Here is a 211,204-nt window from a genome sequence, read left to right on the forward strand (position 1 = left end):
GCGCGCCGACAACGACGGCGAGGGGGGGATCCTGACGCTGATGTCGCTGGCGATCCGCAACCTGGATGCGCGCTGGGTGCCGGCGGCGGTGCTGATCGGGCTGGTGGGCGGCAGCTTCTTTTATGGCGACGGGGTGATCACCCCGGCCATTTCGGTGCTCTCGGCCATCGAGGGGCTGCAGATTATCGCCCCCGAGCTGGACCGCTTTATCGTGCCGCTCTCGCTGCTGGTGCTGACCGCGCTGTTTGCGATCCAAAAACACGGCACCGGCAGCGTCGGCAAGCTGTTCGCGCCGGCGATGGTGATCTGGTTCCTGACGCTGGCGCTGCTGGGCATCGGCGGCATTTTGCATCACCCCGGCGTGCTGCGGGCGTTGAACCCTTACTGGGCGGTGAATTTTTTCCTCGAGTACAAGGCAGTATCGTTCTTTGCGCTGGGCATGGTGGTGCTGTCGGTGACCGGCGCCGAAGCGCTGTACGCCGATATGGGCCACTTCGGTAAAAAACCAATCCGCCTGGCGTGGTTTACGCTGGTGGCGCCGTCGCTGGTGCTGAACTACTTCGGCCAGGGGGCGCTGCTGCTGGCCAACCCGGCGGCGATCAACAACCCGTTCTTCCTGCTGGCGCCGACCTGGGCGCTGATCCCGCTGCTGGTGATCGCCACGCTGGCGACGGTCATCGCCTCGCAGGCGGTGATCTCCGGCGTGTTCTCGCTGACGCGCCAGGCGGTGCGGCTGGGCTACCTGCCGCCGATGCGCATCATTTATACCTCCGATCAGGAGTCCGGGCAGATTTACATTCCGGTGGTGAACTGGCTGCTGTTCGCGGCGGTGCTGATCGTGATCATTAGCTTCAAACACTCCAGCAACCTGGCCTCGGCTTACGGCATCGTGGTGACCGGCACCATGCTGCTGTCGTCGATTTTGCTGAGCATCGTAGCGGTGAAAAACTGGGGCTGGCCGCGCTATCTGGGCGGGCTGATGCTGGTTATCATGCTGTGCATTGACGTGCCGCTGTTCGGCGCCAACCTGATCAAACTGGCGACCGGCGGCTGGCTGCCGGTGGCGCTCGGGCTGACCATTCTGCTGATCATGCTGACCTGGAAGACCGAGCGTTCGCGCCTGATCCGCCGGCTGCGCGACAACCAGGAGGGGCTGACCGCGCTGATCGAGTCGCTGGAGAAGGCGCCGCCGAAGCGGGTGCCGGGCACCGCCGTGTTTATGGAGCGCACGCCGCACGCGGTGCCGCTGGTGCTGTTGCACAACCTGAAGCACAACAAGGTGCTGCATGAGCGCGTGGTGCTGCTGACCATCGTCACCACCGACATGCCGTACGTGCACAACGTGCAGCGGGTGGCGATCGAACAGCTGTCGGCGAGCTTTTGGCGGGTGGTGGCGAGCTACGGCTGGCGCGAAACGCCCAACGTGACGGACATCCTTTACCGCTGCGGCCTGGAAGGGATGAGCTTCACCATGAACGAGACCTCGTTCTTCATGTCGCGCGATACGCTGGTGCTGGGCAAGCGGCCCTGGTATTTGCGCATTCGCGGCAAGGTGTTCCAGCTGTTGCAGCGCAACGCGCTACGGGCGCCGGACCTGTTCGAAATCCCGCCAAACCGGGTGATCGAGCTGGGGGCGCAGGTGGAGTTCTGAATAAAAAAAACGCTGCGGTAAACGCAGCGTTTTTCTTTTGCCTGGCAGTTACGCCAGGCGCTGTTCGATGATGCCGCCGCCGAGGCAGATTTCGCCCTGGTAGAACACCGCCGACTGGCCGGGGGTGACGGCGGAGACCGGCTCGTCGAAACGCACGTTGATGCGTTCATCGTCGAGCGGGGTCACGGTGCAAGGGATATCCTGCTGGCGATAGCGGGTCTTCACCGTACAGCGGAACGGGCCGCTCAGCGGCAGGCGATCCACCCAGTGCAGCTGCTGCGCGATAAGGCCGACGGACATCAGGCGCGGGTGATCGTGCCCCTGCGCGACGACCAGCACGTTGTTGGCCACGTCTTTATCGACCACGTACCACGGATCTTCGCTGCTGTCTTTCATGCCGCCGATGCCCAGCCCTTTGCGCTGGCCCAGGGTGTGATACATCAGGCCCTGGTGTTCGCCGACGGTCTGGCCGTCAACGCTGACGATCGGGCCCGGCTGGGCCGGCAGGTAGCGGCCGAGGAAGTCGCGGAACTTGCGCTCGCCGATAAAGCAGATGCCGGTAGAATCTTTCTTCTTGGCGGTGACCAGCTCCAGCTGCTCGGCGATGCGGCGCACCTCCGGCTTCTCCAGCTCCCCGACCGGGAACAGGCTTTGCGCCACCTGCTCGTGGCTCAGGGTGTAGAGGAAGTAGCTCTGATCTTTGTTGCCGTCGACGCCGCGCAGCAGGCGGCTCTTGCCGTCCACGTCCTGGCGGCGCACGTAGTGGCCGGTGGCGATAAAATCGGCCCCCAGATCTTCGGCGGCGAACTCCAGGAAGGCTTTGAATTTGATCTCTTTATTGCACAGGATGTCCGGGTTCGGCGTGCGGCCGGCCTTGTACTCTTCCAGGAACAGCTCAAACACGTTGTCCCAGTATTCCGCCGCAAAGTTCACCGTGTGCAGTTCGATGCCCAGCTTGTCGCAGACCGCTTGCGCGTCGGCCAGATCGGTCGCGGCTGAGCAGTACTCTTCGTCGTCGTCTTCTTCCCAGTTCTTCATGAACAGCCCAGCGACCTGATAGCCCTGTTGCTGTAACAGATAGGCGGTAACGGAAGAGTCGACGCCGCCGGACATACCGACGATTACTTTTTTCTGGCTGTTGTCTGACATGGGGATCTCACGAACTTGAACACGAACCGTGCTGATAAAAACAAGCGCAGGATTTTACCACGTTGGCCGCGCCGGCGCACTGTTCATCTTGTGCTGCCCGGCGCCCTTAAAACGGCCAGGCGAAGCTGCCGACCAGCGACAGCGGGTAGCGCTCCGGCTGCTGGTAGCTGCGAATGCTCTCCGCCACCAGCGCGGAACGCAGGTTGGGCGCCTGCAGAATCTCGTCGGCGCTCAGCCACAGACAGCGATCGATGTCGCTGTCGTGCGGCCCGGTCGGCAGCGGCTGTTCCAGCTCGATAACGAAGCAAAAACGCAGGAACGGCGTGCGATCCGGCGCGATCCACTGGTGCAGGCGCAGGAACGCCTGCGGCGTGGCGCGGATGCCGGTCTCTTCCCACAGCTCGCGTTCGGCGGCCTGCACCAGCGTCTCGTCGGCCTCCAGGTGGCCGGCCGGCTGATTCCACAGCGCTTTGCCGTTGATGGTCTCTTCGACCACCAAAAATTTGCCGGCGGCGTGCACTACGCAGGCCACGGTGACGTGCGGTTTGAACATGCGCTCTCCTTTCCTTACAGCGGTTTGTCGATACGTCGGTAGATGTCGTCCAGCTCGGCGATGCGGGTGCGGTAGCTTTGCAGCAGGCAGGCGGTATCGCCGCCGCACCGCTGGCGTTTTGTCAGCCAGGCCTGCTGGCTGTCCTGCATCGCGCCGCGCGCGCCCATGGCGAACAGGCCGCGCAGGAATTGGTACTTGGTAGCCATTTGCACGTCCAGATCGTTTAGCGTGCGGTTGGCGCAGATGGCTTGCTCATCGCGGTTTGCCGCCTTGGCGCAGTCGAAGCTGGCGGCCTGGGTGGCGAACGGGGCCGCCAGAGCGGCGAGCAGCAGCGCGATCGGCGTGTATTTCATGGCGCCTCCATCAGTTATCGGTCTACAGGGAATCGATGCTTTTCCATTCACCAGGCTGCAGTGAACCCAGCGAAAGATTACCCATACTGTAGCGAATCAGGCGCAGGGTAGGGAACCCGATATGCGCCGTCATGCGACGCACCTGGCGGTTTCGCCCTTCATACAGGGTGATTTTCAGCCAGCTGGTGGGGATGGATTTACGTTCGCGGATCGGTGGGTTGCGCGGCCACAGCCACTGCGGCTCGGCCACCAGCTCCACCCCGGCGGGCAGCGTGGGGCCGTCTTTCAGCGTGACGCCGCTGCGCAATGGCGCCAGATCGCTCTCCTGCGGCGCGCCCTCGACCTGCACATAATAGATTTTGCTGGTGCGCTTCCCCGGCTGGGTGAGCTGCGCCTGCAGCTGGCCGTCGTTGGTCAGCACCAGCAGCCCTTCGCTGTCGCGATCCAGGCGCCCGGCGGCGTAAACGTCGGGGAAGGGGATGTACGCTTTCAGCGTGGCGCGGCCGGCTTCGTCGGTGAACTGCGGCAACACGTCGAAGGGCTTGTTGAATAACACAATTCGGCGCGGCCCTTTCGGCGCGGCGGGTTTGGCGGCATTCGGCTTGCTGAATCGTTTAACGTTGTGATTTCTAACAGAGAATTTTTTCATAACAGTTGAGATTACGGATGATAAGCGCATTATAACCGAATCCGTTTCGGATTGGCGCGGACCGAATATTCAAGTAGTATCTACACGCATCTTACAAAGCATTAACAAAATTGCGCTTGAAGGAGAGGTTGATGGAAAGCAAAGTAGTTGTTCCGGCAGAAGGTAAAAAAATCACGGTTGACGCCCAGGGTAAACTGGTTGTTCCTCATAACCCGATCATCCCGTTCATCGAAGGCGACGGCATCGGCGTTGACGTGACTCCTGCCATGATCCACGTGGTTGATGCGGCCGTTAAAAAGGCTTACCACGGCGAACGTAAAATCTCCTGGATGGAAATCTACACCGGCGAAAAATCTACCCACGTTTACGGTAAAGACGTGTGGTTGCCGGACGAAACTCTGGACCTGATCCGCGACTACCGCGTCGCCATCAAAGGCCCCCTGACCACCCCGGTCGGCGGCGGCATCCGTTCTCTGAACGTGGCCCTGCGCCAGCAGCTGGACCTGTACGTGTGCCTGCGCCCGGTGCGTTACTACCAAGGCACCCCAAGCCCGGTGAAACAGCCTGAGCTGACCGACATGGTGATCTTCCGCGAAAACGCCGAAGACATCTACGCCGGCATCGAGTGGAAAGCCGGCTCCGCCGAAGCGGACAAAGTGATCAAATTCCTGCGCGACGAAATGGGCGTGAAGAAAATCCGCTTCCCAGAGCAGTGCGGTATCGGCGTGAAGCCATGCTCCGAAGAAGGGACCAAGCGTCTGGTGCGTGCGGCGATCGAATACGCCATCACCAACGACCGTGACTCCGTGACCCTGGTTCACAAAGGCAACATCATGAAGTTCACCGAAGGTGCCTTCAAGGATTGGGGCTATGAGCTGGCGCGCGAAGAGTTCGGCGGCGAGCTGATCGACGGCGGCCCATGGCTGAAGATCAAGAACCCGAACACCGGCAAAGAGATCGTGGTTAAAGACGTGATCGCCGACGCCTTCCTGCAGCAGATCCTGCTGCGCCCGGCGGAATACGACGTGATCGCCTGTATGAACCTGAACGGCGACTACATCTCCGACGCCCTGGCGGCCCAGGTTGGCGGCATCGGCATCGCGCCGGGCGCCAACATCGGCTCCGACTGCGCGCTGTTCGAAGCGACTCACGGCACCGCGCCGAAGTACGCCGGCCAGGACAAAGTGAACCCAGGCTCCATCATCCTGTCCGCAGAGATGATGTTGCGTCACATGGGCTGGTTCGAAGCGGCTGACCTGATTGTTAAGGGCATGGAAGGCGCCATCGCTGCCAAGACCGTGACCTATGACTTCGAACGCCTGATGGAAGGCGCTAAGCTGCTGAAATGTTCAGAGTTTGGCGACGCTATCGTTAAACACATGTAAGTGTGTTTGGCGTTTGAATGAGAGCGGGAGCCTTAGGGCTCCCGTTTTTTTATTGTTCAAATATGAGTGAGGTATCGGACAGGCTCAGCGAGCGGCGTTAGCCGATTCACGTACGACCAGCACCGGGCAATTGGCGTGGCGGACGACGGCGGTGGCATTGGAGCCGAGGAGGTAAGTGATCGCAGAAGGGCGGTTGGAACCCATCACGATAATCTCCGCGTTAAGCGCATCAGCGAGTTCCAGGATCTGATCTTTAGGATCGCCGACGGCAACGTGCGTGGTCACTCTATCTTCAGGCACGCTGAATTGTTTTGCCGCTTTTGCCAGCCCCTCGGTCGCTAGCGCAATGGTTTCGTCTTTGGTTTCTATCGCCGCCGTGGCGGCAAAGCCGAAAGCGGCGTAGGTGGCGCGCGACGGGATCACCGCCAGGAAATGGACGTGGGAGTCTTCGAGCCTGGCGAGCGCGTTGACATGCGGGATGACCTGCTGTGTTAATTCCGGCTCGGTAATATCCACGGGAACCAAGATAGTTTTATACATACTCCCTCCTTATCGTTATCAAAAAACTCCACTTTTTGGATTATAGCTGCTTGATGCAGGGAAAGGAGAGATCCGTATGGCAAACCTGAGAACGTTGCCGCTAAATGTCAGGTGTTTATCGACGTTATCGTTAAATGCAGGCAAGTACGCCGGTTTTTTGAGTAGAAAGGGAACCATTGGCCCCCTTGATTTTAGCTGGCTAAGGTTATCGGAACCTTAATGCGGGATCTCTGAAACCTCTTTGACTTCCGTCTTGTTGATTTGCTGTTTAACGCCATTGGCGTCGGTATAACCGATCAACCCGGCAGCGGTTTCTTTCGGCTTGCCGTCACTGATGAGCGTTCGACCGTCGTGGGTATGGATGGCGTAGCTGGTGCGTGTGCAGCCTGACAGTGCGGCGATGGCAACCAGTGCGATCGCGGGAAGAACAAGCGTTTTTTTCATTTGTAGCTCCTTTTAGTTATCCAACTCACTCATGTTTGCAATCTGATCTCGATTGATCTGTTCCGTTTTGCCCGTTTCTGCATTTCGATAGGAGACTAACCCGGTATCTTTATCGACCTGAGGCTTGCCGTCGGTGACAATGGTCTTGCCATCCGTTGTTTTGATCGCCTGATTGGAAGCGCAGCCCGCTATGAACATCACCGTAGTCGCAGTAAGAAGCGCGGCAAAGAGTCGTTTACTTTTCATACTTACCATCCTGGTTACTTAAATGAATTTAATAGCAGGAAAGTAAGTATAGGCAGAATCTCCAGATTGTTAGCGTTGAAACGCTTTTAATGCGATAAAAAATTAAGAATTTCTTAATTTATTGATGGGGTGATTGATCGTTCGGATAACAACGTTATCGATAGGTCAGGATACGCAGACGTACTGCCCGGTGAGGGCGCTATGGCTTCATGTCATCATCGGCTCACGATACTCCGCATGCCGATGCTTGATGCTAACAATGTCTCTGGTGGTTGGGCGTTAATTCTGTATAAGTATGCACTGGGAATACCACGTTGATTTCGGCTGACTATTATCCATAAGGACAGGGATATGAAAATCACGCATTCAGGCTACAAAACCGGCGCCGCCACATTATTGGCGGCGATGCTCGCACTGGCATTAACCGGGTGTGCGAAGCACACAGCCCCCAGCCAAAACGATACGGCGAATAAAGAGGTCGATGATCTTTTCGCCAACCTTGGCGACCCAAAGACGCCGGCGCCGGGAAAAGAGAAATTACATTACATGACTCAGGTGCAAGCTGAGATTCAACGCCATTTAAAAGACGCCGCCACTTACTCAGGCCAACGCTGTACATTGCGTATCACGCTGGCGCCGGACGGCATGCCAGTCGGTGTTCGAACTGAAGGTGGCGATCCGGATCTTTGCCGTGCCGCCATGAAGGCGGTTGCCGATGCGCGTCTGCCTAAGCCGCCAACGCCAGAGGTCCATAATGCGTTCCAAATTATCACGTTGGAATTTCGCCCGTAGTGACAGTAGAAGTTAAAGGGCGGCAACTGGGTTAAACAGAAGTCAGAGGCCGCACTTTCATGCAGCCTCTGACTTTGCGGCTTTACCATGTTCCATATCGCGTTTTCCTGCGCTGAACCTGGATTTTTCGGCATTCTTTCACGGTATATGTTGCCAATACCTACCGATACATCATCGCGCTCACGCGCTCGGCCCGATCTTTAAAACCGTTGCTGCGCATCGTTACCACGTAATAGCGGTAGTGGTGTTTCTGTGCGTATTCGCGCACCAGGTCTTCGGCGAACAGGCCGCTGAAGGTGACGGTGGTGACGAACGTCAGCCCTTTCACTTCGTAGGTGCTGATCTCTTGCGGGGTGCCGATATACGGCGGCGGGAACACGGTTTTGTGGAACTGGCAGCCCGTCAGCAGCAGGGTAAACAGCAGGGCGGCGGAGATTTGCGGTATTCTCATTGGGAAATGCTTTCCTTCCTTGGCGTGGGTTCTAGTAACTCTATAATAGGATTACAAAATTCGGCGGGGATGTAAAAATTATCCCGCTTCGGTTGCCGTTTCGTTGAAGCGGTGTCGCCGCTACCCATAAACATGAGGGGGTAAACATGCCTGTTCGTCTTGCCACTGAAACCGATGCCGCAGCTCTGATCGCCCTCGACAGCGCTGCCGAAGACGAGCCACAACGCGCGGCGCAGATCCGCGCCTGGTGCGGGCAGGGCATCTGTTATCTTGCCGAGGAACACGGCATGGCGATGGGCTACGGCGTGCTGCACTATCACTTCTTCGGCTGCGGCTTTATCGAGATGCTGATGGTTGGCGATCGCTATCGCCGCCGGGGCGTCGGGCTGGTGCTGATTGCCGCGTTGAAGTCTCACTGTCGGCACCCGAAGCTGTTCACCTCCACCAATCGCTCCAACCTGCCGATGCAGCGGCTGCTGCTGAACGCCGGGTTTGTCGCCAGCGGCCAGATTGACAATCTCGATGACGGCGATCCGGAGCAGGTCTTTTTTATCCAGGCGCGCTAATACAGCCGGACATCGACCGCCTGCTGTTGCAGCCAGGTGCTGACGTAGCCATAAGCGGCATAGAAGGCCAGCAGCGCGAAGAGCAGCACGGAAAGCGATGCCAAAAACTTGACGTCGCCGTGCTTCGACAGCTGATAAGCGCAATAGAGAAAGGCCATCAGGCACAGCAGAGTGAAGGCGATAGCCAGCGTGGCGTAAAAAATAAGCATAACGAAACCCGTTCTTCCTTGTAAGCACGGCAAGGATACCACAGACAAAAAAGGGGCCCAATTGGGCCCCGGCGTGATTCGCTGCGGGAGGGTTACTCCGCCGCGTCGGGATGGTTTTTGCCTTCCTCGATAAACGCTTCGTCGATCTCTTCGATGTTCTCCTCACTGTCGCGGCCGGACAGGATGTTCCAGCAGGCGATGAACAGCGCGGCGATCAAGGGGCCGATGACGAAGCCGTTGATGCCGTAGATCTCCATGCCGCCCAGGGTGGAGATCAGGATCAGGTAGTCCGGCATTTTGGTGTCTTTGCCCACCAGCAGCGGGCGCAGGATGTTGTCCACCAGGCCGATCACCACCACGAAGAACACCACCAGGAAAATGGCTTTCCACAGCATGCCGGTGGCGAAGAAGTAGATCACCGCCGGCACCCAGATGATGGCGGAGCCCACGGCCGGGATGATCGACAGGAACGCCATCAGCGCGCCCCACAGCAGGCTGCCGTCGATGCCGGTAAAGTAAAACGCCAGCCCGCCGAGCGCGCCTTGCACCACGGCGACCACCACCGTGCCCTTGACGGTGGCGCGGGAGACGGCGGCGAACTTCACGAACAGGTGGTGCTTCACGTGCTGAGAGAGCGGCAGCGCTTCGAGCGCCAGGTTCACCAGGTAGGGGCCGTCTTTCAGCAGGAAGAACAGCAGATAGAGCATCACGCCGAAGCCGACGACGAAGTTGAAGGTGCCCTTGCCGATCAGGAAGACGCTGCCCGCCAGGTATTGCCCGCCCTTGAGCGCCACCTCGGAAAGCTGCTTTTGGATCTCGGCGGCGCTGTTGAGGTTATGCTCCGCCAGGAAGCGCTGCGCCCAGCCGGGCAGGTGGCGCATAAAGTCCGCCAGCATGGTCGGCAATTGGCTGTTGTTGGTCTGCAGCTTGGTGTAGATCACGTTGAATTCCATCGCCAGCGACGAGGCGATGATCGCCAACGGCGTGAACACGATCAGGCAGATCAGCGCCACCGTCAGCAGCGACACCACGCCGTTGCGTTCGCCGACGTACTGCTTCAGCTTCTTTTTCACCGGATGGAAAATCACCGCCAGAATAATTGCCCACAGCACCGAGGAGTAGTAAGGCCCCAGCACGTCAAGAAAGGCGGCGGTGACGATAAACAGGATCAGAATAAAGAATCCTTTGGAAATGCCTTTAGACATCATAGTCGTCCCTCAAAAGATGAATTTTCAGCATAGATGAACTGAATGAAAACAACACTATCATCACCTTTGCTTAACCGGTAGGGGATTTTTAGTGGCGTATTCCATAGGGTTATTAAGGGCAAGGCGGGCGCCGCACGGTGAACAGGCGGCGGCGTGAGAAAGGAAAGAGGGCTAAATAATTAACAAAATTTATCGATTGTGTTTCATTTTGTGAGCCGCGCTTGCCGCCTGCGCCAGTCTTTCCTAGTGTTGATGAGGGCGGCCGTTCGCCCTATATCACGAAGGAGTATGCAAATGACTGAACACAAACGACTCGGCGTCATCGAGAAAACGCTACTGATCGCCTTTGCCGGCCTGCTGGTGTATTTCGCGGCCACCGGCGCCTTGTCATTATCGGGCCTTGATCATCACTGGCCATATCCTTCGCGATAGGTAGGCACCTGCACCAGGGAAAATTCAGCACCGCTTATAACAAACAGAACGACCTTTCTGCTTATCACCCCGCATTATGCCGTCGGCTGAGAAAAGCCAGCGCCAACAGCGCCCCCAATAGGGCCGCCGCCAGCACCAGCCACGCCGGGGCCGCCCAACCGGCCGCGGCCACGATGGCGCTCAGCGCGACCGGGCCGATCACCTGGCCGAGATAGTTCCCCTGCATCACCAGCCCCAGGCTCAGCGGCAGCAGCGTCGGTTCCGGCGTCGCCGCCGGCGTGGCGGCCAGAATGGTGGCGGGCAGTATGCCGGCGGTGGCGCAGAACAGGAAACATAAGGGGATCAGCAGGCCGTTGGGCGTCACCGGCAGGAAAATGCCGATGCCGAAGATGCCAATGACCAGGCTGGTGGCCGCGAGCAGCGTTCTGGCGCGGAGGCCGCGCGACAGCAAGAGCCCGGCGGCGAGGTTACCGATGATGTTCGCCGCCACCGCCGCCGCGCTGATGCCGCCGGCGGCCGCCAGCGACAGGCCGATGCGTTGCATCAGGAAGATCGGCAGGAAGGTCATCACCGAGAAAAACTGCAGGTTGTAAGTGGTGAACATCAGCGCCAGCAACAGCGGCCGGCGCGCCCGCAGCATCGCACCCAGCGCTTGCCGCAGCTGTAACGGCGGAACGTGCGCCCCGGCGGCACGGCGGGAGGTGGTCAACGGCAGCAGCAGGGCAGCCAGCAGCGTCAGCGCCGCACCGGCCTGCCAACTCTGTTGCCAGTCGGCGAGATGGGGGCCGAAAAACAGTGAAATGGCGATGCCCGCCGGCATGAAGGTGCTCCAGATGCCGAACACCAGGCTGCGCTGCGCTGGGGCGACGAGGCGGTTCAGCACCGCCGGCGAGGCGACCACCACGATCACGAAGCCGAGGCCTTCGACAAAGCGGCTGACGATCAACCCGCCGAAGTCGTGCAGCGTGGCGCCGGTAAAGCTGGCGGCGCTGATGATCAGCAGCCCAAGCGCCAGCAGGCGCCGGTCACCCCAGCGGCGCACCAACAGCCCGGCGGCGATGCCGCCGAACACGCCGACGAAGGGAAAGGCCGAAATCACCCAGCTCAGCGCCTCGAGCGAACGGCCGAACTCGGCCTGCAGCGCCGGCAGCGCGATGGTGGCCTTGCCCACGTGCAGCGCCGCGGCGATGCCGGCGAACAGCACGTTGACGACGGCTAACCAGGGCGTGGCGGCGGGAAGAACGCGGTCGATGGCGTCCGGTTTTATCGCGGTCATAACACTCTCCAGTGGCGGTAACGCCATCACTATGTGCTCTTGCAACGGCTGAGGTCGTTCAAATGCTGCGCTATCACGCGGAGAAATTATTCATTTCGAGCTTTATGGATTGCGCGCCTTCGTTGTTTGGTTTGCCAGCGTGCCGCCCGGCGTGGACGCTCGCCTCCCTTCAGCGGTTTACTGTTCCGACACGCAGCAGGCGTGTGATATTCATTTTATAAGGAGCAGTGTATGTCAGAGATGATGAACGAGAGTGGGGCGCCGGCCATTGAATGGAGCTATGGCGGCCGGGGTGATGATATCAGCAGCAGCCTGAGCCTCGACACGGTCGAGGAGCAGCCGCAGGGTTTCTTGATGACGGTCGATCGGCCGGTGCAGATCTTTAAAGACGCGCTGTCGCCGATGATGGCCTTTGTCACGCTGCTGCGCCCGCTGTACGCCAGGACGGGCGAGGGCTTCCAGTACGTGCCGGTTTCCAACCCCTGGACCGACGTGCAGCGCCTGCCGGCCAGCGCAGGCTATCTGGGCGTGCAGGTCAACGCCGGGCTGTTCTTCCACGGCGCCAAGCCGACGCACTATAAAGATCGCGACGGCCAGATGAAGCCGATCGACGGCGGCACGCTTTTGCAGAACATCACCGTGCTGCATCAGGTGGCGCAGCCGCTCGGCCCGGGTGAAGGCGCCGTCTGAGTCGGCAGCGTTATCACGGGGCCGGACGCGGCCCCTTATCGCGCCTTGAAACCGTGCGCCGGTTGGGTAAAACTGGCTGCCTATTCAAGGAGAAGAGTATGTACAGCGACAACGAGAAAAAATTTTATATCATCCTCAACCGCAATCACGAACCGGCCACGCTGTTTAACGCTTCCTGCCATCTGACGGCGGGCATCACCGATCTGATCGAGCAGCGCGAGTTTCACCACTATCCGAGCAGCCTCGACGGCGTCAGCGCCAATATGAGCCACTATCCGATCGTGATCCTGCAGGCCAAGAACAGCAGCCAGCTCAGCAACCTGATTCTGAAGTGCAAGGAAGAGGGCGTGTTGTCCAACTTCTTCACCACCACCATGCTGTCGCACTCCGCAGAACAGCAGATCGCCGACACCGCCAGTACCCCTTACGAACAGCTGGATTTCGTGGCGGTGGCGCTCTACGGCGACGCCGAACAGCTTAAGCCGCTGACCAAGAAATTTTCCGTCTACCGCTGAAAACGCGGGATCTCAGACGCTGGCGCCGTCGTAACTGTGGATCTGCAATGCATCGAGCGCAACGTCAGGCACGCAGCGCAGGTTGACGGCGCACATCGCGGCGCCGTCCGGCGCAGTGCCGTAGGCGAAGGGTTGGGCACCGCAGACTCGGCAGAACTGATGGCGGATCTTGTGGTGATTGAAGGTGTAGGTGCTGAGCTGGTCCTGGCCGCTGTTGAGCGTGAAGGCGCTGATAGGGAAGAAAGACAGCAGCAGCCCTTTGCGGCGGCAGATGGAACAGTTGCAGCTGAGGGCTTCGGTGGGCAGTTCGGCGTCCACGGAGAAGGTGACGGCGCCGCAGTGGCAGCTTCCCTGAAATGACATGGCGATGATCCTGTAGCAGGAGGGGTGTTTGCCCAGTATAGTGCAATTTATCGCCACTCGGCCGCGCAGGGCCCGGTTTCCTTAGTAAATGCGCGGTTTTCTGGTAGGTTAGAGCTTAACGTCATCAAAAGGAGATCGCGATGTTAGAACATTACTATCCGGCCAATATGGGCGCCGAACCGGTCACGGACGAACAGCACAAACGGCTGGTGGCGGTGCAGGCGGCGCTGGAATTGATCAAGGCCACGCTGTCGGATACCAACGACGGCAACGGCGTAGACTTCCAGCTGAAGGCGGCGGAAAAGCACATCGGCCCGATGGCCGACGCCATTCAGGAAGCCCTGAAGTAACGGTTCGCCGTCACCTCAACCGCCCATACCGGGCGGTTTTTTTTGCGCTGATTACTGCGATTTTTTTAGTGGCGCATTGCCTTTTTCCCGGCTGGTGCCGTGAGCGACGCGATCCTACTCTAGCGATCCGAGTCCTCATCAGGGTTATGCTCATGTTCCGCTTCAGCCTCTTTTCTTTCTTATTACAGCGCCGCCGGCGCGTCATCCCGTTGGCCGTCGGCGCGCTGCTTCTCAGCGGCGTCATGCAGGCACAGGCCGCGCAGCGTATCGAATTCTCGCCGGATGCCGCCGGCGCTTATCCAGAGGGTATCGCCTGGAACCCGCGCGCCGGTGCGTTCCTGGTCTCCTCCCTGCGCGGTGGGCAGCTTGGCCTGGTCTACCCGGATGGCCGCTATCGGCGGTTTTCCACCGGTAAGGGGCTTATCACTACCTCCGGCATGCTGGTGGACGCCGAGCGTAATCGGGTGCTGGTGTGCAACGAAGACGTGGGGGTCTCCCTCAGCTCTGCGCCCGGTACGCGCAATCGTGTGGCGCAGGTGCTGGAGTTCAATCTCGATACCGGCGCGCTGCAGCAGACGTACGATCTCTCATCGTTAAGCCGTGGGCCGACGCTGGCCAACGATCTGGCGCTCGACGCGCAGGGCAATATCTACGTGACCGACAGCTTCCAGCCGCAGATTTACAAGGTCGACCGGGCAACGCGCCAGGTGTCGATTCTGGTGCGCTCAGCGCGTTTGATGCCGGCCAACGCTCCCGCCGCTGCGCAGGGCACGCAGCCTTATCTCAACGGCATCGTGTATCACCCGGATGGCTATCTGATTGCGGCGGACTACACCCGCGGGCTGCTGTGGAAGGTAACGCTGGATAGCGCGCCTGCGATAAGTGAAATCAGGCTACCGCAGCGGCTGAAAGGGCCGGACGGGCTGCGGCTCAAAAACGCCCATGAATTGGTGATCGTACAGTCTTTTCCGGGCGCAAAGGGGAGCATGTCCGGCGATGTAACGCTGCTCTCCTCGAACGACGGCTGGGCCAGCGCGTATATCACGGCGGTCGCCACGCCGCCGGAATTGGATGGGCCGACTGGAGCCGCGCTGCGCGATGGCGAGGTGTGGGTCGTCAACTCCCGTTACCCCCGTTTGTTTGCCGACGTCGCTCAGGCAGAGAGAACCAGGACGTTCAGCATCGTCAGGGTGGCGTTAGAGCGGAGGCCCGCCGATCGGCGACGGTTGCCAACCCGGCCGGAATAGGATTAAATGCCGCACTGACTGTATAAATAAACAGGTGCGCTGCGATGAGTCTGATGTTGAAGGGTGAAAAGATCGACCGTAACCGCTTTACCGGCGAGAAGATTGAAAACGGCAGCTTTATGCTGTGCGATTTTTCGGGCGCCGATCTGACCGGCACCGAGTTTATCGGCTGCCAGTTTTACGATCGCGACAGCCGACAGGGCGGCAATTTCAGCCGCGCGATACTGAAAGACGCCAGCTTCAGAAGCTGCGATTTGTCGATGGCCGACTTCCGCCACGCCAGCGCCCTGGGGCTGGAGATCCGCGAGTGCCGCGCGCAGGGCGCCGATTTTCGCGGAGCCAGCTTTATGAACATGATCACCAGCCGCACCTGGTTTTGCAGCGCCTATATCACCAAAAGCAATCTGAGCTACGCCAACTTCGCCAAGGTGGTGCTGGAGAAATGCGAGCTGTGGGAAAACCGCTGGCACGGCGCACAGGTGCTCGGCGCCAGCTTCAGCGGCTCCGATCTGTCCGGCGGCGAGTTCTCTGGATTCGACTGGCGCGCCGCCGACGTCACCCAGTGTGATTTGAGCAACGCGGAACTGGGCGAATTGGATTTGCGCACCACCGATCTGCAGGGTGTCAAAATGGACAGCCACCAGGCCGCGCTGCTGCTGGAGCGGTTAGGGATTGCGGTTATCGGCTAATAAATTGCCCCAGGCCCGTTTTCCACGGTGCCTAGGGGAAATATGTTTACGCGGTTTATGAATATAAATTTAAATATTGCTTGCTTAAATAACTCGGCCGTGTGTAAATAGGGTCATCGGTTTGTAGTACAGACCTTATGAAAGCAGTTTTAGTAAAGCAGTTCTCAGTATTAGCGATATCCCTCAGATACCTCTTCTTCCGCGAATTTTCTTCTCTAGTGCCCCATAAGTTTCCAATAAAAACAGACCTCTATCGCCGTATGGCGTCGCAAAAATATAAAGGAAATATCTCTATGTCTACTAAAATGACAGGTTTGGTAAAATGGTTCGATGCAGGTAAAGGCTTTGGCTTTATCACCCCGGCAGACGGCAGCAAAGACGTGTTCGTACATTTCTCTGCTATCCAGAGCAACGATTTCAAAACGCTGGACGAAGGCCAACAGGTTGAGTTCACTATCGAAAATGGCATGAAGGGCCCTTCTGCCGGCAACGTGGTCGCGTTATAATTTTCGGCCGAGGTACGATTTCTTACGACAGCGATGAGGGTTTAAGCCGGAGCAGTTAAGAAATAATGTCCTCAGCCTGAATAAACTCCGGGTTCGCCCGGAGTCTTTACCAATACGTCATTAGCTCAGCAGGAAGAGCGGCAGCGAAATTATCCGTTGGCGGACTGGGGTTCGATTCCTCGATGACGTTCCAATAATTAACTATTATTGGCAACAGAAAAACAGATTGCCGCAGAATTAATAACGCCGCGTTTCAGTCTATTTTTCTGTTGTGAAAAAGTCGCGCTTAGGCTGCGTAATGTTGGAGTGTTGGATGGACGCTTACGCCATAACATGACAGCCGGGAAAGTCACCGGCACGCGATTCATAGCCCCGGCCTTGGCCGGGGTTTTTTATGCCCGCGATCTTAACGCTGCGAGTCCAGCCGTTCGTTGTTTTTCACCACGTCCTGCGCCTTGAGGTAGCTCTCGATCAGCAACTGATAGGCCGGGAAGATCTTGGTGTAGACCTCGGCCCACTGCTGAGCGTCGGCGCGATTCCAGCTGCCCTGCAGCTCCGAGGCCACGCCGGCGGTGTCGATCGGCACCACGCCGGCTTGTACCACGCGCGCCAGGGTGATTTCCTGCGCCATTTTCGAGTAGGTGCCGGAGGCGTCGATCACCGCGAACACTTTATAGCCTTCGGCCACCGCGCTGATGGAGGGGAAGGCCATGCAGACGCTGGTGATGGTGCCGGCGATGATCAGGGTCTTGCGGCCGGTGGCTTTGACCGCCGCCACGAAGTCCGGGTTGTCCCAGGCGTTGATTTCCCCTTTGCGGGCGACGTATTGCGCGTGCGGCGCATTCTGATGGATTTCCGGGATCAGCGGGCCGTTCGGGCCCTGCGGCACTGAAGCGGTGGTGATCACCGGCAGTTTGCTGAGGGTGGCGATGCTGGCCAGGGCGGCGGCGCGGGCGCGCAGTTCAGTCATCGGCATATCGGCGACGGTCTGGAACAGGCCGCTCTGGTGGTCGATCAGGAGCATGACCGCGTCATTGGCATCAATAACAGGACGCTGGCCGTTGAAGTTGGCAGGAGTGCTCATGGTTTTTTCCTTTTCTCGTCGTGAGGTCAGTGGGTATCTTCTTTGATTGATAAGGCTGAAACTCAGCACTTGCCCACAGTGTAGGGAGGGGAGAAAAATTCGGTAGACCGCAAAGGCGGGATGCATCGTTCCACAGATGGAACGACGGCGCCACAGGCGAGCGAACCCGCGCTGGGCTAAACTAAAGATGCATAAGAAACATGCGGCAAGGAGCGCCATCCTGTTTACGGAGTTGACGAGGAGGGCCGCCATCATGGCTTACCGGCATATCGTTGTCGCCACGGATCTCAGCGAAGACGCCGAGTTCCTGCTGGGCAAAGGCGCCAGACTGGCCGCCGCGCTCAAGGCCAAACTTTCCCTGATCTATATCGACATCCACCGCGCCGGTTATTACGTCGATCTGGGCGTGGGCGATTACAACTACACCGATCGCACCTTTTCGGAGCGGGTGAAGAATATGCTCAATGCGATCAAAGGGCAGTCGTCCTATCCGGTCGAAGAGGTGATCGTCAGTCGCGGCGCGTTGACGGAAGAGCTGAACCGGGTGGCGAAAGAGAAAGGGTTCGACCTGGTGATCTTCGGCCACCATCACGACGTCTGGAGCCGGCTGGTCTCTGCGGCGCGCCAGGCGATCAACGAACTGAACGTCGATCTGCTGGTTGTCCCCATCGAGAAAAAATAGTCGCGGCCGCCTGCGGGCGGCTGTCGTTTTTCATTCACATCGTTTATCTCTGTGCGGCCATAACCGCACACCTGCAATAGTCTCGCCCGCTGACAATCCGCCAGGCAAATAGTGACTCACCGTAATTTTATTTTATCCATCAATATGTTGGCCAAAATCCGATAAAGGTTAATCTAGCGCATTGAAATCACTGACATACCTCCTTTTGGTTAATAAACCGCACGTTTTGACTGGCTCTCAGGGGAGGGGCGCCTTATCCTCGGGGTAATGAGATTTGTATGACTTATATAAATACGTTCACATGGAGGAGGTCTCATGCGTTTTGACAATAAAGTCGTGGTTATCACCGGTGCGGGCAACGGCATGGGGGAAGCGGCGGCGCGGCGTTTCTCCGCCGAGGGTGCCATCGTGGTGCTGGCTGACTGGGCCAAAGAGGCGGTAGATAAGGTTGCCGCTTCGCTGCCGAAGGGCCGGGCGATGGCGGTACATATCGACGTGTCCGATCACGTCGCGGTTGAAAAAATGATGAACGAGGTGGCGGAAAAACTGGGCCGCATCGACGTCCTGCTGAACAACGCCGGCGTACACGTGGCGGGCAGCGTGCTGGAAACCAGCGTCGACGACTGGCGCCGCATCGCCGGGGTCGATATCGACGGCGTGGTGTTCTGCTCCAAATTCGCCTTGCCGCACCTGCTGAAGACCAAAGGTTGTATCGTCAATACCGCGTCGGTATCCGGCCTGGGCGGCGACTGGGGCGCGGCCTACTACTGCGCGGCGAAAGGCGCGGTGGTCAACCTGACGCGCGCCATGGCACTGGACCACGGCGGTGACGGCGTGCGTATCAACTCGGTCTGCCCGAGCCTGGTGAAAACCAACATGACCAACGGCTGGCCGCAGGAGATCCGCGACAAGTTCAATGAGCGCATCGCGCTGGGGCGTGCGGCGGAGCCGGAAGAAGTGGCGGCGGTGATGGCGTTCCTGGCCAGCGACGACGCCAGCTTTATCAATGGCGCCAACATCCCGGTCGATGGCGGGGCGACCGCCTCGGACGGCCAGCCGAAGATCGTTTAAGCGTTAACGCACAGGCCCGGTCAGGATGACCGGGCCTGCTGTTTTAGACGCCGATGCGGTCGCGCAGCGTGTAGTAGGCTGCGCCGATGGCGGTGAACGGGATCTGCAGATTGCGCCCGCCGAAGAACGGCAGGTGCGGCAGCTTGGCGAAGGCGTCGAAGCGTTCGGCGTCGCCGCGCATCAGCTCGGCGATCAGCTTGCCCGCCAGATGGGTGCAGGTCACGCCGTGGCCGCTGTAGCCCTGCATGTAGTACACGTTATTCTCCAACCGGCCGAACTGCGGCATGCGCGACAGCGTCAGCAGGAAGTTGCCGGTCCAGCGATAGTCGATACGCACCCCTTTCAGCTGCGGGAAGGTCTTCAGCAATTTTGGCCGTATCAGGTTGTCGATGTCGTCCGGATCGCGCGCGCCGTACACCACGCCGCCACCGTACAACAGGCGATGATCGGCGGTGATGCGGTAGTAATCCAGCAGGTAGTTACAGTCTTCCACGCAGTAGTTCTGCGGGATCAGCGCCTGCGCGATCTCCGGCGCCAGCGGCTCGGTGGTCACCACCTGAGTGCCGCACGGCATGCTGCGCTTGGCCAGCCGCGGCTCCAGCTTGTCGCCCAGATAGGCGTTGCCGGCGACGATGACGAAACGCGCCTTCACCTGGCCGTTGGCGGTGCTGATGAGCGCCGGTTCGCCGTGGCGGATGTTCGTCACCGCCGATTGTTCGAAGATGCGCCCGCCCTGCAGGCGAATCGCCTCGGCCTCGCCCAGCGCCAGGTTGAGCGGATGGATGTGGCCGCCGCTGTGATCGAGCAGCGCGCCGACGTAGCGATCGCTGGCAACTTCCTGGCGTACCCGATCCGCATCGAGCAGCTCGAGCTGGGTATTGCCGTAGCGTTCCCAGTTGCGCTTTTGCTCGATCAGCGCATGGAACTGCTTGTTGTTCAGCGCGGCGAAGATGCCGCCGGGGCGGTAGTCGCAGTCGATGGCGTAGCGGCTGATGCGGCTGCGGATGATCTCCGCGCCTTCAAACATCATGCTGCCGAGCAGGCGGGCGCTTTCCGCGCCGTAGCGCTCTTCAATCACATCAATGTCGCGGCTGTAAGAGTTGACCAACTGGCCGCCGTTGCGGCCGCTGGCGCCGAAACCGATGCGCGCCGCTTCCAGCACCACCACGTTATAGCCGGCTTCCACCAGAAACAGCGCGGAGGAGAGGCCGGTATAGCCGCCGCCGATCACGCAGACGTCGCATTCGATAGATTCATTCAGTTGCGGATAGGGCTGATGTGCGTTGGCCGTGGCCGCATAGTAGCTTTTTACGTGTTCAGTCATGAGATAAGCCCTTATTCCAGCGAGATCCAGGTGGTTTTCAATTCGGTGAACTTGTCCAGCGCGTGCAGCGATTTGTCGCGACCGTTGCCGCTCTGCTTGTAGCCGCCGAACGGCACGGTCATGTCGCCGTCGTTGTAGTTGTTGACGAACACCGTGCCGGCCTTCAGCTGGCGCGCCATGCGGTGCGCACGGGCCAGATCGCGGGTCCAGACCGCGGCGCCGAGGCCGTAGTCGCTGTCGTTGGCCAGCTGCAGCGCCTGTTGCTCGTCGTCGAAGGTGGTCACCGCCAGCACCGGGCCGAAGATTTCATCGCGCGCCACGCTCATGGCGTTGTTCACCTGGGTGAGGATGGTCGGCCCCAGGTAGCCTGCGTGGTCGCCCTGCGGATGGTCGCGCCCGTCAAGGAACAGCGCGGCGCCCTGGCTCAGCCCCCGATCGATATAGCCGGCCACTTTTTCGCAGTGGCCGCTGTCGATCAGCGTGCCCATCACCGTGGCGGGATCGAGCGGATCGCCGGGAACGAAGGCCGCCGCGTGTTTGCGCAGCGCCTGCAGGAATTCTTGCTCAATGCTCGCTTCGACCAGCAGGCGAGTGCCGGCGATGCACACCTGCCCCTGATTATAGAAGATGCCGGCGGCGGCGCTGCGGGCGGCCTGATCCAGATCCGGGCAGTCGGCGAAGACGATATTGGCGCTCTTGCCGCCGGCCTCCAGCCAGACGCGTTTCATGTTCGATTCGCCGGCGTAAATCATCAGCTGCTTCGCCACCAGCGTGGAGCCGGTGAAGGTGAGGGCGTCGACGTCGCGGTGCAGCGCCAGCGCCTTGCCGGCGTCGTGGCCATAGCCGGGCACCACGTTCAGCACGCCGTCCGGCAGCCCGGCCTGCTGCGCCAGTTTGCCGAGCAGGATGGCGCTCAGCGGCGATTTTTCGGAGGGTTTGAGCACCACGCTGTTGCCGGCGGCCAGCGCCGGACCGAGTTTCCAGCAGGCCAGCAGCAGCGGGAAGTTCCAGGGCACGATGGCGCCGACCACGCCGATCGGCTCGCGTTCAATCAGCGCCAGCGCATCGCGGCCGGTGGGGGCGATTTCGCCGTACACCTTATCGATCGCTTCGGCGTACCAGCGGATGCAGCGAATGGCGCCCGGCACGTCGTCGCGCAGGCTGTGGCGAATCGGTTTGCCGGTGTCCAGCGTTTCCAGCAGCGCCAGCTCTTCGTGATGCTGCTCCATCAGCTCGGCGAAGCGCAGCAGCGTGGCCTTGCGCTGCGCCGGGGCGGCTTGCGCCCAGTCGCCATGCTCAAAGGCGGCGTGCGCCGCGCTGACCGCCCGATCGATGTCGGCGGCTTCGCCCCGCGCGACCTGCGCCAGCTCACGGTGCCCGGCGGGATCTTCCACGGCGAAACTTTTCCCCGCGGCGGCCGGCTGGTAGCGGCCGTCGATAAACAGCTGGTGCTCAATCTTCAGGGCCTGCGCCCGTTGTTGCCAATACTGCAAATGGTGAAAGTTCATGCCTGGCTCCGTTGATCAGAATGTCGTCGGCGTATGGGCGCTGATAATCCGGCAAATGCGCGCCGACGTGTTGCTGAAACTGTGGGGGATGCCGGTATTGATGGCGTAGCTTTGCCCAGCCAACAGGTGATAGCTCTGGCCGTTGACCTGCAGCACCACTTCACCCTCCAGCAGCGTGCCGATCTCTTCCCCCTGGTGCTTGATGCGCTCGCCGGTGGTGGTGCCCGGTTCGTAGGTCTCGATCATCATCGCCAGCGTGCGGTTCGGGTCGCCGTTATGAATAAGCTTCATCGAAACGCCCTGGCTGCCGATTTCGATCAGATCGTCACTGCCGATCACGATCTGCGGCTCCGTCGGTTTTTCCGGCTCGGCGAAAAACGCCGACAGCGACAGACCGTATACCGTCAGCAGCTTTTGCAGCGTGCTGATGGCCGGGCTGACCTTGTCCTGCTCGATAGTGCTGATGGCGCTGTGGGTTAACCCAGACAGTTCGGCGACCCGGCGCTGCGACAACCCTAATTGTTGACGGATCTGCGACAGACGTTTTCCCGGTGCCAAGCTGACGTCGCTCATGGGCGTTTTTCCTTTTGATAGTTCCGACAGGCGGTGATGAAACCATCAAACAACAGGCGCGACAGGGCGTACTCGTCGCTGTTCCACTCCGGGTGCCACTGCACGCCGAGCGCGAAAGGCTGATCGCGCACGCTGATCGCCTCCACCAGCCCGTCGGCGGCGTGCGCCTCGATGCGAACGCTCGCGCCCAGGGTTTTGGCGCCCTGGCCGTGCAGCGAGTTCACCCAGAATCTGTTGCAATCCGGTATCAGTTGCGAAAGCAGCCCCCCTTCCTGAACGATGACTTCGTGGGCGGGGGCGTATTGCTGTTCCAGCGGCAGGTCGTGATCTTCACGGTGTTCCTGCAGCTCGGGCAGTTCGTACAGGCGGCGATGCAGGGTACCTTGGGTGGCGACCACCATCTCCTGCATGCCGCGGCAAATGGCGAAAAGGGGAATGCGCCTGTCGAACGCCTGGCGGATCAGCGCCAGGCTCAACGCGTCTCGGCCAGGATCGGCGTCAGGCTCATCGCCGTTTTCACCATAAAGGTGCGGCTGCACATTACTGGGGCTGCCCGGCAGCAAAATGCCGTCGAGGCGCGGCAGCAGTTCCGCCAGCATGTCCGGCTCCGCCAGCGCGTGCGGCAGGGCGATCGGCAAGCCGCCGGCGGTGATAACGGCATTCAGGTACTTTTCTTGCAAGGTCTGTGTGAGGTGCCCGTTTAACCTATACCTGCACATGACGACGCCGATGACTGGTCTGTTAAATATATTGTCCATGCTATCCCCTTGGTACGTTCGAAATTATGAACGATAAGCTTCTCCACCGCCGATTTCGTTCAATATTCTATAAATCTAGCAGTCGATTGGGCAATATTCAAACCAAAAGCAACACTTGCAAAACAAATTTGTTTCATCTACGTTTCATTTGTGGGCATTATATTGAACAATACGGTCAATAAACATCGACGACAGCAAAACACAAACGGCGGGTGAACCATGCAGACCAACATCGTAGAAGTGGAAAACTTTGTTCAGCACAGTGAAGAGAGACGAAGTAGCGCGTTCCAGCGCGAAGTGAAGAAGTACCTGGAACGTTATCCGTTAACCCAACATGTCGACGTACTGTTGACCGATCTGAACGGCAGCTTCCGCGGCAAACGCATCCCGGTCGGCGGCCTGAGCAAGCTGGAGAAGGGCTGTTACTTCCCGGCGTCGGTATTTGCGATGGATATTCTCGGCAACGTCGTCGAAGAGGCCGGGCTGGGGCAGGAGCTGGGCGAGCCGGATCACGTGTGCGTGCCGGTGCCGGGCACGCTGACGCCGTCGGCGGCGGATCCGCAATATATTGCGCAGGTGCTGCTCACCATGCTGGATGAAGATGGCACTCCCTTTGACGTTGAACCGCGCAATGTGCTGAACCGAGTGTGGCAGCGTTTGCGTCAGCGCGGGCTTTCCCCCGTGGTAGCGGTAGAGTTGGAGTTCTATCTCATCGATCGTCAACGCGACGCAGAGGGCTATCTGCAGCCGCCGTGCGCGCCGGGCACGCAAGAGCGCAACACCCAAAGCCAGGTGTATTCCGTCGATAACCTGAACCATTTCGCCGACGTGCTGAGCGAGATCGACGAACTGGCGCGTTTGCAGGGCATTCCGGCGGACGGCGCGGTGGCGGAGGCGTCGCCGGGGCAGTTTGAAGTCAACCTGCACCATACCGACGACGTGCTGCAGGCCTGCGATCACGCGCTGGCGCTGAAGCGGCTGGTGCGCATGGTGGCCGAGAACCACAACATGCAGGCCACCTTTATGGCCAAGCCGTATGAGGAGCACGCCGGCAGCGGCATGCACGTGCACATCAGCATGCTGAATGCGCAGGGCAACAACGTGTTCGCCGACGACGACGGCGAAGACTCGGCGCTGCTGAAACAGGCGCTGGCGGGCATGATCGCCCTGATGCCGTCTTCGATGGCGCTGCTGGCGCCGAACGTCAACGCCTACCGCCGCTTCCAGCCCGGCATGTACGTGCCGACCCAGGCCTCCTGGGGGCATAACAACCGCACCGTGGCGCTGCGCATTCCCTGCGGCGATCGCGACAACCACCGTGTGGAGTACCGCGTGGCGGGCGCCGACGCCAACCCTTATCTGGTGATGGCGACCATTCTGGCCGGCATCGTCTACGGCCTGGAAAGCGCGCTGCCGCTGCCTGAGCCGGTGACCGGCAACGGGCTGGAGCAGGATGGGCTGCCGTTCCCGATTCGCCAGAGCGACGCGCTGTACGAGTTCGAACATCAGCCGGTGCTCAATGCACTGCTGGGCGAACGTTTCAGCCATGTCTACCTGGCCTGCAAAACCGATGAGCTGGTGCAGTTCGAGCGCCTGATCACCGAAACCGAAATCGAGTGGATGCTGAAAAACGCCTGATCCCGCTCACCCTGCGACGACCGCGCGCGTCTGGCGCATTTCATCGGCTCTCCTGTGGCCGGTGAGGCTGCGCGCTGCGGTACAGAATTTCTTCTATCACGGCGTACAGGACGCCGACGAGGAAATAACCATGACTCAGTCATCCCCCTGCGCAGACGTTTGCCTGTGCCGTAGTGCCTACGGGCCGGTCGCCGGCCGCCCGACAGTGATCCCAACCCGTTTTTCCCGCCGCCTGAGCAGCAGTTTCCCCGCGGCCTCTCTGAATGACGTTGCACGGTTGACAGCAGAGGACCAAGAGGGGAAATGCCATGACGATTAAAGCCATCGACGGCGGCCCGGCGGGCAAACCGCAGCTGCGCAAATCCCTCAAGCTGTGGCAGGTGGTGATGATGGGCCTGGCCTATCTGACGCCGATGACGGTGTTCGATACCTTCGGCATCGTCTCCGGCCTCACCGACGGCCATGTGCCGACCTCCTATCTGCTGGCGCTGGCCGGCGTGCTGTTCACCGCCATCAGCTACGGCAAACTGGTGCGCCAGTTTCCTACCGCCGGCTCCGCCTACACCTATGCGCAGAAGGCGATCAACCCGCACGTCGGTTTTCTGGTGGGGTGGTCATCGTTGCTCGATTATCTGTTCCTGCCGATGATCAACACGCTGCTGGCGAAGATTTACCTGACCGCGCTGTTCCCGGAAGTGCCGCCCTGGGTGTGGGTGGTGGGCTTCGTTATCCTGATTACCGCCATCAACCTGAAAAGCGTCAATCTGGTGGCCAACTTCAATACCCTGTTCGTACTGGCGCAGGTGGCGATCATTCTGGTGTTTATCTACCTGGTGGTGCGCGGCCTGCACAACGGCGAGGGGATGGGCACGGTGTGGAGCCTGCGGCCGTTCCTCAGCGAGAATGCGCATCTGCTGCCGATCATTACCGGCGCCACTATCCTGTGCTTCTCGTTCCTCGGCTTCGATGCGGTCACCACGCTGTGTGAAGAGACGCCCGACGCCGCCAAGGTGATCCCGCGCGCCATCTTCCTGACCGCGCTGTACGGCGGGGTGATCTTTATCAGCGTGTCGTTCTTCATTCAGCTGTTTTTCCCGTCCATTCAACGCTTCCACCAGCCCGACGCCGCGCTGCCGGAGATCGCGCTGTACGTCGGCGGCAAGCTGTTCCAGTCGATCTTCCTGTGCGTGACCTTCATCAACACGCTGGCCTCCGGCCTGGCGTCGCACGCCAGCGTGTCGCGCCTGCTGTACGTGATGGGGCGCGATAACGTGTTCCCGGAGAAGTTCTTCGGCTACATCCACCCTAAATGGCGCACGCCGGCGCTCAATGTGCTGATGGTCGGGTTGGTGGCGCTGTCTGCGCTGTCGTTCGATCTGGTGACCGCCACGGCGCTGATCAACTTTGGCGCGCTGGTGGCCTTTACCTTCGTCAACCTGTCGGTCATCAGCCACTTCTTTATTCGCGAAGGGCGCAACAAAAGCTGGAAGGATCGCTTCAACTTCCTGTTCCTGCCGCTGGTGGGGGCGCTGACGGTGGGGGTGCTGTGGCTGAACCTGGAGAAGAGCTCGCTGACCATGGGGCTTATCTGGGCGACGCTGGGCTTCGGCTATTTGGCCTGGTTGACCCGGCGTTTTCGCCAGCCGCCGCCGCAGCTCGAGCGGCAGCCGCAGCAATAAAATCACAGGCGGGAATTTCCCGCCTTTCTTTTTGGCGCGTGCGGCAGTAGAGTGAAAAACCTGATAAAAAATAACCCATTGGATCCGCCTTATGCCCGCTTTGCCCTCGCGTACCCGCGCCACGCTGTTCGGTTTATTGGCCATTGTGCTGTGGAGCAGCGTCGTCGGCCTGATCCGCAGCGTCAGCGAAGGGCTGGGGCCGATCGGCGGCGCGGCGATGATCTACAGCGTCAGCGCGGTGTTTTTGCTGGTGGCGCTCGGCGTGCCGAAATGGCGCAGCTTTCCGCGGCCTTATCTCATCGTCGGCAGCTTGCTGTTCGTCAGCTACGAGATCTGCCTGTCGCTGTCGCTCGGCTACGCCAATACCCGCCTGCAGGCGATAGAAGTGGGCATGATCAACTACCTGTGGCCCTGTTTCACCGTGCTGATGGCGTTGGCGCTCAACGGGCAAAAGGCCAAATGGTGGCTGCTGCCGGGGCTGCTGTTGTCGCTGTTCGGCATCGGCTGGATCATGAGCGGCGAGGGTGGCTGGTCACCGGCGCAAATGCTGGCCAACGTGCGCAGCAATCCGCTCAGCTACGGGCTGGCGTTCAGCGGTGCGGTGATCTGGGCGCTGTACTGCAACCTGACCAAGAAGATCGCCCAGGGCAGCAACGGCGTGGTGCTGTTCATCGTGCTGACCGCGCTGGCGCTGTGGCTTAAATATGCCTTCAGCGCGGAAAGCGGCATGCAGTTCAGCCTCGGCGTGATCGTGACGCTGCTGTGCGCCGGGGTGGCGATGGGGGCGGGGTATGCCGCCTGGAACGTCGGCATTCTGCACGGCAACATGACGCTGCTGGCCACCGTCTCTTATTTTACCCCGGTGCTGTCGGCGGTGTTCGCCGCGCTGGTGTTGCACACCTCGCTAACCGCCAATTTCTGGCAGGGCGTGGCGATGGTGACGCTCGGCTCGCTGATCTGTTGGCGGGCAACCCGTGGAAATTAACGGAAATTATCCGCCGTCGGCGCAATGTTGAACTAGAATTTAACTAGCCATGTTGCCTGAAGGAACGACGACGATGAGAAGCGACATTCAATTTATTCAACAACCCGAAATCGACGCGCATCACTATGAACGCGGCGATACCGTGCGCCTGACCACGGCGAATCTGCGGCATGAATATCAGCTCGACGTTTATATTTTGCGCCGCGACGACAAGCTGATTTACGGTTCCGTCGTTGCGGCGGCGCCCAAGACCGACATTCCGGTCGCCAGCTGGGAGGTGAAAAACGGCGAGGAGGTGGCGTTCCGCCAGGAAAACATCGCCAAGGCGGTGCCGGCGGTGAACTGATTTCGCTTTGCGTATTTTCTGTTGATTTTGATGAAGGCCGGCGTTCATGCGTCGGCTTTTTCTTTTCCACGTCGCGATAATGGGCAGGTGACGCCCTGATGACAGTTGGTTCAAAAACTGCGCTAAAAATCGATGTGCATGACTAAAATCACAGCGAATGTGAATTTTCATGAAACATAATTTGACAAATGTGAACGCAATCGATTACCTATTCGCGAAATGCGTAACTGGATCACAGATTCTTACAGTCAGTGGTTTCTATAATGCGCGCGTCATCCGAGTTTCTGTGTGAAGACAACGCCAGGTGTCGGCAGACTCATTGTCATCTTTTCTAAACGGGCAGGAAATGGCCCTTTAAGCATGTGGTAATAAAATGAAAAAAATAGCTCTCGCAGCAGGTGTACTGCTCGCAGCGTCTTACAGTGCATCATCAATGGCTGATAGCAAAGACAGTCAATATGTCTCCGACTGGTGGCACCAGAGCGTCAACGTGGTGGGCAGCTACCACACCCGCTTCGGGCCGCAGCTGAATAACGACGTGTATCTCGAATACGAAGCCTTCGCCAAGAAAGACTGGTTCGATTTCTACGGTTACGTTGACGTGCCGAAGTTCTTCGGCGTGGGCAACACCCCGGACCGCGGCATCTGGGACAAAGGCTCCCCAATGTTTATGGAGATTGAACCGCGCTTCTCCATCGACAAGCTGACCGGCACCGATCTGAGCTTCGGGCCGTTCAAAGAGTGGTATTTCGCCAACAACTACATCTATGATCTGGGCCACAACGCCGACGGCCGTCAAAACACCTGGTACATGGGTCTGGGCACCGATATCGACACCGGCCTGCCGATGAGCCTGTCGATGAACATCTATGCCAAATACCAGTGGGAAAACTACCAGGCTGCCAACGAGAACAGCTGGGACGGTTACCGCTTCAAGGTGAAATACTTCGTGCCGCTGACCCAGGTGTGGGGCGGCAACTTGAGCTACATCGGCTTCACCAACTTCGACTTCGGTTCCGATCTGGGCAAGGACAGCCATTGGGTTGACGGCACCGGCAAACAGGTACGCACCGGCAACTCGATCGCCTCCAGCCATATTTTGGCGCTGAACTACGATCACTGGCACTATTCTTTCGTGGCGCGTTATTTCCATAACGGCGGCCAGTGGCAGGATGGCGCGGATATCGGCACCCCGCAGGGCCCGATCAAGTCTACCGGTTGGGGTTATTACCTCGTGGTCGGCTATAACTTCTGATTTTCCGTGTTATCAGAAACAGAAAACCCCGCCTGGCGGGGTTTTTTTTCGTCATCACTGGGCTTGTTCGACCGGGAGATGCTTCACCGGCATAAACAGCCTGCCTTTGATCACGTGACATTCATTATTTATCCAACTAATGATTTGTTCACGGCTGACGCCTTCCGACTGCGCGTAACGATGAAGATCGCCGTTAAAGTGTCGAGTGATGTATTCCATGAGGGTCATTTGCACGTCTTTTGCTCCTGAACGCCCACCCGTTGCCAGCCTGGCCACCGCGGGAGGTTGAGGTTTCTCAGACAGCGAATGTAAATTATCGGCAACTAAATCTCAACATAAAGCACCAGATTGGGGCGACGGCGGCGGGAAAAAGAATCCCGCACGGAGAGGCGGGAAGTGTTCGCTATTATCATTATGGATGATAAGAATAAGATTTGAGGTGCGACGAAAAAGAGCACGCTAACTCTTTTTTGTTACCTTCCCACGCTAGCGTAAGGCTTATTTTTCTTCAAGAAAAATCTGAGGTAAGTATCGGCATTTTCGAGGCGTTTTGCGTTAAAACAAGATTTTGGCGCGTCTGCCGTCTCGCGCGTCATCATCTCGGAGTTTTCCTTATACTTCGTCCGGGAAAGGCCCGCTATAGTCAAGAGAGTCACCCACGCAGGAATACACAACATGAACAAACGTCGTACGACCCTCACGGTGTTGGCGCTGATCGCGTCGCTGGGGTTGTCATCCGCTCCGGCTCTGGCCGATAAGGGCGGCAATGGTAACGGCAACGGTAATGGCCATGGCAACAGCGGCAATAACGGTAACCATGGCAATAACGGCAATCACGGTAACAAAGGCAATAAAGACCATTATGATAACGGCGTTTATCGTAACGACGACAATCTGATCACCGTCAACCTCTCGCGCGATCGCGCCCGTGCGCTGGCGCACAACTATGGCCTGACCGGCTACCGTTCGTTGCCGCCGGGCATCGCCAAGAATCTGGCGCGCGGTAAACCGCTGCCGCCGGGCATCGCCAAAAAAGTGGTGCCGCGCTCTATGCTGCGTGAGCTGCCGCAGTACCCGGGGTATGAGTGGCGTATCGCCGGCGACGATCTGGTGCTGGTCGCACTCAGCACCGCGATTGTGGCTTCCGTTATCAATGGCGTGTTCGACTAACGCCTGTCGAGCGTTATCGGGCCTCGCTGCGGCGGGGCCTTTTTATTTGCCAGCGCGGGGCGGACGTGGTGAACTTTAGCCCTGACGTTTTCACTGCATCATAAGGGAGGTGCCATGTTCAGGGCGTTATTGATCGCCTGTTGTTTGACCAGTTTTCCGGCGTTGGCGGACGGCGCCGCCGCTCTCGGGGAGCTGGTGAACCAACGGCTGTCGTTGATGAAGGACGTTGCCGGTTACAAGGCCCAGCAGCATTTGCCGATCGAAGACCTGGCGCAGGAGGCGAAGGTGTTGGCCAGCGCGCAGGCGGAGGCGGGGCGTTTGGGGCTTGAGCCCGCGTCGGTGCGGCCTTTTATCGCCGCGCAGATGGACGCCGCCAAGGCGATTCAGTATCGCTATCGCGCCGACTGGCTGGCGAGCCCGGAAACCGGTTGGCAGCCGCGCCCGTTGGCGCAGGTGCGCCCGCAGATTGCGCGGTTGAGCAGCCAGATATTGCAACGGCTGGCGGAGCGGCTGCGCGCCGGCCCGCTTGGCGAGGCGGATCGGGCGGCGTTTATGGCGTCCGTGGATCAGGTGAACCTCAGCGCCGCCGACAAACGGCGGCTGGCGGATGCGCTGCTGGCGGTCAAAACCGGCAGCGCAGGCTGAGCGTCAGTCGCGGCCGACGGTGCTGCGGCGGAAGGTCAGCATCCGGCTGCGGTTGGCGATGAGATCCACGTTGTAACCGCGGAAATAGAGGCAAAAGCGTTTTAACCACGGGCCGTCCTGGCACTCTACCAGCATGCGGCCCTGGCCGAGCGGGCTGAGCGTACCGCTCTGCGCCGCCGGGCCGACGCCGATATGCACCCGATCGCCACGAATTTCAAAGGCGGTGCGATAGTGCGGGTGATACCACAGCCCCTGCACATGCTTCAGGCAGTCGCCGTTGGCCGTGACCGGCAGAAAACGGCGCGCCACATGCCCGACTTCGCCCTCGACCGCTTCGCCGGTCCACTTCAATTTGATTGGCATATGGGCGGACAGCGACACCGCGTACCCGTCCTCGCCCTGATACAGCGGTTCACCGCTGCCCAGATAGGCCAGGTTGCCGTCTTTAACCTCCAGCCAGTGCGGCTCGGCCAGCGTGGCGTAGAGGCCGTCGGGGATCGCCGTGCTGCGCTGCGGCAAAGGTTCGCCCAGCAGCGCCGCCATCACCTGCAAAGCCATACCGAAACTGTCGCAGTCTTCGCGGTTGGCGACCAACGCGACGCCGACCTGGCGATCGGGCGCCAGCAGGAAATAGGTTTTGTAACCGGCGTGGGAACCGCCGTGGCCGAGCAAGCGGCGGCGGCCCAGCGGGGTTTGCGCCAGCCCCAGGCCATAGGCGCTGAGCTGGCCCTGATTGAGGCGGCGCGGGGCGCCGAGTTGCGCCAGCACGCCCTGGCCGGGGCCCTCGTCGGCCAGCAGCGTTTGCAGCCAGCGGGTGAGGGCGTGGAGGCTGCCGGTCAGGCTACCGGAGGCGGAAAGGTGCAGGCCGGCGCTGGCGTGTTGCCAGCCCTGCGGCGCCCGCCAGTAACCCGGCACCAACCCCGGCACCACGTCGAACCAGCTTTCCGGTGCTTGCATCTGCACCTGCAGCGGCCGGGCGATGTGCTGTTGCACCAGTTGGTCGAAATCATACCCTTTGCTGCGCAGCGCGGCCTCCAGCAGCCGATAGCCGGTATTGCTGTAGGCGATCTCGCTGCCGGCTTCGTAGTTCAACTTCTCCAGCCCTTCGACAAACTGCATGACCGGCTGCGCCTCGCTGACGGCGTGCAGCGAGATGCCGAGCAAGCCGAGCGTTTCGCGCACGTCGGGCAGGCCGCCGGTCATGTCCAGCGCCTGGCCGACGGTGACGTCCGCCAGCGCAGGCTGCAGGGTGGGCAGCAGTTCACCCAGGCGCTGATCGAGCCGAATGGCGCGGCCGGTGGCGTTCAGCGCCAGCGCGGCGAAGATATGTTTGGTCACGGAGGCGTAGCGCACCACGCTGTCGACGGTGAAGGGGGTATTCTGCGCCAGATCGGCCAGGCCGGCGCAGGCGGTGGCGCGGAGTTGTTCGGCGTCAAACAGGGTGATGGCGCCGCCGGGTTCGCCACGCCGTTGCCAGCCGGCCAGCAATTGTTCGGCGAGGGCGCCGGCAGCGCGCCAGTTTAACGGTGTTACAGACATAGGGCCTCCAGAGTGATGGTTCGAAACGGGCCAGCTCGGCCACACGCCGCCCGGCGCTGACGATGAGCGCGGGCTTTTCGGCTGATTGTGGCGCAGTGCGTTTTTCGTCGGCCGCTGTTTTGTGCGCTGTTTAGACCAGTCAGTGGGGAATCACGCGAAACTTTGATATAGCGCGCAGATTGCGGCTGACGTTGCGGCTAAAGGCAGGGGGAGAAACAGGCGCTCGGCGGCGCCTGCAGAGGGATCAGTTGAGTTTGGCGGCGCCGTCCAGCAGGCCTTCAATCATCTGCTTGAGCAGGCGCTGCAGCGAGGCGGCGCGCTGCGGTTCGAACGCGTAAGGGTACTGTTCGGACATGTAGTTCACCTGCGCCAGTTCGAGCTGGATCGCATGCTGTTGCTGCTGCGGCTGCCCGTAGGCGCGGGTGATGTAACCGCCCTTGAAGCGGCCGTTCAGCACGTGGGTGTACTGCTGTTGCTGCTCGCAGCAGGCGACCAGCCGATCGCTCAGCGCCTGGGCGCAGCTTTCGCCGCCGTTGGTGCCGAGGTTGAGATCCGGCAGCTGGCCGTCGAATAGCCGCGGGATCACCGAGGCGATGGAGTGTGCGTCGAACAGCAACGCATAGCCGTGCCGCGCTTTGAGGCGTGCCAGTTCGTCCTGCAGCTGCTGATGATAAGGTTGCCAAATCTGCTGCAGATAGCCGGCGCGTTCTGCGTCCGTCGGCGCTTTGCCCGGCAGGAAGCTTGGGCGGCCGTCGAACAGCACGTCGGGATACAGGCCGGTGGTGGCGGTGGTGTACAGCGGCTTGTCGTCCGCTGGGCGGTTCAGATCGATGACGAAGCGCGAATAGTTGCCGACCAGCACGCTGGCGCCCATCGCCCGGGCAAAGTCGTACAGCTGCGGAATGTGCCAGTCGGTATCGGGTAGCGGGCGGGCGTCGTCGGTCAGCCCGGCCTCGACCGCCGGCGTCAGTTGCGTGCCGGCGTGTGGGATGCTGATCAGCAGCGGCAGGCTGCCGCTCTGGAAGCTAAAAGGATCGCGAATGGTCATTGACGTACTTCTCCTCGGAAAATCACCGTACAGGGCAGCTGGCCGCCCAACCAATAAGCCAGTTCCGCCGGCCGCGACAGCGGCCAGTGAACGAAGTCCGCCACCTTGCCGGTTTCCAGCGTGCCGTGGCTGTGTTGCAGCCCCAGCGCTTTGGCGGCGTGGGTGGTAACGCCCGCCAGCGCTTCTTCCGGCGTCAGGCGGAACAGCGTGCAGGCCATGTTGATCATCAGGCGCAGCGACAGCGCCGGCGAGGTGCCGGGGTTGGCGTCGCTGGCGATCGCCATCGCCACGTGGTGCTTGCGGAACAGCTCTACCGGCGGGCACTGGGTTTCGCGCAGCAGGTAATAGGCGCCGGGCAGCAGCACCGCCACGGTGCCGGCATCGCCCATGGCGCGGGCATCTTGTTCGGTGGCGTATTCGAGATGGTCGGCGGAGAGCGCGTGATGGCGCGCCGCCAGCGTGCTGCCGCCGAGGGCGGAGAGCTGCTCGGCGTGCAGCTTGACCGGCAGCCCGGCGGCCTCGGCGGCGGCGAAGACCCGTTCCACCTGCGCCGGTGAGAACGCCAGATGTTCGCAGAAGGCGTCAACCGCATCCGCCAGCCCGGCGGCGGCCGCCTGCGGAATGATGGTATCGCAGACCAGATTGATGTAGTCGTCGGTGCGGTTGGTGTATTCCGGCGGCAGCGCATGGGCCGCCAGACAGGTGGTTTTCACCTCGACCGGCAGCAGCTCGCCCAACTTGCGCGCCACCCGCAGCATCTTCAGTTCGCTCTCCGGGCTGAGGCCGTAACCGGATTTGATCTCCACGCAGGTGACGCCTTCCGCCAGCAGCGGCCGCAGGCGGAACAGCGCCTGCTCCAGCAGCAGCGCCTCGTCGGCCTCGCGGGTGGCTTTCACGGTGGAAATGATGCCGCCGCCCTGCGCGGCGATGTCGGCGTAGCTCACGCCGTTCAGCCGCTGTTCGAACTCGCCGCTGCGGTTGCCGCCGAACACCAGGTGCGTGTGACAGTCAACAAAGCCGGGGGTAATGATGCCGCCGTCGAATTTCACCGTTTCGTCAGCGATCAGGCCGGGCGGCAGCGCCGCATGTTCGCCAATCCAGACGATCTTGCCGTCGCGTACGGCGATCGCGCCGTCGGTCAGGGTGTGATAGTTGCCGTCGCGCATGGTGACGATATCGGCGCCGTGCCACAGGCTGTCACAGTGAATCTCAGACGTCATTGCTTTCCTCCGCCGGAGCCGCAGCTCCCACATGGTTGTATATACAATTAAAAACAACCTAACGCATTCACCGGGATGTCACAAGAGGCGGGAGAGATTTTGTTATCAGGATGTGATCGACAGCGGAGATGCGGGCGCAGGGCGCGCCCGCCGGGAATCAGACTTCGCTGGTGAAGCGGCCGAACAGTTGATAACGGCTGCCGGGGTACAGCAGCCGGGCCGAGGTCACCACGGTTTTGCCGGACCAGGTGCGGCGATGAATCAGCAGGCCGGGTTCGTGGTCTTCCAGCTGCAGCAGCTCGCGCTCGCGCCGGGTAGGGATCACCGCTTCGACGATGTGTTCGCCGGCGGTCAGCGGCGCGGCCTGCGTCAGATAGGTGTAAGGCGTGACGCGGTCGAAATCCTGCTTCAGGTAATCCGGCGCCACCAGCGGGTTGACGCAGCGGTCTTCCACCTGCACCGGCACATCGTTTTCGTAATGCACGATCTGCGAGTAGAACAGCCGTTGGCCGGGCTGAATGCCCAATGCCGTCGCTTCTTCTTCGCTGGCCGCTCGGGCCTTCAGCTCGAGGATCTTGCTGCTGTGGCGATGGCCGCGCGCGGCGATCTCATCGGCGATGTTGTGCACTTCCAGCAGCGCGGTATGCGCTTTGGCTTCGGCGACGAAGGTGCCGACGCCCTGCATGCGAATCAAAAAACCTTCGCTGGTCAGCTCGCGCAGCGCGCGGTTGATGGTCATGCGGCTGACGCCCAGTTCCGCCACCAGTTCACTTTCGGAGGGCACGCGCTGGTGCGGTTGCCAATGCCCCGCACGGATTTGATTCACGATCGCCTGTTTGACCCGTTGGTAGATCGGGGCGGGGGCATCGCTCATTGCAGCCGCCAGTTGTAACACGGTCTGTTGTTCAGCCACGACGTTAACCTCGTCAAATAAAAAAATAATAACACCAGTTTACTGTTGATGTCGGCGTATGTATATGTATATACAACTAGTGGCCGTCGCGCCAGAAACTTGCCGGCGACAGCCAAAAATTCCTGAATGCGCGCCATCGCCGCGCCTCATTCGCCGTTACACCAACAGTGGAATACTGCCATGCCTGCTTATTTTGCCCCACGCGCTTTGCTCCCTGAGGGCTGGGCGCATAACGTCCGGCTGGACGTCGATGCGCAAGGTTATCTGACTCAAGTTACCGCCGACGCTGAACCGCAAGGCTGCATCCGGCTGCACGGCGATGCGGTGCCGGGCATGCCGAACCTGCACTCCCACGCTTTCCAGCGCGCGATGGCCGGGCTGGCGGAAGTGGCGGGCAACCCGCAGGACAGCTTCTGGACCTGGCGCGATCTGATGTACCGCCTGGTGCAGCGCCTGACGCCGGAGCAGGTGGAGGTGGTCGCCCGTCAACTGTATATCGAAATGCTCAAGGGCGGATACACCCAGGTGGCCGAATTCCACTACCTGCATCACGACGCCGACGGTAAGCCTTACGCCGATCGCGGTGAAATGACCGGCCGCCTCAGCGAGGCCGCGCATCAGGCCGGCATCGGCATGACGATGCTGCCGGTGCTGTACAGCTATGCCGGTTTCGGCGCGCAGCCGGCGCAGCCGGGGCAGAAACGTTTTATCCAGGATACCGAAAGCTATCTGCACCAGCAGCAGGTGATTGCCCGCCAGCTGGCGGATCGTCCGTTGCAGAATCAGGGGCTGTGCTTCCATTCGCTGCGTGCGGTGGAGCTGGGCCAGATGCAGCAGATTTTGGCCGCGTCGGATCGCACTTTGCCGGTGCATATTCATATCGCCGAGCAGCAAAAAGAGGTGAACGACTGCCTGGCGTGGAGCGGGCAGCGCCCGGTGGCCTGGCTGTATGACCATCTGCCGGTCGATCAGCGCTGGTGTCTGGTGCATGCCACCCATCTGGATCGCGATGAGCTGGAAGCGCTGGCGCGCAGCCGCGCGGTGGCCGGCCTGTGCCTGACCACCGAAGCCAACCTCGGCGACGGCATTTTCCCCGGCGACGCTTACCTGCAGCAGCAGGGGCGCTGGGGCATCGGTTCCGACAGCCACGTTTCGCTCAACGTGGTGGAAGAGCTGCGCTGGTTCGAATACGGCCAGCGGCTGCGCGATCAGCGCCGCAACCGTCTGACGACGCCGGAACAGTCGGCGGTGGGCGATGTGCTGTACCTGCAGGCGCTGCAGGGCGGCGCGCAGGCGTGCGGTGCGCCGATCGGCCGGTTGCAGAGCGGCTATCGCGCCGACTGGCTGGTGCTGGACGGCGACGACCCGTATCTGGCGGCGGCGCCGGACGCCTCGATCCTCAACCGCTGGCTGTTCGCCGGCGGCAAAGAGCAAATTCGCGACGTGTTCGTCGGCGGCCGGCAGGTGATCGAGCAGGGGCGGCACGCGCTGCAGCAGCAGAGCAGCGCCGAGTTCCTGCAGGTGTTGAAAACCTTTCAGCAGGAGGCGTAATGAGCCTGACCCGTTTTAGCTTCGCCGCGCTGCCGGTCAGCCCGTGGCGCAACGGCGGTGGGGAAACCCGTGAAATCGTCAGCTGGCCACCGGGCGCGCAGGATTTTGACTGGCGCGCCAGCATCGCTACCATCGCGCAGGACGGGCCGTTTTCCGCCTTTACGGGCATCGACCGCTCGATCACTTTGCTGGAAGGCGACGGCGTGCGGCTGTTCAGCGCCGGGCATATCGACCATCAATTGGCTCGCGTCGGGGAACCGTTCGCGTTCTCCGGCGACGTGGCGCTGGAAGCGACGCTGCTGGGCGGCGCCAGTCAGGATTTCAACATCATGACGCGCCGTAGCCGACAGGCGGCCGAGGTGCGGCGCAGCACGGCACCCGTCACCCTGCCATCCCACCAGGCGGGCGTGCTGTATGTGCTGAGCGGGGTCTGGTCGCTGCCGGGGGGCGGCGAACTGCGGGCGCGCGAGGGCGTCTGGTGGGCGGCGCAGGCGGCGGGCGGTGAAGTGGCGCCGCTGACGGCCGACGGCGCTCTCCTGTGGGCGAACATCACAGCCTGCTAACGCAGAGTAGAGTCCTGCGCCAGGTTATGGGATTATTCACTTTTTCCCATTAATCATCATAAAGAAGGGCGCATGGCTTCGCTGAAAGACGTCGCAAAACTTGCCGGAGTCTCGTTGATGACGGTGTCCCGCGCCATCAATGAACCCGGCAAGCTGCGGCCGGAAACCTACCGCCGCGTCAAACAGGCTATCGACCAGTTGGACTACGTGCCGGATCTGTCGGCGCGGCGTATTCGCGGTGACGGAAATCGCGTACAGACGCTCGGCGTGCTGGCGCTGGACACCGCCACGACGCCGTTCTCGGTGGAAATGATCCTGTCGATTGAGAAAACCGCGCGCGAGCGAGGCTGGAACAGCTTCGTCGTCAACCTGTTTGCCGACGACAACGCCGAACAGACCGTCGATCTGCTGCTGGCGCATCGTCCGGATGGGGTGATCTTCACCACGATGGGGCTGCGCGAGGTGACATTGCCGGCCAAACTGTTGGACAAAAAGCTGGTGCTGGCCAACTGCGTCAGCCCGGCGCATTCGATCGCCAGCTACATTCCTGATGATGAGCAAGGGCAGTATGACGCCACGCGCGCGCTGATCGCCAAAGGCTATCGCGCGCCACTGTGCATTCATTTACCGGCGGATACGCTGGCGGCGGGCCTGCGCCGCCGCGGTCTGGAACGCGCCTGGCGCGAAGCGGGGCGCGATGTTGAACAGCTGCGGCAGTATCATCTCGATCTGAGCGGCGGCGACCAAAGCTATCGCGACTGCGTCGCGCTGCTGGAGCGGCATTTCTCTGCAGGCAGGCGCGATTGCGATGTCGTGGTGTGCGGGAACGATCGGATAGCCTTTCTGGTGTATCAGGTATTGCTGGCACAAGGATGGCGGATACCGCAACAGGTAGCGGTGCTGGGTTACGACAATATGGTCGGCACCGGCGAGCTGTTCCTGCCGGCATTGACGACGGTGCAGCTGCCGCATTATGAGCTGGGTCGCCTTGCGGCGCTGCATGTGATTGAGCAGCGGGAGCAGCGTGAGACGGTGAAAGTGCCTTGCCCGCTGTTGGAGCGTGGTTCGCTGTAAGCGCACCGGGTGCGTCGCTGCGCGCCCAGTGCTCATTCCCATTATCCCCAGAGGCTTGCCAACTGCCATCCCATGATGGGCTCAAACTGTGCCCGGCCGCCTTCGGCGAACAGGCGGAGGCGGCGATCGCCCGCCGTCGGATAAATTCGGCTGGTCAGGCAGGCCTGCCCCTGATTGACGAAGATCTCCAGCGATGAGCGGTCAATGAAGATCCGTAGCGACAGGCTGTCACCTTCTGGCAGCGGCACGCTGCGGCAAGTGCACAGGGCGGGGTTTTCATGAAAACGTTCCAGCACCAGCCGGTGCGCCTGATTGTCGACGAACAGCCGCGCCGCACTCCCGATGGCCAGCCCGTAGCGCTCGGCGTCGTTGTCGGCCGGTCTCAACGTCAGGGTGAGTTCCTGCACGTCGTCCGCCAGCGGCAGATGCTGATTGGTCAGCGTCTGTGCCAAAAAGTTGTGCGATTCTCGGCGCAGCGCCGTTAGTTCACGCGCCGGGTTCATGCGGACGCTGCCGTCGGCGGCCAGCGTTAGCTCACGCGGCAGGGTGAGGGCGCCGGCCCAACGGTGCGCTTTGCTGGGCATTGGGGATTCCCACATATCCATCCAGGCAAACAGCAGCCGACGGCCGTCGGCGGCGGTGAAGGTCTGCGGCGCATAGAAATCGTGGCCGGCATCCAGCTCGCAGAAGGGTTGGGTCACCCTAAAGTCGCTGTCCGGCCGCCAGTGGCCGAGCAGATAGCCGCTCTGGAAGCGATTGCGGTAGCGGTAGCCCTGTGCCACCAGCCCCTGCGGCGAGAACAACAACAGGTGTTGTTCCCCCAGCGGGAAGAAATCCGGGCATTCCCACATATACCCTTGATGCGCCGCCTGCGCGCCGGCCAGCACCCGATCGAAGCGCCAGGCGCGCAGATCTGCAGAACGGTACAGGCGCACCTGGCCCAGGCCGTTTTCTTTGGCACCGACCACCAGCCACCATTCGCCGTTCTCGCGCCAGACTTTCGGATCGCGGAAATGCTGAATGCCGTCCGGCGCGGCCAGCACCGGCCCGTGCTTGACGAAGCGTATGCCGTCTTCGCTGGTGGCCAGACATTGCACTTCCCGCACCTGGCTGTCGTCGCCGGGCTCGCCCAGCCACACGTGGCCGGTGTAAATCAGCGTCAGCACGCCGTTGTCATCCACGGCGCAGCCGGAAAAGCAACCGTCTTTGTCATAGGGCGCATCGGGCGCCAGGGCGATGGGCTGGTGCTGCCAGCGGATCAGATCGCGGCTGGTCGCGTGCCCCCAGTGCATGGGGCCCCAGTGCTCGCTATAGGGGTGATGCTGGAAGAAGGCATGATAGACGCCGTCAATACAGATCAGCCCGTTGGGATCGTTGATCCAGCCGGCGGGCGGCGCGAGATGGAACTGCGGGTAGTATTCGTCTCGGCGTTCTGCGCGCAGGGCTTCGACCGCATGGTCGGCTTGAGCTAAGGCAGTGTTCATTGGACAGACTCACTTGATTTAATGGCGGATTGAAAGGGGGCTGCGCTGGCGGAACGTTCGCCGCGCAGCAGGAAACAGGAGACAAGCGTCGTGGCGGCGACCGCGCACCCCATCAGCAGATAGGTGTCGGCAAAGCCGATGCGGTCATAACCGTAGCCCGCCAGCGGCGACAGGAAGCTGGCCATCACCTGGGTGATGAACTGAAAGCCCACCAGGTAAAGCGTTGAGGAGAGGCGACTGTCGAAGCGGCTGGCGATGTATTTGAAGATAGCGATCAGCAGGATCGGCAACTCTACGGCGTGCAGCAGTTTCATGGCGGAGATCATTAATGCGCCGCTGACCAAGCCTGAGCCGAACATGCGCAGCGCCATCACGCCACCGGCCAGCAGCAGCCCCTGTTTGGCGCCGATGCGGTTCACCAGCAGCGGCGCCAGGAACATGCCGCCGGCTTCGAGGAAGACCTGCAGCGAGTTGAGGAAGCCGTACATCTCGTTTCCCTGTTCGCGAGAAGCGAACTGCGAGGCGAAGTAGACCGAAAATTGCTGATCGAAAACGTTGTACACGCTGATACCGAGCACAAACACCACCAGCGCCCAGAAGCCCGGCATACGCAGCAGCGCCAGCGCATCCTGCAGCCGCAGATTTTCCGGTTTGCCGAACGCCAGGCCGGCCATGGCGTTCGGCTTCAGCTCGCGCACCTGGCTGAGCAGCAACAGGAATACCACGGCGGCGGCGGAGGCCAGCCAGAAATTGATGTTCGGATCGATATTGAAGATAAAACCGGCCAAAAAGGTGGCGCTGGCCCAGCCGAGCGATCCCCACATGCGGGCGCGGCCGAATTCGAAACCGCTGATGCGGCTGACTCGCTCGGTATAAGATTCCAGCGCGCCGATGCCGGCGAAGAAGGTGGCGCCGATAAATACCCCGCCGACCAGCGCGCCGAGCGGCAGGCTGCTGGCCAGCAGCGGGGCGTAAACGTAGATAAAGAACGGGCCGGTCAGCAGCAGCATTACGCCGAGAAACTGCAGCAGGTGCTTGCGCAGCCCAAGTTTGTCCTGAATAAACCCGTACAGTGGCTGTGCGCACAGCGCCACCAACGAGATAGCGGAGAAGATCAGGCCGGTCTCGGCGCCTTTCAGGCCGATCTTCTGATTCAGCCACAGTGAGATCAGCGAAAAGCTGGAAGACCAGGTGAAGAAAAAGAAGAACAGCAGGCCGCTGAGCAGCACGTAATATTTTTTAGTTTCGCGGTTCATGGGTAGGGCCCCGGTGAGTGAAGTTAGCTCTATTGTTAACGTTAACTCGCAAGGGGATGAAGCCAGCAGATATCACGCGTGCGATGTTAATCACAAAAGTTAACGTTAACATTTTGGCGTTGTGATCGAGGTCACGAGTTGGCAAGGGGGCGATGTGCCCCCGGAGGATTAACGTTCGTTCAGCGAGCGCAGATGGTCGTCGCGGCGCAGCGTCATCAGCGCAAACAGGCTGACCACCGAGGTGGCGACCACGTAGTAGGCGGGAATGTCGATATTACCGGTCTGTTTGATGAGGCCGGTGATAATCAGCCCGGCCGAGCCGGAAAACACCGCATTGGACAGCGAGTAAGCCAGCCCCAAGCCGGTATAGCGCACCCGGGTCGGGAACATCTCTGCCAGCATCGCCGGGCCGGGGCCGGCCAGCAGGCCGACTACGGCGCCGGCGATCATGACCGCCAGCCCTTTGGCCCACAGTGAACTCTGCGCATCCTGCAACAGGTGCAGCAGCGGGAAGGTGAACAGGATCACCGCCGCCACCGCCGTCAGCATCACCGTTTTACGCCCCAGTTTGTCGCTGATGATGCCCGCCGGCAGAATGGTCAGGGCGAAGCCGACGTTGGCCAGCACCGTCGCCACCAGCGCCTGCTGGAAGGTGGCGTGCAATGAAGTTTGCAAATAGGAAGGCATCACCACCAGGAAGGTATAGCCGGCGGCCGACCAGCCCATCATGCGGCCGATGCCGATCAGAATGGTTTTCACCACGCCGCCCAGCTTCGCTTCCGGCGGCGCTGCGGCGTGTTCCGCATGTTGCTGCGCCTGGGTGAACGTGGGCGTTTCCTCGAGTTTGAGCCGCAGCCACAGCGCCACGGCGCCCATCGGCAGCGCCAGCAGGAAGGGAATACGCCAGCCCCAGTCATGCAGCTGCTGCGCGCTGAGCAGCGCGGCCAGCAGCGCCACCAGCCCAGCGCCGGCCAGCAGGCCGAGCGCGACGGTCAGCGACTGCCAGGCGCCGAACAGCCCACGCTTGCCCTTCGGGGCGAACTCGGTCATCAGCGACACGGCGCCGCCGAATTCGCCGCCGGCGAACAGCCCCTGAAACATGCGCAGCAGCGTCAGCAGCAGCGGGGCGGCGACGCCGATCGAGGCATAGGTCGGCATGACGCCGATCAGCGCGGTGGCCAGCGTCATCAGCAGCAGAACCGCAATCAGCGTCGGGCGACGGCCGATGCGATCGCCGATGCGGCCGAAGATCACCGCGCCGATCGGCCGACAGAAGAACGCCAGCGCGAAGGCGGCGTAGGTGAGGATCAGGCTGGTGATTTCGTTTTCACCCTGCAGCGTGAAAAAATTGGCGGCGATAACGGTGGCCAGGAACCCGTACACCCCGAACTCATACCATTCGATAAAGTTGCCGACCGAGCCGGCCAGCAACGCCTGACGCGAGCGGCGCGCGTCGAGAGTCTGTTGATTCATCCCCGTTCCCATACTTTTGAATTATTGTTCGTCAGTTCTAAATTTATACGACAAAACAATCAATTGATTTCAGCGGGAACTGTGAGGCGTTCAGCGCATGCCGTCGATACGCCACCATTCGGGGCAAACATCGGCGAATGCATGTGAGGTCGGGCACAGCTCCGGCAGATCGGCCCGATCGAAGCTGCCGGTGGCCAGTGCCACCGTCGGCTCGTCGTCGATCGCCCCCAGCGTGCTGCCGCAGCGTGGGCAAAAGGCGCGGCTGGAATAGGGTGAAGAACGGTATAGGGCCGGCATGCCACCCGGGCCGTTCCACTCGATGGCCTGACGCGGAAATTCGACCCAACAGAGCGTCGGCGCGCCGGAGTGGCGGCGGCAAAAATCGCAGGAACAGCTGTGCGGATTGCCAGGCAGGCCGCGTGCCTGAAAGCGAATATGCCCGCACAGGCAGCCGCCGCTATAGCTGGGGTTTTCCATGAGTTCTCCGTCATAAACGCGGGAATGGCGATGAAAATCACTATAGCGGCATCGCGAAAAATTAACAGGTCTCCGCTGACGCATTACCAGAGCAACGGTGCAGGTTCGCGGCCGTTTTCGGCGTAGTACAGCGACGGCAGGAACTGCGCCAGATAGCTGAACTCGTTGTAGCAGTGGCGCATCAGGTTAAAGCCGATGTCGTCCGGCAGCTCGTCGTGGGCGTTGGCGCAGGCTTTGCCCAGCAGGAAGCGGCTGCGCAGCACGCAGCCATAGGGCGTGTCGCGCACCAGGTGCAGCATCTCGCCGTCGCAGGGATCGCCGTTGTCATCCAGCGCCACCTGGTCACCGAAGCCGATGCGCGCGCAAACGGCGGCGGAGAGCGCCTGCGCGTCGCGCGCCTGGCGCAGAGGCTGCGGCGCGAAGAAATCCTCGGCGGCGTGAAACTTGAGGCGTGCCGCGACCGGCGGCAGCTCCGCCAACCACTCGACCGCTTCGATGCTGGCGCCGACGTAGTTTTCCCCCTTTTTCCAGTGGCGATCCCAGCCGCGGTGTTCGACGTGATCGTGCGGGTGCCACCAGTTGATATGCTGAGTCGTTTCGAAGAAGGTGAACCACCAGTCCAGCATGCGCCCTTTGCAGCCGTGCAGGTCGGTGCGAACCGCCACGGTCAGCAGGCCGTCGGCGCTGCGGCTTAGCCCCATCTCCAGCCGCAGCGGTTCGGGCCTGAGCAACTCGTTGATATCGTTAACGCCCCACGGCGCCAGTAGGGAGGGATGTGTCATAATGGGTTCCTTTTTTATTTTGGAAACGAATTTCGTTTCCAAAATAAGGCTATGCCGCTATGCTGAGTCTGTCAACGCTTATGAGGAATAAATATGGCAAACCCGAATGAAGAACCGCTGCGTGCTCGCGGCCGGCCGGCCACGCCGGAAACGGCGCTGCGCGCGGCGCTGGTTCAGGCGACGTTGGCACTGCTGATCGACGGTGGCTATGCCGCGGCGACGGTGGATGCGGTGGCGAAACGCGCCGGGGTGGCTAAAAAAACCCTGTATCGCTTTGCCGCCAACCGCGACGAACTGGTGGCGCAGGCGGTAAGCGGTTGGACCGAGGCGTTTCAGCCGGCCTTCGCCCAGGATGCCGGGCAGCGGGCGGCGGTTGCGCCGTTGTTGGAAAAAGGGCTGCAGGCCATCGCGCAGCAGGTGCTGAGTGCGGAAGCGGTGGGCATGTTCCGGCTGCTGCAAAGCGAATTTCCGGGGCGCGAGGGGCTGCTGGACAGCTACCAGCGCAACGGTATTCAGCGCGGCCGGGCGACGGTGGCGGACTGGCTGCAGCGCCAGCAGCAGTGCGGGTGGCTGCGTGAGCGCGACTGGGCGCAAACCAGCGACCTGCTGTTGGCGATGACCATCGCCGAACCGCTGCGGCAGATGACGTTGGGGCTGTTGTCGCCGGGCAGCGCGATCGACGAGCGCATCGCGGCGGCGGTGGCGCTGGTGATGCCGGGTTTGCTGGAAGAGGAGTGAAAACAAAAAAGGGCCGACGAATCGGCCCTTGAGCGGGGGAATGCCGTTACCGTTTAGGCCCGGCGTTCACCAGTTTTTCGCCCGCCGGGGTGACGGTATATTTGGCGAAGTTATCGATAAAGCGCTGCGCCAGATCCTGCGCCTTCTCCTGCCACAGCGATTCGTCGGCATAGGTTTTGCGCGGATCGAGAATCGACGGATCGACGCCCGGCAGCGCGGTCGGCACTGCCAGCCCGAAGATCGGCAGCGTGAATGTCTCGGCCTGCTCAATGTCGCCATTTAGAATGGCGTCGATGATGCCGCGCGTGTCTTTGATCGAGATACGTTTGCCGCTGCCGTTCCAGCCGGTGTTGACCAGGTAAGCCTGGGCGCCGGCGGCCTCCATGCGTTTCACCAGCACTTCGGCATACTGCGTCGGGTGCAGCGTCAGGAACGCGGCGCCGAAGCAGGCGGAGAAGGTCGGCGTCGGCGCGGTGATGCCGCGCTCGGTGCCGGCCAGCTTGGCGGTGAAGCCGGACAGGAAGTGGTACTGGGTCTGCTCAGGCGTCAGGCGCGATACCGGCGGCAGTACGCCGAAGGCGTCGGCGGTCAGGAAGATGATCTTGCGCGCATGGCCGGCTTTGGACACCGGTTTGACGATGTTCTCGATGTGATAAATCGGATAGGAGACGCGGGTGTTCTCGGTTTTGCTGGCGTCGTCGAAGTCGATGCTGCCGTCGGCCAGCACGGTGACGTTTTCCAGCAGCGCATCGCGGCGGATCGCCTGATAGATTTCCGGCTCCGCCTGCGGCGACAGCTTGATGGTCTTGGCGTAGCAGCCGCCTTCGAAGTTGAACACGCCGTCGTCGTCCCAGCCGTGCTCGTCATCGCCGATCAGCTGGCGCTTCGGATCGGTGGAGAGGGTGGTTTTGCCGGTGCCGGACAGGCCGAAGAACACCGCCACGTCGCCTTGTTCGCCGACGTTGGCCGAGCAGTGCATCGAGGCGATGCCCTTCAGCGGCAGCAGGTAGTTCATGATCGAGAACAGGCCTTTCTTCATCTCGCCGCCGTACCAGGTGCCGCCGATCAGCTGCATGCGCTCCGTCAGGTTGAAGGCGACGAAGTTCTCCGAATGCAGCCCTTGCTGCTGCCAGTCCGGGTTGGTGCATTTGGCGCCGTTCATCACCACGAAGTCCGGCTCGAAGTCTGCCAGTTCGGCGTCGTTCGGGCGGATAAACATGTTTTTCACGAAGTGCGCCTGCCAGGCCACCTCGGTGATGAAGCGCACTTTCAGGCGCGTGTCGGCGTTGGCGCCGCAGAACGCGTCCACCACGAACAAACGCTTGCCGGAGAGCTGGTTGCCCACCAGCGTTTTCAGATGCTGCCAGACTTCCGGGGAGAGCGGCTGGTTGTCGTTCTTGCCGGTGCCGTTGTCCGACCACCAGACGGTATCGCGCGTGGTGTCGTCGCGCACGATGTATTTGTCCTTCGGCGAACGGCCGGTGAATTCACCGGTTGCGACGTTGACCGCGCCCAGCTGGGTGAGGGTGCCGCGTTCCAGCGGCGGCAGGTCGGCGCGGGTCTCTTCGGCGAACAGTAATTCATAGCTGGGGTTATAGACGACGTCGGCGGCCTGATGAATGCCGTAGCGAGCGAGGGTTTGTGGGGTAACAGCGCGTGAAGACATATTCTACTTCCTTATGAGTCATATTATGCCTCTTTCCCGTGCGGTGCCGCGCGCAGGATTAAGGTTCGGATCAAGCTGACCGGATTCAGCTAATGCGTTTCCGGTTCTTTATTAATAAAGCAGGGGGCTTTTTCGCCCTCCTATAGCATAGCAGCGAATTTAAACTCGATTACTTTAATTACAAAATGCTGACGATAATTAATTAAAACTAACCTTGGTGGAGGGTCACAATATTGAATTCCGCCGGCGTAATTTAGTTTTGCATTTTTATTTTTTATCATATCGTCAGAACTGTCTACTGTTTTATTTCTTATTAGAAAAAGCGAAATCCACAATAGGATTTTTCGTAATCATTTGTTTTTGCTTGGCTATGGCAAGACCGTTGCGCCAGGTGAATCTAACCGTACTGTACGCTTGTCAGCAGGGTGAATAATGAAACAGATAAATGCAGAACTGGCCTGTGATAAAAATACGGCATCGTCCGAATCCTCAGGATTAATTAATCAACTTCGTCAAATAGATATCGGTGCGGTACCGATCGCGCTGTTTATCACGATTTGCGCGATCGTGGCGATTTCCGCCTATGCCAACTTCCTGCCGAAGAATATGATCGGCGGCCTGGCGGTGATAATGACGCTGGGCTTTGCGCTGGCGCAGTTGGGAAAAAGCATTCCCGTGCTGCGCGATATCGGCGGGCCGGCCATTCTGTGTTTGATGGTGCCGTCGGTGCTGGTCTATTTCAATGTCTTCCAGCCTAACGTCATGGGCACCGTCCATCTGCTGATGAAAGACGCCAACCTGCTGTATTTCGTCATCGCCAGTCTGGTGGTCGGCAGCATTCTCGGCATGAATCGGGTGATCCTGATCCAGGGGATGATTCGCATGTTCGTGCCCTTGGTGGTCGGTACGGTGACGGCGGTGATCACCGGGCTGCTGGTGGGCAAGCTGTTCGGTTTTACCTTCTATCACACCTTCTTCTTCATCATCGTGCCGATCATCGGCGGCGGCATCGGCGAGGGGATTTTACCGCTGTCGCTGGCCTATTCGGCGATCCTGGGAGCGACGCCGGACGTCTACGTCGCGCAGCTGGCGCCGGCGGCGGTGCTGGGCAATATCTTCGCCATCGTGACCGCCGGGATCCTGGCTCGCATCGGCATGCAGCGCAAGGCACTGAGCGGCGACGGCATGCTGATCCGCTCGGCGCAGGAGAACGCGATGTTCGCCATCAAGGAGCAAAGCGGCAACGTCGATTTCCAACTGATGGGCGGCGGTCTGCTGGTGATCTGCGCCTTCTTTATCGTCGGTGGCCTGTTCGAACACATCGTGCATATTCCCGGCCCGGTGCTGATGATCCTGTTCGCGGTGTTGTGCAAGTACTGCCGGGTGATCCCGGCCTCGATGGAAACCGGCGCGCACAGTTTCTATAAGTTCGTCTCCACGGCGCTGGTGTGGCCGCTGATGATCGGTTTGGGCATGCTGTACGTGCCGCTGGAAAGCGTGGTGGCGGTGTTCTCGGTCGGTTATGTGGTGGTCTGCGGCTCGGTGGTGCTGTCGATGGGGCTGGTCAGTTTCCTGATTGCGCCTTACCTGAAGATGTTCCCGGTGGAAGCGGCGATCGTCACCTGTTGCCACAGCGGCCTGGGCGGCACCGGTGACGTGGCGATCCTGTCGGCGTCGAACCGTATGGGGCTAATGCCGTTCGCCCAAATCGCCACGCGCATCGGCGGCGCTTCCACGGTCATCGGCGCGACGCTGCTGCTCGGTTGGTTAGTCTGAGTCCAGAATTTCTTATGGATAGCCGGGGTTGGATTGCCCCGGTTTTTTTATGCGTTTCTTCCGCTTATCGTGATAATGCTGATGATTACCTTGAAAATCATTCGTATGGCGCAAATGCATAGTCGTACTTTATCTAAGAAAATTCTGTACTCGGCGAAAATGTGTCTATTCTTTTCTCTTAAGGGATTATCGTTCTCATTCAGAGTGCCGAGGGAAGGCGCCACCGCATTACCGATATCCCCGTATTGATTCAACACCGGACCGCTGCCGTTCAGGCAATCCGCCAGTTGGGGCATCCCCCCGATTGAATTGACGAATATGGAGATAAGGTTATGTCATCAAGCAATGCTTCCGTTAAGGCCGAAGGCGTATTAGCCCTGCTGGGCGCTTATAAACCCGATGAAGACGACAGCATTACCGTGCTTCATCCGTCGAAAACGTTCGAAAACGCCGGCCTGGAGCTGGTGCGCGGCGATCGCAGTTGGCACGACAAGGGCGTGACCGACACGCCGGTCTCCCTGACCTTCAGCTTCTGGGAAAAGGCGCCGGGCAACATGTCGAGCATGGGCATCAGCGGCTTCAGCAGCTTTAACGCCGAACAGCGCGAGCAGGCCAAACTGTCGTTGCAGTCATGGTCCGACGTGGCCAACGTCACCTTTACCGAAACCAGCAACACCGCCGCCGCCAACATCAAATTCGGCCTGTTCGACTACAGCTCGCGCGGCTCCTATGCCTTTGCGTATAACCCGGATACCTCGCCTTCGGTTGCCGGGCAAACCTGGTATAACGCCAAGAACCACACCTTCGTCAACAACCAGATCCATGAGAACGAGTACGGTCGCCAGACCTTCACCCATGAAATCGGCCATGCGCTGGGGCTGCAGCATCCGGGCGACTATAACGCCGCGCCGGGCGTCAGCATCACCTACGGCAAGGACGCAACCTATTTCGAGGACAGCCGCGCCCACAGCGTGATGAGCTATTTCAGCGAAAGCAACACCGGGCAGGACTTTAAAGGCGCGTACTCTTCCGGGCCGCTGCTCAACGACATTACGGCGATCCAGCATTTCTACGGCGCCAACATGAACACCCGCACCGGCGATACGATCTACGGCTTCAATTCCAATACCGATCGCGACTTCCTCACCGCCACCGGCGCGCAGGACAAGATTATTTTCACCGCCTGGGATGCCGGCGGTAACGACACCTTCGACTTCTCCGGCTTTGGCCAGAATCAGCGCATCAACCTGAATGAAAAAGCGTTCTCGGACGTTGGCGGCCTGAAAGGCAACGTGTCCATCGCCGCAGGCGTAACGATTGAAAATGCCATCGGCGGATCGGGCAACGATGTGCTGGTGGGCAACGCCGCCGACAACGTGCTCAAGGGCGGCGCGGGCGATGATGTGCTGTATGGCGGCAAAGGGGCGGATCAGCTGTGGGGCGGCGCCGGCAAGGACACCTTCGTCTATTTCGCGGCGGATGAATCGACGGCGGCGGCACCGGATTGGATCCGCGACTTCGTGCGCGGTGAAGACAAGATCGATCTGACGCTGTTCAACACCGGCAGCGCGGACGGCATTCGCTTCGTCGATCAGTTCAGCGGCAAGGCGGGTGAAGCGAAGTTGAGCTATGACGCGCAAAGTCACGTCAGCGACGTGGCGATCAACCTGGGCGGCGCTTTTGGCGCCAGCGATTTTCTGGTGAAAGTGGTGGGGCAGCCGCTGGATGCCGGCGATTTCGTGTTGGCGTAATGTTGGCAACAAAAATAGGGCGTTTTGGGCAAAAACCCGACAATTCCTATTAATTCCGTCATATTAGCGTGACATAGTAGCGCGCAGAAGGCCGGGCTTGCATACCTCGGGCTTCTGTCGGATCGCCAACCTTTTCGGTTGGCGATTCATTTTCCGCCTTTCAACATGTTGATGGCGGCGCCGAGCAGGATGCGCCGTTCGATATCGTTGCTGTCCGCCAGCTGCCGCGCCAGATGTTTTTCCAGCGTTTCCACCGACAGCGCTTCGCCACGATGGCGCAGCTGCATCACGCCGTCGCCGATCAGGCGTGCGACCTCATCCCATACGGGTTTAATCTCCTGTTCCGAGAACGTCATGGCCTACCTCGGCTGGTTGATTTTTGCCCAATGTAGCAGCTGAACTGCGGCTTCGCTACCGGCCACCCAAAACAGGAAGCATAAAAAACAAGCCATCAGTATTTCTTCTGGTTTTTACGCTCAATACTGGCGGTGTCGAAAAGCAGGAGAAAACATCATGAACTGGGTCGAAACCTTGGCGGAGTACTACCGCCTCAGCCGCACGGGTGAAACGCAACATTGGCTGTGCCGCCGCTGGTTGCCACAAGGGGAAGCGCGTCTGGCCTATTTGCGGGAGTTGCTGGAGCCGACCGCGCCAGGGCGGCGGTGAGCACGACGCCGGCGCCGGTTCGCGAGATTAACCGAAGGCGATTGCCGCCCAACGCAACAGCAGCAACGCCAGGCAGATCAGCAGCAGCACCACGACCATTTTACTGAGTTTGTTGCCCATGCGTTTTGTTGCCACGTTGCCCCCTTAACTGAAGTACCACCCGCCGACGAGGGTGATGAGGAAAAGCGTCACCAGGGCGACGCCGTTGAGTAAATCGCTGAAGGTATCGTCAGCATCGATGTCGTCTTGCCGCATGTTGCCGCCTGGCGGTTGCCATTGGGTGAATAATGTCCACAGTATGCGCCCGGCAGCGCGACAGGCACAGCGAAGAACGGTAAAAACTCGTAAAGGCGGCGGTGGCGGAACGCGCAGTCGCGCTTGCGACGGATGCAGACGGCCGGCAATACGTTGTACTATCCTGTCTGCATTGATGCATTTTTCCAAAAGGTATAATCATGGCGACGGCAATTCCACAGAAATACGAGCACCTTGAGCGCTGGGCGTTCGGCGATACCGAGCAGCAGGCCGATGAAGTGGTGCAATTGATCCTCAATGGCACCAAAACGGCCACCTGTTCCAACCTGGACGGCGAAGGGATCCCGCAGGCCGGCGATCTGTTCCTGGTGGTGGACGGTAAAGGTGAACCGGTCTGCGTGGTTGAACTGACCGCGGTGGAAATGAAAACTTACGATCAGGTCGATGAAGCGCACGCCTTTGCCGAAGGCGAGGGCGATCGTTCGCTGGCGCATTGGCGCAAAGAGCTGCAGCGCTTCTTCGAAGAGTACGATCTGTTCTCGCCGGACATGACGCTGGTGCTGATGAATTTCAAAGTCGTCGACAAGTTCTAAACGGATGCGCGCCGTTCCCTACGAATGCCAGTGGGCAAGCCCGGAGCTGGCCGCCGATCTGATCGCCGGCCGCATGACGCTGGCGCAAGACGAGAATTGGGCGCGCAGCGGCGCCCGCGATCGGGCGGAGTACGTCGAGTGGGCCAACCACGTGTGCGGCATGGCCTGCCTGAAAATGGTGCTGAGCCACCGCGACAGCGAAGCGCCACCGCTGCTGGAGCTGGCGCGGCGCAGCCTGCCTTACGGTGCCTATGTGCGCGAGGGGGAGCGGATAAAAGGGCTGATTTACGCGCCGTTCGTCGAGTACGTGCGCGAGCAGTTCGCGCTGCAAGCGGAGGTGAAGGTGGGGCTGGAGGCGGCCGAGTTATCGGCGCTGCTTAGCCAATACCGCTACTTTATCGCCTCGGTGCACCCCTCCATTCGCCGGCCCGAGAGCGTGCCGCCACAGCGAGGCGGGCATCTGGTGCTGATCACCGCCGCCGATACGCAAAGCGTGACTTTCCACAACCCTTCGGGCGACAGCCCGGCGACGCGCGAGCGGGTACAGCTGCCGCTCAACCGCTTCACCCCTTTCTTTGCCGGCCGCGGCATCGCCATCGCATAAAAAAACGCGCTGTTTCCGATGAAAGCAGCGCGTCGTCAGCAGGCCCGGCGTATTTTCATGCCAGCCGCATCACCCAGGCGTCCGCCTGCCGATCGTAGTGCTGCTTGTACAGCAGCGACTGTTTGCCGTTGAGGATCGCCGGAATGCTGGTGTGTTCATCCCAGCCGTCGAGCTGCATACACAGGTCCGGATCGGACTTGCAGGGAATGCTCAGGGTGCCGGCGCGGTCGGCGCCGGCGTGAAGATGCGCGTCATCGACCTCGAAGCTGCCAATTTTTACGACGGTTTTGCTCATGGGAACTCCTTGCTCAATGATGTGGTAGGAGGTTAGACCAGTAAGGCCATCGGTATGAGCATAGCCAAATGAGCAAAAAATGCCACATAAAAAATACATTCTGGCAACATTCATCCTGGGCGGCTAGCGGCCAGGCTAATAGGTCACGACATAGCTGACGTTATCCTGATAGGTACCGACCGGCACTTCGGTCTGCGCCGGATTGATGGCGGCGGTAAAGGGAATGCTTTGCGCCAGGCCGGTGCCGGTGCCGCTTTGCGCGTTGGTGCTGCTCCACACGGTGCTGGTGTTGGGCAGGTAGATCTGATACTGCAGGAAGTTGCTGGTGCCGCTGAGCATTTGCCGCCAACCGGTGATGGGGTTGTTGCCGTTGGTAAAGTAGGAGCTGTATGACTGGGATTTGGTGCAGGTCAGGGTGATGCTCTGGTTGATCGGGTTGAATTGCCCCACCAGCGCCATGCTGCCGAAGTTGACGTTATTGGCGGTATTGATCAGGCAGCTTTTGGTGATGACCGCGGTGATGGTCACGGTGCTGGGTTGGTTGGTGCCGTCCCACCAGATACACAGCCCTATCAGGCCCAGGCCGCAAATATGGTAGTTCCACACCAGATTGATGGTGTCGGTATAGGTGCCGGCGCTGACGTTCGCACCCGCCACGGTTTTGATGTACACCGGAAAGTTGACGTTGGAAGAGATCAGGATCAGCGACAGCAGGTTCAGCGAGCTGTAGTCGATGGTCTGGCCGACGCTGTAGGGGTATTGGTAGTTGGCATCCGGATAGATGAGATAGGAAATTTTATCGCCGGAGCCGTTGCCGTTCAGCAGGGCCATATTGTTGGTGGTGGAGGCGATCTTGACCGTGACGGTGTTTTGCGTCAACAGATTGAGCCCCAGCCCGGTACAGTTGAGCCCGGCGGTACCCTGGGCGCTGATCTGGCCGTTGTAGACGGCGAAGGAGTTGCTGCTGGGCAGGGTCACCGTGCCGTTGGTGGTGGCGCAGTCCGCCAGCGCGCGTTGCCCGCACAGCAGCAGCAGCGCCGCCAAAAGAATTTTCACTTGCCGATACATCGTTCTTCTTCTCCGTGTGTTATTGGCAGACGAGGGGACCGACGCGCTGTAGCCCCTGCGGATTGGCCAGGCTGAAGCTGACCTGGCACGGCGTGCCGCCGTCGGCCGGGATCACGCTCAGCCGGTTGTGCTGCTGCACCGGGTCGATATAGGTCATGCCATCCCACCCGACGTAGCTTTGTTGATTGCTGCCGATCACCGCCACCTGGCTGCCGTTGGCCAGCGGTTTGCCTTGCGTATCGACCAGCTCCACGTCGGCGGCGGAAAGGCGCTGGACGGGGAATTCGACCAGGTAGCCACTGTGATCGCGAATGGCGACGGTTTTTTCTACCGACGGCAAATTGACGTCCGCCGGCAGATTGAGCGGATCAATCTGGAATTTGGCGTGGTAATACGAAGTAACGGTGGGCACCAACAGGTAGCCTTTGTCGTTGGTGACGCCGATGCGCTGGTTCTCGTAGCTGACCGGAATACCGGCGTAGCCGTTGGTCGAAACCAGGGCAAAGGCGTCGTTGATGGTGTTGGTGGCGTATACGCCGCCGTTCATCGCCACCAGCGAACCGCTGACTTCGCCCCAGCGGGTGTAATCGTTACGGTTGCCGTACAGCCCGGCGCGGGTTTCCAACAGCGAGGTGCGCCAGGTCAGGTCTGCCTGGCGGTAATCGCTGTCGCTGCCTTGACCGCCGGCGTAGGCCAGGTTCCAGCCGAAACCGCCGTCGGTCGGCGCGGCGCGGCTGTACGCGACGCGTTCGCTCCAGCGGTTGCCGGCGTCGCGGGCGGTACTGACGTTAGCGGTGCCCCAGGCATCGAACGGAATGCTGATCTGCAGCTGCGAGCTGTAGCCGTCGCCGCCGATCTCGCGGTTCGCCGAGGCGTACAGGCTGATATTGCGCCACAGCGTCAGGCTGTACGACAGGTTGACCAGGCGGGTGCGTTGGCCGATGGCGTCGCGCACGTCGAAATAACCGGCGCCCAGGCTGCCGAAGCGGCTCAGGCCGATGCTGCCGGTCAGTTGATCGGTGCGGCGGCTCAGGCGGTAGCTGCTCTTGTAGGTGGAGAGGTCGCCGAAGTCCGCGCTGCGCAGTACCCGTTGGGCATTGAGGCTGAAATATTGGTTGCTGTAGGTATAGCTCAGGCTGGTCTGATCGCCGTGGCGGCCGGTGTACTGATAAACCGGCCCGGCATCCGGTTGCTGTACCGGTTGGCCGGTGATCGGATCGTAATAAAGGGGCGTGACCGGCGGGGCGTTGAAGGCATCGCTGCCCGCCTGGCTGTAACTGTAGGAGGCGTTGAGGACCCCTAACTGCCCCAGGCGCACGCCCGCGCCGGCGCCGGTGACCGCCAGCTCAGCCGCGCCTTCCGCCCGCCCTTCGAGCGTCAACCAATCAGTGACGCCGTAACGCCCACTGCCGCTGGCCACCCATTGGCCGTAGTCTGCGGAGCGATAGCCGTAATTTTGACGCAGCGCCCCTGCCGACAGGCTGAAATCGCTTAGCCCGGCCTGCAGCAGCGAGCTGGCGACATAGAACGGCACCGTGGTGCTGATCTGGCGGCCGAGCGCGTCGGTGGTGACCACCGTCGCCTGGCCGGCGCCGTTGATGTAAGGCACTGTATTCAGGGTGAACGGGCCGGGGTTCACGCTGACGGAGGTATTCTTGTAGCTGTTGATGTACAGGTCGACGCTGCTCGGCACGGCGGCCTGGCCGGAGAACTGCGGCAGCGGATAGGTAATCAGATCCGGCCGCGTGGCGAAGTTGCGCGCCACCTGCAGGCCGCCGATGCGCACCGAACTGGTCCAGGGCAGCGAGCCGGTCGTGAGATCGCCGGCGGTATAGCTGAGCATGGTGTCGTCGTCGCTGTAGCGCCAGCTGCTGTCGTAGCGGATATAGCGATTGTTCTGCTGTGCGGCGGTCTCGCCGTTGAAGCTGCTGCGGAAAATGCCGGTGTTGGCGATAACGCCGAAGCCGTCGAACAGCCGCTGTTCGCTCCAGGCGGAAAAATAGCCCGGATTGCCGCGCCCGCCGCTCTGGCTGACGTAGGCGTCGTAATTCAGCAAGAAACCCAGGCTGCTTTGCGCCGGCAGCCGCTGTTCTGGGTTGGCGTCGCCGAGGGTTTGCTTGGGCAGCCAGTCGTTGGGCACCGAGATCAACAGCTGCTGCGTTTCGCCGCTGTAGGTGACGTCGACCTTATCCAATTGATCGACGGCGATCTCTTTCGCTTGCTTGTTCGCCACCGGCAGGCCGGCGTCGCTCAGTTGCTGCGGCGTCAAATAGTAGTGGCCGCCGCGGTAGGTGACCGGCACCACTTTGCCGGTCTGGCGGCCGTTCACCACCGGCTCCAGATACAGCGTGGTGTCCGGCATGCTGATGGCGCTGGGCGGCGGTGGAAGGTCGTCGGCGGCGGCGTGCGGCGGCCACAGCTCCACCGCCATACAAAGTACGGCCAGGGCCAGCGGCTTGAGCTGCATGCCGCGCGTGGCCGGCGACGAGATCCGCTTCACCTGCACCTCAGGCTCAGTAAGACGGAATGGTTACGGGTTGCTTATTGTCATTGACCATCGCCTGCAGCTTGCCGGCGGCGAAACTGCCCGAAGGCGGCAGGGCAAAGCGCATTTGCGAACCCGGCAGCACATAGCCCAGCAGCCCGTTGTTGAGCGGCTTGCCCTGGATGCTGACCTGCGACAGGCGGGCGTGCACGATGCCGTCGTTGCGCACGTCGAGCCAGCGCTGGCTGTTTTGCTGCAGCAGCCGGTAGCTGAGCTTAGGCTGGTTGGCGGTGGCATAGTCGCGCGGGTGTTCGAAGTCTTGCTTGGTCCAGACGCCTTTGCCGCTGACGAACAGCGGCACCGAATAACGCATCTGGAATTTCAGCCCCATCTGCGCACCCTTGTCGGGCGCCGCGCCGTCTTTATCCTTGATGGGCACTTCGTCAACCAGTATCCGGTAAGCCCGTTCTTGCCCGGCGGCGACCGGGGTCTGCTTGATCAGGCGAATCAGCTGGCGTTTGCCGGGGAGAATGGTGGCGACCGGCGGGCTGGCGACCACTTCGCTCTGGTTGCGGTAGTCGTCCTTACCGCCGGTTTGTTGCCAGCCGAGCACGCGGATCTGCATATAGACCGGTTTGCTGTCGCGGTTTTCCAGCCACAGGGCCGTCGCCTGCTGGTTGTCTTCAATCGCCGGATCGATAGGCCAAATCAGAATGGAGGCGGCGGCGAAGGCCTGCGGTTGACCGGCTAACAGCAATCCTGCCAGCAGGGGCAGGCGGAGCAGAGTACTACGCATAATGTGATCCTTTTTAAAAGCTCAATAACTCACCGTCACTAAGACCGTATCGTTGTAGGTGCCGCTGGTGGGCAAGGTGCTGCTCGCCATTAAACTGGCGTAGATTTTTATTTCTTGCGTACTGCCGGTGGAGGAGACGGTTTGGACGGCGCCGCCGTTGCCGCCGTCGCCCCACAAAACGGCGTAGTTGGCATCCTGGTAGAGCTGGTAAACCAGCGTTTCCGAGGTCACCGAGTTCAACAGTTTTCGCCCGCCGGCGATGGAGCCGGTGACGTTATTGCCGACGTTCAGCCCCAGGGTGACGCTGAGCCCGGGATTGCAGCGGATCAAAATGGAGCCGGCGCCGGCGCTAGAGACGATTTTTATCGGGCTGCTCAAGGACGCCACCTGGCCGAAGCTCATGCTGCCGAACGAGGTAACGTTGGTGACGCCGCTGCCGAGTACGCAGCCTTTGATGATCGAAGCATTGACCGTGAAGCCCTGGCTGACGGTGTCGGCACGGGTCGTCGGGGCGCCGATCAGCGCCGCCAGCAGCAGGGTGCGCAGCGTTCCGTTAATCACCAATTTATCGTCACCTGCACCGTATCCGTATAGTTGCCCGTCGCCGGCGTCGTTTGTACCGGGATCATGCCGTACACCGGCAGCCAGACGCTTTGGCCAGTGGCGGTCTGGGTGACGCCGGTGACGTTATCCCAGACGGTGGCGTAGCTGGCGCTGGTATACAGGTTGTAGTTCACGCGGGCGCCCGCCGCGCTTTGCAGATAGCGTGCGGCGGTATTGCCGCTCTGTCCGCCGCTGAGCAGCACCGTGTAACTGGTGCCGTTGTTGCAGTTGATCTGCAGTGCGCCGGCGTTCGCCTGGCCGGTCACCTTTATCGCCGTATTGAGGAAATAGACCGTGCCGAAGTTAAAGGTGCCGAATGTGGTGTTGCCGCCGCTGGTGGTGCCGGCGACGCAGGACTTGACCAAGGTGGCGCTGACGCCCACCGTCGCGGTGCTGACGTCGGCGCGGCAAACGCCCGCCAACGACAGCAGCATGCAGGTGACGGCCAGGCGCGTCATGTTTACCAGGTGACGGTCATGGTGACGGTATCGCTGTACGCACCGGCCGCCGGGGTGGTGCCTGCCGCAGGTACCAGGCCGTAGACGATCAGCGGCACCGCCGAACCGGTGCCGGTGCCGGTCAGCACGCCGGTGGTGCTGTTCCACGGCACGGCGTGGGCGCTGTCCTGGTAGAGGTTATAGCTGATATAGGCCGGTACGCTGCTGGCCATGCGCCGCTGGCTGCCGGTCGCGTTGAGGCCGTTGTCCAGTGCCACGGTGTAGTTGGTGCCGGTGGTGCAGTTCAGCCCCAGCGTGCCGGTGCCGCCGCTGCCGGTGGCGCTGGCGGTGATGACGTTAGCCAGTGAGGAGTAGGTGCCGAAGCTGATGGAGCCGAAGCTGTTGGTGGTGCCGGAGCTGGTGCCGCCGGTGACCACGCAGCCGGCGCCGATGGTCAGGGTGACGCCCAGCGTGCCCTGAATGGTGCCCGCCGCGTAGGAGGTGCCAGAGGCGCACAGCAGAAGCGCTGCCGAGGTTAATGCCGCCAGAGTCTTTTTCATCGTGGTTCCTTGCCGTAGTAGAGAAGCCTGCCAAAAAGCCCGAAAAATGAGTCAAATGCATTAATCTATTTACAGATTAATTAATAGAATAAGAACGTGAGAATGTCGCGCTAAAAGATTAAAAACTTTATTTATTTTTAATCGCTGTCGCAGGTTCGCTGCGGCGGCCGTGTCACCGGGCATGAACACTAAGGGGGGAATGATAAGGTGGGTGGGAATATTATTACTTAATGAATAACGGAGCGCACTGACGGCGCTCCGTTGACGATGAAACTCACCAGGTGACGGTCATGGTGACGGTATCGCTGTAGACGCCGGCCGCCGGAGTCGTTCCCGCGGCAGGCACCAGGCCGTAAACGATCAGCGGCACCGCCGATCCGGTACCGGTGCCGGTCAGCGTGCCGGTGGTGCTGTTCCACGGCAGGGCGTGGGCGCTGTCCTGATAAAGGTTGTAGCTGATGTAGGCCGGCACGCTGCTGGCCATGCGCCGTTGGCTGCCGGAGGCGTTGAGGCCGTTGTCCAGCGCTACGGTATAGTTGGTGCCGGTGGTGCAGTTCAGCCCCAGCGTGCCGGTGCCGCCGCTGCCGGTGGCACTGGCGGTGATGACGTTGGCCAGCGAGGAGTAAGTCCCGAAGCTGATCGAACCAAAGTCGTTGGTGGTGCCGGAACTGTTGCCGCCGGTGACCACACAGCCGGCGCCGATGGTGATCGTCACGCCCAGCGTGCCCTGAATGGTGCCCGCTGCGTTGGCTGTGCCACTGATGCACAGCAGAGGTGCTACCGAGGTCAAAACCATCAGAGTTTTATTCATCATGATTCCTTGCCGTGTCAGAGAAAGCCCGCAAAAACGCCACCCAGAGCTGAGTTGAACGCATTAATTTACTTACATTTAAATTAATAGGATAAGAACGCGAAATTGTCTTGATCAAAGGCTAAAAACTTTTTTCTTTTCCGGCGGGGAAATACGGGCGGGGAGGCGGAATAGTGCAAATTGGAAATGATTAGAATAATAATGAATGGCGATAGGAATATTATTAGCATTATTTTGGCGCCGGGGAAGGCGGTTCCCCGGCACCGGACGATTACAGGTGAAAATCCAGCGCGCCGTCGCGCACCAGCTCGCGCGGCAGGTTGTTCTTGATGCGGCTGCCGATGCGCTTGGCGATGCCCAGCGGCTGGCCCTGGTAGGTGACGATGCATTCATCGCCGGCCGGCGGCTGCTCCGGGTAGAGATCGCGGCCGTGATACCACTCTTGCGCCAGCGCGGCGTCCAGCTCGAAATGCGTTTTGCCGCCGGTGCCGGCCAGCGCGATCGCCGCCTCGTGCTGCCAGCGGAAACCTTTCGGGAAACGTTCCGCCAGCTTGAGGCCGATACGTGAGAAGCGCACTTTACCGAACAGCGGTTCCAGCTCGGCCGGGAACAGCCAGAGCTCCTTGTCGCGCTCCCACAGCCGGCTGTCATCGCCCCAGGTTAAGCCGGATGCGGCGGCGGCTTGGGCGACCAGCGCCGCCTCTTTGCCGGACAGCGGGCTGAACGGGAATTTACCCACCTTGTAGGTCGGCTTCGCCAACGGCGCCACGGCGCGCTGTTTGCGCAGGCGGGCGACGAAAAAGCCTTCGCTGTCGTAAATCTGCGGGAAGACGTGCAGGAAGCCTTCGGCAGTCAGCGCCTTGTCGGCGCCGGGGAACAGCGCACCCAGCGGCTCGACGCTGACCGCGTCGCCGTAGGTGTCCAGCAGCCAGCGCACCACCTGCTGGTTTTCCTGCGCATTGAGCGTGCAGGTGGAGTAAACCATCACGCCGCCCGGCGCCAGCGCATGAAACGCGCTGTCGATCAGTTCGCGTTGGGTGGCGGCGATTTCGGCCACGCTCTGTGGCGACCAGTTGCTCATGGCGTCCGGATCCTTGCGCACCACGCCTTCGCCGGAGCAGGGGGCATCGAGCAGAATGGCGTCGAAGCTCTCCGGCAGCGCGGCGCCGAACACCCTGCCGTCGAAGTGGGTCAGCGCGGCGTTCTTCACGCCGCAGCGGCTGATATTGGCGTGCAGCACTTTTACCCGGCTGGCGGAGTATTCGTTGGCGACGATGCCGCCCTGATTGCCCATTAACGCGGCGATTTGGGTGGTTTTGGAGCCTGGTGCCGCCGCCACGTCCAGCACCCGATTCGGCACTGCGCCGCCCGCGAACAGCGCGCTGACCGGCAGCATTGAACTGGCCTCCTGAATGTAGAACAGGCCGCTCAGGTGTTCGGCAGCGCTGCCCAGACGCAGTTCTTCATCGTCGCGCTCGATCCAGAACCCTTCCGCGCACCAGGGGATGGGCTCCAGTCGCCAGTCGTAATCCTGCACCAGCGCCAGGAAGTCGGCGACGCTGATTTTCAGCGTGTTGACGCGCAGGCTGCGGCGCAGCGGGCGCTGGCAGGCGGCGATAAAATCGTCCATTGCCAGCTCGGCGGGCATGATGGCGCGGGTGGCGTCAAGGAAAGCGGGGGGCAGAAAAACGGCGGTGGATTTGGCCACGGGGCGAACTCTCAGGGTGCAATAAAGACAAGGGCGAGAGTTTATCACAAAGCGGAAAAAAACAGGGCCCGACAATGCCGGGCCCTGAGGAAAATGCGAAATTTAATCGCGCGGAATGGCGGTGCCCCAGGTTTTCCAGTCCTTCGGCTCTTCCGGATTCAGCAGGAAGTGTTTGTTCGGCGTCGCTTTCGGCGCCAGCGGAATGGTCGGCGGCGTGGCGAAGGCGATACCGCCGCGGATGAACTGCTGGAAGGTGCCGCTCTTGATCACGCCGCCGGTCAGGCCGAACTGCAGGTTGTACCCCGAAGCCAGCCAGAACACGCTGTTGTTGCGCACCAGATGCTGATACTTCTTGCTGATGCGCAGCGCGACATGCACCCGGTCTGACATGGCGCCAAGGTAGAAGCCGGTGATGGTGCCGACCTCCACGCCGCGGAACAGCACCGGCGTGCCGATTTGCAGCGAGCCGGTTTCGGCGGCGTCGAGCACCACGCTCAGGCCGTCGAGATAGCGCGAGTCGGTGATGCTGGCCTGCTGCAGTTCGAAGGTGCGCAGCTCGCGGCCTCGCCCCGGCTCCACGTTGATATAAGGCTGGAGCAGGGTATCGAGGTTGCTGACGCCGGCGGCGGAGATCTCCGGCGAGACGATCGAGAAGCGGCTGCCCAGACGCGCGAAGGTCTGCACGTATTCCGGATACAGCACCGCTTTGGCCAACACTTCGTTGCGCTCCGGCGCCAGCTGCAGCGACTCCACCTGGCCGACGTCGATGCCGAGGTAGCGCAGCGGCATGCCCGCCGACAGCTTGCTGGCGTCGTAGGTTTTCAACGTGATTTGGCTGCCCACCGCGCGAGCGGCGGTTTCGCTGGCGTACAGCACGCGGTTGGCGCCCTTGTTGAGCGTCACGCCCTGCAGGTTGTCGAAGCTGATGGCGCCTTTCAGCGCACGGTTAAGCGGCGAAGCCTGCACCGTCAGCCCGCTGCCGTTGAGCTGCACCTTGGCGCCGCCTTCGGCCCAGAAGATGCTTTCACGGGTCAGCAGCTTGCGGTATTCCGGGCTGATGTAGACGTCCACCTCAAACTCGTTGGCCTTTGGCCGCACGTTGACGATTTCGCCCACCTGGAATTTGCGATACAGCACCACCGAGCCGGCCTGCACGTCCGGCAGGCTGGTGGCGCTGAGGGTCAGGGTGGTGGCCGGGGCGTTGCCGACGATGCCTTCCTCGGCTTTCTCACTGTTGGCGTACAGCGGGTATTGGCCGCCCGGTTCCCCCTTGCTGCCGGGAATAATGCGCACGCCGCCGTCTACCCACTCCTGGGCGCTGGCGCCGAGCACTTCCATGCCGTCGATGCCCAGCTTGACGTCGAGGCGGCTGTTGACCACGAATTTGCTGTCTTTGTGCAGCAGGCCGCGATATTGGGCGTCGATGGCGGCGGTGAACACCACGCCGCTGGCGGTCAGGGTGCGGCTCAGGATCTGGCCGACTTTCACGCCGTGCACCACCAACGGCTGCCCCACGTCGATGCCGTAGCTTTGCGGCGCATTCAGCGTGACGGTCAGCACGCCGGGCTGTTGCAACAGCGTCTCGCTGCTGTCCAGCACGTTGAAGCGCTGCTGCGGCTCGCCTTCACCCGGCACCAACTCCAGCGTGGTGCCGGTCAGCAGTTGGCTGAGCTTGGCGTCGTTGAGGCTGATGCGCGGGCTGCGCATCACGATGCGGGTGCCGCTGCGCATCAGATCGACCACCGAAGGATCGATGGTCAGTTCACCGACCACTTTGCTGTCCTGCTGCAACGTCAGCTTGGTCAGGGTGCCGACCTGCAGCCCTTGGTACATCAGCGGCGTGCGGTTTTCACTCAGGTTGTTGCCGCTCGGCAGATCCAGCAGGATATTGACGCCGCGCTGGCTGTGGGCCAGATCGGGATACAGGGCATAGCTCTGGTCACCCTTGGCCTGCTGGCCATCGGCCGGCGAATCGAAGGCGATGGCGCCGTTGACCAGCGCCGCCAGGCTCTCCATCTGTACCGTCGCGCCGGACAGGCTGAAATCGCCCTTGAAGCCGGAGACGTTCCAGAAGCGGCTGTTGTTTTTCACCAGATGGGCGAAGCGGCGGTCGATAAGTACGTCGATGGTCACGCCCTTATTGCCTTCGCTGATGGTGTAGTCGTACACCTTGCCGACCGGGATTTTACGGTAGTAGACCAGCGAGCCGCTGTTGAGCGAGCCCAGATCGTCGGCGTGCAGATGGATCATCAGCTCGCCGGTGTTCAGGCGGTATTTCGGCTGGGTATCGAGCGCGGCGAAGTGGGTTTGCGCCTTGCCGCTGCCGGGCATCATGCCGATATAGTTGCCGCCGACCAGCGCATCGAGCCCGGAGACCCCGGCCAGCGAAGCCTTGGGGGTCACCAGCCAAAACTGGGTGCCTTCGCGCAGCGAGTCTTCCAGATCGCTTTTGATGCTGGCTTCCACCACGATGCTGCGCAGATCTTTGCTCAGGCTGATCTTCTGCACCGTGCCGACGTCAACGCCCTGGTAGCGCACCGGCGTGCGGCCGGCGACGATGCCCGCCGCCGATTGGAAGTCGATGGTGACGGTGGTGCCGCGTTCCTGGAAATTGTTATAGACCAGCCACCCGGCGATCAGCAGGGCGATGAACGGCAGTAACCAGAACGGTGAAATGCGGCGTTTGTTCTTGACCCGCGCTTCAGTCGGTGTAGTCGGCGTTTCCTGTTGCATGTGCATCCCAAATCAATCGGCTATCCAGCCACTCAACGGCAAGAATAGTCAAAATGACCGCCGAGCCAAAGTAAAACGCGGCCGGTCCCATAGTAAAAGATAACAGCTGGTCGCGGTTTACCAGCGACATCATCAAGGCGATAACGAACAGATCCAGCATTGACCAGCGGCCGATCCAGGTGACCAGGCGCAGCAGACGAATGCGCGTCTTCAGGCTGTGCGAGGTTTTGAAGTGAATGCTGAACAGCAGCGTGATCAGCACGATCACCTTGGTAAAGGGCACCAGCACGCTGGCGATGAACACGATGGCGGCGATCGGCACGTTGCCGGAGGTGGCCAGCGAGACCACGCCGGAGAAGATGGTGTCTTCGAGCCGTGCGCCGTTGGCGTAAATGATGGAAATCGGCAGCAGGTTGGCCGGTATCAGCAGGATCATCGCCGCGATCAGCGCCGCCCAGGTTTTCTGCAGGCTGTAGGGCTGGCGGTGGCACATCGGCACGTGGCAGCGCGGGCAGCGGCCGCGCGCGTCGGGGTAGCCGGTATAGTGGCAGGACAGGCAAATATGCAGCGCCGCCGGTGGGCCTTCCGGCTGCTCCTGCGGGTAGTAACGCTCCCACAGCTGCTCCAGGTTGGCGTGGATCAGCGTCAGGATGCTGAGCAGGGTGAGCGACAGGTAGGCGATCAGCGCGCTGCCCGCCTGGATGTCGGCATAATCCTGCACCTTGATCGCCGCCACCGTCATGCCGATCAGATAGATGTCCAGCATCACCCACTCTTTCAGCCGCTCCAACATCAGCAGCACCGGGCGCAGGTTCATGCCGAGCGCGTGGCCGAAGCGCAGATACAGCAGCGACAGCGCCAGCGTCAGCGGGGCGCCGAGGGTACAGAACGCCACCATGCTGGCGGTAAGCGGATCGCCCTGACGGCTCATCTGCCAGATGCCCTCCAGCAAACTGGCGTCGATGCGCGTGCCGAGCAGGCGGATGCTGATCAGCGGTTCGGTGAAGGCGAACGGCATCAGCAGCAGCATGGCGATCGCCATGGCGGTCAGGCGCGTCATCGACCAGTCGCGGCCGCTCACCACCTTGGCGTTGCAGCGCGGGCAATAGGCGGCCTGATTGCCGCTGAGCGGCGGCAGCACGAACAGCAGGTCGCACTCGCAGCAGCGCTGGTGGCGCGCTTTGGAAAGGGGGGCGGTGATCGCGTGTATTTTCATCTTTGACAAGTAGCTGCCCTTGAGCCCGCCGGAACTGTCAGCGTAGCTGAAAAATAAACCGGCCGCGTCACCGGCGATCGGGCGCCGGACGGTAAAACGAGGTAAACCGGGATTCTGAGCGGCAAACATACCCCGAGCGGCAGGGTTTTGTGAAGCAACAGATGATTAACCTTGTGGCTATACGCATTTAATGCTTATTTTATAGGGCCTAAGCTTTGGGCTTCTGGCCATCTTCACTGTTTCAATGGTTATCACATGACAAAAGAACAATTCTACGCGGAATTAAAACGTGACCTGAGCGCGTTGCTCGGCGGGGAGACCAACTTTATCGCGGCGCTGTCCAACGCCAGCGCGTTGATCAACGAGCGTCTGGATGACGTGAACTGGGTCGGTTTCTATCTGATGGATGGCGACCAGCTGGTGCTGGGGCCGTTCCAGGGCAAGATCGCCTGCGTGCGCATCCCGGTGGGCAAGGGCGTGTGCGGTACGGCGGTGGCGGAAAATCGCGTGCAGCGCGTCGGCGACGTGCATGCGTTCCCGGGCCATATCGCCTGCGATGCGGCCAGCAATGCGGAAATCGTGCTGCCGCTGGCGGTTGGCGGCCGAGCGATCGGCGTTTTGGATATCGACAGCACGGTTTATCAACGCTTCGACGAACAGGATGAAGCGGGCCTGAAAGCAGTGGTGGCGGGGCTTTGTGAGCAACTGGAACAGTGTGACAGTGCGAAATATGTGACTGTAGCGGCAAGTTGATCGACGGTTAACGTGGCAATTACCGATGGCGTCATTATAATGACGCCTGTTCATGCCTGTGGCTTGTTGGCAATACCGTTGTAATCAGGAAATTTCATGGAAAATCAACCTAAGTTGAACTCTAGTAAAGAAGTCATTGCTTTTCTTGCCGAGCGTTTTCCGCTCTGCTTTAGCGCCGAAGGCGAAGCTCGTCCGCTGAAAATCGGTATTTTTCAGGATTTGGTAGAGCGCGTGCAGGGGGAAGAGAATCTCAGCAAAACGCAATTGCGTTCTGCCCTGCGCCTGTACACCTCAAGCTGGCGTTACCTGTACGGCGTCAAAGTTGGCGCGCAGCGCGTCGACCTGGACGGCAATCCGTGCGGTGAACTGGAGCAGCAGCATGTCGATCATGCTCGCCAGCAGCTTGAAGAAGCCAAAGCGCGCGTTCAGGCACAGCGTGCCGAACAAAACGCCAAAAAACGTGAAGCCGCCGGTGAATCTGCCGATGCCGCGCCACGCCGTCCGCGCCCAGCCGGTAAAAAGCCTGCTGCACGTCGCGAAGGCGGAGCCGCGCCGGAAAACCGCAAGCCGCGCCCACAAACTCGCCCACAGCCAGCTCGTCAACCTCGTGCAGCAAAAGAGGAAAACCAGCCGCGTTATGCGCCAGTCACGGATATCTCTAAACTGCAAATTGGCCAGGAAATCAAAGTCAGAGCAGGCAAGAGCGCGATGGATGCTACCGTACTTGAAATCGCTAAAGATGGCGTACGTGTGCAGCTCTCTTCCGGTCTGGCGATGATTGTGCGCGCAGAACACTTGCAGTTCTGATACGGAGGCCAACCAAGGCATGAACAAATTCGTCAGATTAACAGCGATTGCAGGGCTGCTGTGGGCGGGTGTCAGTTACGGCGCGGAAACAGCCAACATCCGCATCGGCCAACTGCCCCAACTGCAACAGGAACCCCAGCACGCTACGGTGAGTGAGCGCGTGACCTCGCGCTTCACTCGCTCTCATTACCGCCAGTTCGCCCTCGACGCGGAGTTTTCAGGCAAGATCTTCGATCGCTACCTGAACATGCTGGACTACAACCATAACGTGTTGCTGGCCTCCGACGTGGCGCAGTTCGCCGGCAAACGCAATCAGGTTGGCGAAGAGCTAAAAACCGGCAAGCTGGATACCTTCTACGCGCTGTTCAATCTGGCGCAGAAACGCCGTTTCGAGCGTTACACCTATGCGTTGTCGCTGCTGGACAAGCCGATGAACTTCACCGGCAACGGCACTATCGATCTCGACCGCAGCAAAGCGCCGTGGCCGAAAGACAAGGCCGAGCTGGATAGCCTGTGGGATGCGAAAGTCACCTATGACGAGCTGAACCTCAAGCTGACCGGCAAGACCGACAAAGAAATCCGCGACACGCTGACCAAGCGTTATCAGTTCGCCATCAAGCGCCTGACGCAAAGCAACAGCGAAGACGTCTTCCAGCTGGCGATGAATGCCTTTGCGCATGAAATCGACCCGCACACCAACTATCTGTCTCCGCGCAACACCGAGCAGTTCAACACCGAGATGAGCCTGTCGCTGGAAGGCATCGGTGCGGTGCTGCAGATGGATGACGACTACACCCTGATCAACTCGATGGTGCCGGGCGGCCCGGCGGCGAAGAGCAAGGCGATCACCGTGGGCGATCGCATCGTCGGCGTCGGCCAGGCCGGCAAACCGATGGTGGACGTGATCGGCTGGCGCCTGGACGACGTGGTGTCATTGATCAAAGGGCCGAAAGGCAGCAAGGTGCGCCTGGAGATCCTGCCGGCCGGCAAGGGCACCAAAACCCGCGTGGTCACCCTGACCCGCGAGCGCATCCGCCTGGAAGACCGCGCGGTGAAAATGACCATCAAGACCGTCGGCAAAGAGAAGGTGGCGGTGTTCGACATCCCAGGCTTCTACGTCGGTCTGACCGATGACGTGAAAGTGCAGCTGCAGAAGATGGCCAAGCAGAACGTCAAGAGCGTGATCATCGATCTGCGCACCAACGGCGGCGGCGCGCTGACCGAAGCGGTGTCGCTGTCCGGCCTGTTCATTCCGAGCGGCCCGGTGGTGCAGGTGCGCGACAACAACGGTAAAGTGCGTGAAGACGCCGACACCGATGGCGTGACCTACTACAAAGGCCCGCTGGTGGTGCTGGTCGATCGCTTCAGCGCCTCCGCCTCCGAGATCTTCGCGGCGGCGATGCAGGATTACGGCCGCGCGCTGATCGTCGGCGAACCGACCTTCGGTAAAGGTACCGTGCAGCAGTACCGTTCGCTGAACCGCATCTACGATCAGATGCTGCGCCCTGAGTGGCCGGCGCTGGGGTCGGTGCAGTACACCATTCAGAAGTTCTACCGCGTCAACGGCGGCAGCACCCAGCGCAAAGGGGTGACCCCGGACATTCTGATGCCGACCGGCGTCGATCCGGCGGAAACCGGCGAAGCGTTTGAAGACAACGCCATGCCGTGGGACAGCATCAATGCGGCGACCTACAGCAAGACCGGCGATATGGCGCCGTTCGAGCCGGAGCTGCTGAAAGATCATCAGCAGCGCATCGCGCAGAATCCGGAGTTCCAGTACATCGCGCAGGATATCGCGCATTACAAGGCGCTGAAGGATAAACGCAACATCGTGTCCCTCAATCTGGCCGTGCGCGAGAAAGAGAACCACGATGACGATGCGACCCGTCTGAAACGCATCAACGAACGTCTGGAACGTGCGGGCAAGAAGCCGCTGAAATCGCTCGACGATCTGCCGAAGGATTACCAGGAACCGGATCCATACCTGGATGAAACCGTGCATATCGCGCTGGACCTGGCTCATCTGGAAAAAGATCAGCCCGCTCAGCAGCCAACGCCGGCCAAATAAGGCCGCGTCAGGCAGGATGAAAAACGCACCCTCGGGTGCGTTTTTTTATGGCCGCGTTACGTGCTGCTCAGACGGCTTTCTTGCGGTGGCGCAGCCCGAGTCGGATGCAGGAAACCACCACCAGCAGGCAGCCGATCAGCGACAGCAACAGCGGGACTTCGTGCCAGAACAGCCAGCCCCAGGCAATATTGAAAACGATGCCGATATAGCGCACCACCGAGACCACGATCAGGTTATCGGAGGAAAAGGCCTGGGTTAAGACAACCTGTCCCAACAGCGATACCAGGGCGATGGCGAGCAGGATGGCAAACTGGTAGACGTTGGGCCAGACGAAGGCGTTCCACATCAGCGGCAGCGAGATCAGCGTCGCGATAAACAGGAAATAGAACACGATCTCGTAGTTGTGGTGGCGCTTGCTGAGCTTGTTGACCGACAGATAGGCGATAGCGGCGAACACCGCGCTCATCACGCCGACTAGCGACGCCAGGGTATACGTTGAGAAATGCCACGGCCGCACCAGCAGCACGGCGCCGATGATGACCAGCGCTAGCCAAAATGCGGTGTTGGCGCTGATCCGTTCACGCAGCACCAGCAAGGAAAGCAGAATGGAGAAAAACGGCGACAGGTAGGCCAGCATGCTGGCGTCGGCCAGCGTGAGGTGGGCGATGCTGTAAAAATAACAGATGAGATACAGCCCACCCATAGTGCCTCGCAGTACCAGCAGCGGCCGGTCCTCGCGGCTGAAGGCGACGCCGTGGCGATACATCAGCAGCAGAACCAGCAGGCAGCCGATGCTACTGCGAAAGAACACGATTTCCCCGGTGGGGATGTCGTCGGCGATGGTTTTGACCAGCGCATTCATGACGCTGAAAATCAGCGAGGCGAAAATGGCCAGCAGCGCACCCTGATTCATGCTTGCCCCCGCCACTGACGGTAGGTGATGGCCGCCTGTTCGTCGCAGGTATCGTCCAGCAGCGAATGATGGCAATGCTCGGCGCCGATCCGGGTGACGAAGCTCTGCAGCGCCTGCTGAAAGCGCGCCAACAGGCGCCGGGCGGTGGGCATCTCGACGCCAAGCCGCTCCGCCAGCAAGACCAGCGTGCGGAGTTTTCGCACGTCTTCCAGCGGCACGCGCGGCAGGCACCACAGCCCTTGAGCATCCTGAAAGACGCGGGCGACCCTGACGGCGGAAAAATCATAATAGCGACCCTGCGCGTCCGGTTCGGAATAGGGATCGACCAGCAGCGCGGTATAGCGCGTAAACAGCGCATAGCGTTGTTCCGCCGGCGCGAGCTGCGGGAAATGGTCAATCCAGCGGCGGCTCACCATGCGGGAGGGAACCGGGTAGCTGTCGTCGTTCAAAAAGCGCAGCAGGTTGATCTCCTCGATGCCGAGATGGTTGAGCAGCCTTTTGTAATCCTCCGACAGTTCGAGCATATCGGCGATCACCTCGGGGCAGATGGGGCCCTCGGGGTGGGTTTTATACAGGTATTGCACCGGCGCCTGCGGCTGGAATATCGCCTGCAGCGTGGTGTCGGCCAGCGCCAGCGGCGGATGAACATAGTTGGTGATGCTGAAGCGCTCGGCGGCCAGCAGGCTGTCGCAGCGCCGGGCGTCGATAGCGTGACGCGCCAGCACCGAGCCGATCCAGTCGAGTTCGGCGGAGTCTGGCGCCGGGCTTTGGGCCGCGAGATAGACCCGCTGTTTAAAGGCTTTGGTAAAGGCGCGATAGGGCTGCGCCGCATCCTGATATTTGGTGTCGGCGTAATAACTGGACAGACTGATGATCCCGACGTGGGATTGGCCAGCCGCCTGCAGCAGGCTTTGCACCATCAGGCCGGAGCCGATGGACGGGGAAAGCAGGATCAACGAACGCAGGTGGGGTAAGGTGGCCCACGGCACCTGCCGCAGCACCTCGTAATAGCGATCGGCGGGCACCGCGAGGATCAGCCGCTGCCAGTCGCCGCCGATGAGCGACAGATCGTCGCAATAGCTGTCTACTGCCACCTGCGCATCGTGCTGGGTCTGCCGCGCCTTGCCGACGCCTTCCAGATGCAGACTGGGCGTGTGCGCCAGATGCGCCTTCAGGCGTTGTCCTTTCTCGCTGGGGCGATTGTACAGGCCGAGGCGCGTGTCGGCCGCGGCCTGGATATCCGCAGCCAATTGGATCGCCGCCGGACCGGCGCCGAGGATCAGGGTAGGAAATGCGTTATTCATGGCGATGAGACTCCAAAATCAAGAGATCGTACAGCGGGGTGGCAACCGGTTTACCGCTGACGCGCCAGGGTGAACGGGCAGCCAGATGGTGATAAGGGCAGTTGAAGATCGACTTAAGGCCGTTACCGTAGCGCAGCAGCAGTTTGCCGCGCTGGGGCAGTAAAGGCCGTAGCTGCGTCAGCAAGGTCTGCTTGTCCGCCACCAGAGAGGCGATGATGATGTGATCGATGTCGCGGTCGGTCAGGCCGTTCAATTTATCGATGCAGGGGATTTGCCGTGACAGCCCCAGATGGCGCGTGAGGCGGCGGGCAAAACGCTGGGCCGCCGGGTCGCAATCGTAGCAAATGACGGTGGCGGAGAGCCTGGCGACCAGCGCCAGCGCGGTGGTGGGCAAGGCGCCGCTGCCCACCAGCAACACTCGTTCACCGGGTTTGATGTCGGCGGCGGCGATCTCCAGCTGCAGGGCGCTATCGAAACTGTTCAGGTAGGCGTTGGTCTGCGCCGGCTCCCGGCAGAGCGTGGCGACGCGATGCTTCTCGTAATCGCACAAGGCGGCATTGGCCACCGCTCGCAGCTGGGTGATTTGCGCCGTTATCGAGCGATCGTTTTCCAGCTTGCGGCGATAGGCCTGCAGCTGCGGCAGATCGTTAAAGGCCTGCAGGCGGCTGAAGCGCCGTTCCAGCAGGGAAAAATGGCGCCGATCTTGCCGGGCGGAACGGTGAAGCTGATGGATTTCCTGTTGCAAGCCGGCGAGTTGCGCCAGCATGTCCGCCTTGGTCAGAGTGTACATGGGGTTTCTCCGTGTGCGTGTAACAGCTGTGTCGGCAGCAGAAAGGGGTAGCCTTGGGGGCTGATGCCGCTTTCGATACCGACGCCAAATACGCGGGACATCATCGGATGCCCCATCATCTGATGGGTGTCGCCGTGGCAAATGACGCGTCCGTGCTCGAGCAAGGTGAGAGAATGGCAGTAGCGCAGCGCCAGCCCCAGATCGTGGATCACCAGCAGCGTGATGCAGCGATGACGCCGGCTGTAGTCGGCGATCTGATTGAGTACGCGCAGCTGATGGTGGATGTCCAGCGCGCTGGTGGGCTCGTCGAGTAAAATGAGCTGCGGCTGAGAGATGAAGGCCTGCGCCAACATTACCAACTGCCGCTGCCCGCCGCTGAGGCGGTTGAAAGGGCGATCGGCAAGCGCGGAAATGCCGCATTCCGCCAGCGCCTGTTCGACCGCGTCGGCCTGTGCGGCGCTGACGCGCCACCCCAACTGCCGTACCTTGCCCAGCAGCACCATGTCAAACGCGGTCAACGCCGACTCGCTGCGATTGAGCTGCGGCACATAGGCGATGCGGCTGGTTTTCGGATCGAGCGGGCGCTCGCGGTAGGCGATAGCGCCGCTGTGCGGCAGCATGCGATTGATCGCTTTGAGCAGCGTCGATTTGCCGGCGCCGTTGGGCCCGATGATGCCGCCGAGCTTTGCCTCCGGCCAGGCCAATGAAACGTCGGCTAACAGCTGACGTCGATGCAGCGTGACGCCGACGCCGGTGAGGGTCAGTTGAGTCATGGGCGTTTAACCTGTCGGGTGACGAAGTAGAACAGCACCGGCACGCCGATTAAGGCGATAACGATGCCGATGGGCACTACGCCGTTCGGCAGCACCAGTTTGGCGACGATCGACGCGCACAGCAGCAGCAGGCTGCCGCAAAGGGCGGAAATGCAGATCAGATAGCGTTGATCCTCGCCCACCAGAAAACGGGCGAAATGCGGAGCGATCAGCCCGACGAACCCGATGGTGCCGACAAACGAGACTGAGGCGGCCGTCAGTAAGGTCGCCAGCAGAAAGGCCAGCTTGCGCAGCGCGCTGACGTTGATGCCCAGCCCCTGGGCCTGTTCTTCGCCGGCGGACAGTGCGGTCAGGCGCCAGGCCAGCCGCAGGCTGACGACCAGCGCGCAGAACAGGACGCCGCCGGTGATCGCCACGCCGTGCATATTGGCTTTGAGCAGGCTGCCGAACAGCCAGAAGACGATTTGCTGCATGGCTTCGGGCGAGGCCAGAAACAGCAGCAGGGATTGCAGCGACTGAAAGAAGAACAGCACCACGATGCCGCTCAGCACCAAAATTTGCGGCGTCATGCCGCGGCGCTGTCCCAGCAGATAGATAGGCACGCAGGCCAACAGCGCCATCAGCGAAGCCAGCAGCGGCGTGCCCAGCGCCAGCGCGCCACCCAGGCTGAATCCGGTGATGATCGACAGCGCCGCGCCAAATCCCGCCGCGGCCGAGATCCCCAGCGTATACGGGCTGGCGAGGGGGTTGGCCAGCACGGTCTGCATCAACAGACCGGCCAGCGCCAGGCTGGCGCCGACGACCAACGCGGTGAGCGTCATCGGCAAGCGAATCGACCAGAAAACCACCTGATGCAGCTCGTTGCCTGGCGCGGAGCCGGGCCAGAGCATGGGCAGGATATCCGAGAAGCTAAGGTGCGCGGCGCCGACGGTCAGATCGACGACGGCGGCCGCCAGCAGCGCGCCGAGCAGCGCCAGCGTCAATAGCCCGCGGCGCAGCCTGCGCCGTTGTAAAAACGCACGTCCTGTGTGGGCCACGGCTACTCTCCTTGCCAGCGTTGCAGGAAGACGCCGTCAGCCTCTATCGGTAAGTATTGGCGGTAGAACTGCGCCAGGTTGCGTGGGGGATCAACGTCGGCAAACGCGGCCGGATAGAGAGCTTTCGCCAGATACTGAACAAAAATAAAATCGTAAATCGTGCGCGCGCCGCCATGGTAGAGCGCATAGAGGCGCTGGTCTTTTATCGCCGGCAGCTGCGGCCAACCGGCACGCTGGGCGTACTGAGCGAGGCGTGCCTGAAGGGGGGCCGCCTGTGCGCCGTAGCCCATCGGTACGGCGTTTGGCATGTTTTCCCAGTCGCCGCCGGCGAGGAAAATGACGTCCGGCTTTTGGGTCAGTACATAGTCGGCGCGCAAAGGCGCGGGGCTACCGACGACGCCGGCGGCGATATTGCGGGCGCCGGCCAGCTGTAACAGCGGCCCCCAGACGGAGGCGCCATAGCTGCTGCTGTATTCGCCGGGCCCCTTGTCGCCGAGTTCGATATAAGCGGTCGGTGGCGGCAGCTGCGCCTCGCGAATACGCCGCTGAGTCTCTTCAAGGCTCTGCCGATACTCGCTGGCCAGCCGTTCTGCCCGCTCGGGGTGGCCCATCGCCTGACCCATGGCCCGAATGCTGGCAAGTTTGACTTCCGCACCCTGGTTGAAGTCGACGACGATGTAAGGAATGTTGAGCTGTTGCAGCACCGGCAGGTAGTTGGCGAAGCCGTCGAGCTGCCATTTCGCCAGGATCAGCAGGTCTGGCCGCGTGGTCAGCAGGCGTTCGAAGTCAAAGCTCTGATTGTAGAGCGAACCGACATCGACCAGCTGAGCGAGCCGCGGCAGAGCCGCCTGATAACGCGGCCATTGGCTGGTGCGCAAGGCCCAGTCGCTTTTAGAGAAGGCGGCCACCTGTTGAAAACTGTCCGGGCCGTTCACCGCCAGAAAATCTTCGTAGTAAAAGCCGATATAGGCGCGTTGTGCGGGGGCGGCCAGGGTGACCTGGCGTCCTTCTGCGTCGGTGAGGTGGATTTCAGCTTGCGCGACGTGGCAAAAGAGCAGCCACGCAGTCAGCATGCAGACGAGGCGAGGTAACATGATTGACATCCCTTTACGATTAATTGTGATGTTATAATGTAACAATTAATCGCGGGATTCAAACTTTCCTGTCAGGCGAGGCGAGCGCTGCGTGAGCGAAGGCGGTGAGAGCCTGGCGGCCATAAAAAGTGTGCGGGCAATTTTTCTCGACGTCATTTTGCACGGGCCAAGAATTTTTTCTGAGAAATCCCTCCGCCTTGCGCAACAATCGTTTACAATTTGCCAAATCCCGGTCGCGCGTCGTTTTTGTAAAGTTTCGTATTTTTAGTAGGTTAATGACGTGCGACTCTTGAAACTGTGACGAATGCCCATACGATCTAGGGTATCTTAGACAGCGTTTTGTTAACATTTATGAGGAAGTAAACATTTTATGATGCGTATAGCTCTGTTCCTGCTCACCAACCTGGCGGTGATGTTGGTTTTCGGGCTGGTGCTCAGCCTGACAGGAATCCAATCCAGTAGCGTTCAGGGCCTGATGATCATGGCCGGTCTGTTCGGCTTCGGCGGCGCTTTCGTGTCGTTGCTGATGTCCAAGTGGATGGCGCTGCGCTCCGTCGGCGGGGAAGTGATTGAACAACCGCGTAACGAAACCGAAAACTGGCTGCTGGAAACGGTACGCCGTCAGTCGCAGCAGGCGGGCATCGCCATGCCGCAGGTCGCTATCTACCACGCGCCGGACATCAACGCCTTTGCCACCGGCGCGCGCCGTGACGCCTCGCTGGTCGCCGTCAGCACCGGCCTGCTGCAGAGCATGAGCCGCGACGAGGCGGAAGCGGTCATCGCGCACGAAATCAGCCACGTCGCCAACGGCGATATGGTGACCATGACCCTGATTCAGGGCATCGTGAACACCTTCGTCATCTTCATTTCGCGCCTGATCGCGCAGGTCGCCGCCGGCTTCCTGGGCAACCGTGATGGCGAAGGGGAAGGCAACGGCAACCCGATGATTTACTTCGCGGTGTCGATGGTGTTGGAACTGGTGTTCGGCATCCTGGCAAGCATCATCACCATGTGGTTCTCGCGTCACCGCGAGTTCTACGCCGACGCCGGCTCCGCCAAGCTGGTGGGCCGCGAGAAGATGATCGCCGCCTTGCAGCGCCTGAAAACCAGCTACGAACCGCAGGAAGCGGGCAGCATGATGGCGTTCTGCATCAACGGTAAATCCAAGTCGTTCAGCGAGCTGTTCATGTCGCACCCGCCGCTCGACAAGCGTATCGAAGCGCTGCGTTCCGGCCAGTACCTGAAGTAATCGGCTGAATGAAAGGAAAAACCCCGGCTCGCCGGGGTTTTTTTATGTCCGTTATTTCACCTCGCGGCTTGGCTGCGCCGTTGGCGCCGTCGATTGGGTGATGCGCAGGCTGCTGACCGCCGCCGCCAGAGTGGCGAACACGCCGGCCAGGATCAGCGATGCGTGGGTACCAGAGGTGGGGAACAGGTTGAACATCAGCGCCACCAGCGCGGCCCCCGAGGTTTGCCCCAGCAGGCGAGCGGTGCCCAGCATGCCGCTGGCGCCACCGCTGCGGTTACGCGGCGCGGCGGAGATGATGGTGTGATTGTTGGGCGACTGGAACAGGCCGAAGCCGGCGCCGCACAGCACCATGCGCCAGATGATGTCCCCATTCGACGGATCCGCGGGCAGCAGCGCCAGCGAGAACAGCCCAAGTGCGAACACCGCCAGCCCAATGCAGCCCAGTAGGCCGGCGTGCACGCGCTCCACCAGCCGGCCGGCGATCGGCGCCATGACTACGATCGCCAGCGGCCACGGCGTCAGCAGCAGCCCGGTCGCCACTTCGTCGCGGCCCAATGCGCTTTGCAGGAAGAACGGCAACGACACCATCGCCAGCATTTGCGCAGCAAACGAGCAGATTGAGGTGCCCATCGACAGGGCGAAGATCGGGATGCGCAGCAGGTCGACCGGCAGCAGCGGAAATTCCTGGCGCAGCTGGCGGCGCACGAACACCGCGCCAATCGCCAGCAGCGCGGCGATCTCGCTGAAGATTAGCGTCAGGCTTTGGCCCTGGGCGAAGCCGCTGATGGCGGTGATCAGCAGGCCGAACGTCAACGCGTTCAGCACGGCGCTGGTGGGATCGAAACGGCGGTTATCGCTTTTTTGGCCGTTGGCCGGCAGGAACTTCATGCCCAGCAGCAGTGCGACGAGGCCGATCGGCAGGTTGATGGCGAACAGCCACTGCCAGGATGCGACCGACAGGATCGCCGCCGCCACCGTTGGCCCGGCCGCCGAGGAGCAGGCGACGATCAGCGAGTTGATGCCCATGCCGCGGCCGAGAAAACGCTGCGGATAGATGATGCGGATCAGCGCGGTGTTGACGCTCATGATGGCGGCGGCACCAAAGCCTTGCAGCACGCGGGCGATGGTCAGCGTAAGCAGCGAGTCGGACAGGGCGCAGAACAGCGAGGTAATGCTGAACACCAGCAACCCGGCCTGATAGATGCGGCGATAGCCGATCAGATCGCCGAGCGACGCCAGCGACAGCAGAGACACGGTGATCGCCAGCTGATAGGCGTTAACCACCCAAATGGAGCTGGCCGGGCTGGCGTTGAGATCGCGCGCGATGGTGGGCAGCGCCACGTTGGCTATCGCGCCGTCGAGCACGGATACGGTAATGCCGAGGGCGATGGCGAAGATCGCCCCATAGCGTTGCGGGACGGGGAGGCCGTCGGAACAAGGACGCATGTTGGTCTCAGCGGTATTTATTCAGGGGAGTATTATCATGCTAATCATATTCGCCCGTGATTGCATGCCCCTTGTCCGCTTTATTGTAAACGGCGGTGAGCGAGCCGGGGTTATCCATTAGGCTTCAATCGCTTAGCGTTCAGCCGCGTTGCGCGCCGCGATCTGTTCCGATTATACTGAAACCCTTGTTTAAATTTCCTGAAACAAAACCGTTAAGTAGGGTATTCACCATGGCTAACGCAGATTCAGACAAGCAACCGGATGCCGTCTCATCCGTGATGAAAGTGTTCGGCATTTTGCAGGCGCTCGGCGATGAGCGCGAGATTGGCATTACCGAACTGTCCCAGCGGGTGATGATGTCCAAAAGCACCGTCTACCGTTTTCTGCAAACCATGAAAGCGCTGGGCTACGTCTCGCAGGAGGGCGAGACGGAAAAGTATGCGCTGACGCTCAAGCTGTTCGAGCTGGGCGCCAAATCGCTGCAGAACGTCGATCTGATCCGCAGCGCCGACGTACAGATGCGCGAGCTGTCGAACCGCACCCGCGAAACCATCCACCTCGGTGCCCTGGACGAGGACGGCATCGTCTATATCCACAAGATTGACGCAATGTACAACCTGCGCATGTATTCGCGCATCGGCCGCCGTAACCCGCTGCACAGCACCGCCATCGGTAAAGTGCTGCTGGCCTGGCGCGATCGGGATGAGGTGGCGCAGATCCTGTCGCAGATTGAATTTACCCGCAGCACCGAGCATACGCTGACTAGCGCCGCCGAACTGTTGCCGGTGCTGGAGCGGGTGCGCGAGCAGGGATACGGCGAAGATGCCGAGGAGCAGGAGGCGGGGATCCGCTGCATCGCGGTGCCGGTCTTCGATCGGTTCGGGGTGGCGATCGCCGGGCTGAGCCTCTCTTTCCCGACGCTGCGTTTTTCCGAAGCGGCGCGGGAGGAGTATGTGGCGCTGCTGCACGTCGCCGCCCGGCGCATCAGTGAACAGCAGGGCTATCACGACTACCCGTTCTAACCCCTCGCTTCGATGAACAAGGCGCGGCCATGGCAGCGCCTTGTTGCTATTTTGCGCCCGGCGTCAGCCGCTGCGCAATCCGCTCCAGCACTAACATCAGCAGCAGCGTGGCCGCCACCAGGATCATGGTCAGCGTCGCGCCGTTGGCGATGCTGCCGCGATCGGTCAGGCTGAAGATAGTGACCGGCAGCGTCGCCCAGCTCGGTGGGTAGATCATCATGGTCGCGCCCAGCTCACCCATCGACAGCGACAGGCTGAGGGCGAAGGCGGAGATCATATAGGGAGCGATCATCGGCAGGGTGACGTGACGCAGGCGAAACAACGGCGAAGCGCCCAGGCTGGCGGCGACGTTTTCGTAGTCGCTCGAAAGCCGGGTCAGCCCGGCCATCACGTTGCCGAAGGTGAAGGCGGAAATCAGCACGAAGTGGGCGATGGGCACGATCAGGAAGGTACCGTTCATCTGCAGCGGCCCCTGGCTGAATGCCACCAGCATGCCTAAACCGATCGACACCGAAGGCACCGCGCTGGGTATGAAGAACAGCGTACTCAGCAGGCGCTGGCCGCGCCCCTGATGGTGGCGCAGCGCCAACGCCGCCCAGGTGCCGCACAGCAGCGCGAACAGGCTGGCGCTGAAACCGATAGCCAGGCTGGCGACCAGCGCGTCCCAGGAGGCGCCGCTGAAGGCCTGGCGGAAATGGCTTAGAGTGAAGCCGCTCGGCAGCACGCCGTTCCACTGTTCGCTCAGGCTGGACATCAGGATCACCGCCAGCGGCAGGCAGAAGAACAGGGCGAACAGCGTGACCGCCAGCGTGCAGGTCAAAGTGCGGCCGGTGCGAGACCAAATCAACATCGTCAGTTCCTCAGCCCGGCGCGCGCCGCGGCGTAGCGGTAAAGGGAGAACAGCCCGAGCGACAGCGCGATATTCACGACGGCGATCGTGCAGGCGACGGCGTAATCCGACTCCAGAATCGCTTTGGAGTAGACCATCATCGGCAGCGTGGTGACGCCCTTGGCACCGATAAACAGCACGATGCCGAATTCATTGGTGGTCAACAGCAAACACAGGCTGCCGCCGGCCAGCAAGGCCGGCAGCGCGGCGGGCAAAATCACCTGGCGCACCACGCGCCCCGGCCGGGCACCGAGGATGCTGGCGGCCTCGAGCTGGCTGCGATCGATCTGCGACAGCGCCGCCATCAGCGGGCGCATCACCAGTGGCGTAAACACGGTGATTTCCGCCAGGATCACGCCCCAAATGGAATAAAGAAAGTCCACCGGCGGCAGGGTAAAACCGAAGGCCGCCATCAGCGTGCCGTTCAGCAGGCCGGCGGATCCGTAGATAAAGGTGAAGGCCAGCGTGATCAGGAAGGTCGGCATGGCGATAAAGGTATCGATCACCCTGGCGATCAGCCGGCTGCCGGGGAACGGCGTAAACACCAGCAGCAGCGACAGCAGGGTGCCGAGCACCAGGCAGCCCAGCGTCGCCAGCAGCGCAATCTGCAGCGTGTTGAGCAGGGCGCCGACAAAGCGTCGGGATTCGAACACCTGTTGCAGCGCGGCGGCGCTGAACAGCCCCTGATCGTCGGTAAACGCCTGTTTGACGATCAGCGCCAGAGGATAGAAAAACAGCGTCGCCAGCACCAGCAGCGGCAGCAAGATCCACAGACGGCGCGGCAAGCGCAGCCGCAGAGCCGGGCGAATAAGCGTAGAGTCGGTCATGTCAGTCCTCGATCAGTACCGCGTCGTCGGGGGCGAAATAGAGCGGCACGCGCTCGCCGATCTGGGGCATCCGGCTGCGATGGGTGGTGACCACGCGCAGCGGATGGCCTTGCGCGTCGAACTGCAGGTGCGTCAATTCCCCCTGCCAGTGAATATCGCGCAGCGTACCGATGAGGCAGTTGCTGCGCTGGGCGTCGGCATCGAGCGCGATATGCTGCGGCCGAATACACAGCAGTTTGTCGAAACCGCGTTGCGCACCATAGGTAAAGCAGCCGATCACTTTGCCGGCGCAGCTGACGGTGGTCATGCCTTGCCCGGTGGTCGTCTCCAGCGCGGTGGCCGGCAGCAGGTTGGCGCGGCCGAGGAACTCGGCGGCGAAGCGGTTCGTTGGATGATGGTACAGCGCGCGAGTCTCGCCGTGGGCGATCAGGTGGCCGTCGCGCATGATGCCAATCTTGTCCGCCAGCGTCAGCGCTTCGCCCTGATCGTGGGTGACGTACAGGATGGTCAGATCCGGCAGTTCGCGGTGCAGGCGGGCGATCTCCTCCACCATGCTGTGGCGAATTTGCGCGTCCAGCGCCGACAGCGGCTCATCCAACAACAGTACTTTGGGGCGCACCGCGATGGCGCGGGCGATCGCCACCCGCTGCTGTTGGCCACCGGAGAGCTGGCTGGGATAGCGCTTGGCGTAGGTGGACATGCCGACGATGGCCAACGCCTCTTCGACGCGCTCGGCGGTGAGGCCGCGTGGCTTGCATTGGGCGCGCAGGCCGAACGCCACATTGTCTTCGACGCGCATATGCGGAAACAGCGCGTAGTTCTGTACCACCATGCCTAGGCCGCGCTCATAAGGTGGCACGTCGGTGACATCGACGTCACCGATGGCAATACGCCCGGCGGAGGGCTGCACGAAGCCGGCGATCGCCCGCAGCACGGTGGTTTTGCCCGAACCGGAGGGGCCGATCAGCGCCAGCACTTCGCCGGGGGCGATGGTGAGCGTCAGGGGTTTCAGCACCTCGGTGCCGCGGTACGACACGCTGACGCGGTCGAGCTGAATGCCCGACGGCCCGGCGATGTCCTGGCTGCTATCCCGCGCCTCGGCGCGGGAAGAGAGGGTAGAAGGCATCGTCAGCGTCATTCGGTCACCTTGTGCCAGCGGGAGATATCGGCGGACAGGCTGCTCACCACCTGATTCCAGTCCGGCGCCCAGATGTCCACGCCTTTCAGCGCCGCCTGCGACTGCCTGAAGTTATCGTCGGTCGGGGTGACGTCCTTACGCACCGGCACACCGTAGGAAATGGCGCTGACGCTGCTCTGGGCTTCTTTGCTCAGCAGGAAGTCGATCAGCTTTTTGCCGTTGGCGCTTTGCGGCGCGCCTTGCACCAGGCCGACATAGTAAGGCAGCACCAGCGTGCTGCGCTTGCCGTCCGGCCCGGCCGGCCAGAACACCTTCACGTTCGGGTTGCTGCGCATCTGCGCCAGGTTCATCTGCAGATCGCCGTTGGCCACCAGCAGCTCGCCTTTATTGACCAGCGCGGTCAGCTTGCCGGTGGAAGCGGAAGGGCCGACGTTGTTGCTTTGCAGTTTGCCGAGGTAGTCGAAACCGGCGTCTTTGCTGCCGAAGCTGTGAAACGCCTGCAGCATCACCGCGGTGCCGTCACCCGCCTGGCCCGGCGTGGAGTACTGCAGCTTGTTGCGGAACTGCGCGTCCAGCAGCTGCTGATAGCTGGCGGGCGCCTGCGGCAACAGTTTGGCGTTATAGATGAAGCTCAGGTAGTTGTTCACCAGCGGCACGAACTGCGGCTGGGCGCCGGCGATCTGCGCCGCATCCTGCGGGGTGAAATCCTGCAGCAGTTTTTCCGCGGCGGCGCGCTGGATGAACGGCGGCAGCGTCACCAGCACGTCGGCCTGCGGGTTGCTTCGCTCTTTCGACAGCCGCTCGACGATGGCGCCGGAACCGCCTTCGACGTACTGCACCTTGATGCCGGTTGCCTGAGTGAAGGCGTCGAACTGGGTTTGATACCAGCTGTGATCGCCGTCGTGCAACCCATCGGCGGAGTAGACGGTCACCACTGCGTCGGCGGCCCAGGCCGGCGCGGCGCCGAGTGCGATGGCGGTCATCACGACCAGACGAGAAAGTTTCATAGCTTCAGCCTCACTGTTGCGGGTTAATGCGAAACTGGTATACACCAGATATGCGGCCAAGCTAATCGGCGAATATGACAAACAAATGAAAGCGGCAAAATATATTTACCGGGAACGGGGATCGGGCTTGGGAGCGAAAAGGGGGCGGCAGGCGCAGCCCCGTCATGCAGAGGGTTAAAGCGTATCGACTTCGATGCGCAGGCTGTCGTGGCGCCAGTATTCGATATCGAAATCGAGAATGCGGCCGTGCTGATCGTAATTTAATCGGCGCAGCAGCAAGGCGGGCAGGCCGACCATGGCGCCGAGCGCGTTGGCGGCGCGGTAAGGCAGGGCCGTTGGATAGAACGACAGATGCATGTTGCTGTAAATCAACGCGTAATGCTGTTGATAGACCTCGGTCAGGCTACCGTTGAGATCGTGGCTGAGCAGTTCCGGCACCCGCTGCGGCAGGCAGTGGTTTTCGCAATAGCAGATGGCGCGGCCGTCGGCGTAGCGCACGCGGCGCAGCAGATACACCTGATCGAACGGTTCGAGCGCCAGCGGCTGCATCACGTCGAGCGGCACCGTGGTTTTTTCGCCGGACAGCAGCGCGGTGCGCGGCGTGCGCCCCTGCTCCTGGCAGAGGCGGTGGAAGTTGGTGTTCTGCGTCGGATCCAGCCACAGCCGCTCCGGCGTGACGAACCAACCGCGGCGATCGGCGCGGTAGATGGCGCCGGTGGCCTCCAGCTGCGCCAGGCTCTCGCGAATGGTAACGCGGGTGGTGGAGAAGATGGCGCACAGCTCGCGCTCCGAAGGCAGCTTGTCGCCCGCCTGCAGCGCGCCGCGGGTGATACGCGCCAGAAGCTGATCCTTGATCTGCAGGTAGTGGGGCATATCGCCCTGATGTTCTTTCATTTCATCTCGCTATGGCATCGGCCCGACATTCCGGCACGCGCTTATTATACATAGCCAGATGAATTTTTTGTTTCACCGCGCTTTGTCGTTTGACCGGGGAAGGAATTTGCGGCCACAATGCCTGCAATCTGGTATAGACCAAATAGGTGAATAACATGTCCGATCGTAACTACCTGCTGTTGACCCCCGGCCCGTTGACCACGTCGAAAACGGTAAAAGAGGCGATGCTGTTCGACAGCTGCACCTGGGATGAAGATTACAACCTGGGCGTGGTGCAAAGCATCCGCCAGCAGTTGGTGGCGCTGGCGACGCCGTCCGCCGGTTACACCTCGGTGTTGCTGCAGGGCAGCGGCAGTTTTGCGGTGGAAGGCGTGCTGGGCACGGTCATCGGCCCGCAGGACAAGCTGCTGATCGTCAACAACGGCGCCTACGGGGCGCGAATGATCGAAATGGCGCGGCTGATGGACATCGACCACCACGCTTTCGACTGCGGCGAGGTCAATGAGCCGGACGTGGCGGCGATGGAGGCGGTACTGAAAAGCGATGCGCGCATCAGCCATATCGCCATGGTGCACTGCGAAACCACCACCGGCATGCTCAACCCGCTGCAGAAAGTCGCCGGCCTGGCGGCGCGCAACGGCAAGACCTTTATCGTCGACGCCATGAGCAGCTTCGGCGGCATTCCGCTGGATGTGGACGCGCTGGGCATCGATTTTCTGATCAGCTCCGCCAACAAATGCATTCAGGGCGTGCCGGGCTTCGCTTTCGTCATCGCCCGCCGCAGCGAGCTGGAGAAATGCGCCGGCCGTTCACGCTCGCTGTCGTTGGATCTGTATGCCCAGTGGCGCTGTATGGAAGACCAGGCCGGCAAATGGCGCTTTACGTCGCCGACCCACACCGTGTTGGCCTTTGCACAGGCGCTGAAAGAACTGGAACAAGAGGGCGGCATTGCCGCGCGCCACCGCCGCTATCAGACCAATCAGCGGCGGCTGGTGGCGGGTATGCGCGAGCTGGGCTTTGAGACTCTGCTGGACGATGCGTTGCATTCGCCGATCATCACCGCGTTCTATTCGCCAAAGGCCGACACTTACCGCTTTGCCGAATTTTATCAGCGCCTGAAGCAGCAAGGGTTTGTGATCTATCCCGGCAAAGTGTCGCAGAGCGACTGCTTCCGCATCGGCAACATCGGGGAAATTTACCCGCAAGATATCGAACGTTTGCTGGCGGCCGTCGGGCAGGCGATGTACTGGAATCAATAAGGATTGACCATGAAACAGATCAACGCAGTGATCCTCGACTGGGCCGGCACCACGGTGGACTTCGGCTCCTTTGCGCCAACGCAGATTTTTGTCGAGGCATTCAAACAAACCTTCGATATCGACATCAGCCTGGCGGAGGCGCGCATTCCAATGGGGCTGGGTAAATGGCAGCACATTGAGGCGCTGGGCAAGCTGCCGGCGGTCGATGCGCGCTGGCGGCAGAAGCTGGGCCGTTCGATGAGCCATCAGGACATCGACGCGCTGTATCAGGCGTTTATGCCGCTGCAAATCGCCAAAGTGATCGACTTCGCCGATCCCATCGAAGGTGTGCCGCAGGTGATTGCCGGGCTGCGCGAACAGGGCATTAAAATCGGCTCCTGCTCCGGTTATCCGCGTGCGGTGATGGAGGTGCTGGTGCCTGCCGCCGCGCAGCGCGGCTACGCGCCAGATTACTGGGTCGCCACTGACGATCTCGCCGCCGGTGGCCGGCCGGGGCCGTGGATGGCGTTGCAGAACGTTATCGCGCTGGGCATCGATGCGGTGGCGCACTGTGTGAAGGTGGACGACGCGGTGCCGGGCATTGCTGAAGGGCTGAACGCCGGGATGTGGAGCGTCGGATTGGCGCTGTCCGGCAATGAGTTTGGCGCGACCTGGCAGGAGTACCGCCAAATGGCGGAAGGTGAGATAGAGCTGCGCCGTACGGCCGCCGCCGATAAGCTGTCCGCGGCGGGCGCGCACTATGTGATAGACACGCTGGCGCACTTGCCGGGCGTGATCGCCGACATCAACCGGCGGCTGGCGAACGGCGAGCGGCCGTAACGACCGAGCGCGGGGCATAAAAAAACCGGGGATAATCCCCGGTTTTTTTCGTTTTGAGACGGCGTTAACGGTGAGCCAATTCGACTTCGTCTTCGCTGTCCATCACGGCTTTGTCGGTTTGCTTCATCAGCTGGCTGGTGATGGTGCCCGCCGCCATGGAGCCGTTGACGTTCAGCGCGGTACGGCCCATGTCGATCAGCGGTTCGACCGAGATCAGCAGCGCGACCAGCGTCACCGGCAGGCCCATCGCCGGTAGCACGATCAGCGCGGCGAAGGTAGCGCCGCCGCCCACGCCCGCTACGCCGGCGGAGCTGATGGTGACGATGCCGACCAGGGTGGCGATCCACACCGGATCCAGCGGGTTGATGCCGACGGTCGGCGCAACCATTACCGCCAGCATTGCCGGGTAGAGGCCCGCACAGCCGTTCTGGCCGATGGTGGCACCGAACGACGCCGAGAAGCTGGCGATGGATTCCGGCACGCCCAGGCGGCGGGTCTGCGCTTCCACGTTCAATGGAATGCTGGCGGCGCTCGAGCGGCTGGTGAAGGCGAAAGTGATCACCGGCCACACCTTGCGGAAGAACTTCATCGGGTTAACGCCGGTGAAGGCCAGCAGCACAGCGTGCACCACGAACATGATGGCCAGGCCGATATACGAGGCCACCACAAAGCTGCCGAGCTTGACGATGTCGTGAATGTTGGAACCGGCGACCACTTTGGTCATCAGCGCCAGCACGCCGTACGGCGTCAGCTTCATGACCAGACGCACCAGCTTCATCACCCAGGCCTGCAGGGTGTCGATAGCCACCAGTACGCGCTCGCCTTTCGGCTTGTCGTCTTTCAGCAGCTGCAGCGATGCCACGCCGAGGAAGGTGGCGAAAATCACCACGCTAATGATCGACGTCGGGCTGGCCCCGGTCAGATCGGCGAACGGGTTTTTCGGGATGAACGACAGCACCATCTGCGGCACGGTCAGGTCGGCCAGTTTACCCACGTAGTTGGTCTGGATCGCCGTCAGGCGCGCGCTTTCCTGCGCGCCCTGCACCAGGCCTTCGGCGGTCAGGCCGAACAGGTTGGTGACCAGCACGCCCACCAGCGCCGAGATCAGCGTGGTGAACAGCAGCGTGCCGATAGTCAGGACGCTGATTTTGCCCAGAGAAGAGGCGTTGTGCAGCTTGGCCACCGCGCTCAGGATCGAGGCGAACACCAGCGGCATGACGATCATTTGCAGCAGCTGCACATAGCCGTTGCCGACGATGTTGAACCAGCTGATGGATTCTTTCAGCACCGGGTTGTCGGAGCCGTACACCAGCTGCAGGCCCAGGCCGAACACCACGCCGACCACCAGGCCGACCAGCACTTTTTTCGCCAGGCTCCATTGCTTGTGGCGGGTTTGCGCCAACAGCAACAGGAGCGCGACAAACACCAGCACGTTAATCACGAGCGGAAGATTCATCCCCAATGTCTCCAATAATCTTTCTTATAAAAACGACTACGCATCACGTATGTCGCGATGTAAATATCGTAACAGTTTGCCGAGTGGCCTACTTATATCCAAATGGAATTTGATATAGCTTTTTGTGTGTTTTTGTTCGTTTTATATACATGAAGGTGATGGGTTGAGCGGATTTTTGTGATCAGAGTCTGATATTTCTGATTTGCTCGACATAGGATTGCACCGGCAGGGTGAAATCACCTTGCCAACAGATGGCAAACGCCACCAGGCACAGACACAGCACGCGCTCGAGCTGATTGCCTTTTTGCGAGTTGAGCAGCGGCAGGCGAAAACGCCAGCGGCATGGCCACAGCAGCGGAACGCCGGCGGGAGTGAGCATATCGGCCAGCAGATGGCTGAAGTAACCGATGATCATGGCGTGCAGCGCGTCGGCCGGGATCGGCCAGCTGCGCGGCACGTCCAGCTGGAACAGCGCCATGCCGCCGGCGATCGCCAGCAGGCTGTGGGTGAAGCCGCGGTGGCCGAAGGCGCGGGCGATGGGCAGGGCAATCCAGCGCAGACGCTGGCCCAGTACCGACTTGGGGTGATCGATGTCCGGCAGCAGCGAGGTCAGCAGCGCGGCGGGTATGATGTGCCACCAGTCGCCGGTAGCCAGCTCTGGCGTCACTTCCGCCTTCTTGGCGAAGATCGCGCAAGCGACAGAGAATATAAGGTGTCCTTCCGCGGTCATGCTGTTGCGATTCCGGCTGGTAAACTGTTAATTTATCCAGTATATGGGAAAATTCCCAGTAGTGGAAGCAGTTACCCTGTAACCAATTGTTTATTTTTCCCGGTTTTACAACGGCTTGTTACGGCAATGCGTAACAAATCATCGCTTTTGACGGGCGTGAACAAAAAGCGGGCAATGGGCGGTGCGGAACGGAGAGAAATAAGGGCGGTTTTCAGTACGCAGCGGCGGGAGGAAGCGGCGGCCGCGAAGAGCGCTGCGTGGCAGTGACAACGTTTCGCGGACCGTCGCTTTCCCTGCCGCCCAGCATAATAACAACAGCATGCCGATTCAATAATAATGAAACGCTGTTTCGTTTGTTTTGCGGCACGGATCCCTTTTATGGCGCTGAGCGGAAAGCCAGGGCGCCGGTGGCCGGCGCCGCAGGTCAGGCAAAGTGGGCGGGGGTGAGCTGTTCCAGGGTCTCCAGCTGGTGGTCTGCCAGCGCCCAGCGCGGATCGTGGCGGTATTCGGCGGCCGGGATCACGATGGAGCGCATGCGCGCGGCCTTGGTGGCGATCATGCCGTTAAAGGAGTCTTCCAGCGTGATGCAGCGCAGCGGATCGCTGCCCAGCCGTTCGGCGGCGATCAGGTAGACCTCCGGGTGCGGTTTGCTGTACGGCAGGTATTCGGCGGAAACCAGCTGATCGAAGTAGCCCTCAAGATCGAACATCTTCAGCACCTGCTGTTGCATGTGCAGCGGCGAGGCGGAGGCGAGACCGATGTTCAGCCCCTGCTCGCGGCACAGTTCCAGCGCCTGCCGGACCCCCGGCAGCAGCGGGCGCGTCTCGTGCACCAGCTCGATGGCGCGTTCGATAATCCTTGCCGACACCTCATCGAGCGAAACCCCTTGCCACGGCATCGCCTGGTACCACATTTTCACCACCAGATCGATGCGCAGCCCCAGGGTGTCCGGCAGTTTGTGGCGATCGGACAGATCCAGACCCAGCGCGCCGAAGATATCCAGCTCGGCCTGCAGCCACAGCGGTTCCGAATCGATCAACAAGCCGTCCATATCAAAAATTGCGGTTTCAATGCGTTGCGAATAAGCCATTAACGGTTAACTCCTGCCGGCGCGGGTGAATGTGCCCGACACTCTATCATCGCCGACGGCGAGACTAAAATCTTTGCCTGCGCGTTTGGCTTTTGCCAAAGCGAAGGATATTCCACATCTCGCGCAACTTTAGCCACCAGCGTTGGTGTTGGCGCTCGGTAACCTGTTGCAACATGCGCGCATAGTCCAGCACCAACCCCGGCGTCCAGGTCATGCTTTCGCCACGGCTGCGCAGTACCGCCAGCATCCACAGATTGGGATCCAGCACCAATAACAGAAAACGGCGCCACAGATGTTTATCGCCCAGCACGCCCTCCAGCGCACTGTCGAGCGCGCCGATGACCGTGGTGGAGCAGTTACGCCGGGTCAGGTTGTAAGTCGCATCCTGTCGGTAGCGTAACCAGAATGCGCGCAGCGCCGCCGGGTTATAGCGATAGAACTGAATTTTCTTGTCCGGGGGGCACCAGGCGGCGATCTCGCCCGACAGGTCGGGCAGGAAACGTCCGTCGACGTTGTTCTGTTCGCCGGCATGCAACAACTGGCGGAAATCCTGAACGGAATGGCTGATGTCGTTGAGCGGGTAGTGACTGATATACACATCCGGCGCGAGCGCCAGGGCGGCATGACCGGTGGAGATATTGCCGCCGTTGTCGACCGCCGCGATGTATCGGTCGACGATGTAACGTCGGCGCGGATCTTTAGCCGCACCAATCGGTGTCCAGACATACACCGTGAGCGGCGCAGTCTCATCCGCCGGGGGCGGTGGCTGCCGGGTTGGGTGCTGATTCAGAGAAAAGCTTGTCAGTCTCCGGGCGATGCGCAATAAAGCCCAGCCGGAAAGCACCATCATCACGCCGAGGCAAAAGGGCACCGTCATCCGATGCGGCGCCGGCCAGCCGACAAAAATCATCAACGAAAGCAGGATTTCGCCGCCGCCCGCCAGCGCCACGGCTTTCCATCGGCTGTGTTGAATCACCGTGGAGGAGGCGATGCGCACGGCGCCGTCAAGCAGCAGCGCGCTGCCAAACACCACGGTGGCGACGATGTTATCGTCTGCGGGCACGTCCAACATTAAAAAGGCCATAAACACGAAGCCCAGCCCCTTAAGCAGCACCGGCCGGCTGGCCGAAGAGCCGATCACCAGCGCGGCGGATATCGCCACCAGCCCCTCCAGCGCCAGGATGACCGCCAGCGCATCCAGCGCCAGCACGGACCGGCCATCCTGCAGGATGTCGAACAGCATCAGCGCCCCTGCGGCTACCCACAGCCAGCCGAACAGCACCAGCAGGCGGCGCTGGCCGTGCAGCGCCTGCGCGCCCAGCAATAAGATAATCAGTCGAATCATGACGGCCTCTGATTAAACGGGTAACGTTATCTCTTCAATGATAGTGCGCGAACGTCGTTAAGCAGTTGATTTCGGCGAATTCGGCTAAGCTTGTAGCACAGCGGGAATGAAGAAAACGGTGGGCGAGTTTCGCCAACTGCAGGTAGACTTAGCCGATTCGGTTACGTCGCTAACAAGGGGAACACATGACGTATCAACAGGCCGGGCGTATCGCCATTTTGAAACGCATTCTCGGATGGGTGGTTTTTATCCCGGCGTTGCTGTCGACGCTGATTTCCGTGCTGGGCTTCATCTATCAGCACAGTGAAAAAACCAAGGGCATCAACGCGGTGATGCTGGATTTTGTCCACGTGATGGTGGACATGGTGCGTTTCAATACGCCGTTCCTGAACCTTTTCTGGTACAACTCGCCGGTGCCTGACGTGGATAAAAGCCTGTTCAGCGGCGCCAATCTGATGTTCATCATTATCTACATACTGATCTTCGTCGGGTTGGCGCTGCAGGCTTCCGGCGCACGCATGTCGCGCCAGGTCAAGTTCATCCGCGAAGGGTTGGAAGACCAGATGATCCTGGAGCAGGCCAAGGGCAGCGAAGGGCACACGCGCCAGCAGCTGGAGGCGCGCATCACGCTGCCGCACCACACCATCTTCCTGCAGTACTTCCCGCTGTATATCCTGCCGATCGTGATTGCGGTGATCGCCTGGTTCGTGATCCGCCTGTTGGGGCAGCTGGCCGGCGCGGCCTGAACCATGAACGGGGCGCCGAGCGGCGCCCCGGAACGTTATGACGCCTCGGGCTGCAGCAGCGCCTCCACCGCGCGTTGCGCAGCCACCAGATGCTGGCCGCCGAACAGGTTGCTGCGGTTGAGCAGGTAGTACAGCTGATACAGCGGCTGACGCTCGATAAATCCGGCTCCCAGCGGCCATACGCTCTGATAGCCGTCGTAGATCTGCGGCGGCAGCTCGGGGTACAGCGGCAGCATCGCCAAATCGCACTCCCGGTCGCCCCAGTAGCTGGCCGGATCGAATAGGATCGGCCCGTGGGCGGTCATCGCGCAGTTGCCTGGCCACAGGTTGCCGTGCAGCAGCGAAGGCTGCGGCTGGTGGTGCTGCAAGCGCAGATACACCCGATCGACGATGTCGTCGATGTCACCGAAGGTCATGCCTTTCTCGGCCGCCAGCTGCAGCTGCCAGCCGATGCGCTGTTCGGCGAAGAATTCCGACCAGCGGCGCTGCCAGGCGTTGGGTTGCGGGGTGGTGGTCAGATCGCTGTCGAAGTCGAGGCCGAACTGCGGTTGCTCGCTCCACTGGTGCAGGTGCGCCAGCTGCTGGCCCAGACAGTAGGCGCCGTGGGCGTCGAGGGGTTTCAGCTGCTGATACTCCAGCAGCAGGAAGCTGTAGTCGCGATCGCTGCCGACGCCGTACACTTCCGGCACCCGCACGCTTTTGCTGCGCGCCAGCAACGCCAGCTGATCGGCCTCGGCGGTGAATATCGGCAGTTGTTCACGGGCGTCGCATTTCACGAACACCTCGTTGTCACCGTAACTCACGCGCCACGCCGGGTGAATGTCGCCCCCGGGCAGTTCAATCCTTTCGCGTATCTCTGCGCTGCCAAGATGTTCACTTAACAGACGGCTAACGGCTTGCCACATGGTATTTCCCCCTCTGTGCTGCCTGATAATTCATTAGGTTAGCGTCTTTCCCGTGGTGAAAACACGACGCGGCGCACAGCCGGCGTCAAAGGCGGCGATTTTTTCAGCGCCTCGCCAGCTCAAAGTATATACCCTATTGATTAATTTAAGCGCAATACCGGTTGCAACTTGATGACAACGACGCGATGAGCGGGGGAAGGTGATGCGGCGAGCAGAGGGCATCGCCGCATCGGTGAGTTAACCGCCGGTGAGGGCGCTTTGGTTACGCTGTAACGGACGCAGCTTGCTGTACAACAAGGCGATAACGAACAGCACGGCCTGTACGATGACGATGCAGGGGCCGGTGGCGCCGTCGATGTGGAAGCTGATCAGGGTGCCGAGCACGCAGGAGAACACCGATACTATCGTCGCCACCATCAGCATGCGGTCGAAGCGGCGGCACAGCATAAAGGCGATGATGCCGGGGGCGATCAGCATGGCGATCACCAGGATCACCCCCACGGCCTGCAGCGAGGCGACGATGGTCATCGCCAGCAGGCACAGCAGCCCGTAGTGCAGCAGCTTGACCGGCAGGCCAATCACCCGCGCATGATGCGGATCGAAGCAGTACAGCAGGAAGTCTTTACGCTTGAGCAGCACCACCGCCAGGGTGATGCCGGCGATCAGCAGGGTTTGCTTCAGCTCGCCGTCGGTAATGCCCAGCATGTTGCCGAACAGAATGTGGCTCAGGTGCTGGTCGGTATCGATGCGCGAGAACAGCACCAGGCCGAAGGCGAACATGCCGGAAAAGACGATGCCCATCACCGTGTCTTCTTTCACCCGGCTGTTCTCTTTCAGGTAGCCGGTGGCTACCGCGCAAAAGATGCCGGAGAGGAACGCGCCGATCGCCAGCGGGATGCCGACCACGAACGCCACCACGATGCCGGGCAGCACCGCGTGCGAGATGGCGTCGCCCATCAGCGACCAGCCTTTGAGCACCAGATAGCAGGAGAGCACGGCGCACACTACGCCGGTGACGATGGCGGCGACGATCGCCCGCTGCATGAACGGGTAGGCGAAGGGTTCGCTGAGCAGTTGATACAGGGTGTCCATCAGCGGCCTCCGGTTTGCGAATGCGCCACGCGGCGCCGGGACGCCAGCAGGCCGTGTTTCGGCGCGAAGAAGAACGCCGTCAGAAACACCAGCGTTTGCAGGGTGACGATCACGCCCCCGGTGGCACCGTCGAGGAAGAAACTCAGGTAGGCGCCGACGCCGCTGGTCAGCGAACCGATGATGATGGCGATGATCACCAGCCGGCTGAAGCGATCGGTCAGCAGGTAGGCGGTGGCGCCCGGCGTGATCACCATGGCGATCACCAAAATGGCGCCGACGGTTTGCAGCGCGGCGACGGTGCAGGCGCTAAGCAGGGTGAAGAACAGGATCTTCAGCTTTAGCGGCGACAGGCCGATCGACACCGCGTGGCTTTCGTCGAAGAACACCGCCAGCAGGTCTTTCCACACCAGGCACAGGATCAGCAGCGAAACGCCGATGATGATTTCCACCTGCAGCACGTCTTCGTCGGCGATGCCGAGGATATTGCCGAAGATGATCGACTGTACGTTGACCGAGGTGGGGTTGAGCGACACGATCAGCAGGCCGACGGCGAAGAAGGTGGAGAAGATAAAGCCGATGATGGCGTCTTCGCGCAGCCGGGTGATATGGCGCACCAGCGTCATCGCCAGCGCCGCCAGCATGCCGGTGAAGAAAGCGCCGGCGGCGTAGGGCAGGCCGAGGGCGTAGGCGCCGGCTACGCCGGGCACCACTGAGTGCGACAGCGCGTCGCCCATCAGCGACCACCCTTTCAACATCAGGTAGGCGGAGAGGAACGCGCAGGCGGCGCCGACGATGGCGCTGACCCAGATGGCTTTCACCATGTAGTTATAACTGAAAGGTTGCAGCAGAAGGTCCAGCATCAGGATTGTTTCTCCCTGGCCTGGCTGTTGGCCGGCGGATCGCTCTTGGTGTGGCCGTAGAACACCGCGGGGCGTTCATCGTCGGTCAACACCGTAACGGTGCGCGGATCGTTGTCGTCGTGCAGATCCGGGCCGGAGAGGTTGATATGGCGCAGCACGCCGCCGAACGCCTGTTCCAGGTTGCTCTGGGTGAAGGTGGTCTCGGTCGGGCCGGCGGCCAGCACAGTGCGGTTGATGAGGATCACCCGATCGCAAAACTCCGGCACGCTGCCGAGGTTATGGGTGGAAACCAGGATCAGGTGCCCCTCGTCGCGCAGCGCGCGCAGCAGCTCGATAATGGCGTTCTCGGTTTTTACATCCACGCCGGTGAACGGCTCGTCCAGCAGCAGTACCGTGCCCTGTTGCGCCAGCGCGCGCGCCAGAAACACGCGTTTTTTCTGGCCGCCGGACAGCTCGCCGATCTGCCGGCTGCGCAGCTCGCTCAGGCCGACGCGTTCCAGCGCCTTGTCGACCCGCAGCCGGTCTTCGCGCGACGGGATGCGCAGGAAGTTCATCTTGCCGTAACGGCCCATCATCACCACGTCTTCCACCAGCACCGGGAAGTTCCAGTCGACGTCTTCGGTCTGCGGCACGTAGGCGATCAGGTTCTTTTTCAGCGCGTCCGCCACCGGTTTGTCGCTCAGCGAGACCTGGCCGGCAGTGGGCCTGACCAGGCCCATGATGCTTTTGAACAGCGTCGATTTGCCGCTGCCGTTGACGCCGACCAGCGCGCAGATCGAGCCGCCGCTCAGGGTAAAGCTGGCGTTGTGAATGGCGGTGTGCCCGTTGTTGTAGGTTACGGTGACGTCGTCCACGTTCAATTCAGGGCGGACAAACGGTTCATGGGTCATTGATCGAATCCTTTGGCGATGGTTTGCACGGTGGTGTTGAGCAGGTCGATATAGGTCGGCACCGGGCCATCGCGGGTGGACAGCGAATCCACGTACAGCACGCCGCCGTATTTGGCGCCGGTCTCTTTCGCCACCTGCTTGGCCGGCTTGTCGGAAATGGTGCTCTCGCTGAACACCACAGGAATATGGTGGGCGCGCACCGCGTCGATCACCCGGCGCACCTGCTGCGGCGAGCCTTGCTCATCGGCGTTGATCGGCCAAAGATAAACTTCTTTCAGCTGGTAGTCCTGCGCCAGATAGCTGAAGGCGCCTTCGCTGGTCACCAGCCAACGCTGTGCGGCAGGAATGCGCGCCAGGCGTTCGCGCAGCGGGGCGTCCAGCGCGCCGATCTTCTCTGCGTAGGCCTTGGCGTTGCGGTTGTAGGTTTCTGCATGGGCCGGATCGTGCTCTACCAGCGCCTTACGGATGTTCTCGATGTACACCAGCGCGTTGCTCGGCGACATCCAGGCATGCGGGTTCGGGTTGCCGTTATACGGCCCTTCGCGGATCGGCAGTGGGGTGATGCCTTCGGTCACGACCGCCGCCGGCACCTGCTTGATGTTCTCGAAGAAGCGCTGGAACCAGCGTTCCAGGTTCATGCCGTTCCACAGGATCAGATCGGCGTGCTGCGCCTTGACGATATCGCGCGGGGTAGGTTGATAGTCGTGGATCTCGGCACCCGGTTTGGTGATGGATTCTACCACGGCGGCGTCACCCGCCACGTTCTGGGCGATGTCCTGAATGATGGTAAAGGTGGTCACCACGCGCAGCTTCTTTTCCGCCAGCGCGTGTGGGCTGGCCATAGCGGCGCCGAGCAGCAGGCAGGCGAGCGTGAAAGGGCGTAACAGTGCGGCAGCGCGGGGAAGGCGACTACGGCGAAAAGCGCAACTTATCAATGGCATGATGACGTCTCCTGGTTCAAATGAAAATGATTATCAATATCAATTGAAGCGAAGTCAAGCGTCACTTGCCCACCGCCGGCGGGGTATTTCTCCAACTGAAAAAATAATACCGTCCGGGGAGTTATAGCATTTTATGTATCAGTATGTAACCGCTGAAGGTAGTCCTTACAGCTGCATATAGTCACCTCCGGCTGTTTTCCCAAGGCCAACTGCCCGAACCCCTGCGCCAGCCGCTGTACATCCTCTTGATCCAGCACGGTTATAAACGCAAAACTGTTGCTGCCGAGTTCGTGGTGAACGCCATTCTCGTCTGTCACCGACGTGACAAAACCCTCCCGCGTCAATTGCCCGGTCAGCTTCGCCAGGTCGGTCAATCCTTCTTCCTGATAGCGAAAAGTCACCACAAAGCAGCTTGTTGCAGATTGACTCATAAATCACCTCTTGGTATATGGATAGCTTGAGATTAGTCCAAAAAATTACTGCAGGTGTCCTTACAAGTTGTATATGCTACGCAACTCATTGAAAGGAGTGAGGGATTCTGTGAAAACAAAAATAGGTTGCCTTACGGCAATTTTACTTTTGTCGGGGTGCGCCAAAGACCCGCAAACGGCAAGCAATATTTCAGGCAGTGGCACAACACGCGGCGGTTGGTTAAAACCCCCTCCGCAGGCACCGGTAAATCGCACAGGCACGCCGGTTGTTTATAACGATTACATTCGTCAGGCCGCCAGCAACTATGGCGTCGACGAAACGCTGATTAAAGCGATTATTCAGGTGGAGTCCGGGTTTAACCCGAACGTGGTCAGCACCTCGAACGCAGTGGGATTGATGCAGCTTAAGGCTTCTACCGCCGGCCGCGACGCCTATCGCATGAAAGGACGAAGCGGGCAACCCAGCTCGCGAGAGCTGAAGGATCCGGCGGTCAATATTGATCTGGGAACGGCCTATATCAATATTCTTCAAAGCCAGCAGCTAGCCGGGATCAACAACCCACAGACTTTGCGTTATGCCACCATCGTTTCGTACGTGAACGGGGCGGGCGCCATGTTGCGCACCTTCTCCTCGGACAAGCGCGTGGCGGTCAATCGCATCAATCAGATGAGCCCGGATGAGTTTTATCAGCACATCCAGAAAAAGCACCCGGCACCGCAGGCGCCGCGCTATTTGTGGAAGGTGACCACCGCCTACCAGGCGATGTCGCCGTAGCCTGCCATCCTTCTTCAAATCGGCCGCTGAACGCGGCCGATTTTGTTTCCGGCGCCGTTCCAGTGCGCGACCTACTTCTCATTTTTCGTTATTTCCTCTCCGCTTATCGGAAAAACCGCACAAAAAGTTAAATTTACGTTAGCAGATAAATCTTTACGTTCATTCAATAAGTTACCGGTAACATTTTTGCTTTTGCGCGCATTGTGACCTTCAATAAATATACAAATAAGTAACAAATTATTTTAAAAACCCGTATCGATCGCAAGGTTGCGGTTAAATAGTTGTGACTATCTTTGGATGGAATGTGACATGTCGAACCATAAAACCAACAATTCGCGGCGCGATTTCTTGTTGAAATCGATGACCTTAATTCCTGCGGCGGTGATTGGTGGCAGCGGCGTTGGCGCGCTGACGGCACCGACACCGGCGGTCGCGGCCTCGAACACCACAACGCAGAACGATTACCAACCGACCTTTTTCACCCCGGAAGAGTGGGCCTTCATCAAGGCCGCCGTCGCGCGCCTGATCCCGGCCGATGAACGCGGCCCTGGCGCACTGGAAGCCGGCGTGCCGGAGTTTATTGATCGCCAGATGAATACCCCGTACGCCACCGGCTCCATCTGGTACATGCAGGGGCCGTTCAACCCCGATGTGCCGAAGGAGATGGGCTATCAGCTGCCGCTGGTGCCCAAACAAATCTACAACCTCGGCATCAGTGACGCCGACGCCTACAGCAAGAAAACCGCCGGCAAGCCTTTCGCCGAACTGGATGGCGCGCAGCAAGACGCCATGCTGCAAAAGTTCGAGTCCGGCGAGGCGGAGTTCCAGCAGCTGCCGTCGAAACTGTTCTTCTCCTATCTGCTGCAAAACACCCGCGAAGGTTTCTTCAGCGATCCTATCCATGGCGGCAACAAAGACATGGTGGGCTGGAAGCTGATTAATTTTCCGGGCGCGCGCGCCGATTTTATGGACTGGGTTGAGCGAGGGGAGCGTTATCCCTTCCCGCCGGTCTCGATTCGTGGGGAGAGGGGCTAATCATGGCAACGGTAATGAAAAAAGTAGATGCGGTGATCGTCGGCTTCGGCTGGGTGGGCGCGATCATGGCCAAAGAGCTGACCGAGGCCGGCCTCAACGTGGTGGCGCTGGAGCGCGGCCCGATGCGCGACACCTATCCGGACGGGTCTTATCCGCAGGTGATCGATGAGCTGACCTATAACATCCGCCGCAAGCTGTTCCAGGATCTGTCGAAAAGCACCGTCACCATTCGTCACAACAGCAGCCAGACCGCGGTGCCTTACCGCCAACTGGCGGCGTTCCTGCCGGGCACCGGCGTCGGCGGCGCCGGCCTGCACTGGTCGGGCGTGCATTTCCGCGTCGATCCGATCGAACTGCGCATGCGCAGCCACTATGAAGAGCGCTACGGCAAAAACTTCATTCCGAAGGACATGACCATCCAGGACTTCGGCGTGACCTACGACGAGCTGGAACCGTTCTTCGACAAAGCGGAGAAAGTGTTCGGCACCTCCGGCACCGCCTGGACCATCAAAGGGCAGAAAGTGGCGCAGAAGGGCGGCAACCGCTTTGCGGCAGATCGCTCCAGCGACTTCCCGCTGCCGGCGCAGAAAAATACCTACTCCGCCCAGCTGTTCGAGAAAGCGGCGCTGGAGGTGGGTTACCACCCTTACAACCTGCCGTCCGCCAACACCTCGGACTCTTACACCAACCCGTACGGCGCGCAGATGGGCCCGTGCAACTTCTGTGGTTTCTGCAGCGGCTACGCCTGCTACATGTATTCCAAAGCTTCGCCGAACGTCAACATTCTGCCGGCGCTGCGCATGGAAAAACGCTTCGAGCTGCGCACCAACGCCAACGTGCTGAAGGTCAACCTGACCGACGACAAGTCCCGCGCCACCGGCGTGAACTACGTCGATGCGCAGGGCCGCGAGATTGAACAGCCGGCCGATCTGGTGATCCTGGGCGCGTTCCAGTTCCACAACGTGCACCTGATGCTGCTGTCCGGCATCGGCAAGCCTTACGATCCGGTGACCGGCGAAGGCGTGGTCGGGCGCAACTTCGCCTACCAGAACATGACCACCATCAAGGCGTTCTTCGATAAAGACGTGTTTACCAACCCGTTCATCGGCGCCGGCGGCAACGGCGTGGGCGTGGACGACTTTAACGCCGATAACTTCGACCACGCCAAAGAAGGCTTCGTCGGCGGTTCGCCGTTCTGGGTCAACCAGGCGGGCACCAAGCCGATCTCCGGCCTGCCGACCCCGCCGGGCACCCCGGCCTGGGGCAGCAAGTGGAAAGCGGCGGTGGCGGATGCCTACACCCACCACGTTTCGATGGACGCCCACGGCGCGCACCAGTCGTACCGCAATAACTATCTGGATCTCGATCCCAACTACAAGAACGTCTTTGGCCAGCCGCTGCTGCGCATGACGTTCGACTGGCAGGAAAACGATATCAAGATGGCGCAGTTCATGTACGACAAGATGGCGCCGATCGCCAAGGCGATGAACCCGAAACTGATCGCCGGCAGCCCGAAAAACGCCAACAGTCACTTCGATACCACCAGCTACCAGACCACCCACATGAACGGCGGCGCGGTAATGGGGGAAGATCCGAAGACCAGCGCGGTCAACCGCTATCTGCAGAGCTGGGACGTACACAACGTGTTCTCGATCGGTGCCTCGGCCTTCCCGCAGGGGCTGGGCTACAACCCGACCGGCACCGTGGCGGCGCTGGCTTACTGGTCTGCCCGCGCTATTCGCGAGCAGTATCTGAAAAACCCAGGCCCATTGGTGCAGGCATAAGGACGGCGAACGATGAAAGCATTTGTACCGGCACTGGTTCTCAGTGCAGTGAGTTTTTCCGTTTGGGCGCAGGACGCCACCGTCAGCAGCGAGCTTATCAAGCGCGGTGAATACCTGGCGCGCGCCGGCGACTGCGTGGCCTGCCACACCGACGGCAAGAGCGGCAAAACCTTCGCCGGCGGTCTGGCGATGGAGACGCCGATCGGCACCATCTACTCCACCAACATCACGCCGGACAAGAAAACCGGCATCGGCGATTACAGCTTCGAGGATTTCGACAACGCGGTGCGTAAGGGCGTAGCCAAAAACGGCAGCACCCTGTACCCAGCGATGCCGTACCCGTCGTTCGCGCTGGTGAAAGAGGAAGACATGCGCGCCATGTATGCCTATTTCATGCACGGCGTGCAGCCGGTGGAGCAGGCCAACAAGGATTCCGACATCCCGTGGCCGCTGTCGATGCGCTGGCCGCTGAGCATCTGGCGCGGCATGTTTGCGCCGTCGCCGGCGGACTTCGTGGCTGACGCCAAAGCCGATCCGGTGATTGAACGCGGTCGTTATCTGGTGGAAGGCCTGGGCCACTGCGGCGCTTGCCATACCCCGCGCAGCATCACCATGCAGGAAAAAGCGTTGAGCAACAGCGAAAGCGACGACTATCTGTCCGGCAGCAACGCGCCGATCGACGGATGGGTGGCTTCCAGCCTGCGCAGCGACCGTAAGGATGGCCTGGGCAGCTGGAGCGAAGCCGAGCTGACCGAGTTCCTGAAAACCGGCCGTAACGACAAGGCGATCGTGTTTGGCGGCATGAGCGACGTGGTGGAGCACAGCCTGCAATACCTGAGCGACGACGATCTGACCGCCATCGCACGCTACCTGAAATCGCTGCCGCCGAAAGACGGCAAACAGCAGGCGGCGCCGGTCGAAGACAGCGTGGCCAAGGATCTGTGGCGCGGCGACGACAGCAAGCCCGGCGCGGCGCTGTATGTCGATAACTGCGCGGCCTGCCACCGCACCGACGGCGTGGGCTACAAGCGCGCCTTCCCGTCGCTGAAGGGCAACCCGGTGGTGCAGACCGAGGACGCGACCTCGCTGATCCACATCGTGCTGACCGGCAACACTACGCCGGCGGTGCAGGGGGCGGTGTCCAACATCACCATGCCGCCGTTCGGCTGGCGTCTGAACGATCAGCAGGTGGCGGACGTGGTGAACTTCATCCGTACCAGCTGGGGCAACAGCGCCAAACCGGTGAGCGCCTCCGACGTGGCCGACGTGCGTAAAGACCGCTCGATGATCCGCGACGAGAAGGAGATGGGCAGCGCCGAGGTGCCGGACCATCCGGACGCGAAGAAGTAAACCGCTTAAGGGCTCCGCAAGGGGCCCTTAGTTTTTTCTGTGTATGCCGATTTTTTCAGCATTTCCTGTTCGCAAATTGCCCGTTCGGCCGATAAAACATAGACCCGCAGGGGATTTTTCATTATCCTTTGCCGTCCTTTCATCAGGCGTAAGTATGAAATATCGCTTTAATTCACTGATTACTATTAAAAAGTTCGCGGAGAAGGATATCCCGTTAGGCGCAATCGTTGGCGCCGCAGATTAAGGTAGACTGTCTCATGAGTACGATTTCTCCCGATTCAGGCACGCTGACGGCCGCTCAGCCAGCCAAATGGAACAAAACCGACACCGTCTGGATGTTTGGTCTTTATGCCACCGCGGTGGGTGCCGGCACGCTGTTCTTGCCGATCAACGCCGGTTTGAACGGCCCGCTGGTGCTGCTGTTGATGGCGCTGTTCGCTTTCCCGCTGACCTATTTGCCGCACCGCGCGCTCAGCCGCTTCGTGCTGTCCGGCTCCAGCCGCGACGGCAATATTCACGATGTGGTGGTGGAACACTTCGGCGTGCTGGCCGGCAAAATCATCATGATGCTGTATCTGATGGCGTTCTTCCCGATCGTGCTGGTGTACAGCATTTCGATCACCAACGCGCTGGACAGCTTCCTGATCCATCAGTTCCACGTGGCGCCGCTGCCGCGCATCTGGCTGAGTCTGGCGGTAGTGGTGGTGCTCAATCTGGTGCTGCTGCGCGGCAAAGACAGCATCGTGGCGGCGATGGGCATGCTGGTGTTCCCGCTGTTGGTGTTCCTGATGGGCATTTCGCTGTACCTGATGCCGAGCTGGAATACCGCCAACTTCGTTAATGGCCTGGCCGCCACCCGCTTCGACACGCCGGGGCTGTGGCATTCGCTGTGGCTGGCGGTGCCGGTGATGGTGTTCTCCTTCAGCCATGCGCCGATCATCTCTTCCTTCGCCTCGACGCAGAAGAGCCTGTATGGCGATAAGGCGGAACGCCGCTGCGCGCGCATCATGCGCTACAGCTATGTGCTGATCTGCGTCACCGTGCTGTTTTTCGTGTTCAGCTGCGTGCTGAGCCTGTCCCATGAAGACATGCAGCAGGCGAAAGACCAGAACATCACGGTGCTGACCACGCTGGCCAACAAGTTCTCCAACCCGCTGATCGCCTATCTCGGCCCGGTAATGGCGATGTTGGCAATGGCCAAATCCTATCTCGGCACCTCGCTGGGGGTGACGGAAGGGGCGACCAGCCTGATCGACGGCGTCACGCGCGCGGTCGGCAAACCGCTCAGTTCGCGTATGACGCACCGCATCTCGGCGGTGTCGCTGTTCCTGCTCACCTGGGCGGCGACGGTGTGGAACCCCAGCGCGCTGCACATCATTGAAACCATCAGCGGCCCGCTGATTGCCGCCATCCTGTTCATCCTGCCGATGTACGCGGTACGCGCGGTGCCGGCAATGCGCCAATACCGCGCGGCGAGCAACGTATTCGTACTGGTGATGGGCTTGATTGCGCTGTCGGCGCTGATCTACGGCCTGGTGTGATCCTCAGGGCGCGCCGCTTCCGGCGCGCCTCTTCATCCCGCATTACACATCCCTTTGCAATTAATCGCCGGGCAACGCGGCGTGACCTTTGATAATGCTAGCCATTCTCATTACTATTCCCTGGTTGAATTGTTTACCAAGGAGCTTTTCGTGCACCGTCGAATTACTCTGTCGGCGCTGGTTTGCGCCGCCGTGCTTTCCGCCCCGGCGATGGCCACTACCTATCCGCTGACCCTGACCGACACTTCCGGCCAGACGCTCACCCTCCAGCAAGAGCCAAAACGCATCGTGGTGCAGGACGGGCGCGATATTCTCACGCTGGCGCTGCTCGATCGCGCCAACCCGTTCGATCGGCTGGTGGCCTGGAACAACCTGCTGAAGAAAAGCGATGCGGCGACCTGGGACATCTTGCAAAGCAAATGGCCGGCGGCGAAAAACATCATCGATATGGGGTTCAGCGACAAGGGCGAAGTCAATCTGGAAAGCGTGATCGCCAAACGCCCCGATCTGATGATCGCCCAGCTGCGTTCCAAACCTTCGCTGAGCCAAACCGGCGTGCTGGATAAGCTGAAGGCGTTGAACGTGCCGGTGTTGTTTATCGACACCATGCTCAAGCCGGTGGAAAACACGCCGAAAAGCGTGACGCTGCTGGGGGAAACCCTCAACCGCGAAAGCGAAGCCAAGCAATATACCGATTATTATCAGCAGCACTATCAGGCCATTCTGGCCAAGACGCAGGCGGTGGAACCCAAGCCGCTGGTGTTCTTTGAAGCCAAGGCCGGCCTGAACGGGCTGGAGTCCTGCTGCTATACCCACGCCCACGTCGGCTGGGGCGCGCTGGTGGAAGCGGTCGGCGCGCGCAATATCGGCTCTGCGCTGCTGCCGGGCGCCACCGGCGACGTGGCGCTGGAAAAAGTGATCGCCATGAAGCCGGACGCCTACATCGTTTCCGGTTCGCAGTGGGCCAGCAAGACCAACGCCGCGGTGCCGTTTGGCTATGGCGTGACGCAGCAGCAGGTGGATGAGGCTTTCAACCGGATGAAGCAGCGCCCGGGGTTCGCTCAGGTGTCGGCGGTGAAGGAAGGGCGGTTCTACGGCATCTACCATAACTTCTACAACCACCCGTACAACATCGTCGGGCTGGAGTATCTGGCGAAGTTTATCTATCCGGCGCAGTTCCCGGATCTGGATCCGGCCAAGACCTACAGCGAGATCCTCAGCCGCTTTACCGAAGTGCCGGAAGGCAAGGGCATTTTGGGCGCGCAGGCGCCGGCGGGGAAATAACGGCAACGGGCGCGACGATCATCGCGCCCGTTTTTTATCGTCAGGCGGCCGGCGTATAGGTGGAGATAATCTCCAGTACGCCGTTGATGATGAACTGCACGCCCATGCACACCAGCAGGAAGCCCATCAGGCGAGAGATCGCCTCGATGCCGCTTTTCCCCACCAAGCGCATGATGGCGCCGGAACTGAGCAGGCAGCCCCACAGGATCACCGCGACCGTCAGGAAGATGGCAACCGGCGCCACGGCCAGTACCCAGGGTTCAAAACCCAGCGTGTTCGCTTTGACGCTCGACGCCGAGCTGATGATCATCGCGATGGTACCCGGCCCGGCGGTGCTCGGCATGGCCAACGGCACGAAGGCGATGTTGGCCGACGTCTTATGGCGCAGCTCGTGCGACTTGCTTTCTACCTCCGGTGCCTCTTCAGGGCTCTGCTGGGGGAACAACATGCGAAAACCGATGAAGGCGACGATCAGCCCGCCGGCGATGCGCAGGCCGGGGATCGAAATGCCGAAGGTGTTCATCACCACCTGCCCGGCGTAAAACGCCACCGTCATGATGCAGAACACATAAACCGAGGCCATCAGCGACTGCTGGTTACGCTCTTCGCGCGTCATATTGCCGGACAACCCGAGCAGCAACGCCACCGTGGTCAGCGGGTTGGCCAGCGGCAACAGCAGCACCAAACCCAGTCCGATGGCCTGGAATAACTGCAAAATACCCGTCATAAAAAACTCCCTGTGCAACGTTCAAGCCGCCAGGCGGCGGCCCATGAGCTGAACAGCCTAGCCTGCCGTGTCTCTGGCGGCAATGGGGATAGCTCGGAAGGTTAATTAACCGTCGGCCGGCGTTTCCTCTTCACCATTGCACTCGCCGGCGAGCTCCGGTTCATCCTCACACCCCAGCGGCGCTTCATTGACCGCAATCGCTCGCGGCACTGAACGCGCGCCAAAATGCACCAGCCCATACAGCGTCGCTAATACCGCGCATAGCACGACGAGGACTGCGAGTAACCGGTTCATATGTGCATGGGTCTCGGTGGGAGCTGACTGGTATCAGGATAGTGGCTGGCGGCGAAGATCGCCACGTGGAGCAGGTATATCGCCGAGCGGCGATGACAAAAATGCGCTGCGCTCGGAAAAGGTGCGCAATTTTTGTGTTTTATGGCCTTTTTCGCCGCAGTTGGCCGGTAAAGGCCGATGTTTCGCATCAATTGCTACACCCCGCAGGCTCAGCTGCCTACCATAGGCGCGCTTTAAAACGATAATGAGACTGATTATGCAAGACGAGTTGAAACTTTTACTGGGGAAAATCGGCGCATTCGCGCTTTCCGGCGCTTTTTTGGCGGCCTTGGTCGGCCTGGTGTTTATCGACGTACACTGGCTGCATAATTTCGTGCATGAAACCTCGCTGACCGAAGTGGCGCAGGAACTGTTGCTGCTCGCCATCGCCGGCGGTTTTTTCGCCGCGGCCTGGCGACAGGCTGAACGCCGCTCCGCCTGGATGCTGGTCGGCGGCTTCTTTCTCTGCATGTTGATCCGCGAGATGGACTTCGCCTTCGATGCGCTGTGGCACGGCGCGTGGGTGTGGTTCGCGCTGGCGATCGCCTTGGTCTGCCTGTGGCATGCCGCCAGGCACATCGCGGCAACGGTGCGCGGCCTGGCCGATTTCGTAACGCATCCCGGCTACGGCATGATGTGCGCGGGCCTGCTGTGCATTCTGGTGTTTTCCCGCCTGTTCGGCATGAGCGCGCTGTGGCAAACGCTGATGTTGGACGGCTATAACCGGGTAGTGAAAAACATGGTGGAAGAGGGCTGTGAACTGCTGGGCTACGGCCTGTGCCTGCTGGCCACCCTGAGCTACATGAAAACCGTTTTTGCGCCGGATGACGCGAAAGCGTGAGGGCGGCGCTTTATTTATCCGGAATAAGCCTGTCTATCCCATTGGACTGCCAGCGCTCAGGCTCAGTGTCTCGTGAAATTGCAGTATTGGGAGAGGGCATTTGAGCGGCATGTAATCCCGTATGTCGGCGATATGATCGTGGATGAAATGCAGATATCTCACTGGCAGCCAGTTTTCAAAAGGATGAGAACGAATGGGGCGGAAACCTTTGCTGGGATCATGCTTTCAAGGCCAAAGCAGGTGTTTTCGTATTACCTGAGAACGGAGAAGATTCGCGTTAATCCGAGCGCCGCATTGAGCATTAGCGACGTTGGAAAAACTGTTGGCGTGGCTAAACGGTATTTCAGCGATGATGAAATTGGTGCTTTTTGGTTGGCTCTTGAAGGTTCCCAGATTGTTCGGCAGAACAAGATCTTCATTAAATTGTTACTGGTTACAGGGTGTCGGGGAGTTGAGCTAAGGAAGGCAAAGAAGGACGAGTTTGATGTGAGAAACAGAACGTGGCGCGTTTCTGCGGAAAATTCAAAAGCGCGCCAGCCGTTTGTGAGAGGGTTATCAGGGGACGCAGCCGAACCAATGGAATAATTGCTCCCCACAGATATTGCGGGGAGCGTGTTTTTAGCGACATCGTGAGGGGTCTATATTTTTATACACTCCATTAATACAACTCCCAGGGTTATTTCCAAGCTTAACTACGATGATGTCATCAAATTTCATGATCGAACCATCTAAAGGCCATGTGGGGGCTTCATATATTTTGTTTTTGTGTGAAATGACACTGTCATATTTGACTGGTGCTATGTTAGCTATTTCATTAGTGTTCATGAATGCAGCTATTCTAGCTGAGTTTCCTCCATCCCAATTAAGAAAGGAAGAACCAAACATATCAGAGTTTTCAGGTTTATCAATAGGAGGCATTTCCAGACCACCAAAGAAGTATATTTTTGTTGGTTTTAATAGAGAAATTCCCTCTTTTTTTTCTATGTCGTAAATTATATTTGAGGAAATCCTATAGTCTCTATTGAACGAAATGTAATCAGCATAAAATAGTGCGTTTGATGCGATTGAACCACAATATAGCACGAGCAAAGGTAACAAGATTTTGATAGTTTTTGATTTAATTACCTCGCAAAAAAACATGCCTACAAACGCAAATATCAATGGCAGGGATGTCATTGCTCTGGCTGGCAAAAAACCGCCAATGATGATATTCATAGCAAATCCGGATAAAATAAATAAAACGAATAATGCCATGAGGTCTAATTTGTTTTTTGATCTGATTATTGAAAATAAAATTGCAATAATTAAAGGTGTGACTAATGAAAAAGTATTAATCCCATAGGGAGCATCAAAGCTAAGATATGAAAATATAAATCTAAAAGTATTTTTAGCTGCGGTAGTAATATCGGAGTTAAACCAGCCAATCATATTGAAAAAGTACGAGTCTGATTTGCTTCCGTAAATCCATTGAATGAATCTTGTTATAAATGAATATAACGCTGCGGATAGTAGCATAATACAAGAAAATTTTAATGAATCAGGTAGTAATGTTTTTCTTCTTCCGTTCCTTACAAGGTCTAATATAATGTGCGCAATAAATAGTGTGATTGGAAAAAATATAATTGATTGATATATTGAAATCGATGAGCATATCAAAATAATTGGAATGACAAACGATCTCAATCGATCTTTTTTTTGCGATATCAAATAAATTGATGATGTTGATAGTAGAATTGAAATCGCTAGCGTGTCAGACTGATTTGTAAACTGTAGTTGGTATGCGAACTGAGGTAAACCTATGTATAAAATTGAAAATACGATGGCTGATGATAACTTTAATTGTAAAGTGGATGATATCATTGCGCTAGACAAAGAAAGGATAACTAAAGATATAATTGTTGTGAAAAATGGAACAAAAGGTTCAGGGAATATGAACGCTTTCAAAAAAGCGTGTCCCCACCGGCCCATACTAACAGTATGATTTATGTTGTTCTTAAACTCCTCATCTATAGAAAGTGTGAAGTGAGTTATTTCGAATCCATAAACTAATAAGCAAGCTAGTATTGATACAATAAATCCGGTTAAGAATGTATTGTTCATGAATTTAGATTCATGTTTGCTATAGATATTCATAGAACTTCCCATTTTATACTTTAATCAGTACTGTGAAATTAGTTGTCTCTACTGATGCTTTTCGTTTTTTTTACTAAGTATCTAGGCCTGCCTTTTGTTTCTATATAAATACGGCCAATATATTCTCCAAGAACGCCAATTCCTATTAGTTGAACGCCACCCAGGAATAGAATGGAGACAATTATGGACGGATATCCAGCAACTGGATTTCCCCAAATAATTTTGTCTATAACCAACCATGTGCCATAAATAAATGATAAGGATGCCACGATGAATCCGAGGTATGTCCAAATCTTTAGCGGGAGTGTAGAGAAGCTGGTTAGACCTTCAAGGGCAAGATTCCATAGTTTCCAACCATTGAATTTACTTTCCCCCGCAACCCTAGGTTTTCGGGTATACTCTATTATTGCCACATCACCTTCTACCCAACTAAGAATACCTTTCATAAATAAATTCTTTTCTTGTAATAGTTTAATATTTTCAACGGCTTCACGTGATATTAGCCGAAAATCTCCTACGTTTTCCTCGATTTTAGGTGAGCTTATTTTATTATGTAAGTGATAGAACCAAGCGGCGGTTTTTCTTTTTAAATGACTATCCGCACTTCTATCTATGCGCTTTGCTAGAACTATCGGCCATCCCTCTAACCATTTGTTTATTAGTTTTGGTATTACTTCTATCGGGTCTTGGAGGTCAACGTCAATAGGAATCACAGCATCACCAGAGGCATGTTCAAAACCTGCAAGAAGAGCTGCTTCTTTACCAAAATTCCTAACAAAATTAATGGGCTTGACATCAGGGTCGGTATGGGAAATTGAGTTTATTATTCTTTCGGTTTTATCTGTGCTACCATCATTAATAAATAGAATCTCTATTTTATATTGGGAAAGATTTTCTTTGACGGCATGATAGAAGATAGGGATTGCGTCTTCCTCATTAAAAACGGGTACGATTAGTGAAATCTTCATTTTATCTCCTGAATACAATGAATTTGGAGTAGAGAAAACCAGAAATCAAACTAATAATGGAAAATATAGTTAGAGTTATTATCGGTTTTATATTGATATTATCCGCTGACCAACCAACAGCGCCCGCCATTACACCCATAAATATCACATAGATTATATAGCGAATTTTTGTTGCTTCGGCTTTGAATGTCCAGCGTGCATTTGCAAAAAATGAAAATGTGACTGCCACAAAAAATGCTGACGAATTAGCCAGTAACTGGTTTATTCCAGACAGATGCAAAACAATAAACACCGTCCAGTGTATTATTGTATTGATGATTCCTACAGATAAGTATCTTTTGACTAGCTTCAGCATGACAATCTCCTAACCTATTCAAGAAAAAATTCTAGAGTTTGTCTCGAGATCTGTCTGTACCAGCTAGATAGTCTTTTATCATTTAATGACTGCTCCGATATCTACCATTTTTTTTAAAACACGATCTAACTCTTCATTGCTTAAAGCAAGCTGCGCGGCCATGAAGAACAGTATGTGCGGCGACATCGCACGCGGCTCAACTCCACCGGTATACTTGCGCCACTGGCTGTTACTGGCAACGCCAGCTATGTCCGCCATTTGATTGCCTGTGTAACCCAGTTCCGATTTCAGACGCTCTAGATCTGCTGTGGTCGGTGGGGTGTACTCGTTTATTAATCTCATTGGTCACCTGCTAAAAAGCCCCTTGCGGGGCTTCTTGTTAAATAAATTTTATGATAATGGTTGTTACTGTGGCCACTGCACCGATTAGACCTGTTGCGATGGCTACGGGATACCACATTGTTTCCCGGTTAATCTTCGCCGTTTCGGCCATCAGCTTTGCGATTTCAGTGTGAAACTTTTCAAGCTCTACGGTGGTCATGTCATTTGTCATTTCGTCTTCCTTTCGGGGGTGGGCTGCGGCCTTTCCGCTACCTCATGTAATAAATATTAGCCCCATTGGTGCTAGTTGTCAACGTTAAAAGCAGGATATTAGTTTTGTTCATGGCGGTGGAAACGTTGCTGTTTCGATGCTATATCGTGGGAACCTTGAACTTGTGTTCACCCGGGTTATTCCTGACGCAGCCGGCAGCGACCGCTGCATGAGGGGCGAAGACATCGGAAAAGGTATTTCCAGACTGACGATTACATTTGCCGTTTTGGGAACCGGCACAGGTAATGCGACTGCCATTTATTTTGGCTGCTAGCAGCGTGCGGCGAGTAAAACAGAATGTGAAATTGCCATGCCAAAAATGGCAATCTCAGAGCGTAATACAACGGGGGCGGTGGTGATGCTTCGTTCTCCGATTATCAAAACTTTCTCGGTGTAGTAGCGCCAAATATTCTTTATAACGGTTACGCCGATCCGAATTATCAACTCCCGCGTCTGCGAACTGGCGTTGCGCCGTTCGTGCTGGTATCCAGCATTTCAGATGCGACCGTTGTCTCGGTGCTTACTGAGAAACGCGCGATTCAATGTCTGCTGGCGCCTCCAGTGAGTTCTGGCTACGTTGATTATCTGGTTGAACCCGTACGCGATGCGACAGTGTCCAAAGGCCAATGGGCAGCGGCACAGTTCAATGTTGACGTTAAGCCTGGCGCGGGGGCGACGGCCCAGGCAGAGATCAGTAATGCGGCTGTGTTCTTCATCACCGAAGACGGGTCGTATACAACTATCCGGCCTGAAGTTATCCAGCGCTTGTCAGAAAACCTTTTTAAAGTCAAAGCGATTTACCCTTACACCGATGGTAAACCACGCCGAATTTCGATGGGTGTTCGCCAGCAAAGTAAGGTGACGACCTTTTATGTATTCGGATTCGCTCTTGCGGTCGCCGGTCAGCGAATTCGGGCAATCCTTGATAGTCCAGCGTGCGACCCGGCACTCAACGATCGCATAGAGGGTAATGCGCCGAATATCGCGTTCAATCCTTCTGGCGATCCTGCGTTGCAGCTGCAGCCAGTTTTTACCGGATCAGGCGTATGGACTCCTATTGCCGATCTGCCAACTGCCGTGCAGCAAATTTCTCAGCATGGGGCCAAGGCTGCAGTTCCAGCAATACGGCCGCCGGTTGGCGGTAGCAAAGATGGTATCGTGCAAATCTTGCTGAATGGCGTGAAAGCGGGTGATTACGTTCGCGTTGAATTCTCAGTATATGTTGATGCTGCTGCCGGCGTAGATATTCCATCAACGCTCACCAGGTGCCTGGGTTTTTTCTGGGATACAAAATCCATGGGATAACGATGCGATGAGTCCCACGTGGATACGGAGGAGATGCGGCGGTCGTTTAACACGCAATAACTCGCTGAATCCCGCATAATTAAATCAGAATTTGCTTGGATTTGCTTTTCTGGTGCGGTTTAGGGTATCTGTCGTTTTCGTTGAGAATGAATATCTGCCGGCCGGCGAGGGTGATGCTGCCCATTATCCTGCTCGGCTGGTGGGTATGCAGTAATGGTAGCCCACATCGTTCCTAGCCGTTTCACTTATCATGGTGATACAATCACCTTTCCGTTATGGCGTAACAACATAGTACGTTTCAAATTGTGTACATATGAGTGTACATATCTGGCAGGGTAAAGCTGGATAGCGTCGATAACATCATGTAGTTAAACAATATTGTATTTCTTCATGTGATCTGTCGTGTGGGTCACCACTGTAGATAAGGAATTATTAATGCCTGTTATTACTCTTCCTGACGGTAGTCAGCGTCATTTCGACCACCCCGTTTCCCCGATGGATGTCGCGCGCGATATCGGCCCTGGCCTGGCGAAAGCCTGTATTGCCGGCCGCGTCAACGGCGAGCTGGTTGATGCCGGCGATCTGATCGAATCAGATGCGCAGCTGGCCATCATCACCATCAAAGATGAAGACGGTCTGGAAATCATGCGCCACTCCTGCGCGCACCTGCTGGGTCATGCGATCAAGCAGCTGTGGCCGGATACCAAAATGGCGATCGGTCCGGTGATCGACAACGGTTTCTATTATGACGTGGATATCGACCGCACCCTGACGCAGGAAGACCTGGATCTGCTGGAAAAGCGGATGCACGAGTTGGCCGATAAGGATTACGACGTCATCAAGAAGAAGGTCAGCTGGCAAGAAGCCCGCGACACCTTCGCTGAGCGCGGCGAAGTCTACAAAGTGGCGATCCTGGATGAGAACATCAGCCATGACGATCGTCCTGGCCTGTATCACCACGAAGAATACGTCGACATGTGCCGTGGCCCGCACGTGCCGAACATGCGTTTCTGCCACCATTTCAAGCTGCAGAAAACCTCTGGCGCTTACTGGCGCGGCGACAGCAAAAACAAAATGCTGCAGCGTATCTACGGCACCGCCTGGGCAGACAAGAAGCAGCTGAACGCCTACCTGCAGCGCCTGGAAGAAGCGGCCAAGCGCGATCACCGCAAGATCGGCAAACAGCTCGACCTGTATCACATGCAGGAAGAAGCGCCGGGCATGGTGTTCTGGCACAACGACGGTTGGACGATTTTCCGCGAGCTGGAAGCCTTCGTGCGCATGAAGCTCAAAGAGTATCAGTACCAGGAAGTGAAAGGCCCGTTCATGATGGACCGCGTGCTGTGGGAAAAAACCGGCCACTGGGAAAACTACAAAGACGCCATGTTCACCACCGCGTCGGAAAACCGCGAATACTGCATCAAGCCGATGAACTGCCCGGGTCACGTGCAGATCTTCAACCAGGGCCTGAAGTCGTACCGCGATTTGCCGCTGCGCATGGGCGAGTTCGGCAGCTGCCACCGCAACGAGCCATCGGGTTCCCTGCACGGCCTGATGCGCGTGCGTGGCTTCACTCAGGATGACGCCCACATCTTCTGTACCGAAGAGCAGGTGCGCGCCGAAGTGAACGAATGCATCCGCATGGTCTATGACGTGTACGGCACTTTCGGCTTCGACAAGATCGCCGTCAAGCTGTCTACGCGTCCGGAAAAGCGCATCGGCACCGACGACATGTGGACCCGTGCGGAAGAAGACCTGGCCGCCGCGCTGACCGAGAACGGCATTCCGTTTGAATATCAGCCGGGTGAGGGGGCCTTCTACGGACCGAAAATTGAATTTACCCTGCATGATTGTTTGGATCGCGCATGGCAATGTGGTACCGTGCAGCTCGATTTCTTCTTGCCGGGCCGTTTGGGCGCCTCGTACGTTGGCGAAAACAACGATCGCGTCGTGCCGGTAATGATTCACCGCGCCATTTTGGGCTCCATGGAACGCTTCATCGGTATCCTGACCGAAGAATACGCCGGGTTCTACCCGACCTGGATCGCCCCGGTGCAGGTGGTGGTGATGAATATCACCGACAGCCAGTCTGATTACGTCCAGCAATTGACCAAAAAACTGCAGGATGCAGGTATTCGCGTGAAAGCGGACTTGAGAAATGAGAAGATTGGCTTTAAAATTCGCGAACATACTTTACGTCGAGTCCCTTACATGTTGGTGTGCGGCGACAAAGAGGTCGAAGCAGGCAAAGTTGCCGTTCGTACCCGCCGTGGCAAAGACTTGGGAAGCCTGGACGTAAACGAAGTCGTAGACAAGCTGCTGAAAGAGATTCGCAGCCGTAGTCTTCATCAACTGGAGGAATAAAGTATTAAAGGCGGAAAACGAGTTCAACCGGCGCGTCCTAATCGCATTAACAGAGAAATTCGCGCGCAAGAAGTTCGCCTAACCGGCGTCGATGGCGAGCAGATTGGTATTGTCAGTCTGAATGAAGCTCTTGAAAAAGCTGAGGAAGCGGGCGTTGATTTAGTAGAAATCAGCCCAAATGCCGAACCGCCAGTTTGCCGAATCATGGATTACGGCAAATTCCTCTACGAGAAGAGCAAGTCGACGAAAGAACAGAAGAAGAAGCAAAAAGTTATCCAGGTTAAGGAAATCAAATTCCGTCCTGGCACCGATGATGGCGACTATCAGGTCAAACTACGCAACCTGATTCGCTTTCTGGAAGATGGCGATAAAGCCAAAATCACCCTGCGTTTCCGTGGGCGTGAGATGGCGCACCAGCAGATCGGTATGGAAGTGCTTAACCGCGTCCGTAAAGACCTGTGTGAAGATATGGATCTGGCAGTGGTCGAATCCTTCCCTACGAAGATCGAAGGCCGCCAGATGATTATGGTGCTCGCTCCTAAGAAGAAACAGTAAGGCTTACAAGTAATGGAACCCGCGTGGCGCTTGCGCTGTGTGGGTTTTATTCGCCCAACTGATTCGTTGTTTAACAATGCGAAGTGGATTTAATTAAAATGCCAAAGATTAAAACTGTACGTGGTGCAGCCAAGCGCTTCAAAAAAACCGGCAGCGGTGGTTTTAAGCGTAAACATGCCAACCTGCGTCATATTCTGACCAAAAAAGCAACCAAGCGTAAACGTCACCTGCGTCCGAAAGGCATGGTGTCTAAAAACGATCTGGTCCTGGTTACCGCGTGCCTGCCGTACGCATAAGCCATTTTTTTTGAATTTAGAATAAGACTTTAGGAGAGAGCATATGGCTCGCGTAAAACGTGGTGTAATTGCACGCGCACGTCACAAGAAAATTATGAAGCAGGCGAAAGGTTACTACGGTGCCCGTTCGCGCGTATATCGTGTTGCCTTCCAGGCAGTAATCAAAGCAGGCCAGTATGCTTACCGTGACCGTCGTCAACGTAAGCGTCAGTTCCGTCAGCTGTGGATTGCACGTATCAACGCAGCTGCTCGTCAGAACGGTCTGTCTTACAGCAAGTTCATCAACGGCTTGAAAAAAGCGTCGATCGAAATTGACCGTAAGATCCTGGCTGACATCGCAGTCTTCGACAAAGTGGCCTTCGGCGCACTGGTTGAGAAAGCGAAAGCAGCTCTGGCGTAAGTCAGTAGAAGAGGGAGCTTGCTCCCTCTTTTAATCTTTGTTTTCAGCGACAAATATTGACTTTTATTGGCCGCCGCTATATCACTGGTGGGCAATCATCGACAAGGTACCGCAATCATGCACGCAGCTATTTTTCGTTTCTTTTTTTACTTTAGCGCCTGATTTCAGGAGGCTTTGCGCGTAAGAAAAGAAACGAAAAGTAGCGCCTAAGCCTCCCTCGTGGAGGCTTTTTTGTTTTTGGCCATCGTCCCGCCTTGCAAAGCGTTGCGGTGAGAGCGGCAGGCGTTGAGCGAGCCTTGTGCCTCGCTGGTGAGTCGCCTGGCCGGCAACGTATTGAAAAGTCTTTGAAGATTGCTCAAAGGCGTGTTCGAATAATAGATAACAATTACTTAGGGCCATCCCGGCCAGAGGAAGAGGAAAGCAATGCCACATCTCGCAGAGCTGGTTGCCAATGCCAAGGCAGCCGTAGAAGATGCCCAGGATGTTGCCGCGTTAGATTTGGTACGCGTCGAATATTTTGGCAAGAAAGGTCATTTCACCTTGCAGATGCAGTCTCTGCGCGACGTACCGGCGGAAGACCGTCCGGCGGCCGGCGCGGTGATCAACCAGGCCAAGCAAGAGGTGCAAGACGCGCTGAACGCGCGTAAGAACGCGCTGGAAAGCGCCGCGCTGAACGCGCGCCTGGCGGCTGAAACCATCGACGTGTCCCTGCCGGGCCGTCGCATGGAGAACGGCGGCCTGCATCCGGTGACCCGCACCATCGACCGTATCGAAACCTTCTTCGGCGAGCTGGGCTTCTCCGTTGCCACCGGCCCGGAAATTGAAGACGATTACCATAACTTCGACGCGCTGAACATTCCAGGGCATCACCCGGCGCGCGCCGACCACGACACCTTCTGGTTCGACGCCACGCGCCTGCTGCGCACCCAGACTTCAGGCGTGCAGATCCGCACCATGAAGAACCAGCAGCCGCCGATCCGCATCATTGCGCCGGGCCGCGTTTATCGTAACGACTACGATCAGACGCACACCCCGATGTTCCACCAGATGGAAGGGCTGATCGTCGATAAAGACATCAGCTTCACCAACCTGAAAGGCACGCTGCACGATTTCCTGAACAACTTCTTTGAAGAAGATCTGCAGGTTCGTTTCCGTCCGTCCTACTTCCCGTTCACCGAGCCGTCCGCTGAAGTGGACGTGATGGGCAAGAACGGCAAGTGGCTGGAAGTGCTGGGCTGCGGCATGGTGCATCCGAACGTGCTGCGCAACGTGGGCATCGATCCGGAAGTTTACTCCGGCTTCGCCTTCGGCATGGGCATGGAGCGCCTGACGATGCTGCGTTACGGCGTCACCGACCTGCGCGCATTCTTCGAAAACGATCTGCGTTTCCTCAAACAGTTTAAGTAAGGCGGGAATATCACATGAAATTCAGTGAACTCTGGTTGCGCGAGTGGGTAAACCCGGCCATCAGCAGCGAAGCATTATCCGATCAAATCACCATGGCCGGCCTGGAAGTGGACGGCGTGGATCCGGTTGCCGGCGCGTTTAACGGCGTCGTCGTGGGCGAGGTGGTCGAGTGCGGCCAGCACCCGAACGCCGACAAACTGCGCGTCACCAAGGTTAACGTAGGCGGCGATCGCCTGCTCGACATCGTCTGCGGCGCGCCAAACTGCCGTACCGGCCTGAAAGTGGCGGTCGCCACCGTGGGCGCGGTGCTGCCGGGCGATTTCAAAATCAAGGCCGCCAAGCTGCGCGGCGAACCTTCGGAAGGCATGCTGTGCTCGTTCTCCGAGCTGGGCATTTCCGACGATCATGACGGTATCATTGAGCTGCCGCTGGATGCGCCGATCGGCACCGACATCCGCGACTATCTGAAACTGAACGACAACACCATCGAGATCAGCGTCACGCCGAACCGCGCCGACTGCCTGGGCATCATCGGCGTTGCGCGCGACGTGGGCGTACTGAACCAGGTTGCGCTGACCGAGCCGGACATGAGCCCGGTAGCCGCCACCATCGACGCCACGCTGCCGATCCGCGTTGACGCGGCGCAGGCGTGCCCACGCTATCTGGGCCGCGTAGTGAAAGGCATCGACGTCAAGGCGCCAACCCCGCTGTGGATGCGTGAAAAACTGCGTCGCTGCGGTATCCGTTCTATCGATGCCGTGGTTGACGTCACCAACTATGTGCTGCTGGAGCTTGGCCAACCGATGCACGCCTTCGATCTGAGCCGCATCGACGGCGGCATCGTGGTGCGCATGGCGGAAGAAGGGGAAACCTTGACACTGCTGGACGGCAACGAAGCCAAACTGAACGCCGACACCTTAGTGATCGCCGATCATCAAAAAGCGCTGGCGATGGGTGGTATCTTCGGCGGCGAGCATTCCGGCGTCAACGGGGAAACTCAGGACGTGCTGCTGGAGTGCGCCTTCTTCAGCCCGCTGTCGATCACCGGTCGCGCACGCCGTCACGGCCTGCACACCGATGCTTCTCACCGCTATGAGCGCGGCGTCGATCCGGCGCTGCAGTACAAAGCGATGGAGCGCGCCACGCGCCTGCTGCTCGACATCTGCGGCGGTCAGGCCGGCCCGGTTATCGACGTGACCGATGAAAACGAACTGCCGAAGCGCGCTACCATCACGCTGCGCCGCGAGAAGCTGGATCGCCTGATCGGCCACGTGGTGCCGAGCGAGCAGGTTAGCGACATTCTGCGCCGCTTGGGTTGCCAGGTAACCGAACAGGGCGACAGCTGGCAAGCGGTCGCGCCGAGCTGGCGTTTCGATATGGAGATCGAAGAGGACCTGGTGGAAGAAGTGGCGCGCATTTACGGCTACGACAACATCCCGGATGTGCCGGTTCGTGCCGATCTGGTGATGACCCAGCATCGCGAAGCCGATCTGACGCTCAAGCGCGTGAAGACCATGCTGGTCGATCACGGCTACCAGGAAGCGATCACCTACAGCTTCGTCGATCCGAAAGTGCAGGCATTGCTGCATCCGAATGAAGAAGCGCTGATCCTGCCGAGCCCGATTTCGGTCGAGATGTCGGCGATGCGTCTGTCGCTGTGGACCGGCCTGCTGTCTGCGGTGGTGTATAACCAGAACCGCCAGCAGACGCGCCTGCGCCTGTTCGAAAGCGGCCTGCGCTTTGTGCCTGATAGTGCGGCAGATCTGGGTATCCGTCAGGATGTCATGCTGGCAGGCGTGATCGCTGGCCATACGCACGATGAGCATTGGGATCTGGCGCGCAAGCCCGTCGACTTCTATGATTTAAAAGGGGATCTGGAGTCTGTCCTCGAGCTGACCGGTAAATTATCCGAAATTCAGTTCCGGGCGGAAGCCAATCCGGCCCTGCATCCAGGGCAAAGTGCGGCGATTTATTTGCACGGCGAACGCGTAGGTTTCATTGGTGTGGTTCACCCGGAACTTGAACGTAAACTGGATCTTAACGGCCGCACCGTGGTGTTTGAACTGGAGTGGAACAAGCTTGCGAGCCGCGCCGTGCCTCAGGCGCGGGAGATTTCGCGCTTCCCGGCAAACCGCCGTGATATCGCCGTTGTGGTGGCTGAAAACGTCCCCGCAGAAGATATTTTGGCCGAGTGTAAGAAAGTTGGCGCAAATCAGGTAGTTGGCGTAAACTTGTTTGACGTGTACCGTGGCAAGGGCGTGGCAGAAGGTGACAAGAGCCTGGCTATCAGTCTGGTATTGCAGGATACCGCTCGTACACTGGAAGAAGAGGAGATAGCCGCTACCGTTGCAAAATGCGTAGAGGCTCTAAAACAGCGATTCCAAGCATCCTTGAGGGATTGAACCTATGGCGCTTACTAAAGCTGAAATGTCAGAACACCTGTTTGAGAAGCTTGGGCTTAGCAAACGGGACGCCAAAGACCTGGTGGAACTGTTCTTTGAAGAGGTCCGTCGGGCCCTTGAGAATGGCGAACAGGTAAAACTGTCGGGTTTTGGCAACTTTGATCTGCGTGACAAGAACCAACGTCCGGGGCGTAACCCGAAGACCGGCGAAGACATTCCGATTACGGCGCGCCGCGTGGTGACCTTCCGTCCGGGGCAGAAGCTGAAAAGCCGGGTAGAAAACGCCAGCCCGAAAGGGTGAGTGACGTGACATCAAAAAAGGCCGCTTGCGCGGCCTTTTTCTTTTTTTTGGGAAAATTCAGTTTATTCCTAATGGGCAATGTAAGAATTAAATTTATTCATTAAAGCACTACGGCGAAAATTTATTTAATCTTATTTGCGGAATATTCTTATATCTTATTTCATTTGATGGGTGGCCTTATTTGTCATTTCAATAACGGCCATAATAATGGCCTGGGCCGTCGCCGCGGTGGCCTCCACCCCAGTGCGGGCCCCAGCAGCAGGCGCTGAGGCTTGAGGCCAGGGCCACAACGGCCAGCAACATACCGATACGTTTAATCATCTTATTATCCTCCGGTGGGAATCCATTTAATTATAATTGTCTTGCGGTCTGAGAGACGTCAGTTATTCGTTAAACCTTGTCAGTGGTTATGATAATTAAAGGCGGCGGCAAACAGTGTAGGGATTGTGTAAGGCCGTCGAAAACGATCTGAAAATAGGCATCGATGAGATAGTCGTTAAATAAGCACGCTGATATAACCACTGCAGCAAGAAAAATAGAGTGAGAAGGTAAAATGAAAAAGATCCTGTTGCTGGTGTGTTTCCCGCTGTTGCTGCCGCTGGCGGCGCAGGCCGATGTGTCCGTCGATATCAACGTGCCGGGCGTTTCCCTGCATCTGGGGGATCAGGACCGTCGCGGCTACTACTGGGATGGCTACGACTGGCGTCCACCGCAGTGGTGGCATGCGCACCAGGGCCGCGGTCTGGGTGAGCGCAATGCGCGCGGTTTGTACTGGGACGGCGGACGCTGGCAACCTTCGCCGCCGCGTGGTTATGAGCATCGCGAGCCGGAGCGCAGCGGCAATCCGTTCCATGGCGATCGCGATAATCGCGACCGCCGTCATGACGATCGGGGTGACCATGACCGGCGCGATGACGGCCGCGGTCAGCCTTATCCACCGGGCAACGCCGGCCCGCATCGTTAATCCCTGAGTTTATCGGCGGCTGGTTTTGCCATCATCATGGTGATGACGGGCAGGGCCAGCCGCTGCTTTCCTGCGCCATCGCCTACGCAAGGCTTCCCCTTGCGGCGTTAACCCCCTAATATTCGACTCAGACGTCAATTATCCGGCCACGACAGCGGCCGGCAGGGAACCGCCGCGCCATGCCAACCAGCCGTACTTTCACCTTACTGTTGCAACATCAGCGCTACCGCGATAAGCGCCAGGTCACTCTGCTGGCGCTGGGCGTGGCGGTGGCGTTGCTGTTCAGCCTCTGCGCCGGTGACCAATGGATATGGCCGTCAGCGTGGTTCAGCGATCGGGCGCAGTTGTTCGTTTGGCAACTGCGTTTACCGCGCGCGCTGGCGGTGATGCTGGTCGGCGCCGCCCTGGCGGTGGCAGGCGCGGTGATGCAGGCGCTGTTTGAAAACCCGCTGGCGGAGCCCGGTCTGCTGGGGGTGGCTAACGGCGCCGGCGTCGCGCTGGTGTTGACGGTGCTGTTGGGGCACGGTTTGTTGCCGGTGGCGCTGATGAGCGCCGCCGCGATAGCCGGTGCGCTGGCGATGACCTTTTTGCTGCTGGGCTTCGCTCGGCGTCGGCGCCTGACCAATGCACGGCTGTTGCTGGTTGGCGTGGCGCTGGGCATCGTGTGCAGCGCGCTGATGACCTGGGCGGTCTATTTCAGCACCAGCCTCGATCTGCGGCAACTGATGTACTGGATGATGGGCGGTTTCGGCGGCGTGGACTGGCGGCAAAAGTGGCTGGTGCTGGCGCTGCTGCCGGTGCTGCTGTGGCTGTGCGGCCAGGGCAGAGCGCTCAACCTGATGGCGCTGGGCGAGGTACAGGCGCGGCAACTTGGGCTGTCGCTGCATCTGTGGCGTAATTTGCTGGTGCTGGCGATCGGCTGGTTGGTCGGCGTCAGCGTGGCGCTCGCCGGAGTGATTGGCTTTGTTGGGTTGGTGATCCCGCATATTTTGCGGCTCACCGGCCTGACCGATCAGCGCTATCTGCTGCCGGCCTGCGCGCTGGCGGGAGCCGGGGTGTTGCTGGTGGCCGATGTGATCGCCCGCGTTGCGCTGCTGGCGGCCGAGCTGCCGATCGGCGTGGTGACCGCCACGCTGGGGGCGCCGCTATTTATCTGGTTACTGACCCGAACAAAGGGCGTAAGGTAGTTTTCTTCATTCACCTGCCATTAAAAAACCAAAGGATGACAACCGATGAGCAAGCCAATCTACAACCTGCCGTTACACACCATCGAAAATCAGGCGACCACGCTGGGCGCCTACCAGGGTAAGGTGCTGCTGGTGGTCAACGTGGCCTCGGAGTGCGGTCTGACCAAGCAATATGAAGGGCTGGAAGCGCTGTACGAAACCTATCGCGATCGGGGACTGGAAGTTTTGGGATTCCCGTCCAATGAATTCCTGGGCCAGGAGCCGGGAAGCAACGAAGAGATCCTGGCGTTTTGCCGCGGCACCTTCGGCGTGCAATTCCCGATGTTCGCCAAGATTGAGGTGAACGGCGAACATCGGCATCCGCTGTACCAGGCGCTGATTGCCGCGCAGCCGGATGCTGTCGCACCGGAGGGCAGCGAGTTCCTGGCGCGGATGACCAGCAAAGGGCGGGCGCCGAAGCACGCCGGCGATATTCTGTGGAACTTCGAGAAGTTCCTCGTCGCGCGCGACGGCACGGTGATCCAACGCTTCTCGCCTGACACCACGCCGGAAGATCCGGCGCTGGTGGCGGCGGTAAAACAAGCGCTGGCAGGATAAGACGGATGCTGCAACTCGTCGAGGTTGGGGTGGCGGGGCGCCTGGCGCCTTTTTCGGCACGGATTGAAGGCGGGTTGCAGGTTCATCTGATCGGCCCAAACGGCGCCGGGAAGAGTACCTTGCTGGCGCGGGTGGCCGGCATGCTGCCGGGGCTGGGCGAGGTTCGCCTGGACGGGCGCGCGCTGGCCGATTATCCGGGTAACGCGCTGGCATGCCGGCGCGGCTATCTCAGCCAGCAACAGCCGCCGGTGTCGCTGATGCCGGTGTTCCAGTATTTGGCCTTGCACCGGCCAGCGGCAGCGGCGCAAACCGATGTGGAACACGCCATTCTCTATTTGTGCCAGCGGCTGAAGCTGGTGGATAAGCTGTCACGCATGCTGACGCAGCTCTCCGGTGGCGAATGGCAGCGGGTGCGGCTGGCGGCGGTGTTGCTGCAGGTGTGGCCCAGCGTCAATCCGCACAGTCAGCTGTTGTTGCTGGATGAGCCGACCAACAGCCTGGACGTGGCGCAGAAAGTCGCGCTGGATCGCCTGCTGCGGGAATTTTGCCAGAGCGGGCGCAGCGCGCTGGTGTGCGCGCACGATCTGAATCATACCTTACAGCAGGCCGATCGGGTTTGGTTGCTGCACGCCGGGCGGCTGGTGGCACAGGGGGCCACGCGTGAGGTGATGGCACCCGCGCTGCTGTCGCAGATCTATGAAGTGGACTTCCACCTGCAATGGGTGGGGGACCAGCGTTGGATCATGACCCGCACGGCTTGAGTCGCGGCGGCGGCGGAGCGTAACGTAAACGAACACTAAACGTAGTGAATATAAATAGCCGGGTAATCATCGGTTAATATTGGGCTGCCTCTCACTTTCTTATCGATTTTCTTGAAAAACGTCGATGACGTGCTACGCTTGATTCGGCAAAAATAAAATACGTAAATAATTATTAATAAATATAAGAAATTGATTTTAATAATGATTTTAAATAGATGATGGCGGCACCCACCAATCAGTTGACCCACTGATGACAAGTCTCGTCTTAAGGTTTAGTTAAGCTTGCGGCCTTACATTGGCAGTTAATCCACGGAAACGATTCTTCTCTGGCGTTTAATATCCGTTAAACGAAAGGGATTTACAGTGTCATCAAAAGCAGTTCGATACGTTTGGGGTTAACTATGGATCAATTTTTACCTTTCTCTCGTCCGGCCATCGGCGATGAAGAAATCGCCGCGGTAGAGAAAGTGTTGCGTTCCGGTTGGATCACCACCGGGCCGCAAAACCAGCAGCTGGAAAGCGACTTCTGTTCCACCTTCGGCTGTAAGCATGCGATCGCCGTCAGTTCCGCCACGGCGGGCATGCACATCACGCTGATGGCGCTGGGCATCGGCCCCGGCGACGAAGTCATCACCCCTTCGCAAACCTGGGTTTCCACCCTCAACATGATCGAGCTGCTGGGCGCCACGCCGGTCATGATCGACGTTGACCGTGATACGTTGATGGTCAGCGCCGCCGATGTCGAGGCTGCCATCACCCCGAAAACCAAAGCGATTGTTCCGGTGCACTACGCCGGCGCTCCTCTTCAGATGGACGCGCTGCGCGCCGTGGCCGAACGCCACGGTCTGCCTTTGATCGAAGACGCCGCCCATGCGGTCGGTACGCGCTACAACGGCGAATGGGTCGGCGCGCGTGGCACGGCGATTTTCTCGTTCCACGCCATTAAAAACGTGACCTGCGCCGAGGGCGGCCTGATCGCCACCGACGACGATGCGCTGGCGGATCGCCTGCGTTGCCTGAAGTTCCACGGTCTGGCCGTCGATGCCTTCGATCGTCAGCAGCTTGGCCGCAAACCGCAGGCCGAAGTGGTGGAGCCGGGTTACAAATACAACCTGTCCGACATTCACGCGGCGATCGCCGTGGTGCAACTGTCGCGCTTCGCTGAGCTGAACGCGCGCCGCAAGGTGCTGGCACAGCGCTACCTGAGCGCGCTGGAAGGCTCGCCGTTCCAACCGTTGGGCGTGCCGGATTACCCGCATGACCACGCCTGGCATCTGTTTATGGTGCGCGTCGACCCTGAGCGTTGCGGCATCGATCGCGATCGGTTGATGGAGCGTCTGAAAGAGGTTGGCGTCGGCACCGGGCTGCATTTCCGCGCCGCGCATACCCAGAAATTCTACCGTGAGCGTTATCCGCAGCTTTCCTTGCCGAATACCGAATGGAACTCGGCGCGGCTATGCACTTTACCGCTATTCCCTGATATGACCGACGCCGACGTGGATCGCGTGGTCAATGCCTTGTCTTCTGTTGTGGAGTCTTTACGTGTCTCGCGTTGAACCGATTAAAAAAGTGTCGATAGTCATCCCGGTATACAACGAGCAGGAAAGTCTGCCGGCGTTGCTGGAGCGTACTACCGCCGCTTGCAAGCAGTTATCTCAACCTTATGAAATCATCCTCGTCGACGATGGCAGCAGCGACAACTCCGCGGACATGCTGACCGCGGCGGCGGAAAAGCCGGACAGCCACGTCATCGCCGTTTTGCTGAACCGCAACTATGGCCAGCACTCGGCGATCATGGCCGGTTTCAACCAGGTGACCGGCGATCTGGTGATTACGCTGGACGCCGATCTGCAGAACCCGCCGGAGGAGATCCCTCGTCTGGTCAGCGTGGCGGAAGAGGGCTATGACGTGGTGGGCACCGTGCGCGCCAACCGTCAAGACTCCTGGTTCCGCAAAAGCGCTTCGCGCGTGATCAACATGATGATTCAACGCGCCACCGGCAAGTCGATGGGGGACTACGGCTGCATGCTGCGCGCCTACCGTCGTCACATCGTTGAGGCGATGCTGCACTGCCACGAGCGCAGCACCTTTATCCCGATTCTGGCGAACACCTTCGCCCGTCGCACGACCGAGATCGACGTGCGTCACGCCGAGCGCGAGTTTGGCGATTCCAAGTACAGCCTGATGAAGCTGATCAACCTGATGTACGACCTGATCACCTGCCTGACCACCACCCCGCTGCGTTTGCTCAGCGTGGTCGGCAGCATCGTGGCGCTGTCCGGGTTTGTGTTGGCGCTGGTGCTGATTGCGCTGCGTCTGCTGCTCGGTCCTGAATGGGCCGCCGGCGGCGTGTTCACCCTCTTCGCCGTGCTGTTCACCTTTATCGGCGCCCAGTTTGTTGGCATGGGGCTACTGGGTGAATACATCGGCCGCATCTATACCGACGTGCGCGCACGTCCTCGCTATTTTGTTCAGAAAGTGGTCGGCGTACAGCAGGACCACAATACTCAGGAAGAAGAATGATGAAAGCTATTGTATTTGCTTACCATGATATTGGCTGCGCAGGTCTGAAAGCGCTGACTGAGGCGGGTTATGACGTGCAGGCCGTATTCACGCACACCGACGACCCTGGTGAGAACAACTTCTTCTCCTCCGTGGCCCGTTTGGGCGCCGAATTGGATCTGCCGGTCTATGCGCCGGAAGACGTGAACCACCCGCTGTGGGTTGACCGCATTCGCGACCTGCAGCCGGACGTGATCTTTTCGTTCTACTACCGCCACATGCTGAGCGACGAGATCCTCTCGCTGGCACCGCAGGGCGGCTTCAACCTGCACGGTTCGCTGCTGCCGCATTACCGTGGCCGCGCCCCGGTGAACTGGGCGCTGGTGAACGGCGAAACCGAAACCGGCGCCACGCTGCACAAGATGGTGAAACGCCCGGACGCCGGCGACATCGTCGGTCAGCAGAAAGTGACCATCGCCGACAGCGACACTGCGCTGACGCTGCACAAAAAAGTGCTGGAAGCCGCGCAGGCCGTATTGAAAGAGCAGTTGCCGAAGCTGAAGAACGGCACCGCCACCTTCACCAAGCAGGATGAGTCTCAGGCCAGCTACTTCGGCCGTCGCACCGCGGCGGACGGCGAGATCCTGTGGCACAAGTCCGCCAAAGAGATCAACAACCTGGTACGTGCCGTCACGGAACCGTACCCGGGTGCCTTCAGCTACCTCGGCCAGCGCAAGCTGATCGTCTGGCGCTCTCGCGTGCTGGATACCCAACATGACAAGCAGCCGGGCACCGTACTGAGCACCTCGCCGCTGGTCATCGCCTGTGGCGAAGGCGCGCTGGAGATCGTTGCCGGTCAGAACGACAGCGGCCTGTACGTGCAGGGCAGCCGCCTGGCGCAGGAAATGGGCATCGTCACCGACGTGCGCCTGGCCGCCAAGCCGAACGCCGTAATGAAACGCCGCACTCGCGTGCTGATCCTCGGGGTCAACGGCTTCATCGGTAACCACCTGACCGAGCGCCTGCTGCGTGACGATCGCTACGACATCTACGGCTTGGATATCGGTTCTGACGCCATCAGCCGTTTCCTCGACAACCCGCGTTTCCACTTCGTGGAAGGCGACATCAGCATCCACTCCGAGTGGATCGAGTATCACATCAAGAAATGCGACGTGGTGCTGCCGCTGGTGGCGATCGCGACGCCGATCGAATACACCCGTAACCCGCTGCGCGTGTTCGAGCTGGATTTCGAAGAGAACCTGAAGATCGTTCGCGACTGCGTGAAATACAACAAGCGCATCATCTTCCCGTCCACCTCAGAAGTGTACGGCATGTGCGACGACAAAGAGTTCGACGAAGACCATTCGCGCCTGATCGTCGGGCCAATCAACAAACAGCGCTGGATCTACTCGGTCTCCAAACAGCTGCTGGATCGGGTGATCTGGGCTTACGGCGCTAAAGAAGGTCTGAAGTTCACGCTGTTCCGTCCATTCAACTGGATGGGGCCGCGCCTGGATAACCTGGACGCTGCGCGTATCGGCTCTTCCCGTGCCATCACCCAGCTGATCCTCAACCTGGTGGAAGGTTCGCCGATCAAACTGATGGACGGCGGCGCGCAGAAACGTTGCTTCACCGACATCAACGACGGCATCGAAGCGCTGTTCCGCATCATCGAGAACCGCGACGGCCTGTGCGACGGCCAGATCGTCAACATCGGCAACCCGACCAACGAAGCGAGCATCCGCGAGCTGGCGGAAATGCTGCTGGAAAGCTTCAACAACCACCCGCTGCGCGACCGCTTCCCGCCGTTTGCCGGCTTCAAGGACGTTGAGAGCAGCAGCTACTACGGTAAAGGTTACCAGGACGTCGAGCACCGCACGCCGAGCATCAAGAACGCTCACCGCCTGCTGGGCTGGCAGCCGACCATCGAGATGAAGCAAACCGTCGCCGATACGCTGGACTACTTCCTGCGCACTACCGTTCAGGAAGGGAACGATGCATGAAGAAAGTCGGTCTGCGGGTTGATGTAGATACCTTCAGCGGCACCCGTGAAGGGGTGCCGCAGTTGCTGGACCTGTTCGACAAGTACGACATTCAGGCCAGCTTCTTCTTCAGCGTGGGACCGGACAACATGGGGCGCCATCTTTGGCGCCTTTTGCGTCCGAAATTTCTGTGGAAAATGCTGCGTTCGAACGCCGCCTCGCTGTACGGCCTGGACATTCTGCTGGCCGGCACCGCCTGGCCGGGGCGCAACATTTCACGCGCGTTGGGGCCGCTGATGAAGCGCACCGCCGAAGCCGGCCATGAAGTCGGGCTGCACGCCTGGGATCACCAGGGGTGGCAGGCCAAGGTCGGCAAGTGGAGCGAGGCGCAGCTGACCGAACAAGTGCAGCTGGGCGTCGATGCCCTGAGCGCCAGCACCGGCCAGCCGGTGAAATGCTCCGCCGTGGCGGGCTGGCGTGCCGATACGCGCGTGCTGGAGGTCAAGCAACGCTTCGGCTTCCATTACAACAGCGATTGCCGCGGCACCCATCCGTTCCGTCCGGTGCTGAGCGACGGGCGTCACGGCACGGTGCAGATCCCGGTGACGTTGCCGACCTTCGACGAAGTGATCGGCAGCGAAGTCAGCATGGCCGACTTCAACGACTACATTCTGCGCGCCATCGAGAACGATCGCGGCGTGCCGGTGTACACCATTCACACCGAAGTGGAAGGCATGTCGCAAGCGGCGATGTTCGAACAGTTATTGCAACGCGCACGGCAGCAGGGCATCGAATTCTGTCCGCTTGGCGCGCTGTTACCACAAGATTTGGCGTCACTGCCGTTGGGCCGCATCAAGCGTGCTCCTTTCCCCGGCCGCGAAGGTTGGCTGGGCTGTCAAACCGATGTGAAGGACGTTACATGAAGGCGCTAAAAGGATCCTGGGCCATTCTGCTGGCCGTTTTTTTTGCTCTGGTTTACCTGATCCCGCTTAACGGCCGCCTGCTGTGGCAGCCGGACGAGACGCGTTATGCCGAGATCAGCCGTGAAATGCTGCAGCGCGGCGATTGGGTTGTGCCGCACCTGCTGGGGCTGCGCTACTTCGAAAAGCCGGTGGCGGGTTACTGGTTCAATAACATCAGCCAGTGGCTGTTCGGCGAAAACAACTTTGCGGTGCGCTTCGGCTCGGTGTTCAGCACCGGCATGACCGCACTGCTGGTGTTCGCGCTGGCGATGCTGATGTGGCGCAATGCGCGCCGCGCTAGCCTGGCGGCGCTGATATTCCTGTCGATGGTGCTGGTGTTCAGCATCGGCACCTACAGCGTGCTGGATCCGATGATCTCGCTGTGGCTGGCGGCGGCGATGGTCAGCTACTACCTGACGCTGAAAGCCACCTCGGTCAAAGGCAAGCTGGGCGCCTACGCGCTATTGGGCTTGGCCTGCGGTATGGGCTTTATGACCAAGGGCTTCCTGGCGCTGGCGGTGCCGGTGATCGCGGTGATCCCGATCGTCATCCAGCAACGTCGCATCAAGGATCTGCTGTGCTACGGCCCGGTGGCGATCGTGACCGCTACGTTGCTCAGCCTGCCGTGGGCGCTGGCGATCGCGCAACGCGAACCCGATTTCTGGAATTACTTCTTCTGGGTCGAACATATTCAGCGTTTCGCCGAAGATAACGCCCAGCACAAGGCGCCGTTCTGGTATTACCTGCCGATCCTGCTGGCGGCGGTGCTGCCGTGGCTGGCGCTGCTGCCCGGTGCGCTGCTCAAGGGCTGGCGCGAACGCGTACAGCGCCCGGAGCTGTTCTTCCTGCTGAGCTGGGCGATGATGCCGCTGATCTTCTTCAGCATCGCCAAAGGCAAGCTGCCGACCTACATTCTGCCGTGCATGGCGCCGCTGGCGCTGCTGATGACCGCCTATGCGGAAGACTACGCCGCCACCCTGCGCGCCAGACTGTTCAAGGCCAATGCCTGGCTGAACGGCCTGTTCGGGCTGATCGGCATCGTGGCGCTGGTGGTGTTGAGCGCCGGCCTGCTGCCGAAAGCCCATCTGTTTACCGCGCAAGAGTGGCCGAAGGTGGTGCTCGGCCTGATCGCCTTCGGCGGCTGGCTCCTGTTCGCGCTGGTTTCCGCACGCGATAACGGCCGTCAATGGCGCTGGGCGGCGGCCTGCCCGGTATTGCTGTGCCTGGTGATCGGCTACGCCATCCCGCAACAGGTGACCGATTCCAAGCTGCCGCAGAACTTCGCGAGCGCCACGATGGCCGAGCTGGGCGACAGCCGTTACGTGCTGACCGACAGCGTCGGGGTAGCGGCCGGTTTGGCCTGGGAACTGAAGCGTAGCGACGTGCTGATGTACAGCCAGAAAGGCGAGGTAGCTTATGGTCTGGAGTATCCGGACGCCAAAGGCCACCTGATCAGCGACGCCGACTTCCCGCAGTGGCTGGCGCAGGCGCGCAAACAGGGGAATGTGTCCCTGGTGCTGCAGCTGTCCCGTGGCGAAGCGCTGCCGCAGGAACTGCCTGCCGCAGACAAGGTAGATCGTATGAATCGCCTGGTGCTGATGTGGTATAAACAGCAACCATGATGGGTTTTCTGTTGGTGATTGTGGTCAGCCTGCTCACCTGCGGTGGGCAGCTGTGCCAGAAGCAGGCGGCGCACTGTTGGGAGCGGGCGGACGAAGCGCGGCTGAAGCAGACGCTGCGTTGGCTGGCGCTGGCGGTGCTGCTGCTGGGGCTGGGCATGGCGGTGTGGCTCAATGTGCTGCAACGCCTGCCGCTCAGCCTGGCTTACCCGATGCTCAGCCTGAACTTCGTGATGGTGACGCTGGCGGCGCGCTGGCTGTTTCATGAGCCGACGACCGTGCGCCACTGGTGTGGCGTAGCGTCGATTATGTTGGGGATCCTGCTGATGAGCGTGCATTCATGAGGGGCTATGCCTGGGGCGCCGCCAGCGTGTTGCTGGTGACGCTGGCGCAGTTGCTGATGAAGTGGGGCATGGTGCAAATCCCGCTGATGTCGTTCGCCGACGTCTCGTTGGCGTTGATCGGCGACTACTGGCTGCCGCTGCTGGCGGTGGGCGGCGGCATCTTCGGTTATGCGCTGTCGATGCTGTGTTGGTTCTTTGCGCTGCGCCACCTGCCGTTAAACCGCGCTTATCCTCTGCTGAGCGTCAGCTACGCGCTGGTCTATCTGGCGGCGGTGATCCTGCCGTGGTTTAACGAATCCGCTACGCTGCTGAAAACGTTGGGCACGCTGTTTATTCTGTTCGGCGTCTGGCTGATTAACAGCAAATCCGAGACAAAATCGCCGGAATAGGGTCAAAACCGGCGATCCTGCTATTATCTCCCTCATGGCGCTTGCCTTTTTCCCCGTGCGGGAGATAAATTAACGCCAAATAGCGCTCTCCTTACGTGGTGCCGGCTTCGCCTCGCAGGCGGTGGTGGTGTGCCGATTGGCATAATGCGGCAGCGTGTTCAATGAAGGAATATTATGCGGATGCGTGTGTGGTTTTTATTAGCCAGTTTGATCCTCGCCGGCTGCAGCAGCCATGCGCCGCCGCCGAGCGGCCGCCTGGCGGACTCTATCGTGGTGGTGGCCCAGCTCAACGAGCAACTGCGTCAGTGGTACGGTACGCCATACCGTTACGGCGGCCTGGATCGCGGCGGCGTAGATTGTTCCGGCTTTGTTTACCGCACGTTCCGCGATCGTTTCGACATGCAGCTGCCGCGTTCGACCGAAGAGCAAACCTCGCTGGGCACCAAGGTTTCGCGTGATGAGCTGATGCCGGGCGACCTGGTGTTTTTCAAAACCGGCGGCGGTGAGAACGGCCTGCACGTCGGCATTTACGATACCAACGACCAATTTATCCACGCGTCGACCAGCCGCGGAGTGATCCGCTCCTCGCTCGATAACGTCTACTGGAAGCGGGTGTACTGGCAGGCGCGACGCATTTAGCCTTAACCTATTGATTTGGTGTATCATGGCGGTATCACGTGTTTTGAACGGTGCCTGCCATGAACAGCCTGCGTTTACTGATCTCCGATTCCTACGATCCCTGGTTTAACCTGGCGGTGGAAGAATGCATCTTCCGCGAGATGACCACGCAAAAAATCCTCTTTCTGTGGCGCAATGCCGAAACGGTGGTGATTGGCCAGTCGCAGAACCCCTGGAAGGAGTGCAACACCCGGCGCATGGAGCAGGACGGCATTCGGCTGGCGCGGCGCAGCAGCGGCGGTGGGGCGGTATTTCACGACCTGGGCAACACCTGTTTCACCTTTATGGCCGGCAAACCGGGTTACGACAAAAGCGTCTCGACCGACATCATTCTGCAAGCGCTGCGGCAGCTGGGCGTCACGGCCGGCGCGTCGGGGCGCAACGATCTGGTGATGGAAACCGCCGACGGGCCGCGCAAAATATCCGGCTCGGCCTATCGAGAAACCCAGGACCGTGGTTTCCACCACGGCACGCTGCTGCTGAACGCCGATCTGGAGCGGCTGGCAGACTACCTCAATCCCGATCCCAAAAAGCTGCAGGCCAAGGGCATCACCTCGGTGCGTTCGCGCGTCGCCAATTTGGCGGAGTTTTTGCCGGGTATCAGCCATGAACAGGTGTGCGAAGCCATCGTGCAGGCCTTTTTTGCCCACTATGGCGAGACGGCCGAGCCGGAGATCATTTCGCCGGACGTATTCCCCGATTTGCCCGATTTTGCCGCGCAGTTCGCCAAACAGAGCAGTTGGGAATGGAATTTCGGCAAGGCGCCGGCGTTCAGCCATCTGCTTAACGAGCGCTTCGTCTGGGGCGGCGTGGATCTGTTCTTCGACGTGGAGAAGGGAACGATTGTTCGCGCGCAGGTGTTCACCGACAGCCTGAATCCCGCCCCGCTGCAACGGCTGGCGGAAGCGCTGGTGGGCTGCGCGTATCGCAGCGAGCCCGTTGCCGCTTGCTGCGATCGGCTGATGGCGGATTATCCGCAACAGGCGGCGGAATTGACCGAACTGCGGCAATGGCTGAGCGAAACGATCCGTTAGCCGGTATGGGATGGTGAAGGGGATGAGCGTGCTCATCCCTTTTTTTATCGCTGAAATCGACGTTTCGCAGGGGCGTAGCGCAGATTTTCTGAAAATCAAGGTGGGCATTTTTTTACGTTTTCAATGCTGAGAATAACGGGCGGAATTGATGTGTTATTAAATTTAATCAGTCATCGTTAACGACAGGAAAAATCGGCGTTACGGCAGAAAGATTATTTTACTTTATTTAAGATTTTTCTTAAATAAAACAACGGAGATAAGTCAAATTTAGCCCGTCATCCAATCCACTTAAGCCAAATACCTTTTCATATCACGCGTTAGGCGAGAAAGGTGGCATAAGTTCAGCTGCTTTTCTTTTGCGCCTTTCGCGATTGTCGTATAGCTTTAATCTATCAATTAAATGATATTTCATGGGTATTTGCATTGATATTTCCGATTAATCCCAGAAGGATTGATCGATAAAATATATTGATATACGATGATACGCTAGCCATTCATCCTGTGGCATTAAAATGAACATCCAACTCGAAGCTGACTTTATTAGTAGCTATGTTTTTCAACCTGTTTACTCAATGGAGGGCAGGCTGTTGGCGGTGGAAATGTTGAGCCGTTTCAACAGTCCCGACGGTGATTTAGCCATGCCGGCCGAAATTGGGATTAATTTATTGGCGCCTGAACAAAGGATTGAGTTATTTAATGAGCAATTGAAACTTGCGGAGCGGCACGCGGGCTGGTTTACCGGTAACAGCGTGCAGTTGACCATCAATATCGAAGAAACCATCGTCGAACTTATTCTTTCCGATCCGGCATTGTGCCAATGGATCAGGCAATATCCTTTTATTGCATTCGAAATGAGTGAGAGTTTTCCGAATCTTTCGGCCGGGAAGAACAACCCGAACGTGCAGCGATTAAGCGAAATGTTTACGCTGTGGCTCGATGATTTCGGTTCCGGTAAAGCCACCTTGACCGCGCTGTATGATGGTTTGTTTGACTATGTAAAGATAGACAAGCGTTTTTACTGGCAGCTGTTTACCCATCAGGGGTATGACGTGGTCATCGACTCGTTGTTAAAGAATATCAACCTGTTGTGTAAAGGCGTGATCGTCGGAGGAATAGAGAAAAAAGAGTACTTTAATAAACTCAGATACGCCGGTGTTTTAGGCCTGCAAGGTTTTTTATGGCCCAGCGTTGGTGTGGATAATCTGCAAACTTTGCTGGCGAAGCCCAGCGAGTTCAATAATTAAGAAGTGATATAAAAAACTACACACAATGAGGTAAATAATGCGCGGGGTGATGTTTGCCGTGATTCCGTCGCCGTTATTCGCCATCGTTTTTTGGCTGATGACACCGTTTTGTCAGCCCACGTTAAACCGCGTTTCCTCCGCCAAGTGGAAACGCCAAACTCCCCGCATCCGTCCTGGTGACAGGCGGATGCGTTCTCCCTGCATTCCTTCGGTGTTAATCCGCCCGTCCAGGCTCTACACTACGCTGAAACGGAGGGCCTATGCCGCAGTTCGATAACGCTTACTACCAACAGTTACCCGGTTTCTACACCGCCCTGAACCCGACGCCGCTCAAGGATGCGCGCCTGCTGTACCACAGCGAGCCGCTGGCGCGCGAGCTGGGGCTGGATGAAAGTTGGTTTACCCAGGATAAAACCCCCATTTGGGCGGGAGAAACGCTGCTGCCCGGCATGCAGCCGTTGGCACAGGTGTACAGTGGCCACCAGTTTGGCGTATGGGCCGGGCAGCTGGGGGATGGCCGCGGCATTTTACTGGGCGAACAGGTCCTGGCGGACGGCAGCCACCGCGACTGGCACCTGAAGGGCGCCGGGCTGACGCCATATTCGCGTATGGGGGACGGCCGCGCGGTGCTGCGTTCGGTGATCCGCGAGTTTCTGGCCTCCGAGGCGTTGCATCATCTGGGGATCCCGACCACCCGGGCGTTGACCATCGTGACCAGCCGGCAGCCGGTGTTCCGCGAGCAGCCGGAACGCGGCGCCATGCTGATGCGGGTGGCGGAAAGCCACGTGCGCTTCGGCCACTTCGAGCACTTTTACTACCGCAAACAGCCGGAGCAGGTGCGGCAGTTGGCGGATTTCGTCATTGCCCGTCACTGGCCGCAGCTGCAGGATCAGGCTGAACGTTACCTGCTGTGGTTTACCGACGTGGTGGAACGGACGGCGCGCCTGATCGCCCATTGGCAAACCGTCGGTTTCGCTCACGGCGTGATGAACACCGACAACATGTCGATTCTCGGCATCACCATTGACTACGGCCCTTACGGCTTCCTCGATGACTATCAGCCCGGTTATATCTGCAATCACTCCGACCATCAGGGGCGTTACGCCTTCGACAATCAGCCGGCGGTGGCGCTGTGGAACCTGCATCGCCTGGCGCAGACCCTGTCGGGGCTGATGACCACTGAACAGCTGCAGCAGGCGCTGGCGGCGTATGAACCGGCGCTGATGCGCGCCTACGGCGAACAGATGCGCGCTAAACTCGGCTTCTTCACGCCGACGGCGCAGGACAATGACGTGCTCACCGGGCTGTTGAGCCTGATGGCGCAGGAAGGGCGGGACTATACCCGCACGTTCCGCCTGTTGAGCGACACTGAACAGCAACAGGCGCAGTCGCCGCTGCGCGACGAGTTTATCGACCGCGCGGCGTTCGATTCCTGGTATCAGCAGTATCGTCAGCGTTTGCAGCAGGAGCAGGTGAGCGATGCGGAGCGGCAACGGGCGATGAAGGCGGTGAACCCGCGCCTGATCCTGCGCAACTATCTGGCGCAGCAGGCGATTGAAGACGCGGAGCAAGACGACGTGGGCCGTTTGCAGCGGTTGCATCAGGCCCTGCTGCGGCCGTTCGACGATGCGCCGGAATATGACGATCTCGCCGTGCTGCCGCCGGACTGGGGCAAACATCTGGAGATTTCCTGCTCCAGCTGAGATGAAAAAAGGGCGCTTAATGGCGCCCTTGACGTTATTGACGCAGGTAGACCTGCGGCAGCGACACTTCGGGATGATGCACCACGCCGAGATCGGCCTGATACCAGCGGGTGAGGATCTCCGTCTGCAACACCTCCTGCGGCGTGCCGCTCGCCACCAGACGCCCCTGATGCAGCAGCAGGATCCTATCGGCGTACAGCGCGGCCAGATTAAGATCGTGCAGCACGCAGCAGACGCCCAGCGGCTGTTGGCGCGTCAGCGAGCGCAGCAGGCGCAAAGTGTGCTGCTGGTGGTACAGATCCAGCGCCGAGGTCGGCTCATCGAGAAATAGCCAGGCGGGAGACGGCTGCGGTTGCCACAGCTGCGCCAACACACGCGCCAGCTGTACCCGCTGCTGTTCGCCGCCGGACAGTTGGCGGTAGTCGCGCTGCGCCAGCGCCAGGCAGTCGGTCTGCGCCATCACCTGTTGGATCGCCTGATGCTCGTCGCGTTTGCCGTGCGGCGCCCGCCCCATGCTGACCACTTCCTCCACGCTGAACGGAAACGCCAGATCGCTGTACTGGCGCATCACGGCTCGGACTTTGGCCAACTGCTGCGGCGCCCACTGTTCAAGCGGGCGATCAAGCAGGCGACATTCGCCGCAGTCCGGCGTCAAATAGCCGGTCAGCAAGCGCAGCAGCGTCGATTTGCCGGCGCCGTTAGGGCCGATAATCGCCACCATTTCGCCGCCGGCGAGGCTGAGCGAAACGTCGTTGATCAAGCGGCGCGCACCGAGGCTGTAGCGCAGCTCTCTGGCTGTCAGGCAGGCGGCGTTATCCACCGGTTCGCTCCCGCTGGCGCATCACCAGCCATAAAAAGTAAGGACCGCCGATCAGGCTGGTCATCAACCCCACCGGCATTTCGGCCGGCGCCACCAGCGTGCGCGCCAGCGTATCGCTGACCAGTAGCAGGCAGGCACCGCCCAGCGCGGAGCAGGGCAGCAGCCAGCGGTGATCGCCGCCGAGGCGCATGCGCACCAGATGCGGCACCACCAAACCGACAAAGCCGATCACGCCGCTCATCGCTACCGCCGCGCCGATCAGCAAGGCGCTCAGCAACAGCAGCTGCAGCTTGGCGCGCTGGACGTTCACCCCGAGGTAGTGGGCCTCTTCGTCCCCCAGCTGCAACAGGTTCAGCCGGCGCGCCTGCAGCAGCGTCAGCAGCGCCGTAGGCAGGATCAGCGAGGCGGAAACCGCCAGCGTCGGCCACTGTGACTGGCTGAGGCTGCCCATCATCCACAGCGAGAACTGGCGCAGCTGTTGATCGCTGCTGACGTAAGAGAGCACGCCGATGGCCGCCATGCACAGGGCGTTGATGGCGATGCCTGCCAGCAGCAGCCGCGACAGATTGCCGTGCCCGCTGCGGCTGATGCCGTAGATCAATAGCGATACCAGCAGGCTGCCGAGGAACGCCGCCAGCATATGGCCATACAGCGCGATCGTCACCGGCAACGCCAGCGGCATCACGATGAACAGGGCGACAAACAGCGCGCCGCCGCTGCTGATGCCCAGCAGGCTCGGATCCGCCAGCGGGTTGCGGAACAGCCCCTGCATCACCGCACCGGATACCGCCAGCGCGCAGCCGATCACCACCGCCAGCAGCACGCGCGGCAGGCGGATGTTCAACCAGATGTGCCAGGCGGCGTCGCTGAAAGGTTCGCGCCACAGGGTGCGAAACGACAGCGTCAGCGCGCCCAGGTTGGCGGCGACCAGCGCCAGCAGCGTCAGCAACACCAGCAGACCGATGATGGCCAGCTGAGGCGAGGTGCGACAGCGCATTACTTTTGCTCCGCCGCGTGGCGCAGTTTGGCCAGCGCCGCCGGCGTTTCCAGACCGAAGCCCAGCAGCGCCATGTCATCGACGATCAGCACGCGGCGTTGCTTGCCTGCCGGCGTCAACGCCAGGCCCGGCAGCGTCCACAGCTGCTGTTCGCCGCCGAGGGTGCGCACGCCGTCGGTAGTGACCAGCAACAGATCCGGCGCGCTGGCGATGACGCCTTCCTGCGACAGCGGACGGTAGCGGTCAAAGCCCTGCATGGCGTTTTTCAGGCCGGCGGCGGCAATCACTGCGTCGGCGGCGGTGTGTTGCCCGGCGGCCATCGGGGTGATGCCGCCGTGGCTCATCACGAACAGCACCTTGACCGGCAGCGGGGAGGTATCGACCGCCGCCAGCTGTTGTCGATAGCGCTCGCTCAGCTGTTTGCCTTGCTCAACGCGCTGCAGCGCGGCGGCGATCGTAGCGATTTTCTGCGGTACCGCCTGCAGGGTGGTGTCACCCGGCACGCTGACCACGTTGACGCCGCTGTCCGCCAGCTGTTTGAGCACCAGCGCCGGCTGTGCCAGCTCGGTTGTCAGCACCAGCGTCGGCTTCAGCGCCAAAATGCCTTCGGCGTTCAGCTGGCGCATGTAGCCGACGTCCGGCAGCTTTTTCACCGCTTCCGGGTGCAGACTGGTGCTGTCGCGGGCGATCACTTCGTCGCCGGCGCCGAGCGCGAAGGCGATTTCCGTCACGTCGCCGCCGATCGAGACGATGCGCTGCGCCGCCGCAGCGGTGAGCGGCAGCGCCAGCGACATCATCAACGCCAGGCGGCGGATCAAGGAAGATTTCATGCGGCGATGTCCTTGACGGCGAGCGCGGCAACCTGCTCGCGCCACTGGGTTTGTTCCGGCTGACCTTCGGTACGCTGGCCATACAGCTGCGCAATCTGCGTGCCATCGGCGGCGAACAGCTCCAGGCTGGTGACGATGCCGTCCTTGGTCGGTTTGCGGGTAATCCAGCTTTCGGCGATGGCGTCTTCGATCAGGTGCAGCGTGAAGCGGCGGTTGAACACGTTGATCCAGCCTTCCTGCGGCATCAAACGTTCGATCTGGCCGGTGAAGATCTGCACGCAGCCGCGGTTGCCGACGAAGATCATGATCTCGTTCTGCTGCTGCTGCGCCGCTTCCAGCAGCTGCGACAGCGCGCTGTTGTCCACCTGATAGGCCAGATCGTCGCCAACAGCGCGGAACGCCTGCTGGCGCGTCAGTTTGTTGCGGCTGAGCAGCTGGAAGAACTGGTGAACGTCGGTCATCGCACGCCATTCACCGTCGATTTTGGCATGATCCTGCGTCGTTTCATCCGCGCTGCTCGCCTCGGCGGGCTGCAGCGCCAGCGCTGGGTTTTCTTCGCTCAGGTGGCGTTCCACCAGTGCCATCCAGGCCGGCAGATCGGTCTCTTCGGCGGTGTAGACCTTGTGCAGCGCATCGCCCTGTTGGTCGAAGAACTGGATGCTGTGGCGCACGCCGCGCTTGTTGGTTTCGCTCATGGCGAAAACGCTGGTCCAGTGGTTGAGGAACAGGCGCAGATCCAGCTCGCGCGGGTTGAGGATCAGCCCGGCGTGGCCGTTGAGGTGCTGATTGCGGTAGCGGCCCATCTGCTCATGCACCGCATAGCTGTTGCGGGTGATGGACTTGGTGACGCCGACCTGCTCAAGCTCGGTCAGCAGGGTGCGTGCGTCGGCCTGCAGGCGGCGAGTGTCGTGGCCGACGCGGGCGTGCGTCAGCTCCGCTTCGCTGACGCCGAGGATCGCCGTCAGATCGCGGGCGTATTTGCCGGGGTGATCGATTTTAGCCTGTTGGTAGCGTTCGTATAGGGTATTGCTCATGCGGGATTCTCCTGCGCTGTAATGCGAACGGCGGACAACCGGGTTGTCCGCCAGATAGTCAAATGATTACCACTGGTAGCTGACCAGCAGTTTGGCGTTGCGGCCATCCTGCGGGACGCCCTGCGGCGAGTAATATTCTTTGTCAAAGGCGTTGCCCAGCACCACGGTGGTGGTCACGCCCTGCAGCCGATCGCGGCCCTTGTAGCTCAGATAGAAATCGTTGACGCCGTAGCCGCCTTGCTCCGGCGTCCCCGTTTGTACGCGGGTGGCGCGTTCGGCGAAGGTGGCGACCCAACCGGCGGACAGACCGGTTTCGCCCAGCGGCACGTCCAGCGAGCTGGTGACGGTATCCGGGCTGATGTCGGCCAGCCAATCGCCGCTTTTCGCGTTCAATTCGCCATTGCGAGACTTGTCCTTGCCGCGTGTGCGGTTGTAAGCCAGATCCCAGTTAAACCACTTGGTCTGGTAGTTCAGCGAGGTGTCCCAACCCCAAATCTTGGCGCGAGAGATATTCGCTGAGGCGGTCTGCGTACGAGTGACATACATGAAGATGTAGTCTTTGGCGTCGGTATCGAAGTAACTGGCCTTGAATTGCAGGCTGTCATCCGCCAGCAGCAGGTCGTCGAAGCGCAGGCCGAAACCGGCTTCGGTGGTGCTGGTGGTTTCCGGCCGCAGATTCGGATTAGGCACCCAATAGTTGCCGGGGAAGTGGCGCGAATCGTTGTACATCTCGCCCATGGTCGGGGCACGGAAGGCCTGGGAATAGGAGCCGAACAGCATCAGCCAGTCGGTCGGCGAGTAGCTCAGGGCGCCGCGGGACGACCATTTGTCGGCCTTGACGTCTTCGTGGCCTTGGCTGCTGCCTTTGTAATCGTCGTAGCGCGTGCCGGCCAGCACGGTGATCGGAATGTCGCGCAGCGTGATTTCATCCTGCAGCCAGCCGGAGGCGAAGTTGATCTTGGCCTGCGGGAAGCTGGTGGTGGCGCCGCCCGGCTGCTGTTTCTGTTCATAGACCTCGGAGCCGTAGGTCAGCAGGTGTGACGCAAAGCTGTCGGCGAACAGACGCGTGCGGTTTTCCAGCTTGCCGCCGTTGGTGGTCTGCTTGCGGAATTCGTCGGTCGCACCGGCGTTGTGCGCATTGATTTTGACTTCCGAGGTGTACAGTTTCGCGGTGGCGTCCAGCCAATCCTGGCCGACCGGCTTGAGCTTATAGCTCAGAGCGGCATCGCGCTGGATGGTGGAGCGGTTGGTCATCGGGTTGCCGCTCGAGCTGCCCGGCGTCTGCGGGTTTTTCGGCTCCTGGGCGCTGTTGTTGTAGTAGCGCAGATCGCCGCTCAATGACTGATTGTCGTCGATTTTCCAGGTGCCTTTGGCCAGCACGTTGCTGATGGTTTCATCGTTTGGCGCATCGAAGCCGTTGCCCTGACGCAGATTGCCGACGTCGCGGGTGCCGAACGACAGCAGGCCGTCGAGGTTATCGGTCTTGCCGTAAGCGCTGGCGCCCATGCCCAGGCTGTGATCGCCGGTGCCGGCGGTGCCGTAGACGCGGAACCCGGTATCGTGGCCCGGCAGCAGCAGATCGGCGGCATCGACGGTCTCGTAGGCGATGACGCCGCCCAGTGCGCCGCTGCCGTACAGCAACGCAGAGGGTCCGCGCACGATTTCAATGCGCTTGACCAGCGCCGGATCGAGGAAGGTGCCGCCGATGTGGCCGGTATCGGTACCCTGGCGGATGCCGTCGACCAGCGTCAGCACGCCGTTTTTGCCGTAGCCGCGCATCGTTACGTCCTGACCGTTGCTGCGCCCGGTGCCGTTGACGGTGATGCCCGGCACGCGGCGCAGCATATCGGCGGCCGAGGTGGCAGTCTGGCTTTCCGGCGAGTTGCCTTCGATGACCGTGACCATCATCGGCGCTTCAAAGCTGCTGCGTTGGTTACCGGTGGCGACCACCGTCATGGTCTCGTCGGCGGCTTTGGCTTTTTTAGCCGGCGCCGCGTTGGAAGAGGATGTTGTGCTGGTGTTTTGTGCCAAGGCCACCGTAGGCAGAGCGCAGGCAATCGCCAGACTCAAAGCGGAAAAACGCAGCCGGGTGGAAAATGTCAGAGGCATGGTGCAACTCTCCGTATGTAATAAAACATATCAATAGATTTGCTGGCTGCCTGGATCAAAAGATCGGGGTGGCTGGCGTTTGAGGATTCTGTGGTTATTTGGTCAGGATCAATTTCCCGGCTTTGGTCTGCCGTAGCTGATAGCGCTGACCCTGATGGGTAATGAACGCGATGCCGTCGGTGCCGAGCAGCTGTGCGCTGTCGTAGCTGGGCGGCGCGTTTGCGCTGTGCTCGGTCGGGGCCGCGGCGGCGGGGGTAGGCGTGTTGGCAGTATCCATCATCATTGTGCTTATAAAACAGACCATTAAATGGTAATTAATATCAAACTGAGAATCATTATCATGTGAAGGAAAGGTTACATCAAGGAAAATTTTCTTACCGATGGAACCTTTTTGTCGAACGGACATCTGGTGGCGGGCCGAGCGCACTCGGCCCGTAAAAAAGGGGCGTTATTTCAGCAGGGTTTCGATGCGGTCAAACAGACGTTCGGGCTTGGTGATCGGCGCAAAGCGCGTGACGCGCTGGCCGTCGGCGGTAAGCAGAAACTTGGTGAAATTCCACTTGATGCGGCGGCTACCCAAAATGCCGGGCGCCAGGCGTTTCAGCTCATTGAACAGCGGGTGCGCGCCGGGGCCGTTAACGTCTATCTTGCTGAACAGCGGGAAACTGACGCCGTAGTTGAGGCTGCAAAAGTTGGCGATCTCCAGCGGGCTGCCCGGCTCCTGAGAACCAAACTGGTTGCAGGGGAAGCCGAGCACCACCAGGCCGCGTTCGCGATAGTATTGCCACAAATTTTCCAGCCCGCGGTATTGCGGGGTGAAGCCGCACTTGCTGGCGGTGTTGACCACCAGATAAGCGCGCGCCGGGAAATCGCCCAGCGTTTTTTGCTCGCCCTGCAGCGTGACGCAGGGGATGGATAACAGAGAGTGAATCATGCCGGGGCTCCAGGTGCGTTTCGGCGGGTGCAAAGAGGTTGCAATCAGTATAGATGAGCGGGGCGGGAGGGATAAAGCCGGGGCGAAGCCCCGGCCTAGGTTGCGTCAGAAACGGCTATCGACCGCATCCGCCAGCATCGCCAACAGCTGTTCGCTGTCGGACCAGCTCAGGCAAGGATCGGTGATCGACTGGCCATAGGTCAGCGGCTGGCCGGCGACGATTTTCTGCGTGCCTTCCACCAGGAAGCTTTCCGCCATCACGCCGGTGATGGCGGCGGAGCCTGCGCGGATCTGTTGGCAAACGTTGTCGGCCACTTCCAGCTGGCGGCGGTGCATCTTCTGGCAGTTGCCGTGGCTGAAGTCGATCACCAGGTGCTCCGGCAGATCGAACTCGCGCAGGCTGTCGCAGGCGGTAGCGATGTCGCTGGCGTGGTAGTTCGGCGTTTTGCCACCGCGCATGATGATGTGGCCATACGGGTTGCCGCTGGTCTGGTAGATGGTCATCTGGCCATGTTTGTCCGGCGACAGGAACATGTGCCCGGCGCGCGCCGCACGAATGGCGTCGATGGCGATGCGGGTGTTGCCGTCGGTGCCGTTTTTGAAGCCGACCGGGCAGGAGAGCGCCGAGGCCATTTCACGGTGGATCTGGCTTTCGGTGGTGCGTGCGCCGATGGCACCCCAGCTGATGAGATCGGCGATGTATTGGCCGACCACCATGTCCAGGAATTCGGTGGCGGTCGGCAGGCCGAGCTGGTTCACTTCCAGCAGCAGGCGGCGCGCCATTTCGATGCCGCGGTTGACCTGGAAGGTGCCGTCCAGCGCCGGATCGGAGATCAGGCCTTTCCAGCCGACGACGGTGCGCGGTTTTTCGAAGTAGGTGCGCATCACGATTTCCAGACGATCCTGGTAGCGTTCGCGCAGGGCGTTCAGCCGGCCGGCGTAATCGACGGCGGCGTCGAGATCGTGGATGGAGCAGGGGCCGATCACCACCAACAGGCGGCGGTCTTCACCGGTGAGGATTTTTTCAATGCGTTTTCGTGACGCTGTCACGTTATCAGCGACGGCCGCCGAGATCGGCAGCTTGTCTGCCAACGCTTGCGGCGTGACGAGGCTGTCGATGCGCGCGGTCCGCAGTTCATCTGTTTTGTACATGTTGTTCCCTGGAAACTGTTCTTCTCTGCGGCAGGAGTGCCGGGAAGTGATGGCGATCACAATAACGCAAAAAGCGCTGAATTCAACCGTAGAGATTGCGTTCTGTTGATCAAAGCCGCGAAAAAAAGCACAAAAAAATCAGCTGCTGATGAAATAAACGGCAGGCGGCGGGGCGCGACGGCCCCGCGAGGAAAAGATCAGAACATGCGGCGGCTCATGCCGAGGATATCGAGGATTTTGGTGGAGATCTCTTCGACCGAATAGTTGGTGGTATTGAGATAGCGGATCTGGTTTTTGCGGAACAGCGCCTCGACCTCGGCGATCTCCATGCGGCACTGGCGCAATGAGGCGTAGCGGCTGTTTTCGCGCCGCTCTTCGCGGATCGCCGCCAGGCGCTCCGGATCGATGGTCAGGCCGAATAATTTATGCTGAAACGGTTTCAGCGAAGCCGGCAGGTGCAAATTGTCCATATCGTCGGCGATAAACGGATAGTTGGCGGCGCGGATGCCGAACTGCATCGCCAGATAGAGGCTGGTGGGGGTTTTGCCGCAGCGCGACACGCCGAGCAGGATCACCTGCGCCTGATCGAGGTTGCGCAGCGAAATGCCGTCATCGTGCGCCAGGGTATAGTCGATGGCGGCGATGCGCGCATCATACTTGCCGAGGTTGCTGGCGGTCAGGCCGTGGGTGCGGTTCGGCACCGGCGTCGGTTCTACGTCCAGCTCGCCCTGCAGCGGGCCGACCAGCGCCTGCACGATATCCTGGCAAAAGCCCTGGCTCTGGACGATCACATCGCGCACTTCCGGCGAGATGATGGAGTAAAACACCAGCGGCCGCACGCCGGTTTCATTATAGATATCATCGATTTGTTGGCGAACTGCGCGTGCGCGGGCCTCGGTTTCGACAAACGGCAAGGTGTACGTGGTCGCCGTGACCGGGAACTGCGACAGCACCGCGTGCCCCAGCACTTCGGCGGTGATCGCCGTACCATCCGAAATATAAAAAACGCTTCTTTCCACCCGAGGCTCCTTACCTGAGAACGGTGTTCCTGCTGTCATCACTGCCAATATCATGAGCCGCAGACGATTCGCCGGTAAAGGGGCGAGGGAAAAAATTGTGACGGCGGGGCGGTAAACCGCCTTGCGGCGGCGCGTGAAGAAAAGTGCATTTTGACGACGGTAAAAATCGTGGCGCAGCGACGCTTTTCGATCCGAAACGCAAATTTGCCGCTATTTTCACCAAAAACGGTAGCGTTTGCGTGGTCATTAAAACAGAAGTTTAAAAAGAACGTAATTTGTTGAGAACTAAGCTTTTCGTGCGATTGGGAACGGTTCCCAGGCAAATCAGCCGGTTAGGACATTCTCTTAAAAACCACTTTCTTCAGTGGGTTGATCGATTCACCTTTCCATTTTCCCCAGATCAGTGTGCTAGTCTGATTCGGCTCCGTGTTAGCGGCGCCGTAAAGCAAGCGAATTAAATCCGTCTTTACCCTACTGATAGCAATAAGGATTGTCTCGATGTCCAACAATGGCCCAGACTTGCGTAATGTGCTTTGGTACAACCAGCTTGGCATGCACGACGTTGACCGTGTCGGCGGCAAAAACGCCTCCCTCGGTGAAATGATCACCAATCTTTCCGATTTGGGCGTGGCCGTGCCAAACGGTTTTGCCACCACCGCACAGGCATTTAACGATTTCCTCGAACAAAGCGGTGTTAACCAGCGCATCTATCAGCTACTGGATCAGACCGACGTTGACGACGTTGCACAACTGGCCAAGGCCGGCGCCCAGATCCGCCAATGGGTGATCGACACGCCGTTCCACGCCGAGTTCGAACGTGAAATTCATCAGGCTTACCAACAGCTCGCCGATGGCGAACCGGAAGCCTCTTTTGCGGTGCGCTCCTCCGCCACGGCGGAAGACATGCCGGACGCGTCCTTTGCCGGCCAGCAGGAAACCTTCCTCAACGTGCAGGGCATCGACGCCGTGATGGTGGCGATCAAGCACGTGTTCGCGTCGCTGTTCAACGACCGCGCCATCTCGTATCGCGTGCATCAGGGCTATGACCACCGCGGCGTGGCGCTGTCGGCGGGTGTACAGCGGATGGTGCGCTCCGATCTGGCCTCCTCGGGCGTGATGTTCACCATCGACACTGAGTCCGGCTTTGATCAGGTGGTATTCATCACCTCCGCCTTCGGCCTGGGCGAAATGGTGGTGCAGGGCGCGGTGAACCCGGATGAGTTCTACGTGCACAAACCGACGCTGCAAAACGGCAAGCCGGCGATCGTGCGCCGCAACCTGGGCTCGAAAAAGATCCGCATGGTGTACGCACCGTCGCAGGATCACGGCAAGCAGGTTCGCATCGAAGACGTGCCGGAAGCGCAGCGCAGCCGTTTCTCGCTGACGGATGAAGAAGTGCAGGCGCTGGCGCAGCAGGCGATCCTGATCGAAAAACATTACGGTCGCCCGATGGATATCGAGTGGGCGAAAGACGGCCATACCGGCAAGCTGCTGATCGTGCAGGCACGCCCGGAGACCGTACGCTCCAACGAGCAGACCATGGAGCGCTACCAGCTGAACGGCTCCAGCCCGGTGCTGGTGGAAGGCCGCGCCATCGGCCACCGCATCGGCGCCGGCCCGGTGAAAGTGATCCACGACATCAGCGAAATGGATCGCATCCAGCCGGGCGACGTGTTGGTCACCGACATGACCGACCCGGATTGGGAACCGATCATGAAGAAAGCCGCCGCGATCGTCACCAACCGCGGCGGGCGCACCTGCCACGCGGCGATCATCGCCCGTGAGCTGGGCATTCCGGCGGTGGTGGGCTGTGGCCACGCCACCGACGTGCTGAAAGACGGCCAGAAAGTCACCGTCTCCTGCGCGGAAGGCGACACCGGTTTCGTTTACAGCGATATGCTGGACTTCAGCGTGCAGAGCTCCGAAGTGACCGAGCTGCCTGATCTGCCGCTGAAGATCATGATGAACGTCGGCAACCCGGATCGCGCCTTCGACTTCGCGCGTTTGCCGAATGAAGGCGTGGGCCTGGCGCGGCTGGAATTTATCATCAACCGCATGATCGGCGTGCACCCGCGCGCGCTGCTGGAGTTTGACCAGCAGACGCCGGCGCTGCAAAACGAAATTCGCGCGCTGATGCAGGGTTACGATCACCCGGTCGAGTTCTACGTCGGCCGTCTGACCGAGGGCATCGCGACGCTGGGCGCCGCCTTCTGGCCGAAGCGCGTGATCGTGCGTCTGTCCGACTTCAAATCCAACGAGTATGCCAATCTGGTGGGCGGCGACAAGTATGAACCGCACGAAGAGAACCCGATGCTGGGCTTCCGTGGCGCCGGCCGTTACGTGGCCGACAGCTTCCGCGATTGCTTTGCGCTGGAATGCGAGGCGGTGAAACGCGTGCGTAACGAAATGGGGCTGACCAACGTCGAAATCATGGTGCCGTTCGTGCGCACCGTGGCGCAGGCGGAAGCGGTGGTGGCCGAGCTGGCGCGCCAGGGGCTGAAGCGCGGCGAAAACGGGCTGAAAGTGATCATGATGTGCGAGATCCCGTCCAATGCGCTGTTGGCGGATCAGTTCCTCGAGCACTTCGACGGCTTCTCCATCGGTTCCAACGACATGACCCAGCTGGCGCTGGGGCTGGATCGCGACTCCGGCGTGGTGTCGGAGCTGTTCGACGAACGCAACGAGGCGGTGAAAGCGCTGCTGTCGATGGCGATTCAGGCGGCCAAGCGCCACGGCAAATACGTCGGCATCTGCGGCCAGGGCCCATCCGACCACGAAGACTTCGCCGAGTGGCTGATGGAGCAGGGCATCGACAGCCTGTCGCTCAATCCGGACACCGTGGTGCAGACCTGGATCAATTTGTCGAAAAAGAAATAATGTCTCGGCATCGCTAAGGCATTAACGCCAGGCCGCAGTTTACGCTGCGGCCTTTTTATTTCTGAATGTAAATAACGGCGCGTAAAATAATCAATTTGGCGAAAAAAGAATAAAAAAAAGCCCACCGTAGGAGATGGGCAAAGACTACACACAGCAATTCACATGTATGGCATTACATAGTTCAGAAAGGTTGCTTTAAAATCAGTGATTTGAAGCAATAGATGGCCATAATACTAGATTTTTGAACGCGACTAGTCATTAAGAATCATCCTAATCGATAGCGGCATCACATTTTATTTGCGGGCGTTATCTCTTTTTGCCGCTTGCAATAAACAGGGATTTACATTGCACCTTTCATTCGCCGAGCCCCAATCAATATAGGGCGGCATTATATTTGGTGTAGATATTACTCGAATGAGGTAGGAATAATGACGGGGCGAAATATTCCGCCCGACGATGCGGGCGGAAGGGGGGATTAGCGTTTTTCCAGATCTTCGATGACTTGCTCCGGCGCGGTGGTCGGCTCCGGCGCTTCATTCATCCAGGCGGTCAGCAGGCGATAAGACACCGCCAACACCACCGGGCCGATGAACAGGCCAATCATGCCGAAGGCCAGCAAACCGCCGATAACGCCGGACAGGATCAGCAGCAGCGGCAGATCGGCGCCCATGCGGATCAGCACCGGGCGCAGCACGTTATCCAGCGTGGCTACCACGCAGCTCCAGACCAGCAGCACGGTGCCCCAGGTGGTATCGCCATGCCAGTACAGCCAGATGATGGCCGGCACCAGCACCAACAGCGGTCCCAATTGCGCCACGCAGCAGATAAAGATCAGCATCGTCAACAGGGTGGCGGCCGGAATGCCGCTCACCGCCAGACCGATACCGCCCAGCACCGACTGTACCAGCGCCGTCACCACCACGCCCAGCGCGACAGCGCGGATCGCCTGGCCGCCTAACAGCACCGCCGCATCGCCGCGCGCAGAACCGAGGCGCACCGCAAAGTGGCGGATACCCAGTGCCACCTGCTCGCCGCGTGCATACAGCAATGCGCTGAACAGCAACATCAGCGCGCAGTGCAGCAGCAGACGGCCGATATGCGCCGCCTGCGCCACGAACCAGGTGGCGGTCTGGCCGAAGTACGGCTGCACCTTCGCCAGCAGCGCGGCGCCGCCGGCGTTAACCAGCGTGTGGTAGCTGGTGTAGAGCCTGTCGCCGATCATCGGCACGGACTGCAGCCAGGCGAGGTCGGGAATGTGCAGCTTGCCCGGTGAACTGGCCCAGGCGATCAGCGGCGCGCTGTTATCCACCACGCTGCTGATCAGCAGGGATATTGGCAGAATGAACAGCAGGATCAGCAGCAGGGTCATGACCAACACCGCCAGCGAACGGCGGCCCCACAGCAGTTTTTGCAGTTTGAGCAGCAGCGGCCAGGTGGCGATCACCACCATGCCCGCCCAGGCGAAGCCGAGAATAAACGGTTGGATCACCCAAAAACAGGCGACGATCATGATGGCGATAAACAGCACGCCGAAAATAATTCGCGGTAAGTCGTAACGCGATTGCGGGAGTGGCATCAGTGGCTTCTCATCCTGGTCAATTAAATCCCTGGCACCGGAGAATCGGGGTGCCTGTCGGTCGGTTTCTCACCGCCGGGCGGCCGCCTGTGGCGGCACTCGCAGGGCGGTAATAATGTGAATGCCTTCACTAAACGAGTATGTTAGTTTTTAGTGTCACTAAAAAATAGGGTGGGTCTGAATTAAAGGCCCGATTCAGCGTACATCAGCGCATAAAAAATAGACGGACAGGGTCAAAAAAGCGAATGATCCCACAGATTTCTCAGGCGCCCGGCCTCGTTCAACGGGTGCTCGACTTTTTGGAAGCACTGAAGCAAAACGGATTCAACGGCGACACCGCCACCAGCTACGCTGACCGGCTGACGATGGCCACCGACAACAGCATCTATCAGCTGTTGCCCGATGCGGTGGTGTTCCCCCGTTCCACCGCCGACGTGGCGCTGATCGCCCGCCTGGCCGGGGAAGAGCGATTCAAGACGCTGACCTTCAGCCCGCGCGGCGGCGGCACCGGCACCAACGGCCAGTCGCTCAATACCGGCATCGTGGTCGATATGTCGCGCCATATGAACCGCATTCTGGAGATCAACGTCGAACAGGGCTGGGTAAAAGTCGAAGCCGGGGTGATCAAGGATCAGCTGAATCAATATCTGCGGCCGTTCGGCTACTTCTTCTCGCCGGAACTGTCCACCAGTAACCGCGCCACGCTGGGCGGCATGATCAACACCGACGCCTCCGGCCAGGGCTCGCTGGTGTACGGCAAAACCTCCGATCACGTATTAGGCCTACGGGCGGTGCTGCTCGGCGGAGAGATGATCGATACCCGCGCCATGCCGACGGCGCTGGCGGAAACGATTGCTCTGGAAGAGACCGCCGAAGGGCGCATCTACCGCACTGTGCTCAACCGCTGCCGCGAGCAGCGTGCGCTGATCCTGGAGAAATTCCCCAAGCTCAACCGCTTCCTCACCGGTTACGATCTGCGCCACGTGCTGAGCGACGATCTGCAAACCTTCGATCTGACGCGCATCCTGACCGGCGCCGAAGGCACGCTGGCGTTTATCACCGAGGCGCGGCTGGACATCACGCCGCTGCCGAAAGTGCGCCGTTTGGTTAACGTAAAATACGACTCTTTCGACTCGGCGCTGCGCAATGCACCCTTTATGGTCGAAGCCAAGGCGCTGTCGGTGGAAACCATCGATTCCAAGGTGCTGAACCTGGCGCGTGAAGACATCGTTTGGCACTCGGTGAACGAACTGATCGCCGACGTGCCGGATAAAGAGATGCTCGGGCTGAACATCGTCGAGTTCGCCGGCGACGATCGGGCGCTGATCGACGGCCAGATGGAAACCCTGTGCCAACGGCTGGACGAACTGATCGCGCAGCGGCAGGGCGGCGTGATCGGTTACCAAATCTGCGGCGATCTGGCGGGCATCGAGCGCATTTACAACATGCGCAAGAAGGCGGTCGGGCTGCTGGGTAACGCCAAGGGCCGCGCCAAGCCGATTCCGTTCGCCGAGGACACCTGCGTGCCGCCGCAACACCTGGCGGACTATATCGTCGAATTCCGTCAACTGCTCGACGACCACCACCTGAGCTACGGCATGTTCGGCCACGTCGACGCCGGGGTGCTGCACGTGCGCCCGGCGCTCGACATGTGCGACCCGCAGCAGGAGGTGCTGATGAAGCAGATCTCCGATCGGGTGGTGGCGCTGACCGCCAAATACGGCGGCCTGCTGTGGGGGGAGCACGGCAAGGGGTTCCGCGCGGAATACAGCCCTGAGTTCTTCGGCGAAACGCTGTATGAAGAGCTGCGCCGCATCAAGGCGGCATTCGATCCGGATAACCGCCTGAACCCGGGCAAGATCTGTTCGCCGCTGGCGGTGGATGCGCCGATGATGCAGGTGGACGCGGTCAAGCGTGGCACCTTCGATCGCCAGATCCCGGTCGAAGTGCGCACCTCATTCCGCGGCGCGCTGGAGTGTAATGGCAACGGCCTGTGCTTCAACTTCGACGTGCGCAGCCCGATGTGCCCGTCGATGAAGATCAGCGGCAACCGCATTCATTCACCGAAAGGGCGGGCGACGCTGGTGCGCGAGTGGCTGCGTCTGTTGGCCGAGCAGGGCGTCGATCCTTTGGCGCTGGAAAAACAGTTGCCGCAGCAGCGAGTCAGCCTGCGCGGTTTGATCGAAAAGACCCGCAACAGCTGGCACGCGGGCAAGGGCGAGTATGACTTCTCGCACGAAGTGAAAGAGGCGATGTCCGGCTGCCTGGCCTGCAAGGCCTGCTCTACCCAGTGCCCGATCAAGATTGACGTGCCGGGATTCCGTTCGCGCTTCCTGCAGCTCTACCACACCCGCTATCTGCGCCCGGTAAGCGACTACATGGTCGCCGGTGTGGAGAGCTATACCCCGTTGATGGCCCGCGCGCCGAAGGTGTTCAACTTCTTCTTCCGCCAGCCGTGGCTGCGGGAGATGAGCCGCAACGCCATCGGCATGGTCGATCTGCCGCTGCTGTCCAGCCCGACGCTGCGTCAGCAGCTGTCCGGCCACCGCGCGACCACGCTGACGCTGGAGCAGCTGGAAGGGCTGAGCGCCGAGCAGCGCGCAGAACACGTGCTTATCGTCCAGGATCCGTTCACCAGCTATTACGACGCCAAAGTGGTGGCGGACTTTGTCAGGCTGGTGGAGAAGCTCGGCTATCAACCGGTGCTGCTGCCGTTCTCGCCGAACGGTAAGGCGCAGCATGTGAAAGGTTTCCTGACGCGCTTTGCCCGCACCGCGCGCAAAACCGCCGATTTCCTCAACCGTGTGGCGCAGCTCGGCATGCCGCTGGTGGGCGTTGATCCGGCGCTGGTGCTGTGCTACCGCGACGAATACCGCGAGATCCTCGGTGCCGAACGCGGCGATTTCCAGGTGCAGCTGGTGCATGAATGGCTGCAGCAGCGGATTGCGGATCGCGCCGAACAGCCGGCGACCGGCGAGCCGTGGTATCTGTTCGGCCACTGCACCGAAACCACCGCGCTGCCGGCCAGCGGCCAACAGTGGGCGGCGATCTTCGCCCGCTTCGGCGCCAAACTGGAGAACGTCAGCGTCGGCTGCTGCGGCATGGCGGGCACTTACGGCCATGAAGCCAAGAACCTGCAAAACTCGCTCGGCATTTATGAGCTATCATGGCATCCGACGCTGCAGCGTTTGCCGCGGCAGCGCTGCCTGGCGACCGGCTATTCCTGCCGCAGCCAGGTGAAACGCATCGAGGGCAATGGCGTGCGCCACCCATTACAGGCACTTCTGGAGATGATTGAGTGAAATTGTGGAAACGTGAAACATCGCTGGAGCAGCTGAACCGCGCTGGCGACGGCTGCATGGTCAGCCATGTGGGCATCGAGTTTACCCAGCTGGGCGAAGATTTCCTCGAGGCCACCATGCCGGTCGATGGCCGCACCCGGCAGCCGTTCGGGCTGTTGCACGGCGGGGCATCGGTGGTGTTGGCGGAGTCGATGGGATCGATGGCCGGCTACCTGTGCAGCGAAGGCGAGCAGAAAGTGGTGGGGCTGGAGATCAACGCCAACCACCTGCGCGCGGTGTTCGATGGCCAGGTGCGCGGGGTGTGTCGCGCACTGCACGTCGGCCGTCGCCATCAGGTGTGGCAAATCGAGATCTTCGACGCGCGCGATCGGCTGTGCTGCACCTCGCGTCTGACCACGGCGGTCATCGACTGATTCCCGCCGGTTTCCGCAGGCGTTCGGCCTGCGGAGCCTTTCGCCTTACAGCTGAAACGGCACGCGTTTGACGAAGTCCTTTTGAAACGCGTTCGCCTTCTCCCAGGTGCCTTCCATTGCATATTTTTGGCAGATCAGCGTCAGCGTGTGGCGGGCGAAGTGGTAGCTTTGCACCCGAAACAGCTGGCAGCGCTGTGGGTTGTTGATCTCGACGATCAGCCGGTTGTGCAGCTTGCTGAGCGCGTGCAGGTAGCTGTCGTCGTCGCCGTTCTCCAGACACAGATTGGCCATGGTGAGGCTGACGCTGTTGTACCGCTTCAGATGGTCGATATTGCATTCCGGGCGCCGCAGCGCCGCTTCGGCCATATAAAAGTCCACCGTGGCGTCGCGCACGCTGAATTTGTATTCATCAATCTTGCCCAGCAACCATGCGTTGATCGAAAGAGTCATTGGCTTCGCGCTCAAATTCAAATTGAATGATAATCATTATCATATAAACTGCCGCGTTGCCGATCAATCCCGGCGCGGCGTTTTTTTATTGCTCAGGAGGGTAAAAGACCGCCGCCGACCCAACTTAATCCTGAGCGACTAAACTTTAACCTGAGGGCCGCGCGCTTGCGCCGCGCCACGAAATGCCGATAAACGCACATTTACGACAGACAGAATGCAGAAATAGGTATTTTCTATGAATGTTTAGATCGGCAACGCACCGCAGCGCTGTAACGCTGACGGGCCACCGGGGAGTGCGGTACGGTGATGCAGGATAGATAACGAATTCATAGGGATAGCATGCACACCTTGCCGCCTGACGCCGCAAGCCGCCACGGGTGTCCCGTTGGCTTGCCGCGCGCCGCAGCGAAAAACCGCGCTCGCGGCGGATACCCCCGCAAAACAAACGGTTGAAGTGATAATCGTTATCACTAACATATAAGCAACCCAGATTGGCTGTGGCCAAACACGAGTGTGAGGTAGACCCTATGCAAACGGAAAATGTCGGCACTTTTTCTCTGGATGAAAATGTCTGGCAAGGCATTTCGCTCAGCGACAGCGCCGTACGACAAATAACGAAACTGATGCAGCAGGATCCGCAGGTGAAAGGGCTGCAGCTAGGGGTGAAACAATCCGGCTGCGCCGGCTTTGCCTATGTGCTGGATCTGACCCGCGAACCCGCCGATGACGATCTGCTGTTTGAGCGCGACGGCGCCAAACTCTATGTGCCGCTGAAGGCTATGCCGTTCATCGACGGCACCACGGTAGATTATGTCCGCGAAGGGCTGAATCAGATATTCAAATTCAATAACCCTAAAGCTCAGCATGCCTGCGGGTGCGGCGAGAGCTTTGGCGTTTGAGCGATGCAATCAACATGACACGAAGCAATGTAGAAATGCCTAATGAAGTGCAGGCTTGGGTCAGCGAAGGTCGCTACAAAGAAGGTTTCTTCACCCAGCTGGCAACCGATGAGTTGGCCAAAGGCATCAACGAAGAGGTGGTGAGAGCCATCTCGGCCAAGCGCAACGAACCCGAGTGGATGCTGGAATTCCGCCTCGAGGCCTACCGTGCCTGGCTGCAGATGGAAGAGCCGCACTGGCTGAAGGCCAATTACGATCGCCTGAACTACCAGGACTACAGTTACTATTCGGCGCCGTCCTGCGGCAGCTGCGACGATGCCTGCGGTTCGCAACCCGGCGCCGAGCAGCAACCGGGCGCGGCGACGGAAAAAGATTACCTGACCAGCGAAGTGGAGCTGGCGTTCAATCAGCTCGGCGTGCCGGTGCGCGAGGGCAGCGAGGTGGCGGTGGACGCCATCTTCGACTCGGTCTCGGTCGCTACCACTTACCGTGAAAAACTGGCGGAAAGCGGGGTGATCTTCTGCTCGTTCGGCGAAGCGATCCAGGAATACCCGGATCTGGTGCGTCAGTACCTGGGCCGCGTGGTGCCCTCCAACGATAACTTCTTCGCCGCGCTGAACGCCGCGGTGGCCTCCGACGGCACCTTCGTCTATGTGCCGAAAGGCGTGCGCTGCCCGATGGAGCTGTCGACCTATTTCCGTATCAACGCCGCCAAAACCGGCCAGTTCGAGCGCACCATCCTGATCGCCGACGAAGGCAGCTATGTCAGCTACATCGAAGGCTGCTCGGCCCCGGTGCGCGACAGCTACCAGCTGCACGCGGCGGTGGTGGAAGTGATCCTGCATAAAGACGCTGAAGTGAAATACTCGACGGTGCAGAACTGGTTCTCCGGCGGCGAGAGCAAGGGCGGCATCCTCAACTTCGTCACCAAGCGCGCGCTGTGCGAAGGCGCCGGCTCGAAAATGTCCTGGACCCAGTCGGAAACCGGCTCGGCCATCACCTGGAAATACCCGAGCGTGATTTTGCAGGGCGACAATTCGATCGGCGAATTCTTCTCGGTGGCGCTGACCAGCGGCCATCAGCAGGCGGACACCGGCACCAAGATGATCCACATCGGCAAAAACACCAAGTCGACCATCATCGCCAAAGGCATCTCCGCCGGCCACAGCGAGAACACCTATCGCGGCCTGGTGAAAATCCTGCCGGGGGCGGAAAACGCCCGTAACTTTACCCAGTGCGACTCGATGCTGATCGGGCCGGACAGCGGTGCCCACACGTTCCCTTACGTTGAAGCGCGCAACAACAGCGCTCAGCTGGAGCACGAAGCCACCACCTCGAAGATCGGCGACGACCAGCTGTTCTACTGCCTGCAGCGCGGCATCAGCGAGGATGACGCCATTTCGATGATCGTCAACGGTTTCTGCAAGGACGTTTTCTCCGAGCTGCCGCTGGAGTTCGCCGTCGAGGCGCAGAAACTTCTGGCCATCAGCCTGGAACACAGCGTGGGTTAATCGCCGCATTTTTAGCGCCGTCGGCGCTATCTGAGGACACAGCATGTTAAGCATCAAGAATTTGAAAGTCAGCGTGGAAGGCAACGAGATCCTCAAGGGATTGGATCTGGAGATCAAACCGGGCGAAGTGCACGCCATCATGGGGCCGAACGGCTCGGGCAAGAGCACGCTGTCCGCCACGCTGGCTGGGCGTGAAGAGTACGAAGTGACCGAAGGGGAAGTCACCTTCAAGGGCAAGGATCTGCTGGAGCTGGATCCGGAAGATCGCGCCGGCGAAGGCGTGTTCCTGGCCTTCCAGTACCCGGTGGAGATCCCTGGCGTCAGCAACCACTTCTTCCTGCAGACGTCGGTCAACGCGGTGCGCAAATACCGCGAGCAGGAGCCGCTGGATCGCTTTGACTTCGCCGATTTCATCGAAGAGAAAATCGCGCTGCTGGATATGCCGGCCGATCTGCTGACCCGTTCGGTCAACGTCGGCTTCTCCGGCGGTGAGAAAAAACGCAACGATATTCTGCAGATGGCGGCGCTGGAGCCGGATCTGTGCATTCTCGATGAAACCGACTCGGGCCTGGACATCGACGCGCTGAAGATCGTCGCCAACGGCGTCAACTCGCTGCGGGACGGCAAGCGCGCCTTTATCATCGTGACCCACTATCAGCGCATTCTGGACTACATCAAACCGGATTACGTACACGTGCTGTCCCAGGGGCGTATCGTTAAATCCGGCGATTTCTCGCTGGTGAAACAGTTGGAGGAGCAGGGCTATGGCTGGCTTACCGACCAACAGTAATTCAAACGCGCTGCAGCAGCTGTATCGCCTGTTCGAAGGCCGCGGCGGCGAGCGTTCGCCGCATGCGCTGGCGCACTGGCAGCAGGCGCTGCGCCTCGGCTGGCCGACGCGCAAGCATGAAAACTGGAAATACACGCCGCTGGAGAGCCTGCTGGAGCAGCAGTTCCTCGATCCGCAGCCCGCGCCGGTGAGCGCAGAGCAGCTTGAGGCGCTGGCGCTCGGCATCGATGCCTGTCGGCTGGTGTTTATCGACGGCCGCTACAGCGCCGCGCTCAGCGATGGCGATCTGGGCGACTACCAGTTCGAGTTGACCGCCTACGGCACGCCGCAGGCGCTGCCGGAGCCGATCCAGCCGGAGATTTTCCTGCACCTGACCGAAAGCCTGGCGCAGGAAACCAGCCTGATTCGCTTGCCGGCCGGCAAGGCCCCGGCCCGCCCGCTGTACCTGCTGCACATCAGCAGCGGACGCGGCGCCACCGGGGAAGTGAACACCGTGCATCATCGTCACCATCTGGAGATCGGGCGCGGCGCCGAGGCGGAAGTGATTGAACACTATGTCAGCCTGGGCGAGGCCGCGCACTTCACCGGCGCGCGCCTGACCGCCAACGTGGCGGACAACGCCGGGCTGTTGCACTGCAAGCTGGCGTTTGAGAGCCAGCCGAGCTACCACTTTGCCCATAACGATCTGGTTATCGGCCGCGACGCGCGGGTGAAAAGCGACAGCTTCCTGTTGGGTGCCGGCCTGACGCGGCACAACACCAGCGCACAGCTGAACGGCGAAGGCGCAAACCTGGTGATCAACAGCCTGGTGCTGCCGGTGGGCAAAGAGATCTGCGATACCCGCACCTATCTGGAGCACAACAAAGGCTATTGCGAAAGCCGCCAGCTGCATAAAACCGTGGTCAGCGATCGCGGCAAGGCGGTGTTCAACGGCATGATCAAAGTGGCCAAGCACGCGATCAAAACCGACGGCCAGATGACCAACCATAACCTGCTGTTGGGTAAGGTGGCGGAAGTGGATACCAAGCCGCAGCTGGAGATCTACGCCGACGACGTCAAATGCAGCCACGGCGCCACCGTGGGGCGTATCGATGAAGAGCAGCTGTTCTATCTGCAGTCGCGCGGCATCGACAAACACGCGGCGCAGCAGATGATCATCTTTGCCTTCGCCGCCGAGCTGACCGAAGGCATCGCCAACGACATCATCCGGGAACGGGTGCTGGCGCGCATCGCCCAGCGTCTGCCGGGGGAGGCTGCATGAGTTATCCGATTGAACGCGTGCGCAGCGATTTTCCACTGCTGGCGCGTGAGGTGAACGGCCAACCGCTGGCCTATCTCGACAGCGCCGCCAGCGCGCAGAAACCGCAGGCGGTGATCGACCGCGAGCTGGAGTTCTACCGCCACGGTTATGCGGCGGTGCATCGCGGCATCCACACCCTGAGCGCCGAGGCGACTCAGCAGATGGAAGCGGTGCGGGAGCAGGCGGCGCGCTTTATCAACGCCGCCTCGGCGGAAGAGATGGTGTTCGTCAAAGGCACCACCGAAGGCATCAATCTGGTGGCCAACAGCTTTGGCCGCCACCTGCTGCAGCCGGGCGATGCGATTCTCATCACCGAGATGGAGCACCACGCCAACATCGTGCCGTGGCAGATGCTGGCGGAGGAGCGCGGGCTGCAGCTGCGGGTGTGGCCGCTACAGCCGGACGGTACGCTGGATCTGGCGCGGCTGCCGGAACTGGTCGATGCGTCCTGTAAACTGCTGGCGCTGACCGAGGTCTCCAACGTGCTGGGCACCGTCAACCCGGTGCGCGACATTATCGCCCGCGCCAGAGCCCTGGCGCCGAATTTGACGGTGCTGGTGGACGGCGCGCAGGCGGTGATGCACCAGCGCGTCGATGTCCAGGCGCTGGACTGCGATTTTTATGTGTTTTCCGGCCACAAGCTGTACGGTCCTTCCGGCATCGGCATGCTGTATGGCCGCCAGGCGCTGCTGCAGCAGATGCCGCCGTGGGAAGGGGGCGGCTCGATGATCCGCCAGGTCAGCCTGACGGCGGGCACCACCTTCGCCGATCCGCCGTGGCGCTTCGAGGCCGGTTCGCCGAACACCGCCGGCATCATGGGGCTGGGGGCGGCGTTTGATTACGTTGAAGCCCTGGGCCTGAATGCGATCCACGATTATGAACAGTCGCTGATGCACTACGCGCTGAAGGCGCTCAGCCAGGTGCCGACGCTGAAAGTCTATGGCCCGGCCCATCGCGCCGGGGTGATCGCCTTCAATCTGGGGGAACACCATGCCTATGACGTCGGCAGCTTCCTCGATCAGTACGGCATCGCCATTCGCACCGGCCATCACTGCGCCATGCCGCTGATGGCGTTTTATCAGGTGCCGAGCATGTGCCGCGCTTCGCTGGCGTTATATAATACCCGCGAAGAGGTGGACCGGCTGGTGGCCGGGCTGCAACGCATTCATCAGCTATTAGGCTAGGCCGGGGCGCGTCCCCGGCGGTACAAAAGGATCCCCATGGCGAATTTGCCGGACAAAGATAAATTGGTGCGAAATTTCTCCCGCTGTTTGAACTGGGAGGAGAAATACCTGTACGTGATTGAACTCGGCGCCAAATTGCCGCCGCTGGACGAGGCTGAGCGGCAGGCCGGCAACCTGATCTCCGGCTGTCAGAGCCAGGTGTGGATTGTGATGCGCCTCGATGAGCAAGGGCAGGTCGAGTTTCACGGCGACAGCGACGCGGCGATCGTCAAAGGCCTGCTGGCGGTGGTGTTTATTCTGTATCGCCAATTGACGCCGCAGCAGATTGTCGAGCTCGACGTGCGGCCGTTTTTCGCCGAGCTGGCGCTCAGCCAACACCTGACGCCTTCGCGTTCACAGGGGCTGGAGGCGATGATCCGCGCCATTCGCAGTAAAGCCGCGCAGCTGGCCTGAGCCTGAACGCCCCCGTTCTTGAGGGCTCATTGATACATTCGTTTTGTCAATGAGCCTTTACAATCCACGCTTTCCCCCCAGATAACATCCCCAATTCAGTGATATTTCAGCAGCTTATCCGTTGACGTTTCGTTGACAATCAACGGCGGTGATTACGTTATAACGTGTTGATTTTTAGAGAACTTATTGCCTTTGATGCCAGCGTTGCTAGTATTAATCAGGTATTGTCTGATTTACCCGCCGCCGGGCGCTCGTTAGCCTTGGGGACGAACCGTCATAAAAAATATAGGGATGATAATGAAACGTGCGTTGAGTTTAATGGGCATGGTCTTCGCCACCGTATTGGCCGGCACGCAGGCCGCCAGTGCGACCGAGTACCCGCTGCCGCCGCCGGACAGCCGTCTGATCGGTGAAAACACCACTTATACCGTGCCAAACGACGGCCGTCCGCTGGAGGCGATCGCCGCCGACTACAAGATTGGCCTGCTGGGCATGCTGGAAGCCAACCCCGGCACCGACCCGTTCCTGCCTAAGCCGGGTACGGTGCTGACCATTCCGACCCAAATGCTGCTGCCTGATACCAAGCGTGAAGGGATCATCGTCAACCTGGCCGAGCTGCGCCTTTACTACTATCCGAAAGGCGAGAACAAAGTGATCGTCTATCCGATCGGTATCGGCCAGACCGGGATGCACACGCCGCTGGAAGTGACCTCCGTGAGCCAGAAGATCCCCAACCCGACCTGGACGCCTACCGCCAACATCCGCAAACGCTATCAGTCCCAGGGCGTGACGCTGCCTGCGGTGGTGCCGGCCGGCCCTGAGAACCCGATGGGGCTGTTCGCCCTGCGTCTGGCGATGGGGCGCGGTGAATACCTGATCCACGGCACCAATGCCAACTTCGGGATCGGCATGCGAGTCAGCTCCGGCTGTATTCGTCTGCGTCCGACGGATATCGAAGCGCTGTTCAACCAGGTGCCACGCGGTACGCGGGTGCAGGTGATCAACGATCCGGTGAAGATTTCGGTTGAGCCGGACGGCAAACGCTATGTGGAAGTGCACCAGCCGCTGTCGCGGGTAGAAAGCGACGATCCGCAGACCATGCCGATTGCGTTGTCTAAAGCGGAGAAAGCCTTCGCTGCAGATGGGCAAACCGATCGCGCCGTGTTCGATAGCGCGGTTGTACGCCGTTCTGGCATGCCGGTGCTGGTCAACGTGGGGGAGAACCCGTCTGAGGTGAGTTTAACGCCTGTAGCGGCGCCTGCGGCGAATAAGAGCCCATTCAAGGCAGCGCCAATCAGTTCAGTGAACTAAGTTTGCAGGACTGAGCGGTCGAAGAGGGGTTCAGCGTGCTGAGCCTCTTTTTTTTGCCTGCCGAAGGAGAACCCCCGGGCCGATGAGCAGGCAAAAAAAACGGCGCACAATGTGCGCCGTTTTCAATAACCAAAGCTAACTTACTTTTTGTAAGCGTGAGCTTGGTTGTCCAGACGCTGGTTAGCGCGTGCTGCGTCGTCTTTAGCCGCTTGAACGTCAGAACGCATTGCGTTCACGTCGTTGCTCAGCTGATCAACTTTAGCGTTCAGAGTCTGAACGTCAGAAGACAGTTGATCGATTTTAGCGTTGCTAGAGCAGCCAGCCAGCAGAGTGGAACCCAGGATTACCGCGCCCAGTACCAGTTTAGTACGATTCATTATAACACCCTCTAGATTGAGTTAATCTCCATGTAGCGTTACAAGTATTACACAAACTTTTTTCGAAAGAGAATAATTTTTTAGTGTTGAGGTGCTTTATTTTGATCGTTCGCTCAAACTTGCATCTGGTTTTACAAATTAGTTAAAAAAACGAGGGAAAACAGCCGGCTTCCATGGGACTACTCCGATTTGTTATTAGCTAAATAATGAGCGGATCGCGGTTGCGTTTTGAGAAAAATAGTTTACTGCCGATAAAAAAAACGCCGCAAAGCGGCGTTTTGATCAAGGTAATTATGTCACGTTTTATATTACAGCACGTGTACCGAGGCGGTGTTGGTAGTGCCGCTCGGCACCAGCGCGCCGGAAACCATCACCACAACGTCGCCTTTCTGCGCCAGGCCGCTGGCCAGCGCTGCTTCTTTACCGATGCGGTAGAAGTCGTCGGTAGAGGCGATTTCCTTGACCATCTGCGGGATAACGCCCTTGCTCAGCACCAGCTGATGCGCGGTGGTTTCATTGGTGGTCAGCGCCAGGATCACTGCGTTCGGGAAGTATTTACGCACGGATTTCGCTGACTTGCCGCCGCTGGTGGCGACGACGATCAGCGGCGCGTCCAGTTTCTCGGCGGTTTCTACCGCACCGCGGCACACCGCTTCGGTGATGCGCAGCTTGCGACGGTCGTTCAGGGTATCGATGCGGCTAGGCATCACGCGATCGGTACGCTCGCAGATGGTGGCCATGATGTTGACCGCTTCCAGCGGGTATTTGCCCTTGGCGCTCTCGCCGGACAGCATGACGGCATCGGTACCGTCCAGGATGGCGTTGGCAACGTCGCCGGCTTCCGCGCGGGTAGGGCGCGGGTTCTTGATCATGGAGTCGAGCATCTGGGTGGCGGTGATCACCACTTTACGCGCGCGGTTACATTTCTCGATCATCATCTTCTGGGCGAAGATCACTTCTTCGACCGGGATCTCGACGCCCAAGTCGCCACGGGCAACCATGATGCCGTCGGACGCTTCGAGGATCTCGTCGAAGTTGTTAAGGCCTTCCTGGTTTTCGATCTTGGAGATGATCTGGATCTGCTCGCCGCCGTGGGCTTTCAGGTGTTCGCGGATCTCCAGCACGTCGGAGCGCTTGCGGATGAAGGATGCCGCCACGAAGTCGACGCCTTGTTCGCAGCCGAAGATCAGGTCGCGTTTGTCTTTTTCGGCCAGCGCAGGCAGCTGGATGGAAACGCCCGGCAGGTTGACGCCCTTGTTCTCGCCGAGATCGCCGTTGTTCAGCACCTTACAAATGACTTCGTTTTCGGTCACGTTGGTGACTTCCATGCCGATCAGGCCGTCGTCTACCAGCACGGTGTTACCGATCTTCAGGTCGGCGGCGAAGCCGGCGTAGGTGACCGCTACGCGATCGCTGTTGCCGATCACGCTCTGGTCGGTGGTGAAAGTGAAGGTTTGGCCGGCGACCAGCGAGGCGTCTTTACCGCCTTCCAGTTTCATGGTGCGAATTTCCGGGCCTTTGGTATCCAGCAGGATGCCGGCATTGATACCGGTTTTCGCCATCACGGCGCGCATGTTCTTGATGCGGTTGCCGTGCTCTTCATAGTCGCCGTGAGAGAAGTTGAGACGCATCACGTTCATGCCCGCATTGAGCAGGTTGGTCAGCATTTCTTCCGATTCGGTTTTTGGACCGATGGTACAAACAATTTTGGTCTTTTTCATGGCGGAGTTTTCTACAAGTTGTGATGGATAAAAAAACGAATTTGACCGGCGCGGTTTACGCCGGTAGGGAATTTGGGCCGTGCCTGGTGGTGAAAAACATAGTTAAGGATAGGTGACGACAGTTGAAGCGGGGCGGAAAAATTCAGCCCGCGCGGGGGCGCGGAGATGCTGCGCAACGGGGTAAGATCAGATCGTGTTGTTATAGCGTTTTCGCAGATCAAGGGCTGAAACCATTCAACTGATAGACGTTGCGCATTATAAAGGCTAAGCGGTGGGAAACAAAATAAAAAACCGCGGCGGCGCGGCGGATATGTCAAAACGGGGACAAATGTGGCGCAAATGCAACGCGTTGCGGGCCGCTTGTTGCGCAAATAACCATGCTGTAAATACAGGTTTAACGCGTTTGGGGAATTTCCAGCAGCACGCCGGCGCTCAGGCAGAAGCAGCCGCTGGCGACGTTGGCCGGCAATATCAGGCTCTCGCCGGCCCGTACCACCCGGGTGTCACCGCCGAGGGTAAACTCGAATTCACCGGAGATCACCCGGGTTTGCCGCGCGTGCGGGGGCTTTTGCAGCTGGCCGAAGGCGCCGGCCTCGAAACGCACTTCTGCCGCCGGTGAACCGTCGCTCATCACGCCTTCACGGCGGGCAAGGCCATTGTCGAGCGATAAAAAGACGGTTTTGGCGGTAAAGGTGGTCATGTGGCGTTCCTGGTGGCTGATGGCGGTAGCACGGCGCGATCGACATAAAAGTACAGGCGGTCGGGCAGAGACGAAACAACGGGAAGTATAACGCGATAGGGGGAGAGATGAATCAGCAATATGGTGCGTCCGAGTGGACTCGAACCACCGACCCCCACCATGTCAAGGTGGTGCTCTAACCAACTGAGCTACGGACGCACTGCACTGCTTCTGAAATTTGGTGCGTCCGAGTGGACTCGAACCACCGACCCCCACCATGTCAAGGTGGTGCTCTAACCAACTGAGCTACGGACGCATCTTTTCCTGTCTGTCATGGCTGACAGCGGGGACGAATATTAACGAGCTACCCGCGTGCTGGCAAGGGGAAAAGCGCAATTTTATTCGGTATTTCACGCGATTGCTGAGGTTGTGCGCAGTCCGGCGTTTTTTTCCGCAAACCGCAGCCCGGCCGGGGATGAAACCGGCCGGGCGCGGGCTCAGCGCGTGGATCGCTGCAGGATGACGGCGGTCGGCTGTTTCTGCAGCCAGCGCATGCGTAGCGCCATCATGATGGCGGCGAAGGTCAGGCCGATGATAAAGCCGATCCAGAAACCGCTTGGCCCCATTGCCGGCACCACCACATCGGTTAACGCCAGCAGATAGCCGCTCGGCAGGCCCAACACCCAATAAGCGATGAAGGTGATAAAGAAGATCGCGCGGGTGTCTTTATAACCACGCAGCACGCCGCTGCCGATCACCTGGACAGAATCCGAGATTTGGTACAGCGCCGCCAGCAGCATCAGCTGCGACGCCATCGCCACCACCGCCGGGCTGTCGTTGTACAGCAGGGCGATCGGTTCGCGGAAGGTGGCGGTAAACAGCGCGGTGCAGACGGCCATGGTGATGCCGACGCCGATGGCGGAGTAGGCGGCGACACGGGCGCCTTCAACCGAACCTTCCCCCAGACGGTAACCGACGCGGATGGTGGCGCCGACGCCCAGCGACAGCGGCAGCACGAACATCAGCGCGCTGAAGTTAAGCGCGATCTGGTGGCCGGCGACTGCAACGATCCCCAGCGGCGAAACCAGCAGCGCCACCACGGCGAACAGCGTGACTTCGAAGAACAGCGCCAGCGCCACCGGCATGCCGATGCCGATCAAGCGCTTCAGCGCCGCCCAGTCTGGGCCGCCGAGATCGCCTGCCTGGCGTTTGATGTCGCGCTGCGAGGGCGCGCGCTTCACGTACCAGCGCATCATCAGGAACATGATCCAGTAGACGCTGCCGGTGGCGACGCCACAGCCGACGCCACCCAGCTCCGGCATGCCGAACTTGCCGTAGATGAAGATGTAGTTGATCGGGATATTCACCAGCAGGCCGAGGAAGCCGATCACCATGCCGGGCTTGGTTTTGGACAGGCCTTCGCACTGGTTGCGCATCACCTGGAAGAACAGGTAACCCGGCGCTCCCCACATGATGGCGTGCAGATAACCGACGGCTTTATCCGCCAGCTGCGGGTCGATGTTGTGCATCATGTCGATGACGAACTTGCAGTTATACAGCACCACGATCAGCAGCACGGACACGCCGGAAGCCAGCCAAAAACCCTGGCGCACCTGGTGAGCGATGCGATCGCGCCGCCCGGCGCCGTTAAGCTGGGCGATAACCGGGGTCAGTGCCAGCAGCAGGCCGTGGCCGAACAGGATGGCCGGCAGCCAGATTGAAGTGCCGACCGCAACCGCCGCCATGTCGGTGGCGCTGTAGGCGCCGGCCATGATGGTATCCACCACGCCCATGGCGGTTTGCGATATTTGCGCGATGATGACCGGGATAGCGAGAGCCAATAAACTACGCGCTTCAATTAAGTACTTCTGCACGCATACACCTTTCTATTTATATATGTGGGAGGGAGGGCTGCCGCGAGAGGACAACAATTAAAATAGCGGAATTTTGTCAAAAATATTGTACCTGCTCGGCGTCGTTAAGCAAACGCCGCAGATAAATAGTTATTAAATGCGCAGGCGCGCGTTTTTTGCCTACGCGGATTTGGTTTTCAGCGCCAACTGGGGCAAACTGCCGGGAGCGTTTTAACCTATTAGTAAGAAGAGGCACATATGTTCACCGGTATCGTACAAGGCACCGCGCCGCTGGTCGCCATTGATGAGAAACCCAATTTCCGCACCCACGTGATCGAGATGCCTGCCGAGCTGTTGCCGGGGCTGGAGCTGGGCGCGTCGGTGGCCCATAACGGCTGCTGCCTGACCGTGACCGCGGTGGAAGGCAACCGCGTCAGCTTCGATTTGATCAAGGAAACGCTGCGCCTGACCAACCTCGGCGATCTGGCGCTGGGCGACATCGTCAATATCGAGCGCGCGGCGAAGTTCAATGACGAAATTGGCGGTCATTTGATGTCCGGCCATATTATCTGCACGGCGGAAGTGGCCAAGATTTATACGTCAGAAAATAACCGCCAGGTATGGCTGCGCATGCCGAATGCGGAATTGATGAAATATGTGCTGCACAAAGGTTTCATCGGCATCGACGGCATTAGCCTGACCATCGGCGAAGTGGTGAATAATCGTTTCTGTGTGCACCTGATCCCGGAAACGCTGGATCGCACCACGCTGGGTAAGAAACGCCTGGGCGATAAGGTGAACATCGAAATCGATCCGCAAACGCAGGCGGTGGTGGATACCGTCGAGCGCGTGCTGGCCAACCGGGAAGCGACGCTGGCGGCGGCGATGGCGCCGGCGCACAAAGACTGACAGCGATTCTGGCGTTGCCGCCGGCATCGAATCATAAGCAGAGAGGAGAAACGCGTGAAGTTTTATGGGAAAACGTTGTTGTTAACCGCGTTGCTGGCGCTGAGCGCCTGCAGCAGCTCACCTGAGCAGGGCGCCGGCGCGCAAATGGCCGATGCGGACGATACCTGCGGCGCTTCGCAGTATCAAAACTTCGTCGGTAAGCCGATGACCTCGCTGGAAGGCGTGCGGATCGACGCCAAGGTGCGCGCCATTCCGTACAACTCTGCCGTTACCATGGATTTCAACCTGCGCCGCCTGAACTTCCTTGGCGATAGCAACGATAAAATCATTCGCGTTTATTGCGGTTAACCCGCAGCATCCGAAAGAGCAAAAAAAAGCCCCGGCGATGATGTTACCGGGGCTTTTTTATTGGGGAAACGTTCAGCGCGCGACGCGAATGCCGCCTTCAACGCCTTTCGGGCTGAACACCACCTGCCACAGCTGCAGATCGCGCGCCCGGAACGCGCCGGCGCAGGCGTTCAGGTAGTAGCTGAACATCCGCTCGAAGCGTTCGGAATAGCGCGGGGCAAGCTGCGGCCACGCCTGTTTGAAGCGCTCGAACCAGGCCATCAGCGTGCGGTCGTAGTCGGCGCCGATGTTGTGCCAGTCTTCCATCACGAAATGGCCCTCGCTGGCTTCGGCAATATGGCTCACTGAAGGCAGGCAGCCGTTCGGGAAAATGTACTTGTTGATCCACGGATCGACGTTCATATCGGTCTTGTTGGAGCCGATGGTGTGCAGCAGGAACAGGCCGTGCGGCGCCAGATTGCGTTCTACCACGTTGAAATAGGTGCGGTAGTTTTTCGGCCCGACGTGCTCGAACATGCCGACCGAGACAATGCGATCGAACTGCTGATGCAGATCGCGGTAATCCTGCAGCAGGATCTGCACATCCAGCCCGGCGCAGCGCGCCTGAGCCAGCTTCTGCTGTTCGGCAGAAATGGTTACGCCGACCACTGACACGCCGTAATGCTTCGCCGCATAGGCGGAAAGACCGCCCCAGCCGCAGCCGATGTCCAGCAGGCGCATACCTGGCTGCAGCTGCAGTTTTTCGCAGATCATCCGCAGCTTCGCTTCCTGCGCTTCCTCCAGCGTAGTAGCGTCTTTCCAGTAGCCGCAGGAATATTGCATGTAAGGATCGAGCATCAGGGTAAACAGATCGTTGCCGAGATCGTAATGTTCTTTGCCGACGATCCAGGCGCGCTTTTTCGATTGCAGGTTGGTCAGGCGCGCGGCGGCGATACGCAGGGTATCTTTCAGGTGGTGGGGGAGTTTCTTCTCCAGCCCGGCGCTGACCACGCGCTGGAAGAACATATCCAGCCGTTCGCACTCCCACCAACCGTCCATGTAGCTTTCGCCCAGGCCCAGCGACCCTTGCTGCAGGACGCGTTTAAAGAAATCGGGGTTTTTAACCTGAATATCGAAAGGGCGCGATCCGTTGATTTCAATGCCGGCCAGACCGAGCATTTCGTGCGCGATACGGTACCACTGATTGTCCTGGATGCTCAGATCTTCTATACACGATGAACTCATAGCTTCTCCATCACCTTCTTCTGACTGATGACCCGTTAGGAAACAGCTTAGACAATTTCTGCGGGTGCATACGTTTACCGGCGGAAAATAGGCCCGCGGCGTCTGATATCCGACTATGAACAGAGGAAATTTAAAGAAACGACCCGGCGCGAACGGCGCGGGATAAACGCATCCTTAAAAAAGAGTGTGACGCAAAGCGCGTACACAAGTGCTAATTGAGATATAGAGATTATAAGGTGTTACTTTACAAGGTTGTTTTTGAGTATAGGCGTGCCGAGGCGTTGACTCAACTGTAAATCGCACTCGGCACGCATATTCTTTAAGTGATTATTAAACTTGGTAATTATGACGCTGAGTTAGCATGTTCCCGCTGCGCCTTTTGCTGCGCGTCAACTGCTTTTCCCCGCTGCAGGAAATACCCCAGCGCGGCCAGGATCACCGTCGATACCATTACCGTCACCGTCGCCAACAGCGGCTGGGCAATGAACGCCGACACCAGCATGCTCGCCACAAAACACAGCCCCAGCTGCAGCGTATTTTGCAGCGCGGCGGCCTTGCCACTGCTTTCCGGGAACGGCATCAGCGCATTCGCCACCATGATCGGATAGCCGGCGCCGTTGACCAGCGCCATCACGCAGAACGGGATCAGCAGCGTGGTGAGCGTCGGTGCGGTCAGGGTCGCCACCAGATACAGCGCCACCATGCTGACACCATAAGCTACCAGCAGCCACGGCAGCAGGGTTTTGCCATTGATGCGCTTGAGCGCGGCGCGGCAGCCATAGCCCCCCAGCAGGAAAGCCAGCGTCTGCGGCACATAGCTCAGACCGATGTCGCTCGGGCCATAGCCCATATCACCGAGGATGAACGGCGAGCCGGTCAGCCAGGCGAAGAAGCCTGCCGAGCAGGCGGCGTACATGGTGACGTTGCCGCTGAACACCGGGGATTTCAACAGTCGCCAGAAGCTGACGCCGTTTTTTGGCGCCTCGGCGGTGGGCTGCGTTTTGGCGCGCTCTTTGAGCATCAGCGTCGGCAGCAGCAGCAGTACGGTGATGGCCAGCAGCACGGCGAAGATCGCGCGCCAGCTGGCGTGGTTCAACAGCCAGGCGCCCAGCAGCGGCGCCAGCGCCGGCGACAGCGCCACCAGCGGCATGATGGTGGCGAATACGCGATTGGCCTGGCCTTCGCGATAGCGGTCGACCACCAGCGCTTGCCAGATGGCGGCGGCGGAACAGACGCCGACGGCCTGAATAAAGCGCAGGATCCAGAGCTGCACGGCGTTCTCTACCCACAGCATGCCCAGGCAACCGAAGGCGAACAGCGTCAGGCCGATCAATAATACCGGTTTGCGGCCCAGACGGTCGGAGAGCGGCCCCCACAGCAGCTGCGCGAAGGCGAAGCCGGCCAGGAAGATGCTCAGGCTGGCGCTCACCGCGCCGGCGGAAATTTGCAGTTCTTCCCGCATGGCGCCGAAGGCGGGCAGGTACATATCGGTCGCCAGATAACCCAGCATGCTCAGGCCGGCGAGGTAGAACATAAAGCCAAAGGAATTTCGCATGGTATTTCTCGTTAATATTTTAATGTCGCAGGTTTTTAGCGCCGGCCAGTGTATCCGGCTGGATCTCTGCTTGTGAAACGGTAATATTTGCAAAGTGCTGTTAAAAAAATTGAAGGCAAAGCGATGTGGTCTGAATATTCTCTTGAAGTGGTCGACGCGGTGGCGCGCACCGGCAGTTTCAGCGCGGCGGCGCAGGAACTGCACCGGGTGCCGTCGGCGGTGAGCTATACCGTACGGCAGCTGGAGCAATGGCTGGCGGTGCCGCTGTTCGAGCGGCGTCACCGCGATGTGGAGTTGACGCCGGCCGGCGCGCTGTTTATCAAGGATGCGCGAGTTGTTATCAAAAAAATGCTCGACACCCGTCGCCACTGTCAGCAGGTGGCCAACGGGTGGCGCGGCCAGCTGAATATCGCGGTGGACATCATCGTCAAACCGCAGCGCAGTCGCCAACTGGTGCTGGATTTCTACCGTCATTTCCCCGACGTCGAACTGATGCTGCAACCCGAGGTGTTCAACGGCGTGTGGGATGCCTTGGTGGACGGCAGGGCGGACATGGCAATCGGCGCGACCCGTGCGGTGCCGGTCGGCGGCGGCTTTGCCTTCCGCGACATGGGCTATATGAACTGGCTGTGCGTGGTCAGCCCGCAGCACCCGCTGGCGCAACTGACAGGGCCGCTGAATGACGATCAGCTGCGGCCGTACCCTTCGCTTTGCCTGGAGGACACCTCGCGCAATCTGCCCAAGCGCGTCACCTGGACGCTGGATAACCAGCGGCGGCTGGTGGTGCCGGACTGGACTTCGGCGCTCGACTGTTTGTGCGCCGGGCTGTGCGTCGGCATGATGCCGGCACATCGGGCGCTGCCGCGGGTGCAGCGCGGTGAGCTGAAGGCGTTGCAGCTGCAGCAGCCGTTTCCCGCCAGCCCTTGCTGCCTGACCTGGCAGCAGGATAAACCCTCACCGGCGATGAGCTGGCTGCTGGCGTATCTGGGCGATGGGGAGACGCTGAACCAGGAGTGGCTGAGCGAGGCGGAACCGGAAGCCGCGCAGGCTTCCGGCGCGGGGGATTAGCGGCGGTAGTCGATGAACGGACCGTCGGCGACCGAGCGGCGTTCAATCAGCTTCGGATGCACTTCGATCACCTGCGACTCTTCGCGTTTGCTGATGATGCGATCCAGCAGCATGGTGAAGGCCATTTCGCCCAGGCGTTCTTTAGGCTGGTGAATGGTGGTCAGCGCCGGGGTGAAGTAGCGGGCGTTACGCACGTTGTCGTAGCCGATCACGGAAATATCCTGCGGCACCCGCAGCCCCAGCTCGTCGGCGGCGCAGATGGCGCCCATCGCCATGATGTCGCCGCCGCAGAATACCGCGGTCGGCCGCTGCTTTTGCGACAGGATTTGGTGCATCGCCTTGTAGCCGGACTCCGGCTCGAAGTCACCCTGGACGATCCACTCTTCGCGAATGTCGATATGCGCTTCCTGCAGTGCCTTCATAAAGCCCTGGTGACGGCCGCCGCCGGTATTGCGCGACAGTTGGCCCGGAATGGCGCCGATATCGCGGTGGCCGCGCTCGATCAGGTAACGGCCGGCCAGATAGCCGCCTTCGAACGCGTTATCGATGATGGTATCGGTGAAGTCGCCGCGCGCGGCGCCCCAGTCCATCACCACCATCGGGATATTGCGGTAGTCTTCCAGCATGCCCAGCAGCTGATCGGGGTACTCGGAGCACATGACCAGCAGGCCGTCGACGCGCTTTTGCGCCAGCATCGCCAGGTAGGCGCGCTGCTTGTCGAGATTGTTGTGCGAGTTGCACAGGATCAGGGTGTAGCCTTTGCTGTAGCAGCTGTTTTCCACCGCCTCGATCACTTCGGCAAAGTAGGGCGCTTCGCTCGAGGTGGCCAGCAGGCCGATCGACTTGGTGTGATTGACTTTCAGGCTGCGCGCCACGGCGCTCGGCGAGTAGTGCAGCTCTTTGATGGCGGCCCACACGGCCGCTTTGGTCTCTTCGGCGACGAAACGAGTCTTATTGATGACGTGCGAAACGGTGGTGGTGGAAACGCCCGCGCGTTTGGCCACATCTTTAATCGTTGCCATGTAAGGAATGACTCCTGAACTCACATGTTTACAGCATGTAAGTGTGATGTTAATCGTTTGCCTACGTAGATCCTTCTCCAGAGAAGCGAAAACTGAGTTTTTAGTGTGTTGAAGTCTTCAGCGCTTAATCAGGAGGGGCATGGATGCCGGTACGCAGTTGTGAACTGCGAATTTTGTCGCATATTGAACAAAAGTGGAAGAGGTAATCGAGATTATAAACCGGGAAATGATAACAAGATTTTATCGGCGAACTGTGGGAAAATGATTTGACGTACTAATTGTGCGCCTTTTATCCTTAGGAAAGCCCATTTTAAAGGAGTTGTCATGGATACCGAATTGAAGATGTCGCTGTTCACCACCGTCTGCGCATTGGCGGTCATTATCGCTTTCAGCTTCGTTGCCGCGTTGAACTGATTTACCCCCGGTTATAAAAAAGGCGCAGCCTGGCTGCGCCTTATCACCTCAGAACCTGCGCTTACGCCAGGTTTTCCGCTGCGAAGGTCCAGTTGACCAACGCCCAGAAGTTTTCCAGGTATTTTGGACGCGCATTGCGGTAATCGATGTAATATGCGTGTTCCCACACGTCAACGGTCAGCAGTGGTTTGTCTTCACCGGTCAGCGGGGTGGCCGCGTTGGAGGTGTTGACGATCGCCAGCGCGCCGTCCGGTTTTTTCACCAGCCAGGTCCAGCCTGCACCGAAGTTTTTCACTGCGGCATCGGTGAACTGCTCTTTGAACGCAGCGAAAGAGCCGAAGGATTTGACGATTGCCGCCGCCAGTTCGCCCTGCGGTTCACCGCCGCCCTGTGGCGACAGGCAGTGCCAGTAGAAGGTGTGGTTCCACACCTGCGCAGCGTTGTTGAAGACGCCGCCGTTAGAGGTCTTGATGATCTCTTCGAGCGATTTGCCTTCGAACTCGCTGCCTTTCACCAGGTTGTTCAGGTTAACCACGTAGGTGTTGTGGTGTTTGCCGTAGTGGTATTCCAGGGTCTCGGCGGAGATGTGCGGCTCGAGCGCGTTTTTCTCATACGGTAATGCAGGTAATTCAAACGACATTGCTTCCTCCTTTACAGCGCCATTCGCTTCCCGCCGGGGCGAGAGCCGTATGGGCCGTTTTTTATTGTGGTCATTCAATCTTAACAATTTTCATCATAAAAAACAGGAGGAAAAGCGAGAAATGCGCGTGGGGAAGTGCGATGGGCGATAGCTTGAGCAGGCGGTTGCGACCGGGGCCGCAACCGCGCAGAACAGGGCATTAACGAATGGTTTTCGGCGTCACTACGCGGCGTGCGCCGATGTAGTGGTTCTGCCAATAGTCGTTGTCGAGCTGACTGATGCGGATCTCTTCACCGGTGCGCGGCGACTGGATGAACTTGCCGTTACCGAGGTAGACGCCGACATGGTCCGCCACGCCGCGGTTGTTGATGCGGAAGAACACCAGATCGCCGCTTTCCAGTTCGCTTTTCTTGATCGGCGCCGCATCGCGCAGGTGATACATCTCGTTGGCGGTGCGCGGCATCTTGATTTTCACTACGTCTTTATAGGCGTAATAGATAAGGCCGCTGCAATCGAAGCCGGTGCGCGGCGAGCTGCCGCCCCAGCGGTAAGGTTTGCCCATCTGTCCCATCAGCTTGGCCATCGCGGTCTGCTTGGCGTGCTGGTAGCGTTTTTTGTGCGCGGGGCTGAGTTTCAACGGCTTTTCTTCACGCGCCAGTTTGGCGGTGGCCATACCGGCTTCGCGGTGGCGACCATAGCCTTTTTTATAGCCTTTTTTCGGCGGGGTGACTTTAATCTTGGCGGTTTTCTGCGCTTTGGCCTTGGGTTTGGCGCTGACGATCTTTTTCGCGCTTTTCTCGCTTTTTGCCTTGGCGGTCTTGGTTTTTTTCTCGGGGGCCGTCACTTTGGCTTTTTTGGCGGCTTTGTCCGCTTTCTTTTTTCTGCGGTCATCGGGCCGCGCTTCATTGGCATGGCTTTTACGCTGCTCGGCGGCAACACGCGCCTGTGGCGCAGCGTGCGCCAAATTGAAGAAGAGCTGCGTAAACAGCAGCGCAAAGAGCGTAAGAATTAAACGCATGTCGACGTCACCAACCTTGGCCCCGAAACGGATATCGAAAGAGTTACAGTATTCCCGAATTTCGCCATATAAAACAGCGAAGAACTCATAAATAATAATCCATATTGTGAGAAAACGTTAATGACATTTTTTTTGGTTCAAAATCAGCCTGTTGATGTATGAAAAAGCGCCAGTTGGCGGTGGGGATATAATTAATCCGCGCCGTCATCGCGACGCAATATATTAGTGAAATGGTCGGATTAAAAATGTTATTCTCGACGTATGTTTTGACCGGAATGACGTGGCCGGTGAAACGCGATCGGCGGCGGGCGAATATCCTTGCAAAAGATGGCGTTTTCTTGCGACTGTTCCAGCCGCTACAATAGCCCGCGTGATGCATGTTGTAGCCATGAAATGTGGCTTGAGGAAGCAATAAATGACGACGACACTTGAAAAAATTCAGCACCAGATCGCTGAAAACCCGATTCTGCTGTACATGAAAGGTTCGCCTAAGCTGCCGAGCTGCGGCTTCTCCGCACAGGCTGTGCAAGCGCTGTCCGCCTGCGGCGAGCGTTTCGCCTACGTGGATATTCTGCAAAACCCGGACATCCGCGCCGAGCTGCCAAAATACGCCAACTGGCCGACGTTCCCGCAGCTGTGGGTAGACGGTGAGCTGGTAGGCGGTTGCGATATCATCATCGAAATGTATCAGCGCGGCGAACTGCAGCAGCTGATCAAAGAAACTGCGGAAAAGTATAAAGCGCAGGAAGACCAACAGTCTTAATCGACAGGCTTGCGGTTATCGCGCAATGGGCGGCGCCAGTGCAAACTGGGCCGCCTTTTTTATTGGGCTTATTCGGCGAGGTCGCCGGCGGGCAGCGGCCAGCCGCCGAGACGTTTCCAGCGGTTAACCAGCTCGCAAAACAGCAGGGCGGTTTGTTCGGTGTCGTACAGGGCGGAGTGCGCCTGGCTGCTGTCGAACGGCATGCCGGCGGCGATGCAGGCTTTCGCCAGCACCGTTTGGCCCAGCACCAGGCCGCTCAGCGCGGCGGTGTCGAAGGTGGCGAACGGATGGAACGGGTTGCGCTTCAGGCCGGCGCGCTCGGCCGCGGCCATCAGGAAGCTGTGATCGAAGTTGGCGTTGTGTGCCACGATAATGGCCCGGTTGCAACCGCGATCCTTGAGCCCTTTGCGCACCGCTTTGAAAATGGCGTGCAGCGCGTCATATTCGCTGACCGCGCCGCGCAGCGGGTTGTGCGGATCGATGCCGTTGAACGCCAGCGCTTCCGGCTGCAGGTTGGCGCCCTCGAAAGGCTCCACGTGGAAGTGCAGGGTCTCGTCCTGCTGCAGCCAGCCGTCTTCATCCATTTTCAGCGTGACGGCGGCGATCTCCAGCAACGCATCGGTATTGGCGTTGAAGCCGGCGGTTTCAACATCTATTACTACGGGATAAAACCCACGAAAACGACCACTCAGGGCGTTAAGATCACTTTTCTCGGCCATCAGTTTCTTATCTTCATCGAATGCAGCGCGCATTATGGCAAATTTTGCGCCCGGTTGCAGGCGCTATCGCGCGGAGAATCAGCAGGGCGCAGCGCGCCCTGAAGGGGAGGCTTAGTGGCCGAGGCCCTGACCGGCATGTTTATTTTCGATCAGCTCGATTTTGTAGCCGTCCGGATCTTCGACGAAGGCGATGACCGTGGTACCGCCTTTCACCGGGCCGGCTTCGCGGGTGACCTTGCCGCCTGCTCGGCGGATGCTGTCGCAGGTGGCGGCAACGTCGTCCACGCCCAGCGCCAGGTGGCCGAAGGCGGTGCCCATATCGTAGCTGTCGGTGCCCCAGTTATAGGTCAGTTCGATAACCGCGCCTTCGCTCTCTTCCGTATAGCCGACGAAAGCCAGCGAGTATTTGTACTCTGGATTTTCGCTGGTGCGCAGCAGGCGCATGCCTAATACCTTGGTGTAGAAGTCGATGGCGCGTTGCAGGTCACCGACGCGGATCATGGTATGGAGTAAGCGCATAATTCCTCTGAATTGGCTGTGCCGTGGCAGACGGCGGGTGGATTGAAGCTCCAGCGAGTATAGCCTTGTCCCGCAAGGGAATTCAACGTAACGAATGAGTGACAATGTCACTTGTGGGGCTCGCGACGGTGATGTCTAAATATTGATCGAGCGTACCGATCGATACAGAGTAATTGATCTGCACAAACAATTATCTATTTCGACGGCAAGCGTGTAAAAATTGAACGGCAGTAGAGCACAACACCAGGGAACACCGGCCCGCCCCGTGCGGGCTTTTTTGCGTGCGGCGCATAAAAAAACGGCCAGGCAGTCGCATGGCCGTTTGGGATCAGGACGGGTTACTTCGCCAGAAACGGATAGTCGGTATACCCTTCGGCGCCGCCGCCGTAGAAGCTTTCCGGCTTAGGTTCGTTCAGCGGCGCGTGCTGACGGAAGCGCTCCACCAGATCCGGGTTGGCGATGTAGCTGCGGCCGAAGGCCACCGCGTCGATGAAACCTTTTTCGATCAAGGCTTCGGCTTTTTCGGCGGTGTAGGCGCCGGCGCCGACGATCACCCCTTTAAAGTGGGCGCGCACCGAGTCGCGGAAGGCGTCAGAATACGGCTTGCCGCCGGCCCAGTCCGGCTCGGAAATGTGCAGGTAGGCGATGTTGCGCTTGTTCAGCTCTTCCACCAGATACAGCGCCGCGTCTTCCTGATCTTCACCGTTGTCCAGCCCGTTGAACGGCCCCAGCGGCGAGATGCGGATGCCGATGTGCTCAGAACCCCATTCGGCGACCGCCGCGTCGACCACTTCCAGCGTCAGGCGGGTGCGATTCTCGATGCTGCCGCCGTATTGATCGGTACGTTGGTTGGAGGCCGGCGACATGAACTGATGCAGCAGATAGCCGTGGGCGGCATGCAGTTCGATGAAGTCGAAGCCGGCTTCCCGCGCGTTGGCGGTCGCCTGGCGGAAATCGTTGACGATGCCCGGGATCTCGCTGGTTTCCAGCGCGCGCGGCGTGGAGGTCGGTACGCGCACCCAGGCGCCGGTTTCATCACGCACGGTGGTGCGGGTTTCGGCGTTGATTGCCGAAGGGGCGACCGGTGCTTGCCCGCCCGGCTGCAGGCTGGCGTGGGAGATGCGGCCTACGTGCCACAGCTGCACGGCGATATGGCCGTTTTTATCATGCACTGCCTGCGTGATGTTTTTCCATGCGGCGATCTGCTCCGGCGTATGCAACCCCGGCGCACCGGCGTAGCCTTTCGCCTGGAAGGAAACCTGCGTCGCTTCGGTCACGATCAGGCCCGCGCCGGCGCGCTGTGCGTAATATTCCGCCATCAGCGGCGTAGGAATATCGCCCGGCTCGATGCTGCGCAGACGCGTCAGCGGAGCCATAAACACGCGGTTGGGCAGGGTGATGGCGCCAACCTTCAGCGGAGAGAGCAATTTTTCAGTCTTCATAGTGCATCCTGTATTTAATAGACCGGTCGTCTAGTGGTGGGCGATAAAAAACCACGAACTGCATTTTTCAATAAAAAGAAATTGTTACCGTTACGGTTGCGGCGGGCGCAGCAGCAACTCGATGCTTTCCAGCGCGCTGGTCAACGGCGCCAGCGAGCGGCGGATCTTGGCGCGCAGCGAAGCGCCGAGCCACAGTGAGTACAGCGTCTCTGCGGTCGCTGCCGGGCTCATGGCCACCGACAGCGAGCCCTCGGCGATACCGCGTTCGATGGCCTCCTGCAGGTGGCCGATCACGCGAGCGGTGCCTGTTTCCAGCGCATGGCGCATCGGTTCTGACAGATCGCTCACCTCGGCGGAAAGCTTCACCGCCAGGCAGGCGTTATGGCATTCGCTGCGGCAGTGGTAGCTGATGGCCTGGGCGTAATAGCCGAGCAGCTGGTGGCGGGCATCGCCGTGCTCATCGGCAAACAGCGCCTGCATTTCTGCATCATAATGCGCGAAATAGCGTTGCAGCATCGCTTCGCCGAAGGCTTCCTTCGAGCGGAAATAGTGGTAGAACGAGCCTTTCGGCACGCCCGCAGTGGCCAGCAGTTCGCTCAGCCCCATGCCGGTAAAGCCCAGGCGCAGGCTGAGAGTTTCGCCGGTGGCGAGCAGATGTTCACGTGTGTCCACGTTGCAATGCGTTGATTTGGTCATCATGGTGCCGAGCATAATAGACCGATTGGTCTAGGTCAATGGGAATAAAAAAACCGGCGCACAAAACGCCGGTTGTCTGCGAACTATTGTGCCCCAGCGGCACGAGGAAGTTAAGCGCTTACGCCGCGTTGCGGCAACGCTGCAGGATATCCAGCCGGGATTGATATTCGCGGCTTTGTACGTTCAGCATGCCCAGCAGGGTATGGAACAGGTTGTCCTGCGACACATCGTCCGTTTCCGCCAGCGCGTTCAGGCACTGGCGATCGACGCCGAAGTTGCGCTGATAGTCGGCCGACATCCACATCAGGAAAGGCACATGCGTTTGCTGGCTAGGCGCGAAGACATAAGGCGTGCCGTGCAGGTACATGCCGTTTTCCCCCAGCGACTCGCCGTGATCGGACAAATAGACCAGCGCGGTATTGAAGCGGTCGTCATACTGCTGCAGCAGCTTGATGGTGGCATCGAGCATCGCGTCAGTATACAAGATCGAGTTGTCGTAGGTGTTCACCAGCTGTTCATGGCTGCAATCCTGGATCTGATTGCTGTTGCAGGTCGGCGAAAACGTCTGGAATTCTGGCGTGCTGCGGCGGTAGTAAGCCGGGCCGTGGCTACCCATCTGGTGCAGCACGATCACGCCGTCGTCTTTCAGGCTATTGATGTAGTCGTTCAGCTTGTACAGCAGCACGTTATCCATGCAAACTTCGCCGTCACAGTCCTGCGGCAGTTTCAATTTGGTCATGTCGATGTGCGGCACCCGGTCGCAGGCGCCTTTGCAGCCGCCGTCGTTATCGCGCCACAGCACGTTGACGCCGGCATGCGCCAGCACGTCGAGCATGCCCTCCTGGTGTGCCGCCTGAGTCGCGTCGTACTCTCTGCGCGGCATGTTGGAGAACATGCAGGGGACGGAGATCGCCGTCTCGGTGCCGCAAGAGCTGGCGTTCTTGAAGTAGACCACGTCGTCCTGCTTCAGGCGCGGGTTGGTTTCGCGCTCGTAGCCGCCGAGGGAGAAGTTTTCGGCGCGGGCGGTTTCGCCCACCACCAGGATCACCAGCGTTTTCTTGGCCTGCCCGGCGATCAGCGGCCCTTTGCGCGCGTCTTCACCGATTTTTACCAGCGGCAGATTGCGGGTGAAATAGCGCTGTTCGGTAAATTTGAGCGTGCCGGCGACGAAGTTGGAAGGCGTCAACATCTTCACCACGCTTTTATTGTTGCGGATCAGCGAAGCGTAGTCTTTGTAGAACAGCGCGGCGACGATCAGGATCACCACCAACGACAGCATGACGTTGGCGGCGCGCAGCCCGACCATATACCACCAGGGGCGGGTCTGGCGAATATGGGTGAAGCAGACCGCCACCGCCGGCAGAACGCCGAGCAGCGCCAGCCACAACCCCATGCGCGGCGTCAGCAGCGCCGTCGCTTCCTGGGTATTGGTTTCGAAGGCGTTCTGCATCATGTTGCCGTCGATCACCACGCCATAGCTGTACATGAAATAGTTGGCTGCGGCGCTGCCCAGCAAGAAAAAGACGATCAGCGGCTTGCGCAGGTAGGGCACGGTCAACACGCTGAAGATGATATTCAGCGCACAGAAAATCACCACCGGCATGCTGGCGGCGAAAATGACGCTGTGGACGCTATCGAAGGTGATATACGACCAGGCGCGGTGCAGGAATAACGCGTTTTGAAACAGAGTGAAGAACAGGGCGGTGGCGAGGATAAAACCGAGGCTGTTGCACTGTAAGCGTTGACGTAACCACATTGCCAAATCTGGATCCTGAGAGGAGATAATGCCTTGAAATCTACCGGATGAAACTTAAGAAAACCTTAGAAATTCAGAATACTGGCGGCGGTGAACGCAGGGAAAAGGCCAGGCCGGGCGGCCTGGCAATGAGGCAGTTTAGTAGGCGGCGGTGAACTGCGCGCGAATAAACTGTGGTTTTTCAATCTCATCGACGATGGCGACCGCCAGATCTTCCACCGAAATGCTGGCCGGCGCTTCGCCGTTCATCAGCAGCTGGGTGGTGCCGAGGCGGAACTGACCGGTGCGTTTGCCCGGTTCCAGCAGGGCAGCCGGCGAGAGATAGGTCCAGTCGAGCGCCGATTCATTGCGCAGCTTGTTGCGCAGATCGCGTACCGCCTGCGCGCCGGGGCGGATATTTTCCGGGAACTGTGGCGTATCCACCAGTTCAACGCCCGGTGCCACTTCCAGGCTGCCGGCGCCGCCGACCACCAGCAGGCGCTTGACGCCGGCCTGTTCGACCGCGGTGAGGATCTGTTGGGCGCCTCGAGCGGTCTTTTCATACAGGTTGTCTTCGCCCCAGCCGGGGTTGTAGGCGCTGATCACCGCATCCTGACCGCGCAATTGCCCCGCCAGCCAGGCGGTATCGGCAACGTCGCCCAGCGCGACGGTCAGATTGGCGTGCTCCGGCAACTCTTTTTTCTGACGGGCGATCGCCGTCACCTGAATGCCGCGAGCCAGCGCTTCATCCACCACGCGGCGGCCAACAAAACCGGTTGCTCCAATAATGGCTACTTTCATCTGTATGCTCCTTCGGGAATGTGTTCAGTATCATGAAGCAGGCCGATATGCCTGCTGCGTGGTTTATACTCTAGCCCTTAACAATAGCCGTGATTAGTGCCATATTCATGCTTTCTTGATTAAGTAAAACTTCATAATCGTGGATAAACTCAATCGAATGGCGATATTCGCCACCGTGGTGGCGGAGGGGTCGCTGGCCGGCGCGGCGCGGCGGCTGGGCATGACGCCGTCGGCGGTCAGCCAGCATATGCGCTCGCTGGAGAAGGCGCTCGGGGTGCCGCTGCTGCACCGCTCCACCCGTCGTCTGGCGCTGACCGAGGCGGGGGCGGCGTTTTACCCCGGCTGCGAGGCGATGCTGCAACAGGCGCAGCAGGCGGAACAGCGGCTGGCGGAGCTGCGGGATACGCTGGTGGGTGAGCTGCGCATCGCCACCCCGGTCGGCATCGGCGGCCGATCGCTGGCGGAGGCGCTGGCGCCGCTGCTGCAGGCGCATCCCAAGCTGACGCTGCGGGTGCTGGCGGACGATCGCATCGTTGATATGATAGAGCAGCGGGTCGACATTGCGCTGCGGGCCAACCGGCAGCTGGCGGACGCTAATATGATCGCGCACCCGCTGACGGCATGGCCGATGGTGCTGTGCGCCGCACCGCGTTATCTCAGCCAGCATGGGGTGCCGGAAAAACCGCAGGATTTGGTGCAGCACCGCTGGATCTCCAGCGGCTACAGCGGGGCCCATCTGGACCTGCTGCACCAGTCCGGCCAGCAGGTTAAGCTGCGGCTGGCGGAAGGGCAGATCGTCAGCGAGAGCATGAACGTGATGCGCGCCTTTACCCGCGCCGGGCTGGGCATTTCCATTCAGCCGCTGTATGAAATTGGCGACGAGCTTCAGCGTGGCGAGCTGTTGCTGCTGTTGCCGGAGTGGCGGCCGGCGCCGCTGCGGCTGCACGCGCTGACGCTCGAGCGTAACGTGCCGGAGAAAAGCCGCCAGGCGCTGCGTTATTTGCGCGACTATTTTCGCCGCAATGGCGAAAAGGGACTTGCCAGCGGCGGCGATGGCGTCTTCAATTAGCAAGAGAACGCAGGAGGCCCCGTGGCGCAGCAGCTTGAATTTTTCGACATCCCCAGCCCGTGTCGCGGCATTTGTCAGGCCGACGACCGCGGATTCTGCCGTGGCTGCCTGCGCAGCCGCGAGGAGCGCTTCGGCTGGATGAGCATGAGCGACGCGCAGAAGCGCGAGGTGCTGCGCCTTTGCCGTCAACGCTTCCTGCGCCTGCAACGCGCCAATAAAGCGCCCGACGAGCCGCTGCCGGAACAGCCGTCGCTGTTTTAACCTTTCCTGATCTGCCGCACGTTCGTGTGGCTTACCGCTTCCCTGTGCCTCACCGGCTTGTGTATGCTGGCTGACAACTAATGTCATGAGGTTTTCGCAATGGTAGAACGTATACGTCTCGCGCCGCAGGGGCCTGAATTTTCCCGCATGATTTGCGGTTACTGGCGGTTGATGGAATGGGGCATGTCGCCGCAGCAGCTGCTGACGTTCATCGAACAGCATGTTGAACTGGGCGTCACCACCGCCGACCACGCGGATATCTACGGGGGTTACGCCTGCGAACAGGCGTTCGGCGACGCGCTGCGCCTGAAGCCGGCGCTGCGCCAGTCGCTGGAGCTGGTGACCAAGTGCGGCATCGCCACCACCGCCAAGCCCGGCAACCCGATCGGCCATTACATCACCGACCGTGACCATATCGTACAGAGCGCGGAACAATCGCTGCGCCATCTGCATACCGACTACCTCGATCTGCTGCTGATCCACCGGCCGGATCCGTTGATGGATGCCGACGACGTGGCTGAAGCCTTCGTCGCGCTGCATAAAAGCGGCAAGGTGCGCCATTTCGGCGTTTCCAACTTTACGCCCGCGCAGTTCCAGCTATTGCAGTCGCGCCTGCCGTTCACGCTGGCGACCAACCAGGTGGAGATCTCGCCGATTCACCAGCCGGTCATTCTCGACGGCACGCTCGACCAGTGCCAGCAACTGCGCATCAAGCCGATGGCCTGGTCCTGCCTGGGGGGCGGGCGCCTGTTCAACGACGCCGAGTTCCAGCCGCTGCGCGACGAGCTACAGCGGGTGGCGCAAGAGATCGGCGCCGATACCATTGAACAGGTGGTGTACGCCTGGGTGATGCGTCTGCCGTCGTCGCCGCTGCCGATTATCGGCTCCGGCAAGATTGAGCGGGTGCGCTCGGCGCTGAAGGCGCAGAAGCTGGTACTGAACCGCCAGCAGTGGTTCCGCATTCGCAAGGCGGCGCTGGGGTATGACGTGCCTTAAGGCGGAGCCAAAAAAGAGGAAAGCCGGGCGACGAAAGCGCCCGGCTTTTTTTACGCCGCTCCTTAGGCCAACACCACCTGATCGGTGTTGAAGTGATCGAGCGAGACGCCGATCAGCGTGACCTGGCTGTGGCCGAAGGCCAGCACCAGATCGTCGTTTTGCTGCGTGGCGTAGTCGCGGATATTTCCGCTGGCGCCTTCGGTGCCGATAAACACCAGCTTATCGGTGGCGTTGAAGCCATACAGCTGGTCGCGGCCAAAATCGCCGCTGAACAGGAAGGTATTGCCGTTGCCGACGCCCTTCAGGATGTCATCGCCGCTGCCGCCGACGAAGGTCAGGTTGCCGCCGGCATGGCCGATCAGCGTGTCGTTGCCGGCGTTGCCGAACAGCCAGGCGTCGTGGCTGCGAGCCTGCAGGACGTCATCGCCGTCGCCGCCGGTGGTGGCAGCGGCATAGGCTTTGATGCCCGAATCCGATTTCAATCCGGCCGCGGTCACCTGATGATCCACCTCTTTGTTGAAAATCAACCAGGAGGTTTCTTTGCTGCGCAGGGTGCTGATGTCGTCCGCCAGCGTAATGCCGCCTTTGGCGTCGCGCAGGTAAAGCGTATTGCCATCGTAGGCGACCTCGGTGTTCTTCAGCGCCTGTTGGGTATCGAAGGTATTGTGGCCTTTGCCGCCGGCGATCAGGTTGTAGCCGCCGGCGTCGCGGAAGATATCGTCGCCGTCGCGGCCCTCGAGATAATCGTTGCCTTTGCCGCCCTTGATCAAATCATTGCCGTCGCTGCCGATGATAAACGTCGGCCCGCTGTGCGTCTCCGCGTTGCGGTTCAGGTCTTCCACCCAGGTATTGCCGCGCGTCACGTTCGACAGGTTGGAGACAATGATGGTCGAGTCCTTGTCGGTCAGCGAATAGAACTCGGAGTTCAGCACCCGCATCAGCCCGTCCTGATAGAAGAACGGCAGGTGCGACAGCCAGGTTGGAATGTTGAGAATGGAAAACGGCAGCAGGTTCCAGGCGTCCGACGCGTAATGGTCGTTGAAGTTGACGATATTGTTGGTGGCGGAGGCGTGCGGCGCATCGTGGACGCCCAGTGACGGCAGGGTTAGCGAGGTGCCGTCGAGCGCACGAAACACCGGATCGTTTTCGTAGCCGATGTTGATCACCTTGCCGCCGGCTTCGTACTGGGTCGGCGAGGCGAAGGCAACATAGTTGGATTGCGCATAGAAGCCGCCCCAGTTGGCGTCGCTCTGCGCGGCCATGCTGTTGACCGCCAGCCCGCCGAGGCTGTGGCCGCTGACCACCACGTCCTCGCCGCTCAGCCCGTGCGCCTGCGCGAACTTCGCTACGTCGCCCAGCAGATTGCCGAAGGCGTTCAGCGCGTAGCCGTCAGCGTAGCCTTTCGGCCCGAAACCGGCCAGCAGATCGTTAATCACATCGCCAATGGTATCGCCGATCAGCGACTCGCGTGGGCCGCTGGTACCGCGAAATGAGATGCCAATGGCGGTGAGATTGCCTTCGCTGTCATATTTGCCCAGCACCTCGGCCTGAGCGGTGGTGTAACCGGCGGTCTCACCGTAGTAGGTGCCGCGTGCATCGGTTTTGCCGGCGTAACCCAGCTGCGCGGCGCTGATGACCGACCAGCCCGCATTGTTCACCGCCTCCTGCGCGGCCTGTTCTGAGTCGGGGTTCCAGGGAAGGCCGGGCAGGCCGCCCTGCGATTGGGTGCTGCCGATGAGCGCGGTGATCAGCGTCAGCGGCAGGCCCAGCCCGAAACCGGTCTGGTGGTAGCCTTCGTCGAAGCCGTTATCGATATTGTGGTAAGCGTAGGTAGAGATGGCCAAGGCGTCGGAAAACAGCGTTTTCGACGCGTTTTCGTCCAAATCCTTATAGCTAAAGATGCCCATATCAGTTCCTTATGAATTATGCCGCCTGGCCGGGGAGTGAACTCTCATGCGTCGGCGGTGGAAACAGGGAAACAACGTTAGCCGAACGACAGCTGGTCAGAGGACCAACATCGGTAGAAATAGTATTAGCCCTAAATATTAGGTGTGCGAATCAAATTGGCGAGATTGTGCGTTGGTTAACAGTGCCTGCGCCGGCTCTCCTATACTGAAAGCTCAGCAGAGACATTAAGGAGACTGATTGATGAAACGTTATTGGTATGCAGCACTTGGCCTGATGGCGTGTGGCGCGGCTCAGGCGGCGACAACCGACGTCGAGATGCACCTGGTGACCGGGCAGGGGATCGGTCAGGATATCGGCAAGGTGGTCATCAGCGAAACGCCGTATGGCTTGCTGTTCACGCCGAGCCTGAAAGCGTTGCCGGCCGGGGTTCATGGCTTCCACGTGCATGAAAAAGGCAGCTGCGAGCCGGGGATGAAGGACGGCAAAGCGGTGGCGGCGCTGGCGGCCGGCGGGCATTTTGATCCGCAAAAGACCGGGAAGCACCTCGGGCCGTATGCCGACGGGCATCTGGGCGATTTACCGGCCATCTATGTGACCGCCGACGGCATGGCGAACTATCCGGTGTTGGCGCCGCGGCTGAAAAAAATCATTGAAATTGAGGGCAAGGCGCTGATGGTGCACGCCGGCGGCGATAACCACTCGGATCACCCATTGCCGCTCGGCGGCGGCGGTGAGCGTTTCGCCTGCGGGGTGATCAAGTGATCACCCGCCGCTAACGGCCGGCGCGGTGGCGGGCTGGCCCATCGCCTGCTGCAACTGCTGCAGCGAGCAGTAGAGTCGCCAAATCAGACCGGCCAAATCGCGTGCCGCCTGTTCCGGGTGGTGCGCCAGCGCGTTGCTCATGCGCAGCAGCTCCTGCAGCGTGGCGTCCAGCGAACTGTGCTGCACGCCTTTCTCCGTCATGATACCGCGCAGGCAGTGGATGCAGACATCGCGCACCGCCGACAGCGGATCGGAACGGGTTTGCCAGTCGCGCAGCTGCCAGACGATATGGCTGCAGTTGAGCAGCACCACGCCCCAGCGCAGCAGCCAGGTGCGCGCTTCCTGATCCTGACTTTGATTGAGCTGGCTGATGCGATGGTAGATCAGCGATTCGAACTGGCTTTCGCTCTGCTGCGGCCTTTTGCTCAACTGATCGATAAAATCGCGCCGCAGCGCGCGGATAATGCGGCGGCTTTTGCGTTTGTCCGAGCTGGGGCGCAGGATCTGAAACGCCAGCCCGGCCAGCAGCACGCCGACGACTTTAGCGATGTTGTCATTGATGAAGGACTGGTAGTCATAGCTCGGCGGGTTGCTGACGGTCAGGAACGACCCCATAAAGACGATCAGCTGCCCCCAAAGCGCGGCATAAGGCGGATTCTGCAGCTTGAGCATTTGCATGGTCACCAGGATCGGAAACAGGAAGGCGCAGAACACCCAGAAGTCGTCAATCTGGATCATCAAACCGAATTTTACTACGAAGCAGACGACCGAGAGCAGCAGCACCGCCTTGAGCAAGGTGCTGACGCTGTTGATCGGTGAAGGCGTCGAGGAGTAGAGCACGCAGCTGATGGCGGTGAGCGTCAGCGCCGCGCTGCCGGCGTCCCACTGCGTGTTGATCCAATAGGCGCAGCCGATCACGATGCACAAAAAGGTGCGCAGGCCGTTGTAGGCGGCTTCGTAGCTGTCGGTATGGCGCGCCAGCGAGGTGACGCGCGGCGGCTGGAGATCGCTGACCGCCGTGGCGCTCTCCAGCCGCTGCAGCCAGCGGTTGCAGCGCAGGTAAAGCCAGCAGAAATGGCGCAGGCGCAGCCAGAAGGCGCGATGGCGGTAGTCCGTAGGCTCTTGCGGCGCGATCTGCTGAAGCAGGTGCGCCAAACGGTATTTGTCGGTGGCGGGATCGCGCAGCTCGTCCAGCAGTTGCGTCAGCACCGGCATCAGATTGGCGGGGCGATCCGGCCAGTTCAGCAGCATGCGGCGCAGGCTGGAGATAACGCTGGTAATGCGCAGCTGCTGGTGCAGCAGATAGTTGAGCAGGTTATTTTGCCGCCGCAGCCGGTAGTGGCTCCAGAACGCCTGAATACGCAGCAGGTTCATGGTCAGGATCTGGCCGATGACCCCTTCGTGCGAGGTGCGCATCTGGGCGGTGATCTCCGGCTGCCACAGCATGGCGGCGTGCTCCAACAGGCGTAGCTGCATGCGCCGCAGCGAAGTCAGCAGCGCTTCGCCGTCGGAGGTACTGGGCAGGATCATCATCATCAATCCGCCGCACAGAATGCCGGTGATCACTTCGCAAACCCGCGCCTGCGCGATATCGAAAATCTGCTGGGTATCGGTGACGTTGACCGTGCCGAAGGCGATGATGGCGGCGGTATAGCCCGCCAGCGCGAACGCGTAAGAGACGTTGTTTTGGTAATGGTTGGAGATATAGGTGCACAGCCCGATCCACGCGGCGATGAACAGCGTAAACAGCCAGGGATCGTTCAGACAGTGGCCGGCGATCGCCACCGACGCGGCGGCACCCATCAGGCTGCCGAAGATGCGGCCGATGCTTTTGCTGATCACGCCGCCGACGGTGGGGAAACTCACCACTGCGGCGGAGGTGAGCGCCCAAGAGGGCTCGTCGAGCTCGAGCACGAACGCCACCCACAGCGCGAGACACATCGCCAGCGAATTGCGCAGCGCATAGCGCCATTGGCCGCCGGTCGCCTTACCCCAGGGGGTGCGGCTCCACTCCAAAAAAGGCAGGTTCACACTTTAGTTCCGCTGATGAATCGAAATGGTGCAGGTGGTGCCGGCGACCAGCGTCAAATCGGCGGGCACGTTGAGCAATTTTATCCGTACCGGCACGCGCTGAGCCAAACGCACCCAGGGAACATTAGGCTTAACGTCCATTAATAGATCGTTGCTGCTGTCGACGCTCTGATCGTAAATGGCGCGGCCGATGCTCTCTACTTCCCCCTGCAGCGGCGTGTTGCCGTTATATAAAACGATGTCCGCTTTATTGCCTTCTTTTATATGCTTCAGCTTGGTTTCTTCGAAATAACCGAGTACATAAAACGAATGTACATCCACCAACGCCACCAGCGGCGTGCCGGCGTTGGCGTAGTTCCCGACCCGTGCCTGCAGATTGGTGATATAGCCGTCGGTTGGCGCGTAAATTTTGGTTTTGCTCAAATTCCATTTGGCCTGTTCCAGGTTGGCCAGGGCGGCTTTATAGGCGGCCTTCATTGCCTGAGCGGCTAAATTGGACGCGTCCAAATCTTCAGCGGAAATAACGTTACGCGGCAAACCGCGGCGGCGGGCGGCCTCGTGGTCTGCCTTGGCCAGATCGGATTGCGCTTTTGCCACCGCGGCCTCAGCATTGTCCAGCGCGATCTGGTAGGGCACCGGGTCGAGGGTAAAAATCAGACTTCCCGCAGGTACGAACTGATTGTCATTCGCGCTTATTTTCTCTAATCTTCCAGAGACTTCAGGGGTGATATTGACGAGTTCGGCGCGCACTTTTCCATCACGGGTCCATGGGGATTGCATATAATAATTCCAGAGCCACCAACCGGCGCAGACGGCAATGGCGCAGACGATCACCGTAGAAAAGTATTTTAATGTTTTATGCTGCATGGGTTACCAACTCGCTAAAATCCATAAGGAACCGCTGACGGTCAGAACGAAAATGGACAGGTCCATCAACATGGGATGCCAGATTTCACCGGAATACATCCAGTCTCTCAGCAGCTGATGAATCAGCAGCCATAAGACCAGTCCTAGTAAAAAAGCTTTAAATATAGGTGGAAAATAAAGCGATGCCCCCAGGACCAAATCGGGTAAGGGGGATGAGGTGTGTAACCATGATGTATTCACATTAACAATCCCTAAGGGTGAATATGTTGAATATTTGCATAACGATTAAACAATAGCGGCTAAAAATAGTGGCTATTTCCACAATATACATTATATACATTTGTGTTTTTAATGTGAGTTACCCAAAATAGTCTAAACTCTGGGAGGTAATGTTAGCATGCTAATTATAAGGAGGGGGAAGTGGAGTCAACATTAGGTTCAGATTTAGCACGATTAGTTCGTGTTTGGCGCGCGCTCATCGATCATCGGCTCAAGCCGTTGGAGCTGACCCAAACGCACTGGGTCACTTTGCACAATATCAATCGCTTGCCGCCGGAGCAGTCGCAAATCCAGCTGGCCAAGGCGATCGGTATCGAGCAACCATCACTGGTTCGCACGTTGGACCAACTGGAGGAGAAGGGGCTGATCACGCGCCACACCTGTGCCAACGATCGCCGCGCGAAGCGCATCAAGCTGACCGACGCGGCCGATCCGATCATCAGGGAAGTGGACAGTGTGATCACGTCGACACGCAGTGAGATTTTAAGCGGCATTACCGCCGACGAAGTGCATCTGTTGGTAGGGCTGATTGGCAAGTTAGAACAAAATATCACCGAACTGCAGAACAAATAATAATATTCTTATTTTCTACGATTACAGTTTCACAGCATCAGAAATAAAACCGGAGGCGATTGCCTCCGGTTTGCCGTTTGTCGCCGACTGACTTACAGCGGAGAGACGGTGATGGTGTCGCCCATGCGCGCCATGCGCACGCGCTGGCCTGGGCTGAACTTGGTGTCGCCCGCTTTCTGTACCACCACGATGTTCTCTTTCTGGTCGGTTTTGATTTCCAGCTCGTAGCCTGAGGTACGGCCGGCCACTTCACCGATGCTGTTGCCCGCCGCGCCGCCGGCGATGGCGCCCGCCGCGGTAGCCAGCGTACGGCCGGTGCCGCCGCCTACGGTGTTACCCAACAGGCCGCCAATCACTGCGCCGCCGATCATCCCCAAGGCGTTGGAGCCTTCGCCGCCCTGGATTTTAACCGGACGCACGGAAACCAGCGTCCCGTAGGTGACGTTCTGCACCTGCTTGGCCTGCGAGGACGAGTAGACATCGCCGGACATGGATTCATTGGCACAGCCGGCCAGCGTAACGGCGGCGACGGCAACGACGAGAAGACGCTTGATCATACAAAACTCCTGATGGTAGTAGTCCATAACCTGGCAATGCTCTCCAGGCAAGATTCAGTGAAAATGATAGACAAAGTATGGCTGAAAGTTGACACACCGCCATGCTCCATCGCTGCACGCAGCTTAACTTTTCTCTGTTCAACCAATAATAAACCGCGGTTTACCTTTATGACAGCCTTGGCGACATTCCGTTGCCTGTTATGGCACGGTTTAACACATTACATGTGCCACAGCGGCGCCGGGCGGCGGTGTCTGGCTCACGGCCTGTAAAAAAAGCATCATAATTCATGGCGTTAATCCGGCAATTCTGGTTTATTTGTCAGGATAAAATTTGCTTACCGCGCGGGTTAGAGGATGTTGCTATGAAGTCAGGCCGCTATATAGGCGTCATGTCCGGCACCAGTCTGGACGGAATCGATGTGGTATTGGCCGCGATCGACGATCGCATGGTGGCGCAGCAGGCCAGCTATAGCCACCCGATGCCGATGGCGCTGAAAAAAGAGATTCTGGGCATGTGCCAGGGGCAGCAGACCACGTTGGCGGCCGTCGGCCGGCTGGACGCTCAACTGGGCACGCTGTTCGGCGAGGCGGTGCTCGGCTTGCTGAAGCAAACCGGCATCGACGCTGAGCAGATCACCGCCATCGGTTGCCACGGCCAGACGGTGTGGCACGAACCGGAAGGCGACGCGCGTTTCTCGATGCAGCTCGGCGATAACAACCGCATCGCCGCGCTGACCAATATCACCACCGTCGGCGATTTCCGCCGGCGCGACATGGCCTACGGCGGGCAGGGCGCGCCGTTGGTGCCAGCGTTTCATCAGGCGCTGCTGGGGCATCCCGTCGAGAGGCGCATGGTGCTGAACGTCGGCGGCATCGCCAACCTTTCTCTGCTGTTGCCCGGTACGCCGGTGCGCGGTTTCGATACCGGGCCGGGCAACATGCTGATGGACGCCTGGGTGTGGCGCCACCGTGCGCAGCCTTACGATCAGGACGGCGGCTGGGCCATGCAGGGGCGGGTTTGTTTACCGCTGTTGCAGCAGATGCTGGCGGATCCTTACTTTGCGCTGCCGGCGCCGAAAAGCACCGGCCGCGAGTATTTCAATATCGCCTGGCTGGAGCGGCAGCTGGCCGGATTGCCGGCGATGGCGCCGGTCGACGTGCAGGCCACGCTCACGGAACTGACCGCCGTCAGCATCAGCGAACAGGTGCTGCTGGCCGGCGGGTGCGAGCGCCTGCTGGTGTGCGGCGGCGGGGCGCGCAACGTGCTGCTGATGGCGCGCCTGTCTGCGCTGCTGCCGGGGACGGAGGTCGGGCTGACCGACGATTTCGGCGTCAGCGGCGACGACATGGAGGCGCTGGCCTTCGCCTGGCTGGCGTTTCGCACGCTGTCCGGCCAGGCCGGCAACCTGCCTTCGGTGACCGGCGCCAGCCGTGAAACGGTGTTGGGTGGGATTTATCCGGTTTTGCCATTGGGGGGCCGTTAGCTCTGTTAGGATAGCCTGTGAAGGATTTTTCTAAGGAGCAACAGCATGAAAAAAGTCATTTTCGTCGCCGGCGCGCTGGCGCTGTCCGGCTGCAGCTACATCCTGCCGCAAAGCAGCCAGACGATGCACTACCAGTGCGGCACTACGCCGCTGACGGTGGCGCTCGACGGCAAGGCGAGCGAAGTCAGCCTGCTGATGGATGGCGAACAGCTGCATCTCAAGCAGGTGCTGGCGCTGACCGGTGCCAAATACAGCGACGGCAAATACACTTTTTGGTCGAAAGACCGTAACGCCTATCTTGAGCGCAACGGCAAGGTAGTCATGAGCGACTGCGTGTTGACGGAGTGACGGTCGGCGGCGGCGTCGGAGCGATTGAGTTCCTGGCGCCGCAGGCGCAGAATGTAACGACGGATTTTTCAGTTGGTCGATAACCCAGATGATTGAAAAGAATGAGTTTGATGTTGCGGACCTGCGCCGTGAATACACCCGAGGCGGCCTGCGCCGCAACGATCTGACTGCCAACCCACTCGAGCTGTTCGAGCGTTGGTTGAAACAGGCTTGCGACGCGCGCCTGGCCGATCCTACCGCCATGTGCGTCGCGACCGTCGACGAACACGGCCAGCCTTATCAACGCATCGTGCTGCTCAAGCATTTCGATGAGCAGGGGCTGGTGTTCTACACCAACCTCGGCAGCCGTAAGGCGCAGCAGCTGGCGCACAACCCGCATATCAGCCTGCTGTTCCCCTGGCACATGCTCGATCGTCAGGTGATTTTCCTCGGCCAGGTGGAGCGTCTGTCGACCCTCGACGTGCTGAAGTATTTCAACAGTCGCCCGAAAGACAGCCAGATCGGCGCCTGGGTATCGCAGCAATCTTCGCGCATTTCCGCGCGCGGCGTGCTGGAAAGCAAATTCCTCGAGCTGAAGCAGAAGTTCCAGCAGGGCGAGGTGCCGTTGCCGAGTTTCTGGGGCGGATTCCGCGTGAAATTCGACTCCGTCGAGTTCTGGCAGGGCGGCGCCCATCGCCTGCATGACCGTTTCCTGTATCAGCGGGACGGGAATGACTGGAAAATTGACCGACTGGCACCCTGAAGACGGAAAATCCCCTCTAAGCGCTGGTGCTGACGCCGCCGGCGCTTTATTCTATGCGCTACCCTGAATTTTTTATTTCGCCACTGGGCGAAAGGCCGTGTACCGGCAAAGGTGCATTCGTTTATACATGGAGTCATTGATGGCAAGCAGCAACTTGATTAAACAACTGCAAGAGCGGGGCCTCGTTGCCCAGGTTACGGATGAGGAAGCGTTAGCGGAGCGACTGGCGCAAGGGCCAATTGCACTGTATTGCGGTTTCGATCCGACCGCTGACAGCTTGCATTTGGGCCATCTGGTTCCTCTGTTGTGCCTGAAGCGCTTCCAGCTGGCCGGCCACAAGCCGGTGGCGCTGGTGGGCGGCGCCACCGGCCTCATCGGCGATCCGAGCTTCAAAGCGGCGGAGCGCAAGCTGAACACCACCGATACGGTGAACGAGTGGGTCGAGAAGATCCGCAAGCAGGTTTCTCCGTTCCTCGATTTCGACTGCGGCAGCAACAGCGCCATCGCGGCCAACAACTACGACTGGTTCGGCGGCATGAACGTGCTGACCTTCCTGCGTGACATCGGCAAGCACTTCTCCGTCAACCAGATGATCAATAAGGAAGCGGTTAAGCAGCGCCTGAATCGCGACGACTCCGGCATCTCCTTCACCGAGTTTTCCTATAACCTGCTGCAGGGCTTCGATTTCTCCGAGCTGTACAACCGCCACCAGGTGGAGCTGCAGATCGGCGGTTCCGATCAGTGGGGCAACATCACCTCGGGTATCGATCTGACGCGTCGCCAGCACCAGAAGCAGGTGTTCGGTCTGACCGTGCCGTTGATCACCAAAGCAGACGGCACCAAGTTCGGTAAAACCGAAGGCGGCGCGGTCTGGCTGGCGCCGGAAAAAACCAGCCCGTACAAGTTCTACCAGTTCTGGATCAACACCGCCGATGCCGACGTCTACCGCTTCCTGAAGTTCTTCACCTTCATGAGCCTGGAAGACATCAATGCGCTGGAAGAAGAAGACAAGAACAGCGGCAAGGCGCCACGCGCCCAGTACATGCTGGCGGAAGAAGTGACCGGCATGGTGCACGGTGCGGAAGGCCTGGCGGCCGCGAAGCGCATCACCCAGAGCCTGTTCTCCGGCGCGCTGCACGACATGACCGAAGCGGACTTCGCCCAGCTGGCGCAGGACGGCATGCCGACCATCAAACTGGATGGCGACGCCGATCTGCAGCAGGCGTTGGTGAATGCCGAACTGGTGCCGTCACGCGGCCAGGCGCGCACCATGATCGGTTCCAACGCGGTGACCATCAACGGCGAGAAACAGTCCGATGCCGAATACCGCTTCAGCGATTCAGACCGTCTGTTCGGCCGCTACACGCTGCTGCGTCGCGGCAAGAAACACTACTGCCTGGTGGATTGGCAGTAACGAATAATGACGGTAAGGGGCCCTGGCGGCCCCTTTATTTTTGGGCAGCCGCCCGGCTGCCGTATTCCGAACGAGTTCTGTCGATGAAAAACATTCTTTCTATCCAGTCGCACGTGGTGTTTGGTCACGCCGGCAACAGTGCGGCGGAGTTCCCGATGCGCCGCATGGGCGTCAACGTCTGGCCGCTAAACACGGTGCAGTTCTCCAACCATACGCAATACGGTCAGTGGACCGGCTGCGTCATGCCGGCCAGCCACCTGACAGAGATCGCGCAGGGCATTGCCAATATCGATCAGCTGAAGTGCTGTGATGCGGTGTTGAGTGGCTATATCGGTTCGCCGGAGCAGGGTGACCATATTCTGGAGATCGTGCGTCAAGTTAAGCAGGCGAACCCGAATGCCTGGTATTTCTGCGATCCGGTGATGGGGCATCCGGAAAAGGGCTGCATCGTGGCGCCGGGCGTGGCCGAGTTTCACTGCCGCCAGGCGCTGCCGTGCAGCGACATGATGGCGCCGAACCTGCTGGAATTGGAGATGCTGAGCCAGATGGCCGTCGCCGACGTGGCCGATGCGGTGCAGGCCGCCCGCGCGCTGATCGCCAAAGGGCCGCGGCTGGTGCTGGTCAAGCACCTGGCCCGCGCCGGCTATCATGCCGACTGTTTCGAAATGCTGCTGGTGACGGCGGACGAGGCCTGGCACATCAGCCGGCCGCTGGTGGACTTCGGCGCGCGTCAGCCGGTCGGCGTCGGCGATTTGACCAGCGGTCTGCTGCTGGTGGATCTGCTGAAGGGCGAGGCGCTGGATAAAGCGCTGGAGCACGTCACCGCCGCCGTGTATGAGGTGATGCTGACCACGCAGGAGATGGGCGAGTACGAACTGCAGGTGGTGGCGGCGCAAGATCGGATCGTGCAGCCGCGCAGCGAGTTCAAAGCGGTCAAACTGTAAGTGGCATTCGGCCCCGGCGACAGCCGCCGGGGCCCGATGTTTACTTCAATCCTTCGGCGTTCAGCGCCGCATCTACCGCCGGGCGCGCCGCAACGCGATCGAACCAGGCCGCTAGATGGGCGTGCTTGCGCACGTCGAACTGCAGGGCAAACGCCCAACGCAACACGGTGAACAGGTAGGCGTCGGCCACGCTGAAACGGCTTCCCAACAGGAAATGCTGCTTCGCCAGCACCGAATCCAGATAGCTGAACTGCTGCTCCAGCTTGGCGCGCGCGATGGTTTTATATTCCTCGGGCGTTTTCGGGTTGAACAGCGGGCTGAATCCTTTGTGCAGCTCGGTGGCGATGTAGTTCAGCCATTCGATCGCGTGGTAGCGCGACAGGGTGCCCGCCGCCGGGATCAGGTTGCGATCCGGCACGCGATCCGCCAGGTATTGCACGATCGCCACGCCCTCGGTCAGCAGGCTGCCGTCATCCAGCTGCAGCGCCGGTACCTGTCCCTTGGGGTTGATGGTGAGGTAATCGGCGCCGCTCTCGGTTTTCTTCTGCGCCAGGTCGACCTTCTCCGCCGTAAAATCCAGCCCTGCCTCACGCAGCACGATATGCGGGGACAGCGAACAGGCGCCGGCTTTATAGAACAGTTTCATCGGAAGCTCCTTGTTGATGACGAATGACGGGCATGCTTAACCTCTCATCGTAGTCCCATAGCGCCAAAATTACAGCGGCTTAGCTAACAAATTTAACCGATGATCGCCTCGGCGGGCTGCAGCTGCGCCAGCGTTGCGGCGATCTGCTGCTGCAGCGCCTGCGGCGCCACCTGCATCGGCGAGCGCAGCTCGTTGGCGATCAGCCCCTGCTGGGCCAGCACCGTCTTGACCGGCGCCGGATTGGGGAAGCTGAACATCTGGTGGATCATCGGCAGCAGCTCATAGAAGTTGCTGCGCGCCGCGGCCAGATCGCCGGCGGCGACCTGCTGCGTCAGCTGAACGAAGCGTTCCGGGTGAACATGGGCCGCGGCGGAAATGGCGCCGGTGCCGCCGAGGCACAGCGTGGTGAGGATCAGATTGTCTTCCCCGGTCATCACATCGATCTCGCCGTCGGCGATCAGTGCCATGGTGGCGTCAGGGTTGCCGCCGCAGTCCTTGATGGCGGCGATGCGCGGGTGGCGTGCGAGCTGGCGCAGCGTGGCCAGCTCCATGGCGATGCCGGTGCGCTGCGGAATGTTGTACAGGATCACCGGCACGGTTGAGGCGTCGGCCAGCTGGGTGAAATAGTCGATCAGGCCGCATTGCGAAGGGCGGATGTAGTAAGGCGCCGGGATCAGCACGCCGGCGATGTCGCGCAGCTGAATAGCCTGCTGCATTTGCAGCGTGGCGACCATGTTATTGCCGGACAGGCCCATCACCACCTGATGGGCGGGCGCCACGTCCAGCACGGCGTCGAGCACCGCCAGCTGTTCTTCTTTGCTCAGCGCGGCAGCTTCACCGGTAGAGCCGCAGACCACCAGACCCTCGATGCCGGCGTCGAGCAGGTGCCGCGCCAGGCGTTTCACCGCCGGCAGATCGACGGCATCGTGATTGAAAGGGGTAACCATCGCCACCCAAATACCCGAAAATGAGGCCATAAAATATTCCTTCTGTGTGACCGACAGAGAAGCCAGATGAGAAAATTGAAGGCGGGGCGTTGCGTGCCATCCAGTCAGCTCATCTGACGGGACAGCTCGCCCCGGTCAAATGAGCGTCTGTTTCTTCGATTTTACCGCCGCCAAACCGCCAATAGGCAACGCGGGCGTCATCAGAATGTCAGCGTTGCGTGGGTAGGCCATGGCGGTCTCGCGAAAAGGGGAAGTGGGGTGATAATGAATAGTCTTCATCAGGCTGTCAATTTACAACAGATTGATAACATTGTTATTCATGATTCGTCGGCGGGAATGAGTTTGGCTAATAAATAAAAATCCCCGCAGCGGCGGGGAGGGGTTGGCCGGCTCAGCGCGGCGGGCGGGACCCGATGGTGGCGGACCAACTGAAGGTGTCGCCGCTTGGCCGGTAGCGGTTGGCCTTGCGTTCTGCGCGCTCCGCTTTGGCGAGCTTCGCTCTGGCGGCCATGATGCGCGCCACCACTTCATCTTTGACCTTGTGCTGTTCGGCGTTGGTCAGCGGCCGCCCATGGCTTTTGCGCGCCTTGTCCAGTTCGGTTTTCACTTCCCGCTGTTCGCTTTCCGTCATCTCTTTCAACGTCAACTTTTTCATCTGTACCGCCCGTTCGGTGAAGTTGACTTACAGTTTAGCGGCGTTATGTGACCGAAAATGTTATGGGCATAACGAAAATGCCCGGTAAGCCGGCATTACACCTCTTCCAGCAGATCGTCGACAAAGCGCCGCATGCGTTCGGTGCGCAGTTCGGCCATGTGCCGCCCGGCGGCGGTCTGGAAGCCGTCTTGCAGTTTGAACAGCTTGGTTTCGAAGTGGTCCAGGCTGAAACGCTTGTCGTCATATTGACGATGTTCGGCCCGCGGATCGGCGGCGTCATACAGCGCGCTGCGCATGCGGCCGCCGATATAAAAGCAGCGCGCCACGCCGATAAGACCGATGGCGTCGAGGCGATCGGCATCCTGCAGGATCTTCGCCTCCAGCGTTTGCGGGGGGATGCCGGCGGAAAAACTGTGCGCTTCGATGGCGTGAGCCACCGCCGCGATATCCGCCGGTGCCCATTCCAGCTGGGTCAGCGTCAACGTGGCTTGCTCCGCCGCCATGCGCGAGGCCAGATGGCGCTGCGGCGAGTTTTTTTCCACCGCGACGGCGTCGTGCAGCAGCACCGCCGCGCAGAGAATGCGCCGGTCGCCACCTTCCAGCTTGCTGATTCGGCGGCAGTTCTTCCAGACCCGGTGCAGGTGCGCGACGTCATGCGAACCGTCGTCCGACTCGAGGGTCAGCGGCAGCAACGTTTGCGCCAGCGCCTGGTAGGGTGAGAAAGGTTGTAACAGCTCTTGCGTCAGCGAGGGTAAAGACACGTTCAGCTCCTGTTGGGGGAAATCGGTCAATCAGCATAGCCGCGCCGGATGCCGGGAGAATGACAGTAAAACGGCTATTGTTTACTAAAGTGCAACCCACTATTGTCATAACTGCGGTTTTTGCAGCGAAACAAGCAACCTAGAATAGCCGCATTCCGCCGTCTCCGCTTGGTGAGAGCCTGTGTCCGCGGGGATGGCCGGAATATCCTCATCAGCCATTGGAGAAGAGACATGCCAACCCCTCTTGAGATAGTGCGCGCAACCTATGAAGGCAGTTCCGAAGAAAACGGCCGTAATCTGCTGGCGGCGCTGGCCCCCGATGCCGAGTGGACCGAAGCCGCCGGTTTCCCCTATGCCGGTACCTATATCGGCCCGGAAAATATCATCAAGAACGTGCATCAGCGTCTGGGCAGCGAATGGCAAGGCTACCGCGCCGATGTCGACCACTTTTACGACGCCGGCGACAATGTGATCGCGCAAGGTTTTTATCACGGCACCTACCGGGCCACCGGCAAATCCTTCAGCGCCTCTTTTGCGCATATTTATACGCTGCGCGCCGGCAAAATCGTGAAGTTCGTGCAGATTGTCGACAGCGCTAAAGTGCTGGAAGCGATGCAGCCTTAATCGCCGCTGCGCTTGCCGAATTTGCGGTCGAACTCGCGCCGGTAACCCCGGGCCTTGTTGCGATCGCGGATCCACAGATAGCCGCACACCAGCGCAACCGCTCCCGAGAAGGTGACGTTGCGCATATCCCGGTCATACCAAAACACCAGCAGCGCATCCAGCGCCGCAATCAGCGCGATCCATTTATACATATGGGATTGACGCCGCGTGGCGGCGTTGAGTCGCTTTAACTGTCTGGCTTCGTCCAACACCGGCTTTGGCTGCATAGCGTTTCGTTATCATCAGGCTGTTCACGCTAAATTAGCAGAATTTCCCTCACCGTCGCAAAGATTAACGCACGGTGCCATGCGGTTTTCACCGCCCCTGGCGCGGCGCAGAAAATTTGTGTGCGGGTGCTTGAATTGTCCATTGGGCGTGGTAGGTTATTTATTCGCTATTTTTGGGTTTTTATTCAATTCTCGCCGTGTCATCAAGCTGCAGCACTGGGCGGTTAACGTGATGGGTTCGATACATGCGGCGGTTAACTTCGGCAGGAGGATGTGATGAACGATAAAACGGCACGCCCGCAGGATGTGGTTCAACAACAGCTTGACGCCTATAACGCCCGCGACATCGACGCCTTCATGGCCTGCTGGGCGGACGACGCGCAGTATTACGAGCATCCCGACACGCTGCTGGCCAGCGGTAAGGCGGCGATCCGCGAACGGCATCTGGTGCGTTTCCAGGAGCCGAGTCTGTACGGCGAACGGATAAAACGCATGGCGGTGGGGAACATGGTGGTCGATCAGGAAGTGGTGACGCGCAACTTCCCGCAGGGGCGCGGCAAAATGGATGTCATCGCCATCTACGAAGTGGAGCAGGGGCAGATTGCCAAAGCCTGGTTCAAGATCGGCCCCTGCGTGCCGGATGAGGGCGCGCTCTAGCCGCGTATTATTGCAACGCCATCACCGCCTCTATCTCTACGCACACCAGCGGTGAGAACAACGCGCTGACCGCCACCAATGAACAGGCCGGCAGCGCGCCATCGAAATAGTCAAACAGCACCGGGCGCACGCCCGCCAGATCGGCAATATCGGTCAGGAACACGCTGATTTTAATCAATGCCTTGAGATTCACGCCTTCACTGGCGGCGATGGTCGCCAGCTGTTCGAGGATCTCCTGCGTCTGTTCCGGCGCGCTCAAGCCTTGCGCGTCGGTGGCGAAGGCCGTCAATCCCGACACGTACAGGCGATCGCCGTGGCGCACCGCATGCACATAGGGGCCGCCCGGCGTAGGCAACTGCGGATAATTCGTGCGTTTTAATGATGTCATGATCAAACCCCGCGCAAGACCGGTTAATAAAATCGACAAACTTGGTTAGGATACTGAGGAAACGGCGGCCAGACGCCGCACACCGATGATATCTGAGAGTATCATCCCTCTTTATTTTATACGTCGTCTCTCACGCGAATGTGACAGTGCGGCGCAGATCGGCCACAAGGACGCATGAGACGATGAACCCGCTTTTTACTCCCTACCTGCAACGCTGGCAACTGGAACAGGACGGCAAGGCCTTCGAAACCCACAGCAGCCTGCTGATGCCGGTGCGTTACCGGGGCGAGGCGGCTATGTTGAAGATCGCCCGCGAGCAGGAAGAGCGCTTCGGCGGCCAGCTGATGTGCTGGTGGCGCGGGGAAGGCGCTGCGCAGGTGCTGGCGTGGCACGACGACGGCATTCTGCTGGAGCGCGCGCAGGGTGAAGGTTCGCTGGCGCAGCTGGTGCGTGACGGCGACGATGAGCAGGCCACGCAGATCCTTTGTCGGGCGATCGCCGCGTTGCATGCGCCGCGTGCCGCGCCGTTGCCCGAGCTGATCCTGCTGCAGGAGTGGTTCAGCTCGCTGTGGCCGGCGGCGCAGGCGCACGGCGGCATGCTGCGTCTCAGCGCCACGACGGCGGCGGAGCTGCTGAGCAGCCCGCGAGAAGAAAGTGTGCTGCACGGCGATATCCACCATGACAACGTGCTGGACTTCGGCGAACGCGGCTGGCTGGCGATCGATCCCAAGCGCTTGTACGGCGAACGGGGCTTCGATTACGCCAATATCTTCTGTAATCCCAACTACGGCATCGCCACCGACCCGGCCATTTTCCAGCGGCGCGTGGAACAGGTCTGCCGCTTGGCCGGGCTGGAGCGCCGGCGCTTGCTGCAATGGATCCTGGCCTGGTCGGGGCTCTCCGCCGCCTGGTTTATGGAAGACGGGCAGGCGGCGGATATCGACTTCCGCGTGGCCGAGCTGGCGGCGCGCGCATTGGATCTCCCGCTGCCGGACGGCGATTCAGGGTTCATCCTGCCAGTAATCGAGCGAGGTTGAAGGGCGCTGCAGGTAGCGTACCTGCTCGCCGTCTGCGCTGCGCGCCATCGCCTGGTATTTGCCGGAATCCGGGTACATCACCAGCTCCGGCTGCTCGCGCGTGCTGACGGACAGGTACTTCAGCGGCGCATCGGAGGTGTTGATGATCTGGTGCGGGTATTCCGGGCCCGGCGGAATGAAGATGACATCCCCGCTGACGATCGGCAGCATTTCTCCGGCCACCCGCAGCGTACCGCTGCCTTCCAGAATGATGAACATTTCCTCCTGAGCGTAGTGAAAATGGTAGGGGCAGGAACGCATGCCCGGCGCCACGCAATCGAAGGAGGCGCCCAGCTTGTCGGCGGCGGTGCCGGTGCCGAGGCGAGCGCCGACGCTGTCATACAGCGGCGGCCGCCGATCGTGTTGCTTATCTACCCGTTCGACATTGCGTATCAAGCGCTGAGCTAACAGCGCGGCTTTCTCAGTCATAGGCTTCCTTGGTGACATTGTCACTTAAAAATTGACGATAGCCAGAGAAAATCCGTCCCAGCCCTTGCTGCCCACGGTTTGCAAGGCGGTGGCGGTCAAACGGGGTTCCTGCGCCATCATCGTGAAGAACTCGCGTACGCCTTGTACACGGGCGTCCGTACTGGCGGCGTCGGTGACTGCGCCATCGCGCACCACGTTGTCACCGATAATCACCGTGCCCGGGCGCGCGAGTTTAAGCGCCCAACGCAGGTAATCGGGGTTGCTGGGTTTGTCGGCGTCGATGAAGATGAGATCAAAGGGGGCCAGGGTGTGCAGCGTCGGCAGGTGAGTCATGGCGGGGCCGACACGCAGCTCAACCAGGCCGTCGAGACCGGCGCGCGTGATATTCCGGCGGGCGATGGCGGCGTGGCTTTCATCCGCTTCCAGCGTGATCAATTTGCCATCCGCCGGTAGCGCGCGCGCCAGCCAGATGGTGCTGTAGCCGCCCAACGTGCCGATTTCCAAAATGCGTTTGGCGTTAACCATGCGGGCGAACAGCTGCAGCAGTTTGCCCTGATTCGGTGCCACATCATGCGCCGGCAGCCCGGCGGCGGCGTTGGTCGCCAGCGCCTGCAACAGGGCATCGTCTTGTTCTACCAGGCTGTCTACGATATAGCGATCGACCTGGGACCATTGTTCCTTTTCTTTCATGTGGGCCTCGTGCGGAAATCGCAGTGTGCCCATCCAGTGAAGGCGTCACCGCCGTGCTTGTCAATGCACGGCGTGCGGTTGGCATTTTATGCTGCCGTTCCTCGCCGCGGCAGCGACAGCAGCAGGTGGGCGATGGCGCCGCCGACAATGCCCCAGAAGGCCGAACCGATGCCGAGCAGCGTGACACCGGAGGCGGTGATGAGGAAGGCGATCAGCGCCGCGTCGCGCTGCTTTTCATCATGCAGGGCGCGTTGCAGGCTGCCGCCGATGGTGCCGAGCAGCGCCAGCCCGGCGATGGTGTGGATCAGGGCGACCGGCAACGCGCTGAACAGCAGGCCGATGGCGCCGCCGAACAGCCCGGCCAGCAGGTAGAAACCGCCGGCGGCCACCGCGCCCATATAGCGCCGCTGCGGATCGGGATGCACGTCCGGCCCCATGCAGATGGCGGCGGTGATCGCGGCGATGCACACCGAGAAGCCGCCGAACGGCGCCAGCAGCAGCGCGGTGAGCGCCGTCCAGGCGATCAGCGGTGACGTAGGCACGCGGTAGCCCGCCGCCTGCAGCGTGGCGATGCCGGGGGCGTTCTGCGAAGCCATGGTCACCACGAAGAAGGGTACGCCGATGCCCAGCAGCGTCGGCCAGCTGAAGTGCGGCGCGATAAATTCCGGCATGGCGAACGCCGGCGCATGCTGCGTCAGCTGGATATTGCCCTGCAGCGCGGCGATCGCCAGCCCGGCCGCCAGCGTTAGCACGATGGCGTAGCGCGGTTGATAACGGCGGCTGAGCAGATAGGCCAGCCCCATGCCGGCGCTCATAGGGAAATTGAGCTGCAGCGAAGCGAAGGCGTCCAGGCCGAAACGCAGCAGGATCCCCGCCAGCATCGCGGCGGAAATCGCCTGCGGAATGTAGTCCATCAGGCGGGCGAACAGCCCGGTGACGCCGCACAGCAGGATCAGACCGGAAGCGAAGATAAACACGCCGATCGCCTCGTTGATCGGCGTGCCGGGCAGGCTGGTGACCAGCAGTGCCGCACCGGGCGTCGACCAGGCGGTGAGGATCGGGGTACGGTAGTAAAGCGAGAGTCCGAGCGAGGTGATGCCCATCGCGATCCCCAGCGTGCTCAGCCAGCCGCCGATCTGCGCCGGCGTGGCGCCTGCAGCGGCGGCGGCCTGAAAAATGATCGCGGCGGAGCTGGTGTAACCCACCAGAACGGCGACAAAGCCGGCCATGACGGCGGGCAGGGTCAGATGGCGCAGGGAGAGGGCTGGGCGCATGAGTGGCTCCAATCGGTGGTTGTGCGTTATAACGCACGTTGAGAAATCAGCATAGCACCGTGCGCTATAGCGCACAAGCGGGTATAATCGGGCTCGACACGCAGAGGAGAACTGGATGCAGGAACTTGCCGGCCATTTGGCACACACCCTTCGCACGCTGCGCGCGCAGCGCGGCTGGAGCCTGACGCAGGCGGCGGAATACACCGGCGTCAGCAAGGCGATGCTCGGGCAGATTGAACGCGGCGAGTCCAGCCCGACGGTGGCGACGCTGTGGAAGATCGCCACCGGTTTCAACGTGGCGTTTTCCGCCTTCCTTGAGGCCTCGCCCGCGCAGCAGCAGGCGACGCTGCATCGCTACGGCGAGCTGCCGGTGTACGATCAGGACAACGCCGATATGCGCGTGGTGCCGCTGTTTCCCTACGATCGCCAGCTGGGTTTCGATATGTTCGTCATCGATCTTGCACCGGGCGCGCTCAGCGAGTCGTCGCCCCATGAGCCGGGCGTGATCGAGCATGTCATCGTGATCAGCGGCCGGTTGGAGTTGGCGATAGACGGCGAATGGCACAGCCTGGCCGCCGGCGAGGCGATGCGCTTTCAGGCCGATCGGCCGCACGCTTACCGCAACGCCAGTTCACAAACGGTGCGTATTCACGATCTGATCCACTATCCTCAATCCTGACTCAACGCGGCGGCCGTGGGCTTTGACTCCGCGCCGCCAAACGCCTACCTTGTTGAAAATGACTCTTATTTCACAGGCTGTCGCCCACGACGGGGCGGCGTTGCAGCCGACTCAAAAGGAGCTTGATTTTGCCGGTCACCAATCGACGTCAGTTCATTAAACTCAGTGCGCAAACCGCAGGAGCCGTATTCGCGATGACTTCATTACCCAACAGTATCCGCCTGGCGATGGCAGCGGAAGGCGGCGCGGCCGCCGGCGATGAATTCCTGTGGCTGGAAGAGCTGCAGGGTAAAAAAGCGCTGCAATGGGTGCAGCAGGAAAATCAGCGCACCGTGGCGCGTTTCGGCCAGGGCGAAGACTTTCAGCGCATTGAACGCGAGGTGTTGGATATCCTCAATAAAGACACCCAAATCCCGTGGGTGAGCAAGCGCGGCGAGTACTATTACAACTTCTGGCAGGATCAGGCCAACCCGCGCGGCCTGCTGCGGCGCACCACGCTGGACGAGTACCGCAAGGCCAAACCGGCCTGGGAGACGGTGCTGGATATCGATGCGTTGGGCAAGGCGGAAGGCAAGGATTGGGTCTATCAGGGCTCGCAACCGCTGGCGCCGGAATACCGCTATTGCCTGATGCAGCTGTCGCCGGACGGCGGTGATGCCACCGAAATCCGCGAATTCGATCTGGTGGCCAAACGCTTCGTCAAGGACGGCTTCAACGTGCCGGTGGCGAAAAGCCGGGTCTCCTGGGTCGATCGGGACACGCTGTTCATCGCCACCGATTTCGGCCCCGGATCGATGACCCAGTCCGGTTACGCGCGCATCGCCAAACGCTGGCGGCGCGGCACGCCGCTGAGCGCCGCCGAAACGCTGTACGAAGCGCAGCCCGAGGACATGGCGGTCTTCGCCTATCACGATCGCACGCCGGGCTTTGAGCGCGATTTCGTCGGCCGCAGCCTGGATTTCTATCGCCGCGACTATTTCCTGCTGATGCAGGACGGCCGGCAGAAAAAAATCGATATCCCGGCCGACGCCGAGCTGGACACGCATCGGGAATGGCTGCTGATCAAACCGAGCAGCGACTGGGAGGTGGGCGGCAAGCGTTATCCGTCCGGCGCGCTGCTGGCGGCCAACTTCGATGACTATCTGGCGGGCAAGCGCGAGCTGCAGCTGTTGTTTACCCCGACGGCGGAGCAGGCGCTGAGCGGCTACAGCGGCACCCGCGATCATCTGATCCTCAGCATCATGGATAACGTGGTCAACCGTCTGGAAGTGCTGACGCCGCAGGGCGGCAGCTGGCAACGTCGCCCGCTGGGCAACCCCGGCGCCATCAGCACCCTTTCCGCCGGCGGCATCGACGAAGAGAGCAACGCCTATTTCTTGACCGTCAGCGGGTTCCTGCAGCCGACCTCGCTGTACATGGGCAATCTCGACGGCGGTGAGGCGACGCTGCTGAAACAGGCGCCGCAGGATTTTGACGCGTCAGGCTACCAGGTGAGCCAGCATTTTGCGCGTTCCAAGGACGGTACCCGCGTGCCGTATTTCCAGATTGCCGCCAAAGATCTCAAACCGGACGGCAGCACGCCGACGCTGCTGTATGGCTACGGGGGGTTTGAAGTGCCGCTGCTGCCGGGCTATCTCGGCGGCAAGGCGCCGGCCTGGTTGGAGCGCGGCGGGGTGTACGTGGTGGCCAATATCCGCGGCGGCGGCGAATACGGCCCGGCCTGGCACCAGGCGGCGCTCAAGCAGAACCGCCATCGCGCCTACGAGGATTTTGCCGCCGTGGCCGAAGATCTCATCGCACGCAAGGTGACCTCGGCGCCGCATCTGGGGGCGCGCGGCGGCAGCAACGGCGGCCTGTTGGTGGGCAATATGCTGACGCTGTATCCGCAGCTGTTCGGCTGCATCGTCTGCGAAGTGCCGCTGCTGGACATGCAGCGTTATACCCAGCTTTCCGCCGGCGCGTCGTGGATCGCCGAATACGGTGACCCGAGCAAGCCGGAGGAGTGGGCCTACATCAAGACCTTCTCGCCGTACCACAATATTCAGGCGCAGACGGCCTATCCGCCGGTGCTGTTCTATACCGCGACCAGCGACGATCGGGTCAACCCGGCCCACGCCCGCAAAATGGCTGCGCGCATGCAGGCGATGGGGTATCAGCAGGCCTATTTCTATGAAAATACCGAAGGCGGGCACAGCGCCGCCGCCGACAAGCAACAGGCGGCGTTCCACAGCGCGCTGGTAAGCGAATTCATGTGGGCCAACCTGAGCGGCAAGCCCAAGTCAGCGTAAGCCTTTTTCTTGCAGGCATAAAAAAACACCGGGGCGTTAACCCCGGTGTTTTTATTTACGTTCAATCTGCCGGCGATCAGCGAGCCGCGGTGGCTTCCTGCGCTTTCTGATTGGCGTCTTCGGTGGTGTCCAGCGTCATGCGGTACAGCTTCGGCGCGGTCAGCATCATCAGGATAGCGATGACGGCGGTGACGATGCCGATCTGCATAAACACATGGCTGTAGATGGCCAGCGAAGCGTGCGCGTCGTTGATGTCGCTCGGGACGGCGGTCAGACCGGCAACCTTACCGGCGATCAGCGCGGCGGCGGCGGTGGTCAGGAACCAGGAGCCCATGATGAAGCCCATCAGACGCTGCGGCACCAGCTGTGCCACCATCGCCAGACCCAGGCCGGAAATCATCAGCTCGCCGATGCTCTGCAGCGCGTAGCTCAGGATCAGCCAGTTGACCGACACGATGCCCTGTTCGTTGGCGAAGCTGGCGCCCCATGGCAGCACCAGGAAGGCGCAGGAACACAGGATCATGCCGAAAGCGAACTTGTGCGGCATCGGCAGGCGATCGCCCATTTTGTTATACAGCGCGGCCAGAATCGGGCTGGCGAGCATGATCCAGAACGGGTTCAGCGCCTGATACTGCTCCGGCTCGAAGGCAACGCCGAAGATGCTGTGTTCCACGTTATGGATGGCGAAGAAGTTCAGCGAGGTTGGCATCTGGCTGTACAGCACGAAGAACACCACCGCTTCCAGCATCAGCAGGAAGGCGACGATCATCTTGCGGCGTGCGGCGCCGTGCAGGGCGAAGGTTTCCTTGGCGAACACCAATACGATGCCGGCGGAAACCAGGGCCAGCGCCCAGCGCGCGATCACCTGGTTGTGCAGCAGCCAGCTGGACACGGCGATCAGCGCCACGATGCCGACCAGCACCATCAGCAGTTTCGGCAGATGCAGCGGCTTGAAGTCAGGCTTGGAACCGTTTTCCTTCACCCACTTGTGGCACATCATAAAGTTGACCAGGGTGATCAGCATGCCGACCACGCTCAGGGAGAACGCCACGCTCCAGCCGTATTTTGCCGCCAGCCACGGAGTCGCCAGCATGGAGAAGAAGGAACCGATGTTCACCGACATGTAGTACATGGTGAAGGCGCCGTCGATACGCGGATCGTCTTTCTCATAGCAGGTGGACAGCAGGGAGGACGGGTTGGCCTTGAACAGGCCGCTGCCCACGGCGATGGTCGCCATACCCATGTAGACCCAGAAGATGTCGTGGCCGGAGTAGGCCACCATGGCGTAACCGGCGGCCAGCACCAGCGCGCCGAGCACGATCACGCGTTTGGCGCCCAGCACCTTGTCGCCCAGCCAGCCGCCGATGGCGACGAAGCCGTATACCAAGGCGCTGAAGGAAGAGAACAGGGTGATGGAGTCGGCTTCGCTCATGCCGAGCATCTTGACCAGATAAACCGCCATGATGCCTTGCAGGCCGTAATAGCCGAAACGCTCCCACAGTTCGATCGAGAAGATCAGATAGAACGCTTTCGGTTGTTTGAACGCGTTAAGGCTAACGCTCTCCGGGTGTTGGTTGTTTGCTGTTGACACTGGTACCTCTGTTTTTTCGCAGCCCGTCTTTGGAGGACGGGAAAGTACAAAAGTTGATGCGGAACGGCATCCTTTTGCGTTGTTATAGGATGGGGACGGCGGTTAATGTTCACTATCTTTGTCAACGTGGCAAGCAGTTTGTCATATTCGGTTACATTTAACGCCCGCAGGATTATGCCGCGATGTTGCAAATGTTATGCAGTATTAACTTTCGGGTTTTAATGGTTTGCCGATTTTTTGTTTTGATTAAAAGCTATACGGATTTTAAACAGGGATATATTCTGCTGAATTGCTATTTTTTAGCGCATCAGTGTATGTACGGTTATTAATCCGTTGGAATGTTGTGTATATGGCGCGGTTTGTAAAATTATAGAAATTTAGGAAAACGGGACTGGCATTTGTGAACGTCTTGTGATCCCGAAAGCGTGACGTTCACCGCAATTTTCGACTAATTTTTCGCTTGAAAATAACACGGCACTGAGTTTTTCACTGAAAACCGCGATAACGCCGGGGTTACTGCTGCGCGATATCACATTTCCGATAAAAAAGAGGCGTTGGCGGGGGAAAGGACGCGGTGGGGTACGGTTTGTCGCACCCCACAAACTCAGGATTCCGGATAAACTTTTTCTTTATACTCGCACAGGTCTTCGATAATGCAGGAGCCGCAGCGCGGTTTGCGCGCGATGCAGGTATAGCGGCCGTGCAGGATCAGCCAGTGGTGGCAATCGACCTTGAATTCGGCGGGCACCACCTTCAACAGCTTCTCTTCCACCTGATCGACGTTCTTGCCCGGCGCGAAGTGGGTGCGATTGCACACCCGGAAGATATGGGTGTCGACGGCGATGGTCGCCCAGCCGAAGGCGGTGTTGAGCACCACGTTGGCGGTCTTGCGGCCGACGCCGGGCAACGCTTCCAGCGCGGCACGGTCTTCCGGCACTTCGCCACCGTGCAGCTCCAGCAGCATGCGGCAGGTTTTGATCACGTTTTCGGCCTTGCTGTTGAACAGGCCGATGGTCTTGATGTACTCCTTGACGCCATCAACCCCCAGCGCCAGCATGGCGGCGGGAGTGTTGGCGACCGGATAAAGCTTGGCGGTCGCCTTGTTGACGCTCACGTCGGTGGCTTGTGCAGACAGCAGCACCGCAATCAGCAGTTCAAACGGCGTGGTATACACCAGCTCGGTGGTCGGGTGCGGATTGTTGTCGCGCAGCCGGGTCAGAATTTCGAGTCGCTTCTGCTTGTTCATCAGGCCTTCTCAGCACGTCCTTGTTCCAGCAGCGGTTCCACCGCCACGGCGCGGGCTTTGCGCGCCTTCATTTTTTCGTCGATCAGATATTTGACCGCCAGCAGCAGCCCCAGGCCGATAAAGGCGCCCGGCGGCAGCATCGCCAGCAGGAAGGGGCTGTCGAAATGCACCACTTCGATGCGCAGCGACTTGGCCCAGCCGCCCAGCAGCTGATCGGCGCCGTCGAACAGTGTGCCGTTACCCAACAGTTCGCGCATCGAGCCCAGCGTCACCATCACGCCGGTAGCGCCGAGGCCGATGGCCATGCCGTCCAGCGCCGAGAGGCCGACCGGCTTCTTGGCGGCCACCGCTTCGGCGCGGCCCACCACGATGCAGTTGGTTACGATCAACGGAATAAAGATGCCGAGCGACTGATACAGGCCGAAGGCATAGGCGTTGATCAGCATCTGCACGATGCTCACCACGGCGGCGATGATCATCACGTAGATAGGAATGCGCACCTCGCTCGGCACCCAGCGGCGCACCGCGGAGATGGAGGCGTTGGTCAGCGTCAGCACCAGCGTGGTGGCCAGCCCCAGGCCGAGCGCATTGGTGACGGTGGAGGTCACCGCCAGCAGCGGACACATGCCCAGCAGCTGCACCAAGGCGGAGTTGTTTTTCCACAGCCCCTGGACGATCAATTCTTTGGCTTCACTCATTCGCTGGCTCCACACGCAGGTAAGCTTTCAAGTTTAGGCGGCAGCGTTTCCATATACAACGCCGTGCGGCGTACCGCATTGACCACCGCTCGCGGGGTGATGGTGGCGCCGGTGAACTGGTCGAACATGCCGCCGTCTTTCTTCACCGCCCAGCGCTTATCGTCCGGGCCTTCGATTTTCTTGCCGCTGAAGAAGGAAATCCAGTCGGAAATGCGCAGTTCGATTTTGTCCCCCAGCCCCGGGGTTTCGTGGTGCTCAATGACTCGGGTGCCGAGCACCGTGCCGTTGAAATCGGCGCCGACCAGCAGCTTGATGGCGCCGGAGTAGCCGTCCGGCGCGGTGGTTTCCAGCGCGGCGGCGGTCGGCTGCCCGTTTTTGCGCGCCAGGTACAAGCGGTGCGGCGCGCCGTCGCCCAGCGCCGGGTCGCTGACCAGGAAGCATTCGTTCTGCATGACGTTGTCGTAGTTTTCCGGCGGCACCACCTGATCGAGCAGCGCTTTTTGTTGCAGCGCCGCCTGATGGGCGATGGTGGTTTTCGTCAGGGCGTAGACCACGGCGGTCAGGCCGGTGGTGACCGCCGCGAACACCGCCAGCGTGGTGCCGTGCTTTCTCATGGAATTCAGCATGGCGGCTCCTTAGCGATGGCCGTACACGCGCGGCTGCGTGTAGTGGTCGATTAACGGGACGGTGATGTTGGCGAGCAGCACGGCGAAGGCTACGCCGTCAGGGTAGCCGCCATAGACGCGGATCAGCCACACCAGCACGCCGATCAGCGCGCCGTAGATCAAACGGCCCTTCGGCGTAGTAGAGGCGCTGACCGGATCGGTGGCGATAAAGAACGCGCCCAGCATGCTGGCGCCGGAGAACAGGTGGATCAGCGGCGAAGCCTGATGCGCCGGATCGATCCACCAGGCCAGGCCGGAACAGAAGGCGATGGCGGCCAACATGCTGAAAGGGATCTGCCAATGGATCAGGCGGCGCGCCAGCATAAACAGGCCGCCGGCCAAGAAGCCGAGGTTGACCCACTGCCAGCCGATGCCGGCCAGGGCGCCGCCAAACAGCGGCTGCTGCAGCACCTGTTCCACGCTGTGGCCGCTGCGCAGGCCGGTTTTGAAGCCGTCGAGCGGCGTGGCCTGGCTGATGCCGTCCACGCCCATCTGCAGTTCGTGCAGCGTCGCGCCTTGCGAGGTATGGCCGCTGAAAATGGCCAGCAGCGTGTCGTGGAGCGAGAGTGCGGTGGCGCGCAGCTCATCCGGCGGCAGCCAGCTGGTCATCTGTACCGGGAAGGAGATCAGCAACACCACGTAACCGACCATTGCCGGGTTGAACGGGTTCTGCCCGAGGCCGCCGTACAGCTGCTTGGCGATGATGATGGCGAAGAAAGTACCGATGACGATCATCCACCAGGGGGCCAGCGGCGGCAGGCTGATACCGAGCAGCAGCGCGGTGAGCAGGGCGGAGTTATCCGCCAGCCGGCTGCGCACCGGCAGCTTGCGCAGCTTGAGGATCGCGCCTTCCGCCGCCAGCGCGACGATCGCCGCCAGCGCCACCTGAATCAATACGCCGTAGCCGAAGAACCAAATCTGTGCCGCGATGCCGGGAATGCACGCCAACATGACCCACAGCATGATGCGGCTGGTGCTTTGCTGGTTGTGGGTGAAAGGCGAGCTGGCGATGTGTAAGCCTTTGGCGGCTGTGGGTGATACCGGCCTGAACTTCATAGAGTAACGATACCTTCTGCGCCGCGCCTGCGGCAGTTTCGATGCGCCGTTCTGAAGGCGCGGCAAAAATGATAGCCGAGCATTCTACCTGATTCGATGCGAGGGTAATACGCCTTAATAATAGGGGTATTCAGCTTTTCGCATTCGCGGCGATCGGGGCAATGCAATTTGATTTTTTTTTGGCCGGAAAATGGGCTAACGTGAGGAATTGTCAGTGGAACTTGTGCCGCTAGCGACCGCAAAAAACCGGGTAACCGTATGAATGAGATATGATTTTTCTCCAAGTTTTCGCACAAAATAACAACTTTCACATAATCTGTGTAGGTTACTATCGCGACATTATTGAGTTAGTGAATCCATAATAATGACAAATGAAGACATTTTTTTTATTGAAGAGCTAATTGAGTGGGTGGAGATACATCTGGAGAAACGGCCAAACCTGGATGAAGTCGCGCGTATTTCGGGCTATTCCAAGTGGCATCTGCAGCGTAAATTCAAGCGTATTACCGGCATTCAACTCGCCACCTATATCCGTTCGCGCATCCTGACGCGCGCCGCGGTGGCGCTGCGCATCACCCGTCGCTCGATCATCGACATTTCCGATGAGCTGGGCTTCGACTCGCAGCAGACCTTTACCCGCATGTTCAAGCAGCGCTTCAACATCACCCCCAATCGCTACCGCGCGATGGAGCACTGGGACGTGAAAAACCTGATGCCGCGCTTTAACTTCGAAGCCAGCTACGGCGCCGGTTATTATCCGGAGGTGAAGCGCCTGACGCTGCCCGAGATGCAGCTGGTCGGCTTCACGCGCCGGCTGGATTTCGCCTCCGAGCAGGAGCTGGAGTACTCTTCCTGCATGGCGATGAAGGACGAGATTTTCAACGACTTCTTCAAGGGGCTGCACGTCGACTGCCGGCGGATTTACAGCATCTATTCCCCCCAGGCCGGGGAAGGCGACGAGCTGTCATCCACGCTGGTGATGGCGGTCGATCCTGAACACAAAAAGGATATTCTTTCCAACCATCAGATAGACACCTTCCATTTGCCGAGCCGCGAGTTTATCTCCATCAACCATAAGGGCACGGCGAAAGAGTGTCTGCAGTTTTTCGGTTACCTGATGTCGCATGTGATGCCAGGGCTGAAGGATGAGGTGCGCGGCAGTATGGAAATGGAGATCATTCAAACCAAAGAGTGGAATCCGGAATCTAAACTGCGTCAGATTGAGGTGGATTACACCTACCTGATCTCTATCGATTAAACGGCACCCGGCGTAGGCCCGGCACCGCTATCGATCATTTTTCTTCCGTTGCGGCCGCCAGCGATTCTCTGGCGGCTTTCTTCGCTTTGGCGCGGGCGATAGCCGCTGCCACCGCCGCCTTGCGCGGATCTTCCTCGGCGGTCGCCGGTGCCGTTTCCGCCGGTGCAGGGGCGTCCGCCTGCTGCGCCGCTTTCTTGGC

Annotated in this window: 215 protein-coding genes, 2 tRNA genes, 1 other RNA gene, 1 pseudogene and 1 other annotated feature (1 of these 220 running past the window's edge); of the genes and pseudogenes, 101 read left to right on the forward strand and 118 right to left on the reverse strand. The window is 59.7% G+C overall.

Annotation, left to right across the window (positions count from 1 at the left end):
• Nucleotides 1-1,651, forward strand: partial view of a low affinity potassium transporter Kup gene (kup, locus tag QOL81_RS15445; protein WP_049296670.1) — the 3' portion only. It extends 218 nt beyond the left edge of the window; only the last 1,651 of its 1,869 coding nucleotides appear in the window; the start codon falls outside the window, past its left edge; it ends in the stop codon at nt 1,649-1,651.
• Nucleotides 1,652-1,699: 48 nt separating this feature from the next.
• Here the strand turns inward: kup and mnmA are convergent, their stop codons facing one another.
• The 4 genes from mnmA to rluE form a co-directional block, all read right to left on the reverse strand.
• Nucleotides 1,700-2,800, reverse strand: coding sequence for a tRNA 2-thiouridine(34) synthase MnmA (gene mnmA / locus QOL81_RS15450; protein WP_197757599.1), 1,101 nt, complete (start codon nt 2,798-2,800; stop codon nt 1,700-1,702).
• A 106-nt stretch (nt 2,801-2,906) separates the two neighbouring features.
• Complete coding sequence (locus QOL81_RS15455; RefSeq protein ID WP_283439913.1) at nt 2,907-3,353, reverse strand: NUDIX hydrolase; 447 nt, start codon at nt 3,351-3,353, stop codon at nt 2,907-2,909.
• Nucleotides 3,354-3,367: 14 nt separating this feature from the next.
• Nucleotides 3,368-3,706: a lysozyme inhibitor LprI family protein gene (locus QOL81_RS15460; protein WP_060440157.1), complete on the reverse strand. Its 339-nt coding sequence runs from the start codon at nt 3,704-3,706 to the stop codon at nt 3,368-3,370.
• A gap of 22 nt (nt 3,707-3,728) precedes the next feature.
• Nucleotides 3,729-4,355, reverse strand: a complete 627-nt coding sequence (gene rluE, locus QOL81_RS15465) for a 23S rRNA pseudouridine(2457) synthase RluE (RefSeq protein WP_203088869.1) — start codon at nt 4,353-4,355, stop codon at nt 3,729-3,731.
• Between the two features lie 131 nt (nt 4,356-4,486).
• On the opposite strand from rluE, the gene icd reads away from it, so the two are divergent.
• Nucleotides 4,487-5,740 (forward strand): NADP-dependent isocitrate dehydrogenase, encoded by a 1,254-nt coding sequence (icd, locus tag QOL81_RS15470; protein WP_015377612.1) that lies wholly within the window; start codon nt 4,487-4,489, stop codon nt 5,738-5,740.
• An 84-nt stretch (nt 5,741-5,824) separates the two neighbouring features.
• Here the strand turns inward: icd and uspF are convergent, their stop codons facing one another.
• The 3 genes from uspF to QOL81_RS15485 form a co-directional block, all read right to left on the reverse strand.
• A complete protein-coding gene (gene uspF / locus QOL81_RS15475) occupies nt 5,825-6,280 on the reverse strand; it encodes a universal stress protein UspF (protein ID WP_060419331.1) in 456 nt (151 codons plus the stop codon).
• Between the two features lie 216 nt (nt 6,281-6,496).
• Nucleotides 6,497-6,724 (reverse strand): YgdI/YgdR family lipoprotein, encoded by a 228-nt coding sequence (locus QOL81_RS15480; RefSeq protein ID WP_038877767.1) that lies wholly within the window; start codon nt 6,722-6,724, stop codon nt 6,497-6,499.
• 12 nt (nt 6,725-6,736) lie between these two features.
• A complete protein-coding gene (locus QOL81_RS15485; RefSeq protein WP_038877765.1) occupies nt 6,737-6,970 on the reverse strand; it encodes a YgdI/YgdR family lipoprotein in 234 nt (77 codons plus the stop codon).
• A 351-nt stretch (nt 6,971-7,321) separates the two neighbouring features.
• Here QOL81_RS15485 and tolA point away from each other — a divergent pair, with 351 nt between their 5' ends.
• Complete coding sequence (tolA, locus tag QOL81_RS15490) at nt 7,322-7,762, forward strand: cell envelope integrity protein TolA (protein ID WP_169318352.1); 441 nt, start codon at nt 7,322-7,324, stop codon at nt 7,760-7,762.
• Nucleotides 7,763-7,922: 160 nt separating this feature from the next.
• Here the strand turns inward: tolA and QOL81_RS15495 are convergent, their stop codons facing one another.
• Nucleotides 7,923-8,213, reverse strand: a complete 291-nt coding sequence (locus QOL81_RS15495) for a hypothetical protein (protein ID WP_084826358.1) — start codon at nt 8,211-8,213, stop codon at nt 7,923-7,925.
• Between the two features lie 146 nt (nt 8,214-8,359).
• Here QOL81_RS15495 and QOL81_RS15500 point away from each other — a divergent pair, with 146 nt between their 5' ends.
• Nucleotides 8,360-8,779, forward strand: coding sequence for a GNAT family N-acetyltransferase (locus tag QOL81_RS15500; RefSeq protein WP_283439914.1), 420 nt, complete (start codon nt 8,360-8,362; stop codon nt 8,777-8,779).
• Here QOL81_RS15500 and QOL81_RS15505 read toward each other — a convergent pair.
• Complete coding sequence (locus tag QOL81_RS15505; protein ID WP_033638232.1) at nt 8,776-8,988, reverse strand: hypothetical protein; 213 nt, start codon at nt 8,986-8,988, stop codon at nt 8,776-8,778. The two genes, QOL81_RS15500 and QOL81_RS15505, sit on opposite strands and share 4 nt — an antisense overlap.
• A 92-nt stretch (nt 8,989-9,080) precedes the next feature.
• On the reverse strand, nt 9,081-10,196 hold the full coding sequence (locus QOL81_RS15510) for an AI-2E family transporter (RefSeq protein WP_084826356.1): 1,116 nt from the start codon (nt 10,194-10,196) through the stop codon (nt 9,081-9,083).
• A 294-nt stretch (nt 10,197-10,490) separates the two neighbouring features.
• On the opposite strand from QOL81_RS15510, the gene QOL81_RS15515 reads away from it, so the two are divergent.
• Entirely contained in the window at nt 10,491-10,628 is a 138-nt protein-coding gene (locus tag QOL81_RS15515; RefSeq protein WP_162837928.1) for a hypothetical protein, read from the forward strand.
• Between the two features lie 64 nt (nt 10,629-10,692).
• Here QOL81_RS15515 and QOL81_RS15520 read toward each other — a convergent pair whose 3' ends face one another.
• Nucleotides 10,693-11,904 carry an MFS transporter gene (locus QOL81_RS15520; protein WP_197757605.1) on the reverse strand — a complete coding sequence of 404 codons (1,212 nt, stop codon included), beginning with the start codon at nt 11,902-11,904 and terminating at the stop codon, nt 10,693-10,695.
• Nucleotides 11,905-12,135: 231 nt separating this feature from the next.
• Here QOL81_RS15520 and QOL81_RS15525 point away from each other — a divergent pair, with 231 nt between their 5' ends.
• Nucleotides 12,136-12,594, forward strand: coding sequence for a hypothetical protein (locus QOL81_RS15525; RefSeq protein WP_060419320.1), 459 nt, complete (start codon nt 12,136-12,138; stop codon nt 12,592-12,594).
• Between the two features lie 98 nt (nt 12,595-12,692).
• On the forward strand, nt 12,693-13,109 hold the full coding sequence (locus QOL81_RS15530) for a DUF2000 domain-containing protein (protein ID WP_060440107.1): 417 nt from the start codon (nt 12,693-12,695) through the stop codon (nt 13,107-13,109).
• 12 nt (nt 13,110-13,121) lie between these two features.
• On the opposite strand, the gene QOL81_RS15535 is transcribed toward QOL81_RS15530, so the two are convergent.
• Complete coding sequence (locus tag QOL81_RS15535) at nt 13,122-13,472, reverse strand: GFA family protein (protein ID WP_049202725.1); 351 nt, start codon at nt 13,470-13,472, stop codon at nt 13,122-13,124.
• 140 nt (nt 13,473-13,612) lie between these two features.
• On the opposite strand from QOL81_RS15535, the gene QOL81_RS15540 reads away from it, so the two are divergent.
• The 5 genes and pseudogenes from QOL81_RS15540 (at nt 13,613) to QOL81_RS15560 (ending at nt 16,457) form a co-directional block, all read left to right on the forward strand.
• On the forward strand, nt 13,613-13,822 hold the full coding sequence (locus QOL81_RS15540; RefSeq protein WP_004941260.1) for a hypothetical protein: 210 nt from the start codon (nt 13,613-13,615) through the stop codon (nt 13,820-13,822).
• Between the two features lie 152 nt (nt 13,823-13,974).
• On the forward strand, nt 13,975-15,069 hold the full coding sequence (locus QOL81_RS15545) for an SMP-30/gluconolactonase/LRE family protein (RefSeq protein WP_283439915.1): 1,095 nt from the start codon (nt 13,975-13,977) through the stop codon (nt 15,067-15,069).
• Nucleotides 15,070-15,113: 44 nt separating this feature from the next.
• On the forward strand, nt 15,114-15,758 hold the full coding sequence (locus tag QOL81_RS15550) for a Qnr family pentapeptide repeat protein (protein ID WP_142109750.1): 645 nt from the start codon (nt 15,114-15,116) through the stop codon (nt 15,756-15,758).
• Between the two features lie 293 nt (nt 15,759-16,051).
• Nucleotides 16,052-16,264 carry a transcription antiterminator/RNA stability regulator CspE gene (gene cspE, locus QOL81_RS15555; RefSeq protein WP_033638238.1) on the forward strand — a complete coding sequence of 71 codons (213 nt, stop codon included), beginning with the start codon at nt 16,052-16,054 and terminating at the stop codon, nt 16,262-16,264.
• Between the two features lie 114 nt (nt 16,265-16,378).
• Nucleotides 16,379-16,457: pseudogene (locus QOL81_RS15560) on the forward strand.
• Nucleotides 16,458-16,670: 213 nt separating this feature from the next.
• Here QOL81_RS15560 and QOL81_RS15565 read toward each other — a convergent pair.
• Complete coding sequence (locus QOL81_RS15565; protein ID WP_038877740.1) at nt 16,671-17,348, reverse strand: isochorismatase family protein; 678 nt, start codon at nt 17,346-17,348, stop codon at nt 16,671-16,673.
• A gap of 253 nt (nt 17,349-17,601) precedes the next feature.
• Here QOL81_RS15565 and QOL81_RS15570 point away from each other — a divergent pair, with 253 nt between their 5' ends.
• Both QOL81_RS15570 and budC read left to right on the forward strand, forming a co-directional pair.
• Nucleotides 17,602-18,030: a universal stress protein gene (locus tag QOL81_RS15570; RefSeq protein WP_060440104.1), complete on the forward strand. Its 429-nt coding sequence runs from the start codon at nt 17,602-17,604 to the stop codon at nt 18,028-18,030.
• A gap of 315 nt (nt 18,031-18,345) precedes the next feature.
• Nucleotides 18,346-19,101, forward strand: a complete 756-nt coding sequence (gene budC, locus QOL81_RS15575) for a meso-2,3-butanediol dehydrogenase (RefSeq protein WP_025302549.1) — start codon at nt 18,346-18,348, stop codon at nt 19,099-19,101.
• A gap of 43 nt (nt 19,102-19,144) precedes the next feature.
• On the opposite strand, the gene QOL81_RS15580 is transcribed toward budC, so the two are convergent.
• The 4 genes from QOL81_RS15580 to puuD are packed head-to-tail and all read right to left on the reverse strand — an operon-like array spanning nt 19,145 to nt 23,264.
• The gene (locus tag QOL81_RS15580; protein ID WP_025302550.1) at nt 19,145-20,425 is read right to left on the reverse strand and encodes an NAD(P)/FAD-dependent oxidoreductase; all 1,281 of its coding nucleotides are present in this window, start codon (nt 20,423-20,425) and stop codon (nt 19,145-19,147) included.
• Between the two features lie 11 nt (nt 20,426-20,436).
• Nucleotides 20,437-21,933 carry an aldehyde dehydrogenase PuuC gene (puuC, locus tag QOL81_RS15585; RefSeq protein WP_283439916.1) on the reverse strand — a complete coding sequence of 499 codons (1,497 nt, stop codon included), beginning with the start codon at nt 21,931-21,933 and terminating at the stop codon, nt 20,437-20,439.
• Nucleotides 21,934-21,948: 15 nt separating this feature from the next.
• On the reverse strand, nt 21,949-22,506 hold the full coding sequence (gene puuR, locus QOL81_RS15590; RefSeq protein WP_049288046.1) for an HTH-type transcriptional regulator PuuR: 558 nt from the start codon (nt 22,504-22,506) through the stop codon (nt 21,949-21,951).
• Entirely contained in the window at nt 22,503-23,264 is a 762-nt protein-coding gene (puuD, locus tag QOL81_RS15595) for a gamma-glutamyl-gamma-aminobutyrate hydrolase (protein ID WP_060440103.1), read from the reverse strand. The genes puuR and puuD overlap by 4 nt, the downstream gene beginning before the upstream one ends.
• A gap of 219 nt (nt 23,265-23,483) precedes the next feature.
• Here puuD and QOL81_RS15600 point away from each other — a divergent pair, with 219 nt between their 5' ends.
• The 5 genes from QOL81_RS15600 (at nt 23,484) to QOL81_RS15620 (ending at nt 29,167) form a co-directional block, all read left to right on the forward strand.
• Nucleotides 23,484-24,902, forward strand: a complete 1,419-nt coding sequence (locus tag QOL81_RS15600) for a glutamine synthetase family protein (RefSeq protein ID WP_049296669.1) — start codon at nt 23,484-23,486, stop codon at nt 24,900-24,902.
• Nucleotides 24,903-25,210: 308 nt separating this feature from the next.
• Entirely contained in the window at nt 25,211-26,581 is a 1,371-nt protein-coding gene (locus tag QOL81_RS15605; protein WP_025302554.1) for an APC family permease, read from the forward strand.
• A 91-nt stretch (nt 26,582-26,672) separates the two neighbouring features.
• Nucleotides 26,673-27,566, forward strand: a complete 894-nt coding sequence (gene yddG / locus QOL81_RS15610; protein WP_060419307.1) for an aromatic amino acid DMT transporter YddG — start codon at nt 26,673-26,675, stop codon at nt 27,564-27,566.
• Nucleotides 27,567-27,639: 73 nt separating this feature from the next.
• Nucleotides 27,640-27,912, forward strand: coding sequence for a hypothetical protein (locus tag QOL81_RS15615; protein WP_049272745.1), 273 nt, complete (start codon nt 27,640-27,642; stop codon nt 27,910-27,912).
• Between the two features lie 373 nt (nt 27,913-28,285).
• Nucleotides 28,286-29,167 (forward strand): nucleoside-specific channel-forming protein Tsx, encoded by an 882-nt coding sequence (locus QOL81_RS15620; protein ID WP_070914894.1) that lies wholly within the window; start codon nt 28,286-28,288, stop codon nt 29,165-29,167.
• A 54-nt stretch (nt 29,168-29,221) separates the two neighbouring features.
• Here QOL81_RS15620 and QOL81_RS15625 read toward each other — a convergent pair whose 3' ends face one another.
• Nucleotides 29,222-29,401 carry a hypothetical protein gene (locus QOL81_RS15625; protein WP_025160261.1) on the reverse strand — a complete coding sequence of 60 codons (180 nt, stop codon included), beginning with the start codon at nt 29,399-29,401 and terminating at the stop codon, nt 29,222-29,224.
• A 441-nt stretch (nt 29,402-29,842) separates the two neighbouring features.
• Between QOL81_RS15625 and QOL81_RS15630 the strand changes: the two genes are divergently transcribed.
• Both QOL81_RS15630 and QOL81_RS15635 read left to right on the forward strand, forming a co-directional pair.
• Nucleotides 29,843-30,337: an anti-virulence regulator CigR family protein gene (locus QOL81_RS15630; RefSeq protein WP_283439917.1), complete on the forward strand. Its 495-nt coding sequence runs from the start codon at nt 29,843-29,845 to the stop codon at nt 30,335-30,337.
• A 114-nt stretch (nt 30,338-30,451) separates the two neighbouring features.
• The gene (locus QOL81_RS15635) at nt 30,452-30,982 is read left to right on the forward strand and encodes a chorismate mutase (RefSeq protein ID WP_060419302.1); all 531 of its coding nucleotides are present in this window, start codon (nt 30,452-30,454) and stop codon (nt 30,980-30,982) included.
• A 3-nt stretch (nt 30,983-30,985) separates the two neighbouring features.
• On the opposite strand, the gene QOL81_RS15640 is transcribed toward QOL81_RS15635, so the two are convergent.
• The 4 genes from QOL81_RS15640 to hutC all read right to left on the reverse strand — a co-directional run bounded on the left by QOL81_RS15640 (nt 30,986) and on the right by hutC (nt 35,702).
• Nucleotides 30,986-32,521 (reverse strand): serine hydrolase domain-containing protein, encoded by a 1,536-nt coding sequence (locus QOL81_RS15640; RefSeq protein WP_087763532.1) that lies wholly within the window; start codon nt 32,519-32,521, stop codon nt 30,986-30,988.
• 244 nt (nt 32,522-32,765) lie between these two features.
• Entirely contained in the window at nt 32,766-33,569 is an 804-nt protein-coding gene (gene hutG / locus QOL81_RS15645; RefSeq protein WP_060419298.1) for an N-formylglutamate deformylase, read from the reverse strand.
• Nucleotides 33,566-34,789 carry an imidazolonepropionase gene (gene hutI / locus QOL81_RS15650; RefSeq protein WP_283439918.1) on the reverse strand — a complete coding sequence of 408 codons (1,224 nt, stop codon included), beginning with the start codon at nt 34,787-34,789 and terminating at the stop codon, nt 33,566-33,568. The genes hutG and hutI overlap by 4 nt, the downstream gene beginning before the upstream one ends.
• Nucleotides 34,790-34,946: 157 nt before the next feature.
• Nucleotides 34,947-35,702, reverse strand: coding sequence for a histidine utilization transcriptional repressor HutC (gene hutC, locus QOL81_RS15655; RefSeq protein ID WP_033646346.1), 756 nt, complete (start codon nt 35,700-35,702; stop codon nt 34,947-34,949).
• Nucleotides 35,703-35,882: 180 nt separating this feature from the next.
• Here hutC and QOL81_RS15660 point away from each other — a divergent pair, with 180 nt between their 5' ends.
• The 3 genes from QOL81_RS15660 to QOL81_RS15670 all read left to right on the forward strand — a co-directional run bounded on the left by QOL81_RS15660 (nt 35,883) and on the right by QOL81_RS15670 (nt 38,890).
• Nucleotides 35,883-37,253: a formimidoylglutamate deiminase gene (locus QOL81_RS15660; protein WP_049200374.1), complete on the forward strand. Its 1,371-nt coding sequence runs from the start codon at nt 35,883-35,885 to the stop codon at nt 37,251-37,253.
• On the forward strand, nt 37,253-37,816 hold the full coding sequence (locus QOL81_RS15665) for a HutD/Ves family protein (RefSeq protein WP_283439919.1): 564 nt from the start codon (nt 37,253-37,255) through the stop codon (nt 37,814-37,816). Before QOL81_RS15660 ends, QOL81_RS15665 begins: the two co-directional genes overlap by 1 nt.
• Before the next feature lie 72 nt (nt 37,817-37,888).
• The gene (locus QOL81_RS15670) at nt 37,889-38,890 is read left to right on the forward strand and encodes a LacI family DNA-binding transcriptional regulator (RefSeq protein WP_049200376.1); all 1,002 of its coding nucleotides are present in this window, start codon (nt 37,889-37,891) and stop codon (nt 38,888-38,890) included.
• 41 nt (nt 38,891-38,931) lie between these two features.
• Here QOL81_RS15670 and QOL81_RS15675 read toward each other — a convergent pair whose 3' ends face one another.
• From QOL81_RS15675 to QOL81_RS15695, 5 genes are all read right to left on the reverse strand, one after another.
• Nucleotides 38,932-40,374: a glycoside hydrolase family 32 protein gene (locus QOL81_RS15675; RefSeq protein ID WP_169318357.1), complete on the reverse strand. Its 1,443-nt coding sequence runs from the start codon at nt 40,372-40,374 to the stop codon at nt 38,932-38,934.
• On the reverse strand, nt 40,371-41,630 hold the full coding sequence (locus QOL81_RS15680; RefSeq protein ID WP_060419292.1) for an MFS transporter: 1,260 nt from the start codon (nt 41,628-41,630) through the stop codon (nt 40,371-40,373). Before QOL81_RS15680 ends, QOL81_RS15675 begins: the two co-directional genes overlap by 4 nt.
• 168 nt (nt 41,631-41,798) lie before the next feature.
• On the reverse strand, nt 41,799-43,103 hold the full coding sequence (locus tag QOL81_RS15685; protein ID WP_049200384.1) for an MFS transporter: 1,305 nt from the start codon (nt 43,101-43,103) through the stop codon (nt 41,799-41,801).
• A 90-nt stretch (nt 43,104-43,193) separates the two neighbouring features.
• The gene (locus QOL81_RS15690; protein ID WP_060419290.1) at nt 43,194-43,580 is read right to left on the reverse strand and encodes a GFA family protein; all 387 of its coding nucleotides are present in this window, start codon (nt 43,578-43,580) and stop codon (nt 43,194-43,196) included.
• An 83-nt stretch (nt 43,581-43,663) separates the two neighbouring features.
• Nucleotides 43,664-44,362 carry a DAPG hydrolase family protein gene (locus QOL81_RS15695; RefSeq protein WP_060440096.1) on the reverse strand — a complete coding sequence of 233 codons (699 nt, stop codon included), beginning with the start codon at nt 44,360-44,362 and terminating at the stop codon, nt 43,664-43,666.
• 93 nt (nt 44,363-44,455) lie between these two features.
• On the opposite strand from QOL81_RS15695, the gene QOL81_RS15700 reads away from it, so the two are divergent.
• A complete protein-coding gene (locus QOL81_RS15700; protein ID WP_193159006.1) occupies nt 44,456-45,100 on the forward strand; it encodes a TetR/AcrR family transcriptional regulator in 645 nt (214 codons plus the stop codon).
• A 46-nt stretch (nt 45,101-45,146) separates the two neighbouring features.
• Here QOL81_RS15700 and pckA read toward each other — a convergent pair whose 3' ends face one another.
• Nucleotides 45,147-46,766: a phosphoenolpyruvate carboxykinase (ATP) gene (pckA, locus tag QOL81_RS15705; RefSeq protein WP_141959024.1), complete on the reverse strand. Its 1,620-nt coding sequence runs from the start codon at nt 46,764-46,766 to the stop codon at nt 45,147-45,149.
• Between the two features lie 432 nt (nt 46,767-47,198).
• Between pckA and QOL81_RS15710 the strand changes: the two genes are divergently transcribed.
• Both QOL81_RS15710 and QOL81_RS15715 read left to right on the forward strand, forming a co-directional pair.
• Nucleotides 47,199-48,542 carry a 2-hydroxycarboxylate transporter family protein gene (locus tag QOL81_RS15710; protein ID WP_283439920.1) on the forward strand — a complete coding sequence of 448 codons (1,344 nt, stop codon included), beginning with the start codon at nt 47,199-47,201 and terminating at the stop codon, nt 48,540-48,542.
• Nucleotides 48,543-48,874: 332 nt separating this feature from the next.
• A complete protein-coding gene (locus QOL81_RS15715) occupies nt 48,875-50,293 on the forward strand; it encodes a serralysin family metalloprotease (protein WP_283439921.1) in 1,419 nt (472 codons plus the stop codon).
• Between the two features lie 146 nt (nt 50,294-50,439).
• Here QOL81_RS15715 and QOL81_RS15720 read toward each other — a convergent pair whose 3' ends face one another.
• Nucleotides 50,440-50,649, reverse strand: a complete 210-nt coding sequence (locus QOL81_RS15720; protein WP_004931526.1) for a hypothetical protein — start codon at nt 50,647-50,649, stop codon at nt 50,440-50,442.
• Nucleotides 50,650-50,806: 157 nt separating this feature from the next.
• Between QOL81_RS15720 and QOL81_RS15725 the strand changes: the two genes are divergently transcribed.
• A complete protein-coding gene (locus tag QOL81_RS15725; RefSeq protein WP_169318360.1) occupies nt 50,807-50,959 on the forward strand; it encodes a hypothetical protein in 153 nt (50 codons plus the stop codon).
• A gap of 27 nt (nt 50,960-50,986) precedes the next feature.
• On the opposite strand, the gene yniD is transcribed toward QOL81_RS15725, so the two are convergent.
• On the reverse strand, nt 50,987-51,079 hold the full coding sequence (gene yniD / locus QOL81_RS15730; RefSeq protein WP_016928013.1) for a small membrane protein YniD: 93 nt from the start codon (nt 51,077-51,079) through the stop codon (nt 50,987-50,989).
• Nucleotides 51,080-51,414: 335 nt separating this feature from the next.
• Between yniD and QOL81_RS15735 the strand changes: the two genes are divergently transcribed.
• Both QOL81_RS15735 and QOL81_RS15740 read left to right on the forward strand, forming a co-directional pair.
• The gene (locus QOL81_RS15735) at nt 51,415-51,807 is read left to right on the forward strand and encodes an ASCH domain-containing protein (RefSeq protein WP_169318361.1); all 393 of its coding nucleotides are present in this window, start codon (nt 51,415-51,417) and stop codon (nt 51,805-51,807) included.
• Nucleotides 51,808-51,811: 4 nt separating this feature from the next.
• Nucleotides 51,812-52,411, forward strand: a complete 600-nt coding sequence (locus QOL81_RS15740) for a cysteine peptidase family C39 domain-containing protein (RefSeq protein WP_169318362.1) — start codon at nt 51,812-51,814, stop codon at nt 52,409-52,411.
• 55 nt (nt 52,412-52,466) lie between these two features.
• Here the strand turns inward: QOL81_RS15740 and QOL81_RS15745 are convergent, their stop codons facing one another.
• From QOL81_RS15745 to yebS, 11 genes are all read right to left on the reverse strand, one after another.
• Nucleotides 52,467-52,706 (reverse strand): YebV family protein, encoded by a 240-nt coding sequence (locus QOL81_RS15745; protein WP_100396313.1) that lies wholly within the window; start codon nt 52,704-52,706, stop codon nt 52,467-52,469.
• Between the two features lie 135 nt (nt 52,707-52,841).
• A complete protein-coding gene (locus QOL81_RS15750) occupies nt 52,842-53,774 on the reverse strand; it encodes a Csu type fimbrial protein (RefSeq protein ID WP_169318363.1) in 933 nt (310 codons plus the stop codon).
• Between the two features lie 19 nt (nt 53,775-53,793).
• Nucleotides 53,794-56,241, reverse strand: coding sequence for a fimbria/pilus outer membrane usher protein (locus QOL81_RS15755; protein ID WP_428842943.1), 2,448 nt, complete (start codon nt 56,239-56,241; stop codon nt 53,794-53,796).
• A gap of 46 nt (nt 56,242-56,287) precedes the next feature.
• Nucleotides 56,288-57,055 (reverse strand): fimbrial biogenesis chaperone, encoded by a 768-nt coding sequence (locus QOL81_RS15760; protein WP_049201714.1) that lies wholly within the window; start codon nt 57,053-57,055, stop codon nt 56,288-56,290.
• A gap of 21 nt (nt 57,056-57,076) precedes the next feature.
• Nucleotides 57,077-57,619 (reverse strand): Csu type fimbrial protein, encoded by a 543-nt coding sequence (locus QOL81_RS15765; protein WP_154632680.1) that lies wholly within the window; start codon nt 57,617-57,619, stop codon nt 57,077-57,079.
• Nucleotides 57,613-58,116: a Csu type fimbrial protein gene (locus QOL81_RS15770; protein ID WP_038877669.1), complete on the reverse strand. Its 504-nt coding sequence runs from the start codon at nt 58,114-58,116 to the stop codon at nt 57,613-57,615. The genes QOL81_RS15765 and QOL81_RS15770 overlap by 7 nt, the downstream gene beginning before the upstream one ends.
• 2 nt (nt 58,117-58,118) lie before the next feature.
• Nucleotides 58,119-58,655, reverse strand: a complete 537-nt coding sequence (locus QOL81_RS15775) for a Csu type fimbrial protein (RefSeq protein ID WP_060440090.1) — start codon at nt 58,653-58,655, stop codon at nt 58,119-58,121.
• A 274-nt stretch (nt 58,656-58,929) separates the two neighbouring features.
• A complete protein-coding gene (locus QOL81_RS15780) occupies nt 58,930-59,466 on the reverse strand; it encodes a Csu type fimbrial protein (protein ID WP_060419268.1) in 537 nt (178 codons plus the stop codon).
• Nucleotides 59,467-59,737: 271 nt separating this feature from the next.
• Nucleotides 59,738-61,174, reverse strand: a complete 1,437-nt coding sequence (gene rsmF, locus QOL81_RS15785) for a 16S rRNA (cytosine(1407)-C(5))-methyltransferase RsmF (protein WP_169318365.1) — start codon at nt 61,172-61,174, stop codon at nt 59,738-59,740.
• Nucleotides 61,175-61,276: 102 nt separating this feature from the next.
• On the reverse strand, nt 61,277-63,907 hold the full coding sequence (locus QOL81_RS15790) for a PqiB family protein (protein ID WP_087763559.1): 2,631 nt from the start codon (nt 63,905-63,907) through the stop codon (nt 61,277-61,279).
• Nucleotides 63,876-65,123 carry a membrane integrity lipid transport subunit YebS gene (gene yebS / locus QOL81_RS15795; protein WP_283439955.1) on the reverse strand — a complete coding sequence of 416 codons (1,248 nt, stop codon included), beginning with the start codon at nt 65,121-65,123 and terminating at the stop codon, nt 63,876-63,878. Before yebS ends, QOL81_RS15790 begins: the two co-directional genes overlap by 32 nt.
• Nucleotides 65,124-65,378: 255 nt before the next feature.
• On the opposite strand from yebS, the gene msrC reads away from it, so the two are divergent.
• The 3 genes from msrC to prc all read left to right on the forward strand — a co-directional run bounded on the left by msrC (nt 65,379) and on the right by prc (nt 68,751).
• Nucleotides 65,379-65,876 carry a free L-methionine (R)-S-oxide reductase MsrC gene (msrC, locus tag QOL81_RS15800; protein ID WP_126180031.1) on the forward strand — a complete coding sequence of 166 codons (498 nt, stop codon included), beginning with the start codon at nt 65,379-65,381 and terminating at the stop codon, nt 65,874-65,876.
• 96 nt (nt 65,877-65,972) lie between these two features.
• Nucleotides 65,973-66,683, forward strand: coding sequence for an RNA chaperone ProQ (gene proQ, locus QOL81_RS15805; RefSeq protein ID WP_033638287.1), 711 nt, complete (start codon nt 65,973-65,975; stop codon nt 66,681-66,683).
• A 19-nt stretch (nt 66,684-66,702) separates the two neighbouring features.
• The gene (prc, locus tag QOL81_RS15810; protein WP_033642845.1) at nt 66,703-68,751 is read left to right on the forward strand and encodes a carboxy terminal-processing peptidase; all 2,049 of its coding nucleotides are present in this window, start codon (nt 66,703-66,705) and stop codon (nt 68,749-68,751) included.
• A gap of 67 nt (nt 68,752-68,818) precedes the next feature.
• On the opposite strand, the gene QOL81_RS15815 is transcribed toward prc, so the two are convergent.
• The 6 genes from QOL81_RS15815 to QOL81_RS15840 are packed head-to-tail and all read right to left on the reverse strand — an operon-like array spanning nt 68,819 to nt 74,662.
• Nucleotides 68,819-69,664 (reverse strand): DMT family transporter, encoded by an 846-nt coding sequence (locus tag QOL81_RS15815; protein ID WP_038877656.1) that lies wholly within the window; start codon nt 69,662-69,664, stop codon nt 68,819-68,821.
• Complete coding sequence (locus QOL81_RS15820) at nt 69,661-70,968, reverse strand: opine metallophore biosynthesis dehydrogenase (RefSeq protein WP_283439922.1); 1,308 nt, start codon at nt 70,966-70,968, stop codon at nt 69,661-69,663. The genes QOL81_RS15815 and QOL81_RS15820 overlap by 4 nt, the downstream gene beginning before the upstream one ends.
• Nucleotides 70,961-71,758 carry an SAM-dependent methyltransferase gene (locus tag QOL81_RS15825; RefSeq protein ID WP_060440085.1) on the reverse strand — a complete coding sequence of 266 codons (798 nt, stop codon included), beginning with the start codon at nt 71,756-71,758 and terminating at the stop codon, nt 70,961-70,963. The genes QOL81_RS15820 and QOL81_RS15825 overlap by 8 nt, the downstream gene beginning before the upstream one ends.
• Entirely contained in the window at nt 71,746-72,531 is a 786-nt protein-coding gene (locus tag QOL81_RS15830) for an ABC transporter ATP-binding protein (RefSeq protein ID WP_169318368.1), read from the reverse strand. The genes QOL81_RS15825 and QOL81_RS15830 overlap by 13 nt, the downstream gene beginning before the upstream one ends.
• Entirely contained in the window at nt 72,528-73,568 is a 1,041-nt protein-coding gene (locus QOL81_RS15835; protein WP_169318369.1) for a FecCD family ABC transporter permease, read from the reverse strand. Before QOL81_RS15835 ends, QOL81_RS15830 begins: the two co-directional genes overlap by 4 nt.
• Nucleotides 73,569-73,570: 2 nt before the next feature.
• Nucleotides 73,571-74,662 carry an ABC transporter substrate-binding protein gene (locus QOL81_RS15840; RefSeq protein WP_089185885.1) on the reverse strand — a complete coding sequence of 364 codons (1,092 nt, stop codon included), beginning with the start codon at nt 74,660-74,662 and terminating at the stop codon, nt 73,571-73,573.
• Nucleotides 74,663-75,032: 370 nt separating this feature from the next.
• On the opposite strand from QOL81_RS15840, the gene htpX reads away from it, so the two are divergent.
• Nucleotides 75,033-75,911: a protease HtpX gene (gene htpX / locus QOL81_RS15845; RefSeq protein WP_033638291.1), complete on the forward strand. Its 879-nt coding sequence runs from the start codon at nt 75,033-75,035 to the stop codon at nt 75,909-75,911.
• A 51-nt stretch (nt 75,912-75,962) separates the two neighbouring features.
• Here the strand turns inward: htpX and QOL81_RS15850 are convergent, their stop codons facing one another.
• Nucleotides 75,963-77,357 carry an MFS transporter gene (locus tag QOL81_RS15850; RefSeq protein WP_047727689.1) on the reverse strand — a complete coding sequence of 465 codons (1,395 nt, stop codon included), beginning with the start codon at nt 77,355-77,357 and terminating at the stop codon, nt 75,963-75,965.
• 230 nt (nt 77,358-77,587) lie between these two features.
• Here QOL81_RS15850 and kdgR point away from each other — a divergent pair, with 230 nt between their 5' ends.
• The gene (gene kdgR, locus QOL81_RS15855; protein WP_038877637.1) at nt 77,588-78,379 is read left to right on the forward strand and encodes a DNA-binding transcriptional regulator KdgR; all 792 of its coding nucleotides are present in this window, start codon (nt 77,588-77,590) and stop codon (nt 78,377-78,379) included.
• 46 nt (nt 78,380-78,425) lie between these two features.
• On the opposite strand, the gene QOL81_RS15860 is transcribed toward kdgR, so the two are convergent.
• The 5 genes from QOL81_RS15860 to phnR form a co-directional block, all read right to left on the reverse strand.
• Nucleotides 78,426-79,229, reverse strand: a complete 804-nt coding sequence (locus QOL81_RS15860; protein ID WP_089185887.1) for an ABC transporter permease — start codon at nt 79,227-79,229, stop codon at nt 78,426-78,428.
• A gap of 2 nt (nt 79,230-79,231) precedes the next feature.
• Nucleotides 79,232-80,095, reverse strand: a complete 864-nt coding sequence (gene phnU, locus QOL81_RS15865) for a 2-aminoethylphosphonate ABC transporter permease subunit (protein WP_060419249.1) — start codon at nt 80,093-80,095, stop codon at nt 79,232-79,234.
• A gap of 1 nt (nt 80,096) precedes the next feature.
• The gene (phnT, locus tag QOL81_RS15870) at nt 80,097-81,221 is read right to left on the reverse strand and encodes a 2-aminoethylphosphonate ABC transport system ATP-binding subunit PhnT (RefSeq protein WP_283439956.1); all 1,125 of its coding nucleotides are present in this window, start codon (nt 81,219-81,221) and stop codon (nt 80,097-80,099) included.
• A gap of 8 nt (nt 81,222-81,229) precedes the next feature.
• Nucleotides 81,230-82,240 (reverse strand): 2-aminoethylphosphonate ABC transporter substrate-binding protein, encoded by a 1,011-nt coding sequence (locus QOL81_RS15875; protein WP_283439923.1) that lies wholly within the window; start codon nt 82,238-82,240, stop codon nt 81,230-81,232.
• A 174-nt stretch (nt 82,241-82,414) separates the two neighbouring features.
• Nucleotides 82,415-83,134, reverse strand: coding sequence for a phosphonate utilization transcriptional regulator PhnR (gene phnR, locus QOL81_RS15880; RefSeq protein ID WP_102984780.1), 720 nt, complete (start codon nt 83,132-83,134; stop codon nt 82,415-82,417).
• 155 nt (nt 83,135-83,289) lie between these two features.
• Between phnR and phnW the strand changes: the two genes are divergently transcribed.
• The gene (gene phnW, locus QOL81_RS15885) at nt 83,290-84,393 is read left to right on the forward strand and encodes a 2-aminoethylphosphonate--pyruvate transaminase (protein ID WP_060419242.1); all 1,104 of its coding nucleotides are present in this window, start codon (nt 83,290-83,292) and stop codon (nt 84,391-84,393) included.
• 9 nt (nt 84,394-84,402) lie between these two features.
• Nucleotides 84,403-85,212, forward strand: coding sequence for a phosphonoacetaldehyde hydrolase (phnX, locus tag QOL81_RS15890; protein WP_283439924.1), 810 nt, complete (start codon nt 84,403-84,405; stop codon nt 85,210-85,212).
• 64 nt (nt 85,213-85,276) lie between these two features.
• Here the strand turns inward: phnX and QOL81_RS15895 are convergent, their stop codons facing one another.
• From QOL81_RS15895 to QOL81_RS15910, 4 genes are all read right to left on the reverse strand, one after another.
• The gene (locus QOL81_RS15895; protein WP_038877619.1) at nt 85,277-86,668 is read right to left on the reverse strand and encodes an L-cystine transporter; all 1,392 of its coding nucleotides are present in this window, start codon (nt 86,666-86,668) and stop codon (nt 85,277-85,279) included.
• 181 nt (nt 86,669-86,849) lie between these two features.
• Nucleotides 86,850-87,398, reverse strand: coding sequence for a metal-dependent hydrolase (locus QOL81_RS15900; RefSeq protein ID WP_004931456.1), 549 nt, complete (start codon nt 87,396-87,398; stop codon nt 86,850-86,852).
• A 424-nt stretch (nt 87,399-87,822) separates the two neighbouring features.
• On the reverse strand, nt 87,823-88,488 hold the full coding sequence (gene hxpB / locus QOL81_RS15905) for a hexitol phosphatase HxpB (protein ID WP_049198577.1): 666 nt from the start codon (nt 88,486-88,488) through the stop codon (nt 87,823-87,825).
• Nucleotides 88,489-88,552: 64 nt separating this feature from the next.
• Complete coding sequence (locus QOL81_RS15910; RefSeq protein WP_197804074.1) at nt 88,553-89,833, reverse strand: HdeD family acid-resistance protein; 1,281 nt, start codon at nt 89,831-89,833, stop codon at nt 88,553-88,555.
• A 185-nt stretch (nt 89,834-90,018) separates the two neighbouring features.
• Here QOL81_RS15910 and QOL81_RS15915 point away from each other — a divergent pair, with 185 nt between their 5' ends.
• Nucleotides 90,019-90,579 carry a YniB family protein gene (locus QOL81_RS15915; RefSeq protein WP_038877612.1) on the forward strand — a complete coding sequence of 187 codons (561 nt, stop codon included), beginning with the start codon at nt 90,019-90,021 and terminating at the stop codon, nt 90,577-90,579.
• A 35-nt stretch (nt 90,580-90,614) separates the two neighbouring features.
• On the opposite strand, the gene QOL81_RS15920 is transcribed toward QOL81_RS15915, so the two are convergent.
• From QOL81_RS15920 to ghoS, 6 genes are all read right to left on the reverse strand, one after another.
• Complete coding sequence (locus QOL81_RS15920; protein ID WP_004931452.1) at nt 90,615-91,484, reverse strand: fructosamine kinase family protein; 870 nt, start codon at nt 91,482-91,484, stop codon at nt 90,615-90,617.
• Between the two features lie 237 nt (nt 91,485-91,721).
• On the reverse strand, nt 91,722-92,576 hold the full coding sequence (locus tag QOL81_RS15925; protein ID WP_283439925.1) for a metal ABC transporter permease: 855 nt from the start codon (nt 92,574-92,576) through the stop codon (nt 91,722-91,724).
• Complete coding sequence (yfeC, locus tag QOL81_RS15930; RefSeq protein ID WP_141959051.1) at nt 92,576-93,436, reverse strand: iron/manganese ABC transporter permease subunit YfeC; 861 nt, start codon at nt 93,434-93,436, stop codon at nt 92,576-92,578. The genes QOL81_RS15925 and yfeC overlap by 1 nt, the downstream gene beginning before the upstream one ends.
• A complete protein-coding gene (locus QOL81_RS15935) occupies nt 93,436-94,326 on the reverse strand; it encodes a manganese/iron ABC transporter ATP-binding protein (protein ID WP_047727680.1) in 891 nt (296 codons plus the stop codon). Before QOL81_RS15935 ends, yfeC begins: the two co-directional genes overlap by 1 nt.
• On the reverse strand, nt 94,323-95,267 hold the full coding sequence (locus QOL81_RS15940) for a metal ABC transporter substrate-binding protein (RefSeq protein ID WP_060419234.1): 945 nt from the start codon (nt 95,265-95,267) through the stop codon (nt 94,323-94,325). Before QOL81_RS15940 ends, QOL81_RS15935 begins: the two co-directional genes overlap by 4 nt.
• A gap of 131 nt (nt 95,268-95,398) precedes the next feature.
• Entirely contained in the window at nt 95,399-95,698 is a 300-nt protein-coding gene (gene ghoS, locus QOL81_RS15945; protein WP_060419232.1) for a type V toxin-antitoxin system endoribonuclease antitoxin GhoS, read from the reverse strand.
• Nucleotides 95,699-95,807: 109 nt separating this feature from the next.
• Here ghoS and QOL81_RS15950 point away from each other — a divergent pair, with 109 nt between their 5' ends.
• The 6 genes from QOL81_RS15950 to QOL81_RS15975 all read left to right on the forward strand — a co-directional run bounded on the left by QOL81_RS15950 (nt 95,808) and on the right by QOL81_RS15975 (nt 103,467).
• On the forward strand, nt 95,808-96,473 hold the full coding sequence (locus QOL81_RS15950) for a transglycosylase SLT domain-containing protein (protein ID WP_049295470.1): 666 nt from the start codon (nt 95,808-95,810) through the stop codon (nt 96,471-96,473).
• A 309-nt stretch (nt 96,474-96,782) separates the two neighbouring features.
• Nucleotides 96,783-97,508: a gluconate 2-dehydrogenase subunit 3 family protein gene (locus QOL81_RS15955; RefSeq protein ID WP_038877597.1), complete on the forward strand. Its 726-nt coding sequence runs from the start codon at nt 96,783-96,785 to the stop codon at nt 97,506-97,508.
• A gap of 2 nt (nt 97,509-97,510) precedes the next feature.
• Entirely contained in the window at nt 97,511-99,292 is a 1,782-nt protein-coding gene (locus QOL81_RS15960) for a GMC family oxidoreductase (RefSeq protein ID WP_025302609.1), read from the forward strand.
• Between the two features lie 12 nt (nt 99,293-99,304).
• Nucleotides 99,305-100,642: a c-type cytochrome gene (locus QOL81_RS15965; protein ID WP_060419230.1), complete on the forward strand. Its 1,338-nt coding sequence runs from the start codon at nt 99,305-99,307 to the stop codon at nt 100,640-100,642.
• A gap of 257 nt (nt 100,643-100,899) precedes the next feature.
• On the forward strand, nt 100,900-102,183 hold the full coding sequence (locus tag QOL81_RS15970) for an SLC5/6 family protein (protein ID WP_197757633.1): 1,284 nt from the start codon (nt 100,900-100,902) through the stop codon (nt 102,181-102,183).
• Between the two features lie 150 nt (nt 102,184-102,333).
• Nucleotides 102,334-103,467, forward strand: a complete 1,134-nt coding sequence (locus QOL81_RS15975; RefSeq protein WP_197757635.1) for an ABC transporter substrate-binding protein — start codon at nt 102,334-102,336, stop codon at nt 103,465-103,467.
• Between the two features lie 40 nt (nt 103,468-103,507).
• Here the strand turns inward: QOL81_RS15975 and QOL81_RS15980 are convergent, their stop codons facing one another.
• Nucleotides 103,508-104,194, reverse strand: coding sequence for a MarC family NAAT transporter (locus QOL81_RS15980; RefSeq protein ID WP_038877591.1), 687 nt, complete (start codon nt 104,192-104,194; stop codon nt 103,508-103,510).
• Nucleotides 104,195-104,299: 105 nt separating this feature from the next.
• A complete protein-coding gene (locus QOL81_RS15985; protein WP_047727675.1) occupies nt 104,300-104,488 on the reverse strand; it encodes a hypothetical protein in 189 nt (62 codons plus the stop codon).
• Nucleotides 104,489-104,744: 256 nt separating this feature from the next.
• Here QOL81_RS15985 and QOL81_RS15990 point away from each other — a divergent pair, with 256 nt between their 5' ends.
• Both QOL81_RS15990 and QOL81_RS15995 read left to right on the forward strand, forming a co-directional pair.
• The gene (locus QOL81_RS15990) at nt 104,745-105,368 is read left to right on the forward strand and encodes a hypothetical protein (RefSeq protein ID WP_197653404.1); all 624 of its coding nucleotides are present in this window, start codon (nt 104,745-104,747) and stop codon (nt 105,366-105,368) included.
• A gap of 72 nt (nt 105,369-105,440) precedes the next feature.
• Nucleotides 105,441-105,953, forward strand: coding sequence for a tyrosine-type recombinase/integrase (locus tag QOL81_RS15995; RefSeq protein WP_197757637.1), 513 nt, complete (start codon nt 105,441-105,443; stop codon nt 105,951-105,953).
• A gap of 33 nt (nt 105,954-105,986) precedes the next feature.
• Here QOL81_RS15995 and QOL81_RS16000 read toward each other — a convergent pair whose 3' ends face one another.
• From QOL81_RS16000 to QOL81_RS16020, 5 genes are all read right to left on the reverse strand, one after another.
• Complete coding sequence (locus tag QOL81_RS16000; protein ID WP_283439926.1) at nt 105,987-107,501, reverse strand: glucosyltransferase domain-containing protein; 1,515 nt, start codon at nt 107,499-107,501, stop codon at nt 105,987-105,989.
• Nucleotides 107,502-107,539: 38 nt separating this feature from the next.
• Nucleotides 107,540-108,469 carry a glycosyltransferase family 2 protein gene (locus QOL81_RS16005; RefSeq protein ID WP_197658796.1) on the reverse strand — a complete coding sequence of 310 codons (930 nt, stop codon included), beginning with the start codon at nt 108,467-108,469 and terminating at the stop codon, nt 107,540-107,542.
• Nucleotide 108,470: 1 nt separating this feature from the next.
• A complete protein-coding gene (locus tag QOL81_RS16010) occupies nt 108,471-108,824 on the reverse strand; it encodes a GtrA family protein (RefSeq protein WP_197658797.1) in 354 nt (117 codons plus the stop codon).
• A 78-nt stretch (nt 108,825-108,902) separates the two neighbouring features.
• The gene (locus QOL81_RS16015) at nt 108,903-109,166 is read right to left on the reverse strand and encodes an XRE family transcriptional regulator (RefSeq protein ID WP_197658798.1); all 264 of its coding nucleotides are present in this window, start codon (nt 109,164-109,166) and stop codon (nt 108,903-108,905) included.
• A gap of 37 nt (nt 109,167-109,203) precedes the next feature.
• The gene (locus QOL81_RS16020; RefSeq protein WP_197658840.1) at nt 109,204-109,377 is read right to left on the reverse strand and encodes a hypothetical protein; all 174 of its coding nucleotides are present in this window, start codon (nt 109,375-109,377) and stop codon (nt 109,204-109,206) included.
• A 516-nt stretch (nt 109,378-109,893) separates the two neighbouring features.
• On the opposite strand from QOL81_RS16020, the gene QOL81_RS16025 reads away from it, so the two are divergent.
• The 24 genes from QOL81_RS16025 (at nt 109,894) to QOL81_RS16140 (ending at nt 134,412) form a co-directional block, all read left to right on the forward strand.
• Nucleotides 109,894-110,721: a hypothetical protein gene (locus QOL81_RS16025; protein WP_283439927.1), complete on the forward strand. Its 828-nt coding sequence runs from the start codon at nt 109,894-109,896 to the stop codon at nt 110,719-110,721.
• Between the two features lie 435 nt (nt 110,722-111,156).
• On the forward strand, nt 111,157-113,085 hold the full coding sequence (gene thrS / locus QOL81_RS16030; RefSeq protein WP_141969159.1) for a threonine--tRNA ligase: 1,929 nt from the start codon (nt 111,157-111,159) through the stop codon (nt 113,083-113,085).
• Nucleotides 113,086-113,088: 3 nt separating this feature from the next.
• The gene (infC, locus tag QOL81_RS16035; RefSeq protein ID WP_048233542.1) at nt 113,089-113,640 is read left to right on the forward strand and encodes a translation initiation factor IF-3; all 552 of its coding nucleotides are present in this window, start codon (nt 113,089-113,091) and stop codon (nt 113,638-113,640) included.
• Nucleotides 113,641-113,738: 98 nt separating this feature from the next.
• Nucleotides 113,739-113,936, forward strand: a complete 198-nt coding sequence (gene rpmI / locus QOL81_RS16040; RefSeq protein WP_004931418.1) for a 50S ribosomal protein L35 — start codon at nt 113,739-113,741, stop codon at nt 113,934-113,936.
• A gap of 43 nt (nt 113,937-113,979) precedes the next feature.
• The gene (rplT, locus tag QOL81_RS16045; protein ID WP_004931417.1) at nt 113,980-114,336 is read left to right on the forward strand and encodes a 50S ribosomal protein L20; all 357 of its coding nucleotides are present in this window, start codon (nt 113,980-113,982) and stop codon (nt 114,334-114,336) included.
• Between the two features lie 113 nt (nt 114,337-114,449).
• Nucleotides 114,450-114,572 (forward strand) — a sequence feature (Phe leader region).
• Nucleotides 114,454-114,498 carry a pheST operon leader peptide PheM gene (gene pheM / locus QOL81_RS16050; RefSeq protein ID WP_121626058.1) on the forward strand — a complete coding sequence of 15 codons (45 nt, stop codon included), beginning with the start codon at nt 114,454-114,456 and terminating at the stop codon, nt 114,496-114,498. (Overlaps the previous feature by 45 nt.)
• A 187-nt stretch (nt 114,573-114,759) precedes the next feature.
• The gene (pheS, locus tag QOL81_RS16055) at nt 114,760-115,743 is read left to right on the forward strand and encodes a phenylalanine--tRNA ligase subunit alpha (RefSeq protein WP_004931416.1); all 984 of its coding nucleotides are present in this window, start codon (nt 114,760-114,762) and stop codon (nt 115,741-115,743) included.
• 14 nt (nt 115,744-115,757) lie between these two features.
• Nucleotides 115,758-118,145, forward strand: coding sequence for a phenylalanine--tRNA ligase subunit beta (gene pheT / locus QOL81_RS16060; RefSeq protein WP_197757645.1), 2,388 nt, complete (start codon nt 115,758-115,760; stop codon nt 118,143-118,145).
• A 4-nt stretch (nt 118,146-118,149) separates the two neighbouring features.
• Nucleotides 118,150-118,446 carry an integration host factor subunit alpha gene (gene ihfA / locus QOL81_RS16065; protein WP_004931414.1) on the forward strand — a complete coding sequence of 99 codons (297 nt, stop codon included), beginning with the start codon at nt 118,150-118,152 and terminating at the stop codon, nt 118,444-118,446.
• 553 nt (nt 118,447-118,999) lie between these two features.
• A complete protein-coding gene (locus tag QOL81_RS16070; RefSeq protein ID WP_038871079.1) occupies nt 119,000-119,410 on the forward strand; it encodes a DUF2502 domain-containing protein in 411 nt (136 codons plus the stop codon).
• Nucleotides 119,411-119,589: 179 nt separating this feature from the next.
• Nucleotides 119,590-120,597 carry a vitamin B12 ABC transporter permease BtuC gene (gene btuC / locus QOL81_RS16075; protein WP_060419220.1) on the forward strand — a complete coding sequence of 336 codons (1,008 nt, stop codon included), beginning with the start codon at nt 119,590-119,592 and terminating at the stop codon, nt 120,595-120,597.
• Between the two features lie 45 nt (nt 120,598-120,642).
• Nucleotides 120,643-121,194 (forward strand): glutathione peroxidase, encoded by a 552-nt coding sequence (locus tag QOL81_RS16080; protein WP_038871073.1) that lies wholly within the window; start codon nt 120,643-120,645, stop codon nt 121,192-121,194.
• 5 nt (nt 121,195-121,199) lie between these two features.
• Nucleotides 121,200-121,955 (forward strand): vitamin B12 ABC transporter ATP-binding protein BtuD, encoded by a 756-nt coding sequence (btuD, locus tag QOL81_RS16085; protein WP_169318376.1) that lies wholly within the window; start codon nt 121,200-121,202, stop codon nt 121,953-121,955.
• A 401-nt stretch (nt 121,956-122,356) separates the two neighbouring features.
• Nucleotides 122,357-123,511, forward strand: a complete 1,155-nt coding sequence (gene arnB, locus QOL81_RS16090; RefSeq protein ID WP_060419214.1) for a UDP-4-amino-4-deoxy-L-arabinose aminotransferase — start codon at nt 122,357-122,359, stop codon at nt 123,509-123,511.
• Entirely contained in the window at nt 123,498-124,478 is a 981-nt protein-coding gene (gene arnC, locus QOL81_RS16095) for an undecaprenyl-phosphate 4-deoxy-4-formamido-L-arabinose transferase (RefSeq protein WP_033642884.1), read from the forward strand. The genes arnB and arnC overlap by 14 nt, the downstream gene beginning before the upstream one ends.
• On the forward strand, nt 124,478-126,460 hold the full coding sequence (arnA, locus tag QOL81_RS16100; RefSeq protein WP_060419724.1) for a bifunctional UDP-4-amino-4-deoxy-L-arabinose formyltransferase/UDP-glucuronic acid oxidase ArnA: 1,983 nt from the start codon (nt 124,478-124,480) through the stop codon (nt 126,458-126,460). Before arnC ends, arnA begins: the two co-directional genes overlap by 1 nt.
• Complete coding sequence (gene arnD, locus QOL81_RS16105; protein ID WP_147840229.1) at nt 126,457-127,362, forward strand: 4-deoxy-4-formamido-L-arabinose-phosphoundecaprenol deformylase; 906 nt, start codon at nt 126,457-126,459, stop codon at nt 127,360-127,362. Before arnA ends, arnD begins: the two co-directional genes overlap by 4 nt.
• Nucleotides 127,359-129,023, forward strand: a complete 1,665-nt coding sequence (gene arnT / locus QOL81_RS16110) for a lipid IV(A) 4-amino-4-deoxy-L-arabinosyltransferase (protein WP_060419212.1) — start codon at nt 127,359-127,361, stop codon at nt 129,021-129,023. Before arnD ends, arnT begins: the two co-directional genes overlap by 4 nt.
• Nucleotides 129,020-129,364, forward strand: coding sequence for a 4-amino-4-deoxy-L-arabinose-phosphoundecaprenol flippase subunit ArnE (gene arnE, locus QOL81_RS16115; RefSeq protein WP_060419210.1), 345 nt, complete (start codon nt 129,020-129,022; stop codon nt 129,362-129,364). The genes arnT and arnE overlap by 4 nt, the downstream gene beginning before the upstream one ends.
• Nucleotides 129,361-129,753, forward strand: a complete 393-nt coding sequence (gene arnF, locus QOL81_RS16120) for a 4-amino-4-deoxy-L-arabinose-phosphoundecaprenol flippase subunit ArnF (protein ID WP_019456018.1) — start codon at nt 129,361-129,363, stop codon at nt 129,751-129,753. Before arnE ends, arnF begins: the two co-directional genes overlap by 4 nt.
• Before the next feature lie 174 nt (nt 129,754-129,927).
• On the forward strand, nt 129,928-130,392 hold the full coding sequence (locus QOL81_RS16125; protein ID WP_016927954.1) for an NlpC/P60 family protein: 465 nt from the start codon (nt 129,928-129,930) through the stop codon (nt 130,390-130,392).
• Nucleotides 130,393-130,451: 59 nt separating this feature from the next.
• On the forward strand, nt 130,452-131,465 hold the full coding sequence (lplA, locus tag QOL81_RS16130; protein WP_060419209.1) for a lipoate--protein ligase: 1,014 nt from the start codon (nt 130,452-130,454) through the stop codon (nt 131,463-131,465).
• A gap of 512 nt (nt 131,466-131,977) precedes the next feature.
• Nucleotides 131,978-132,709: an EAL domain-containing protein gene (locus QOL81_RS16135; protein WP_060419207.1), complete on the forward strand. Its 732-nt coding sequence runs from the start codon at nt 131,978-131,980 to the stop codon at nt 132,707-132,709.
• A 260-nt stretch (nt 132,710-132,969) separates the two neighbouring features.
• Complete coding sequence (locus QOL81_RS16140) at nt 132,970-134,412, forward strand: protein adenylyltransferase SelO (RefSeq protein WP_060419205.1); 1,443 nt, start codon at nt 132,970-132,972, stop codon at nt 134,410-134,412.
• A gap of 34 nt (nt 134,413-134,446) precedes the next feature.
• Here the strand turns inward: QOL81_RS16140 and QOL81_RS16145 are convergent, their stop codons facing one another.
• The 9 genes from QOL81_RS16145 to ppsR form a co-directional block, all read right to left on the reverse strand.
• Nucleotides 134,447-135,232, reverse strand: coding sequence for a heme ABC transporter ATP-binding protein (locus tag QOL81_RS16145; protein ID WP_049198604.1), 786 nt, complete (start codon nt 135,230-135,232; stop codon nt 134,447-134,449).
• Entirely contained in the window at nt 135,225-136,229 is a 1,005-nt protein-coding gene (locus QOL81_RS16150) for a FecCD family ABC transporter permease (protein WP_016927948.1), read from the reverse strand. Before QOL81_RS16150 ends, QOL81_RS16145 begins: the two co-directional genes overlap by 8 nt.
• Nucleotides 136,229-137,059, reverse strand: a complete 831-nt coding sequence (locus QOL81_RS16155; RefSeq protein WP_033638352.1) for a heme/hemin ABC transporter substrate-binding protein — start codon at nt 137,057-137,059, stop codon at nt 136,229-136,231. The genes QOL81_RS16150 and QOL81_RS16155 overlap by 1 nt, the downstream gene beginning before the upstream one ends.
• Nucleotides 137,056-138,093, reverse strand: coding sequence for a hemin-degrading factor (locus QOL81_RS16160; RefSeq protein ID WP_283439928.1), 1,038 nt, complete (start codon nt 138,091-138,093; stop codon nt 137,056-137,058). The genes QOL81_RS16155 and QOL81_RS16160 overlap by 4 nt, the downstream gene beginning before the upstream one ends.
• A 66-nt stretch (nt 138,094-138,159) precedes the next feature.
• Nucleotides 138,160-140,202, reverse strand: a complete 2,043-nt coding sequence (locus QOL81_RS16165) for a TonB-dependent hemoglobin/transferrin/lactoferrin family receptor (RefSeq protein WP_060419200.1) — start codon at nt 140,200-140,202, stop codon at nt 138,160-138,162.
• 94 nt (nt 140,203-140,296) lie between these two features.
• Nucleotides 140,297-140,479 (reverse strand): hemin uptake protein HemP, encoded by a 183-nt coding sequence (gene hemP / locus QOL81_RS16170; RefSeq protein ID WP_043141213.1) that lies wholly within the window; start codon nt 140,477-140,479, stop codon nt 140,297-140,299.
• A gap of 171 nt (nt 140,480-140,650) precedes the next feature.
• A complete protein-coding gene (locus QOL81_RS16175) occupies nt 140,651-141,136 on the reverse strand; it encodes a glutathione peroxidase (RefSeq protein ID WP_038871031.1) in 486 nt (161 codons plus the stop codon).
• A 105-nt stretch (nt 141,137-141,241) separates the two neighbouring features.
• Complete coding sequence (locus QOL81_RS16180; protein ID WP_038871025.1) at nt 141,242-142,288, reverse strand: 3-deoxy-7-phosphoheptulonate synthase; 1,047 nt, start codon at nt 142,286-142,288, stop codon at nt 141,242-141,244.
• Nucleotides 142,289-142,485: 197 nt separating this feature from the next.
• Entirely contained in the window at nt 142,486-143,346 is an 861-nt protein-coding gene (ppsR, locus tag QOL81_RS16185) for a posphoenolpyruvate synthetase regulatory kinase/phosphorylase PpsR (protein ID WP_162215433.1), read from the reverse strand.
• A gap of 459 nt (nt 143,347-143,805) precedes the next feature.
• Here ppsR and ppsA point away from each other — a divergent pair, with 459 nt between their 5' ends.
• Complete coding sequence (gene ppsA, locus QOL81_RS16190) at nt 143,806-146,184, forward strand: phosphoenolpyruvate synthase (protein WP_060419199.1); 2,379 nt, start codon at nt 143,806-143,808, stop codon at nt 146,182-146,184.
• A gap of 109 nt (nt 146,185-146,293) precedes the next feature.
• On the opposite strand, the gene rprA is transcribed toward ppsA, so the two are convergent.
• Nucleotides 146,294-146,403: antisense sRNA RprA (rprA, locus tag QOL81_RS16195), an RNA gene on the reverse strand.
• Nucleotides 146,404-146,659: 256 nt separating this feature from the next.
• On the reverse strand, nt 146,660-147,760 hold the full coding sequence (gene ydiK, locus QOL81_RS16200) for an AI-2E family transporter YdiK (protein ID WP_055317060.1): 1,101 nt from the start codon (nt 147,758-147,760) through the stop codon (nt 146,660-146,662).
• Nucleotides 147,761-148,005: 245 nt separating this feature from the next.
• Here ydiK and ydiJ point away from each other — a divergent pair, with 245 nt between their 5' ends.
• Nucleotides 148,006-151,062, forward strand: coding sequence for a D-2-hydroxyglutarate dehydrogenase YdiJ (gene ydiJ, locus QOL81_RS16205; RefSeq protein WP_147840228.1), 3,057 nt, complete (start codon nt 148,006-148,008; stop codon nt 151,060-151,062).
• Nucleotides 151,059-151,475 carry a 1,4-dihydroxy-2-naphthoyl-CoA hydrolase gene (gene menI, locus QOL81_RS16210; protein WP_016927938.1) on the forward strand — a complete coding sequence of 139 codons (417 nt, stop codon included), beginning with the start codon at nt 151,059-151,061 and terminating at the stop codon, nt 151,473-151,475. Before ydiJ ends, menI begins: the two co-directional genes overlap by 4 nt.
• A 45-nt stretch (nt 151,476-151,520) precedes the next feature.
• Here menI and QOL81_RS16215 read toward each other — a convergent pair whose 3' ends face one another.
• On the reverse strand, nt 151,521-151,925 hold the full coding sequence (locus QOL81_RS16215) for a hypothetical protein (protein WP_047727659.1): 405 nt from the start codon (nt 151,923-151,925) through the stop codon (nt 151,521-151,523).
• 527 nt (nt 151,926-152,452) lie between these two features.
• Between QOL81_RS16215 and sufA the strand changes: the two genes are divergently transcribed.
• The 7 genes from sufA (at nt 152,453) to QOL81_RS16250 (ending at nt 159,373) form a co-directional block, all read left to right on the forward strand.
• Nucleotides 152,453-152,824 (forward strand): Fe-S cluster assembly scaffold SufA, encoded by a 372-nt coding sequence (gene sufA, locus QOL81_RS16220; RefSeq protein WP_004931368.1) that lies wholly within the window; start codon nt 152,453-152,455, stop codon nt 152,822-152,824.
• Between the two features lie 14 nt (nt 152,825-152,838).
• The gene (gene sufB / locus QOL81_RS16225; RefSeq protein WP_033638360.1) at nt 152,839-154,335 is read left to right on the forward strand and encodes a Fe-S cluster assembly protein SufB; all 1,497 of its coding nucleotides are present in this window, start codon (nt 152,839-152,841) and stop codon (nt 154,333-154,335) included.
• Nucleotides 154,336-154,378: 43 nt separating this feature from the next.
• Nucleotides 154,379-155,125: a Fe-S cluster assembly ATPase SufC gene (gene sufC, locus QOL81_RS16230; protein ID WP_004931365.1), complete on the forward strand. Its 747-nt coding sequence runs from the start codon at nt 154,379-154,381 to the stop codon at nt 155,123-155,125.
• Nucleotides 155,100-156,386 (forward strand): Fe-S cluster assembly protein SufD, encoded by a 1,287-nt coding sequence (gene sufD, locus QOL81_RS16235; protein ID WP_060419193.1) that lies wholly within the window; start codon nt 155,100-155,102, stop codon nt 156,384-156,386. Before sufC ends, sufD begins: the two co-directional genes overlap by 26 nt.
• On the forward strand, nt 156,383-157,609 hold the full coding sequence (gene sufS / locus QOL81_RS16240; RefSeq protein ID WP_060419190.1) for a cysteine desulfurase SufS: 1,227 nt from the start codon (nt 156,383-156,385) through the stop codon (nt 157,607-157,609). Before sufD ends, sufS begins: the two co-directional genes overlap by 4 nt.
• A gap of 36 nt (nt 157,610-157,645) precedes the next feature.
• Nucleotides 157,646-158,062, forward strand: coding sequence for a cysteine desulfuration protein SufE (gene sufE / locus QOL81_RS16245; protein WP_060419188.1), 417 nt, complete (start codon nt 157,646-157,648; stop codon nt 158,060-158,062).
• A 297-nt stretch (nt 158,063-158,359) separates the two neighbouring features.
• Complete coding sequence (locus QOL81_RS16250) at nt 158,360-159,373, forward strand: L,D-transpeptidase family protein (protein WP_060440060.1); 1,014 nt, start codon at nt 158,360-158,362, stop codon at nt 159,371-159,373.
• 140 nt (nt 159,374-159,513) lie between these two features.
• Here the strand turns inward: QOL81_RS16250 and QOL81_RS16255 are convergent, their stop codons facing one another.
• The 6 genes from QOL81_RS16255 to QOL81_RS16280 all read right to left on the reverse strand — a co-directional run bounded on the left by QOL81_RS16255 (nt 159,514) and on the right by QOL81_RS16280 (nt 164,024).
• Nucleotides 159,514-159,750, reverse strand: coding sequence for a major outer membrane lipoprotein (locus QOL81_RS16255; protein WP_004931354.1), 237 nt, complete (start codon nt 159,748-159,750; stop codon nt 159,514-159,516).
• Between the two features lie 308 nt (nt 159,751-160,058).
• Nucleotides 160,059-161,471 (reverse strand): pyruvate kinase PykF, encoded by a 1,413-nt coding sequence (gene pykF, locus QOL81_RS16260; protein WP_060419184.1) that lies wholly within the window; start codon nt 161,469-161,471, stop codon nt 160,059-160,061.
• Nucleotides 161,472-161,865: 394 nt separating this feature from the next.
• Nucleotides 161,866-162,171 (reverse strand): cupin domain-containing protein, encoded by a 306-nt coding sequence (locus QOL81_RS16265; RefSeq protein WP_159317956.1) that lies wholly within the window; start codon nt 162,169-162,171, stop codon nt 161,866-161,868.
• A gap of 121 nt (nt 162,172-162,292) precedes the next feature.
• A tRNA-Val gene (locus tag QOL81_RS16270) sits at nt 162,293-162,369 on the reverse strand.
• Nucleotides 162,370-162,389: 20 nt separating this feature from the next.
• Nucleotides 162,390-162,466 (reverse strand) — tRNA-Val (locus tag QOL81_RS16275).
• 181 nt (nt 162,467-162,647) lie between these two features.
• A complete protein-coding gene (locus tag QOL81_RS16280; protein ID WP_060419181.1) occupies nt 162,648-164,024 on the reverse strand; it encodes an MATE family efflux transporter in 1,377 nt (458 codons plus the stop codon).
• Nucleotides 164,025-164,261: 237 nt separating this feature from the next.
• Here QOL81_RS16280 and QOL81_RS16285 point away from each other — a divergent pair, with 237 nt between their 5' ends.
• The gene (locus tag QOL81_RS16285) at nt 164,262-164,912 is read left to right on the forward strand and encodes a riboflavin synthase (protein WP_016927930.1); all 651 of its coding nucleotides are present in this window, start codon (nt 164,262-164,264) and stop codon (nt 164,910-164,912) included.
• Nucleotides 164,913-164,966: 54 nt separating this feature from the next.
• Nucleotides 164,967-165,260 (forward strand): I78 family peptidase inhibitor, encoded by a 294-nt coding sequence (locus QOL81_RS16290; RefSeq protein WP_038874785.1) that lies wholly within the window; start codon nt 164,967-164,969, stop codon nt 165,258-165,260.
• Between the two features lie 72 nt (nt 165,261-165,332).
• Here the strand turns inward: QOL81_RS16290 and cfa are convergent, their stop codons facing one another.
• Together cfa and punC are read right to left on the reverse strand one after the other, a co-directional pair.
• Complete coding sequence (gene cfa / locus QOL81_RS16295) at nt 165,333-166,484, reverse strand: cyclopropane fatty acyl phospholipid synthase (RefSeq protein ID WP_038874787.1); 1,152 nt, start codon at nt 166,482-166,484, stop codon at nt 165,333-165,335.
• 343 nt (nt 166,485-166,827) lie between these two features.
• Complete coding sequence (gene punC, locus QOL81_RS16300) at nt 166,828-168,039, reverse strand: purine nucleoside transporter PunC (RefSeq protein WP_060419179.1); 1,212 nt, start codon at nt 168,037-168,039, stop codon at nt 166,828-166,830.
• A 123-nt stretch (nt 168,040-168,162) separates the two neighbouring features.
• Between punC and punR the strand changes: the two genes are divergently transcribed.
• Nucleotides 168,163-169,107 (forward strand): DNA-binding transcriptional activator PunR, encoded by a 945-nt coding sequence (gene punR, locus QOL81_RS16305; RefSeq protein WP_060419177.1) that lies wholly within the window; start codon nt 168,163-168,165, stop codon nt 169,105-169,107.
• On the opposite strand, the gene purR is transcribed toward punR, so the two are convergent.
• Complete coding sequence (gene purR / locus QOL81_RS16310) at nt 169,104-170,129, reverse strand: HTH-type transcriptional repressor PurR (RefSeq protein ID WP_033638375.1); 1,026 nt, start codon at nt 170,127-170,129, stop codon at nt 169,104-169,106. The two genes, punR and purR, sit on opposite strands and share 4 nt — an antisense overlap.
• A gap of 324 nt (nt 170,130-170,453) precedes the next feature.
• Here purR and cydH point away from each other — a divergent pair, with 324 nt between their 5' ends.
• Nucleotides 170,454-170,543, forward strand: a complete 90-nt coding sequence (gene cydH, locus QOL81_RS16315) for a cytochrome bd-I oxidase subunit CydH (RefSeq protein WP_019455989.1) — start codon at nt 170,454-170,456, stop codon at nt 170,541-170,543.
• Nucleotides 170,544-170,604: 61 nt separating this feature from the next.
• Here the strand turns inward: cydH and sodB are convergent, their stop codons facing one another.
• The gene (gene sodB / locus QOL81_RS16320; protein ID WP_004931333.1) at nt 170,605-171,183 is read right to left on the reverse strand and encodes a superoxide dismutase [Fe]; all 579 of its coding nucleotides are present in this window, start codon (nt 171,181-171,183) and stop codon (nt 170,605-170,607) included.
• Between the two features lie 199 nt (nt 171,184-171,382).
• Nucleotides 171,383-172,201 carry a C40 family peptidase gene (locus tag QOL81_RS16325; protein WP_048233575.1) on the reverse strand — a complete coding sequence of 273 codons (819 nt, stop codon included), beginning with the start codon at nt 172,199-172,201 and terminating at the stop codon, nt 171,383-171,385.
• Nucleotides 172,202-172,616: 415 nt separating this feature from the next.
• On the opposite strand from QOL81_RS16325, the gene QOL81_RS16330 reads away from it, so the two are divergent.
• Nucleotides 172,617-172,964 carry a Grx4 family monothiol glutaredoxin gene (locus QOL81_RS16330; RefSeq protein WP_004931329.1) on the forward strand — a complete coding sequence of 116 codons (348 nt, stop codon included), beginning with the start codon at nt 172,617-172,619 and terminating at the stop codon, nt 172,962-172,964.
• A gap of 68 nt (nt 172,965-173,032) precedes the next feature.
• Here the strand turns inward: QOL81_RS16330 and rnt are convergent, their stop codons facing one another.
• The 6 genes from rnt to QOL81_RS16360 form a co-directional block, all read right to left on the reverse strand.
• Nucleotides 173,033-173,716 carry a ribonuclease T gene (gene rnt / locus QOL81_RS16335; RefSeq protein WP_038874795.1) on the reverse strand — a complete coding sequence of 228 codons (684 nt, stop codon included), beginning with the start codon at nt 173,714-173,716 and terminating at the stop codon, nt 173,033-173,035.
• 78 nt (nt 173,717-173,794) lie between these two features.
• Complete coding sequence (gene gloA, locus QOL81_RS16340) at nt 173,795-174,202, reverse strand: lactoylglutathione lyase (protein ID WP_004931325.1); 408 nt, start codon at nt 174,200-174,202, stop codon at nt 173,795-173,797.
• 338 nt (nt 174,203-174,540) lie between these two features.
• Nucleotides 174,541-175,644, reverse strand: coding sequence for an alkene reductase (locus QOL81_RS16345; RefSeq protein ID WP_060432117.1), 1,104 nt, complete (start codon nt 175,642-175,644; stop codon nt 174,541-174,543).
• 90 nt (nt 175,645-175,734) lie between these two features.
• Nucleotides 175,735-176,355: a TetR/AcrR family transcriptional regulator gene (locus QOL81_RS16350; protein ID WP_502950666.1), complete on the reverse strand. Its 621-nt coding sequence runs from the start codon at nt 176,353-176,355 to the stop codon at nt 175,735-175,737.
• A 103-nt stretch (nt 176,356-176,458) separates the two neighbouring features.
• Nucleotides 176,459-178,096 (reverse strand): phosphoethanolamine transferase EptA, encoded by a 1,638-nt coding sequence (gene eptA / locus QOL81_RS16355; protein ID WP_070914915.1) that lies wholly within the window; start codon nt 178,094-178,096, stop codon nt 176,459-176,461.
• Between the two features lie 138 nt (nt 178,097-178,234).
• Nucleotides 178,235-178,876 (reverse strand): NAD(P)-dependent oxidoreductase, encoded by a 642-nt coding sequence (locus tag QOL81_RS16360; protein ID WP_060440054.1) that lies wholly within the window; start codon nt 178,874-178,876, stop codon nt 178,235-178,237.
• Between the two features lie 139 nt (nt 178,877-179,015).
• Between QOL81_RS16360 and QOL81_RS16365 the strand changes: the two genes are divergently transcribed.
• The 3 genes from QOL81_RS16365 to QOL81_RS16375 all read left to right on the forward strand — a co-directional run bounded on the left by QOL81_RS16365 (nt 179,016) and on the right by QOL81_RS16375 (nt 181,202).
• Entirely contained in the window at nt 179,016-179,945 is a 930-nt protein-coding gene (locus tag QOL81_RS16365; RefSeq protein WP_187135399.1) for a LysR substrate-binding domain-containing protein, read from the forward strand.
• Between the two features lie 21 nt (nt 179,946-179,966).
• A complete protein-coding gene (locus QOL81_RS16370; protein ID WP_019455980.1) occupies nt 179,967-180,206 on the forward strand; it encodes a DUF1289 domain-containing protein in 240 nt (79 codons plus the stop codon).
• A gap of 99 nt (nt 180,207-180,305) precedes the next feature.
• Nucleotides 180,306-181,202, forward strand: coding sequence for an aldo/keto reductase (locus QOL81_RS16375; RefSeq protein WP_100396335.1), 897 nt, complete (start codon nt 180,306-180,308; stop codon nt 181,200-181,202).
• A 62-nt stretch (nt 181,203-181,264) separates the two neighbouring features.
• Here QOL81_RS16375 and QOL81_RS16380 read toward each other — a convergent pair whose 3' ends face one another.
• Nucleotides 181,265-183,109 carry a polyurethane esterase gene (locus QOL81_RS16380; RefSeq protein ID WP_084826315.1) on the reverse strand — a complete coding sequence of 615 codons (1,845 nt, stop codon included), beginning with the start codon at nt 183,107-183,109 and terminating at the stop codon, nt 181,265-181,267.
• Between the two features lie 241 nt (nt 183,110-183,350).
• Here QOL81_RS16380 and sodC point away from each other — a divergent pair, with 241 nt between their 5' ends.
• Entirely contained in the window at nt 183,351-183,872 is a 522-nt protein-coding gene (gene sodC, locus QOL81_RS16385; RefSeq protein ID WP_169318382.1) for a superoxide dismutase family protein, read from the forward strand.
• Here the strand turns inward: sodC and QOL81_RS16390 are convergent, their stop codons facing one another.
• Genes QOL81_RS16390 through QOL81_RS16400 form a run of 3 tightly spaced genes read right to left on the reverse strand, consistent with a single transcriptional unit; the run spans nt 183,873 to nt 187,010 of the window.
• A complete protein-coding gene (locus tag QOL81_RS16390) occupies nt 183,873-185,903 on the reverse strand; it encodes an FUSC family protein (RefSeq protein ID WP_060440052.1) in 2,031 nt (676 codons plus the stop codon).
• A 3-nt stretch (nt 185,904-185,906) separates the two neighbouring features.
• Nucleotides 185,907-186,770, reverse strand: a complete 864-nt coding sequence (locus tag QOL81_RS16395) for an efflux RND transporter periplasmic adaptor subunit (RefSeq protein ID WP_060440051.1) — start codon at nt 186,768-186,770, stop codon at nt 185,907-185,909.
• Nucleotides 186,771-186,773: 3 nt separating this feature from the next.
• Entirely contained in the window at nt 186,774-187,010 is a 237-nt protein-coding gene (locus tag QOL81_RS16400) for a DUF1656 domain-containing protein (protein WP_004931303.1), read from the reverse strand.
• A 180-nt stretch (nt 187,011-187,190) separates the two neighbouring features.
• On the opposite strand from QOL81_RS16400, the gene slyA reads away from it, so the two are divergent.
• Nucleotides 187,191-187,622, forward strand: coding sequence for a transcriptional regulator SlyA (slyA, locus tag QOL81_RS16405; protein WP_038874827.1), 432 nt, complete (start codon nt 187,191-187,193; stop codon nt 187,620-187,622).
• A 92-nt stretch (nt 187,623-187,714) separates the two neighbouring features.
• On the opposite strand, the gene QOL81_RS16410 is transcribed toward slyA, so the two are convergent.
• The gene (locus QOL81_RS16410; RefSeq protein WP_025159710.1) at nt 187,715-188,179 is read right to left on the reverse strand and encodes an outer membrane lipoprotein; all 465 of its coding nucleotides are present in this window, start codon (nt 188,177-188,179) and stop codon (nt 187,715-187,717) included.
• A 362-nt stretch (nt 188,180-188,541) separates the two neighbouring features.
• Here QOL81_RS16410 and anmK point away from each other — a divergent pair, with 362 nt between their 5' ends.
• The 5 genes from anmK to pdxY all read left to right on the forward strand — a co-directional run bounded on the left by anmK (nt 188,542) and on the right by pdxY (nt 193,111).
• Complete coding sequence (gene anmK, locus QOL81_RS16415) at nt 188,542-189,663, forward strand: anhydro-N-acetylmuramic acid kinase (RefSeq protein WP_283439929.1); 1,122 nt, start codon at nt 188,542-188,544, stop codon at nt 189,661-189,663.
• A gap of 45 nt (nt 189,664-189,708) precedes the next feature.
• Entirely contained in the window at nt 189,709-190,011 is a 303-nt protein-coding gene (locus QOL81_RS16420; protein WP_004931294.1) for an MliC family protein, read from the forward strand.
• An 88-nt stretch (nt 190,012-190,099) separates the two neighbouring features.
• Nucleotides 190,100-190,753 carry a pyridoxamine 5'-phosphate oxidase gene (pdxH, locus tag QOL81_RS16425; protein WP_049201958.1) on the forward strand — a complete coding sequence of 218 codons (654 nt, stop codon included), beginning with the start codon at nt 190,100-190,102 and terminating at the stop codon, nt 190,751-190,753.
• A gap of 139 nt (nt 190,754-190,892) precedes the next feature.
• A complete protein-coding gene (tyrS, locus tag QOL81_RS16430) occupies nt 190,893-192,167 on the forward strand; it encodes a tyrosine--tRNA ligase (RefSeq protein WP_283439930.1) in 1,275 nt (424 codons plus the stop codon).
• Nucleotides 192,168-192,250: 83 nt separating this feature from the next.
• On the forward strand, nt 192,251-193,111 hold the full coding sequence (gene pdxY, locus QOL81_RS16435) for a pyridoxal kinase PdxY (RefSeq protein ID WP_060419156.1): 861 nt from the start codon (nt 192,251-192,253) through the stop codon (nt 193,109-193,111).
• Nucleotides 193,112-193,151: 40 nt separating this feature from the next.
• On the opposite strand, the gene gstA is transcribed toward pdxY, so the two are convergent.
• From gstA to QOL81_RS16455, 4 genes are all read right to left on the reverse strand, one after another.
• The gene (gene gstA / locus QOL81_RS16440) at nt 193,152-193,757 is read right to left on the reverse strand and encodes a glutathione transferase GstA (RefSeq protein ID WP_038874842.1); all 606 of its coding nucleotides are present in this window, start codon (nt 193,755-193,757) and stop codon (nt 193,152-193,154) included.
• A gap of 92 nt (nt 193,758-193,849) precedes the next feature.
• Nucleotides 193,850-194,734 carry a 4-hydroxy-tetrahydrodipicolinate synthase gene (dapA, locus tag QOL81_RS16445; protein ID WP_070914919.1) on the reverse strand — a complete coding sequence of 295 codons (885 nt, stop codon included), beginning with the start codon at nt 194,732-194,734 and terminating at the stop codon, nt 193,850-193,852.
• Nucleotides 194,735-195,095: 361 nt separating this feature from the next.
• Entirely contained in the window at nt 195,096-195,359 is a 264-nt protein-coding gene (locus QOL81_RS16450; RefSeq protein ID WP_004938373.1) for a YjbD family protein, read from the reverse strand.
• Between the two features lie 95 nt (nt 195,360-195,454).
• The gene (locus QOL81_RS16455) at nt 195,455-196,150 is read right to left on the reverse strand and encodes an HD domain-containing protein (protein ID WP_070914920.1); all 696 of its coding nucleotides are present in this window, start codon (nt 196,148-196,150) and stop codon (nt 195,455-195,457) included.
• A 201-nt stretch (nt 196,151-196,351) separates the two neighbouring features.
• Here QOL81_RS16455 and QOL81_RS16460 point away from each other — a divergent pair, with 201 nt between their 5' ends.
• Nucleotides 196,352-196,744 carry a nuclear transport factor 2 family protein gene (locus QOL81_RS16460; RefSeq protein ID WP_004938379.1) on the forward strand — a complete coding sequence of 131 codons (393 nt, stop codon included), beginning with the start codon at nt 196,352-196,354 and terminating at the stop codon, nt 196,742-196,744.
• Here the strand turns inward: QOL81_RS16460 and QOL81_RS16465 are convergent.
• Nucleotides 196,741-197,010, reverse strand: a complete 270-nt coding sequence (locus QOL81_RS16465; RefSeq protein ID WP_084826313.1) for a hypothetical protein — start codon at nt 197,008-197,010, stop codon at nt 196,741-196,743. The genes QOL81_RS16460 and QOL81_RS16465 overlap by 4 nt on opposite strands.
• A 276-nt stretch (nt 197,011-197,286) precedes the next feature.
• Here QOL81_RS16465 and QOL81_RS16470 point away from each other — a divergent pair, with 276 nt between their 5' ends.
• Nucleotides 197,287-197,667 (forward strand): nuclear transport factor 2 family protein, encoded by a 381-nt coding sequence (locus QOL81_RS16470; RefSeq protein ID WP_038874851.1) that lies wholly within the window; start codon nt 197,287-197,289, stop codon nt 197,665-197,667.
• Nucleotides 197,668-197,674: 7 nt separating this feature from the next.
• On the opposite strand, the gene QOL81_RS16475 is transcribed toward QOL81_RS16470, so the two are convergent.
• The gene (locus QOL81_RS16475) at nt 197,675-198,055 is read right to left on the reverse strand and encodes a RidA family protein (RefSeq protein WP_084827854.1); all 381 of its coding nucleotides are present in this window, start codon (nt 198,053-198,055) and stop codon (nt 197,675-197,677) included.
• 182 nt (nt 198,056-198,237) lie between these two features.
• On the opposite strand from QOL81_RS16475, the gene QOL81_RS16480 reads away from it, so the two are divergent.
• Nucleotides 198,238-199,092 (forward strand): aminoglycoside phosphotransferase family protein, encoded by an 855-nt coding sequence (locus QOL81_RS16480; protein ID WP_084826312.1) that lies wholly within the window; start codon nt 198,238-198,240, stop codon nt 199,090-199,092.
• On the opposite strand, the gene QOL81_RS16485 is transcribed toward QOL81_RS16480, so the two are convergent.
• The 3 genes from QOL81_RS16485 to QOL81_RS16495 all read right to left on the reverse strand — a co-directional run bounded on the left by QOL81_RS16485 (nt 199,057) and on the right by QOL81_RS16495 (nt 201,524).
• On the reverse strand, nt 199,057-199,560 hold the full coding sequence (locus QOL81_RS16485; protein WP_048233594.1) for a cupin domain-containing protein: 504 nt from the start codon (nt 199,558-199,560) through the stop codon (nt 199,057-199,059). The genes QOL81_RS16480 and QOL81_RS16485 overlap by 36 nt on opposite strands.
• 24 nt (nt 199,561-199,584) lie before the next feature.
• Nucleotides 199,585-200,250, reverse strand: a complete 666-nt coding sequence (locus tag QOL81_RS16490; protein WP_070914923.1) for an O-methyltransferase — start codon at nt 200,248-200,250, stop codon at nt 199,585-199,587.
• Nucleotides 200,251-200,336: 86 nt separating this feature from the next.
• The gene (locus tag QOL81_RS16495) at nt 200,337-201,524 is read right to left on the reverse strand and encodes a benzoate/H(+) symporter BenE family transporter (RefSeq protein WP_283439931.1); all 1,188 of its coding nucleotides are present in this window, start codon (nt 201,522-201,524) and stop codon (nt 200,337-200,339) included.
• 115 nt (nt 201,525-201,639) lie between these two features.
• Between QOL81_RS16495 and QOL81_RS16500 the strand changes: the two genes are divergently transcribed.
• Nucleotides 201,640-202,203 carry a helix-turn-helix domain-containing protein gene (locus tag QOL81_RS16500; RefSeq protein WP_060419147.1) on the forward strand — a complete coding sequence of 188 codons (564 nt, stop codon included), beginning with the start codon at nt 201,640-201,642 and terminating at the stop codon, nt 202,201-202,203.
• Nucleotides 202,204-202,397: 194 nt separating this feature from the next.
• A complete protein-coding gene (locus QOL81_RS16505; protein WP_084826311.1) occupies nt 202,398-204,491 on the forward strand; it encodes a prolyl oligopeptidase family serine peptidase in 2,094 nt (697 codons plus the stop codon).
• A 76-nt stretch (nt 204,492-204,567) separates the two neighbouring features.
• Here the strand turns inward: QOL81_RS16505 and dtpA are convergent, their stop codons facing one another.
• From dtpA to rsxD, 5 genes are all read right to left on the reverse strand, one after another.
• Nucleotides 204,568-206,082, reverse strand: coding sequence for a dipeptide/tripeptide permease DtpA (dtpA, locus tag QOL81_RS16510; RefSeq protein WP_038873079.1), 1,515 nt, complete (start codon nt 206,080-206,082; stop codon nt 204,568-204,570).
• A gap of 604 nt (nt 206,083-206,686) precedes the next feature.
• The gene (gene nth, locus QOL81_RS16515) at nt 206,687-207,328 is read right to left on the reverse strand and encodes an endonuclease III (RefSeq protein WP_019455952.1); all 642 of its coding nucleotides are present in this window, start codon (nt 207,326-207,328) and stop codon (nt 206,687-206,689) included.
• Entirely contained in the window at nt 207,328-208,026 is a 699-nt protein-coding gene (locus QOL81_RS16520; protein ID WP_038873082.1) for an electron transport complex subunit E, read from the reverse strand. The genes nth and QOL81_RS16520 overlap by 1 nt, the downstream gene beginning before the upstream one ends.
• Nucleotides 208,023-208,652, reverse strand: a complete 630-nt coding sequence (gene rsxG / locus QOL81_RS16525; protein ID WP_033652583.1) for an electron transport complex subunit RsxG — start codon at nt 208,650-208,652, stop codon at nt 208,023-208,025. The genes QOL81_RS16520 and rsxG overlap by 4 nt, the downstream gene beginning before the upstream one ends.
• Before the next feature lie 9 nt (nt 208,653-208,661).
• Nucleotides 208,662-209,747: an electron transport complex subunit RsxD gene (gene rsxD / locus QOL81_RS16530; protein ID WP_283439932.1), complete on the reverse strand. Its 1,086-nt coding sequence runs from the start codon at nt 209,745-209,747 to the stop codon at nt 208,662-208,664.
• 364 nt (nt 209,748-210,111) lie between these two features.
• On the opposite strand from rsxD, the gene QOL81_RS16535 reads away from it, so the two are divergent.
• Nucleotides 210,112-211,005 carry a helix-turn-helix domain-containing protein gene (locus QOL81_RS16535; RefSeq protein WP_060419143.1) on the forward strand — a complete coding sequence of 298 codons (894 nt, stop codon included), beginning with the start codon at nt 210,112-210,114 and terminating at the stop codon, nt 211,003-211,005.
• Nucleotides 211,006-211,204: the final 199 nt, after the last annotated feature.

Origin of the sequence: Serratia sp. CC22-02 (assembly GCF_900182895.1) — a bacterium.
Taxonomy (GTDB): Bacteria; Pseudomonadota; Gammaproteobacteria; order Enterobacterales; family Enterobacteriaceae; genus Serratia; species Serratia nevei.

Coding starts and splice junctions, on each gene's coding strand:
- mnmA (WP_197757599.1), bottom strand. CDS start 2,800: ATGTCAGACAACAGCCAGAAAAAAGTAATCGTCGGTATGTCCGGCGGC.
- QOL81_RS15455 (WP_283439913.1), bottom strand. CDS start 3,353: ATGTTCAAACCGCACGTCACCGTGGCCTGCGTAGTGCACGCCGCCGGC.
- QOL81_RS15460 (WP_060440157.1), bottom strand. CDS start 3,706: ATGAAATACACGCCGATCGCGCTGCTGCTCGCCGCTCTGGCGGCCCCG.
- rluE (WP_203088869.1), bottom strand. CDS start 4,355: ATGAAAAAATTCTCTGTTAGAAATCACAACGTTAAACGATTCAGCAAG.
- icd (WP_015377612.1), top strand. CDS start 4,487: ATGGAAAGCAAAGTAGTTGTTCCGGCAGAAGGTAAAAAAATCACGGTT.
- uspF (WP_060419331.1), bottom strand. CDS start 6,280: ATGTATAAAACTATCTTGGTTCCCGTGGATATTACCGAGCCGGAATTA.
- QOL81_RS15480 (WP_038877767.1), bottom strand. CDS start 6,724: ATGAAAAAAACGCTTGTTCTTCCCGCGATCGCACTGGTTGCCATCGCC.
- QOL81_RS15485 (WP_038877765.1), bottom strand. CDS start 6,970: ATGAAAAGTAAACGACTCTTTGCCGCGCTTCTTACTGCGACTACGGTG.
- tolA (WP_169318352.1), top strand. CDS start 7,322: ATGAAAATCACGCATTCAGGCTACAAAACCGGCGCCGCCACATTATTG.
- QOL81_RS15495 (WP_084826358.1), bottom strand. CDS start 8,213: ATGAGAATACCGCAAATCTCCGCCGCCCTGCTGTTTACCCTGCTGCTG.
- QOL81_RS15500 (WP_283439914.1), top strand. CDS start 8,360: ATGCCTGTTCGTCTTGCCACTGAAACCGATGCCGCAGCTCTGATCGCC.
- QOL81_RS15505 (WP_033638232.1), bottom strand. CDS start 8,988: ATGCTTATTTTTTACGCCACGCTGGCTATCGCCTTCACTCTGCTGTGC.
- QOL81_RS15510 (WP_084826356.1), bottom strand. CDS start 10,196: ATGATGTCTAAAGGCATTTCCAAAGGATTCTTTATTCTGATCCTGTTT.
- QOL81_RS15515 (WP_162837928.1), top strand. CDS start 10,491: ATGACTGAACACAAACGACTCGGCGTCATCGAGAAAACGCTACTGATC.
- QOL81_RS15520 (WP_197757605.1), bottom strand. CDS start 11,904: ATGACCGCGATAAAACCGGACGCCATCGACCGCGTTCTTCCCGCCGCC.
- QOL81_RS15525 (WP_060419320.1), top strand. CDS start 12,136: ATGTCAGAGATGATGAACGAGAGTGGGGCGCCGGCCATTGAATGGAGC.
- QOL81_RS15530 (WP_060440107.1), top strand. CDS start 12,693: ATGTACAGCGACAACGAGAAAAAATTTTATATCATCCTCAACCGCAAT.
- QOL81_RS15535 (WP_049202725.1), bottom strand. CDS start 13,472: ATGTCATTTCAGGGAAGCTGCCACTGCGGCGCCGTCACCTTCTCCGTG.
- QOL81_RS15540 (WP_004941260.1), top strand. CDS start 13,613: ATGTTAGAACATTACTATCCGGCCAATATGGGCGCCGAACCGGTCACG.
- QOL81_RS15545 (WP_283439915.1), top strand. CDS start 13,975: ATGTTCCGCTTCAGCCTCTTTTCTTTCTTATTACAGCGCCGCCGGCGC.
- QOL81_RS15550 (WP_142109750.1), top strand. CDS start 15,114: ATGAGTCTGATGTTGAAGGGTGAAAAGATCGACCGTAACCGCTTTACC.
- cspE (WP_033638238.1), top strand. CDS start 16,052: ATGTCTACTAAAATGACAGGTTTGGTAAAATGGTTCGATGCAGGTAAA.
- QOL81_RS15565 (WP_038877740.1), bottom strand. CDS start 17,348: ATGAGCACTCCTGCCAACTTCAACGGCCAGCGTCCTGTTATTGATGCC.
- QOL81_RS15570 (WP_060440104.1), top strand. CDS start 17,602: ATGGCTTACCGGCATATCGTTGTCGCCACGGATCTCAGCGAAGACGCC.
- budC (WP_025302549.1), top strand. CDS start 18,346: ATGCGTTTTGACAATAAAGTCGTGGTTATCACCGGTGCGGGCAACGGC.
- QOL81_RS15580 (WP_025302550.1), bottom strand. CDS start 20,425: ATGACTGAACACGTAAAAAGCTACTATGCGGCCACGGCCAACGCACAT.
- puuC (WP_283439916.1), bottom strand. CDS start 21,933: ATGAACTTTCACCATTTGCAGTATTGGCAACAACGGGCGCAGGCCCTG.
- puuR (WP_049288046.1), bottom strand. CDS start 22,506: ATGAGCGACGTCAGCTTGGCACCGGGAAAACGTCTGTCGCAGATCCGT.
- puuD (WP_060440103.1), bottom strand. CDS start 23,264: ATGGACAATATATTTAACAGACCAGTCATCGGCGTCGTCATGTGCAGG.
- QOL81_RS15600 (WP_049296669.1), top strand. CDS start 23,484: ATGCAGACCAACATCGTAGAAGTGGAAAACTTTGTTCAGCACAGTGAA.
- QOL81_RS15605 (WP_025302554.1), top strand. CDS start 25,211: ATGACGATTAAAGCCATCGACGGCGGCCCGGCGGGCAAACCGCAGCTG.
- yddG (WP_060419307.1), top strand. CDS start 26,673: ATGCCCGCTTTGCCCTCGCGTACCCGCGCCACGCTGTTCGGTTTATTG.
- QOL81_RS15615 (WP_049272745.1), top strand. CDS start 27,640: ATGAGAAGCGACATTCAATTTATTCAACAACCCGAAATCGACGCGCAT.
- QOL81_RS15620 (WP_070914894.1), top strand. CDS start 28,286: ATGAAAAAAATAGCTCTCGCAGCAGGTGTACTGCTCGCAGCGTCTTAC.
- QOL81_RS15630 (WP_283439917.1), top strand. CDS start 29,843: ATGAACAAACGTCGTACGACCCTCACGGTGTTGGCGCTGATCGCGTCG.
- QOL81_RS15635 (WP_060419302.1), top strand. CDS start 30,452: ATGTTCAGGGCGTTATTGATCGCCTGTTGTTTGACCAGTTTTCCGGCG.
- QOL81_RS15640 (WP_087763532.1), bottom strand. CDS start 32,521: ATGTCTGTAACACCGTTAAACTGGCGCGCTGCCGGCGCCCTCGCCGAA.
- hutG (WP_060419298.1), bottom strand. CDS start 33,569: ATGACCATTCGCGATCCTTTTAGCTTCCAGAGCGGCAGCCTGCCGCTG.
- hutI (WP_283439918.1), bottom strand. CDS start 34,789: ATGACGTCTGAGATTCACTGTGACAGCCTGTGGCACGGCGCCGATATC.
- QOL81_RS15660 (WP_049200374.1), top strand. CDS start 35,883: ATGCCTGCTTATTTTGCCCCACGCGCTTTGCTCCCTGAGGGCTGGGCG.
- QOL81_RS15665 (WP_283439919.1), top strand. CDS start 37,253: ATGAGCCTGACCCGTTTTAGCTTCGCCGCGCTGCCGGTCAGCCCGTGG.
- QOL81_RS15670 (WP_049200376.1), top strand. CDS start 37,889: ATGGCTTCGCTGAAAGACGTCGCAAAACTTGCCGGAGTCTCGTTGATG.
- QOL81_RS15675 (WP_169318357.1), bottom strand. CDS start 40,374: ATGAACACTGCCTTAGCTCAAGCCGACCATGCGGTCGAAGCCCTGCGC.
- QOL81_RS15680 (WP_060419292.1), bottom strand. CDS start 41,630: ATGAACCGCGAAACTAAAAAATATTACGTGCTGCTCAGCGGCCTGCTG.
- QOL81_RS15685 (WP_049200384.1), bottom strand. CDS start 43,103: ATGAATCAACAGACTCTCGACGCGCGCCGCTCGCGTCAGGCGTTGCTG.
- QOL81_RS15690 (WP_060419290.1), bottom strand. CDS start 43,580: ATGGAAAACCCCAGCTATAGCGGCGGCTGCCTGTGCGGGCATATTCGC.
- QOL81_RS15695 (WP_060440096.1), bottom strand. CDS start 44,362: ATGACACATCCCTCCCTACTGGCGCCGTGGGGCGTTAACGATATCAAC.
- QOL81_RS15700 (WP_193159006.1), top strand. CDS start 44,456: ATGGCAAACCCGAATGAAGAACCGCTGCGTGCTCGCGGCCGGCCGGCC.
- pckA (WP_141959024.1), bottom strand. CDS start 46,766: ATGTCTTCACGCGCTGTTACCCCACAAACCCTCGCTCGCTACGGCATT.
- QOL81_RS15710 (WP_283439920.1), top strand. CDS start 47,199: ATGAAACAGATAAATGCAGAACTGGCCTGTGATAAAAATACGGCATCG.
- QOL81_RS15715 (WP_283439921.1), top strand. CDS start 48,875: ATGTCATCAAGCAATGCTTCCGTTAAGGCCGAAGGCGTATTAGCCCTG.
- QOL81_RS15720 (WP_004931526.1), bottom strand. CDS start 50,649: ATGACGTTCTCGGAACAGGAGATTAAACCCGTATGGGATGAGGTCGCA.
- QOL81_RS15725 (WP_169318360.1), top strand. CDS start 50,807: ATGAACTGGGTCGAAACCTTGGCGGAGTACTACCGCCTCAGCCGCACG.
- yniD (WP_016928013.1), bottom strand. CDS start 51,079: ATGGGCAACAAACTCAGTAAAATGGTCGTGGTGCTGCTGCTGATCTGC.
- QOL81_RS15735 (WP_169318361.1), top strand. CDS start 51,415: ATGGCGACGGCAATTCCACAGAAATACGAGCACCTTGAGCGCTGGGCG.
- QOL81_RS15740 (WP_169318362.1), top strand. CDS start 51,812: ATGCGCGCCGTTCCCTACGAATGCCAGTGGGCAAGCCCGGAGCTGGCC.
- QOL81_RS15745 (WP_100396313.1), bottom strand. CDS start 52,706: ATGAGCAAAACCGTCGTAAAAATTGGCAGCTTCGAGGTCGATGACGCG.
- QOL81_RS15750 (WP_169318363.1), bottom strand. CDS start 53,774: ATGTATCGGCAAGTGAAAATTCTTTTGGCGGCGCTGCTGCTGCTGTGC.
- QOL81_RS15755 (WP_428842943.1), bottom strand. CDS start 56,241: ATGCAGCTCAAGCCGCTGGCCCTGGCCGTACTTTGTATGGCGGTGGAG.
- QOL81_RS15760 (WP_049201714.1), bottom strand. CDS start 57,055: ATGCGTAGTACTCTGCTCCGCCTGCCCCTGCTGGCAGGATTGCTGTTA.
- QOL81_RS15770 (WP_038877669.1), bottom strand. CDS start 58,116: ATGACGCGCCTGGCCGTCACCTGCATGCTGCTGTCGTTGGCGGGCGTT.
- QOL81_RS15775 (WP_060440090.1), bottom strand. CDS start 58,655: ATGAAAAAGACTCTGGCGGCATTAACCTCGGCAGCGCTTCTGCTGTGC.
- QOL81_RS15780 (WP_060419268.1), bottom strand. CDS start 59,466: ATGAATAAAACTCTGATGGTTTTGACCTCGGTAGCACCTCTGCTGTGC.
- QOL81_RS15790 (WP_087763559.1), bottom strand. CDS start 63,907: ATGCAACAGGAAACGCCGACTACACCGACTGAAGCGCGGGTCAAGAAC.
- yebS (WP_283439955.1), bottom strand. CDS start 65,123: ATGAAAATACACGCGATCACCGCCCCCCTTTCCAAAGCGCGCCACCAG.
- msrC (WP_126180031.1), top strand. CDS start 65,379: ATGACAAAAGAACAATTCTACGCGGAATTAAAACGTGACCTGAGCGCG.
- proQ (WP_033638287.1), top strand. CDS start 65,973: ATGGAAAATCAACCTAAGTTGAACTCTAGTAAAGAAGTCATTGCTTTT.
- prc (WP_033642845.1), top strand. CDS start 66,703: ATGAACAAATTCGTCAGATTAACAGCGATTGCAGGGCTGCTGTGGGCG.
- QOL81_RS15815 (WP_038877656.1), bottom strand. CDS start 69,664: ATGAATCAGGGTGCGCTGCTGGCCATTTTCGCCTCGCTGATTTTCAGC.
- QOL81_RS15820 (WP_283439922.1), bottom strand. CDS start 70,968: ATGAATAACGCATTTCCTACCCTGATCCTCGGCGCCGGTCCGGCGGCG.
- QOL81_RS15825 (WP_060440085.1), bottom strand. CDS start 71,758: ATGTACACTCTGACCAAGGCGGACATGCTGGCGCAACTCGCCGGCTTG.
- QOL81_RS15830 (WP_169318368.1), bottom strand. CDS start 72,531: ATGACTCAACTGACCCTCACCGGCGTCGGCGTCACGCTGCATCGACGT.
- QOL81_RS15840 (WP_089185885.1), bottom strand. CDS start 74,662: ATGTTACCTCGCCTCGTCTGCATGCTGACTGCGTGGCTGCTCTTTTGC.
- htpX (WP_033638291.1), top strand. CDS start 75,033: ATGATGCGTATAGCTCTGTTCCTGCTCACCAACCTGGCGGTGATGTTG.
- QOL81_RS15850 (WP_047727689.1), bottom strand. CDS start 77,357: ATGCGTCCTTGTTCCGACGGCCTCCCCGTCCCGCAACGCTATGGGGCG.
- kdgR (WP_038877637.1), top strand. CDS start 77,588: ATGGCTAACGCAGATTCAGACAAGCAACCGGATGCCGTCTCATCCGTG.
- QOL81_RS15860 (WP_089185887.1), bottom strand. CDS start 79,229: ATGTTGATTTGGTCTCGCACCGGCCGCACTTTGACCTGCACGCTGGCG.
- phnU (WP_060419249.1), bottom strand. CDS start 80,095: ATGACCGACTCTACGCTTATTCGCCCGGCTCTGCGGCTGCGCTTGCCG.
- phnT (WP_283439956.1), bottom strand. CDS start 81,221: ATGCCTTCTACCCTCTCTTCCCGCGCCGAGGCGCGGGATAGCAGCCAG.
- QOL81_RS15875 (WP_283439923.1), bottom strand. CDS start 82,240: ATGAAACTTTCTCGTCTGGTCGTGATGACCGCCATCGCACTCGGCGCC.
- phnR (WP_102984780.1), bottom strand. CDS start 83,134: ATGAAAGAACATCAGGGCGATATGCCCCACTACCTGCAGATCAAGGAT.
- phnW (WP_060419242.1), top strand. CDS start 83,290: ATGTCCGATCGTAACTACCTGCTGTTGACCCCCGGCCCGTTGACCACG.
- phnX (WP_283439924.1), top strand. CDS start 84,403: ATGAAACAGATCAACGCAGTGATCCTCGACTGGGCCGGCACCACGGTG.
- QOL81_RS15895 (WP_038877619.1), bottom strand. CDS start 86,668: ATGAATCTTCCGCTCGTGATTAACGTGCTGGTGTTTGTCGCGCTCCTG.
- QOL81_RS15900 (WP_004931456.1), bottom strand. CDS start 87,398: ATGACCGCGGAAGGACACCTTATATTCTCTGTCGCTTGCGCGATCTTC.
- hxpB (WP_049198577.1), bottom strand. CDS start 88,488: ATGGCTTATTCGCAACGCATTGAAACCGCAATTTTTGATATGGACGGC.
- QOL81_RS15910 (WP_197804074.1), bottom strand. CDS start 89,833: ATGATTCGACTGATTATCTTATTGCTGGGCGCGCAGGCGCTGCACGGC.
- QOL81_RS15915 (WP_038877612.1), top strand. CDS start 90,019: ATGACGTATCAACAGGCCGGGCGTATCGCCATTTTGAAACGCATTCTC.
- QOL81_RS15920 (WP_004931452.1), bottom strand. CDS start 91,484: ATGTGGCAAGCCGTTAGCCGTCTGTTAAGTGAACATCTTGGCAGCGCA.
- QOL81_RS15925 (WP_283439925.1), bottom strand. CDS start 92,576: ATGGACACCCTGTATCAACTGCTCAGCGAACCCTTCGCCTACCCGTTC.
- yfeC (WP_141959051.1), bottom strand. CDS start 93,436: ATGCTGGACCTTCTGCTGCAACCTTTCAGTTATAACTACATGGTGAAA.
- QOL81_RS15935 (WP_047727680.1), bottom strand. CDS start 94,326: ATGACCCATGAACCGTTTGTCCGCCCTGAATTGAACGTGGACGACGTC.
- QOL81_RS15940 (WP_060419234.1), bottom strand. CDS start 95,267: ATGCCATTGATAAGTTGCGCTTTTCGCCGTAGTCGCCTTCCCCGCGCT.
- ghoS (WP_060419232.1), bottom strand. CDS start 95,698: ATGAGTCAATCTGCAACAAGCTGCTTTGTGGTGACTTTTCGCTATCAG.
- QOL81_RS15955 (WP_038877597.1), top strand. CDS start 96,783: ATGTCGAACCATAAAACCAACAATTCGCGGCGCGATTTCTTGTTGAAA.
- QOL81_RS15960 (WP_025302609.1), top strand. CDS start 97,511: ATGGCAACGGTAATGAAAAAAGTAGATGCGGTGATCGTCGGCTTCGGC.
- QOL81_RS15965 (WP_060419230.1), top strand. CDS start 99,305: ATGAAAGCATTTGTACCGGCACTGGTTCTCAGTGCAGTGAGTTTTTCC.
- QOL81_RS15970 (WP_197757633.1), top strand. CDS start 100,900: ATGAGTACGATTTCTCCCGATTCAGGCACGCTGACGGCCGCTCAGCCA.
- QOL81_RS15980 (WP_038877591.1), bottom strand. CDS start 104,194: ATGACGGGTATTTTGCAGTTATTCCAGGCCATCGGACTGGGTTTGGTG.
- QOL81_RS15985 (WP_047727675.1), bottom strand. CDS start 104,488: ATGAACCGGTTACTCGCAGTCCTCGTCGTGCTATGCGCGGTATTAGCG.
- QOL81_RS15990 (WP_197653404.1), top strand. CDS start 104,745: ATGCAAGACGAGTTGAAACTTTTACTGGGGAAAATCGGCGCATTCGCG.
- QOL81_RS16000 (WP_283439926.1), bottom strand. CDS start 107,501: ATGAATATCTATAGCAAACATGAATCTAAATTCATGAACAATACATTC.
- QOL81_RS16005 (WP_197658796.1), bottom strand. CDS start 108,469: ATGAAGATTTCACTAATCGTACCCGTTTTTAATGAGGAAGACGCAATC.
- QOL81_RS16010 (WP_197658797.1), bottom strand. CDS start 108,824: ATGCTGAAGCTAGTCAAAAGATACTTATCTGTAGGAATCATCAATACA.
- QOL81_RS16015 (WP_197658798.1), bottom strand. CDS start 109,166: ATGAGATTAATAAACGAGTACACCCCACCGACCACAGCAGATCTAGAG.
- QOL81_RS16020 (WP_197658840.1), bottom strand. CDS start 109,377: ATGACAAATGACATGACCACCGTAGAGCTTGAAAAGTTTCACACTGAA.
- thrS (WP_141969159.1), top strand. CDS start 111,157: ATGCCTGTTATTACTCTTCCTGACGGTAGTCAGCGTCATTTCGACCAC.
- rpmI (WP_004931418.1), top strand. CDS start 113,739: ATGCCAAAGATTAAAACTGTACGTGGTGCAGCCAAGCGCTTCAAAAAA.
- rplT (WP_004931417.1), top strand. CDS start 113,980: ATGGCTCGCGTAAAACGTGGTGTAATTGCACGCGCACGTCACAAGAAA.
- pheS (WP_004931416.1), top strand. CDS start 114,760: ATGCCACATCTCGCAGAGCTGGTTGCCAATGCCAAGGCAGCCGTAGAA.
- pheT (WP_197757645.1), top strand. CDS start 115,758: ATGAAATTCAGTGAACTCTGGTTGCGCGAGTGGGTAAACCCGGCCATC.
- ihfA (WP_004931414.1), top strand. CDS start 118,150: ATGGCGCTTACTAAAGCTGAAATGTCAGAACACCTGTTTGAGAAGCTT.
- QOL81_RS16070 (WP_038871079.1), top strand. CDS start 119,000: ATGAAAAAGATCCTGTTGCTGGTGTGTTTCCCGCTGTTGCTGCCGCTG.
- btuC (WP_060419220.1), top strand. CDS start 119,590: ATGCCAACCAGCCGTACTTTCACCTTACTGTTGCAACATCAGCGCTAC.
- QOL81_RS16080 (WP_038871073.1), top strand. CDS start 120,643: ATGAGCAAGCCAATCTACAACCTGCCGTTACACACCATCGAAAATCAG.
- btuD (WP_169318376.1), top strand. CDS start 121,200: ATGCTGCAACTCGTCGAGGTTGGGGTGGCGGGGCGCCTGGCGCCTTTT.
- arnB (WP_060419214.1), top strand. CDS start 122,357: ATGGATCAATTTTTACCTTTCTCTCGTCCGGCCATCGGCGATGAAGAA.
- arnA (WP_060419724.1), top strand. CDS start 124,478: ATGAAAGCTATTGTATTTGCTTACCATGATATTGGCTGCGCAGGTCTG.
- arnD (WP_147840229.1), top strand. CDS start 126,457: ATGAAGAAAGTCGGTCTGCGGGTTGATGTAGATACCTTCAGCGGCACC.
- arnT (WP_060419212.1), top strand. CDS start 127,359: ATGAAGGCGCTAAAAGGATCCTGGGCCATTCTGCTGGCCGTTTTTTTT.
- arnE (WP_060419210.1), top strand. CDS start 129,020: ATGATGGGTTTTCTGTTGGTGATTGTGGTCAGCCTGCTCACCTGCGGT.
- arnF (WP_019456018.1), top strand. CDS start 129,361: ATGAGGGGCTATGCCTGGGGCGCCGCCAGCGTGTTGCTGGTGACGCTG.
- QOL81_RS16125 (WP_016927954.1), top strand. CDS start 129,928: ATGCGGATGCGTGTGTGGTTTTTATTAGCCAGTTTGATCCTCGCCGGC.
- lplA (WP_060419209.1), top strand. CDS start 130,452: ATGAACAGCCTGCGTTTACTGATCTCCGATTCCTACGATCCCTGGTTT.
- QOL81_RS16135 (WP_060419207.1), top strand. CDS start 131,978: ATGAACATCCAACTCGAAGCTGACTTTATTAGTAGCTATGTTTTTCAA.
- QOL81_RS16140 (WP_060419205.1), top strand. CDS start 132,970: ATGCCGCAGTTCGATAACGCTTACTACCAACAGTTACCCGGTTTCTAC.
- QOL81_RS16150 (WP_016927948.1), bottom strand. CDS start 136,229: ATGCGCTGTCGCACCTCGCCTCAGCTGGCCATCATCGGTCTGCTGGTG.
- QOL81_RS16155 (WP_033638352.1), bottom strand. CDS start 137,059: ATGAAATCTTCCTTGATCCGCCGCCTGGCGTTGATGATGTCGCTGGCG.
- QOL81_RS16160 (WP_283439928.1), bottom strand. CDS start 138,093: ATGAGCAATACCCTATACGAACGCTACCAACAGGCTAAAATCGATCAC.
- QOL81_RS16165 (WP_060419200.1), bottom strand. CDS start 140,202: ATGCCTCTGACATTTTCCACCCGGCTGCGTTTTTCCGCTTTGAGTCTG.
- hemP (WP_043141213.1), bottom strand. CDS start 140,479: ATGGATACTGCCAACACGCCTACCCCCGCCGCCGCGGCCCCGACCGAG.
- QOL81_RS16175 (WP_038871031.1), bottom strand. CDS start 141,136: ATGATTCACTCTCTGTTATCCATCCCCTGCGTCACGCTGCAGGGCGAG.
- QOL81_RS16180 (WP_038871025.1), bottom strand. CDS start 142,288: ATGTACAAAACAGATGAACTGCGGACCGCGCGCATCGACAGCCTCGTC.
- ppsR (WP_162215433.1), bottom strand. CDS start 143,346: ATGACAGCAGGAACACCGTTCTCAGGTAAGGAGCCTCGGGTGGAAAGA.
- ppsA (WP_060419199.1), top strand. CDS start 143,806: ATGTCCAACAATGGCCCAGACTTGCGTAATGTGCTTTGGTACAACCAG.
- ydiK (WP_055317060.1), bottom strand. CDS start 147,760: ATGCCACTCCCGCAATCGCGTTACGACTTACCGCGAATTATTTTCGGC.
- ydiJ (WP_147840228.1), top strand. CDS start 148,006: ATGATCCCACAGATTTCTCAGGCGCCCGGCCTCGTTCAACGGGTGCTC.
- QOL81_RS16215 (WP_047727659.1), bottom strand. CDS start 151,925: ATGACTCTTTCGATCAACGCATGGTTGCTGGGCAAGATTGATGAATAC.
- sufA (WP_004931368.1), top strand. CDS start 152,453: ATGCAAACGGAAAATGTCGGCACTTTTTCTCTGGATGAAAATGTCTGG.
- sufB (WP_033638360.1), top strand. CDS start 152,839: ATGACACGAAGCAATGTAGAAATGCCTAATGAAGTGCAGGCTTGGGTC.
- sufC (WP_004931365.1), top strand. CDS start 154,379: ATGTTAAGCATCAAGAATTTGAAAGTCAGCGTGGAAGGCAACGAGATC.
- sufD (WP_060419193.1), top strand. CDS start 155,100: ATGGCTGGCTTACCGACCAACAGTAATTCAAACGCGCTGCAGCAGCTG.
- sufS (WP_060419190.1), top strand. CDS start 156,383: ATGAGTTATCCGATTGAACGCGTGCGCAGCGATTTTCCACTGCTGGCG.
- sufE (WP_060419188.1), top strand. CDS start 157,646: ATGGCGAATTTGCCGGACAAAGATAAATTGGTGCGAAATTTCTCCCGC.
- QOL81_RS16250 (WP_060440060.1), top strand. CDS start 158,360: ATGAAACGTGCGTTGAGTTTAATGGGCATGGTCTTCGCCACCGTATTG.
- QOL81_RS16255 (WP_004931354.1), bottom strand. CDS start 159,750: ATGAATCGTACTAAACTGGTACTGGGCGCGGTAATCCTGGGTTCCACT.
- pykF (WP_060419184.1), bottom strand. CDS start 161,471: ATGAAAAAGACCAAAATTGTTTGTACCATCGGTCCAAAAACCGAATCG.
- QOL81_RS16265 (WP_159317956.1), bottom strand. CDS start 162,171: ATGACCACCTTTACCGCCAAAACCGTCTTTTTATCGCTCGACAATGGC.
- QOL81_RS16285 (WP_016927930.1), top strand. CDS start 164,262: ATGTTCACCGGTATCGTACAAGGCACCGCGCCGCTGGTCGCCATTGAT.
- cfa (WP_038874787.1), bottom strand. CDS start 166,484: ATGAGTTCATCGTGTATAGAAGATCTGAGCATCCAGGACAATCAGTGG.
- punC (WP_060419179.1), bottom strand. CDS start 168,039: ATGCGAAATTCCTTTGGCTTTATGTTCTACCTCGCCGGCCTGAGCATG.
- punR (WP_060419177.1), top strand. CDS start 168,163: ATGTGGTCTGAATATTCTCTTGAAGTGGTCGACGCGGTGGCGCGCACC.
- purR (WP_033638375.1), bottom strand. CDS start 170,129: ATGGCAACGATTAAAGATGTGGCCAAACGCGCGGGCGTTTCCACCACC.
- cydH (WP_019455989.1), top strand. CDS start 170,454: ATGGATACCGAATTGAAGATGTCGCTGTTCACCACCGTCTGCGCATTG.
- sodB (WP_004931333.1), bottom strand. CDS start 171,183: ATGTCGTTTGAATTACCTGCATTACCGTATGAGAAAAACGCGCTCGAG.
- QOL81_RS16325 (WP_048233575.1), bottom strand. CDS start 172,201: ATGCGTTTAATTCTTACGCTCTTTGCGCTGCTGTTTACGCAGCTCTTC.
- QOL81_RS16330 (WP_004931329.1), top strand. CDS start 172,617: ATGACGACGACACTTGAAAAAATTCAGCACCAGATCGCTGAAAACCCG.
- rnt (WP_038874795.1), bottom strand. CDS start 173,716: ATGCGCGCTGCATTCGATGAAGATAAGAAACTGATGGCCGAGAAAAGT.
- gloA (WP_004931325.1), bottom strand. CDS start 174,202: ATGCGCTTACTCCATACCATGATCCGCGTCGGTGACCTGCAACGCGCC.
- QOL81_RS16345 (WP_060432117.1), bottom strand. CDS start 175,644: ATGAAGACTGAAAAATTGCTCTCTCCGCTGAAGGTTGGCGCCATCACC.
- QOL81_RS16350 (WP_502950666.1), bottom strand. CDS start 176,355: ATGCTCGGCACCATGATGACCAAATCAACGCATTGCAACGTGGACACA.
- eptA (WP_070914915.1), bottom strand. CDS start 178,096: ATGTGGTTACGTCAACGCTTACAGTGCAACAGCCTCGGTTTTATCCTC.
- QOL81_RS16360 (WP_060440054.1), bottom strand. CDS start 178,876: ATGAAAGTAGCCATTATTGGAGCAACCGGTTTTGTTGGCCGCCGCGTG.
- QOL81_RS16375 (WP_100396335.1), top strand. CDS start 180,306: ATGGTAGAACGTATACGTCTCGCGCCGCAGGGGCCTGAATTTTCCCGC.
- QOL81_RS16380 (WP_084826315.1), bottom strand. CDS start 183,109: ATGGGCATCTTTAGCTATAAGGATTTGGACGAAAACGCGTCGAAAACG.
- sodC (WP_169318382.1), top strand. CDS start 183,351: ATGAAACGTTATTGGTATGCAGCACTTGGCCTGATGGCGTGTGGCGCG.
- QOL81_RS16395 (WP_060440051.1), bottom strand. CDS start 186,770: ATGCAGCATAAAACATTAAAATACTTTTCTACGGTGATCGTCTGCGCC.
- QOL81_RS16410 (WP_025159710.1), bottom strand. CDS start 188,179: ATGATCAAGCGTCTTCTCGTCGTTGCCGTCGCCGCCGTTACGCTGGCC.
- anmK (WP_283439929.1), top strand. CDS start 188,542: ATGAAGTCAGGCCGCTATATAGGCGTCATGTCCGGCACCAGTCTGGAC.
- QOL81_RS16420 (WP_004931294.1), top strand. CDS start 189,709: ATGAAAAAAGTCATTTTCGTCGCCGGCGCGCTGGCGCTGTCCGGCTGC.
- pdxH (WP_049201958.1), top strand. CDS start 190,100: ATGATTGAAAAGAATGAGTTTGATGTTGCGGACCTGCGCCGTGAATAC.
- tyrS (WP_283439930.1), top strand. CDS start 190,893: ATGGCAAGCAGCAACTTGATTAAACAACTGCAAGAGCGGGGCCTCGTT.
- pdxY (WP_060419156.1), top strand. CDS start 192,251: ATGAAAAACATTCTTTCTATCCAGTCGCACGTGGTGTTTGGTCACGCC.
- gstA (WP_038874842.1), bottom strand. CDS start 193,757: ATGAAACTGTTCTATAAAGCCGGCGCCTGTTCGCTGTCCCCGCATATC.
- dapA (WP_070914919.1), bottom strand. CDS start 194,734: ATGGCCTCATTTTCGGGTATTTGGGTGGCGATGGTTACCCCTTTCAAT.
- QOL81_RS16450 (WP_004938373.1), bottom strand. CDS start 195,359: ATGAAAAAGTTGACGTTGAAAGAGATGACGGAAAGCGAACAGCGGGAA.
- QOL81_RS16460 (WP_004938379.1), top strand. CDS start 196,352: ATGCCAACCCCTCTTGAGATAGTGCGCGCAACCTATGAAGGCAGTTCC.
- QOL81_RS16465 (WP_084826313.1), bottom strand. CDS start 197,010: ATGCAGCCAAAGCCGGTGTTGGACGAAGCCAGACAGTTAAAGCGACTC.
- QOL81_RS16470 (WP_038874851.1), top strand. CDS start 197,287: ATGAACGATAAAACGGCACGCCCGCAGGATGTGGTTCAACAACAGCTT.
- QOL81_RS16475 (WP_084827854.1), bottom strand. CDS start 198,055: ATGACATCATTAAAACGCACGAATTATCCGCAGTTGCCTACGCCGGGC.
- QOL81_RS16480 (WP_084826312.1), top strand. CDS start 198,238: ATGAACCCGCTTTTTACTCCCTACCTGCAACGCTGGCAACTGGAACAG.
- QOL81_RS16485 (WP_048233594.1), bottom strand. CDS start 199,560: ATGACTGAGAAAGCCGCGCTGTTAGCTCAGCGCTTGATACGCAATGTC.
- QOL81_RS16490 (WP_070914923.1), bottom strand. CDS start 200,250: ATGAAAGAAAAGGAACAATGGTCCCAGGTCGATCGCTATATCGTAGAC.
- QOL81_RS16495 (WP_283439931.1), bottom strand. CDS start 201,524: ATGCGCCCAGCCCTCTCCCTGCGCCATCTGACCCTGCCCGCCGTCATG.
- QOL81_RS16500 (WP_060419147.1), top strand. CDS start 201,640: ATGCAGGAACTTGCCGGCCATTTGGCACACACCCTTCGCACGCTGCGC.
- QOL81_RS16505 (WP_084826311.1), top strand. CDS start 202,398: ATGACTTCATTACCCAACAGTATCCGCCTGGCGATGGCAGCGGAAGGC.
- nth (WP_019455952.1), bottom strand. CDS start 207,328: ATGAACAAGCAGAAGCGACTCGAAATTCTGACCCGGCTGCGCGACAAC.
- QOL81_RS16520 (WP_038873082.1), bottom strand. CDS start 208,026: ATGAGTGAAGCCAAAGAATTGATCGTCCAGGGGCTGTGGAAAAACAAC.
- rsxG (WP_033652583.1), bottom strand. CDS start 208,652: ATGCTGAATTCCATGAGAAAGCACGGCACCACGCTGGCGGTGTTCGCG.
- rsxD (WP_283439932.1), bottom strand. CDS start 209,747: ATGAAGTTCAGGCCGGTATCACCCACAGCCGCCAAAGGCTTACACATC.
- QOL81_RS16535 (WP_060419143.1), top strand. CDS start 210,112: ATGACAAATGAAGACATTTTTTTTATTGAAGAGCTAATTGAGTGGGTG.